Consider the following 166970-nt stretch of genomic DNA (forward strand, 5'->3'; position numbering starts at 1 on the left):
AGGAACAGCTGCACCGGGTGCTGAACGAGCTCGGGGAACTGCTCGCCGGCTTCGAGGGACCGTACATCCTGACCGATCTGCGCTGGCACGACGGTCCGCTCTACGTCCGTTACGGCGCCTTCGCACGCGCCTATGTCGTCGACGAGCGCGGCTCGCTGGTCCTGGCGGTGCGCGACGGAGAGGGCCGGCTGGTGCCGGACCGGCGGGCGCCGTCCTTCCAGGTCCCCGAGTGGGTGACCCTGCCGTCCTTCCTGGAGCCGCATCTCGCGGCCCGCAACACCACGACGGTCGGCGAACTGCCGTACCGCATCGAGAAGGCACTGCACTTCTCCAACGGCGGCGGCGTGTACGCGGGCACCGACACCCGCGACGGGCGCCGGGTGGTGCTCAAGGAGGGGCGGCCGCACGCGGGGCTCGCCGCCGACGGCGTGGACGCGGTCGCGCGGCTGGAGCGCGAGAAGGCCGCTCTGGAGCGGGCCGCCGGGACCGGAGTGGTGCCCGAGGTGCGGGACTGGTTCGCCCTCGGCGACCACCGCTTCCTGGTGATGGACTTCCTGGAGGGACGGACGCTCAACTCCTTCTTCGCGGAGCGGCACCCGCTGCTGACCGCGGACCCGGACCCGAAGGCCGTCGCCGGCTACACGGCGTGGGCGCTGCGCATCCACCGGGCGGTCGAGGAGGCCGTCGAGGCGGTGCACGCGCGCGGGCTGGTCTTCAACGACCTGCACGTCTTCAACATCATGGTCGCGCCCGACGAGGAGTCGGTGTTCCTCATCGACTTCGAGGCCGCGGCCCCGGCCGAGGAGATGGGCCGCCAGGTCGTCGCCCACCCCGGCTTCTTCGCGCCGCCCGACCGCCGCGGCAAGGACGTCGACCGCTATGCGCTGGCCTGCTTGCGGCTGGCCCTGTTCCTGCCCGTGACCACGCTGTTCGTGGTCGACCGGGGCAAGGCGGCCCATCTCGCCGAGGTCGTCGCCGAGCAGTTCCCGGACGTGCCGCGCGCCTTCCTGGACGAGGCGGTCGCGGAGATCACCCGTAATCCGGCGGGCGCGGCCCGCGCGGTGGGGCCGATCCAGCCGGTGGAGCCCGGCGACTGGCCGTACAGCCGGGACTCCATGGTCAAGGCGATCCTCGCCTCGGCCACGCCGGAGCGCGACGACCGGCTCTTCCCCGGCGACATCGCGCAGTTCGACGACGGCGGCGGACTCGGCCTCGCGCACGGCGCGGCGGGCGTGCTGTACGCGCTGGCGGAGACCGGCGCGGGCCGCCACGAGGAGGGCGAGCGCTGGCTGCTGGCCCACACCGCACCGCCGCCGCCCGGCACCCCGCTCGGTCTGTACGACGGTCTCGCCGGCGTCGCCCATGTCCTCGACCGGCTAGGGCACCGGCAGCGCGCCCTGGACCTGGTCGACGCCATCCTCCGGGAGAGATGGCAGCGCCTCTCCTCCGACCTGCACGGCGGGCTGGCCGGCCTCGGCCTGGTCCTGGACGGGCTGGCCCGCACGACCGGCGAGCGGGAACTCGCCGAGCGGGCCGCCGAGGCCGCGGACCTCCTCGTCGGCCGCCTCGCCGAACCGGTCCCGGACAGCCCCAAACGGCGGGCGGGGCTGCTGCGGGGCGCCACCGGGCCGGCGCTGTTCCTGCTGCGGCGGTACGAGGCGACCGGCGAGCCCCGGCTGCTGGCGGCCGCCGCCGAGGCGCTGCGCCGCGATCTGGCGCGCTGCGTGGTGCAGGTCAGGACCGGCGGCCTGGAGGTGGACGAGGGCTGGCGGACCCTGCCCTACCTCGGTGACGGCAGCGCCGGCATCGGCCTGGTCCTCGACGACTTCCTCGCCCACGCCACCGGGGACACCGCGGAGTTCGAACAGGCCAGGGCCGGCATCCTCGCCGCCGCGACCTCCCGCTTCTACGCGCAGCCCGGCCTCTTCCAGGGCCGCGCCGGAATGATCCTCCATCTCAGCCGCACCACCGCGCCGGGCGCGACAGCGTCCCGGCTCGACGGGCAGATCGCCGGGCTCGGCTGGTTCGCCATGGCGTACCAGGGCCAACTGGCCTTCCCCGGGCACCAGATGATGCGGCTGTCGATGGACCTCGCCACCGGAACGGCCGGGTGCCTGCTCGCGCTCGCGGCGGCCCTCGACGGCGAGCACCCCGCGCACCTGCCGTTCCTCCCGCCGCCACCGGCGGCCCCCACCACGCGGCTCCGCGACCTGACGGAGTCGTGACACCACCCCCGTCCCCACCAAGGGGTTCAAGGGAACCGATGCACCACCGACGGAAGGACACCGAAATGGCACTCCTCGACCTTCAGACCATGGAGTCCGACGAGTACACCAACGGCGGCGCGAGCACGCTGAGCCTGCTCTCCTGCCACTCGGCGGCGAGCATCACCCTCTGCCTCTGACGCACACCGCGCCCATGGCTCCGGGCGGCCCTCTCCCACGGGAGGGGGACCGCCCGGGGCTTCACCCGTTGTCTCTTCGTCTCATCCTCGATGCCCGTCTCATCCTCGATGCCCGTTCTCTTCCGCGATGCTCGTCTCTTCCGCGATGCGAGGCCCGAAGCCCGATGACGACCCCCGACGACGACGACACGGTGGCCGCCCCGACCCGCACCCTGCTGCGCGGGGCGACCCGGCACGACGCGGCCCGCTGCGCCGCCCTGTGCGCGGTGAGCTGCGCCGGCACCGCCGCGGGCCTGCTGCTTCCGGCCGTACTGGGCCGGAGCCTCGACCTGCTGCTGGCGCACGGCCCGGCGGCCCGCTGGGTGTGGTGCTGCGCGGGGCTGGTGGTGGCGCTGGCCGTCCTCGACGGGTGCGAGAGCGTGCTGGCCGGCACCGTCGACGCGCGGGCCACGGCGTGGCTGCGGCGACGGTTCGCCGGGCACGTGCTGGCGCTGGGCCCGCGCGCCACGGACCGTTTCGGCCCCGGTGACCTCGTCGCCCGCCTGGTCGGCGGCGGCGCGCAGGCCGGGACGGCGCCCGGTGCCCTCGCCGCGCTGCTCGCCGCGCTCGCCGGGCCCGTGGGAGGCGTGGTGGCGCTCGGCCTGATCGACTGGCGCCTGGCCGTCGTCCTGCTCGCCGGCGCGCCGCTCCTCGCGCTGCTGCTGCGCGCCTTCGCCCGCGACACCTCGAGTTGCGTGGCCGACTACCAGCGGGTGCAGGGCGGGATCGCGGCGGCCCTGGCGGAGGCGGTCGGCGGCTCCCGCACGATCCGCGCGGCGGGCACCGAGCGGCGGGAGACGGCGCGGATCCTGCGGCCCCTGCCCGAACTGTCCCGCGCGGGGCACCGGATGTGGCGGGTGCAGGGCCGGGCCGCGGCGCGGGCGGTGGCCGTGGGGCCGCTGCTGCAACTGGCCGTCGTCGCGGTGGCCGGGTTCCTGCTCACCCGGCACCGGCTGTCCGTGGGCGAGGTGCTCGCCGCCTCCCGGTACGCCGTCCTCGCGGGCGGTGTGGGCGTACTCGTCGGCCGGGTCGCCGCGCTGTCCCGGGCGGGGGCGGCGGCGCGCCGGCTGGGCGAGGTGCTGGCCGAGCCCGCCCCCGCGCCCGGCACGCGCCGGCTGCCGCCCGGTCCCGGGGGCCTGCGGCTGTGCGGCGTCACCGCCCGGCGCGGCGGACGCACCGTGCTCGACGGCGTCGACCTGGAGGTCCCCGGCGGCACGACCCTCGCCGTGGTCGGCCGCTCCGGCGCGGGCAAGTCCCTGCTCGCGGCCCTCGCCGGGCGGCTGACCGACCCGGACTCCGGTGAGGTGCTGCTCGACGGCGTGCCGCTGCGCGACCTCGCGCACGACGACCTGCGGGCGGCCGTCTCCTACGCCTTCGAGCGCCCCGCCCTGCTCGGCACGACCATCGAGGACACCATCGCCCTGGGCCGGCCCTCGCTCGCTGCCGACCGGGTGCGTGCCGCCGCCCGCCGGGCCCGCGCCGACGCGTTCGTGCGCCGGCTGCCGCGCGGTTACGCCACCGCCTGCCGGGACGCCCCCCGCTCCGGCGGCGAGTCCCAGCGCCTCGGCCTCGCCCGGGCCTTCGCCCACGGCGGGCGGCTGCTGATCCTCGACGACGCCCTCTCCAGCCTCGACACGGTCACCGAGCAGCAGGTCACCGAGGCCCTGCTGAGCGGCGACGCGCGTCCCACCCGGCTGCTCGTCGCCCACCGCGCGGCGACGGCGGCCCGCGCCGATGCGGTGGCCTGGCTGGACGGGGGGCGGTTACGGGCGGTCGGGCCGCACGCGCGGCTGTGGCGGGACCCGGCGTACCGGGCGGTGTTCGGCGTCGAGGAGGGGGTGCCACGGTGACGGTGCGGGCGCTGGGACCGCTGCGGTGGCGGGTGCTGGCCCGGCTGGCCGGCTGGTCGGTGCTGGAGGCGGGGCAGACCTTCCTGGTCGGGTACGCGCTCGCGCGGGCCCTGGACGAGGGGTTCCTGGCCGGCCGGGCCCGGGTCGGACTGCTGTGGCTCGGCGTGGCGGCGCTGGGGGTGGCCGTCGGGGCGTTCGGGACCGGGCGGGTGTACGGGGCCGTCGCCGCGCTGGTCGAGCCGGTGCGGGACCGGCTCGTGGAGCGGGTGGTGGCGCGCGGGGTGCGGGAGGCGGACGGGGCGGCGCTGTCCGGGCTCACCCAGCAGGTGGAGATCGCGCGGGACACCCTCGCGGGACTGGTGATGGTCTCGCGTTCGTTCGTCTTCACCGCGGCAGGAGCTTCGGCGGGTCTTCTCTCCCTCTCCCCGCGGCTCCTGCTGGTGGTCGCGCCGCCCCTGCTCGCCGGGGTCGGTCTGTTCGCCGCGACGCTGCGTCCGCTGGCCCGGCGGCAGGAGGCCTTCCTCGTCGCCGACGAGGCCCTCGCCGAGCAGTGGGGCACGGTCTGCCCCGGGCTGCGCGACGTGACGGCGGCCGGCGCGGAGACGCAGACCGGTGCCGACCTGGGAGCCCACGTCGACGCCGAACTGCGGGCCGCCCGCTCGCTGGCCCGCTTCGGCGTCCTGCGGGTGGCGTCCCTGGCCCTCGGCGGACAGCTGCCCGTCGTCCTCCTCCTCGTCACCGCCCCCTGGCTCCTCGCCCACGACGTCACCCCCGGCGCCCTCGTCGGCGCCCTGGCCTACGTCACCCAGTCCCTCCTCCCCGCCCTGCAGAACCTCATCCACGGCCTCGGCACCAGCGGCTCCCGCCTGACGGTGGTCCTGCGCCGCCTGATCCCCCCGGAGGAGACACCCGCGGCGCCCGCCCGCCCCGAGGGCACACACGGGCAGCCGGCTCTCCCGCCCCTCCCGGCCCCGTCACCGGACGCCCTCGCCCTCGCCTCCGTCACCTTCGCCTACGGCCCCGCCAGTGAACCCGTGATCGACGGACTGGACCTCCGCGTGCCGGACGGAGGGCATCTCGCCGTCGTGGGGCCGAGCGGGATCGGGAAGTCGACGCTCACCGCTCTGGTCGCGGGGCTGCTGACCCCCGGGGACGGGGCGATCCGGGTGTACGGGCACCCCGTACCGGGCGAGGAGGCGACCGCGCGGCGGGTGCTGATCCCCCAGGAGGCGTACGTCCACACCGGCACCCTCGCCGAGAACCTGGGACACCTCCGCGCCGGCCCGGTGCCGGAGGAGGAACTGCTGGCGGCCGCCGACGCGGTCGGGCTCACGCCGGTGCTGGAGGCCCTGGGCGGGCCCCGCGCACAGGTCGAGCCGTCGGCGCTGTCCGCGGGCGAGCGGCAGCTGATCGCGCTGACCCGGGCGTATCTGTCCCGCGCGCCGCTCGCGCTGCTGGACGAGGCGACCTGTCATCTCGACCCGGAGGCGGAGGCGCGCGCGGAGCGGGCCTTCGCCGGGCGTCCCGGCGGCACCCTGGTGGTCGTCGCGCACCGCATCAGCTCGGCGCGCCGCGCGGACCTGATCCTGGTGATGGACGGCCGCCGCACGGCGTACGGCACCCATGACGAGCTGCTCACGGCCTCGCCGCTGTACCGGGACCTGGTCGGCGGCTGGACCCCCGCGTCGGCCGCCGGGCCGTCAGAGCCAGCCCTCCCCCTGTGAGATACGGATCGCGTCGATCCGGTTGCGCGCCCCCGTCTTGCGGGTGATCGCCGCCATGTAGTTGCGCACGGTCCCGTGGGACAGGTGCAGGCTGCCGGCTATCTCCGCGATGGACGCTCCCCCGGCCGCCAGCGACAGCACGCTCAGCTCACGCCGGGTCAGCGGCATCTGAGCGGCCTTGAGGAATCCGAAGCCCAGCGAGTCGTCGACGAAACGTTCCCCCTCGGCGACACGCCGGATCGCGCGCACAAGTCTCTCCGGCGCCCCCTCCTTGTCGACATAGCCCAGCGCCCCCGCCTCGACCGCCCGTCTCAGCAGGCCGGGCCGGTTCTTGCCGGCCAGCACGAGCAGGTGTGGCGGCGCGGAGCCGACGCCACGCGGGCACAGTTCGCCCAGTGGCGGCACGCCGAAGCCGTCCGCGTATTCCAGGTCCGCCGCGCACACGTCCGGCCGTAAGGACCGCACCCGTGCGGACGCGCCGCGCCACGACGTGTCCTCCACCCGTATATCGGGTTCCCGGCGCAACCACTCCGCCAGAACCGATCGCACCAGACACGCGTCGTGCACCAGAAGCACTCCGATCACTGCCGCCCCTTCGGCTCGCCGTACTTCGTCCAGGTGTTGAGCGCGTGCCCCATTGTTGACGGCCGTGACAGTTCGTTGGCGCGAAGAACCGGCCATCGGGGTGCGCGGGGGCGCACACACGGCGCTCGTACGCCGCCCCGCGCATCGACTGTGGGGGCATGGTCCGGGACGGACGGGGTAGAAGATGGCACCCACCGCCGGGGCGACTCACCGTGCGCCTGACTCGGTGACGAGGGAGCCTTGACCCCTGGGGATGCGACGCGCGGCCGTGCGAGGAGGTGGTCGGCGTGTCCGACGGGCAGACGTCCGGGCAGGCACCGGCCGCCGGCGAGTCGCGGGTCGGACAGCCGGTGCTGTCGGTGGCGCTGGCCGCGATGATGGACGAGGTCCACGCGCACTCGGGGGCGGTGTACCTGCTGGCGCCCGACCAGCCGGTGCTGGAGATGGCCGTGATGGCGGGGCTGCCCCGGGCCTTCGCGGCGCCCTGGGAACGGGTGGGGCTGAGCGCGCCGATCCCGGTCGCCGAGGCGGTGCGCGAGCGGCGGCTGGTCTGGGTGGGCGGCGAGGAGGACATGGCGCGCCGCTATCCGCGCATCGCGGTGGTGCTGCCGTACCCCTTCGCGCTGGCCGCCGTGCCCGTGGCGACCGCGGCCACCGTGTACGGCTCGGTGTTCGTGACCTGGCCCGGCTCGCACCCGCCGGAGCTGTCCGACTGGGAGCGGGAGCACCTGACGTCGGCCTGTGACCGGCTGGCGAGGCGCCTGGAGCGGGCCGCGCGGGCGAACCGCCCGCCGCGCCGCGAACCCGATCTGCTGGCGGCGCCGCCGCTGACCGGCGTGGCCGGCACGCTGGGCACGGTGGAGGCGGCCCGGATGGTGGCGCGGCTGCCGTACGGACTGATCTCGCTCGACCTGCACGGCCGGATCGCGTTCGCCAACGAGGCGGCCGGCGAACTGCTCGGCAAACCGGTCGGCGAGCTGCTCGGCACCCAGCCGTGGGCGTCGGTGCCCTGGCTGAACGACCCGATGTACGAGGACCGCTACCGGGCCGCGCTGATCAGCCAGCACATCACCTCGTTCGTGGCGCTGCGCCCGCCGGGTACCTGGCTGTCGTTCCGGCTGTACCCGAGCACGACCGGGCTGAGCGTGCGCATCAGCCGGGCCCGGGCGGTGGCGGAGCTGGCGCGGGACACGGCGAGGTCCGGCGACGCGGGCCCGGCCCGGCTGGTGACCATCTCCACGGTGCTGAGCCTGGCCGGTGCGCTGACCGAGGCGGCGGGCGTGGAGGACGTCGTGCAGCTGGTCGCGGACGAGATCGCCCCGGCCGTGGGCAGCACGGCGCTGGTGATGCTCGGCTCGCGGGGCGGCCGGCTGCACGTGCTGGGGCACCGCGGGTATGCGGACCCGCACGTCGTCGAGCGGTTCCACGGGGTGCCGGTGAGCGAGCGGACGCCCGGCACCCAGGCCCTCTCCAGCGGGGTGCCCGGCTTCTACGACTCCCAGGAGCAGCTGGAGCGTGTGTACCCGCGGCGGCAGGAGGCCTCGGACGGCTTCGCGGCCTGGGCGTACCTGCCGCTGATCGCCTCCGGGCGGCCGGTGGGCACCTGTGTGCTCGCCTACGGCGAACCGCACGTCTTCCCCCCGGAGGAGCGGGCCGTCCTGACGAGCCTGGGCGGCCTGATCGCGCAGGCCCTGGAGCGGGCGCAGCTGTACGACGCCAAGCACCGGCTGGCGCACGGCCTCCAGGAGGCCCTGCTGCCGCGCTCGCTGGCCCGGCTGCCGGGCCTGGAGGCGGCGGCGCGCTATGTGCCCGCGACCCACGGCATGGAGATCGGCGGCGACTTCTACGACCTGGTGCCCGCGCGTCCCCTGCCGGCGGCGGTGATCGGGGACGTCCAGGGGCACAACGTGACCGCGGCCGGGCTGATGGGGCAGATCCGCACCGGGGTGCGCGCGTACACGACGGTCGGCCAGCCGCCGCAGGAGGTCATGCGCGGCACCAACCGGCTGCTCATCGACCTGGGCGCCGACCTGTTCGCGAGCTGTCTGTACCTGCGGCTCGATCCGGCGCACGGCCGGGCCGTGATGTCCCGGGCGGGGCATCCGCCGCCGCTGCTGAGGCGCCCGGACGGGAAGGTGCGGGTGCTGGATCTGGCCGGGGGCCCGCTGCTGGGCATCGACGCGTCGGCGACGTACCCGACCACGCAGGTCTCCATCGCGCCCGGCTCCGTCCTCGTCCTCTACACCGACGGTCTCGTCGAGTCACCCGGCGTGGACATCGAGGACTCGCTCGCCGACCTGGGCGAACTGCTCACCGAGACCGGGGACCTGCCCCTGGACCTGCTGGCCGACGAACTGGTCCGGCACAGCCCGGCCGCCCGGCAGCGGGGCGACGACGTGGCGGTGCTGCTGCTGCGGGCGCTGGGAGAGCGGTAGGGGAAGCAGGGGCCGGGAACGACGACGCGGCCCGGCCCTCCCGCCGGAGGGCCGGGCCGTTCACCGTCGGCCGGAACCGCCGGGTGAGGCCGATCTGTGGGCCTGTGTGAGACCCGGTCAGTGGGACTCGGTGGACGACGAGCCGTTGCCGGCACCGTTGCCGGACTGGTTGCCGTTACCGGACTGCTCGCCGTTGCCGGACTGCTCGCCGGTACCGGCCTGGCCGTTGCCGGACTGGCCGGCGCCGCTCTGGTCGCCCGCCGTCGCGGACGGGTCGGCGGTGGCGCCGGACTGGTCACCCGCACCGGCCCCGGCACCCGCACCCGACTGGTCGCCGGCCCCGGCGCCCGCACCCGACTGGTCGCCGGCACCGGCCTGGTCGCCCGCCGAGGCGGACGGGTCGGCGCTGCCGCCCACCGCGTCGCCGCCCGCCTGGTCGCCCGCACCCGCACCGGCACCCGCACCGGCACCGCCGTCGCCGAGGGTGGCGCCGGTGGCCTGGAGGGCGGCGGTGACCGGCTGGAAGAAGGTCTCACCGCCGGCGGTGCAGTCGCCGCTGCCGCCGGAGGTGAGGCCGACCGCGCCGCCGTCCTGGGTGAACAGGGAGCCACCGCTGTCGCCGGCCTCGGCGCAGACGTTGGTCTGGATCAGGCCGTTGACGGTGTCGACGCCGCCCGGGTCGGTCTCGCTCTGGAAGTTGACGGTGGCGTCGAGACCGGTCACCTGGCCGTTGTGCAGACCCGTGGTGGAGCCCATCCGGAACACCGTCTCGCCGACCGTGGCGTCCTGGGCCTGGGTGATCTGGACGGTCTGGCCGTTGCCCGCGTTGACCTCGCTGGGCGCCTGGGTCTGGGCGTCGTTGTACTTCACGAGCGAGAAGTCGCTGGCCGGGAAGGTGGCCTGGTCCACGGTGGCGATGGGCTGGCCGTTCTGGGAGTCGGACCAGTCCTTGGCCGCGACTCCGCAGTGACCGGCCGTCAGGAAGGCGGGGCTGCCGTCCTTGGCCTTGACGTTGAAGCCGAGGGAGCAGCGGACGTTGCCGTTCTGCACCTGGGAGAAGATGGCGTCGCCGCCCGAGACCTTCGTCGTGAACTTGCCCGCGGACTTCTTGAGCGTCGCCATGTCGGAGCCGAGGCCCTTGACGGTGGACTCCACCCGGTCCCACTTGGCACCGGTGACGGAGCTGTCGGCGGTGACGACGACCTTGTTCGTCTTGGGGTCGAGTGCCCAGGCGGTGCCCGGGACGGTCGCCTTGGCCTTGAGGGTCTTGGCGGCGGCCTGGAGTTCGGCCGTGCTGTTCTGGACCTGGCGGACGGCCGCGCCCGCCTTCTTCGCCTGGAGGATCACGTTGTTGTCGCCGCTGACCAAGTTGACGACGAGCTGCTTGCTGTTGCTGTCGTAATAGGAGCCGGCGAGGGCGTCGCCGAGCAGCTTCTGCAACTGCGAAGCGAGATCCGAGGCGTCCGACGCCTTGAGAACCTTGGGGCCGGCGGCGGAGGTGTCACCCGAGGCGCCGTTCTGGGACGCGTTGGCCATCGGCAGCAGGAAGGCCGCCGCTCCGAGCGCCGCAACGCCGCCCACCGCTATCGCGGCCTTGCGCTTCGGCATTCGCTTGTGACTCAAACTACTCGACCTCCTGGAAACGGGGGGTCTGCCACCGTGGGGCAGTGCCGCTGTGGGGCAGTGGATCGTGGGCGCCTGGTTGGCAGTTGGTACGCAGCGGGTGCGCGGAGCGTTCAATTGCTTTTGCCAAAAACCTTTGCGCGACGGTGAATCGGCCGGACGAGGTTGAGTTCCGCGTGTCGCCGGGCCGGCCCGGGAACAATCCCCCATATGACGATGACCACCGCCGAAGCCGACAAGATCCTCTCCGCCAACTTCGCGCCCTGGGTGCTCGACCTCGGGCTGACCGTCGAGGCGGTGGGCGAGGACCGCGCGATCCTGCGTCTGCCCTGGTCGGACCGGCTGGCGCGGGAGGGCGGCGGGCTGTCCGGGCAGGCGCTGATGGCGGCGGCCGACACGGCCACGGTGGTCGCGGTGTCGGCCGCTCGCGGTGCCTTCGTCCCGATGACGACGGTCCAGCAGTCGACGTCCTTCCAGCGGGCGGTGACCGGTTCGGATGTCCTGATCACGGCGGTGCTGACCAAACTGGGCCGCCGGACGGCGTTCGCGGACGTCACGATGACCGACGCCGAATCGGGCGGACTCGCGGCCCACGCGAGCACGGTGTACGCCCTTCTGGGCTGAACACGCTCAGCGACGGCCTGGAAACGGTCTGTTCAGAACAGTGAGCGGAATCCCTGCTTCAGGGAATCTGCACATCGATTACCCAAGCGGGTCACGGCGTACGGGAGATCTGCACAAGTGCGCGCCCCCGGCCATGCCATTGGCGCGGAGTGCCCGATTTCGCCGCGGCCGGGGCAAGGGCTCGTACGCGACGATGTCGTGCAGCGTGTGAAGGAGTCGCCGACAAGCGGTGCGCACACCTGCACGGATGGGACCGACGGAAGGTCAAGTGCGCAGGTGAGAGCGGTGGTTGATTGGAACCGCGAGCCACGTGCGTGCTTTGATCCATCGCACCGCGGGGGCCGCTGAGGGCTTCCGGAACGGGCGTCCGGCGTCCGCGGTCGCGGCGGTCCATCTGTCCCCAGAGGGGGCCGCTCCCCCCTTGTGAAATATCCATATGAAGGGAAGTTCCACCATGAACTCCACCCCCCAGGTCGAGACCGTCGAGATCTCCGACGCCGAGCTCGACAACGTCTCCGGCGGCCTTTCCGTGAACGCCCTGAACAGCGCCACCGGCGCCCTGAACGGCATCGCCCCGGTTTCCGGCCTGAGCGACACGGCCATCGGCACCGTCGAGGGCGTCACCGGCCTGAACACCCAGCCGCTCACCGGCCTGGTCGCCGGTCTCTGATCGCACCTCGTTGCCGATGAGTCCCGGAGCCGCCCCCCGGCTCCGGGACTCATCGATGCCGTAACAGTCCCACCCACAGGTGAGGGATAGTCCCGTGCAGTTCCGCCAACAGGCCCTCGCCAAGCTCCAGTCGCCGGAAGAGCTGGACCTTCCGGTGCGGCTGGCCCGCCCCCAGGGCTGGCTCGCGCTGTCCGTCTCGCTCCTCGCCGTGGCGGCCGCCTCCGTCTGGGCGGTGACCGGCTCGGTCGCCTCCACCGTCGGCGCGCCCGCCATCCTCACGCACGCCGAGGGCAGTTACGTCCTCCAGAGCCCGGTCGCGGGCCAGGTCACCGCCGTACTCGCCAAGCAGGGCGAACGACTGCGGGCCGACGCACCCGTCCTGAAGGTCCGCACGGCCCAGGGCGAATCGGTCGTCCGCACGGTCGCCGCCGGCCGGGTCACCGCGCTGGCCGCCACCATCGGGCAGATCATCCAGACCGGCGCGAACGTCGCCGCCGTCGAGAAGGTCGCCCACACCTCAGACCCGCTGTACGCGACGGTGTACGTCCCCGCCGAGAACGCCGCCTCGATCCCCGCGCACGCCCCGGTCGACCTGACCGTGTCGTCGGTGTCCACGCAGGAGTACGGGGTGCTGCGCGGCCATGTGAAGTCGGTGGACCGCACCGCCCAGTCCGCCCAGTCGATCGCCGCGTTCCTCGGGGACGCCCAGCTGGGCGAGCAGTTCACCAAGAAGGGACGCCCGGTGGCGGTACTCGTCGAGCTCGACAGGTCCTCGGGGTCCAGGAGCGGTTACCGGTGGAGCTCTGCCGAGGGGCCGCCGTACGCGCTCGACTCCATGACCCTGGCCACCGGTTCGATCCGGCTGACCGACCAGCGTCCCGTCGATTGGCTGCTCCCGTGACGACCGCCCAGGAAACCCGCGGCAGACGCCGGGCCGCCCCGCCCCGGCGCACGGTCCCCAAGAGCCGGGGCCGGGCCGTCCGCACCCCCACCGTGCTCCAGATGGAGGCCGTCGAGTGCGGCGCCGCCTCCCTCGCGATGGTCCTCGGCCACTACGGCCGGCACGTCCCGCTGGAGGAGCTGCGCATCGCCTGCGGCGTCTCCCGGGACGGCTCGCGGGCCAGCAACCTGCTGAAGGCGGCGCGCGGTTACGGCCTGACCGCCAAGGGCATGCAGATGGACCTGGCCGCCCTCGCCGAGGTGCAGGCCCCGGCCATCCTGTTCTGGGAGTTCAACCACTACGTCGTCTACGACGGCATGGGCCGCCGCTTCGGCCGCCGCGGGGTGTACGTCAACGACCCCGCCAAGGGCCGCCGTTTCGTGCCCCTGGAGGAGTTCGACGGAAGCTTCACCGGGGTCGTCCTGGTGATGGAACCGGGCGAGGACTTCGTGCGGGGCGGGCGCAGGCCCGGCGTCCTCGGTGCCATGCCGGCCCGGCTGCGCGGCACCGCGGGCACGCTGCCCGCGGCCGTCCTGGCGAGCCTGCTGCTGGTGGCGGTCGGCGCGGCGGTGCCCGCGCTGAGCCGCACCTATATCGACATGTTCCTGATCGGCGGTCAGACCTCGCTGCTGGGCGTGCTGTTCACGTCGATGGGCGCGTGCGTGCTGCTGACGGTGGTGCTGACCTGGCTGCAACAGGCCAATCTGCTGCATGGCCGGATCGTCTCCTCCACCCTCTCCAGCGCCCGCTTCCTGCGCCATCTGCTGCGGCTGCCGGTGACCTTCTTCGCCCAGCGCAGCCCGGCCGACCTGGTGCAGCGGCTCCAGTCCAACGACCAGGTCGCCGAGACCCTGGCCCGCGACCTCGCGGCGGCCGGCGTGGACGCGATCGTGGTCGTGCTGTACGCGCTGCTGCTGTACACCTACGACCCGCAGCTGACGTTCGTCGGCATCGGCGTGGCCCTGTTCAACGTGGTGGCGATGCGGTTCGTCGTACGGCTGCGCGCCACCCGCACCGCCAAGCTGCGCGCGGACACCGCGCGGCTGACCAACACCTCGTACACCGGGCTTCAGCTGATCGAGACGATGAAGGCGACCGGCGGCGAGGACGGCTACTTCCGCAAGTGGGCCGGTCAGCACGCCACCACGCTGGAGGAGCAGCAGCGGCTCGGTGTGCCCAGCGCGTGGCTGGGCGTGGTGGCCCCGACGCTCGCCACCCTCAACAGCGCGCTGATTCTCTGGATCGGCGGGATGCGCGCCGTCGAGGGCCATATCTCGGTCGGTCTGCTGGTCGCCTTCCAGGCGCTGGTCACCCGCTTCACCGCCCCGCTGACCCGGCTCAACGGCGTCGCGGGCCGCATCCAGGACTTCGCGGCCGACGTGGCCCGTCTCAAGGACGTCGAGAACTTCCAGGCCGACCCGCTCTACGCCCGTCCGGGCGGCGCCGACTCCACCCGGCGCCTGCACGGGCACGTCGAGCTCGCGAACATCGCGTTCGGCTACAGCCCCCTCGACAAGCCGCTGCTCACCGGCTTCGACCTCACCGTCGGCCCGGGTCAGCAGGTCGCGCTGGTCGGCGGTTCGGGCAGCGGCAAGTCGACCGTCTCCCGGCTGATCTCGGGGCTGTACACGCCCTGGGAGGGCGTGATCCGCATCGACGGACAGCGTCTGGAGGACATCCCGCGCGGGGCGCTCGCGGCCTCCGTCTCCTTCGTCGACCAGGACGTGTTCCTCTTCGAGGGCTCGGTCCGCGACAACGTGGCCCTGTGGGACCCGTCGGTCCCGGATGACGCCGTGGTGGAGGCCCTGCGGGACGCCGGTCTGTACGACGTGGTCATGCGCCGTCCCGGCGGCATCCAGAGCAAGGTCGAGCAGGACGGCCGGAACTTCTCCGGCGGACAGCGTCAACGCCTGGAGATCGCGAGGGCGTTGGTACGGCGGCCCAGCATCCTCGTGCTCGACGAGGTGACCAGTGCGCTGGACGCGGAGACCGAGCAGATCGTGATGGACAACCTGCGCCGGCGCGGCTGCGCCTGTGTGGTGATCGCCCACCGGCTGAGCACCGTGCGCGACAGCGACGAGATCGTCGTGCTCCAGCACGGCACGGTCGTCGAACGCGGGCGGCACGCCGAGCTGGTGGCGCGCGGCGGTGCGTACGCCGCGCTGGTCAGGGAGCGGTGAGATGACGTCCGTACCCGAAGGCGACCTGGTACTCGGCGCGCTCGGCGCGCTGGGCACGCCCATCGACTGCACCGGTCTGAACCGGCTGGACCTGGAGGGTCCGCAGGTGCTGTGGCTGGTCGCGGCGGGCGCCGTGGACCTGTTCGCAGTGGACGCCGGGCAGCAGGGCCACTGGCATCACCTCGGCCGTCTGGAGGCGGGCTCGCTGCTGCTCGGCCCGGTCCCCGGACCGCAGCACACCCTGGTCGCCCGCCCGTTGCGCGACTGCGTGGTGCACCGTATCGGGCTGCGCGAGCTGTACCAGCCCGCGTCCACCCAGACCTGGTCGTACGACGAGTACGGCAACCCGCAGTACGTGCCGCCGACGACCAGCCCGCTGGAGTACGCCCTCGCACTCGGCGTCGGCCGCAGCCTGTCGGTCCTCTTCCAGGCACCGATGGCCGGCGACCCGGCCTCCGGGGATGGGGGTGCCCCCGCGCGAGCGGATTCGAGCGTGGGGGACGACGAGGACGTGTTCTGGATGCAGGTCCCGCCGGGCAGCGTGCAGTACGGGTCGCTGTACGGCGCCGAGGCCGCCGCCGATCTGCTGATGGACCCCGCCGTGTGGCAGAGCATGGTCGACCAGCAGTACCGGCTGCTGACCACCCTCGACCGGTGGATCGAGCAGCTGGAGCGCACCCACGAGACGCGCACCGCGGCCGGGATCAAGGCCGGTGAGGCGGTCCGCGCGCAGGCCGACCGCACCCTCCTCGCGTCCATCGGCAGGCCCTCGGCCAAGCGCACCACGCCCGCCGACGCCGACGCCGGCTACGCGGCCTGCAAGCTGGTCGCCCAGGCCGCCGGGATCACCCTCGCCGAGCCCGCGCAGAGCGGCACCGGCGGGGACCGTCTCGACCCGGTGGACCAGGTGGCGCTGGCGTCCCGGGTGCGCACCAGGGCGGTGCGGCTGGACGGCCGCTGGTGGCGGGAGAACGTCGGGCCGCTGGTGGGGCACCGGGCCCTGTCGGGGGCGCCGGTGGCGCTGCTGTGGCGGCGCGGCGGCTATGTGGCGGTGCATCCGGCGACGGGCCGGGAGACGCCGGTCGAGAAGGCCAACGCCGAGGAGTTCGAGCCGCGCGCGGTGATGTTCTACCGCCCGCTGCCCGAGCGGCGTCTCGGCCCGCTCGGACTGCTCCGGTTCAGCATGCGCGGCACCCGCGGTGACCTGCTGAACCTGTTGCTCGCCGGGCTGGTGACCGTGGCCATCGGCGCGCTGGTGCCGATCGCCACCGGCAAGGTGCTCGGCGAGTACGTGCCCAAGGCCCAGCAGGGGCTGATCGTCCAGGTCTGCCTGGCGGTGATGATCAGCAGTGTGGTGGCGGCCGCGTTCATGCTCCTGGAGAACCTGACCATCCTCCGGCTCGAGGGCCGTATCGAGGCCACGCTCCAGCCGGCCGTCTGGGACCGGCTGCTGAGGCTGCCGACGAAGTTCTTCACCCGGCGCTCGACCGGCGAACTGGCGAGCGCGGCCATGGGCATCAGCGCGATCCGCCGGCTGCTCGCGGGCGTCGGTCCGGTGGTCGCCCAGTCGGTGACCGTCGGTGTGATGAACCTCGGCCTGCTGTTCTGGTACAGCGTGCCGATGGCGATGGCGGCGATCGGCATGCTCGTGGTCATCGGCGCCGTGTTCCTGGGGCTCGGCCTGTGGCAGGTGCGCTGGCAGCGGCGTCTGGTGGTGCTCGGCAACAAGCTGAACAACCAGGCGTTCCAGACCCTGCGCGGCCTGCCGAAGCTGCGGGTGGCGGCGGCGGAGAACTACGCGTACGCGGCCTGGGCGGGCGAGTTCGCGCGCAGCCGCGAGTTGCAGCAGAAGGTCGGGCGGATCAAGAACCTCACCACGGTGCTGGGTTCGGTGTACCTCCCGGTGTGCACCCTGCTGATGTTCATGCTGCTGGCGGGCCCGGCCAGGGGTGCGATGTCGGCGGCGGCGTTCCTCACCTTCAACACCTCGGTGACCATGCTGCTCACCTCGGTCACCCAGCTGACCGGCGCCTTCGTCTCGGCGGTGGCCGCGCTGCCGCTGTTCGAGGAGATCAGGCCGGTGCTGGAGGCGAGCCCCGAGGTGCGCGCCGCGAGCACCCGGCCCGGCCCGCTGTCCGGGGCCGTCGAGGCGCGGCGGCTGTCCTTCCGGTACGCCGACGACGGTCCGCTGGTCCTGGACGACGTGTCGTTCGAGGTCCGGCCGGGCGAGTTCGTGGCGGTCGTCGGCCCCAGCGGCTGCGGCAAGTCCACGCTGCTGAGGCTGCTCATCGGCTTCGACAGGCCGGTGTCCGGGAGCGTGCTGTACGACGGCCAGGACCTCGCCGCCCTCGACCAGTCGGCGGTTCGGCGGCAGTGCGGGGTGGTGCTCCAGCACGCCCAGCCGTTCACCGGCTCGATCCTGGACGTCATCTGCGGCACCGAGCCTTACACGCCGGAGGAGGCGATGGCGGCGGCGGAGCTGGCGGGGCTCGCGGAGGACATCCAGCGCATGCCGATGGGCCTGCACACGATCGTCTCGGGCAGCGGCGCGGTCTCCGGCGGGCAGCGGCAGCGCCTGATGATCGCCCAGGCGCTGATCCGCCGGCCGCGCATCCTGTTCTTCGACGAGGCGACCAGCGCCTTGGACAACGACACCCAGCGCACGGTCATCGACAGCACGCGCAAGCTCAACGCGACCCGGATCGTCATCGCCCACCGCCTGTCCACGGTGCTGGACGCGGACCGGGTGATCGTGATGGAGGACGGCAAGGTCATCCAGCAGGGGCCGCCCGCCGAACTCCTCGCGGACACCGGCGGACGGCTGCACGAGCTGGTGCGGCGGCAGCTGGCCTGAGGGGTCAGCCGAGGCCGGGCACGGGCGCGCCGGAGGGGAAGCCGGCCTCGACGTAGCCGTCGTAGAAGTCCTTCCACAGCACGCCCGGCCCGGCGTGCGGTCCCTCGGCCGTCTCCCCGCGCGCCTTGGCGTCCAGCGCGGTCAGGCAGACCTCCCAGCCGGCGGCGTTGCGGGCGGCGGCGTCCGCGGCGGACAGGACGTCGGTGAGGGTGAGGCCGGTACGGCCGTCGCCGGCGTCCGTGAGGTCGAAGCGCAGTTCCTCACCGCCCCATTCGAAGGACAGGTGCTGGGGCGGGGCGACGGCGATCACCCGGCCCGTCGACGCGGGCATGTTCGGATCGCCGCTGAACCGGATGGTGCCGCCGGGGCGCAGCTCCATCTCGGCGCGGGAGGGGAACCACTGCGCGAGTTCGCCGGGGTCGGTCAGGAAGCGCCAGACATGGCCGGCCGGGTGGGTGTAGGTGCGGTGGAAGCGGACGGCCGGACGGCCGTCGTCCACCACGAGTTGGGTTCCGGTGAGTTCGGCGGACATGGCGGATCACTCCTTCGGCAGCGAAACGAAACTTTGCCGTTTCGCAGAATCTGGTCTAGCCTCGGGCGAGTAGGTGTACGAAACCGTTTCGTTTACCGCCTCTTTGCCCGAAGCTCCGAACGACTTCCCTGGAGTGGTTCCCCGATGTCACGGAAGACCCTGAAAGACGGGGCCCGGCCGGGCACCGTCGAGGCGTCGCCCGACGGCTCGCCGAAGCGATGGTGGATCCTCGCGGTCGTCGCCCTCGCGCAGCTGATGGTGGTCCTCGACGCCACCATCGTGAACATCGCCCTGCCCTCGGCCCAGGCCGACCTCGGCTTCTCCGACGGCAACCGGCAGTGGATCGTGACCGCGTACGCGCTGGCGTTCGCCTCGCTGCTGCTGCTCGGCGGCCGGATCGCGGACCTGTTCGGCCGCAAGACGGCCTTCCTCATAGGGGTCGTCGGCTTCGCGGCCGTCTCCGCGCTCGGCGGTGCGGCGAACGGCTTCGCCATGCTGGTCACGGCGCGCGCCCTCCAGGGCGCCTTCGGCGCGCTCCTCGCCCCGGCCGCGCTGTCGCTGCTCAACACCACGTTCACCGACGCCCGGGAGCGGGCTCGGGCGTTCAGCGTGTACGGCGCGATCGCCGGCGCCGGCGGCGCGGTGGGCCTGCTGCTCGGCGGTGTGCTGACCGACGCGCTCGACTGGCGCTGGACGCTGTACGTCAACGTGGCCATCGCGGTGCTCGCCTTCGCCGGCGGCCAGGCCCTGCTGACCAACCACCGGGACGCGGCGAACTCCAAGCTCGACGTGCCGGGCACGATCCTGGTCGCCGCGGGCCTCTTCTCGATGGTGTACGGCTTCTCCAACGCGGAGACCCACGACTGGGGCTCGCCGCTGACCTGGGGCTTCCTGATCGCGGGCGGGGTGCTCCTGACGGCCTTCGCCTGGTGGCAGACCCGGGCCGCGCACCCGCTGCTGCCGCTGCGCATCCTGACCGACCGCAACCGGGCGGCCTCCTTCCTCGCCGTACTGATCTCCGGCGCGGGCATGTTCGGCGTGTTCCTGTTCCTCACCTACTACCTCCAGCTGAACCTGGGCTTCAGCCCCACCAAGACGGGCGTGGCCTTCCTGCCGATGGTCGGCGCGCTGATGGTGACGGCCCAGCTCGGCACGACCGTCCTGGTGCCCCGGATCGGCCCGAAGGCGGTCGTCCCGCTGGGCTTCGCGATCGCCGCGGGCGGCATGGCCTGGCTGACCGGCATCGGGGTCGGCTCGCACTACCTGAGCGCGGTGCTGCCGCAGTTGGTCGTGACCGGCATCGGTCTCGGCCTGGTCATGCCGCCCGCCATGCAGCTGGCCACCGGCGGGGTGGCGGCCGAGGACGCGGGCGTCGCCTCCGCGACGGTCAACGCCATGCAGCAGGTGGGCGGCTCGGTCGGCACGGCGCTGCTGAACACCCTCGCCGCCAGTGCCGCGACCGACTACCTGTCCGGCCGGGACGCCACCAGCAAGCTGGTCCAGGCCCAGGCGACCATCGAGAGCTACACCACCGCCTTCTGGTGGTCGGCCGGCCTCTTCGCAGCGGGCGCGCTGATCTGCTTCCTCGTCTTCCGGCGGGGAGTGCCGCAGCAGGACGCGGACGCCGCACCGGTCGTCCACATGTGAGTACGACCAGCTGACGCATTCTGTCCGAGGGGCCGCCGTCCACAGGGAGACGGCGGCCCCCGCTCATGCCCCGGGTGGCCGTATGCGGTCCCTCCCGCACGCGGCGAAGGGCATGGGACGGTTCCAGCGGGTACTTGCCCCACCATGCGGATCAGCGTGATGGACGTGGGCTCGAACACAGTGCGGCTCGTGGTGGCGGACGCGGAGGGCGGAGTGCCGCTGCCGGTGCACACCGCCAAGTGGCGGCTGCGGCTGTCGGAGCAGGTCGGGCCCGGGGGAAGTATCCCCGAGGAGGCCGTGGAGCAACTGGTGGAAGCGGTGGCCGCGGCGAGCAGGACCGCCGCCAAGTGGGGGGCGGCGGGGCCGCTGGCCTTCGCCACCGCCGTGGTGCGCGCGGCGCCGAACCGGGCGGAGGTCCTGCGGGCCGTCCGCACGGGCACGGGGGTCGACCTGTGCACCCTGCCCGGTGAGGTCGAGGCCGAGCTGACCTTCCTCGCCGCCCGGCGCTGGCTGGGCTGGCAGGCCGGTCCGCTGGCGGTGCTGGACATCGGCGGCGGCTCGCTCGAGGTCGCCTTCGGCCGCGGCCGGCTGCCGGACTTCGTGGCCTCGCTGCCGCTCGGAGCGGGGCGGCTGACCCGTGAGTTCTTCGAGGACGAGGACCCGCCCTCGGCCGAGCGGCTGCGCGACCTGCGGCGCAAGGTCCGCCACCAGCTGCGGGACGTGGCCGCCCGGATCCGCTGGGAGGGCCCGCGCTCCGCGGTGGCCACCTCACGCACCTTCCAGCAGCTGGGACGGCTGTGCGGCGCCCCGCCGGGACGGCACGGGCCGTTCGTGGAGCGGATGCTGCACCGTGCCGACCTGCGCGACGCGGTCGGCCGGCTGGCCGCGCTGCCCACCGCCGAGCGCGCCGATCTGCCCGGCATCTCGGCGCCGCGCGCCGCGCAGAGCCTGGCCGGGGCGGTGGTCGGCCACACGGTGATGAAGCTGACCGGGATCGGCTCCGTAGCCCTCTGCCCGTGGGCGATCCGCGAGGGCATCCTGCTGCGGCGCATCGAGGACGGCCCGGCCTGGTGGGCGGAGACCACCCGGCGCTCCGAGGAGCCCCCGCCGCCCGACCCGGTGCCCCTGCGCGTCGCGGGCGCCGCGAACTGAGCATCCGCACCGAGCCGACGTGCTCCCGGCGGGCCGGGCGGGGGCGGGACGGCGGGGCACGGCCGGGTACCCGGGCGGCATGGAACAGCACTTCCCGGGACCCGCACCGCCCCCCGCCCGCGGCCCGGTCTCCGCGGCCGTCGGCGAGTACCTGCTCGGCGCCGGCCCGCCGCCGCCCGAGGAGGCGATCACGGCGGCGGAGGTGTACGGCGACGACCTCCAGCTCGCCCTCTACCTCTGCTACGAGCTGCACTACCGCGGCTTCGCGGGCGTGGCCCCGGACCGCGAGTGGGACCCCGGTCTGCTGCGCGCACGGGCGGTGATGGAGCGGCGTTTCCGGTCCGCGCTGCGCGCCGGCACCCCGGTCCACGACAGCCTCGACGACGCCCTCGCGGAGATCCTCGTGGAGCCCGTCGACGGCTCGGGCGTCAGCCACTACCTGCGCGACGAGGGCGAGCTGTGGCAACTGCGGGAGTACGCGGCCCAGCGCTCCCTGTACCACCTGAAGGAGGCCGACCCGCACGCCTGGGTCCTGCCGCGCCTGTGGGGCCGGGCCAAGGCGGCGATGGCCGCGGTCGAGTTCGACGAGTACGGCGGCGGCCGTGCCGACCGGGTGCACGCCCGCCTGTTCGCCGAGCTGATGACGGACCTCGGCCTGGACACCACGTACGGCCGCTATCTGGACGCGGCGACGGCCGAGGTGCTGGCGACGGTGAACCTGATGTCCCTCTTCGGCCTGCACCGGGAGCTGCGCGGCGCCCTGGTGGGCCACTTCGCCGCGGTGGAGATCACCTCTTCCCCCGGCTCCCGGCGGCTGGCCGAGGCGATGCGCCGCACGGGCGCCGGGCCGGCCGCGGAGTTCTTCTACGAGGAGCACGTGGCGGCGGACGCGGTGCACGAGCAGGTGGTGCGCCACGACGTCATCGGCGGACTGCTCGATGAGGAGCCGGGGCTGGCGGCGGACATCGCCTTCGGCGTCGACGCGACCGGATACCTGGAGGAGCGTCTCGCCCGGCGGCTGCTGGACGCCTGGCGCGCGGGACGGTCCTCGCTCCGGATACCGCTATCACAGGAAATGCACCATATCTCCTGAATGCGGGGGTACCCGCGCCTCGTGAACGCACTGGTACTCCCGGGCGTGTACGCGCCCCAGGACGACACCGACCTGCTGGTCGAAGCCCTGTCCGAGGAGCCGCTGGCCCCGGGTGCCCGCGTGCTGGACGTGGGCACCGGCAGCGGCGCCCTGGCCCTGGTCGCCGCCCGGCGGGGCGCCGAGGTGACGGCTGTGGACGTGTCCCGGCGGGCGGTGTGGACGGCCCGGCTCAACGCGCGGCTGGCCCGGCTTCCGGTGCGCATCCGGCGCGGGAACCTCTTCGGGCCCGTGCGCGGACGGTCGTTCGACGTGATCCTGGCCAACCCGCCGTACGTACCGTCGCCCGACGCCCGGCCGGAACCCCGCGGCCGGTCCCGGGCCTGGGACGCGGGCCGCGACGGCCGTCTGGTCCTGGACCGCATCTGCCGGGACGCCCCCGCGCTGCTGCGCCCCGGCGGGGTGCTGCTGATCGTCCAGTCCGCGGTGAGCGGCGCCGAGCGCACCCTGGAGCTGCTGCGCGGGACCGGACTCGAGGCCGCGGTGAGCCGCCGCCGCTGGATCGGTTTCGGGCCGGTGCTGCGGGCCAGGCTCGGCTGGCTGCGGGAGCGGGGGCTGCTGTCGGCGGCCGACGAGAGGGAAGAGCTGGTGGTCATCCGTGCCGAACGTGCCTTCTGACACCCCTGGGGCCGGGCGACCCGTCCCGCCCCGGCGCGTCACCATGCGGCGGCGGGGTCCGATCCTCGTCGACGGTCCGGTGGAGGTCGAGCTGGAGGACGGCACCACGGTGTCCTCGGACCGGTTCCGCGTCGCCCTGTGCACCTGTCGGCGCAGCCGCCGCTATCCCTGGTGCGACACCAGTCACCGGCGCAGGGCCTGAGTCAACTACGTCGATGACATCAACTACGTCAACTACGCAGGCAGAGATTCACTCGATCGAGGGGATTTGATCTTATGGGCCGTCTCGCGCGGATGCCTGTGCGTCCTTCGGGGTAACTACCCGGATCCCAGGCGCCGGGCGACATGGAGCGGATATGACGCCGGAAGCCGACGACCTCGACCCACGGATCCTGCCAGAAGCACCGGCGGCGAACGCGTGCGCCCGCACCCGGGCCGGCGGGCCGTTCACCGTCGTGGTGGCCTCGGGCGAGATCGACATCGCGACGGCGCACCTGCTGGCCGAGCATCTCGACGCCGCGACCTCGGGGCCGGAGCCGGACGTTCTCGTGGACCTGCGGTCCGTGGAGTTCTTCGACTGCTCGGGGCTGCGGGTGCTGTGCCGGGCCGAGTCCCGGGCCAGGGAGCGCGGCGGACGGCTGCGCCTGGTCTGCGAGGGGCCGCTGCTGCCCCGGCTGCTGCGCGTCGGGGGACTGCTGGGGCGTTTTCCGCCGCTTCCCGGAGTGCCCCGGGACGGGCAGCCCGGGAAGCGGCCGTGAAACCGGGGGGCGGCGGGCGGCCCCACTCCGCCCGCCGTCCCCCGGTGCGAGATCGCGAGATCCCCGGGACAAGGGTCCGCACTCCCCAGCAACGGACCTGTACCGGTGGTCGCGGGGACCGGCGATCCCGGTCCTCAGAACGCGTAGACGGAGCCGTAGGCGTCCTTCATACACGCGTTGCCGAAGGTGCGCTCGTAGGAGACGCGCTTGCCCTGCCAGACGCCCTCGACCGTGACGACGACGGGGTCGTAGAGCTTGGTGCAGAACACGTCCTCATTGCTCTTGAGGCTGTTCAGGTCACCGCCGGCAGCGCGCAGATCGGCGCAGGCCTGGGCGGCGGCCGGGTGCGTGCCGGAGGCCGTCGGGGCACAGGAGAGGGTGACGGCGCGTTCGGGCGTCGCGGTGAGGGCGCTCTCGCCGTGGCCGGTGGTCAGCACCAGGGCAGAGGGGGCGTAGAGCGACGACGGGGCGCTGCCCGGTGCGGCGACGGCAGCCCCGGTCAGGGGTCCGCAGACGGTGACGGCCGTGAGGCCGAGGGTCGCTGCCCAGCGCGCGGTGGTCCGCATTGTGTGCATCCTTCCGCTCGAATAGACGGGTTGCCGGCCCGGACCGGTGGGTGCCGGGGCGGCGTGCGCCACTCTGCCGAGTCCGCCGCCGAATCTCACATCGAACCCATAGGTTTCAGTAACCTTGCGTGTTGAATCAGTGGCGTGAAGTCACGGAGTTCGAACGTTCCAACGCCGAAACTGAGCGGTTCTTGATCGCCTCAAGCAGCCAAGTGGCTGAATTTCACCAGTTCGTTAATAGGCCTGAAACATTCCGGTTCAGCCGTCGGCGCACTTCCCCGTGGCCCCTTGTGTTCATGTGGAAGCAGAGTAATCGTCATTACATGATTACTTCAGAACAGCGAGAGAAGCTGCGCGGCTGGTTCACCGGCCGCTTGCCCGAGGACCTCTTCCAGGAACTGGTCGAGGTCAGCGCCGACCGCGAGGAGATCACCGTGATCGGCCGCATCCCCGCGCCCCGGCTCACCGAGGGCGCCTCGGAGGCGGAGCGGGAGGCGGCCGTCCAGGGCCGCGTCCAGGAGTTCCGGGAACGCACCCGGGAGGCCCGGATCGCCGTGGCCCGCGAGGCCGAGCACCGGTTCCGCAGGAAGGTGTCGTGGGGAGTGGAGTGCGACGGCGAGCGTGCCCTGTTCACGCACGTGGCCGCGCCCGTGATGACCCGTCTGCGCCAGCCCGAGCGCCAGGTCCTCGACACCCTGATCGCGGCCGGGGTCGCCCGCAGCCGCAGCGACGCCCTCGCCTGGTGCGTACGGCTGGTCCAGCGGCACACCGACGACTGGCTCACCGAACTGCGGGAGTCACTCGAGCACGTCCAGCGGGTACGGGCGCAGGGACCGGACGCCTCGGCGGAGGAGGTGACCGATTCACCCGCGAAGACCGAGCAGGACACCGACGAGTCCTGAGAGCGCCGGCGGCCGGGGCGTTGTCGGACCCCTCGGCTATGTTGGCGGCATGACCAACTTCGTACTGGTGGCGGGGGCTTGGCTCGGGGCGTGGGCGTGGGACGAGGTGGCGGCCGAACTGCGCGCGGCCGGTCACGAGGTCCATGCGCCGACCCTGTCCGGCCTCGCCGAGAAGCAGGGGATTCCGGCCGGGCAGCAGACGCACGTCCAGGACATCGTGGACGAGGTGGAGCGCCTCGGCCTGCGGGACGTCGTCCTGGTCGGGCACAGCTACTCGGGCGTGCCCGTCGGGCAGGCCGCCGAGCGGCTCGGTGAACGGCTGCGGCGCGTGGTGTTCGTGGACTCCAACGTGCCGGCCGACGGGGAGTCGTTCCTCGCCGGCTTCGCGAGTGACCACATACGGCAGGCCCTCGACGCGCACGGCGGCGTCTGGCCGCCCCTCCCCCCGGCGGCCTACGAGGGCCAGGACCTCACCGCCGAGCAGATCGAGCGCATCGTCACCGAGGGCACCCCGCACCCGGGCGCCACGATGACGGAACCAGCCGTTCTCAAGCGCCCGTTGGGCGAACTGCCGGCGACGTACATCAAGTGCGTCCGCGACGGGCGCGCCCCGCTGCCCGCGGTGGCCGCGCTGCTCAAGAGCGAGCGCTGGGACCTGGTCGAGCTGGACACCGGCCACTGGCCGATGTTCTCCCGGCCGCGCGAACTGGCCAGGATCCTCCAGGAGTCGGCCCGAGGCGCCTGACACCCGCTCCCTTGCCTACCCGCCGGTATGGTCGGCTCGGCGCACGACCGGCGACGAGAGGCGGGACGCAGGGATGGCGAAGCACTGGGCGGATTTCCAGTACGAGATCTACCTGAACGGGATGACGGGTGCCGTGCCGCGCCTGCCCACCGATCTGACCCGGCTGGAGGAGCTCGCGGAGCACCGGCTGGGCCCCGGTCCGGTCGGCTATGTGGCGGGCAGCGCGGGCGACGGCAGTACGGCTCGGGCGAACCGGGCCGCCCTGGAGCGGCGGCGGATCGTCCCGCGTGTCCTGCGGGACGTGCGGGAGCGGGACCTGTCGGTGGAGGTGTTCGGCCGCGCGCTGCCCGCCCCGCTGGCGCTGGCGCCGGTCGGCGTGCTGTCGATCATGCATCCTGAGGCGGAGACGGCCGCCGCGCGGGCCGCCGCCGCGCAGGGCGTGCCGTACATCCTGTCCTCGGCCTCCAGCACGCCCATGGAGCAGGTGGCCGAGGCGATGGGGGACGGCGAGCGCTGGTTCCAGCTGTACTGGGGCAAGGACCGGGAGGTGACGCGGAGTTTCCTCGGCCGGGCGCGGGCCGCGGGGTTCACGGTGCTCGTCGTCACCCTGGACACACCGCTGCTGGCCTGGCGGCCACGCGACCTCGACCAGGCGTACCTGCCGTTCGTGCACGGGGTGGGCACCGCCAACTACTTCTCCGACCCGGCCTTCCGGGCGGGGCTCGCCAAGCCGGTGCACGAGGACCCCGACGCGGCGGTGCTGCACTTCCTCGGCCTGTTCGGGGACGCCGGCCACACCTGGCCGGACCTGGCGTTCCTGCGGGAGCACTGGGACGGGCCGATCGTCCTCAAGGGCATCCTGCATCCGGACGACGCCCGGCTGGCCGCCGACGCCGGGATGGACGGGGTCGTGGTGTCCAACCACGGCGGGCGGCAGGTGGCCGGTGCCGTCGCGGCGGCCGACGCGCTGCCCCGGATCGCGGCGGCGGTCGGCGACCGGCTGACGGTGCTGTTCGACAGCGGCGTGCGCACCGGCGACGACGTCTTCAAGGCCCTCGCCCTCGGCGCGCGGGCGGTCCTGCTGGGGCGGCCGTACGTGTACGGGCTCGGCCTCGACGGACAGGCGGGCGTGGAGCACGTGATCCGCTGCCTGCTCGCGGAGTTCGACCTCACCCTCGCCCTGTCCGGACACGCCGGCCCGGCAGGCGTCGGGGCCGGCGATCTGGAGGAGCCCGTGTGAACCCCGCCGTCAGTCCCGTGTGCCGTCGTCCGCCAGGTCCGCCGGCTCGGCGGAGGATCCCTGGGTCCCGGTGACCGACAGGGAGCCGGGGCTCGCCGACGGCGGATCGGTCAGCCAGCGCTGCGCGGTGGAGTGGTCGCGGACCTTGACGACGATGTCGGCGCCGGCGTCCCCGCCCGCGGTGGTGAGGGCGAGGGTCTCGTCCCAGCGGGGCAGCAACTCGCCCTGCACGGTGAGGTCGTAGCGCACGTCCTCGGCCCGCCCGGCCCTCTCGTCCGCGCAGGTGCCGAGGACGACCACACCGGCGTCCGCGCGCGAGTCGAGGCACAGGTCGGGGTCGGCGGCGCTGCGCAGCCGGCCGTCGGTCTCGTACGTCCACAGCTGGGTGGCCGCCGACGAACACACCGCCAGCAGCACGCTCCCGCCGGCCCGGGGCCTGCCGTCGGTGTCCAGGCAGAGCCCGGCGGCGGCGTTGCGCAGCTGTGTCCGCCGGGTCGCGTTGGGCAGCTCCGCCGTACCGGGCGGGGAGGCGGAGGTGCCGGGCGTGGCCCGGGAGCCGGTGCCGGGCGCGGCGTCCCGGGCACCGGAGGCGCCGGTCGAGGCGACCGGGTCGGTGCCGCCCCCGCCGTCCGGCAGCAGGCTGATCGCGAGGACCGTCGCGAGCAGCCCGGCCGAGGCCAGGCCGACGCCGGTGAGCAGTGTCTTCGGTGAGCGGGCGGCCGAGGAGGCGCGGCGCGCCGGGAGGGTTATCCGCCCCAGCATCCGGTGCCGTCCTCCCCCGCCGGGCCGTCCGCCGGTGCGCCGGGAGGTGTCCCGGCCGCGCGGTGCGGCCGAACCGGCCCGGCCCGGCCGGGAGTCGAGGTATCCGCGTGCGCCCCAGCCGAGCACCGCTTCGGCGAGCAGGAGGCCGGTACCGGCCTCGATGTGGCTGAGTTGCTCGGCGGCGTGCCGGCAGTAGCGGCATTCGGCCAAGTGCTGCTGCACATCGGGCAGCAGGGCGCCGCCGCGCCGGATCGGCACGTCGAGGAGACGGTTGTAGAAACGGCAGTCCTTGGTCGGTGCCAGTTCCCGGTGGGCGCGGACGCAGCCCTGCCGGAAGGCTTCGCGGGCCTGTTCGAGGGCGGCCGCCACGGTGTCGGCGTCCATGCCGAGCAGGCCGGCCGGGACGGTGAGCGGTTCCGCCTCGACCTCGGTGTGCCACAGCACGCACTGCGCGAGCGGCACGAGGCCCTGGAAGGACCGCTCGGCGAGGACGCGGTTGTCGGGGATCATGGACGTTGCCGCGCGCATGCCGCGGCCCCCGGCCGGGCTCGCCAGGTCGGGCAGCACCTCGGGCAGGCGGTCGTCGGCCGCCCAGTGTGCGACCGTGTCGCGCACGGCCACCAGCAGCCGGGGCCGCAGGGCGGCGGCCGGCTCACCCGCCGCCAGCCGGTCCAGGACCCGGTGGAAGGCGGTGGCGGTGACCATGTGGGCGACGGTGTCCTCGGCGGCGAGGCAGACGGCCGCGTACTCGTGGGCCGGTTGCCAGTGCCGCGCCATCAGCAGGGCGACGGACGAGGCGGCCTCTCCCTCCGACCTCCCGCGCAGCCGTTCCGCGAGTGACTCGTCGGACTCTCCGGAGACCCCTCCGGACGGTGGATAGGGAGGACGTGGGGGGTGGGGGGTGGGCACGGAGTGATTCCTTTGATACGTGTGCGCTCGAGTGGTTCACCCTTGCACAACTCGCCAAAGGCCAACAAGGAGTTCGGCACCATCGACAGTTTTGACGGAAAGTCAGGCTATAGGCCTGCTTTTGCTCTTCCGTGCGCCCCGTGTGAAGGACGCGCACACGTCGGCCCGCCGCGCACGCTCCCACTGCCCGCCGACGGGTAGTGCACTGGGCATCGGCCTTTCTCACAAGGCCCCGCGCGGCACGGCGGCTCTGCTGCGCGACACCGGCCGCCGGCCCTGCTCCTCCCGCCCTCGGCCGGCGGCCCCGGGCCGGCCCGCACCGGCCCGGGGCGACTTCCCCTGCCGACGGGGGCGGGTGCCGCGGCCGGGTGCCGCGGTCAGATCTGCCAGGAACGGAGCCGGTCGGCCGCGCCGTAGACATCGGTCTTGCCGGTCATCAGGTCCCGGGCGAGATCGACGAGCGCGCCGTAGGGCGGGTCGATGCCGGCCCCGCTGACGAACATGTACGCCACCGCCGTCGCACAGGCGAACCGCGCGTTCGCCGACGGCAGCGGCTTCAGCAGGGCGAGGGTGTGCAGCAGGGCGGCGGCCCGCCAGGCCGGGTCGGAGTTCACGCCGAGGCGCGGCGGGTCGACCCGGTGCCGGGCGACGGCGGCGACCAGGGCCGAGAAGTCGTCGATCGTCGGCTGTTCCGGCAGCACTTCCTCATGTCGCTGGAGCAGCCATGGGACGTCGATATGGAGGACTGGTGACATGGGTCAGGCGGCCTCGCCCCTGCCGGGGGGCTCGTCGTCGGGGAACGCGGCCGCGAACTCGTCGGCGTGCGTGGCGAAGAAGCGGCGGAAAGTCTCCGCACCCTCCTGAAGCGCGCGGTGCCGGGCGATGTCGGCCGCGGCCGCCTCGCGCACCAGGGCCTTCATCGACGTCCCCCGCTCCTTGGCGATCCGCCGCAGGTCCTCTAGCTCGCGCTCGCTGAACTCCACGTTGAGAGCTGGCATGCCCCAACGGTAGCGCGAGGGTACTTGCGCGTAAATAGACGCAGGTCACATGGCATATCCCACGGTACCTACGGGAGCGGAACGCCAGGACACCAGGTCTGAATCCCGCCGGTCCGGCGTCGGCCGCGGCGGCAGACTGGGACTCCGGGCTCATACGAAGGGAACCGCCATGACTCTCACCCCCGACGGGGCCCGCCGTCGCGCGGCCGAAACGGACTGGGACGTGCTCGCCGAGGAACTCGACGAGCTCGGCAGCGCGCCCACGGCCCGACTGCTGACGCCCGCCGAGTGCCGCGACCTGGCCGCCCTGTACGAGAAGCCGGAGCTGTTCCGGACCACCGTCGACCTCGCCCGGCACCGGTTCGGCTCCGGCGAGTACCGCTACTTCACGCACGACCTGCCCGCCCCGGTGGCCGCTCTGCGCGCGGCCCTCTACCCGCGGCTGCTGCCGGTCGCCCGCGACTGGGCGGCCCGGCTGGACCGGCCCGCACCCTGGCCCGACGAGCTGGACGAATGGCTGGCCCGCTGCCACGCCGCCGGGCAGGACCGCTCGGCGCAGATCCTGCTGAGCTACGGCCCCGGCGACTGGAACGCCCTGCACCGCGACGTCTTCGGCGAGCTGGTCTTCCCGCTCCAGGTCGTCGTCGCCCTCGACGAGTACGGCAGCGACTACACAGGCGGCGAGTTCCTGATGGTCGAGCAGCGTCCCCGCGCCCAGTCCCGGGGCTCCGCGACCGTTCTGCGCCAGGGCCACGGCCTGGTGTTCACCACCCGGGACCACCCGGTCCGCACCAGGCGCGGCTGGTCGGCCGGAGCGATGCGGCACGGCGTGAGCACCGTCCGCTCCGGCCGCCGCCGCACGCTGGGGCTGGTCTTCCACGACGCCTCTTAGGCCGGCTAGACCTCCAGACGGCTGATCCGAACCGCTCCCCGGGCCTCACCCGGGTGTGCGCTCGTCAGTGTCAGTCTGACGCGGGAGCCGCTCACCGGGCCGAAGGTGATCGCCGTCGGGGCGTCCGAGGCGGTCGCCCACTGCACCGCTGCGTCCTTCACCGGGACGTAGGCCCGTCCGTTCCACACCGCCACCTCCGCCGCGGCCGGCAGCGAGTGCGTCGAGTCCACCGTGAAGGAGGCCTCCACGCGGTCGAAGGTGCGGTTCCGCCCGAAGTCCACCGACACCCAGTCCTTCGCACGGGCCCCGTTGAAGGCGGGCAGCAGGGCGGTCGCCGACTTGGCGAAGGCGTTGGACCAGCCGGTGGCCGGGTCGCCGTCGAGCATCGCGGCGGGGAGGGTGTCGGAGCGGCCGGAGTAACTGGCGTCCGCGAGCGGGTGGTCCGAGGGCGCCGGGTGGTCGGGCCGGAAGCCGGGGGCGGGCGTACGGACCACCGGGCGGGCGGGTGCGGTACGCACGCTCACCCTGCCCTTGCGCAGGCCGTCCGCCCGTGCCGTGACCTCGAGGGTGCCCGCCTCGGTGCCGGACCGCACGATGGCCAGGGCCTTGCCGTGGAACGCGGTGCGGGTGCTCGACTGATAGCGCTCGGCGCTCTCCTCGCGGCCGTTGTCGAGCCCGGCGAGGGAGCCGCCGGTCACGTCGAAGGCGATGAGGTGCTCGGCATCGGGCACGACCACCCCGTGCGCGTCGACGATGTCGGCGGTCACGAAGACCAGCGAACGCCCGTCGGCTGCGAGGGACTTGCGGTCGGCGGTCAGCCGGACCGCGCGCGGCGCGCCGGCCGTGCGCAGCACATCGGTGGCGACCGCCTTGCCGTCCCGCCGGGCCACCGCCTTCAGCTCGCCGGGTGCGTAGGGCACCTTCCAGGTCAGGTGCAGCTTGCCCGCGCTGTCATTGGGGCTGGTGTAACTGCCGGGGTAGGGGCCGCCGGTGAAGGTCTTGTCGTCGCCGGTGGCCTCGGTGGTCTCCAGGTAGGTGCGGCCGTCGGTGGTCTTCTTGGTGTCGAACTCCCGTACGCCCAGGGACTTTCCGTTGAGGAACAGCTCGACGGAGGGCACGTTGGCGTACGCCCAGACCTCCACCGTGTCCCCCGGCTCGTGGTTCCAGGTCATCGGCAGCAGGTGCACCATCGGTTCGCTCACCCACTGGCTGCGGAACAGGTGGTACATGTCCTTGGGGAAGCCCGCGGTGTCGACCGCGCCGAAGAAGGACGCCTTGACCGGGAAGACGTCGTACGGTGTCGGCTCGCCGATGTAGTCGATGCCCGACCACAGGAACTGCCCGGCGAACCACTTGCGGTCCCGGTCCTTCTTGTGGCCGTACTCGCCGCTCATCGTCCAGGAGGCGAGGTTGTTGTCGTAGGAGGAGACCTCCCGCCTGCCCGGCGTGTGGTTCTCGCCGGTGTTGAGGTGCTCGGGCTCCTGGTAGCTGCCGCGCGTCGAGGTCTCGGACGAGGACTCCGACTCGAACAGGAACAGCTTGGGGTACCTGGCGTGCAGGGCGTCCACCGACTTGGCGGTGTTGTAGTTGAGGCCGAGGCCGTCCAGCTTGGCGAGCATGAGGTCGGCCGCGGAGCCGGTGGCGGGCACACCGTGGTACTTGTTCGAGCCGATGACGACCGGCCGGGTGTCGTCCGCCGCCTTGATCGCGCCGATGATCCGGTCCGCCATGGCGAGACCCGCGGTGGAGGTGGAGTCCGGGATCTCGTTGCCGATCGACCACAGCACCACGGCGGGCGAGTTCCGGGCCGCGAGGACCATCTCGGTGGCGTCCTTCTCGCACCACTCGTCGAAGAACCGGCCGTAGTCGTACTTGGTCTTGCCGGTCCGCCAGCAGTCGAAGGCCTCCACCATCATCACGATGCCCAGTTCCTCGCAGACCTCGATCATCTGCGGCGAGGGCGGGTTGTGCGAGGTGCGGAAGGCGTTGACGCCCATCGACTTCATGATGGTCATCTGCCGGCGCACCGCGTCGACGCTGATCGCCGCGCCGAGGGCACCCTGGTCGTGGTGGAGGTCGACGCCCTTGATCTTGGCGTGGGCGCCGTTGAGGGAGAAGCCCTCGTCCGGGTCGAAGCGGTAGCTGCGGATGCCGAATGCGGTGCGGTAGGTGTCGGTGGTGCGGCCGTCGACGCGGAGTTCGGTCACCAGGGTGTAGCGGTGCGGGGTGTCGAAGTCCCACAGGCGGGGCCGGGCCACGGTGAGCTCGTGGGTCTCGCTCGCCGTGCCGGAGACGGCCGCCGTGGAGGACGTACGGGCGACCTGGTGTCCGCCGGGGTCGAGGACCCGGGAGACGATCTGGACGTCCGTGCCGTCGCCGGTCTCGTTCACGACATCGGTCCGCACCCGCACGACGGCCCGCTCGGCGGTGATGTCCGGCGTGGTGACGTACGTGCCCCAGCGGGCCACATGGACGGGGTCGGTCACCACCAGACGGGCCTCGCGGTAGATGCCGCTGCCCGAGTACCAGCGGCTGCTGGGCAGTTGGTTCTGGACCTTGACCGCGATGACGTTCTCGGTGGTGCCGTCGGTGTGCACCAGGTCGGTCAGATCAAGGGCGAAGCCGGTGTAGCCGTAGGGGTGGCGGCCGGCCTGGGTGCCGTTGCAGTACACGTACGAGTCCATGTACACGCCGTCGAACTCCACCGAGATGCGCTTGCCCGCACAGGCCGGCGGCAGGGTGAAGGCGAGGCGGTACCAGCCGAGGCCGCCGGGGAAGAAGCCGGTGCCGCTGGTCGTGCCGTGCTCGGTGGTCGGGGTCTGCTCGATGCTCCAGTCGTGGGGCACCGCGACCTCACGCCAGGCCGAGTCGTCGTACCCGGGGTCGGCGGCGTTCGCGTACGCGCCGGTCGGGTCGGTGATCCCGCCCGGGTCGACCAGCGCGAAGCGCCAGCCGTCCCGCAAGGGGACGGTGCGGCGTCCTCCGGCACCACCGGACGCCTCGGCGGCGCCGGAGGCCTCGGCGGCGCGGGCGTCCGGCGCACCGAGGAGCGCTCCGGCCGCCGGGGTCGCCGTGGCGGCGACCAAAACCGATCTGCGAGTGACCGTCATTGCGGTTCTCCCTCATCAGGGGCCCAGAAGTACTCACAACTGATCGTGAACGCACAGATTCTGACGTGATGGCACACCTGTCAGTCAAGAGTGCGGGACCGTACTCCTGCCCCTGGTGCCACATCGGCCGGATCCGCCCCTTGACGGCGGTGCCGCTCCGGTCGGGTCCCCCGCGGCGGAACGCACTAGGCTGGACCACGAGTAACGCACGTGTTCACGGTGAGTGTGCGTGATGGAGTCCGACGATGAGCCCGGTGTACCCGTTCGACGATGCCGCGACGGCACGGGCTGTCATCGACGACCGGGGCACGCTGGTCGAGTGGAACGCCGGCGCCCGGCGGCTGCTGGGCTGGAGCGCCGCCGACGTCCTGGGCCGCCCGGCCGTGAACATACTGGCCGGCGGGGAGCAGCCCCTGCCCTTCGCCCCCGGGGCGGACCGCTGGTACGGCATCGTCACGCTGTGCCACCGTGACGGCTCGGCGGTGTCCGTGTGGGTGCTGGCGCACCACACCCCGCCCGACGGCGACCGCCCCGGACGCTGGCTCGTGGTCACCCCGCTGGAGACGAACGGGCCGCCCTCGCGCGAAGACCCCCTGGAGCAGATCGGGCTCCTCCAGTCCCCCTGCGCGGTCGCCATCTACGACGAGCGGCTCAGACTGCGCCGGATGAACGACGCCATGGCCGAGGAGTTCGGCCTGCCGGAGGAGCACCTGCGCGGGCTGCGCATGCCCGAGATCAGCGGCAGACCGCAGAGCGTGGTCATCGAGCAGCACCTCTACCGCGTGCTGACCACCGGTCGCGGGCACGACGTGCGCAGTTACGTGCCGATCGGCGGTGACGGCCGCGGGTACGCCTGGCTGGCCCGCATGGCCCCGATCACCGACGACTCCGGCCGGGTGCGGGGGGTGTGCCTCGCCGCGCACGACTTCACCGAGCACGATCTGGCCCGCGAGCGGCTCCAGATCGTCAACGAGGCGAGCGTGCGCATCGGCACCACCCTCGACGTCGTCACCACCGCCCAGGAGCTGGCCGACGTGTGTGTCCCGGCCCTCGCCGACTTCGTGAGCGTCGACCTGCTGGATCCCCAGGAACACGGCGGCGAGCCCCCGTCCCGGGTCACCGCGCCGGTCCGGCTGCGCCGGGTCGCGCACCAGTCCGTGCAGCGGGGCATCCCGGAGGCGGTGGTCCAGCTCGGCCGGTTCGACGTCTATCCCCTCCCTTCACCACAGGCCGACTCACTCACGGCGGGCCGCACGATCGTCGCCGACGCGGCCTCCGGCGACCTGGAAGCCTGGCTCACCTGGAGCCCGGCGCGCACCGAGCGGGTGCGGACGCTCGGCATCCACTCCACGATGTCCGTGCCGATCCGGGCCCGCGGCCTGACCCTGGGGGTCGCGGTGCTCACCCGGTACCGGCGGCCCGGCCCGTTCACCGCGGACGACGTGCTGCTCGCCGAGGAGGTCACCGCCCGCGCCGCCGTCTGCATCGACAACGCCCGCCGCTACTCCCGCGAGCGCGAGACCGCCCTCGCCCTCCAGCGCAGCCTGCTGCCGCGCTCGCTGCCGCGCACGGCCGCCCTGCGGGCCGCGTACCGCTATCTGCCCGCGGCGCGCGCCGGGGTGGGCGGCGACTGGTTCGACGTGATCCCGCTGTCCGGGATGCGGGTCGCCATGGTCGTCGGGGACGTCGTCGGCCACGGCATCCAGGCCTCGGCCACCATGGGCCGGCTGCGCACCGCGGTGCGCACCCTGGCCGACATCGACCTCGCCCCGGACGAACTGCTCACCCACCTCGACGACCTGGTGCTCCGGCTGGCGGAGGAGTCGGGCGGCGACGGCGGCGCCACCGGCGAGGTCGGCGCGACCTGCCTGTACGCCGTGTACGACCCGGTCTCCCGCCGCTGCACACTGGCCCGCGCCGGGCATCCCGCCCCCGTGCTGCTGCCGCCCGGCGGGGCGCCCCGGCAGATCGACCTGCCCGCCGGGCCGCCGCTCGGTCTCGGCGGGCTGCCCTTCGAGTCCGCCGAGCTGGAACTGCCCGAGGGCAGCGTGCTCTCCCTCTACACCAACGGCCTGGTCGAGTCCCGCGACCGGGACGGCGAGAGGGGCCACCGGCTGCTGACCGAGACCCTGGCGGGCTTCGCGGACTCGCTGGAGGAGACCTGCGACCGGATCCTGAGCGCCCTGCTCCCGGAAGGCGGCTCGGCCGACGACGTGGCACTGCTGCTCGCCCGCACCCAGGGGCTGCCCGCCTCCCAGGTCGCGACCTGGGACATCCCCGCCGACCCGGCCCTGGTCGCCCCGATCCGCAAGCAGGTCGTCCAGCAGCTGGACCACTGGTCGCTGAGCGAGATCACCTTCACCGCGGAACTGGTGGTCAGCGAACTGGTCACCAACGCCATCCGGTACGGCGCCCGTCCCATCCGGCTGCGGCTGATCCACGACGCGGCCACGCTGATCTGCGAGGTGTCCGACACCAACCACACCGCCCCGCACCTGCGCCGCGCCAAGACCTTCGACGAGGGCGGCCGCGGACTGCTGCTGGTCGCCCAGCTCACCCAGCGCTGGGGCAGCCGGCACACGGCGGAGGGCAAGACGATCTGGGCGGAGCTGCCGCTGTACGAGGCCGACCTGTAGTACCAGGGGTACCGGTGGCTCAGGACGCGGTCAGCCAGGGCCGTACCTGCTTGCGGGCCTCGTGCAGCCGGGACTTCAGGGTGCCCAGCGGGATGCCGATGCGCTCGGCGACCTCGGCGTACTCCAGCTGGCAGATGTCACGGTAGACCAGCGGCGCGACCAGGTGCGGATGCTCCCGCTCCAGCCGGTCCAGCGCCTCCAGCAGGTCCACGCGGGAGCCCGCGATGACACTCGTGGTGCGCGGGTCGACGTACTCGGCGGGCTCGATGACGACGGGCTGCTCGGCCGCGCGCCGCTTCAGCTCGCGGTACTTCTGCCGGGCACAGTTGGCGACGACGGTGTACAGCCACGTACTGAAGCGGCTGCGGCCCTCGAAGCCGGAGATCCGCCGGGCGATCTGGAGCAGCACGTCCTGCGCGGCCTCCTCCGCGTCCTCCCGGCAGGGCAGGAAGCGTCCGCAGCGCCGGACGACCTCCGGCCGGACCTCGGCCAGCAGCCGCTCCAGGGCCGCCCGGTCCCCCGCGGCGGCGCGCCGGGCGAGGTCTTCGGTCAGCGCCGCGTCGTACACCGCGGGTCCCCCTTCGAGTCGATCTCCGAGCAGGCATGATAGTCCTATGCACTCCCTCGAGCGGATCGGCCGCTATCGCCTGCAACGATGCCTGGGCTCCGGCGCGTTCGGCACGGTGTGGCTCGCCCACGACGACCAGCTCGAGGCCCCGGTGGCGGTCAAGGTCCTCGCCGAGAACTGGTCCCACCGCCTCGACGTGCGCGACCGGTTCCTGTCCGAGGCACGACTGCTGCGCAAGGCCGACTCCGGCCGGGTGGTGCAGGTCTACGACATCGGTGAACTGCCCGACGGCAGGCCGTACTTCGTCATGGAGTACGCCGACGCGGGCACCCTCGCCGACCGGCTGGCGGGCGGTCCGCTGCCGGTGCCCGAGGCACTGCGGCTGACGGCGCTGGCCGCCCGGAGCGCGGCGGCCCTGCACGAGGCGGGGATCGTGCACCGGGACGTCAAGCCGAGCAATGTGCTGCTGCGCACCGCGCCGGACGGCAGCCGCCGGGTGCTGCTGGCCGATCTGGGGCTGGCCAAGAGCCTGGCGCAGGCCTCCGGGCTGACCCTGGCCGCCGGCTCGGCCGGGTACCAGCCACCGGAGCAGGCCGAGCCCGGCATGGGCATCGACGCCCGGGCCGACGTGTACGGCCTGGGCGCGGTCGGCTACGAGCTGGTCACCGGCACGGTGCCGGGCCCGCCGGGCAGGGTCGTACCCCCGCAGCGGCTGCGTCCGGACCTCGCCGACGACGTGCAGCGCGCCCTGATGCGGGCGCTGGAGCCGGACCGGGAGCGGCGCTGGCCCGGCGCGGCGGCGTTCGCCGACGAGCTGGACCGGCTGGCCGAACGGGTGCCCGTGCCCTCGCGCCGGCGCCGGCTCGACGGCGTGCGCGGGCGGATCGGCGTCCTGACGCTCTCGGTCGCCGCGGTGCTCGCCGCCGTGGCCGCCGCCGGCACGGTGATGCTGCTGCACCAACGCTCCTCTTCGGATGCCCCGGCCGACGAGCTGCGGGTGAAGGACTCCACCGGCCGGATCGTGGCCGAGGTGCCCTCCGGCTGGGGCCGCCAACTGCGCGACGCCGGCTGGGATCCCAAGGACCTCGGTCTGCCCTCCGGGCACGAACCGGGCCTCGCGGTCGCCGACGACCTCGCGAAGTGGCCGGATCTGGGCGCGGACGTGGACGGCCTCTTCGTCGGCCTGAGCGAGCACGGCGACGTCACGGCGAAGGTGAACGCCCTCGCCCACAGCGGCTGCCACTACGACGGTGACCGCGCCTACACCGGCACGGCCTGGCAGGGCCGGGTCCGCAGCTGGAGCGACTGCCCGGGCGGCGGCTCGATCAGTGAGAGCGCGCTGCGCCCGGCGAGCGGCAAGACGGATCCTCAGCTATATGTACAGATACGCCAAACCGGTGCCACCGACGCCACGGACCACATAATCCGGTCCCTCCGGGTCACCTGACGGGTAGAGAACAGGGGGAAGAACGGGCGAAAGAACCGCGCGGGCCGCGAACTTTTCCGGCGGAGCGCGCATCGGACTCTCATGACGGCGCACGCGGCGCCGAGGGCACGCGGCCCCACGGCGCGTGCCACGACCAGCAGGAGTGTTGAGAGACATGGCGTATACGTCCCAGTCCTTGCGTCGAGCGGCCGTGCTCGGGAGCGCGGTCGCCGTGCTGGGTCTTCTGAGCGCCTGCGGCAACGACACCGGGAACGGTGCTCCGCAGAAGGTTTCGGGCAACGCCTCGCCCGCGTCGGACGGGGCGACTACGGGAGCGACGGAAACGGCGGGCGGCAGCGCCCCGGCATCGCCGAGCGCCGCCCCGGCCGGTACGTCGTCCTCGCCGAAACCGACCGGCAAGACGGCTACGGGCGGCGACGGCACGGTGGAGACCGCCGCGAGCACCCGCTGCCACACCTCCGAACTGAGCGCCGCGGTGGGCCGCAACAACCCGGGCGCGGGCCAGGAGAACTTCCCCATCGTGCTCACCAACAAGTCCGCCCGGACCTGCACGCTGCGCGGCTATCCGGGCTCCGCCTTCGTGAACGCCGCCGGCACCCAGCTCGGCCCGGACCCCAAGCGTTCCTCCGGCAAGGCCACCACGGTCACGCTGAGGCCCGGCGCGAGCGCCTGGGCAGGACTGACCTTCTCCAATCCGGAGATCAGCGGCGCGAAGACGGCGTCGCCCGCCGCGCTCCTGGTCACCCCGCCGGACGAGCGGGACCAGCTGAAGGTGAAGTGGACGGCCGGCCCGGTGCCGGTGTCCGGCAACTCCTCGTCCGTCTTCCTGACCGTCTTCAGCCCCGGTACCGGCGCCTGATCCCCCTTCTCCCCCCGCCCGCCGCACTCTCCCCCCACCCGCCGCACCGGCGTATCCCCTGATCAGGACCCCGCTGCAGCCACTCCCCCAGCAGCGGGGTTCTTCATGGCCTCGTCCCGACTGTCACAGGACGGAAACAGGCGCCGTCCGCCCCGATCTTTCCGCCGCGAGCGCCCATCGAACTCGTCGACCGCACAGCGAGAAGGCCCCGACGGGGCCGCGACGAGGAAATCGGGGACGAGACATGAGCGGCATCTCACGCAGGCGTCTCATGACCGCGGGAGCGACGGCGGGCGCGCTGGGCGCCCTGTCCGCCTGCTCGGCCGGAGGGCTGTCCGTGGGCGGCGGCTCCGGGAGCGGCGGGAGCACGGCGCAGGCCCGGCCGGTGAAGAAGATCGGCGACGGTTCCACCGCGGACACCGGGGCGCAGCCGCACCAGCCGAAGGCGACGCGGATGAAGGCGGGGACCAAGCCGCCGCAGTTCGTGGTGTTCTCCTGGGACGGCGCGGGCGAGCTGAGCAACGGCCTGTTCTCCCGGTTCCGCAAGGTGGCCGCCGGCCACGGCGCCAAGATGACCTTCTTCCTCAGCGGCATCTACGCGCTGCCCGAGTCCAAGAAGAACCTCTACCACCCCCCGCAGCACCCGGTCGGCGCTTCCGCGATCGGCTACCTCGCCGACCGGCACATCCACGCCACGCTCCAGCAGGTGCGCTCCGCGTGGCTGGAGGGCCACGAGATCGGCACGCACTTCAACGGGCACTTCTGCGGCTCGGACGGGGTGCGCAACTGGTCGAGCGCCGAGTGGCGCAGCGAGATCGACCAGGCCGTCCGTTTCGTCACCGAGTGGAAGACCAACACCGGCTTCACCGACCTCGACCCGCTGCCCTTCGACTACCGCAAGGAGCTGATCGGCGGCCGCACCCCGTGTCTGGAGGGCCAGACCGCGCTGCTGCCCACGGCGGCGGCGCTGGGCTGGAAGTACGACGCCAGTTCCCCCGGCGGGCTCCAGATCTGGCCGGGCAAGGTGCAGGGCGGCCGGATCTGGGACTTCCCGCTCCAGTCCATACCGTTCTCCGGCCACTCCTTCCAGGTCCTCTCGATGGACTACAACATGATGTTCAACCAGTCCGCCGGAAACCCCCTGGGTGACCGCTCCCAGTACGACGCCTGGCGCACCCAGGCCCGTGACACCTATGTGGCGGGCTTCCACCGCGCCTACACCACCAACCGCGCTCCCATGTTCATCGGCAACCACTTCGAGCGCTGGAACGGCGGCATCTACATGGACGCCGTGGAGGAGGCCATCGGCCGGATGGCCGCGTACGACGATGTGCGCTTCGTCTCCTTCAAGCAGCTCGTGGCGTGGCTCGAGGCGCAGGACCCGGCCGTGCTGCGCAAGCTGCGTACGCTGAGCCCGGGGCAGTCCCCGGTCGGCGGCTGGGAGGAGTTCCTGGGCGGAGCGGGCAAGCAGTCGTCGTAGCCGTCTCACCTCCATCTGCTGTCGTGGGGTTTCATGGGGCGCGCACTTGTCGATCACTCGCGGAGGGCCGTCCCCTGAACACCCCGCTGGCCGAGGCCCTGTCCGTCGTTCTGCTCGTCGCCGTGCTCGCCTGGGCCGTGGTGCGACCCTTCGGGTGGCCGGAGGCGGTGATGGCCGTTCCCGCCGCCGGGATCGCCGTCGCCACGGGTGCGATCTCCCTGGACCACGCCCGGGCCGAGGCGGAGCGGCTGGGCCCGGTGGTCGGGTTCCTGGCGGCGGTGCTGGTGCTCGCCCACTTCTGCGATGTCGAGGGGCTGTTCGAGGCCTGCGGGGCGTGGATGGGCCGCCGGGCGGGCGGGCGGCCGGTGCGGCTGCTGACGGCGGTGTTCGCGCTGGCCTCGGTGATCACGGCCGTGCTCAGTCTGGACGCCACGGTGGTGCTGCTGACGCCGGTGGTGTTCGCCACGGCCGCCCGCACCGGGGTACGGCCCAAGCCGCACGTCTACGCCTGCACCCATCTGTCGAACACGGCGTCCGTGCTGCTGCCGGTGTCCAACCTGACCAACCTGCTGGCGTTCGCGGCGAGCGGGCTGAGCTTCACCCGGTTCGCCGCGCTGATGGCGCTGCCGTGGCTGGTGGCGGTCGGCGCCGAGTACGCGGTGTTCCGGCGGTTCTTCGCCCGCGACCTGTCGGCGGCGGCCCCGGGGCCGGAAGGGGCCGGCGAACCGGCCGGGCTGCCGCTGTTCGCGCTGGTGACCGTGGTCTGCACGCTGGCGGGGTTCGTGGTGGCGTCCGCGGCCGGCGTCGATCCGGCGTGGGCGGCGACGGCGGGGGCGCTGGTGCTCGCCGGGCGGGCCCTGCTGCGCCGTCGGGCGACGCCCATGACGGTGGTGCGGGCGGCGGCCCCGGGGTTTCTGGCCTTCGTGCTGGCGCTGGGCATCGTGGTGCGGGCGGTGGTGGACAACGGGCTCGCCGACGCCCTCGGTCACCTCCTGCCCGGCGGTACGGGGCTGCCGGCGCTGCTGGGCATCGCCGCGCTGGCCGCCGTCCTGGCCAATCTGATCAACAATCTGCCCGCCGTACTGGTCCTGCTGCCGCTGACCGCGCCCACCGGGCCGGGTGCCGTGCTGGCGGTGCTGCTCGGGGTGAACATCGGCCCGAACCTGACGTACGCGGGGTCGCTGGCGACGCTGCTGTGGCGGAGGATCGTGCACCAGCACGAACACGACGTGGACCTCGGGGAGTTCACCCGGCTGGGACTGCTCGCCGTGCCGTCGGCGCTCGGCCTGGCCGTGGTGGCACTGTGGGGTTCGCTTCAGGTGGTGTGAGACACGTGGTGTGAGACAGGTGCTGTGAGACAGGTCGTGCGCGACCGAGGGAGGCCGACCGAATGCGTGTGATCGTGTGGCTGGTGGAAGGCACCTGGCCCGCCTGTGTGGACGCCGTGCGCGCCCACGCCCCGACGGCGTCCGACGTGGTCCTGCTGCACGTCAGCGGGCCGGACGTGCCGGGCCTCGCGCACGGCGCCTTCGCCGGGCTGCTCGGCCGCGGACGCCCGGACCGGGATCCCGGCACGCGGCTGGAGGACCTCGGCGGCAGCTCGGCGGCCGAACTCCTCGCGGCGGCGGCCGAGCGGCTGGGGCGCCCCTGCGTCCGGCTGGAGCGGTCCGGTCGGGTCGAGCGGGAGGTGGTGGCCGCCTCGGAGGGCGCCGGTCTGCTGGTACTGGCCCGCGACGGCGACCGGGCCCGGCTGGGCCCGCACAGCCTCGGTCCCGCCGCCCGCTTCGTGGTCGACCACGCGCCCTGCCCGGTGCTGCTGGTCTGGCCGGAGACGGCCCCCGGCCTGACGACCATGCCGCCTCCGCCGCCACCGCACCACCGCTAGGGCCCGTTCGCCACGAGCCGCCACGAGCCGGTGCGGCCGCTCAGCGTCCGCCGTAACCGCCGCCGTAACCGCCGTAACCGCCGCCGTAACCGCCATGGCCCCATCCGCCGCCGTACTGGCCGTTGCCGTCCGAGTCGCAGTAGTACGGGTTGTACGCGCACATGTCGGTGGAGCCGGTGCTCGACGGCGTCGGCGAGGCGCTCGACGGGGTCGGCTCGGCGGTCGACGGGCTGGGGGCCGGCGACGGGGTCTTCGGCGCGGCCGGGGTCGGGGAGGTCGTCAACGGGGTGCTGTCGGCGTCCCAGTTGACGTTCTGCATCTGGAGGTCGGGCTTGGAGGTGTCCATGGCCCAGCGCTGCACGTCGGTGTCCGCGCGGGTCTTGACCACGAGGGCGCCGGCCCCGTCGGTGGCGGCGGGGGCGAGCGCCAGGTCCTGCTGCCCGCGCGGCACCAGGGCGCCCTGGAGGGTGAAGTCGTAGCGGAGGTTCGTGCCGCTCGCGGCCGTGCACGGGGCGAGCTGGACCGAGTAGCCGAGGTGGGAGTCGAGGCACAGGCCGGGGTCGGCGTCGTTGCGCAGCAGTCCGTCGGTGTCGTACGTCCACTGCTGGCTCGCCGCGGAGGAGCAGGTGGTGAGCTCGGTCTCGGCGCCCTTGACGGCCTTCTTGCCGACGATGCCGACGCACAGCCCGGAGGCGATGTTGTGCAGCCGGCCGCGCAGGGCGCCCTTGGCGGTCTGGCCGGACCCGACCCAGGACGGGTTGGTGGTCGCGGAGCCGGAATTGGGCTTGCCCGCGTCCTTGCCGCTCGCGACGGGAGCGGCACCGTCGCCGGAGCCGAGCACCGTCCACAGCACCAGCGGCAGCACGACCAGACCGCTCACCGTCGCCACGGCCACGGCGAGGTTGCGGCGCCGGACCCGGCGGGCCGCCCGCAGTGCGGAACGGCGGGAGGCGGAACGCGCGGTCGGGCCGGACGCGGAGGGGCCGGAGGTGCCCGCGGCAGCGGGTTCCGTCCCGGGCGCGGATGCGCGGGAGGCCGTACGGCGTCGGGAGCGGGACGCGGACCGGCCGGTGGCGGCGCCCTGGTGACGTGGTTCGGTGGTGGGCGCGGGCGGGGCGGGGGCGAACTCCTGGCCTGCCATGGGAGCGGCTTCCGGGGCCGCGAGGTGCTCGCCGCCCGCGGGACCCGGTGCCGGGGCGGGGAAGGGATCGCCGTCCAGGGGCCGGGGGGCGGGATCGGTGAAGGACTCACCGCCGGCGAACGCGGGGGCGGGGCCGCTGAAGGCCTCCCCGCCCGTGAGCCCGGCCGCGATGGCGGCCGCGTGCGCGCTCCCGGCCGGTCCGGCGCCGGGTCCCGGCTCAACGGCCTCCTCGGCGAGGGCCGCCCGTGCTTCCACATAGGCCGCGGCACCCCAGCCGAGCACCGCCTCGGCCAGCGCGAGGCCGAGCCCGGTGTTGAACCGGTCGAGCTGGTCCGCGGTGTCCCGGCAGTGCCGGCAGCCGTTCAGGTGCTGCTGGAGGTCGGGGTCGACGTCGACGCCGGCGCGCCGGTAGGTCACGTCGAGCATCCGGCTGTAGCGCAGGCAGTCGTCCTGGTCGGAGAGTTCGCGGTGGGCCTGGAGGCACTCGTCGCGCAGCCGCTCCTGGGCGCGCCGGAGTTCCACGCGGGCGCCCTCCTCGTCGAGGCCGAGCAGTCCGGCGGGTATCGCGAGGGGCTCGGACTCGACCTCGGCGTGCCACAGCACGGCGCGGGCGGACTGGGGCAGCCGCTGGAACGCGCGGGAGATGAGCCGCCGGTGCGCGGACGGCAGCAGCCGGGCCGCCGCGCGGTCGCCGTCACCGGGGCCGGGGCGCAGGCCGGGGTGCAGGAGTTCCTGCCGGCCGTCGTTGTCCCACTCCGCCGCGATGCGGCGCACGGTGACCAGGAGCTGGGGGCGCCAGGCCGAGGTCGGCCCCGCCTGTCTGAGGGAGGCGCCGAAGAGCCGGGTGAAGGCCGCCGTGGTGAGCATGCCGGCCGCGCGCGGCCCGTCGGTGCACAGCCGGGCGTAGGCGAAAGCCGCTTCCCAGTGCCGGTCGAGGAGTTCACCGACGGGATGCAGCGCGGGTGTCGCTCCTGTCCACTTCTTCAGCTCCGCACTCAGCTGCTCGTCCGGGATGTCGAACGGCCGGGCCGAGGTGGGGGAATTCGACAGGCCTGCGTCATTCACGGCTGCATTCCTCCAAGACGCAACATGGGATTCAGTCCATACCAAAGGGGTATGCTATCCGGCCCTACGACCCGCCCGGGACACCCCGTACGGCATCGGGCACCTCGAACGTCCGCCTTCAGCAGCTCTTTTGAAGCGTGGGGGGCGTACGGGGGCGGCCTCGCACCCGCGGAGTGCGACACGGAATTGTCTGCTCGCCGACAGGGCACACCTTTGCACAGGCCAGCGGGGTGGAACAAGGGACCCCCGAGTTTTGCGCATAGCACGTTCGTCCGGGGATTTTGACGAATTGTCAACAGGGCTCTTTTCCGGCTTGTCCCCCTCCCGGCACGGTAATTGCCCGGTACGTGCCCGGCGGGACCCCGTACCGCTCCCGGAACACCCGGTTGAAGTGGAAGGGACTGGGAAATCCGGACGCGGCGGCCACCCGCTCCACGGTCAGGTCGGTGCCCTCCAGCAGGCGGGCCGCCTGGCGCAGCCGCGCCTCGCGCAGCGCCCGCATCGGCGACCGGCCGGTCTGCCGGGTGAACAGGTGGGCGAATCGGGAGGGTGACAGCGCGACACTCGCGGCGAGCGAGCCCACGGTGTGCCCGGCGGCGGGGTCGGCGGCGATCAGCTCCTCGGCGCGCAGGATCCGGGCGTCGGTACCCGGCGGCGGCGCCGGCTCGCGCGCGCCGGCCGCCGCGAGCAGCACGACCTCCTCCAGCGCGCACAGCGCCAGTTCCCGCGCCGTGCTGTCGTGGGCGACGGCGACGAGGTCGTCGCCGGGCGGGGCGGCGGGCGCCGCCGCGCCACCGGGCCGGCGGGCGTCGTCGAGCATGCGGGCGAAGGCCCGGCCCGCCCGGTCGCGCAGGCGGGCGGGGACGGTGGCGACGTACATCCCGTCGGCGACCGCGTACGGCCCGAGCCAGGCCGCCCAGGACGGCCGGGCCCGGCAGTGCGCCCACCAGAACCGCCAGTGCCGGGCGCCGGGCGCGACGGCGTAGCGCTGCCGGACGCCGGGGCCGAGCACCACCAGCTCCCCCGCGCCGGGGCGTGCCTCGGCCGCCCCTTGCCGCACCATGCCCCGGCCATCCGTCGTCCAGGTGAACAGCCAGCTCGCCGCGCCCTCGGGCCGGTGGACGGCGTAGCCCGGCTCCCGGTCGAATCGGCCGGCCACCACCAGCCCCGGCGAGGGGTCGGCGGGCGCGGCAGTCACAGGCAATCTCTCAGTGGTCACGGGCATCCTCCGGGCGAGCGCACCGGCCTAGCGTGGCACGGGCGATGACCGGACAGAGGAGTGAGAGCTCATGACAGCCATGGACAACACCACGCCCATCACGGCCGAGGCCACACGGCAGTGGGTCGAGGAGTTCGAGGAGGCGGGCTACGCGGTCGTGCGCGGCCTGTTCGGGTACGACGAGATCGACAGGCTGTGCGCCGAGTTCGCGGCGCTGCACGCGGCCGGTCCGGTGCCCGGCCACTTCGAGCCCCGGACGCCGGTGCCGGCCGGCGGCCCGGCCGATCCGCTGCACGCGTACCCGAGGGTCATGCACCCGCACGAGATCAGCGGCCTCGCGCGGGACTTCCTGCTCGACGCCCGGCTGCGCACGGTCCTTCAAGTGCTGCTCGGGGAGGAGGTGCTGGCCGCGCAGAGCATGTTCTACTTCAAGCCGCCGGGCGCCCGGGGCCAGGCGCTGCACCAGGACAACTTCTACCTGCGGGTGGAGCCGGGGACGTGTGTGGCCGCGTGGGTCGCCTGCGACGTGATCGACCGGGACAACGGCGGGCTCGAAGTGGTTCCGGGCACGCACCGGATGAACGTGTTCTGCCCCGAGGAGGCGGACGCCGGGCTGTCCTTCGCGCGGGAGTACGTGCCGCCGCCGCCCGGTCTGAGCGCCGTGCCCGTGGACATGGCACCCGGCGACGTGCTGTTCTTCAACGGCAGCCTGGTCCACGGCTCGTCGCCCAACCGCAGCGCCGGCCGTTTCCGCCGCTCCTTCATCGGGCACTACGTGGGCCGCTCGGCCGAGCGGATCGGCGAGCACTACCGGACGCTGTCCATGTCCGGCGACCGGGTGCCGCTGTCGCTCAGCGAGGGAGCCGGTCCGTGCGGTACGGAGTTCCCGCCGCACGGACCGCACTGACCGTCAGTGCCCGCTGATGGCGTGCGGGGAGTAGGGCGCCTGGAGCTCTTCGATCTCCTTGTCGCTGAGTTCGAGTTCCACGGCGGCCACCGCGTCCTCGATGTGCTGCGGCTTGGCGGCGCCGACGATCGGCGCGGTCACCGTGTCCTGGTGCAGCAGCCAGGCGAGGGCGACCTGGGCGCGCGGGACGCCCCGGTCGCCCGCGATACGGGTGACGGCCTCGACGATCGACCGGTCGCTCTCCAGGTACAGCTTGCCGCCGAAGTTGTCGCCGGCGCTGCGCTCGGTGGTGGTGCCCCAGTCGCGGGTGAGGCGGCCGCGGGCGAGCGGGCTCCAGGGCAGTACGCCCACGCCCTGGTCGGCGCAGAGCGGCAGCATCTCCCGCTCCTCCTCGCGGTAGAGGAGGTTGTAGTGGTTCTGCATGGACACGAACCTGGTCCAGCCGTGCCGCTCGGCCGTGTACTGCGCCTTGGAGAACTCCCAGGCGTACATCGAACTGGCGCCGATGTAGCGGACCTTGCCCGCCTTGACCAGGTCGTGCAGCGCCTCCATCGTCTCCTCGACCGGCGTGTGGTGGTCGTAGCGGTGGATCTGGTAGAGGTCGACGTAGTCGGTGCCGAGGCGGCGCAGGCTGTGGTCGATCTCCGTCATGATCGCCTTGCGGGACAGCCCGGCCCCGTTGGGCCCGGGCCGCATCCGGCCGTTCACCTTGGTGGCCAGGACGATCTCGTCGCGTCGGGCGAAGTCCCGCAGCGCCCGTCCCACGATCTCCTCGCTGGTGCCGTCGGAGTAGACGTTGGCCGTGTCGAAGAAGTTGATGCCCGCGTCCAGCGCCTGCCGGATCAGGGGCCGCGACGCCTCCTCGTCGAGGGTCCACTCGTGGGCGCCGCGGTCGGGCAGACCGTAGGTCATGCAGCCCAGACAGATCCGCGAGACGTCCAGGCCCGTCGAACCGAGTTTCCCGTACTGCATCGTTGCTGCTCCTGCCTTCGGGTCGGTTACCACAGGCGAGCGTACGGCGTCGCGGGTCACCCGCCGGGGCCGACTTGACGGCCGCCGTACCCGGGCGATTTGATCACACGAGGGCCGTCACTCCCTGTGCCGGCACACAACAGTGCGCGAGGCGGGGTCGTACCCGCGATTGATGGAGCGGTCATGTCCGCCAGGGGTGGTTCCCGCGCCGGAGGTCTCGGGAGGGCCACCGGCGTTGTCGTCTTTGCCGCCGTCGCGGCCCTGGGGCTCGCCGGGTGCGGTTCCTCCGGCGGAGCGCCGGCGTCGCCCTCGACCGGGAAGGCACCGAAGGCGGTGCGGCTGCCGCCGCGCGCCGCGGGCTTCGACTACCAGATCGGTGGTTCCTATCGCCCGCCCGCGGGGGTCCGGATCGTCAGCCGCGACCGTTCGGCGTCCCCTGCGCCGGGGCTGTACAACGTCTGCTACGTGAACGCCTTTCAGGCCCAGCCCGAGGAGCGCGGCTCCTGGCCCGCCGACCTGCTGCTGCGCGACGCGCACGGCAAGGTGGTCATCGACGAGGACTGGAACGAGCCCCTGCTGGACATCCGGACGCCCGCCAAGCGCGAGCGGGTGGCCGAGCGGGTGGACCGCTGGATCGACGAGTGCGCGGCCAAGGGCTTCGACGCGGTCGAGCCGGACAACTACGACAGCTACACCCGCTCCCGGCACCTGCTGACCGCCGACGACGCGACCGCCTTCATCACCCTGCTGGCGCGGCACGCGCACGACCGGCACCTGGCCATCGGCCAGAAGAACACCGCGGAGCTGACCGGGGCGAGGAAGCGGACCGGGCTGGACTTCGCGGTGGCGGAGGAGTGCGCCGAGTACGACGAGTGCGGGACGTACGCGAAGGCCTACGACGACCGGGTCCTCGTCATCGAGTACTCGGACTCCGGCCTGCGCAAGGCCGTCGCGGAGTTCGGCGGGCGGCTGAGCATCGTGCGCCGGGACCGGGAGGTGTCGACACCGGGCAGTGACGGGTACGTGCGCAAGGTCCGCTGAGGCCCGTGGTTGCTGCCCGCAGGTGACCGGTCGGCGTGGGAGCGGCCGGATGATCGTATCGGTGCCGCATCCTCGGCGCAGGCGACCGGCGCCCGGCCGGTCACGCCGTACGGAGGAACCGCCGTGCCGACACGTCCGAGGACGCTGAGGACCCTGGCCGGGGCGGCGCTGCTGCCCCTCGCCCTCGTCTCCCCCGCCTGGGGGCGGCCCGCTCCCCCGCGCACGGTCGCGGCCGAGCCGCCGGGCACGCTGTGCGCGACCGCCGGGGTGCTGCGCGGGGAGCGCGGCCAGCGGGCCACGGTCAACCTGTGCGCGGGCAACGGCACCCCCACCATGTCCGTCTCGGCCGCGGCGACCTGCGGACGGGCGGGAACGCGCGTGCGGTACACCTGTCAGGCCTGGGGCACGTGGACGGCCCGGCACGGCGAGAAGACGGCCCTGTCCGGAGCGCTGCCCGGGTCGGTCCAGTACCCGGGCCCGGGGACGTACGACATCTCGGCCACCGTGCGCGTCCGGTCGGCGCCCGCCGGTGTCGATCTGCGGGGTACCGTGCAGGCCACGCTCACCCTCACCGCGCCCCCGCCGAAGGCGACGCACCGCGTCCAGGTCGACCGGAGCACCGTGCGGGCCGATGCGGAGACCACGCTGACGTACACGGTCCAACGCGACAGCGACCAGGGGGACGGCAGCGCGCGCCTCGGGCTCATCGGCGAGCAGGGCACCGGGGTACGGGTGTCCACCGCCGACGCTCGCTGCGTCAACCCGCTGGTCGGCCGCTATCCGTCGAAGACCCGGCTGACCCACTCCCTGGACTGCGCCCTCACCGATCTCCAGCCGGGCCACCCCGCCAAGGTGGTCGTCCGGGTGACGGTCGCGGGCGCCTGCTCCACGCTGGTGTCCAAGCTGGGCTACTGGATGCCGCGGGGCCAGGACCTCTACACCGGCGGGGTGCTGGCCGGGCCGACGGTCACCTGCCGTTAGACCCCGGGACTCGCCAGCAGGTCGAGCGCCCGTTCCCACCGGAACTCCGGCCGTCCGCCGTCGTCGCCCGGCTCGCCCGCGTACGGGTCGCCGAACCGGACGCCCATCCCGCGCAGGCGTATCAGGCTGTCCTGGTAGGCGGGGTGGGCGGCCAGGGCGTCGGCCACGCAGGGCAGCACGGCGATCGGCACGCCGAGACCGGCGGCCTCGCACAGGGTGCCGAGGGCGAGGGTGTCGGCGATGCCGGCCGCCCACTTGTTGACGGTGTTGAAGGTGGCGGGGGCGACCACGACGGCGTCGGGCGGCGGGAAGGGGCGCGGGTCGCCGGGGCTGCGCCAGGCGGAGCGGATCGGGCGGCCGGTCTGCGCCTCGACGGCGGCGGTGTCGAAGAAGCCGCCCGTCGCGACCGGTGTCGCGAAGACGCCGACCTCCCAGTCCCGCTCCTGGGCGGCGGTGATCAGCTTGCTCACGTCCGCCGCGATCCCGGCCGCGCAGACGACCAGGTAGAGGAAGGGCTTCCCGGCCTGTTCGGTCATCCGGGCACCCTACTGGAGCGGGAAGGTCAGCCCCCGTTCGGCTTCCGGCCGCGGTCCGAGGATCCTGCGCTCCCCCTCCGTGATGCGGACGTCGTTGATGCTCGCCTCCCGGCGGGTCATCAGGCCCCGTCCGTCGAACTCCCACAGCTCGTTGCCGTACGACCGCCACCACTGTCCGCCGGCGTCCCGGCACTCGTACTGGAAGCGGACCGCGATGCGGTCGCCGTCGAAGGCCCACAGGTCCTTGCGCAGCGCGTAGTCGAGTTCCCGTGCCCACTTGGCGGTGAGGAACTCCACGATCTCCGCGCGGCCGGTGAGAAAGGTGTCGCGATTGCGCCAGACGGAGTCCTCGGAGTAGGCGAGCGCCACGCGCTGCGGGTCGCGGGTGTTCCAGGCGTCCTCGGCGGCCTGCACCTTCTGGGCGGCGGTCGCACGGGTGAAGGGGGGCAGGGGCGGGCGGTCGGTCATGGCTTCCTCCTCGCGGAGAACGGACGTTCTCCCGTGTGGCTGCTACCGTAGGAGAACGCGCGTTCTCGCGTCAAGGACAGGTCGGGGAAAGGTCGTACATGGACAGCGCAGCCGCCAGGGAACGGGTGCTGGACACCGCCGCGGAGCTGTTCTACCGGCGCGGTGTCCAGTCCGTCGGCATGGACGAGATCCGGACCGCCTCCGGGGTCTCGCTCAAGCGGCTCTACCAGCTCTTCCCGGCGAAGGAGCAGCTGGTCGAGGCCTACCTGGAGCGGCGGGACGGGCAGTGGCGCGGGAGGCTCGCCGCGTACGTGGAGCGCGAGGAGGATCCCGTCCGGCGGGTGCCGGCCGTGTTCGACTGGCTGGAGTGCTGGTTCGGCGAGGACGGCTTCCGCGGCTGCGGCTGGATCAACGCGCACGGCGAGCTGGGTGCCACCTCGGCGCGCGTCGCGGCCCAGGCGGTCGCGCACAAGCGGGCGTTCCGGGACTACCTCACCGCTCTCGTGACCCGGGCGGGGCTGCCCGCCGCGCTGGCCGGTCCCCTGTTCCTGCTGGCGGAAGGGGCCATGGTCACGGCGGGCATCGAGCAGAGCACACGGCCGGCGGCCGAGGCCCGAGAGGCGGCGGAACTGCTGCTGGCGACAGTCGCGACCACCCGCGAAAGCCCCGCCTGACCGGAACGCCCGGCGCTCACGAATGCCGGGACGTTCGCGACAGCCCCGGTCCGTCGTTCGCGACAGCTCTGGTCCGTCAGTCCGCCGCGTCCCGGAGGGTGATGGCGCCGACGGGGCAGGCGCGGGCCGCCTCCCGCACCATCGGGTCGCCGTCCCCGTTCTCCCGGCCCGGGATCAGGGTGCTGTAGCCGTCGTCGTCCTGGGTGAAGACGCCGGGGGCGGCGAGGGCGCACTGCCCCGCGCCGATGCAGGCGTCCTTGTCGATGTGGATGTGCATGGCAGGAGCCTCTTACCAGGTCACGGGGAGTTCCAGCATCCCCTGGATCGTGTCGCCGGGTTTGAAGGGGATGTCCTCCGGCCGGGCGGCGAGCCGTAGCCCGGGCAGCCGCTCGAAGAGGGTGCCGAGCGCGATCTCCATCTCGGCGCGGGCCAGGTTCTGGCCCAGGCACTGGTGGATGCCGAAGCCGAAGCCGACGTGGTGGCGGGACGGGCGGTGCCAGTCGAGGGCGTCGGGCTCGGCGTAGACGGACTCGTCGCGGTTGATGACCGAGGTGGCGAAGACCACGCCGTCACCGGCCCGGATGGTCGTCCCCTCCACCTCGATGTCCTCCAGGGCGGTCCGCAGCAGCCCGTCGGCGATCGACAGCAGCCGCATCAGCTCCTCGACGGCCGCGGGCAGCAGCGCGGGGTCGGCACGGAGCTCGGCCAGCCGCTCGGGCTGCCCGAGGAGCGTGAAGGTGCCCAGCGAGATCATGTTCGCGGTGGTCTCATGGCCGGCGACCAGCAGGATGACCGCCATGGACACGACTTCGGCGCGGTCCAGGGTGCCCTCGCGCAGCCGCTGGTGGACGAGGTCGTCGAGGATGGCGTCACCGGGCTCCGGACTCTTGGCCTTGCCGTCGATCAACTCACCGAGATACGCCTCCAGTTGGTCCCGGGCGTCCAGGGTGTCCGCGGGCTCCGGACCGCGCAGCAGGCGGCGGGACTGCTCCTCGAAGAACTCGTGGTCGGCGTACGGGACACCCAGCAGGGAGCAGATCACCATGGACGGCACCGGCAGCGCGAAGGCGTCGACCAGTTCGGCGGGCGGCCCCTGGCCGATCATGGCGTCCAGCCGCTCGTCGACGATCCGCTGGATGGTGGGCCGCAGTTCGGCGGCGCGCCGGAGGGTGAAGTTCGGGACCATCATCCGCCGCTGGGTGTGGTGTTCGGGGTCGTCGGCACCCAGGAGGGCGACCTTGCGGTCACGGGCGGCGGCGATGCGGGGGGTGGTCACCGGGAAGCCGTGGCGGGTGCGGTCGGAGGACAGCCGCGGGTCGGACAGCAGGGCGCGGGCGGCGGTGTGGCCGGTGACCAGCCAGGCCGGGCGGCCGTCGTACAGGGTGACGCGGGCCAGGGGGCGGTGCGCGCGCAGCGGGTCGTAGGCGGTCGGCGGGTGGTAGGGGCAGGTGCGGTCCTGGGGGAAGGCGACGGGCTCGGGCTGAGCCATCGATGCGGTCGATTCCGTCATGGGCGGACCTCGCAGACGAAGGGTGCGGCGTGCCGATCTTCATTAGATGCCCGGGGCATCTATGGAACGACGGCAAGTTCGGCCAGATCGGTGATCCGCGCTTTCTGGCCGAACATCGTCCGTGCGACCGCCGTGATCGGGCCGATATTCGGTTGCGGGTGCCGGGTCGCGGGCCGCACGATCGCCCGCATGTTCACCACTGACGCCATCCTGCCGCCGATGCCCGCCGCCGTCCTGCCGACGCGGGTCCGGCAGCAGCCCGGCCGCCCCCGGAGGTCCGAGCCCTCGCGCCCATGACGGCCGCGCTCGTCGCCGGCCTGGTCGCGGGGTACGGAGTAGCCGTACCCGTCGGCGCGGTCGCGACCTACCTGGTCTCCCTCACCGCTCGTACGTCCCTGCGGACCGGCGCCTCGGCCGCGCTCGGTGTGGCGAGCGCCGACGGCCTCTACGCCCTTCTCGCCACGGTGGGCGGCTCCGCGCTCGCGGCGGCCCTGCGGCCGCTGCTCGGGCCGCTGCGCTGGGCCTCGGCCCTGGTGCTGGCGGCGCTGGCGGTGCTGGGCGCGGTGACCGCCGTACGCCAGTACCGCGCGCACCGGCTCGCCACCCGGCCGGAGAAGCCGCCGCCCGGCCCCGGCCGGGCCTATCTCGGCCTGCTCGGGATCACCCTCCTCAACCCCACCACGGTGATCTACTTCGCCGCCCTCGTGCTCGGCACCCGCGCGCAGGACGCCGTACGCCCCCTGGAACAGGGCCTCTTCGTCCTCGCCGCCTTCGCCGCCTCCGCCAGCTGGCAGCTGCTGGTCGCCGGCGGCGGCGCGCTCCTCGGCCGCGCCCTGACCGGGCACCGGGGACGGCTCGTCACGGCGCTGCTGTCGAGCTGTCTGACCATGGCACTGGCGGTGCGGGCGGCGGTGGCACCCGGGTGACACAGTGGCTCGATGAGAACGCCGGGACGGGACGGGCGCGTTCCGGATCCGGCCGGGTGCACGCGTGGTACGGATGATTCGAGCACCGGCCGGTGTTGAGGCACGGTGCCAGTAGGCCGCAGGACCGTCGAAGGGACGAACGTCATGCCTCTCCAGGGCGAGTACGAGCCCAGCCCGACCCAGTGGGTGCGCGATCAGGTCGAGTTGTACGAGAGTTCCGGCGGCACCAAGGGGACGACGCTGATGGACACGGGGATGCCCGTGATCCTGCTGACGTCCCGGGGCGCCAGGAGCGGCAAGATCCGCAAGACCCCGCTGATGCGGGTGGAGCACGAGGGGCGGTACGCCGTGATCGCCTCGCAGGGCGGCGCGCCCAAGCATCCGGTGTGGTACTTCAACCTCAAGTCCGACCCGCACGTGGAACTCCAGGACGGCGCGGTCAAGCAGGACATGCGGGCCCGTGAGGTCACCGGCGAGGAGAAGGCCGGGTGGTGGGAGCGGGCGGTGGCCGCGTACCCGCCGTACGCCGAATACCAGGAGAAGACCTCCCGGGAGATCCCGGTCTTCGTCCTGGAACCGGCCGACGGCCAGTGATCCGCCGAAGCGGAGGGGGTGCCGCCGGGGTCCGATTCCGGACCGGGAACGCCGTATTTTAGAAAAATCTGTTTCCGGGAGGCATGGACCGTCTCCACCCGGGCACCAGACCGTCAGGCCCCGCCGCGTTCCCCCGTCGCGGCGGGGCTTTCCCGTGCCTCGCCCGCCGGCCGGTCGGTCACGTCGAGGAAGATCTGGTCGGCCTCGGGGACGGCCTCGGCGAGGGACTGCTTGATGCGTACGGCGACCTCCTCGACCCGCTCACTGTCCAGGCCGGGCATCAGGTCGATCCGGGCCGCCACGAGCGTCGAGTCGAGGCCCATCTTCATCGTGAAGAGCGCCTCCACGCTGTCGATCTCCGGCTGCCGCTCCAGCAGCGTCCGGATCCCGTCGCTGAGCTCCGGGTCGGCGGCCTCCCCGATGAGCTGGTCGCGGGCGTCGCGCCCCAGCCGGTAGGCGACGTACACGAGCAGCACGCCGATCGCCAGCGAGGCGGACGCCTCCCAGACGACCTGCCCGGTGGCCATGTGCAGCGCCATGCCGATGATGGCGAGGGTCACGCCGATCACCGCAGTGCCGTCCTCGGCGACCACGGTGCGCAGGGCCGGGTCGCGCAGGCCGCCGCCCTGCCGGCGCACCTGGTGCAGCGCCCGGAACAGGGAGGCGCCCTCGGCGAGCAGCGCGACGCCCAGCACGATCAGGCCGGCCACATAGCCGCTGAACTTCTCCTGAGCGCCGTTCCTGAGCGCCTCGAAGCCCTGGAAGAAGGAGAAGCAGCCGCCCATGACGAAGATGCCGACGGCGGCCAGGAGGGACCAGAAGAACCGCTCCTTGCCGTAGCCGAAGGGGTGCCGTGCGTCGGCGGGGCGGCGGCTGCGGCGCAGGGCCGCCAGCAGGAAGACCTCGTTGAGGCTGTCGGCGACCGAGTGCGCGGCCTCGGACAGCAGGGCGGGCGAGCCCGCCACCAGACCGCCGAAGGCCTTGGCGGCGGCGATCACCAGATTGGCGGCGAGCGCCACCAGGACGGTGACCCGTGTCCTGCGATCGGTCTTGTGGTCCCCGGCCCCGGCCGGGTCCGTCGCCCCCGGTGTCCGCCGCCGCGTCTTCTCTTCTTCCGACGATGTCCCGCTCACCACCGCCGACTGCCCAGGCCGGGAGTGCTCACACCGTGCCGACGGCGTAAATCGGGGAACGCGTTCCTCAGGACGCCCCGTTCGGCAAGGAGGAAACATGGGTGGCGACGGCAACCGCGCCTACGGCCACAAGACGTTCACCCGGTCCAAGAGCCACTTCACCGACCGGATCACGGCGGACGGCCGTGACGGCTGGCCGGTGACGGCCGGCCGCTACCGTCTGGTCGTCAGCCGCGCCTGTCCGTGGGCGAGCCGGGCGGTGGTCTCGCGCCGCCTGCTGGGCCTGGAGGACGCCCTGTCCATGGCGATCGCCGACCCGGTCCAGGACGACCGCAGCTGGCGCTTCACCCTCGACCCCGACGGCCGCGACCCGGTGCTCGGCATCCGCTTCCTGGCCGAGGCCTACGACAGGCGGGAGAACGGCTATCCGGGCGGGGTGAGCGTGCCGGCGGTCGTGGACCTGCCGAGCGGTTGCCTTGTCACCAACGACTACCAGCGGCTCACCCTGGACCTCGCCACCGAGTGGACGGCCTTGCAGCGCCCCGGAGCACCCGACTTGTATCCGGCCGCCCGGCGCGACGAGATCGACGAGGTGATGGCGGACGTCTACGAGGACGTCAACAACGGCGTCTACCGTGCGGGTTTCGCCACCCACCAGGAGGAGTACGAGGCGGCGTGCGCGGCGGTCTTCCGGCGGCTGGAGCTGCTGACGCAGCGGCTCGCCCGGCAGCGCTACCTGGTCGGCGACACCCTCACCGAGGCGGACATCCGGCTGTTCACCACGCTGGTCCGTTTCGACGCCGTCTATCACGGTCACTTCAAGTGCAACCGGTGGAAGCTGGCGGAGAACCCGGTGCTCTGGGCGTACGTCCGGGACCTGTACCAGACGCCCGGGTTCGGTGACACGGTCGACTTCGACCACATCAAACGGCACTACTACCAGGTGCACACCGGTATCAACCCCACCGGGATCGTGCCGCTCGGGCCGGATCTCGCCGGCTGGCTCGCGCCGCACCACCGGGAGGAGCTCGGTGGCCGGCCGTTCGGCGACGGAACACCACCCGGGCCGGTCCGTCCGGGTGAGGAGGTACCGGCCGCGGGGCGGCCCTGAACCGCACACATCGCAACGAAGGAGTGTCACACGTGGCCAAGAAGAAGAAGCTGCCCCTCGCCTACCAGCCCGTCGGCTTCGTACTGAGCTGGGCGAGCGGAGCGCTGGCCGGGCTGGCCTTCCGCAAGGCGTGGAAGGCGATCCGGCACGAGGACGACGCGCCCGACGCGCTGGACGAGGACCGCGGCTGGGGCGAGATCCTGCTGGCGGCGGCGGTCCAGGGCGCCATCTTCGCGGTGGTGCGCAGCGCCGTGGACCGCACCGGCGCCAAGGCCATCGAACGCTCGACGGGGGTGTGGCCGGCCGCCGAGAAGGGCGGCCGGGACTGACCCGCCGGGGGCCGGACCGGTGCCTCCCGCTCGCCCTGGGGCCTGTCCGGCGGATCATGCCGCCGACGCGGGGCCTGGCACGCCCTCCCCCACGCTCGAACCAGCTCGCGCGGGGAGGGGACCCCATTCGCCCCGCTCACCAGCACCGATAAGGCACCGCCATTCCTGCGGCCTGATCCGCCGGACAGGCCCTGGCGCTCAGCCCCGCTTGGGCGCGGTGGGAGGCATCAGGCGCAGGGTGAAGGAGTGTCCGGCCGGGTCGGCGTAGCCGCGTTCCTCGTACGGCCCGGCCACGTCCTTGGTGTCGATGGGCCGGCCGCCGAGCCCGACCACCCTGCGCTCGGCCTCGTCGAGGTCCTCCACCAGGAAGTCCAGGTGGAGCTGGAGGGAGTTCTCGGGGCGCGGCCAGCTCGGCGGGGTCGCGTTCACGTCCCGGCGGAACGCCAGCCGGACCCCGTCGGCCCCCCTGATCTCGACCAGGTTGGCGGACGCGGCCGTCTCCTCACCCTCCAGCAACTCCTTGTAGAACTGGGCGAGTTTCTCGGGCTCGGCGCAGTCGAGCACCACAACGGCCGTTTTCACCAGTGTCATTGCTTCCTCCGTGGGGTTGGAGAGACCCTCCCCTGCGGATATCCCCGCCCCGCGGATTCAGTCGGCCGCCGGCCACTTCCCGGCACCGGGCCTGTGCCCCTTGGGAGTTGTGGGAGTGTACGCGACTCATGAGGTGTGGGCAGTAACACATATCACGGTCGGGTCACGGTGTAGATCATTTATGGTCTGGGCAGTTTCGGACTGCTTCGCAGGGGTGGGGGGGACCTGCGTTCCGTCTCCCGAAAGGAAGCCCATGCCTCAGGACGTCCGATTCGACCTGCCCTTCGACACTCCCGTCAGCGAACACCTCGAGTACGCACGGGCCCGGCATCTGCGCTGGATCTGGGACATGGGGCTGGTGCGCAGCCGGGCCGGCTTCGCCGAGTACCAGTCCTGGGACCTGCCGCAGGCGGCGGCCCGGACCTATCCGCACGCCTCGGCCCAGGACATGGTCGTGCTGATGAACTGGTTCTCGCTTGCCTTCCTCTTCGACGACCAGTTCGACGCGAACCAGCCGGACCGTGCCGACCGGATCGCCGAGGTCGCGCGCGAGCTGATCGCCACGCCGTTGCGTCCGGCGGGCAGCAGGCCGCGCGTGGTCTGCCCCATCACGCTGGCCTGGGCGGAGGTCTGGCAGCACCTTTCGGATGGCATGTCCCTGACATGGAGTACCCGGTTCGCCGGCTCCTGGGGCCGGTTCCTGGTGGCGCACTGCGAGGAGGTCGACCTGGCGGCGCGCGGGCTGGCCGGAACGCTGGCCCTGGAGGAGTACACGGCCTTCCGCCGCCGCACGGTCGGCATCCACCACAGCATCGACGCGGGGGAGCGCAGCCGGCGGTTCGAGGTGCCGGCGCAGGTGCAGGCGCATCCGCTGATGGAGCGTATGCGTGATCTGGCCGCGGACACCATCGGGTTCATGAACGACATCCACTCCTTCGAGCGCGAGCGGCGCAGGGGCGACGGCCACAACCTGATATGCGTGCTGCAACGGGAGCGGGGCGGCACCTTGGAGGAAGCGGCGGACGAGGCGTACCGCATGACCAGCGCCTGCCTCGACGAGTACGTCGAACTCGAGGCGCGTGTCCCGCGGATGTGCGACGACCTCGGCCTCGACGAGGAGGAGCGCGCCGGGGTGCGGATGGGCGTGGAGGCCATCCAGCACTGGATCAACGGCAACTACGAATGGGCCCTGACCACCGGCCGCTACGCCGCGGCCAAGGAGGGCCCGGCGGTCACCGCCGAACGCGCCGGCCGCGGTTCGGTGGACGACCTGCTGGCGGTGTAGCGACCGGCCGCCGCCGGGCGGGAGGTCCGGCGAGGGGCCGCTGACCGGTCGGCGGTCGGCGGCCCGGCGGCCGACCGCCACGGTCACCGGCGCCGGAGGCCCCGTACCACCGCAGGAGCGCGACCAGCCACGGGCGAACCACACCCTCCCCCGTGAGCGGCAGCACGGCCCGGCTCTCCGCAAGCCCACTCCCCTGGCATCACCGAGACCGCGATCCCGGCCGAACCGCCGCAGGCAAGCAACCGCAGGCGCCAGCACCGGCAACCAACGGCCGATGCACCGAACGCACGGGCCCCCGGCACGGCCGCGACTCCATCCCCCGGCCGAACCGCCGCAAGCGAGCAACGCAAACACCAGCACCAGCACCAGCAGCCCACGGCCCGACGCACCGAACGTGCGCGCCCCCGGCGGGGCCGAGGCCGTGGTGAACCTGCCGGACCGCCGGAGGCCTACGTGGGGAAGTCCACCGGCAAGCTGTCCAGTCGGGACTCCCAGGTGGAGGCCGTCGAGGTCAGTTCGTCCGGGGGGACCGCCAGGCGGAGGCCGGGCAGGCGGTGGAGGAGGACGTTGACGGCCGTCTCGATGATGGCCTGGCCCAGGTTCTGGCCCGGACATTCGTGCGGCCCGGCGCTGAAGGCGAGGTGGGACTGGTTGCCGGCCATGGAGACCGCGGTGTCCGGCCGGATCTGCGGGTCCGCGTTGCCCGCCGCCAGGCCGAGGACCAGCAGGTCGCCCTCCTTGATCGGGCAGCCGCCCAACTCCAGGTCGGAGGTGGCGAAACGGCCCGGCAGCACGGCGAGCGGCGGGGTGTTCCACATCACCTCCTCCACGACCGCGGAGATGTCCAGTTGCCCGCTGACCAGCTCGGAGCGCCGGGAGACGTCGGTGAGGATCACCTGAAGCACCCGGGCCAGCAGGTTGCTGGTCATGGTGTGGGCGGTGATCAGCACCAGACGCAGGTGGCCCAGGATCTCGTCCTCGTCGAGGCCCGCGTGGTGCCCGATCAGCCCGGTCGCGAAGTCCGAGCCCGGCTCCGCCCGCTTGCGCGCGGCGAGTTCGCGGAGGACGCCCATGATCTTCTCGTTGTGCGCGAGGGCGTCCGCGCCGCCCTTGATGACCCGGTTGCTGGACTCGGCCAGACTGCGCCCCTCGCTCTCGGCGAGCCCCATGACCCGGGTCAGCACCAGCATCGGCAGGTGCTCGGTGAAGTCCCGCACCAGGTCGGCGCGGCCCGCGCCGGCGAACGCGTCGATCTGCTTGCCGGCGAGGTGTGTGACATGGCGTCGGATGCCCCGCCCGGCCACCGCCTGGAGGTTGTCCGTGACCGCGGCGCGCAGCCGGCGGTGCGGTTCGCCGTCCTGGGACACACAGTCGGGACGCCAGCCCACCATCTGGATCAGCGGCGAGGTGTCGGCGATCCGGCCCTCCGTCCAGTCCCGCCAGATCCGCGAGTCCCGGCTGAACTGAAGGGGGTTGTCCAGCACTCGCCGGTTCTCCCGGTAGCCGAGCACCAGCCACGCGGGGACGTCGCCCTCCAGCAGTACGGGGGCGACGGCTCCGTACTGCTTGCGCAGCTGCTCGTAGATGGCGTGCGGGTCGGTCTCCGACTCCGGGCCGTACAGCCGGGTGATGCCCGCGCCGTGGGCGACGGGGCACCCGGCCGGGGCGTCGGCACTGTGGGGCTGGTCGTTCATCGGGGCTCCAGTGCGACGGCGGACCGTTCCTGCAAGTGGCGGATGAGCGCGACCAGCACATCGCGGCTGGAGGCCCGGTCGCGGGCGTCGCAGACCACGACGGGAGTGTGCGGCGAGATGTCCAGGGCGTCCCGGATCTCCTCCACGGGGTGTTCCTTGGAGTCGGGGAAGATGTTCAGCGCGATGACGAAGGGGACGTCCTGCCGCTCCATCTCCTCGATCGCGCGGAAACTGGAGGCCAGCCGGCGGGTGTCCACCAGGACCACCGCGCCGAGCGCCCCTTTGAACAGGCCGTTCCACAGGAACCAGAAGCGTTCCTGGCCGGGGGTGCCGAACAGGTACAGCATCAGGCTCTCGTTGAGGCTGATCTTGCCGAAGTCGAGGCTGACCGTGGTCTCCGCCTTGTCGGCGACACCGATGAGGTGGTCGTCGCCGACGCTGGCCTGGGTGAGCGTCTCCTCGGTGGTGAGCGGCTTGATGTCGCTGACGGAGCGGACCATGGTGGTCTTGCCGGTGCCGAACCCTCCGGCGATCATCACCTTGACCGAGCGGGTGCCCCCGGCGGCGGGCCGGCCGGGACGGTCAAAGCCTTTCAAGTCCACTGAGTACCTCCTGGAGGAGCGCGAGGTCGGGCCCGCGTCCGGCGTGGTGCGCCGGGATGGGATCACGGGCTTCAATACGGCCTGCGTCCAGCAGATCCGCCAACAGCACCGCGAGAATGTTGAAGGGCAATCCGAGATGGGCGCCGAGCTCGGCCACCGACAGCGGATCACGGCAGCGCCGGAGTATCTCCTCGTGCTCGTGCTGCATGCCCGGTGAGGGGCTGGTGCGGGAGACGACGAGGGTCGCCACGTCGAGGCTCGACGTCGACCCGCCCGGTCCGCTGCGCCCCCCGGTGAGGACGTAGTAGCGCTCGAGACCGGCCGGGTCCGTGGGCCGGCGGGGGGCACTCATCCAGAGTGCTCCTCCTGGCGCGGAGTGGTGCCGAGGAGCTCGCCCATCCGGCGGGCCAGATCCCTCATCTGGTGTCCGAGCAGGCCCTGGTCGAGGCCTTCGCGGGCGAGCACCCCGAGATACGTCTCGACACCCGCGCGCACGACGAACAGATGACCGCCGTCGACCTCGATCATCGCGAGCCGCAGCTGTCCCGCGAACTTGGGGAACTGCTCGGCGACCGGCTGGGCGAGGGCCTGGAGGCCGGCCACCACGGCCGCGAAGCGGTCCACGTCGTCGGGGTCTTCGGCGCCAAAGGAGGTGATGGCCTTGCCGTCGCTGGAGGCCACCAGGGCGAAGCGGATCTCCGGGATGCTCTCCACCAGATCGCGGAGCGCCCAGCTCACGTCGGTTCCCTGTTGCGTCATGTGGACTAGTCGCTCTCTTCGTTGCGGTGCTCGGTGGACTCGCGTCCGGCGGGCTCGCGTGGGGTGTTCGGTGTGTCGGCCTCCGGGAATCTCCGGGCGGGTCCGGCCCCGCCGGGCTCGCGGCCCGCCGTGGCGAAGGCTGCCAGGCCCGCGAAGGACGCGTCCGGGGGGACGGCGGTGACGGAGGACGGCTCGGGCCGCGAGGTGCGCTCGGCCTGGTGTCGGTCCTCCGGCTCGCGGCGCTTGCTGCGACGCCGGGGCAGGCCGCCGGGCGTGGTGTCCACCGCGCCGGCGGAATCGGCCGGGGCGGTCGCGGTGTCCAGGTCGGTCGCGATGTCCGGGGCGATGGTGGACGCCTGGACGGCCGCCGGCGCGGAGCCCTGGGCGGTCGCCGGGGCGGTCGCGGCGAGGGGGCTGAAGTACTTGTGCGGAACCACGACGACCACCGAGGTGCCGAGCCAGGGGGAGTCGGCGAAGGTGACCCGGATGCCGTAGCGGCGGGCGAGGATGCCGACCACGCGCAGGCCGATGTTGGCGTCCTCCGAGATGCCGCCGAGGCCGGGGCCGGCCGCGGTGCCCGCGAGGGACTGCTCGGCCTCGCGCTTCTTCTCCTCGCTCAGTCCCTTGCCGGAGTCCTGGATCTCGATGCCGACGCCGTTCGGCACCTCCTTGCCGGAGACGACGACCGGCTCGGTGGGCGGCGAGTAGCGGGCGGCGTTGTCCAGGAGGTGGGAGAAGACGAGCGTGAGGTGGTCCACCAGACCGCCGTCGACGCCGAGTTCGGGCAGATGGCGCACCTCGACCCGGTGGAAGTCCTTGATCCGGCCGATGCCGCCGCGGACCACGCTGAGCAGCCGCTGCGGCTCCTGCCACTGCCGTCCCGGCCGGTCCGAGCCGCCGAGCACGCCGATGCTGGCGGCGAGCGAGTCGGCCGGGCCGAGCTCCTGGTCGAGCTCCATCAGGCCCCGGGCCACGGCGGGCAGCCGTCCGTGCTCGCCCTGCATCTCGTGCAGCCGGCCACGGAGCTTGCTGGTCAGGACGTGGATGCGGTTGCCGATGCTGATGACGGCCTGTTCGGCGGAGGTGGAGCGGTTGAACTCCTCCTCGAGACCGATCAGCGAGGTCCGCAGGATCCGGCGCAGGTCGGCCTGGAGTTCGGCGTCGACCTTCGCGCACTGGTTGGCCGAGGGCAGCAGGTCGTCGATGGCGTCACCGGCCCGCAGCCGTTGGAGCGCCTCGGGCAGCTGCTCCCCGGCGAGCCGGGCGACCGCGTCGCGCTGGTGGGCGATCTCCTCCTGCCACACCGCGGCCCGGTCGGCGAGCTGGGCCTCATAGGACGTGGCCGTGTCGGCGATCCGCTGCTCGTACGCCCGTGCCTGCTCGCTCAGTTGGGTGTCGTAGGCGGTCTGCCGCTCGGCGAGCCGGGCGTCGTACGCGGCGGACTGCTCGGTCAGCTGCCCGTCCAGGGCGGCGCGCTCGGCGCTGAACTTCCGCTCCAGGGAGGCGACATGCTGCTGCCACTGCAGGGAGTGCTCGGCCTGAGAGGTGCGGAAGTCGCCCTCGAGGCGGCGCAGTTGCCGCTGGGAGCGGATCAGCAGCCGTACGCACACGGCGCCGGCCGCGGTCGCGGCGGCACCGGCGACGGCGGCGGTGATGCGCTCCGAGCTCATGAAGGTGGCGGCAACCGTTCCACCTCCTAAGGCCAGAGGCATCAGCCACCAGCTGTACCAGGCGACAGGGGCCCGCGCCGCCGGTGGCGGAGTGGCGAGTTCCATCTGCATCCTTCGAAAGGGAACACGATCCGAACAGGGGGGTGTGCACGTCAACTCGCAGTGCCGGACTGGAGCTTATCGGGTTTGAAGCCGAAAAGATCAACCTCACGGTCGCGCGGAAGTGAGGGTTCAGTCACCCTCCGACAGGAAGGTGCGAAGTGGATTCCTGGACAGGTGTCCAGCTATTGTGGACACCTGTCTCATACTTGTCCCGGTAGACGAAGGAGCCCACTGGTCGTGGACATCGTGGCGAGAACGCTGGTCGGCCTGGTGGCGGCCCTGCACGCGTACATCCTGGTGTTGGAGATGTTCCTGTGGCGGAAGAAGCCGGGCCGGGCGCTGCACGGCTTCGACGCGGAGATGGCACGGGCGACCGCGCCCATGGCCGCGAACCAGGGCCTCTACAACGGCTTCCTCGCGGCCGGTCTGGTGTGGGGGCTGGTCGCCGCCGACCCGACGGGCTTCGCCGCACAGGTGTTCTTCCTGTGCTGCGTGGTCTTCGCAGGTGTGTTCGGGGCGGCCACGGCCAACCGGCGCATCCTGTTCGCCCAGGCGCTGCCCGGCGCGGTCGCCCTGGCCGCCGTGCTGGCCGCCCGGTGACCCGGCCCGCGCCCGAGGACCCGCGGGCCGCCCGCACCCGGGCGCGGCTGCGCGCGGCCCTGCTCGCGGAGTGCGCCGAGCGGCCGCTGGCGGAGGTCGGCGTGGCGGCGCTGGTGCGCACGGCCGGGGTGGGCCGGGCCACGTTCTACGTGCACTACGACGGTCTGGAGGCGCTGGCCGTCGACGCCTGCGCGGACGTCGTACGGGAGGCGGTCGAGGCGCTGCACGCCTGGCGCGGCCGGCCCGACCCGGTGCACGCCCCGCCGGCCCTGCCGGCGTTCTTCGCGGGCCTCGCCCCGCACGCCTCCCTCTACCGCACGCTGCTCACCCCGGGCGGCGGCGGGCCGCTCGGGCACGTCCTGCACCGGGACCTCAGGGCCCGCAGCCTGGCCGAGCGCGAACGGGCGGGCGCGGCCGACGCCCCGCTCGTCGCCTCGGCCGTGGCCGCGACCTTCGCCGGTGTCCTCGCCGACTGGCTGCACGGGCTGCTCCAGGCGAGCCCGGAGGAAGTCGCCGACCAGGTCTGGCAGTTGCTGGTGGCCCTGCATCGCAGCCGGTGACGGCTCACTTGCAGCCCAGGCCCTCTCGCGCGAGCGGCCAGGCCTCCACGCCGTGGGACGTGCGGACGTACGCCGTCGCCTTGTCGTCCGTGAGCCACAACTGCCGGTCGTGGTAGCGGTATCCGGTGTCGTGGGCGTCGGCGGGCATCCGGGCGTCCCCGTCGTAGGGGGCCGAGAGCTGGGTGCCGGCCTCGAACAGCCCGTCGGGGTCGCGGACGTACGTGGCGGCGCCCGCGCCCCGGCCGAGTCGCAGGAAGCGGGCGCTCTGCCAGTCGCAGTGCTCGGCGCCGGTGGAACTGCTGACCTTCGTCACCGGTACCCGTCTCCCGGACCGGTCCGTCCAGATCTCGTACTCCCAGGAATCGGTGACACTGGCCGGGAGTTCGGCGGGGTCGCAGGAAGCGCTGGTCTCCGGGCCCCAACCCGGCCGGTTCTTCCGGTCCTTGGCGACCACGACGGCCACCTTGGTCCGGCCGCCGACGTCGTAGGAGTACAGGACGCGGTCGGCTTCCCCGCGTTCGACGCGGTAGCCGGCACGGGGGACTTCGGGCTCGTAGATGTCGAAGTACGCCTTCAGGCCCTCCTCCGGTGTGCCTCCGCCGTCGCCCCTGCTCCACCCGTCGCCCCTGGCGCTGTCGAAGACCTTCCCGTCGCACTCGAGCGCGTCGGCCGCGTTCAGCGGACCGCTGTAGGACGTGCCGGGAGGCGTGTCGTCGACCACGACGTCCTCCCCGCCGCCGTCATCGCATGCCACCGCCGTCACTGCGGTCAGCAGTGCCACCGCCACGATCCCTCCGCGCATGCCCGCCCCCGTTCCCCGGCCACTGTTTCCGCTCCTGCGACGCCACGGCGTACGGAAACGTTCAGCGGGCCGTCTGGAACGTCCGCCGGTACGCCTGCGGTGACACCCCGATCGCCGCGTGCAGGTGCTGGCGCAGGGAGGCGCCGGTCGCGAAGCCGACCTCGCCCGCGATCTGGTCCACGGACAGGTCGCTGGACTCCAGCAGGTGCCGGGCCCGGACGACGCGCTGCTGGATCAGCCAGCGGCCGGGGCTGAGGCCCACCTCGTCGCCGAAGCGGCGGGCGAAGGTGCGCAGGCTCATCCGGGCGTGGCCGGCGAGGTCGGCGAGAGTGAGGGGTTCGCCCAGGCGTTCCAGGGCCCAGGTGCGGGTGGCGGCCGTGCTCGCGGCGCCTGAGTCGGGGACCGGCTGCTCGATGTACTGGGCCTGGCCGCCGTCCCGGAAGGGCGGGACCACGCAGCGCCGGGCGACGGCGTTGGCGAGTTCGCTGCCGTGGTCGGAGCGCACGAGGTGCAGGCAGATGTCGACGCCGGAGGCGGCGCCCGCCGAGGTGAGGAAACGGCCGTCCTCGACGAAGAGCACGTCCGGGTCGAGGGTGACGCGTGGGAAGAGACGGCGGAAACCGTCGGCGACCTGCCAGTGCGTGGTGGCCCGGCGCCCGTCCAGCAGCCCGGCGGCGGCGAGTACGAAGGCGCCGGTGCAGATGGAGACCACCCGCGCGTGCTCGGGGATCCGGGCGAGCGCGGCGGTGACGGCGTCGGGCAGTTGGTCCGGGATGTGGGTGGGCGTGATGGCCGTGATGATCACGGTGCCGGCGGTGTCGAGGATCTCGGGGCCGTGCTCGACGGTGACCGAGAAGTCCGCCGCGGTGCGGACCGGGCCGCCGTCGACCGTGCAGGTCAGCACCTCGTACCGGCCGTCGGCCGCGCCCAGGATCCGGCTCGGGATGCCCAGTTCGAAGGGGTAGACGCCGTCGAGGGCCAGGACCACGACCCGTTCCTTGCTTCGCTCGCCACGCATGGCACGATCTTATCGGATGTTGGCAATCATGCCATTTCCCGGGCGGGCGGAGCCGGGCAGGCTGGTTCACCATGAGCCATGTGAACACCATGCGTGCGATCGGTCAGGACGTCCTCGGCGGGCCCGAGGTACTCGAGGAAGTGGAGCTGGAGCGGCCCGCGCCGAGGCCCAACGAGGTGCTGGTGCGGGTGCGCGCCGCCGGGGTGAACCCGACCGACTGGAAGCACCGGGCCACCGGTGGTTTCCTGGGCGAGCCGCCCTTCGTGCTCGGCTGGGACGTCTCCGGCGTGGTCGAGGCGGTCGGCATCGGCGTCGCCGCGTTCGCGCCCGGCGACGAGGTCTTCGGCATGCTGCCCTACCCGTTCGGCCACGGCTCGCACGCCGAGTACGTCACCGGCCCGGCCCGCGCCTTCGCGCACAAGCCGGCCTCCGTGGACCACGCGCAGGCGGGCGCCCTGCCGCTGGTCTCCCTCACCGCCTGGCAGGCACTGGTCGAGACGGCGGACGTGCGGCCCGGTCAGCGGGTGCTGATCCACGCGGCGGCCGGCGGCGTCGGCCATGTGGCCGTGCAGATCGCCAAGGCGCGCGGCGCGTACGTGATCGGCACCGCGAGCGCGGGCAAGCACGAGTTCCTGCGCTCCATCGGCGTGGACGAGGCGATCGACTACCGCGAGACGGATTTCGCCGAGGCGGTGAAGGACGTCGACGTGGTGCTGGACACGATCGGCGGCGACTGCTCCACGCGTTCTTTGCGCGTGCTGCGCCCCGGCGGGGTCGTGGTGTCGATCCTGCCGGTGGGCTCGGACGACTTCGCCGAGGAGGCCGGGCGGCTCGGCGTACGGGCGGTCCGGATGCTCGTCGACGCCTCGCGCAGCGGCATGAAGGCGATCGCGGAGCTGGTGGAGGCGGGCAAGCTGCGCGCCACGATCGCCGGGACCTTCCCGCTGGCCGCCGCCGCGGAGGCGCACGCGCTCGGCGAGACCGGCCGGACCACGGGGAAGCTGGTGCTGCTGGTGGACTGAGTCAGAACGTGAGTACGGGCTTGATCGCCTTGCCCGCCTTCATGTCCTGCACCGCCTGCTCGATGTCCGCGAACGCATAGGTGCTGATCAGGCGGTGCAGCGGGAGCCGTCCGTCCCGCACCAGCCGGACCAGGGCGGGGATGAAGGCCTGGGTCTCGCTGTCGCCGAGGGTCAGGCCGACGATCCGCTTGCCGCCGAGCATTCCGTTGACGTCCAGGGCGACCTCGGTACCGAAGGGCGGGGCGCCGACGACGACCAGGGTGCCGCGGGCGGCGAGCGCGTCGACTCCCTGACGCAGGACGCCGGCGTTGCCGGTGGTCTCGACGACGCCGTCGGCGCCCTGGCCGCCGGTGATGTCGGCGAGTGCCGTGGCGAGGTCCTCCTCGCCCGCGTCGACGGTGTGCGTGGCGCCGAGTTCCAGGGCCAGTCGGAGCCGTTCGGCGACCCGGTCGACGGCGATGATCGTGGTGGCCGGGGTGAGGGCGGCGGCCATCACGGCGGACAGGCCGACGGCTCCGGCGCCGAGGACGACGACCGTGTCCCCCGCGACCGGGCGCAGTACGTTCCAGACGGCGCCCACACCGGTCTGCACCCCGCAGCCCAGCGGGGCGAGGGACGCCAGTGGCAGGTCCCGGTCGACCTTCACCAGGCTGCGCCGGTCCACCAGGGCCCGTTCGGCGAACGAGGACTGGCCGAAGAAGTGGCCGCCGAGCGGCTCGCCGTCCCGGCTGACGGTGCCGCTGCCGTCGGCCCGGCGGCCGCCGATGAGGTTCAGTGGCAGCCAGGTCGCACAGTACGCGGGGTGCCCGCCGTGGCAGTTGCGGCACTCGCCGCAGGAGGTGAAGGACAGCAGGACGTGGTCACCGGGTGCGACACCGGTGACCGCGGAGCCGACGGCCTCCACGACACCCGCTCCCTCGTGTCCCAGTACTCCGGGCAGCGGGAAGGGCAGTCCGCCGCTCGCCACGCCCAGGTCCGTGTGGCACAGCCCGGCCGCCACCATGCGGACCACCGCCTCGTGCGGTCCCGGCTCGTCGAGCACGACGTCGGAGAGGGTGAAGGGCGCTCCCCCGGACTCGACCACTGCGGCGCGTGTGGTGATGGGCATCGCGTGCACTCCTTTCGGTTCGGCGGTGTGGGGGACGCTCAGTCGAGCGAGACGACGACGGACTTGACCTTGGTGTAGGCGGCGAGGGCCTCGGGGCCGTACTCGCGGCCGAACCCGGAGTCCTTGACCCCGCCGAAGGGCACCGCGGGGTCGAGCATCGCCCAGTCGTTGATCCACACGATGCCCGCCTGGAGGCGGCCGGCGACGCGGTGGGCGCGGGCCAGGTGGGAGGTCTGCACACCCGCGGCCAGGCCGTACGGGGTGGAGTTGGCGAGGGCGACGGCCTCGTCCTCGGTGTCGAAGGGCTGCACGGTCAGGACCGGGCCGAAGATCTCGTCCTGGATCACGCGGGAGTCGTTCGGCAGGTCCGCGATGACGGTGGGCTTGTAGTAGTAGCCGCCGTTCAGGCCGAGCCGCTCGCCGCCGCAGACGATGCGGCCGCCTTCCCGGCGGGCCAGGGCGACGTACTCCTCGACCTTCCTCAGGTGCCTCTCCCCCGCCATCGGGCCGACGACGGTGGCCGGGTCGCGCGGGTCGCCGACCGGCACCGCGGGCACGGCCTCGGCGAGGATGCCCAGCAGGGTGCGGTACACCGGGCGCGCCACCAGCAGCCGGGGGCCGCCCATGCAGAACTGCCCGGTGTTGAAGACGAAGCCCTTGATGATCGCGCCGACCGCCTTCTCCAGGTCGGCGTCCTCGAAGACGACGTGGGCGGCGTTGCCGCCGAGTTCCATGGTGACCGGCTTGAGGGCCTCGCCGGCGGCGCCGGCCACGTGCCGCCCGACGGCGCTGGAACCGGTGAAAGCGATCTTGTCGACGCCCCCGTGGCGCAGCAGGGCCTCGCCGGCCACCGGGCCGGTGCCGGTGACGACGTTGACCACGCCGTCCGGGACCCCGGCCTTCTGTAGCAGACCCGCCATGTGGAGGGCGCTGAGCGGGGTCTCGTCGGCGGGCTTGTGGACGACCGTGTTGCCGGCCGCGAGGGCCGGGCCGATCTTCGAACCGGCCAGGATCAGCGGGAAGTTGAAGGGGGTGATGGCGGCGACGACGCCGAGGGGTTCGCGCCGGGTGTAGGCGAGGGCGTTGAGGGGGGTGTCGCGGGTGGCGCCGTCCAGCGAGTGGGCGAGGGCGGCGAAGTACTCGTAGTCGTTGGCGGCGTTGGTGATGTCGACCGCGCCGCACAGCGTGATCGGCTTGCCGACGTCGAGGCTCTCCAGGGCGGCGAGCTCGTCGGCGTTCTCGCGGATCAGTCCGGCGACCCGGTGCAGGATCCGGCCGCGCTCGCGGCCGCTCAGCCCTGACCACTCGCCGCCGTCGTAGGCCTCGCGGGCGGCGCGCACGGCGGCGTCGACGTCGGCGGCGCCCGCCTCCGGGACGGTGGTGACCACCTGCCCGGTGGACGGGTCGGTCACGTCCGTACGGGCGCCGTCGGCGGCCTCGCACCACTGTCCGCCGATGAACAGCTGCCTGGGACCGGAGTCGATGGTGGTCGTCATTGCCACTCCCCAGCGTAGATCGCCAAGTTTTCAACAAACAGGATTCCTGTTGGTCCGCAGTCTCATTACAGACAGGATTCCTGTCAATGGTCTAGTGTTCACGCATGGTCGGTACACGCATACGCCCCTCATTGCTCTACATGGTCAAGCAGGTGGAGCTGGTGGTGCGCGCACGTCTGGACGAGCTGGTCAAGCCGGCGGGGATCACGGCCCTTCAGTACACGGCCCTCACCGTCCTCGAACGGCACGACGGGCTGTCGGCGGCACAGCTGGCGCGCGACTCGTTCGTCACCGCGCAGTCCATGGCCGACCTCGTGAGGTCCCTCGAGGGCCGGGGGCTCGTACGGCGGGAGCGCAATCCGCGCAACCGGCGTGAGCTGCTGATCCTGCTCACCGACGCCGGGCGCGAGCTGCTCGCCGGCTTCGCGGACCCGGTGCGGGAGCTGGAGGAACGGATGGTCGCCGAGCTCACCGCCCACCAGGAGGAACAGTTCCGTCAGGCGCTCTCCAAGGCCTGGCAGGCGCTGTCGCAGCCCTGACGCGTCGTCACCCTGTCGCGCACACCACAGAAAGACACGCGCGAAAGTCGAAGACATATGTCAATCGAACATGCTCAAATTCCCTCTATCGAGGGTAACTTGCTGGGCGGGGAACGGATGACCCGGCACGGGTGGGAGGTGACGCCGGCATGCACCAGGATCCCGCACCACTCACCCCGCACCTGCGCATCCACCAGGACCGCGGGCACACGGTGCTGGAGTTCCGCGGCGAGATCGACATCGCGGCGGCCACGGAGATCGCTCCGTACCTGGACCGGGTGACGGACCGGCCCGGCGTCCGGATCGTGATCGACCTCGGGCACATCGAGTTCTTCGACTGCTCGGGCCTGCGGCTGCTGTACCGGGCCCGCAGCCGGGTGCTGGAGCGCGACGGGCGGCTGCACCTGGTGTGCACCCACCCGCTGACCCTGCGCGTCCTGAAGGTCACGGGGATGGCGCGGCTGCTGCCGCCGCGCCCGACGCTGGACGAGGCCCTGGAACAGCCCGAGGCCACGTCCGGCACGCTGTGACCCCGGCTGTTCGCCTTCTCGGCTATTCGCTTCTCGGCTCGTCGAACAGGGCGCTGACGGACTCACCGTTGTGGATGCGCCGCACGGCCTCGGCGAGCGCCGGGGCGATGGACAGGACACGCAGCTTGGCGGTGTACTCACCGTGTCCGTTCTCGGGGACCGGCACGGTGTTGGTGCACACGATCTCCAGTACGTCCGGCTGCTCGGTCAGCCGTTTCAGGGCGCCCGCCGCGAACAGCCCGTGCGTGCACGCCACCCGGATCGAGCGCGGCCCCAACTCCCGCAGCCGGTCCAGGAGTTCCAGCACGGTGCTGCCCTTGGCGATCTCGTCGTCCAGCACGATGACATCCCGCCCGGCCACGTCGCCGATGACCGAGCTGATGCTCACCCGGTCGTCGGCGAACCGCTGCTTGGCGCCGGCGGCCACCTGCGCGCCGATCAGCCGGGCGAAGGCGGCGGCCTCCTTGGCGTTGCCCAGGTCGGGCGAGACGACGGTGGTGCGCGTCAGGTCGTACCGCCGGAAGTGCGCGGCCAGTTCACGCAGCGCGTGCAGGTGGTCCACCGGAACCGAGAAGAAGCCGTGCACCTGGGGGGCGTGCAGGGTCATGGCGAGGACCCGGCTCGCGCCCGCCGCCACCATCAGGTCGGCGACCAGGCGGCCCCCGAGGGAGATCCGCGGGGCGTCCTTCTTGTCGGAGCGGGCGTAGGAGTAGTGCGGCATGACGACCGTGATGCGCGCGGCGGACGCCCCGCGAGCCGCGTCGCACATCAGCAGCAGCTCGACGAGGTGCTCCTGCACCGGCCTGACCAGCGGCTGGATGAGGAAGACGTCCCGCTCCCGGCAGTTGGCCTGGAGTTGCACCTCGAGACAGTCGTTGGCGAACCGGCTGACGCGGGTCGGGCTGAGCGGCACGCCGAGGTGGGCGCAGACCTCCTTCGCCAGTTCGGGATGGGCACTGCCACTGAAAACGGCGATGTCTCGCACGATCCGCTCCTCGCATGATCATTACGGGCCGCGGTTCATGCTACTGACACCGCCCGCCTCACCACGGCACGGGTGTCCCGTCCCACGAGAAGAACGCGCCGCTCGGGCCGTCGTCCGGCAGCAGTGCCAGCCGTACGGCCCCGCGCGCCGCCTCGGCCGGATCGCCGCCCGTGGCGGCCAGCCCCGGGAGGAGGTCGGTGGCCCGCCGCCCGGGGGCGAGGGCGTTGACCTTGACGCCGTCCCCGGCGAGTTCCTGGGCGTACAGCAGGGTGAGCATGTTGAGTGCCGCCTTGGCCGAGCGGTAGGCACCGGAGCCCGGCCTGCCCGGGGCGAACTGCGGGTTGGGGCCGGTGCTCCAGGTGAACGAGGCCGGGCCGGTGGAGACGTTGACGACACGGGGGTGCGGGGAGCGGCGCAGGGCGGGCAGGAAGGCGTTGGTGACGGCGACGACACCGAGGACGTTCGTCTCGTACGTCCGCCGGAAGTCCTCGATGCCGGTCCCGGAGGGCGGGTCGAGACTCACGTTGATGCCCGCGTTGTTGACCAGCACGTCCAGGTGGTCGACCGCGGCGGCGGCCCGCGCGACGCTGCCGGCGTCCGTGACGTCGAGGACCAGCGGCCGGGCACCTTCGCCGATCTCCTCGACGGCCCGCTCCCCGCGCCCGGCGTCCCGGGAGGCCACGTACACGGAGAAGCCCTCGGTCACCAGCAGGCGGGCGATGTGCTTGCCGATGCCCTTGTTGGCACCGGTCACGAGTGCTGTGCGATCGTTCATACGTGCCACGGTCTCCCGACCGCGGCCGTCCTGCCAGGGACAACCTGTACCAGGAAGTTTTCGGGAGGCAGCATGGCGAGGCAGGAACTGGCCCGCTTCCTGCGGGACCGCCGGGCATCGCTGAGCCCACAGGAGTTCGGGCTCCCCGCGGGCGCCCCGCGCCGCACGCCCGGCCTGCGCCGCGAGGAGGTCGCGGAGCTGGCCCACATGTCCGTCGACTACTACACGCGGCTCGAACAGGCCCGCGGTCCCCGGCCCTCACCGCGCATCCTGGAGGCGCTGGCGGCGGCCCTGCGGCTGGCTCCGGCCGAGCGCGGCCATCTGTTCCGCCTGGCCGGATCGGCGGCGCCGCCCGGCGCCGGTCCGGTACGGCGGGTACGGCCGCACGTGGCCCAGATGCTGGAGCGGCTGCCGGAGACCGCCGCGATCGTGACCGACGCGTCCTACGGCCTGGTCGCCGTCAACCCCCTGGCGCGGATCCTGCTGGGCGGCGATCTCGTCGCCGGGACGACGAACCTGGCCCGGCGCCGGTTCCTGGGCGAGGGGCGGACGTACGAGAGTTCCGGCGCGCAGGAGTTCGGGCACATCGCGGCCGCCCGGCTGCGCCGCGCCGCCGGACGCTACCCGCACGACCCGCGACTCAGCTCGCTGCTACGGGAACTGCGCGCGGGCAGCGAGGAGTTCCGGCAGCTGTGGGAGATGCACACGGTGCACGCCCCCGGCCACCGCACCAAGCGCCTCGACCATCCGGTCCTGGGCAGGCTCCGGCTCAACTGCGACGTGCTGCTGGTACCCGAGGACGACCAGGAGGTGGTCCTGATCACCGCGGATCCCGGCTCACCGTCGGCCCGCACCCTGCGCCAGGTCGCCGCCACGGTGTAGCCACGGACCTCAACACGCCGGTCTGTCACGGCGTTTGGCGGGCATGCGCACTGTAGGAAGGAGGACCGTCGCGATGACGACTTCCCTCACGCGCCTGCCCAGGCGCATGCCCGGCTGGGCCAAGGTGGTGACCGCGTTCGTGCTGGTGCTCGTGGTGCTGTTCGCCGGGATCCGGCTGGCCGTACTGCCGGGCATCAAGGACCTGTTCGGCACCGAGACCCATGACCGGTCCGGCCCCGCGCTCCTGAAGTCCATCCAGGACATGAGCCGTTACGACGCCGCTTCCGGCAGCTTCCAGGTCGTCGTGGACCTGGAGAAGAACGCCAAGTACCTGCCCGACGCGATCCGCGGCACCCGCACCCTGTACGTCGGCGCGGGCAACGTGGACGCCTACGTGGACCTCGGTCAGGTGGGCAAGGACGATGTGACGGTCAACGGCGACCGCACGTCGGCCACGCTCCGGCTGCCGCACGCGCGACTCGGCAAGCCCGCCCTCGACCCCGACCACTCGTACGCCGTGTCCAAGCAGCGCGGTCTGCTCGACCGGCTCGGCGACCTGTTCTCGGACAACCCCAACAGCGAACACGCCGTGCAGGAACTCGCGGTGAAGCACATCGGCACCGCGGCGAAGGGCAGCGGGCTGACCACGCGGGCCGAGACGAACACCACCGACATGCTCCAGGGCCTGCTCGGCTCCCTCGGCTTCAAGGAGGTGCACGTGTCGTACGGGACGTGACACGGCGCCCAGAGCTCAGCCGCCCAGCACGCCCGGCAGGGTGAGTGCCCCGAGCAGGGTCGTGCCCAGCAGCAGCCAGGCCACGTAGTCGCCGACGTGGCCCGACTGCAAGCGGCGCAGCGGCCGTGCCCAGGCCGGGGCGGCGGTCCGGCTCGGGCGGGTGACGGCCAGCGCGGCGAGGGCGAAGGCCAGCAGCGTGGAGAGCAGGCCCAGCAGGACGCCGGCCGGGGTCCACCCCGCGGCGGCCGTGGCACCGGCCGGCCCGGCCTCGTCCACGGCCCGGGCGACCGCCTCCGCGAAGCCGGGGACCACGCCGACGGCGAGGGCTCCGGCGAGCAGCACGGCGGGGACGGCGGTCATGGTGTCCGGGATCCGGCCCAGCCTGCCGCGGGTCTCGGGCCGCTCGTCGGAGCCTCTGGTCTCGTCCTCGGAGACGTCCTCGGGGCGGGGCCCGAGGCCCAGGAACACCCGGGCGGCGACCCGCAGCACCGCGCCGGCGGTCACCGCGGACGCGGCGACGTACAGCACGGTGAGCGGGCCGCCCACGGCCTCCTCGGTGACCGACTTGCCGAGCGCCGTACCGAACGGCGGCAGCCCGGCCAGGCCCAGCGCGCCGGCGGTGAACATCACGCCGACCGCGCGCAGCCGCCGGGCCCGGCCGTGCAGCGCGTACTCGTCGACGCTGCCGTACCGGTCGAGGAGGATGCCCGCGCAGGCGAACAGCGCCGCCTTCACCCCCGCGTGCCCGAGGACGTACAGCGCGACCCCGTGGTCGGCCTCGGGGGTGAGCGTGCCGGCGCCGACGAGGAACAGCCCGGTGTGGGCGATGGTCGAGTACGCCAGCAGCCGCTTGATGTGCCGCTGGTACCAGCACATGATCGCGCCGACGGCCGCCGTCACCGCGCCGAGCACCACCAACGCCCGTTCCACGTCGGCGGGCGGGATCCCGCCCGGCCCGGAGAAGACCGTGCCGTACACCCGCCACACGCCGAACACACCGAGCTCGACCATGACGCCGGACAGCAGCATGCACACGGGGGTGGGCGCGACCGCGTGCGCGTCCGGGAGCCAGAACTGGAAGGGCACGATGGCGGCCTTGACCAGCAGCCCGGTCATGACCAGCACGAAGGCGGCGAGGACGAGCGCGTCGGGCCGCCCGTGCGCGGCGGCGGTGTCGAGGCCGTGCCCGATCTTCATCATGGCCAGCTCGCCGGTACGGGCGTACAGCAGGCCGATGCCCATCAGCAGGGCGTACGCGCCCAGGGAGTTGAGGACGCCGAAGGTGACCGCGCCCTGCACGGCCTTCGGATCGTCGATCCGGTAGCCGGTCAGCGCGTAGGCGACGACGCTCATCAGCTCGAAGAACACGAACGCGTTGAACAGGTCGCCGGCGATCGCGAACCCGCACATGCCGCCCTGGAACAGCAGCATCAGCGCGGGGAAGGAACCGGCGTGGCCGCGGGGCGGTTCGTCGAAGTAGTGCCAGGAGTACACCAGCGCCGCCAGCGTCAGCAGGGAGACGAGCGCGGCCATGCCGAGCCCCGGCCCGTCCCCGGTCAGGACGATGCCGACGCTCTCGCCGCGCACGGGCACCCAGCCGCCCGCCCACTCGACCAGCGGCGGGGAGGAGACCGGCAGCAGGACGAGCGCGAGCGCGGCCGTGCCGCCGGAGACGGCGCAGGCCACGGTCTCGGCGGCGAGCCGGGGCAGGCGGCGGCCGGTCGCGACGAGCAGGGCCGCGCCGAGTAGCGGTACGGCCACCAGCAGCGGCAGCAGACGGTGCATCAGCCGCGCAGCTCCCTGAGCTCGTCGGGGTCGACCGTGCCGTGCCGCTTGGCGATCTGGATGACGAGCGCGAGCAGCAGCGCGGTGACGGTGGCACCGACGACGACGTCGGTGAGGGCGAGGGCCTGCACCACCGGGTCGACCACCGGCCGTGAGCCGGGCGCGATGTCGGAGAACACCGGGGCGGTGCCGCCGCGGCGGTAGCCGACGGCCAGCAGCAGGACGTAGGTGGCGGCCTGGCACACCGACAGACAGCCGATGGCGTGGATCAGGTTGCGGCTGGTGGCCAGGCCGTAGCAGCCGGTCAGGAAGACCCATACGGCGACCAGGTACGGAAGGACGTGCAGCACGGCGGTCACAGGGATCTCAACTCCCGCTCTCCTCCTCGATCTCGACGGCCTGGTCCAGGAAATGGGCGAGCAGTACGACGACCGCGCAGGCGACCTCCATGCCGATGGCCGCGTTCAGCAGGGGGACGGTGCCGCCGGAGGACAGCGTGTTGAACGTGCCGTACGGCAGCAGTGTGTTGGCGAGGAAGGCGGTCCCGGCGAGCAGGCCCGCGAGGCCGAGCACCAGGTAGGCGGAGGCGGCGAGCGCGTCGGCGACCTCGAACACGGCGACCGGGCGGACGCGTTCGAGGGCGCGGTAGTCGGCGCCGAGGTACAGCAGGTGCAGGGCGGTCGCGGCGACCACGCCGCCCTGGAAGCCGCCGCCGGGGCTGAGCTGGCCGTGGGCGATCACATAGAGGCCCGAGAGCAGGGCGACGGGCAGCACGATCAGGGCGTAGCGGCGTACCGGCATCGCCACGTCGGCGGCTTCGGGGCGGGCCCGGTGCTCGTCCCGGGTCTGGCGCAGCAGGACCACGCAGCCCAGCACGGCGCCGAACAGGATGGTCATCTCGCCGAGGGTGTCGTAGGCGCGCTGGTCGAAGTTGACGGAGGAGATCGTGTTGGCGATGTGCCGGGCGAGGGAGGCGTGCACGGCCCGCTCGCCGTACGGGTGCCGGCGGCCGCCGAAGGCCGGCAGGTCGAAGCAGGCGGCGACGAGCAGGGCGGCGAGGCCCGCGCCGCCCACGGCCAGCAGCCACAGCCGAGCGCGCCGGGTCACCGGTCGCCGTCCTTCGCCCGGGGCCGCCGCCGCACCTTGCGCACCGACAGCATCGCCAGCAGCGGGGTCAGCGCGGAGCCGACGGCCAGCTGGGACAGGCCGACGTCGGGGGCCTGGAGCACGGTGAACAGCACGGCGAGCAGCACCCCGAGGACGGACAGCACCAGGGCCTGCCGGGCCGGGTCACGGGTGGCCACGGCCGCGGTCGCGGCGGCGGCCACCAGCAGCAGGGCGACGACGATCACCACGTCAGCCACGCCGCACCCCCCGCACTCCGCCGGACAGCGCGCGGGAGGCGACCAGGTTGCCGCCGATCAGCAGGGCGCCGACGACGAGGAGTTTGACCATGGCGCGGCCCGGTCCGGTGGCCGCGCACAGGACGGCCACGACGGCCGCGCCGAGGACCGCGGCGGCCCAGGTCGGCCCCCAGGCCCGCGGCCGGTCGTCCTCGAGTTCGTCGCTGAGCAGCCGGGCGAAGACGAGGGTGCCGACCGGGCCGAGCAGCGCCAGCAGCAGCGCCAGGTCGACGTAGGCGGGGCGGCCGTAGCCCTGGGAGAGGAGCAGCAGGCAGGGGCAGACCGCCGAGGTGATCAGGTTCTGGGCCATGACCCGGCGCCGCAGCGGGCCGGTGGCCACGCCCCACAGGGCCGCGCCCGCTCCGGCGGCGAGCAGGACGGCCGCCGCAAGGATCCAGCCGTTCACCGCCACACCGCCCGTCGCGCGGCCCGGGCCGCGCAGGCCGTGACGGCCGCCGCGCCCGCCCCGACCGCCCACTCCAGGGGGTAGACGGTGCTGATCAGCACCAGCCAGAGCAGGACGAGCCCGGCCCACCAGGCGAGCCACTCGCCGACAGCGAGGAGGACCGTACGCCGGTTCACACGCCACCTCCTCGGGCCGCCGGTTGATGGTGCGTCAGACGATGCCCACTTGCCCGACATTCGCTTTTTGTGGTCGATTATTATCATTTGTTGCCATTCACGGCATCCAAGCACCGACCGTGCCGGAGCGGGCGGCGGCGCGCGGGTCTCCGCCCGGAGTGCCCCGGGAGCACGTCCGGAAACCGCCGGTCGGGCGCGGCCCCAGCGCCACGGGGACGGCATCCCCGGACGGTTCGCGGGTAACCGGCCTACGACGCAGGGAAGTTGAAGACTGGAGGACACCGGATGGGTATCACTGCCGCACGCCTGCGCACCCTCAGGGCGGGCCGCGCACGCACCGGCCGGACCAAGGCGAAGGCGGGCCGTGCGGCCAAGGCCGAGCACCACGCCCTGCCGCTGCCGGTGCGGCTGCTGGCGATGCTCGTCGCCTTCGTCTTCATGGTGGCGTTCGCCATCGTCCTGGCGCGGCTCACCCTCCAGCCGTCCCCGGCGTCGGTGTCCCTCACGCACACCAACCTGCATCCGGGCCGATCCCTGAAGGCGTACCTGGACCAGCCCGAACTGCGCGACGCGGTCAAGCAGATCGGCGGGAACGTGGTGCTGGGCATCCCGTTCGGCGTGCTGGTCCCGATCCTCGCGCCGAGGGCACGCGGACTACTGAAGGTGCTGCTGCTCACCGCGCTCGTCATGCTGCTGGTGGAGCTGGCACAGGGCACGCTGGTGACCGGACGCGCCTTCGACGTGGACGACGTCATCCTCAACACCAGCGGGGCGCTGGTCGGTTACCTGCTCCTGGGACGACGGCTCGGGCGAACGGTGCACGCGCGCGTACGGAAACAGTGATCGACCGGAGCCGGTCCGTACCAATCTATTGACGGGGGCTTACCTCACTTCTTAAATCAAGTGGCGACGCATCCACCCCCCACGGAAGGAGAGTCGTGGCCTCCCCACGCCTGCTCCGCAGATGTCTGTTCGCCGCCCTGTCGGCCGTCCTGGCGGCGTCCGCCGCCGTCGGCCCCGCCCGGGCGGACGCCTCCGACGCGGGCACGTCCCGCGCGGGTGCGCCCGTCGCCGCCGCCGTCGCCTTCTCCGACTCCTTCGACGGGCCCGCCGGCGCCGCGGTCGACTCCTCCAAGTGGCAGACCGAGACCGGCGACAACGTCAACAACCACGAGCGGCAGTACTACACGTCCGGGACCAGGAACGCGGCCCTCGACGGACAGGGCCACCTGGTCATCACCGCGCGGCGCGAGAACCCGGCCGGCTACCAGTGCTGGTACGGCAGCTGCCAGTTCACCTCGGCCGGGCTGAACACCTCCGGGAAGTTCAACGCGCAGTACGGGCACGTGGAGGCCCGGATGAAGATCCCGCGCGGGCAGGGCATGTGGCCCGCGTTCTGGATGCTCGGCACCCCGGTCGACTGGCCGGACTCGGGCGAGATCGACGTCATGGAGAACGTCGGCTTCGAGCCCTCGACCGTGCACGGCACCATCCACGGCCCCGGCTACTCCGGTTCGGGCGGCATCGGAGCGGCCTACTCCCTCCCGGGCGGCCAGGCCTTCGCGGACGCCTTCCACACCTTCGCCGTCGACTGGGCACCCGACTCCATCACCTGGTCGGTGGACGGGAACGTGTACCAGCGGCGCACGCCCGCCGACCTGGGCGGCAGGACGTGGGTGTTCAACAAGCCGTTCTTCCTGATACTCAACCTGGCCGTGGGCGGCTACTGGCCCGGCGACCCGGACGGCTCCACCTCGTTCCCGCAGCAGCTCGTGGTGGACTCGGTGTCGGTGACGACCGGCAGCACCGGAACCGGCTCCGCCATCCGGGGCCTGGCCGGCAAGTGTGTGGACGTGGCCGGGGCGAACTCCGCCAACGGCACGCCCGTACAGCTGTACGACTGCAACGGCACCGCGGCCCAGCAGTGGACGGTCGGCGCCGACGGCACGATCCGGGCGCTCGGCAAGTGCCTGGACGTCACCGGCGGCGGCACCGCGGACGGCACGACGGTCCAGCTCTACGACTGCAACGGCAGCGCCGCCCAGAAATGGGCCGTCTCCTCGGCGAACGACATCGTGAACCCTCAGGCGAACAAGTGCCTGGACGTCACGGGCAACAACTCCGCCAACGGCACCCGGCTCCAGATCTGGACCTGCTCGGGCGGCGCCAACCAGAAGTGGACGGTCGGCTGAGCCCTACGACCAGCGCGGGGCCCAGGTGAACTTGCCGCCGCCCACCCAGCGGACCACGTCCGGGTCGTCCAGGTCGTGGACCGTGATGCCGTACGCGGCGGCGGCTTCCAGAACGTCGGTGACGGCGTGCGCCTCACCGACCACCTGCCCGTCTATCTCCACGATGCGGAAGGGCGGGTCACCCGGCTTCCCGCGCATCACCGCGTGCACCAGGATCCGCGGGTGGGACATATAGGGCACTGCTTGTTCGGTCATGCAATTCAGCGTAGAACGCGCGGCGCCCCGACGTGTCGTCCGCGACCGCCGTCGAGCGGTCCGAGGACGCTCAGGGGCGCCGCCAGTCGTCGCTCCCGAGGTGCGAGCCGGCCATCGGGCCCATCCGGAGCATGCCGCCGTCGACGGCCCAGGAGGCGCCCGTGACGTAGGAGGCGTCCGGGCCCGTCAGGAAGGCGATGACGGCCGCGACCTCCCGGGCGTCGCCCGGCCTGCCGAGCGGCAGGCCGGGGCGGCTCTCGGTGTACGGGTCCGTGTCCTCCTGGCCGGTCATCGGCGTGGCGATCTCGCCGGGGGCGACGGCGTTGACCGTGATGCCGTACTCGGCGAGTTCCAGCGCCATGACCTGGGTGAGCAGGCCGAGGCCGCCCTTGGCCGCGCAGTACGGGGCCGCGCCCACCCGGGGCTGGTGTTCGTGGACGGAGGTGACGTTGACGATCCGGCCGCCGTCGCCCTGCCGGATCATGTGCCGGGCCGCGTGCTGCCCGCACAGGAAGGGGCCGAGCAGGTCGACGTCGATGACCTCGCGCACCGTGTCCGGTTCCAGGTCGAGGAAGGGCGTCGAGGTCCCCGTACCGGCGTTGTTGACCAGGATGTCGAGCCGGCCGAGCCGGTCGCACAGCTCGTCGACCGCACCGGCGGCGCCGGGCAGCCGGGTGAGGTCCATCTGCGTCACGACGGCCCGCCGCCCGGCGGCGCGCACCTCCTCGGCGGTCTCCTCCGCGCCCTTGAGGTCGGTGTGCCAGGTGATGCCGATGTCCACGCCCTGCCGGGCCAGGCGGACGGCGGTGGCGCGGCCGATGCCGGAGTCGGCGCCGGTGATCACGGCCACCGGGGAGCGCGGTGCGGCGGGAGCGGTCATGACAGGCCTCCTCCACGTGGGGCAGGTGGACGGAGCACCGCAGTACCCGGGTGCGAACCGGGCAAACCGGCAGGCCGCCGTGCGGCCCCGGCGCCGCTGGGGAACCCTGGAGGAGCACCCGAGGAAGAGGAAGCGGAGGCGGCATGGATCCCGTCGAGGCACTGGACCGGATCGCCTTCCTGCTGGAGCGGGCCATGGCGCCGACCTACCGGGTACGTGCCTTCCGCACGGCCGCCCGGGTCCTTGCCGCACTGCCTGGCGAGGAGGTGGCCGAGCGGGCGTCGGCGGGGACGCTGGAGTCGTTCAAGGGCGTCGGCCCGAAGACCGCGCAGGTCGTGCGCGAGGCGCTGGCCGGAGAGACTCCGGACTACCTGCGGAAGCTGGAGGCCGAGGCGGAGAGTCCGCTCGCGCGGGGCGGCGAGCGGCTGCGGGCACTCCTGCGCGGCGACTGCCATCTGCATTCGGACTGGTCCGACGGCGGCAGCCCGATCGACGAGATGGGCCGGGCCGCGGCCGGGCTCGGCCACGAGTGGGCGGTGCTCACGGACCACTCCCCCCGGCTGACGGTGGCACGCGGTCTGTCCCCCGAGCGGCTGCGCGAACAGCTGACGGTGGTGGCGGAGCTCAACGAGACCTGGGCCCCGTTCCGGCTGCTGACCGGCATCGAGTGCGACATCCTCGAGGACGGCTCGCTCGACCAGGAGCCGGAGCTGCTCGACCGGCTCGACGTGGTGGTGGTGTCGGTGCACTCCAAACTGCGCATGGACGCCCGGTCGATGACCCGCCGCATGGTGGCCGCCGTCCGCGACCCGCACTCCGACGTCCTCGGCCACTGCACCGGACGGCTGGTGACCGGACGGGGACGGCCGGAGTCGGAGTTCGACGCGGACGAGGTGTTCGCCGCCTGCGCCGAGACCGGCACGGCCCTGGAGATCAACTCCCGCCCGGAGCGGCTGGACCCGCCCCGGCGGCTGCTGCGGCGGGCGGTCGAGGCGGGCGTGCTGTTCTCCGTCGACACCGACGCGCACGCGCCGGGCCAGCTGGACTGGCAGATCCACGGGTGCGCGCGGGCGGAGGAGTGCGAAGTGCCGGCCGAGCGGGTGGTGACCACCTGGTCCATGGACGAACTGCTGGCCTGGACGAGGGAGCGCCGTACGCCGTCCGGAGTGGCGGGTTCCTGACGTGGTACCCGGGCGAGGCGAGACGCACAGGACAGACGAGACGCACAGGACAGACGAGACGCACACGAGAGAAAGGCCCCCGGATGGACCGTGACCGTGCCGCCGTCTTCGATGTCGACGGAACGCTCGTCGACACCAACCACCTGCACGTCGTGACCTGGTGGGAGGCCCTTCGGCAGGCGGGCCACCACGTGCCCATGCACGCCGTGCACCGGGCCGTCGGGCTCGGCTCCACCGACCTGATCGCCCATCTGCTCGGCGACGACCGCGACAAGGACCGGGACGATGAGCTCAGCGCCGCGCACAAGGCGCTGTACGGCCAGTACTTCGACCGGCTGCCCGCGCTCCGGGACGCCGGGGAACTGCTCGGGCGCCTGCACGGGGACGGCTGGACGGTGGTGCTGGCCACCTCGGCGAGCGGCGCGGAGCTGGGCGCGCTGCGCCGGGCGATCGACGCGGACGAGGCCATCACGGCCACCGCGAGCGCCGACGACGTGGAGCGGGGCAAGCCCGCGCCCGAGCCCGTCGAGCACGCGCTGGAGCTGGCCGGGGTGCCCGCGGAGCGGGCGGTGTTCGTGGGCGACACGGTGTGGGACATGCGGGCCGGCCGACGGGCCGGGGTGCGCTGCGTCGGCGTCCTGTGCGGCGGCATTCCACGGGCCGACCTGGAGGAGGCCGGCGCGGAGGCGGTCTACGACGATCCCGCGCACCTGCTGGCCTCCCTGGGCGACAGCCCGCTGGCCTGAGCACGCCCCGGAGCCCGGACTCCGCTGCTGAGGAACCGCGATCTTGGGATACCCGTACCGGATGACGAGCGTGACACGGACTCCCCGGCAGGCGCTGCGCCAGGGCGTGCGAGGCGTCGGCCGGTCCGCCCGCGCGGCCTGGCGCGGCCCGGGCCGGGAACGGGACCTGATGGTGCAGTCCCTCAAGGCCGCCGGGGCCGCGCTGCTGGCCTGGGTGGTGGCGAGCGACCTGCTGGGCGACCCGCTGGCCCTGATGGCGCCCTGGGTGGCGCTGGTCATGGTGCAGGCCACGGTGTACAGCTCGCTGCGGCAGGCCGCCCAGCAGGTCACCGCGATCTGCGCCGGTACGCTGCTGGCCTCGGCGGCGCAGGCCCTCACCGGGAACACGCTGGGCGCGCTCGCCGTGTCCCTGCCCGTGCTGATGCTGCTGGCGAACTGGTCGCGCTTCGGCGACCAGGGGATCTACGGCGCCACCACGGCGGTGTTCGCCCTGGCCCCCGGCAGCCTCACGGCGGCCTCGGTCGGGCACCGGGTGGGCCTGGCCGCGCTGGGCGCGGTGATCGGGGTGGCCGTCAACGCGTTCGTGCTGCCGCCGATCCATCTGCGGGACGTACGGGAGAACCTCGCGGCGCTGGCCCGGGAGGCGGGCGACGTGCTGTGCGAGATCGCCGCCGGTCTCCGCCGGGGGGACTGGGACGCCGATGCCGCGGCCGACTGGTCGCACGGCTCGGGCCGGCTCGAGGACCGGCTGGAGTCGCTGCGCTCGGCCCGCGGCTGGAGCCGGGAGAGCCTGCGGCTGACCGACCGGGCCCTGCACGCCCTGGGCCGGGTCCCGTCGGACGTGCCGCCGGAGGCGGAGGACGACCGGTGGAGCCGGGTCACCGGTCATGTGCGCGCCCTGACCCGGACGCTGGTGGTCGCCGCCGACGACGGCCGTACGGCCACGGCTCCGGACCCGGCGCTGCTGGAGCCGTACGCGGATCTGCTGGAGCTGATCGCGCGGGCCTGCCACGTGGAGGGCGGCCGTCTGCTGGACGGGCGGCCCGACGCGGGTTCCGCCGGATGTGCCGAACGGGATTCCGACGGGGATTCCGGCGCCCGGCAGGACGACGACACCGATGAGGCGCGCCGGGAGCTGCGCCGGCAGTTGCAGGAGGGCCTGCGGGAGCACGCCGGCTGGGAGGCGCCCCGGGCGGCGGTCCTCGGCTCGCTCCTGCTCCAGGCCGAGAACCTGTGGGCGGAGACCGTTCCCCACACCACCGGCGAGTCCGGACGGTGACACACATCACCGCACAGGACGGCACACACCGGAACAACCTCCGGTGGTTCTCCGTTGAACCGACCGTGGGTGCGGATGGGACAGTGTCCCCGGGCCTCACCTTTTGCCCACAGGGACGATCGTTCGGCTGAAGCCCTGTGGAGCCTTTCGCCGAGAGGCGACCGCCATCCGTGCCCACCACATGGCTGCCCCGACCGGTCTTCCCCCGTCCGGTCGGGGCTCTCTCATGTCCGGCCCGGTCATGCCCCGCCGTCGACGAACGCCCGCAGATCCGCCGTGAGCCGCTCGCCGTGGGTGAACGGCAGGCCGTGGCCCGCGTTCTCGTAGACCTTCAGCGTGCCGTCCGGCACGAGCCGCGCCGAGCGGGCGCCGGTCACGTCCAGTGGTGCCGAGAAGTCGTGCGTGCCGTGCACCACCAGCACCGGCATCCGCAGTTTGGGCATCTCGGCGGTGACGTCCACCGCGACGGCCAGGTCCTGTACGGCGATCGACGCGTGCGGGGTGGTGGCCAGGCAACGGTCGATGATGTGGCGCCGGAAGGCCGGCGACACCTCGATGCCGGGCAGGCCGATGCCGAAGAACTGGTCGGCTCCGTCCTCGTAGTAGCCCGCCCGGTCGCGCCGGTGGACCTCGTTGGCGGCGCGTGCGTCGGCGGGGTCCACCCCGTCCGGGTTGTCGGCCGTCCGGACCACGCCGGGCGCGATGCCGCTGACGAGGGCGACCCGGGCCACCCGGTCGTCGCCGTGCCGGGTCAGGCAGCGCACCACCTCGACGCTGCCCAGCGAGTGACCCACCATCGTGACCTCGCGCAGGCCGAGGTGGTCGAGGAGTCCCCGCAGGTCGTCGGCGAGGCTGTCGAGGCCGAACCCGCCCCACACGTCGTCGGAGCGTCCGTGTCCCCGCCGGTCCATGCTGACGCACCGGTATCCCGCCGCCGCCAGCGGCAGCATCTGGAACTCCCACAGCTCGGTGCCCAGCCAGGCGCTGTTCACGAAGACGATCACCGGGCCGGCGGCGGGCCCGTAGTCGACGTAGTGCAGGCGTACACCGTCGACGGGGCTCTCGAAGTACGGCATGGAACGTCCTCCTGGAATCCGGTGGGGTGGGTACGTCCTCGATGGTTCCGGCTCCGGCGGCCGGGGTCGATTACCTCACGTGTAATGACCGGCGCCCGGCCGCGTGCATGGCCGGCGAACCGGGTACTCGGAGCTCCGGCCGTCAGCCGCCACCGAGAGGAGCCGAAGGTGAGCAGCGCAGCGGGCAGCAAGGTCGTGGTCACGGGCGCCACCGGCAACGTCGGTACCAGCATGGTGCGCCTGCTGGCGGAGGATCCGCAGGTCGAGTGGGTGCGGGGGCTGGCCCGCCGGACGCCGGAGTGGATGCCCCCGAAGACCGAGTGGTCCCGGGTCGACGTGGCGTCGGAACAGGCCGATCTCGCCGAGCGCTTCGCGGGGGCCGACGCGGTGGTCCATCTGGCGTGGGCGTTCCAGCCGACGCACGACCCGGCGAAGACCTGGCGGACCAACGTACTCGGGAGCATCCGGGTGTTCGAGGCGGTGGCCGCGGCGGGGGTGCCGGTGCTGGTGCACGCCTCGTCGGTCGGCGCCTATTCACCGGGGCCGAAGGACTACGCGGTGGACGAGTCGTGGCCGACACACGGCTGGCCGGACGCCGCGTACTGCCGTGAGAAGGCCTATCTGGAGCGGGCCCTGGACATCTTCGAGCGGGACCACGCCGATGTGCGCGTGGTGCGGATGCGCCCGGCCTTCCTCTTCAAGCGGGAGTCGGCGAGCGAGCAGCGCCGGATCTTCGCCGGCCGCTTCCTGCCGGGCCCGCTGGCCCGTCCCGAGCTGATGCGCTTCCTGCCGGACATACCCGGGCTGCGGGTGCAGGCGCTGCACACCGACGACGCGGCCGAGGCGTACCGCATGGCGCTGCGCCGGCCGGATGCCCGGGGCGCCTACAACCTGGCGGCCGAACCGCCGGTCGACGCCGAGCTGCTGAGCGGGATGCTCGGCACCCGTCCGGTACGGCTGCCCCGTACCGCGGCCCGGTCCGCGATCGCCGCAGCCTGGGGGCTGCACCTGGTGCCGGCCTCCCCGCACCTGTTCGACGCGGTGCTGCGGCTGCCGATCATGGACTGCACGCGCGCGCGTACCGAGCTGGGCTGGCGGCCGGAGCGCACCGCGACGGACGTGCTCCAGGAGTTCCTGAGCGGGTTCCAGCAGGGCGCGGGGGCCGGCACCGAGCCGCTGCGGGGCCACAAGGTCGGCTGAGGTTTCGCAGGTCACAGGGCTGGTACTCGTACCCGCCGCGCAACGACCCGAGGGAGGACGCCGTGGCCGACGACCGCCACGAAGAACCCGGGGACGAGACCCACCCCGTGCCGCGGGACCTGCCGGACCAGCAGGCGCGACCGGTCGAGGACCCGTGGGATCCGGCGCCGGGCGAGGGTCTCGACGACACCGCCGAGGACGACGTGCCCGACACCGACGAGGCCGGAACCGGGCGGCAGGGAGCGCCGCGCTCGGGGACGGAGCAGACCGAGCATCCCGTACCGGACGAGCCCTCGGCCTGAGCCCCGAGCCCCCGGCGGGTGCCCGTCCTCACGCGTCGGGTGCCCGCTCCCGCAGTGCCCTGCGCCAGGCCGGCAGCCGGTCCTCGGCGGTCGGCTCCTCGCGTCGGCCGCCGCGCGCGAAGAAGTCGGCCAGCGGCAGGATCGCCGCGCCCACCGTGACCGCGTCGGGGCCGAGCCGGCCGAGGTCGATGGTGACCTTCTCGGCCGGGTGGCGCAGCGCGTACGTGGCGGCATGGCGGCGTACGGCGGGCAGGAAGCGGGTGCCGAGCTGGAGCCCGGCCCAGCCGCCGATCAGGATCCGCTCGGGCTGGAACAGGTTGATCAGGTCGGACAGGCCGGCGCCGAGGTACTCGGCGGTCTCCTCCAGGACAGCGAGTGCGACCGGGTCGGCGGCCGTGCCCTCGGGCGGGTAGGCGGCGGCGAGCATCGCGGTGAGCGCGGTCTCCTCGTCGGTGCCCTCCGGCGGGTGTCCGCCTTCCTCCCGCCAGCGGTCGAGCAGCGACTCGGCGCCCGCGTAGGCCTCCAGGCAGCCGGGCGCCCCGCAGCGGCAGCGGCGTCCGCGCACCCGTACCGTCAGATGCCCCCACTCGACGGCCCGGCCGTGCTCCACCTCCGGGGTGACGAGGCAGGCGCCGACGCCGGAGCCGAACAGCACCACGATCGCGTTGCGGGCGCCGCGCCCGGCGCCGAACCACATCTCGGCCTGGCCGAGGGTCTTGGCGCCGTTGTCGATGAAGTAGGGGACGGTGTCGGGGAGCTGGGAGCCGGAGCGGAGCAGGGACTCCAGTGGTACGGCGTCCCAGCCGATGGTCTGCCCGTGCACCACGGCGCCCCGGTCGGCGGTGTGCTCCACGATGCCTGGGACGCCGACCCCGACCCCGAGCAGCCGCTCGGGAGCGGTCCGCGCGCCCGCGAGGACCTCGGCGACGCCGTCGCGGATGTGACCGACGATGCCGTCGACGTCGTATCCCTGCCGGGTCAAGGGGCGTTCGGCGCGGGCCAGTTCGGTGAGGGTCAGGTCGAACAGCTCGACGCGGACGCGGGTCTCGCCGACGTCGACGCCGATCATGTGGCCGCTGTCCGGGGCGACCCGCAGCAGGGTGCGGGGGCGGCCGCCGTCGGAGTCGACGCTGCCGGCCTCCTCGACCAGCCCGTCGGCGACCAGGTCCGCGACCACGTTGCTGACCGAGCCGGAGCTCAGCCCGGTCGCCGGGCCGAGCTCGAAGCGGCTGAGGGGGCCGTCGAAGTACAGCCGTTGCAGCACCGCCGTGCGGTTGCCCCGCCTGAGGTCGCGTACCGTACGCCCGTTCCGCCCCGCCATGTGGCTCCTCCCGAACCCTGCCCGACCTGCAACATACCTCCGCGGGCGGGCTCGGCGCGACATTCGTCCAACCCTTAGTTCATGCTATGAGCTAAGAGGGAGTTCCATGATTTCGTCCAGGGCCGCCACGAGTTCGGGCGCGACCCGTTCCTGGACCCGGCGCCGCCGGCCCTCGTCCGCCCCGCGGGGGACGGTCTCCGTGAGCATGATCAGGTAGAGGTAGGCACGGTAGAGGGCGAGCCGGAGGCGGGCCGCGGTGTCGAAGCCGACCCGCCCGCCGGCCTCCCGGTAGCCGGCCAGGAAGGCCTCGTCCTTCCCGATGTCCCCGAGCAGCGCCAGGGAGACGAAGTCGGCCAGCGGGTCGCCCCAGAACATGCGCTCACCGTCGATCAGTCCGCCGATGCGCACCTCCCCCGCCGAGCGGTCCAGCAGGATGTTGCCCGGCCACAGGTCGAAGTGGACGAGGCCCGGCACGGTGACCTCGTCGAGGGCACCGTAGGCGGCCCCGACGACGCGGGCCACCTCGTCGGCGGGGCGGGGCAGCCGGGCCCCGTAACGGCGGGCGTCGTCCAGGACGGCGTCCAGCATCGCGGTGAACGCGGTCCGCCAGTCACCGGCGAGGGGGCCGAGCGCTCCGGACGGATAGCCGAAGCCCCGCCCGGTCACCCGGTGCAGACGGGCCACCTGGCGGCCCAGCTCCGTACGCAGGGCCGCCCGTTCGGTCTCGGTGACCGAGCCGTCCCAGGGTTCGCCCGGACAGGCCGTCATCAGCAGATGGCGTACGGCCGTGTCGGCGCCCAGGGCCACGAGGCGTGGTGCCGGCACGCCGGCCTCGGCGGCGCCGCGGTAGAACTCGGCCTCGGAGACGAGCAGCCGTTGCTCGTGGCGCAGCCCGGGGGCGTCCGGCGCGACCTTGAGCACATAGCGGCGGCCGTCGGTGAGCCGCAGTTCCTCGACCGAGTTGTAGGTGCCGCCGTCCAGTGGGCGCAGGTGGGCCAGGCGGCCGGGAGGGATGCCCGAGCCCTCCAGGGCGCGCCGGGCCCGTTCCCAGGAGTCCACCACCGTGCGCCCACCCCTCCCCTTCGGGTCAGCCGGCCGCGTACACGTCCTCGACGTAACGGCCGGCCGCCACCAGTGCGTCGAGCCACTGCCCGGCCGCCGCCTCGTCGGCACCGGGAGTGCGGTCCCGGTACAGCGTACGGAACGCCTCGCGCACGCCGGGTGCCATCCGCGAACCGTCGCCGCAGACGTACACCCGGGCTCCGGCGCCCAGCAGTTCCCAGACCTCGTCGGCCTCGGCGGCGACGCGGTGCTGCACGAACAGCATGCCGTCCTCGGGTGCCGCGCTGAAGGCCGGGCGCAGCGAGACGGCCCCGGCGGTCTCGGCGGCCCGGAGTTCGTCCGCGTGCAGGAAGTCGGCGTCGGGGGCGTCGCAGCCGAAGTAGCAGAGCGCGGGCGGGAGTTCGGCGCCGGCGGCGAGTGCGGCGGTGCGGTCGGCGATGGCGCCCCGGAAGGGGGCGAGCCCGGTACCCGCGGCGATCATGACGACCGGCGCGGTGACGTCCGTCCGGAACGCCTCCCGGCACGGCTGGACGCGGGCGAGCACCGTGTCGCCGGGCCGGAGCGAGGCGAGGTGGCCGGAGCCGGTGCCCCGGTAGACGCCCTTGCCGGAGCGGGCGGGCGCCTGGAGCAGGGAGACCATCAGATCCGCGTGGCCGGGGCCGGCCGCGGGCGAGGACGAGATGGAGTAGTGCCGGGGGCGCAGCGGTGTGAGCAGGTCGAGGAGCCGGGCCCAGTCAACGGCGCCGCGCAGTGCCGGGTGGTCCTCGATCACCTCGACGAGGGTGCGCGGGTCGTCGGTCAGGGCGGCCAGGGCGGCCCGCTCGGGCGGGCAGGGGTTGGCCTCGGCGAGCGCGGACAGCTGGGCCGGGGTCGGGCGCTCCTGCAACTCCACGTGGTGGGTCAGCAGTTGGCGTGTGGTCAGCGGCCGGTCGACCGCGATGCCGGCGGGGCGCGGGCGGGTGGCGCGGATGTCCAGGACGGTGTCGAGGCCGACGCCGAGTGCGGTCGCGGCGCGCTCGACGAGGTCCGGGGCGTTGGCGGGCAGGACGGTGAGGTGGTCGGCGGTGCGGTAGGTGACACCGTCGGGCAGGGCGATGCGCAGGAACCGCTTGGTGCGCGGATGTCCGGGGGCGGTGAGGTCGCGGGCCTCGGTGACCGTCATGGGCAGCAGTCCGTGCCGCTCGGCGAGCGCGTCGAGCGGGCCGCCGGTCAGGGTGCGGACCTCGTACCCCGTGGCTGGTTCGGCCGGGGCGGAGACGGTGGCGTCGGGGTCGCCGTGGTGTTCCAGGAGGGCGGTGCGCAGGCGGGCGGTGAAGTCGCGGACGGTGCCGGTCAGGTCGCCGGAGGCGTCGGCGGCGGCGCGGCCGGTGAGCCGGGTGGCGCCCAGTTCGGCGAGACGGGCGTCGACGCGGGTCGGGACCTGCTGGTAGGTGGCGGCCCAGTTGCGGTCGCCGACACCGAGGACGGCGTAGGTCACCCCCGTCAGGTCGGGGGTGCCGTCCAGCCAGGCGGCGAAGGCGGTGGCGTCGTCGGTGGGGCGGCCGTTGTAGGAGGCGGCGGTGATGACGACCGGGCGGTCGGTGGGCAGGCCCTCGGCGTAGGCGTCGAGCGGGGCCACCTGGGTGTCGCAGCCGAGGGCGGCGGCCTCGTCGGCCAGTTGGGCGGCGAAGTCGCGGCAGGTGCCGTAGTTGCTGCCGTGCAGGAACAGGGCGGCGGTGCCGGGGCGGACGCGGGACGGGAGGGCGGCCGGGGCGGTGGCCTCGGGAGCCGGGGCGGGGGTGGTGCCCGGCAGCGGGGTGTGGGCGCGGTCGGCGGGGGTGCGCGGGGTCAGGGTCAGGGTGAAGCCCTCGGGCTTGAGGGTGAGGGTCTCCTTCACCGTGAGCGCGTAGTCGGCGTGGTCGTGCAGGCGGTAGCGGTGGACGAGCATCGCCAGCAGCATGGTCGCCTCGTGCAGCGCGAACTGCCGTCCGATGCAGGCGCGTTCGCCGGTGCCGAACGGTTTGAAGGCGTGCACGGGCCGGGCCGCCTCCGCCTCGGCGGTGAACCGGTCCGGGTCGAACAGCTCGGGGTTGTCGCCCCAGACGGGCTGCCGGTGCAGCGTCGGGGCGAGCACCGTGACGGCCTGCCCGGCACGCAGCGGGACCCGGCCGCCGAGCAGCGTGTCCTGAAGGGCGTGCCGGCTGAAGGCGGCGGCCGTCGGCCACAACCGCAGTGCCTCGCCCAGGACTTGGCGGGTGTAGGTGAGCCTGCCGACCTCGTCGTACGTCGGCTCGGGATCGGCGTCCTCGCCCCACAGGGCGTCGGCCTCGCGCTGGACGAGCCGGAGCGCGGTGGGGTGCTTGGCCAGGTAGTACAGGGCGAAGGACATCGCGCCGGAGGTGGTCTCGTGCCCGGCGATCAGGAAGGTGATGACCTGGTTGCGGATGTTGGCCGGGTCCAGGGTGCGGCCGTCGGCGGGGTGTCCGGCGGTGAGCATCAGCCCGAGGAGGTCGTCGGCGCCGCTCTGGTCGGTGCCGGCGCGGGAGGCGATCACGTCGTCGACGACCTGCGCGAGATAGGCGGCGTCGGTCCGGAAGGCCGCGTCGGCGACCTCGTGGTCCCCGCCCGGGGTGCGGGCGAGGCGGGTCATGCTCCACTCCAGGCAGCGGACCATCGACTCGACGAAGGGGTGCGGTTCGGCGCGCTCGAAGGAACCGAAGTCGTAGTCGAATCCGGCGAGTCCGATGGTGTCGAGCGTCATCCGGGTCATGTCGTCCGGCACGTCCACCGGCGATCCCTCGCGCGCGGCACGGTCCCAGGAGGCGATGAGCCGGCGGGCCACCTTCAGCATCACCGGGTGGTAGGTGCGCATCGAGCCGAGCGCGAAGGCGGGCATGAGGATGTCGTGCGCCCGCGCCCAGTTGGGCTCGTCGTTGTACGCGGTGAACAGTCCGTCGGCGGCGAACTCCCGTACGTTCTCCAGGGCGGGGCCGATGTGCTTGGCGAACCGCTCCTCGTCGGCGAGGTCGGCCACCAGGTCGGCGTCGGCGACGAACAGTGTGTCCCGTCCGTGCAGGCGCCGGACGAGCACCGGCCCGTGGGCCCGCATGAGTTCCATGACCTGCTGGATGGGGGTGCGGCCGGGTCCGGTCGCGGTGATGTCGACGACGGGGACGCCCGGGAGGGTGCTCGGGGCCTCGGGGTGCGGCGCGGTGGGGGGCATGACGCGGCAACTGCCTTTCGCGGTACGGGTGGTACTGCGCACCAGCGTGCTCTGCCGACGGCTTCGGCCGTGACCGCGGGACTACACGATCGTGCAGTCGAAATCCTCCGGGAGGGCTTGCGCGGGCCCTCAGCCCGGGAGTAGGCGCACCTGACCGTCGGGGAGTCTGCGCCACCAGTGCTCGTAGCGGCGGTAGGCCCTGGGCTCGCGGCGGGCCAGCAGGGCGGTCAGCGAGCGGGCCTCCTCGGCGAGTCCGTCCCAGTCGGCGGAGGTCAGTTCGTGGAAGGCCGTCGCCTCGACACCGTCCTCGACCGGCCGCCACACGCCCGCGACCCGGCCGTCGACCAGCAGGGTCGGCAGCACGTCGCCGTTGACGCGGATCACCACGCGGCGCAGGTCCTCGGGGATCACCCGGGTGCGGTCGGCATGGGCGAGGAGGACGCTGTCCCACATGCCGAGCAGGCGGGGCGGTGCCGGTGTGTCGGCGGGCGGGCGTGGAGCGCCGGGGACGTCGAACAGGACGGTGCCGTCCGCCCCTTGCAGCTCCTCGACGGCGTCGCCGAGCGCGCGCAGCGCCTGCCGGACCGGTCCCCGGGGCAGCGTGCCGAACTGCGCGATGTCCGCCAGGGACGCCGGTCCGAACGCGGCCAGATAGCGCAGGACGAGCTGCTCGAGCGCCCGCGGCGCCCCTTCCCGCTCCATGGGCGGCGGCCCCGTCGGCGCCGCGACGAACGACGACCGGGCGCCGAACGACCACGGGCCGCCGGTCGCGACATGCAGCAGCGTCGCGTAGGCCTTCAGCCCCCACCAGGCCCCGGCCTTCTTCTCGGCTCCGAGCCGCGCCTGAAGCCAGGCCTGCAACTCGACGGCGGTACGGGGTTGTTCGGCGAAGGCGAGCAGCTCCGGGAGCAGTCCGTGGGCGTCCGCGGGGGTGAGCCCCGCCGCCGCGAAGCGGTAGCCGAGCCGGGAGGCGTACAGCGTCCGCTGCATCGCCTCCCGGAACACCCGGTGGTCGCCCTCGTGGACGGCGTGCAGGGTGATCCGCATCAGGGTCGCCTTCACCACGGTACGGTCGGCGAAGGCTGCGTCCAGCTCGCCCGGGTCGAATCCGTCGACGCGGTTCCACAGCGCCACGTACGGCGAGGCGGGATGCTGGGCCTGGAGCGCGACCACCCGGCGCACGGCGTCGCCGACGCCCAGCGGTTCGCGGCTCAGCAGGAGTTGGCGGGCGAGGGTGGCCCGGTTGAGTTCGCGGGTGGTGATGCCCTCGGCCATCAGGATTCCAGCAGGGCGAGTTCCGCGAGGACCCGGCGGACGTGCTCACGGAAGTCGACGCGGCCCACCTCGTGGTGCGCGGCGGGGAAACGGCGGGCGGGCGGCTTGTCCTCCCAGGTGTACTGGGTGCGCCCGGCGCGCCGGACGTAGACCATCGCGCCGACTTCGTTGCAGTGGAAGGCGACCTCCAGCTCCGCGAAGCGGTCGCCTCGGGTGCGGTCGGCGAGGCAGAAGGTCTGGAAGCGGCCCGGATGGTTCTCGGTGTCCGGGATGTAGTCGTCGATCACCTGCGATTCGCCGAAGAGGTAGCCCTCCTGGGCGAAGGCGTCCAGGACGCTCTCGTACAGCGGGGGCGCGGCCACGTGCACCAGGTCGTGGTCCTGTTCCTCGCTCTCGCGCTCCCAGTCGAGCTGCGTCTTCAGGGACACCACCGTGCCGACCGACTGGCCGCCCAGCTCGGTCACCGGGCACTCCCAGGGGAGCCGCCCGTGGAACGGCACCCGTTCCTCGGCGCCCGGGGCCACGGTGAAATGGGAGCGGCGGGCGCTCAGGCTCTTGAACTCCTCCTGCTTGCTGCGGCCCTGGTAGTCGACCATGGTCACGAACAGCCGCAGATAGAAGTACTCGACCTTGAGGCCGCGCCCGCCGCCCCTGAGCACGATCTCGCCGCCGATGTCCCCGCCCGGAACGGGTGACACGGTCTGGATCTGCGTGTCGATCTCCGCCGGTTCCAGGTTCTCGTCGTCACCGAATCCGAACAGCCGTCTGAGCCCCACTGTGCCCCTCCCCGAGCCCGTGATCAGTTCCAGCAGGGTAACGCCACTGCGGGCGCCGCACCCGAAGTTGCCGCTGACCTGGGTGCTCATCTTTGATGGACGCCGGGTGGAGCGCGGCGGGAGGTGCGGATGGAAGCGGGCCGGATCGAGGCGGTGGTGTGGCGCAACCGCGCGCTGACCCTGTTCGACCGGGTCTCCGTGCCGGTCGCGGTGTGCGATGTGTACGGCGTGGTGGTGCTGGCGAATCCGGCGATGGCCGCCGAGTGCGGTACGACGCCGGGGCGGCTGCGCGGCCGGGACGTGCTGGAGCTGTTCCGGCCGCAGGAGGCGACGCAGGTGGAGCGGATCGCCGAGGCGCTGCGGCTCAGGCACCGGTCGCGGTACCAGGTGTCGGTGCGCTGGCGGGCGCCGGGCGGTGCCGAGCGCCGTGGCGAGCTGACGGCCGACCCGGTGAGCGACTCCGTCGAGGCGACGCCGGCGCTGCTGGTGATGCTGCGCGTACTCGACGAGCGCGAGCGGCACGCCGAGCCGCCCGAGCGGGTCACGCCGATGGAGGGCAGAGTGCTGGCACTGCTCGCCGCAGGCGCCACCACCGCACGGGCGGCCCGCGAACTGGGGCTCACCAAGGACGGCGTCACCTACCACCTCCGCCGCCTGTCGACCCGCTGGGGCGCCGCCAACCGAGCCGAACTGATCGCCCGCGCCTACGCCTCCGGCGTGCTCACGACCGGGGTGTGGCCGCCGGTACCGAGGGACGCGCAAGCGGAGTAGACCCTGCCCACAGGCGGGCACCCGGCGGTGCCGAGCACCGCGGAGAGCCGACGCCCGGCGGCGCCCGCCCGGCCCGCCACCAACCGACCGGACCCCCGCGCCTACGCCTCCGGCGTGCCCGCGACCGGAGTGTGGCCGCCGGTGGCGAGGGGCGTGGAAGCGGAGGAGATCTCGCCCGCGGGGCAGTAGGCCGTGCCCGCTCCTTCCGGGGCGCCGAAGCGGGCCAGGGTGTGCCAGACCATCTTCAGGTCCTGTAGGGGGTATCGGCCGGTGCGGGCCGCGTCGCCGATGATCCTCGGGTCGAGGACGCCGTGTTCGGCGATGGCGGCGCCGAGGTCGGCGTACTCCGGGCCCCGGTAGCCGGCGTGGCGGCGCAGTTGCGGCACGGTCAGCCGGTAGCCGGGGTGCCATTCCAGCGGACAGGGCAGGCGGCGGGCGGCGGCCTCGACGGGCGTGCCCCGGTAGCCGGCGTCCAGGACGAGCGCCTCGACGTCCCGGGCGAGCAGCACGCCCCCGTGCACATGCGCCTCGATGTAGTCGTTCAGCGCGTCCTGCTGGTCGGTCTCCGCCAGGGCGAGGAGCGACATCCCTGCGGCCACGCCGAAGTCCGCCGGTTCGGCCGCGCTGTCGGGGTAGCAGAAGGTGGCCCGGTCCTGCGCCGGGGCCGTCAGGCGGAAGTGCGAGGAGCCGAAGCGCGGGGCGGCGCCGACCACTTGCCGGCGGAAGTTCAGCGCGCCGTACACGGGGCGCTCCGGCGGGGGCGCGTCGTCGTAGGAGCCGCCGAAGATACGGCTCTCCCAGCGCCGGCGGTCGCCGCCGGGATGCGCGGTGAGCCCGCCGTTGCTGGTCCCGGTGACGAACTGCGAGTGGTACGCGCCGTCCCTGGCCAGCGCCTGGAGCAGGAGCAGGCCGCCGGAGAGCCGGTCGGGGTGGAAGTTCAGGGTGATGCGCAGGTCCGGGTCGAGGGCGGGGCCCGACGAGACCGCCGCGACGTGGGACAGCGCGGCGTGCGCCGAACGCGGGAGCGCGTACCCGAAATCCATTGGCTTCCCCTCCCTGGGCCTGCTTATCCTGAGACCCATGAACCTAGTCCTCCTAGGTTTTTGCCTATTGTTCGCATCGATATGCCAGGAGTCCCTATGAAATCACTCACCGAGCAGGAGATCCGCGACTCCTTCGTCAACTGCTCGAAGGGCGAGGCCAAGCGGCTCGCGCTCCCCCGCGATCTCGACCGACGCCCCTGGGACGACCTGGACTTCCTCGGCTGGCGGGACCCCGGCGCCCCCGACCGCAGCTATCTCGTCGCCGAGCGGCACGGCGGGCTGATCGGCATCACCCTGCGCTTCCCCTCCTCGCAGCGCGGTTTCCTGCACCGCAGCATGTGCTCGCTGTGCCTGACGACCCACCGCGGGGGCGGTGTGTCCCTCATGACGGCACGCAAGGCGGGCGCGGCGGGCCGTGCGGGCAACTCGGTCGGCGTGTACATGTGCACCGACCTCGCCTGCTCCCTCTACGTACGCGGCAAGAAGATCCCGGACTCCGCCACCCGCTTCGAGGAGAGCCTCACGCCGGCGGAGCAGATAGCCCGTACGACCCGCCATCTGACCGCCTTCCTGGACAAGCTGTACGCCTGAGCCCGGCTCTCCCCCACGGCCGCGACACGATGTGGGCCCCCTTGCCACCCGGCGGATCGGTGTGTTCGATGAGCCACCTGAACGGGAACAGGGGCAAGCGATGCAAGTTGTACGTGAGTGGACGGCGCCCCTGTCGCGCTTCCTGCGGCGCCGGCGCGACCCGGTGGTCGTGCAGGCCCTGCGGTCGGCCGTCGCGGCGTCGATCGCCTACGTCATCGCGCTCCGCCTCAGTCCGGAACCGGCCCCGCTGACCGCCCCCCTGACCGCGCTGCTGGTCGTCCAGGTGACCTTCTACGCCACGCTCACCAACGGCATCCGCCGGGTGAACGCCGTGGTCGCGGGGGTCCTGGTCGCCATCGCCTTCAGCCTGCTGGTCGGTCTGACCTGGTGGAGCCTGGCACTGCTGATCGTGGCCGCGCTGGCCGTGGGGCATCTGGTGCGGGTCGACGAGTACGTGGCCGAGGTGGCGATCAGCGCCATGCTGGTGCTCGGCGTCACCACCATCGGGTACACCGCCTGGGCCCGGATCGTGGAGACGCTGATCGGCGCGATCGTCGGCATGGGCTGCAACCTGCTGCTGGCTCCCCCGGTGTGGGTGGGCAAGGCCGGGGAGTCCATCGAGGGGCTGGCGCGGCGGCTGCGGCGGCTGATGCTGCGGGTGGGCGAGGAGGCCGCGACCCAGACGCCGGTGGAGGAGACCACCGCACGGCTGTACGAGGCACGCCGGCTCGACCACGAGATCACCGCGGTGGACGCCGAGCTGCGGCAGGCCGAGGACAGCCTGCGGCTCAACCCGCGGGTGAAGGAGGGCCTGCTGAACCGGGTGGTGCTGCGCACGGGACTGGACACCCTGGAGATCTGCACGGTCGTGCTGCGGGTGCTGGCCCGCACCTTCACCGACCTGGCCAAGGCCCGCGACCCGGAGGCGCTGTTCACGCCGGAGACGGGCGCGGCGGTGCAGCAGCTGCTGTCCGAGATCGCCGACGCCGTGGTCAGCTTCGCCGTGCTGGTGACCACCGACCTCAGCCGCAGCGCCGAGTCGGCGGAGGCCCGGCTCACCGCCGAGCTGCACACGGCCGCGGCCACCCGGGACAAGCTGGCCCTGGCGCTGCGGGCCGACGCCGAGCGCGACCCCCGGAACTGGCAGCTGCTCGGCGCCGTGCTGACCGAGGTCAACCGGATCATCGACGAGCTCGACACCGAGCACCGCTCGCGCCGTCTGCTGGAGGAACTGGACCGCGTCTCCCACGAGCAGCGCGCCCGGATGCCGCGCCTGAACCGGCTGCGGGAGCGCATGGGGGTGCAGGAGCAGCTGCACCGGAACCGTCTGGGGGCCGGCAGGCGTTTCCCGTGAGAAGAGCGGTCGAGGGAACTCAAGGGTGAGGGGGGCGTGCGGATGACCGGCACGGCCGTACGGATCGACGGGAACACGCTGCGCCTGCCGGGCGGAGTGGCGGTGCGGTTCATACGCACCCTGCGGCTGCCGGAGTCGGGCACCCATCCACTGCCGCCGGGCCTGGGCGAGTTCCCCGTCCGGCGGATCGCCGATCCCGCCAATAACGCCGACGCGGTGCCCGAACAGTGGCGGGCACGCGGCGGCGTCATGCTGCCGGTGTATCTGCGCGAGGCGATGTGGCTCAGCTTCGCGGGGACCACGGAACCGGCCGCGCTCCAGGTCGGGGTGGGCAAGGTGTGCGCCGTGTCGGGCAAGCCGTTCGGCGACCGGCTCGCCCGCGCCCCGCAGAACTACCTCGTGCTGCCCCGCCAGCCCTGGCTGGACGGCATCAACTCCGGCAGGGGCACGGTCCGCCAGTTCGTGGCGGTGCCGCTGGGACTGGGCGCGACGGTGGAGGGCCAGGTCACCGGCGAGGAGGTGTGGGGCGGCGTCCAGCTGCGGTCGTTCCCGCTGCGGGAGGAGCGCCTCGCCGAGTGGCGCGAGGAGCAGCGGGCCCGGCAGGAGCGGACGCGGGGATACGGCGCCGCCCCCGCGGGCGCGATGCCCATGGCCCCCGCGGCCGCGCCGCCCTCGGCGCCGGCGGGGCCGCCCCGGAGGACCGCGGCCATGGGACTCGGTGTCGGCGGCTCGATGCGTCAGGAGGTCTACCGGGACGACCGGCCGCCGGCCGACTGGTCCGGGGAGCCGTCCGGACGGGTGTTCGTGCACCTGGTCACGCCGCCGGAGTGGCGGCGCATCACCGGCGAGGCGCCCCCGCCGTCCCCGGTGGACCGGACGGCGTACACCCGGGCGGGACTGCCCTGGTACGACTACTACGACCAGGACGCGGAGGACCTCGCCCCCACGGACGCCCTGGAGTCCGTCAAGCCGGTCGGCGACTGGCTCGGCGACGATCTCGACCCCTGGCAGCAGCCCTCGCCCGGCCAGGTGCAGCAGCTGAAGGACGCGCCGGGCCTGCCGGTGGAGGACGGTGAGTGGTAGTCGCCGGCACCGGCACACCCGTTGCATCCTGTGCAACCAGCGTTGTCGTTCTTGCACTTGAGGGGCGGTCCGCGCGAAGGTGGCCGTCACGACCGGGGCAACCGACGACCTGAGGTGCGGGCAATGGACAGTGGTGCGCAGGAGGCGCGCGGCGGCTGGAGCAGGCGACGGTTCGTCGGGGCCGCGGCCGGGACGGCCGCCGTGCTGGCGGTGCCCTCGCCCGCCGCGCCCCGGAAGGACGCGCCCGCACCCGGGGGACGTACGGCCACCGCACGGCCGGAGCGCAAAACGCCCGAGCGGGCTCCCCGCCCGCTCCATCTGGGCACGTACACCTCCGTCGACGGCGGCGGCACCGGCATCGGCCTGGCCTCGTACGACCCGGCGACGGGCCGGATCACCGGCGCCGGGACCGTCACCGGTGTGGCCGACCCCTCGTACCTCGCCGTGCATCCGGACGGGCGCACCCTGTACGCGGTCGACGAGCGGACCGACGGCGGGGTGACCGCCGTACGCCTGGCCGACCGGAAGGTCCTCGGCACCCGGGGCACCGGCGGCGCGGCCCCCTGCCATCTCTCCGTCCATCCGACCGGGCGCTGGCTGCTCAGCGCCAACTACGGCTCCGGCAGCGTGGCCGTGCACCCGATCGACGCGACGGGCGCTCTCGGAGAGCGCACCGATCTCGTCACGCACTCCAGCCCCTCGCCCGGCCCCGGCCAGCAGGGCCCGCACGCCCACCAGATCGTCACCAGCCCCGACGGCGGCCACGTCCTCGCCGTCGACCTGGGCACCGACACCGTCTACAGCTACCGCCTGGACGCGAAGGGCAAGCTCACCGAGGCCGGCCGGGCCCACGCGCGCCCGGGAGCGGGCCCGCGCCACCTCACCTTCCATCCGGACGGGCGGCACGCCTACCTGGCCAACGAGGTCGACAACACGGTCACGGTGTGCGCCTACGACCCCGGCACCGGCCGCCTGACCATCGGCGCCCCGCAGTCCACCGGCACCGGCGCGGGCACCAACTACCCGGCCCAGGTCCTGGTGACCGGGAACGGCGCGTACGCCTACCTCGCCAACCGCGGCGACAACAGCCTCACCCGGTACGCCGTCGAGGCGGACGGCGCCCGGCTGCGGCTCATCGGCACCGTGCCGGTCGGCGGGGACTTCCCCCGGCAGATCGCCTTCTCACCGGACGGCGGGCTGCTGTTCGCGGCGAACCAGCGGTCGGGCACGGTGAGCGTCTTCCACGTGGACACCGGCAGCGGGGAACTGCGGCTCGCGGGTGAGCCGTTCGCCTCACCGGTCGCCGTCTGCGCGCTGCCGCTGTAGGCCCCGCGGGCAGACGGCGGCACTCGCCTGCGACAACAGGACGTGCATGCGCTCGGTGAGCTGGGCGACGTCGTCGGCGGGCGCGTGGAACGGCAGCCGTACGTCGGCGTGTGCGCGGGCCCGCTCGATGCGCAGCGTCAGCCCGTGGCGGTCCACCGCGAGGGGCGCCACCCGGGTCGCGGCGTGCAGGCTGTCGGGGTCGACGAGCCGGGTGAGCCGTTCGACTGCGTCGGGATGGGCGTCGGCGAGGTGGGTCAGCAGCCGGGCCTCGACCGGGGCGAGCGGGTCGGGAGTCGCGGCGGCGAACTCGTCGAGGCCGACGAGCGCCGCGCCGGAGGACCGGCGCAGCACCACCCGGGTGGGCCGGAACGCCAGCTGGCCGTCCTCGGCGGCGAACCAGCCGGCCAGCCAGAGGCGGGCACGGATCCGGTGGCGCACGGGGACGGGCGCGACGTCGGCGAACTCCAGCACGGCGGACGGCTCCCCGCGCGGCGCGCAGACCGCCGCCGCGCGCAGGGCGCCGTCCTCGGGCACTCGCAGCAGCACCCGCCCGGCCTCGTCCACGGTGTGCGTGCCGACGAGCTCCTCGCGCCCGCCGTCCGCCGTCACCGTGCAGGACCACGCCACGGCGAGCACCGAGCGGGCCTGTTCCGCCACGCCGGGCGCGGCCGTCCAGCTGTCACCCATCCCGCAACCTCCTTAGGTAAACCTTGCCTAACCTATCGAAGATCGGGGTGTCCGCCAACAGCGCACCGGCCACGGCTCACGTGATCAGGCCACGGCTACGTGATCAGGCCGAGCAGCGCCCGCGCACACAGGTCCCGCACCTGTTCCCGGGACAGGTCGAATCCCCGTAGCCACTCCAGACAGACCGCCGTGGTGAAGGCCAGCCAGCCACGCACCGCGAGGGGGAGGTCGGAGCGCTCGGCGAAGCGCGGGCCGAACTCCGGGTCCGCGGCGAGGGTGGCCAGGATCTGCCGTTCCTGTGCGGCCAGCGCCCGCTGGTAGACCCGGCGCACGTCCTGGTCGCCCGCCGCGTCGGCGCGATGGAAGGCGCGATAGCCGTGGGCATGGGCCTCGACGTACTCCAGCCAGGCATCGATACCGGCGGTGAGCTGCTCGCGCACCGGCACCCCGGGCACGGCCTCCGTCATCCGCAGCATGCGTTCACTCTCGCGCTCGACGACCGCCGCGAAGAAGTCCCTCTTGGTCGGGAAGTAGTGGTACAGCAGCCCGCGCGAGACTCCGGCGATCTCCGCGACCCGCTCGATCCACACGTCGTCGTAGGGGGACTCCGAGAACAGCTGCGCACCGACCGACAGCAACTGCTCGCGGCGCTCCTGGGTGCTGAGTCGGCGACGGGTGCCCCCACCCTGGTTCGCGGCCATGACCGCACCTTACTTGACGCGGGTTCAACAACCGGATCAGACTGGAAGCACGCTATTGAACCCACGTACAACACGAACCCACGCAACACGCTCAACCGATGGCTTGGATCAAGGGAGATCGCGTCATGGCGGAGACGGGCAGCAGGACGACGGACGGGGCGGCGCTGCCCAAGGGGTTCCGCGGTGCCGAGCAGGGCTGGCCCCAGCTGGAGCGCATCCCCCATCCGCCGCACCGGCTGCCGCTGCTCGGCGACGTCCTCGGCGTCGACCGGCGCACGCCGCTCCAGGACTCGATGCGGTTCGCCCACCGGCTCGGCCCGATCTTCCGGCGCAAGGCGTTCGGGAACGAGTTCGTGTTCGTGGCGGGCGCCCGGCTCGCGGCCGATCTGGCGGACGAGGCCAGGTTCGCCAAGCACGTCGGCCTCGGGGTGGCCAATCTGCGGCCGGTCGCCGGGGACGGGCTGTTCACGGCGTACAACCACGAGCCCAACTGGCAGCTGGCGCACGATGTCCTGGCCCCCGCCTTCAGCCGTGAGGCGATGGCCGGCTACCACCCGATGATGCTGGACGTGGCCGCCCGGCTGACCGGGCACTGGGACCGGGAGGCGGCGGCCGGGCGGGCCGTGGACGTGCCCGGCGACATGACCAAGCTGACCCTGGAGACGATCGCCCGCACCGGGTTCGGTCACGACTTCGGCTCCTTCGAGCGCGGCCGGCTCCACCCCTTCGTGACCGCGATGATCGGCACGCTCACCTACGCCCAGCGGCTGAACACCGTGCCCGCCCCGCTGGCCCCGCTGCTGCTGCGCGGCGCCACCCGGCGCAACGCGGCCGACATCGCCCTCCTCAACCGCACCGTCGACGACCTCGTACGGGCCCGGCGCCGGGCGGGCGCGGGCGGGGACGGGGACGACCTGCTGGACCGGATGCTGGCGACGGCGCATCCGGAGACCGGGGAGCGCCTGTCCCCGGAGAACGTCCGCTACCAGGTGATCACCTTCCTGGTCGCGGGCCACGAGACCACCTCCGGTGCCCTCTCGTTCGCCCTGTACTACCTCTCCCGGCACCCCGAGGTGGCGGCCCGGGCCCGCGCCGAGGTGGACCGCGTCTGGGGGGACACGCCGGCGCCCGGCTACGACCAGGTCGCCAAGCTGCGGTACGTGCGCCGGGTGCTGGACGAGTCGCTGCGGCTGTGGCCCACCGCGCCCGCCTTCGCCCGCGAGGCCCGGCAGGACACGGTGCTGGCCGGGGAGCACCCGATGCGCCGGGGCGCGTGGACGCTGGTGCTGCTGCCGATGCTGCACCGCGATCCCGAGGTGTGGGGCCCGGACGCCGAACGGTTCGACCCGGACCGGTTCGACGCGAAGGCCGCGCGGGGGCGTGCCCCGCACGTCTTCAAACCGTTCGGGACCGGGGCGCGGGCCTGCATCGGCCGGCAGTTCGCGCTGCACGAGGCGACGCTCGTCCTCGGCCTGCTGCTGCGCCGCTACGACCTCAGCGCCGAGCCCGGCTACCGGCTGCGGGTCTCCGAACGGCTCACGCTGATGCCCGAGGGGCTGCGGTTGCGCCTGGAGCGGCGCCCCGTACCCGCCCCGGTGACGGCACCGCTGACGGCTTCGGACACGGACGGCCCGGCGTCAGCGCCGCGCTGTCCAGTGCACGGGGTGGGTGACTGACTCCGGCAACCGGGTGCCGGCGCTCCCCCGGGCCGCCTCGAGCTGGGGCTGGGTCAGGAAGAAAGCGCCGGTCAGGTCGGCGTCCGTGAGATCGGCGTCCCGCAGGTCGGCGCCGATCAGGTCCGCGCCGCGCAGGTCGGCGCCGGTCAGATCGGCGGCGATGAGGTAGGCGCCACGCAGGCTGGCGCCCCGCAGGTCGGCCCCCTTCAGCCGGGCGCCCATGAGGTCCGCGCCCCGGCGGTCCTTCTTCCTGCCGCCCTTCCCGCCCTTGCCGTTGTTCCCGCTCTTGTCGTCGAAGTCCGCCCGCACCAGGTCGCTGGTGCGCAGCAGCAGGACGTTGACCTCCTGGCGGTGGGCGGCCACGTCCAGCGCGGCCAGTTCGCCGGGGGTCTGCCGGGTCAGCCGCTCGGTCTTCTCCAGCGCCGCGCGCAGCTCGGCGTGCACGGGGCGGGCGGCGGGCAGGCCCAGCGCCTCGGTGAGGTACCAGAGCAGTTCATGGAGCTGCCGGACGACCGGGAACACGTCGAACATGCGCCGGGCGTGCTCGCGGGAACCCGCGCGCCAGTCCTGGCCGCCGAAGGTGACCTGGGAGACCTTCTGACCGGCGCCGAAGCAGTCGTAGACCGTGCAGCCGGTGAAGCCCTTGTCCCGCAGCCGGGTGTGGACGCCGCAGCGGTGGTCGTCCTGGAGATTGGGGCAGGGCTGCCCGGCGGGTTTGTCGAGCGCGAAGTCCGCCGAGCGCGCGAAGGGCAGGGCGACACAGCACAGCCCGAAGCACGAGGCGCAGTCGCCGCGCAGTTCCGACCGGCCGTCCATCTGATCTGGCATGCCGTACAGCCTACTGAGCTGCGGGGCAGCCCCAAGCGGCCCGGTCGTCCGGTCGGCACATGTGCCGATGAGTTTCCGGCGTTGTGGGCGTCTACTCATCCAACGGAAAACAAGCCCGGCTACCACTGTGGTGAGAGCCGGCACCGGACAGGAGCCGAACGCATCGAGGAGCGACCTCATGTGCAGCCATCAGCCGCCGTGCGCCACCGCCGACAGCCCGGACCACCGCACCGCCGTGATCACCTCGGCCCATCCCGAGCAGGGCTGGAGCCTGCTGTGCAACGGCACCATCGTCTTCGACGACACGGGTGAACTCCTGCCCGACGGCCGGACCGTGAACCCGCGCCGCACCCCGGGTCCGCCGGCCCTGGCCGCCTGAGCGTCAGGTCACCCGGGGAGGGCGGGCAGGTCGAGGCGGGCCAGACGGTCGGGGTCGGCCAGGATGTACATGCCGGTGATCCGGCCGTCTGCCACGGTGAGGGCGGTGACGGACACCGCGCGGCCATCCGACGCGGTGACGATCCCCAGTGAGCCGTTGACCAGCACCGGCCGCGCGAAGACCGCGAACTGGGAGAACAGCGCCGCCTGTTCGGCCACCGCCTTCGCCCCGTGCACCACCTTGGAGGCGGCGGCGCCCCGCACCAGCGCGCCCGCGTCGGCGCGCAGCACCACGTCCGGGTGGAGCAGGGCGAGGAGCGCCTCGAAGTCGCCGCCCCGGGAGGCGGCCAGGAAGGCGTCCAGCACCTGGCGCTGCCGGCCGAGGTCGGGGTCGGCGGAGGGGGTGGCGCCCTGCACCCGGCGGCGGGCCCGGCTGGCCAGCTGGCGGGTCGCGGCGGGGCTGCGCTCCACGATCGGCGCGATGTCGTCGAACGGCACGGCGAACATGTCGTGCAGGACGAACGCCAGCCGCTCGGCGGGCTCCAGCATCTCGAGCACCACCAGCAGGGCCAGCCCCACCGAGTCGGCCTGGAGCACCTCCTGCTCGGGGTCGAGGGCGGTCAGGGGCCGGATCACCGGGTCCGGCACGAACGCGCCGGCCATGTCGGCGATGTCGGCGGTCGGCTGCTCGCGGCGTGCGGTGCGCGAGCGCAGCATGTCGAGGCAGACCCGGCCGACCACGGTGGTCAGCCAGCCGCCCAGGTTCCTGATCTCCGCCGGGTCCGTCCGGCCGAGCCGGAACCAGGCCTCCTGCACCGCGTCCTCGGCCTCGGCCAGCGAGCCGAGCATCCGGTAGGCCACGGCGTTGAGATGCCCGCGGTGCTCCTCGAAGCGGTCGGCCAGGAGCTCGGTGTCGTTCATGTCGTCCCCGTTCGGTCTGTGGTGGCGGGCTGCCTGCCGCGGGCTACCTGGCGAACAGTTCGAAGGCCACCGCCGGCTTGCCGCCGAAGCGTTCGCCGGCGGCCGTGGCGCCCGCGGTGAGGAAATCCCGGGCGTATTTCTCGGGGTCCTCGTCGGTCAACGCCCTTATGTAGGTGCGGTGTTCGAGCAGGGAGCGAACGGCGCGCTCCAGGCCCGGCGTCGCGTCCACGGCGTGGGTCGGCGACACGGAACCGGCGACGGCCACCCAGCGGACCCCGTTCCAGGGCTCCAGGCCCCGCTCGGCGAGTTCGGGGAAGATCCACCGGTTTCCGGCGTCGGCCGCCGCGTCCAGTGCGGCCCGGCCGACGGCCACGTGGTCCGGGGTGTTCCAGGCGGCGCCGCCCCAGGTGTCCCGGTGGTTGAGGGTGATCACCAGCTCGGGCCGGTGGCGGCGGATCGCGGCGGCGATGTCCCGGCGCAGTGCCGTGCCGTACTCGACGACGCCGTCCCGGTGGTCGAGGAACTCCACGGCCGAGACGCCCACCACGGCCGCGCTCGCCCGCTGCTCCCGCTCCCGCAGCGGGCCGCACTCGGCGGGATCCACGGTGTCGATGCCCGCCTCGCCGCGGGTCGCCAGCACGTAGGCGACCTCACGGCCGCCGTCGGTCCAGGCGGCGACGGCCGCGGCGCACCCGTACTCGAGGTCGTCCGGGTGCGCCACCACCGCGAGGGCACGCCGCCAGTCGGTCGGCATGGGGTGCAGCTGGCTGGTCTCCGGCTCGGTCATGGGCGCAGACTATGCCGCCGAGCCACTCGCGCAACCGCTTTTGTACCGGGCCTCGATGAACGCCGGACGTCACACCTCGTCGCGGGCCATCGCCAGCAGCCGGTCCAGCACGCGGGGCGCGCCGACCCGCAGGCCGTCGTGCTCGAACTCGTCGGTGACCCAGGTGCGCAGGCCCCGGATCGCGCGGGCGGTGCGCAGCGAGTGGGCGGTGTCGACATACATGTCGTCGTGGTATACGGCGGCGACGGCCGGGACCTCGTTGGCGGCGAGGCGCGCCGGGTCGTACAGCGGCGGCCAGTCGGTGCGGGCGGCGAGCAGCTCGGCGGTCTCGCGCAGGGGACGCAGGGCGGGGTCGCAGTCGAAGGTCCAGGGGTGGACCGTCTCACCGGTGAAGAGCAGTGGCGTGTCGCCCGCGAGCGCCTTGGCCGCGTCGAACTGCGGGAACTCGGCGCGCACCCGTTCCGCGGCCCAGGCGGTGGGGCGGTCGCCCTGGCCGTAGCACGCCTCGTGGACCAGGGCGTACAGCGGGTGGCCGGCGTACGACAACTGGCCCTGCACCTCCTCCTGGAAGGCGTCCGACAGCTCCCAGCCGTGCGGGGTGCGGACGAAGGCGTCCTCCAGGAGGTGGTGCAGGCGGTGGCTGCCGTCGCCGGTGCCGAGCAGGATGCCGAGGGACTGGAAGGCCTCGACGGTGAGGCGGTAGCCGTTGGGCAGGACCACGTCGTGGGTCAGCAGGTGGTCGGCGATGCGGCGGGCGCGTTCGAGGTCCTGCGGATAGCGGTCGTAGTGGGCGGTGACCTTGCGTTCCATCCGCGGGTAGGCGGCCCGGTAGACGTCGTCGGCGTGCGCGTCCAGGGCGGGCAGGCCGCCGGTGATCACAGCGGTGCTCAGGCCCTCCGGCGCCAGGGACAGGTACGTCACCGTGCAGAAGCCGCCGAAGCTCTGGCCGAGGACGGTCCAGGGGGCGCCGCCGGTCAGCCGCGGGCGGATCAGCTCGCAGTCGCGGACGATCGAGTCGGCGCGGAAGCGGGCGAGGTGGCCGGCCTGTGCGTCGCGGCCGCCGCGCAGCGGGAGTGTCTGCCGGTTGAGGGGTGTGGAGTGGCCGGTGCCGCGCTGGTCGAGGAGCAGGACACGGTGGTCCTCCAGGGCGCGGCCGAGCCAGGCCTGCTTGCCGATGAAACGGTTCGCCCCGAAGCCGGGGCCGCCCTGGAGGTAGACCAGCCACGGCAGGTCCCGGTCCGCCTTGTCGCTCGCGACGACCTCCCGGGCGTACAGCTCGATGGTCTCGCCCGCCGGATCGGTGTGGTCCAGGGGCACGGTGAAGCGGTGGTCGGTGAGGACGACGCCGGGCTGGCGGTAGCTGACGGTCAACGAATCTCCCGGGACGGACGGATGGTCGCGTCCCAGTTCAGCACATGTCCATGCGCCTTCCGACCCCTGGGATCATGGAAAGTTACTGAATCGGGAATCAGCGGGCCGGCGGGACTCCGGGATTCAGCGGACGGCGAGACTGGAGCGCCGCACCACCAGCTCCGGCTGGAGCACCACCCGGCGGTGCTCGTGGGCGCCGGGGCCGTGCTGCGTCTCCGTCTCCTCCAGGAGCAGCTCCGCGGCGAGCGCGCCCATGGTGACGGCGGGCTGCCGTACGGAGGTGAGCGGGACGGCGGCGGCGGCTGCGAACTCGATGTCGTCGTAACCCACGATCGCGAGGTCGTCGGGGACGACGACCCCGGCCGCGTACATGGCCTGGAGGACGCCGAGGGCCAGCAGGTCGTTGGCGCAGAACACGGCGGTCGGCCGCTCGGCGAGGCCGAGCAGACGGGCGCCGGCGTCCCGTCCGGCGGCCACGTCGAGGCGTTCGGTGGGCAGCTCGCGCAGCGCGTCCGGGCCGAGCCCGGCCTCCGCGAGGGCGTTCAGGGCACCGGTGCGGCGGTCCCTGACCTGGTTGAAGCCGGGCGGGCCGCTGACGTACGCGATGGAGCGGTGCCCGGCGTCCACCAGGTGCCGCACGGCCAGGGCGCCGCCCGCGACGTCGTCGACGGAGACCGAGCACTCGGTGGTGCCCTCGGCGACCCGGTCGACCAGGACGAAGGGGATGCCGTGCCGCCGGAACGTCTCGATGTTGCGCCCGGTGGCATCGGCCGGGGTGAGCAGCACGCCGCGCACCCGCTGCTCGGCGAACAGGGACAGGTACTCGGCCTCCTCGCCCGCGCTCTGCGCACTGTTGCAGACCATCACGCCGAGCCCGGCCTCCCGTGCCGCCCGTTCGGCGCCGCGCGCCACGTCCACGAAGAAGGGGTTGCCCATGTCGAGGACGAGCAGGCCCATGATCCGGCTGCGGCCGGCGCGCAGCTGGCGCGCGGACTCGCTGCGGACGTAGCCCAGCCGGTCTATGGCGGACTGCACGCGGGCACGCGTCTCCGAGGCCACCGTGTCCGGACGGTTGATGACGTTGGACACGGTGCCCACCGACACTCCCGCGACGCGGGCGACATCCTTGATACCCACCGACTGGGCCATCGGGCGGGGACCTCCAGTGAGACGAGGGGGCGGCGGGAGGGCCTTCACATTACCGTCATCCCGCCGCGCACCCGATCGGGTCAGGCGGGCAGGGCGAAGTCGACGACGTGCAGCGCCGAGGGGGTCGTACCGCTGGACTTCTCCTGGTACATGAACGACAGCACGTTGTCGGCCTTCACCCGTAGCTCGTCGATCACGACCTCCCCGAAGGCGTTCAGGCCGCTGCCGTCGTACAGCAGCGTCCAGTCCGTGTACCCGGACGCCTTCGAGGCGCCGGCGATCCGGCCGTAGGGGAAGACCGCGTAGGCGTTGTCGTACTTGTCCAGGACCAGCTTGGTGCGCTGGCTGGAGTTCAGCGGGACCGGGATCTCGGTCTTCTGCCACCCGCCGGAGGAGTTCTTGCGCAGGTGGAAGGCACGGCCGTTCGCGGTGCGGTCGGCGACGTAGTTCGTGGTGCACTGGCCGAAGCGGCCGGGGACGTAGGAGATGACCGCGTGCGGCAGGCCGGTGGAGTCGGTGGCCTGGCTCTCCTGGTTCATCAGGGAGTGGTCCGGGTTCAGCGAGTCGACGACCAGGCCGGCGTCCGTGACCGCCACCGTGTCGGAGGTGCCGGTGGTGCCGACGACCGTGCCCCCGTCGTTGCGCCAGGTGCGGCCCCGGTCGGTGGAGTACACGTAGCCGGTGTCGTGGTTGGTGATGCCGCCGCTGTCGCACATCACGGCGGCGTTCTGCTCCCGCCAGGTGAAGAAGGAGTGCAGGCGGCCGTTGACGTCGTAGTCGATGCCGTGCAGGTACATGTTGCGGGCCGTGCTGGAGCCGTGCGAGCTGGTGTAGGTGCCGGTGGAGCCGCTCCACTCCCCCAGCGCCTTCCAGGCCGAGCCGTCGTACTCGGCGAGGGCGTTGCGTCCGTTGCCGGAGATTCCGACGCGGTAGCTCAGCTGGAGCCTGCCCTCGGGGGTGGCGACGAACTGCGGGTACGTGAACTGGGTGGTGAGCGCCAGCCCGTCGAGCGAGGTCTGTACGGCACCGAAGACGGACGAGGTCCACGCGGTGGACCCCGGGTTGTCGAGGAGCCCGGCGGCCGACTTCACGTAGAAGAAGTCGTCGCTGTGCGAGTCCATGTTCAGGTGCAGCCGGCCGTCGGTCTTCGAGACGCCCATCGAGATGACGTTGTGGGAGTCGTCGCTCTTGAGCTGGTGGGAGAGCGTGACGGTCGACCAGGTGCTCGCGCCCAGCGCCCGGCGGGCGACGACCGCGTTGCGCGTGGACGTGTACCAGGCGGCGTACTGGTGGCCCTTGTAGGTCAGCAGGCCGTTCTTCTGGAAGGAGTTGTTGTTGACCAGGCCGTCGTAGGAGACGAAGTAGACGGCCTGGGCGTCGAGTTGCGTGGTGCCCTTCTTGGTGACAGAGGGGCCGGGGGACGCGGCCCGTGCGATGCCCGGGGTTGCCATGGCGGCCAGCATGGCGGACGCGAGCACGGTTCGTCTTCTCATGGATGCGGCTCCTGGGGGCGGTCAGGCGAGGTGGAACACCTCGGTGAGCGGCTTCATCGCTTCGTCGGGCCGGGCACCGTCCAGCGACTCGAAGAACGGCGCCATCTCCGCCTGCCAGCGGGCGTTGACCTCCGTGGCCTCCATGCCGGCCTGGGCGGTGGCGAAGTCCTCGGTCTCCAGGTAGCCGACGAGCAGTCCGTCGTCACGCAGGAAGAGCGAGTAGTTGTGCCAGCCGGTGGCGGAGAGCGCCTCTAGCATCTCCGGCCACACGGCGGCATGGCGTTCGCGGTACTCGGCGAGCCGGTCCTCTCGGACCTTGAGGAGGAAACAGACACGCTGCATGAAGTACCGCTCCCCCGCTAGAAGTTGAACTGGTCGATGTTCTTGGCGTCGAACACGGTCGGCTTGCCCAGGTTGATCACGCCGTCCTTGCCGATGGTGTACGTGGTGTCGCCGGCCTTGAAGGTCTCGCCCTCCTTGCCGCTGATCTGCCCGGACACCAGGGCGACGGCGGTACGGGCGGCCAGGTCGCCCAGCTTGGCCGGGTCCCACAGCTCGAACGCGTCGACGGTGCCGTTCTTGACGTACTTGCGCATGTCGTTGGGGGTGCCGAGGCCGGTCAGCTTGACCTTGCCCTTGTACTTGGAGCCGGAGAGGTACTGGGCGGCGGCCTTGATACCGACGGTGGTCGGGGAGATGATCCCCTTCAGGTTCGGGTGCTCCTGGAGGAGGCCCTGCGTCTGCTGGAAGGACGCCTGGGCGTCGTCGTTGCCGTAGGCGATCTTGACGAGCTTGACGTTCTTGTACTTGGGGTCCTTCAGCTCGTCCTTCATGAAGCCGATCCAGGTGTTCTGGTTCGTCGCGGTCTGCGCGGCGGACAGGACGGCGATCTCGCCCTTGTAGCCGATCTGCTTCGCCAGCAGCTGCACCTCGGTACGGCCCAGGTCCTCGGCACTGGCCTGCGAGACGAAGGCGTTGCGGCAGCCGGGGTTGGTGTCGGAGTCGTAGGTGACGACCTTCATGCCGTTCGACATGGCCTGCTTCAGCGCGGTGCACAGCGCGCCCGGGTCCTGCGCGGAGACGGCCATCGCGTTCACCCGCTGCTGGGTGAGGGTGTTGACGTAGCTGACCTGGCCGGAGGTGTCGGTGGCGCTGGACGGGCCGACCTCCTTGTACTTCGAGCCCAGTTCGGTCAGCGCCTTCTCGCCGCCCTTGTCGGCGGAGGTGAAGTAGGGGTTGTTCACCTGCTTGGGCAGGAAGCCGACGGTCAGGCCCTTCTTGGTGGCGGCGTTCGGGTCGGCCTTGCCGGCGGTGGCCGCGGAGGCGTTGTCGTCCTTGACGTCCTTCTTGGTGGTGCCGCCGCAGGCGGTGAGCGCGAGAGCGAGGGAGGTACCGGCGGCGAGGGCCGCGCAGGCACGGCGGAGGGATGACTTGCGCATGGCGGAGGTCCTTTACGAGGGTGGGCGAGCGGAGTTACGAGGCGGCCGGCGTCGAGGCAGCCGCTTTGCGGCCCGCCTTCGCGACGGAGAGCTGGCGCGCGACCCGGGGGCCGAGCACGGAGATGACGAGCAGCACCCCGGTGACGACGATCTGCGACTGCGCGGAGACGTTGAGCAGGCTCATCACGTTCTGGAGCGCGCCGAGCAGGAACACGCCCGCGATCGCGCCGCCGAGCGTGCCCTTGCCGCCGTCGAAGTCGATGCCGCCGAGCAGGACGGCCGCGACGACGGAGAGTTCGAGTCCGGTGGCGTTGTCGTAGCGGGCGCTGGCGTAGTGCAGGGCCCAGAAGATGCCGGTGAGGGAGGCCATGAGGCCGGTGCCGGTGAACAGGATCAGCTTGGCCCGCTTCACCCGGATCCCGGCGAACCGGGCGGCCTCCTCGCTGGCGCCGACCGCGAACAGCGACCGGCCGAACGGGGTGGCGTGCAGCACGACCACGGCGATCGCGAGCAGCACCAGGAAGGGCAGGAAGGCCTGCGGCAGGAAGCTGTCGCCGACGCGTCCGGCCGCGAAGTCCAGGTACTGCGTGGGGAAGTCGGTCACCGCGTCCGAGCCGAGCACGATCTGCGCGATGCCCCGGTAGGCGGCGAGGGTGCCGATGGTGACGGCGAGGGACGGCAGACCGAGCCGGGTCACGAGCAGGCCGTTGACCAGCCCGCACACCACCCCGAGCAGCAGGCAGATCGGGATGATCGTCTCGATGGCCATGCCGTCGTTCCACAGCTTGCCCATCACCGCGCCGGACAGCCCGGCGGTCGAGGCGACGGACAGGTCGATCTCGCCGGCGACGACCAGCAGGGTCATCGGCAGGGCGATGAGCGCGATCGGCAGCGTGTTGCCGATGAGGAACGACAGGTTGAGGGAGTTGCCGAAACCGTCGACGAAGCCGAACGACAGCAGCAGCAGGACGATGAGCAGCGCACCGACGACCGTGTCCCAGCGGATCGCGCGCGTCAGGGAGTCAGGCATGGCGGGCGTTCCTCTTCTTCAGGGCGGAGGCCAGGCGCAGTGCGACGATCCGGTCGACCGCGATGGCGAGCAGCAGCAGGACACCGTTGATGGCGAGCACCCACACGGAGCTGACCCCGAGGGCGGGGAGCACGCTGTTGACGGACGTCAGCAGCAGCGCGCCGAGCGCGGCGCCGTAGACGCTTCCGGACCCGCCGGTGAAGACCACCCCGCCGACCACCACGGCGCTGACGACGGTGAGTTCGTAGCCGTTGCCGGTCCCGGAGTCGACGTTGCCGAACCGGGCCAGGTACATGGCGCCCGCGAGTCCGGCGAGTCCGCCGCAGAAGGTGTAGGCGGCCAGGATGCGCTTGCGCACCGCGATGCCGGCGAGGCGGGCGGCCTCCGGGTTCGAGCCGAGGGCGTACAACTCGCGTCCGCTGCCGAAGTGCTTGAGGTAGTACGCCGTGGCGATCAGCACCGCCAGCGCGATCAGCGCCGGCCATGGCACCGCGGAGATGCCGCCGGAGCCGAAGTCCACGAATCCGCCGGGCAGGTCGGCCGCGGTGATCTGCCGGGAGCCGACCCAGATGGAGTCGACGCCGCGGATGATGTAGAGCGTGCCGAGCGTGACGACGAGCGCGGGCACCTGGCCGAGGCTGACGAGCAGACCGTTCAGCAGGCCGCAGCCGATGCCGAGCAGGACGGCGAGGACGATCGCGACGACCGCGTTCCCCCCGCCGTGCAGATAGGTGCCGGCGGCGAACGCGCTGATGCCGAGCGTCGAACCGACGGACAGGTCGACGTTGCGGGTGATGACCACCAGCGACTGGCCGGTGGCGACGAGGACCAGGATGGTCGCGTTGAGGAGCAGGTCCTTGATGCCCTGCTCGGACAGGAACTCGCTGTTGCCGGCCTGGGTGACGGCGACCATCACCAGGAAGACGACGAGGATGGCGAGTTCGCGCATCTTGAAGACACGGTCGACCAGCCGGGTGCCGGGGGACTTGGCCACGTCGGCGACAGGGGTCTCTTCGGGAGCGGCCACCGTCATGCTGCGGCCCTCCCCGTGGCTGCGGCCATCACGGTTTCCTCGGTGGCGTCGGAGCGGGGGATCTCGGCGGCGAGCCGGCCCTCGTGCATCACCAGCACGCGGTCGGCCATGCCGAGGATCTCGGGCAGGTCGGAGGAGATCATCAGGACGGCCACCCCGTCGGCGGCCAACTCGCTGAGCAGACGGTGCACTTCGGCCTTGGTGCCGACGTCGATGCCCCGGGTCGGCTCATCGACGATCAGCACCTTGGGGCCGGTGGCCAGCCATTTGGCGAGGACGACCTTCTGCTGGTTGCCGCCGGACAGGGTGGAGACGGTGTCGGCGATCCGGGCGTACTTCACCTGGAGCCTGACCGCCCAGTCGAGGGACCGGCTGCGCTCGGCGCCCCGGTCCATCAGCCCGGCCTTCACGGTCGTCCGCAGTCCGGTCAGGCCGATGTTCCGCTCGATGGACATGTCCATCACCAGGCCCTGGGCGCGCCGGTCCTCGGGTACGAGGGCCAGCCCGGCGGCCATCGCGACGGAGGGCGCGCCGTTCGTCAGCTTCCGCCCGGCGACCTCCACCTCGCCCGCGTCCCACCGGTCGACGCCGAAGACGGCCCGCGCGACCTCGGTGCGTCCGGCGCCGACCAGCCCGGCGAGACCGACGATCTCGCCGCACCGCACCTCGAAGGAGACGTCGGTGAAGACGCCCTCGCGGGTCAGCCGGCGCACGCTCAGGGCGACTTCGCCCGGCTCGACGTCCTGCTTCGGGTAGAGCTCGTCGAGGTCGCGGCCGACCATGCGCCGTACGAGATCGTCCTCGGTCATACCGTCGACCGGTTCACTGGCGATCCAGGCGCCGTCCCGCAGTGTGGTGACACGCTCGCAGATCTGGAAGATCTCCTCCAGCCGGTGCGAGATGAACAGCACGGCGGCGCCCTGCTCGCGCAGGGCACGGACGACGCCGAAGAGACGGGCCACCTCGCTGCCGGTCAGGGCGGCCGTCGGCTCGTCCATGATCAGTACGCGGGCGTCGAAGGAGAGCGCCTTGGCGATCTCCACGATCTGCTGGTCGGCGATGGACAGCCCGCGGGCCGGCCGCTCGGGGTCGAGGACGACACCGAGCCGCTTCATCAGGGCGGCGGTGGCCGCGTGGGTGGCCTTGTGGTCGATGCGGCCGAGGGCCCGGCGGGGCTGCCGGCCCATGAAGATGTTCTCGGCGATCGACAGGTCGGGGAAGAGCGTGGGCTCCTGGTAGATCACGGCGATACCGGCGTCGCGGGCGTCGCCGGGGCCGTGGAAGACGACCGGCTCGCCGTCTAGCAGCACCTGCCCGGCGTCCGGTCGGTGCACCCCCGCGAGAGTCTTGATCAGCGTCGACTTGCCCGCGCCGTTCTCCCCGGCGAGGGCGTGCGCTTCGCCGGGGAACAGCTCCAGGGAGACGTCCCGCAGGGCGCGCACGGCACCGAAGGACTTCGAGACATCCTTCAGCGCCAGCACCGGGGCCGGTCCCGTGTCGGACGGGTGGGTCATTTCAGGCTCCTCGACGACGCCGGCGGGACGGCCCTCACGGCGTCGTGAAAGGTTTCAACTGGATGGCCGGGACGTTAGGCATGGCAGCCATGTCACGTCAATGGGTAGCACTCGAAAAGATTTCGATAATCGAAGCTCACGCCCCGATCACGGAGAACGGTCCTGGACGGAGGGCTTGACACACCCTCGGAGGCCCCATAGCTTCCCGTTCTGAATCGTTTCACCCTGAAGCCTCTCCGGCCCGATGTCACAGGAGCCCGAAGTGACCGACCTCGCCGCGGTGAAAGCCGCGCTGAAGACCCAGGCAGTCGAAACGCCGTCGTGGGCGTACGGGAACTCGGGGACCCGTTTCAAGGTGTTCGCCCAGACGGGCGTTCCCCGGACACCGCAGGAGAAGCTCGACGACGCGGCGCAGGTGCACGCGGTCACGGGGGTGGCCCCGACCGTCGCCCTGCACATTCCGTGGGACAAGGTCGAGGACTACGCGGCGCTCGCCAAGCACGCCGAGGAGCGCGGCCTGAAGCTGGGCGCGATCAACTCCAACACCTTCCAGGACGACGACTACAAGCTCGGCAGCATCTGCCACCCCGACGCGGCGGTGCGGCGCAAGGCGGTCGATCATCTGCTGGAGTGCGTCGACATCATGGACGCGACGGGCTCCCGCGACCTGAAGCTGTGGTTCGCGGACGGGACCAACTACCCCGGTCAGGATGATCTGCGTGAGCGGCAGGACCGGCTGGCCGAGGGGCTGGCGGAGGTGTACGGGCGGCTCGGGGACGGGCAGCGGATGCTGCTCGAGTACAAGCTCTTCGAGCCCGCCTTCTATGCGACGGACGTGCCCGACTGGGGTACCGCGTACGCGCACTGCCTGAAGCTGGGGCCCAAGGCGCAGGTCGTGGTGGACACGGGGCATCACGCTCCGGGGACCAACATCGAGTTCATCGTGGCCACGCTGCTGCGGGAGGAGAAGCTCGGCGGGTTCGACTTCAACTCGCGGTTCTACGCGGACGACGACCTGATGGTGGGGGCGGCGGATCCGTTCCAGCTGTTCCGGATCATGTACGAGGTCGTGCGCGGGGGTGGGCTCGGCTCCGAGGTCGCGTTCATGCTCGATCAGTGTCACAACATCGAGGCGAAGATCCCGGCGATCGTCCGGTCGGTGATGAACGTCCAGGAGGCGACGGCGAAGGCGCTGCTCGTCGACCGCGTCGCCTTGGCCGGGGCCCAGCGGGCGGGGGACGTGCTCGGGGCCAATGCCGTGCTGATGGATGCGTTCAGCACTGACGTGCGGCCGCTGCTTCGGGAAGTGCGGGAGGAGACGGGGCTGGACCCCGACCCCATCGCTGCGTATGCCCGGTCCGGGTGGGCTCAGAAGATCGTCGCTGAGCGGGTTGGGGGGCAGCAGGCCGGTTGGGGGGCGTGAGCGTCTGCCGGGATCTGCTGTTCGCGGACTGCGGGCCGGATGTGGCTGGTCGCGCAGTTCCCCGCGCCCCCATGGGGCGCGCTGTACATCCGTCTCTCACATAAGGACTGCACGTTCATGGCAACCCATCCCGAAGCCGCCGCCCTTCTCGCCCGGTCCCACCGGCTCGGCTCCGATCCCCGGAACACCAACTACGCCGGCGGCAACGCCTCCGCCAAGGGCACCGACACCGACCCCGTGACCGGCGGGGACGTGGAGCTCATGTGGGTGAAGGGGTCCGGTGGTGACCTCGGTACGCTCACCGAGGCCGGGCTGGCCGTGCTGCGGCTGGACCGGTTGCGGGCGCTCGTCGATGTGTATCCCGGGATCGAGCGCGAGGACGAGATGGTCGCCGCCTTCGACTACTGCCTGCACGGCAAGGGCGGGGCGGCTCCCTCCATCGACACCGCGATGCACGGGCTGGTGGACGCGCCGCACGTGGATCATCTGCACCCGGACTCCGGTATCGCGCTGGCCTGTGCGGCGGACGGGGAGAAGCTGACCGCCGAGTGCTTCGGGGACACGGTGGTGTGGGTGCCGTGGCGGCGGCCGGGCTTCCAGCTGGGGCTGGACATCGCGGCGATCAAGGAGGCCAATCCGCAGGCCGTCGGGTGTGTGCTCGGCGGGCACGGGATCACCGCGTGGGGTGCCACGTCCGAGGAGTGCGAGCGGAACTCGCTGCACATCATCCGTACCGCCGAGGCGTTCCTGACGGAGCGCGGCAAGGCCGAGCCCTTCGGTGCGGTCGTCGAGGGGTACGAGGGGCTGCCCGAGGGCGAGCGGCGGAAGCGGGCGGCGGCCCTGGCGCCGTACGTCCGGGCGATCGCCTCCCGGGACAGGGCGCAGGTCGGGCACTTCGACGACGGCGAGGTGGTCCTCGACTTCCTCGCGCGGGCCGGACATCCGCGGCTCGCCGCGCTGGGGACGTCGTGCCCCGACCACTTCCTGCGGACCAAGGTGCGCCCGCTGGTGCTCGACCTGCCGCCCACGGCTCCCCTGGACGAGGCGATCGAGCGGCTGAAGGAACTGCACTCCGAGTACCGGGAAGAGTACGCCGCCTACTACAAGAGGCATGCTCTGCCGGACTCCCCCGCCATGCGCGGTGCCGACCCGGCGATCGTGCTCGTGCCGGGTGTCGGCATGTTCTCCTTCGGCAAGGACAAGCAGACCGCCCGGGTGGCCGGCGAGTTCTATGTCAACGCGATCAATGTGATGCGGGGCGCCGAGGCGGTGTCGGCGTACGCGCCGATCGAGGAGTCGGAGAAGTTCCGGATCGAGTACTGGGCACTGGAGGAGGCCAAGCTCCAGCGGATGCCTGGGCCGAAGCCGCTGGCGACCCGGGTGGCGCTGGTGACGGGCGCGGGCAGCGGGATCGGGAAGGCGATCGCCCACCGGCTGGTGGCCGAGGGGGCGTGTGTCGTGGTCGCCGATCTCGACGCCGAGAACGCGGCCGGGGTCGCCGAGGAGCTGGGCGGGGCGGACAAGGCCGTCGCCGTGACCGTGGACGTCACCTCGGAGGAGCAGATCGCCGAGGCCTTCAGGGCGGCGGTGCTCGCCTTCGGCGGCGTGGACCTGGTGGTCAACAACGCCGGCATCTCCATCTCCAAGCCGCTGCTGGAGACGTCGGCGAAGGACTGGGACCTCCAGCACGACATCATGGCCCGGGGTTCGTTCCTGGTGTCGCGGGAGGCGGCCCGGGTGATGACCGCGCAGGGGCTGGGCGGGGACATCGTCTACATCGCCAGCAAGAACGCCGTCTTCGCGGGGCCGAACAACATCGCCTACTCCGCCACCAAGGCCGACCAGGCCCATCAGGTGCGGCTGCTCGCCGCCGAGCTGGGCGAGCACGGGATCCGGGTCAACGGGATCAACCCGGACGGGGTGGTGCGCGGCTCCGGGATCTTCGCGGGCGGCTGGGGTGCCAAGCGGGCCGCCGTGTACGGGGTGGAGGAGGAGAAGCTGGGCGAGTTCTACGCGCAGCGGACCATCCTGAAGCGTGAGGTGCTGCCCGAGCACGTCGCGAACGCCGTCTTCGCGCTCACGGGTGGGGACCTGACGCACACCACCGGGCTGCACATCCCCGTCGACGCGGGTGTGGCGGCCGCGTTCCTGCGATGAGCGCCGTCGTGAAGTCGTACGCCGCGGTCGACCTCGGCGCGTCCAGCGGGCGCGTCATGGTCGGCCGCGTCGGCCCCGACTCGCTTCAGCTGAGCGAGGCGCACCGGTTTCCCAACCGGCCGGTGCGCGTGCCCGAGGGGCTGCGCTGGGACGTGCTCGGGCTGTACGCGGGACTGCTGGACGGGCTGCGGGCGGCCGGCGCCGGGTGCGGGGGGCGGCTCGACTCCGTCGGTATCGACAGCTGGGCGGTGGACTACGGCCTGCTGGACGCCGACGGGGCTCTGCTGGGCAACCCCGTGCACTACCGCGACGCCCGTACGGAGGGCGTCGCGGAGAAGGTGTGGGCGAGCGTGCCCGCCGCCGAGCTGTACGCGGCGACCGGCCTCCAGTACGCCCCCTTCAACACCCTGTACCAGCTGACGGCCGCCCGCTCCACGGCCCAACTGGCAGCGGCCGAGCGGCTGTTGCTCATTCCCGATCTGCTGACGTACTGGCTGACCGGTGAGCAGGGCACGGAGCTGACCAACGCCTCCACCACCCAGCTCATCGATCCCCGTACCCGCGACTGGTCGTACGAGGTCGCCGCCCGGCTGGGGATCGACCTCGGCCTGTTCGCCCCGCTGCGGCAGCCGGGGGACCCGGCGGGGCTGCTGCGGGCGGCGGTGCTGGAGGAGACCGGGCTGGCCGGGCCGGTGCCGGTGACCGCGGTCGGCTCGCACGACACCGCCTCCGCGGTGGCCGCCGTGCCCGACGAGGGCGAGCGGTTCGCCTACATCTGCACCGGCACCTGGTCGCTGGCCGGGCTGGAGCTGACGAAGCCGGTGCTCAGCGAGGAGAGCCGGGCGGCGAACTTCACCAACGAGCTCGGGCTGGACGGCACGGTCCGCTATCTGCGCAACATCATGGGGCTGTGGCTGCTCCAGGAGTGCGTACGGGCCTGGGGGAACCCGGATCTCGGCGGGCTGCTGCGCGAGGCGGGCGCGGTGCCCGCGCTGCGCTCGGTGGTGGACGCGGGGGACGCCGGATTCCTGGCGCCGGGCCGGATGCCGGACCGGATCGCCGAGGCGTGCCGGGCGTCCGGCCAGCCGGTGCCTCAGACCCGGGGCGAGGTGACGCGGTGCATCCTCGACTCCCTCGCGCTCGCCCATCGTCGGGCCGTCGAGGACGCCCAGCGGCTGGCCGGGCACCCGGTCGACGTGGTGCACGTCGTCGGCGGCGGCACCCGTAACGCGCTGCTGTGCCAGCTCACCGCCGATGCCTGCGGGCTGCCGGTGATCGCCGGGCCCGCGGAGGCCGCGGCGCTCGGCAACGTACTGGTACAGGCCCGGACGCACGGGCCTGCCGGTGACCTGGCCGGCATGCGGCGGCTGCTGGCGCGTACGCAGCCGCTGACGCGGTACGAGCCGCAGGGCGACCCGGCGCGGTGGCGGCAGGCCCAGGCCCGGCTCGCCACGCCGTGATCCGGGGACTCCCCCGGCCTTCCGTCGCCCACTACGCTGCACTCGTCCGATGACCGACCCCAAGGAGCCGCGATGCGTGTCGCCCTGTTCCTGACCTGTGTCAACGACACGCTCTATCCGGACACCGGCCGCGCGGTGGTGAAACTGCTGACCAGACTGGGTGTAGAGGTCGACTTCCCGATGGCCCAGACCTGCTGCGGGCAGGCGCACTACAACACCGGCTACCGCCATGAGGCCGAGCCGCTCGCCCGGCATTTCTCCGATGTCTTCGGGGAGTACGAGGCGATCGTGACGCCCTCCGGGTCGTGCGGGGCGATGGTGCGGGAGCTGTATCCGCGCATGGGCGAGCGGGCGCGCGCCGAGGGACGCGGGGACGCGCTGGCGGCCGTGCTGGCGCCGGTGGTGCCGAAGACGTACGAGCTGACGGAGTTCCTGGTGGACGTGCTGGGGGTGACGGACGTCGGCGCGTACTACCCGCACAAGGTGACGTACCACCCCACCTGCCACGGGCTGCGCGGCCTGGGCCTCGGGGACCGTCCCCGGCGGCTGCTCGGGGCCGTGCGGGGGCTGGAGCTGGTGGAGTTGCCGGGCGCCGAGGAGTGCTGCGGCTTCGGCGGGACGTTCGCGGTGAAGAACTCCGACGTCTCGGCGGCGATGGGCGCGGACAAGGTACGCAACGCCGAGTCCACCGGCGCCGAGGTGCTGTGCGCGGCCGACAACTCCTGCCTGATGCACATCGGCGGGACCATGACCCGGCTCAGGTCGGGCGTGCGGCCGGTGCACATCGCGGAGATCCTGGCGAGCACGGAGGAGGAGCCGGCCGTATGAGCGGGACGTATCTGGGAATGCCTGTGTTTCCCCCACCCACCCACCCGGCGTTCCCGGAGGCCGCGCGGGAGGCGGTCGGCAACCGGACCCTGCGCGGCAACCTCCGGCACGCCACCCACACCATCCGCGGCAAGCGGGCGAAGGCCGTGTCGGAGGTGTCCGACTGGGCGGAGCTGCGCGAGGCCGGCAAGCGGATCAAGGACCATACGCTCCGTCATCTGGACCGCTATCTGGTGCAGTTGGAGGAGTCGGTCACGGCGGCGGGCGGCACCGTCCACTGGGCGGCCGACGCCGACGAGGCCAACCGGATCGTCACCGAACTGGTCAAGGCCACCGGCGAGTCGGAGGTCGTCAAGGTCAAGTCGATGGCCACGCAGGAGATCGGGCTCAACGAGGCCCTCGAGGCCGAGGGCATCCGCGCCTACGAGACCGATCTCGCCGAGCTGATCGTGCAGTTGGGCAAGGACCGGCCCTCGCACATCCTCGTCCCCGCCATCCACCGCAACCGGGGCGAGATCCGGGACATCTTCCGCAGCGAGATGCGGGAGTGGGGCCGCCCGGCCCCCGAGGGCCTGACCGACACGCCCGCCGAACTCGCCGAGGCGGCCCGGCTGCACCTGCGGGAGAAGTTCCTGCGGGCCAAGGTCGGCGTCTCCGGGGCCAACTTCATGGTCGCGGAGACCGGCACGCTCGTGGTCGTCGAGTCCGAGGGCAACGGCCGGATGTGCCTGACCCTCCCGGAGACGCTGATCTCGGTCGTCGGCATCGAGAAGATCGTGCCGAGCTGGCGGGACCTGGAGGTGTTCCTCCAGACGCTGCCCCGCTCCTCGACGGCCGAGCGCATGAACCCGTACACGAGCATGTGGACCGGCACCACGGACTCCGAGACGGCTGACGGGCCGCGCACGTTCCACCTGGTCCTCCTCGACAACGGCCGCACCGACACCCTCGCCGACGAGGTCGGCCGCCAGGCGCTGCGCTGCATCCGCTGCTCGGCCTGCCTCAACGTCTGCCCGGTGTACGAGCGGGCGGGCGGCCACGCCTACGGCTCGGTCTACCCCGGCCCGATCGGGGCGATCCTCAGCCCCCAGCTCCGGGGAACGGCAAGCGCGATCGACGCCTCCCTGCCGTACGCGTCCTCCCTCTGCGGCGCCTGCTACGAGGTCTGCCCGGTCGCCATCGACATCCCCGAGGTGCTCGTCCATCTGCGGGAGCGGGTCGTCGAGGGCGGGGCGGTGACCCGGGAGGGCAACAAGGTGGTGCTCCAGCCCGCGAAGGGGCATGCCGCCGAACGCGCGGCGATGCGGGCGGCCCGCTGGGCGTTCACGCGTCCGGGCGCCCTGCGCACCGGGCAGCGGCTCGCCTCGCGCACCCGCCGTCTGCACCCCCGTACGCTGCCGGGCCCGGGACGGGCGTGGAGCGGGACACGGGATCTGCCGGCCGTACCGGAGGAGCCGTTCCGCGACTGGTGGCAGCGCACACGAGGTGGAAAGGACGGCGCGAAGTGAGCAGCAGGGACCGGATCCTGGGCCGGGTACGCCGGGCACTCGCGGACGTACGGGCGGACGAGACGCCGTACGAGCAGGCGGTTCCGCGTGACTACCTGCGCGAGCACGGTGGGCGGAGTGCCGAGGAGACGGTGGAGCTGCTGGCCGAGAACCTGGCGGACTACCGGGCGCTCGTGCACCGGTGCACGGCCGGTGAACTGGCCGCGACGGTCGGCCGGTTGCTCGCCGAGCGGAGCTCGAGGACGGTGCTGGTCCCGCCGGCTCCGGACGCGGCCTGGCTCGAAGGCGTCGACGTGGAGCAGGTCGCGGACCGCGCCGAGAGCACGCCGCACGAGCTGGACCGGGTCGACAGCGTGGTCACCGGCTGTGCGGTGGCCGTGGCCGAGACCGGGACGATCGTGCTGGACGGCGGCCCGGACCAGGGCCGCCGGCGGATCACGCTCGTCCCCGACCACCACATCTGCGTCGTCCGTGTCCCCGACCAGGTCGTCGCCTCCGTCCCCCAGGCCCTCGAACGCCTCGACCCCACCCGGCCGCTGACCTGGATCTCCGGTCCGTCGGCGACCAGCGACATCGAACTGGACCGGGTGGAGGGCGTGCACGGGCCGCGGACGCTGGAGGTCGTGCTGGTCAGCGGCTGACCGGTCCGGCGCGGGCCGCCGGCGGCGCCGGAAAGGGCGTGACAGCACCGCTGAACAAGCGCTTAGATAGGAGCCTGGACCCGACGCACGACCCCGCACCCGGAGGCCCCCGTTGTTCACATCCGTAGACGACGTCTCCGCCCGCCTGGCCGAGACCGGCTACCTGGCCTCGCCCGCCGTCGCCACGACCGTGTTCCTCGCCGACCGGCTGGGCAAGCCGCTGCTGGTGGAGGGCCCCGCCGGGGTCGGCAAGACGGAGCTCGCCAAGGCCGTGGCCGAGGTCGCGGGGGCGCGGCTGGTGCGGTTGCAGTGCTACGAGGGCGTCGACGAGTCGCGGGCGCTGTACGAGTGGAACCACGCCAAGCAGCTGCTGCGCATCAGCGCGGGCCGCGACGAGACCTGGGACGAGGCACGCACGGACATCTTCAGCGAGGAGTTCCTGCTGCCCCGCCCGCTGCTGACGGCCATCCGCGGTGACGAGCCCAAGGTGCTGCTGATCGACGAGACCGACAAGGCGGACGTCGAGGTGGAGGGGCTGCTGCTGGAGGTGCTCAGCGACTTCCAGGTGACCGTGCCCGAGCTGGGCACGGTCACCGCGACCCGGCGCCCGTTCGTCGTGCTCACCTCCAACGCCAGCCGCGAGCTGTCCGAGGCACTGCGCCGCCGCTGCCTCTTCCTGCACATCGGCTTCCCCGAGGAGGAGCTGGAGCGGCGCATCGTACGGCTGAAGGTGCCGGGGCTCGACGAGGCGCTGGCCGAGTCGGTGGTGCGGGTGATCGGTGCGCTGCGTGCCATGGACCTGCGCAAGGTGCCCTCGGTGGCGGAGACCATCGACTGGGCCCGCACTCTCCTGGCGCTCGGCGCCGACACCCTGGACGAGACCGTCGTACGAGACACCCTGGGCGTCCTTCTCAAGCACCAGGACGACGTCCTCAAGGCGGCGGCCAAGCTCGACCTGGACGCCGTGTGAGCGCGCCCGGCGTCGCGGAGCGGCTCACCTCGCTGGTGGGGGCGTTGCGCGCGCACGGCATGCGGATCGGCACCGGAGAGACCGTGGACGCGGCCGAGGCGGTGGCGGCGCTGGGGCTCGCGGACCGTGAGCTGCTGCGGGAGGGGCTGGCGGCGACGCTGCTGCACGGCCCGGCCCAGCGGCAGGTGTTCGACCCCGTCTTCGACCTGTACTTTCCGCGGGGCATCGGCGCACCGGAGGGCGAGCGCGCGGGCCGGGAGGAGCTGCGCGACCGGCTCGCGGTGGCGCTGGCGGCCAACGACGCCGCGCTGATGACGCAGTTGGCGGCGGAGGCGGTCGACGGGTTCGGCGGCTACGGCAACTCGCCCGAATCGCTGGGCTGGTCCTCGTACCAGACCCTGGAGTGGCTGCGTCCGCAGACGCTGTTGGCGCGGGTGCGCGAGAGCGTGCGGGCGCGGGACGGGGCGTCGGGGTTCACGGACCGGTTGCTCGACGACGAGATCCGGCGGCGGATCGAGGCGTTCCGCGCTCTGGTGGCCGTGGAGGCGCGGCGGCGGATCGCCGAGCGGCGGAACCGGGACGAGCTCGCCCGGCGAGCGGTGGCCACCACGCCCGACCGGGTGGACTTCCTGTACGCCGGGAAGCTCCAACTCGCCGAGCTGCGCAGGACGGTTCAGCCGCTCGCCCGCAAGCTCGCCACCCGCCTCGCGGCGAAGCGCCGCCGGGCCGCGCGCGGCACGATCGACCTGCGCCGGACCCTGCGCGGGTCACTGTCGACGGGCGGCGTGCCGATGCGGCCGGTGCTGCGCCGGCGCCGCCCGGTCCGGCCGGAACTGGTACTGCTGTGCGATGTGTCGGGGTCGGTGTCGGGTTTCTCGGACTTCACGATGCTGCTGGTGCAGGCGCTGCACGACCAGTTCAGCAAGGTGCGGGTGTTCGCCTTCGTCAACCGGCTCGACGAGGTGACCGCTCTGATCGAGCACGGCGCGGCCGACCCGGAGGGTCTCGGCGCCCGCATCCGTGCCGAGGCCACCCTCACCGGCTGGCACGGCAGCAGCGACTACGGCGTGGCGCTGGGCGAGTTCGCGGAGCGGTACGGCGACGCGGTCGGCCCGCGCACCACCGTGTTCGTGCTCGGTGACGCCCGGACCAACATGAGCGACCCGAACCTGGCCGCCGTACGCCAGGTCGCCGGACGGGCCCGCCGGTTCTACTGGCTGAACCCCGAACCACGCCCCCAGTGGGGCACCGGAGACTCGGCCGCGCCCGCCTACGCGGAGCTGGTCGAGATGCACGAGTGCCGCACGGCCCGGCAGCTCGGCGAGCTGATCGGGCGGCTGCTGCCGGTGTGACGGACCCTGGTCCGGGCGGACCATGTGCCGGGCTACGCCCCCGATGCCTTCGCGTACTCCGTCGCCATCTGCCCGGCGAAGTCGTACACGACGACCGGTTCGTCACCGACCACCCAGGCGTCGTGGCCGGGCGGGGACACGAAGACGTCGCCGGGGCCGATCTCGGCCTCGCCGCCCTCCCCGTCCATCCGCACGCGCATCCGCCCCTGCACGACATAGCCGTTGTGGTGGACCTGGCAGCTCGCGGTGCCCGCGATCGGGCCCACGGACTCCGACCAGCGCCAGCCCGGCTCGAAGGTGCCCACGGCGAAGTCGAGCCCCGTGAGGTGCACCACTTCGAGGTGGCCCCGGGGGAAGTCGCGCCGCTCGTCGGGCTTCTCGACCGTCTTCACTTCCAGCATGGCCATGACGGTGTCCTCCCTTCCGGCCGCTCACCACGGCCGGGGCCGATCCGTCCGCCACCCGGTGGCCACGTCGGCCACGTCGCGGCACACGACGACCGGCCCCCACCACTCCATCGTCGGCCCCGCGGCCCGGCACCGCCATCCGGGGGCGGGCCCTACGGCCGGTCCCCCTCGGGCGCGGTGGCCGCCCGTGCCTGCGCGAGGTAGTTGTACGCGGAGGCACGGGAGATCCCAAGGCGTCCGGCTACCTGTTCGACCGCACGGCGTACCGCGAACACGCCCCGTTCGTCGAGGCCGCGGAACAGCTCCAGGCGCTGCGCCCGGTCGAGCTGGGACCAGCTCGCGTTCTGCCGCAGCTGGTGGGCGTCGACGATGGCGTCGACCACCGCGTCGATGTCGTCGCCGAAGGCGGTGGTCGGCGGCTCGGCGGTGTCCGGGCCGGTCCCGGCGAGGGCGCCCAGCAGGGTGTGCGCCTGGGTCAGCGCGGTGACGTCGAGGTTCACGCACAGCGCCCCGAACACCGTGCCGCCGGAGTCCCGCAGCAGCATCGTGGAGGACTTCACGAGCTTCCCGGCCGGGGTCCGGGTGAGGTAGTTCAGCTCGTCGGCCGCCGTGTCGCCGTGGGCGACCATGCGCATGCCGATCTCGCTCATCGCCCCGCCCACCGTGCGCCCGGTGACCTCGCCGGCGATGGCGACCACCGACTTCTCCGGCCGTCGGTAGTCGTGCAGGACCACCTCGCAGACCGGGCCGAAGGTCGCCACGATGCCGTCGACGACCGGACCCAGCGCGGCGATGATCGCGTCCCGCTCCGCCTCCGGGGGGAGCACGTCGGCCATCGGAACTCCTTCGCTCGGCGATGCGTGACGAGACTACCCGTCCAGGCCGTGTACGGGGAGTCCAGCACCGGGAGCCGGGGAGGCCGCCGCCCGGCCGGCCTCGCCCGCGTCGCGCCGTACCGCGTACACGGCGTAGGCGTAGGCCGCGTCCAGGACGAGACAGGCCGCGTAGAAGTAGTGCATCAGCGCGGTGTCGTGGCGCGGCACCGCGTCGGGGTCGGTGAGCAGGGTCAGAGAGGCGCAGGCGGTGCCGAGGAGCTTGGTCAGCGCGATGCCGAGGGACTGGCCGCGGATGCCCCGGCGGGCGGCGAGCATCCCCAGGAACATGGCCGACATCGCCACGTTGCTGCCGAACGCGGTGATGGCGCCCTCGCCGTGGTCGAACTGCTCGGAGGCGAGGTTCATGCCCGGGTAGGCGAGCAGCAGCACGGCGGCCAGCGCCGGGAGGAACAACCGGTGGGGCAGGTAGGGGAATTCGGCCCGGCCGAAGCGGACGACGGTGTAACCGATGGCCAGGTCGAAGCAGAACCACACGATGTTGATCACCTGCATGAGACCGGACGGAGGTCTCACGAAGGAGAACATGAACTCCCAGCTGAGATTGGTGGCGAACGCGACCACCGGCATGCCGAAGGTCCGTTCCCTCAGCCCCGTGCGGATCAGCAGCACATAGGCAACCGTCCAGAAGAGGCCCGTCCCGAGAAGAAACGCCGTGTGCAACGCCCGCATGGTGACCCTCCGTCAGGTGACGCGCTCCGGTGCGCGCCGGCGACTACTCTGGCAGCATGCCCCTCACCGACGTGCTGTCGACGGCCATGGACGACACCGGGGATCCCTCGCTGAAGCCGCTGCCCGCGCACGTCGCCGAGTTGCTGCGGCGCGTGGCCGCCCCGCCCCGGCTGGTCGCCCACCTCCGGGCGGTGCACGACGTGGCCGTACAGCTCGTGGACTGGGTGCAACACGACTGTCCCGGCCTGGAGTTCGACCGGGACGCGGTGCTCTTCGGCGCCGCCACGCACGACATCGGCAAGACCCTGCACCCCGCCGAGCTGTCCGGTCCCGGCGCACGGCACGAGGCGGCCGGGCGCGAACTGCTGCTCGCGCACGGGGTGGACCCGGAACTGGCCCGGTTCGCCGGGACGCACGCGTCGTGGGCCGAACCGGGCGTCCACGCCGAGGACTTGCTGGTGAGCCTGGCCGACAAGGTCTGGAAGAACAAGCGTGTCACGGAACTCGAGGACCTCGTCGTGGCACGGCTCGCCGAAGCGGGTGGCCGGCCGGCATGGGAGGCGTTCCTGCGCCTGGACTCCTTCCTCACCGCCGTCGGCGAGGACGCCGACCGGAGACTGGCCTACCAGGCGGCCCACCCGGTCCGGTGAACCGTACGGGCGGCCACGGCGGCCCCCGCTACCAGGACCGCGCCGCCCGCAGCAGCAGGTCGCGGACGCGCGGCACGTCCGGGTTCTCCGCCGGGCCGGGGCGCTGGACGAGGAAGCCCGTGTTGATGGGCGGGTCCTCGGGTTCGTGGAGGGGGACGAGCGCGCCGGAGGCGAGCTGGTCGAGGCAGAGGTAGCGGGGCAGGACGGTGAAGCCCGCGCCCGCGGCCACCGCCGCCAGCACCCCGCGCAGATCGGGCACGGTCATGGCGGCGGGGCAGGAGAGCCGCCGGCCGAAGGTGTGGCGCCAGTAGCGGCGGGCGATCGGGAGGTCCTCCGCGTACGTGACCAGGGGGACGGAGTGCAGGACGGCGGGCCCGTCGACGGCCAGCCGTTCCTTCACCCGCCGGGCCCAGACGGGGGCGGCGACCAGGACGAACTCCTCGTCCGCCAGCGGGACCGCGCTCAGCGTCCGGCCGCGCGGCCGGGAGGTCGCGATGACCAGGTCGTGGTGGCCCGCCCGGAGTTCGTCGAGCAGCGGGTCGGTCAGTCCCGTCGCCACGCGCAGCCGTACGCCCTCGGCCACCAGCGGCGCCAGGGCGGGCAGCGCGCGCGTGCACAGGAGTTCGGCCGGCCCGGCCAGATGGACCGGGTCGGCCGGACCGCCCGCCGCGGGGTCCGGCCCGGCGACGGCGGCCAGCGCGTCGAGGGGCGCGGCGATACGGGCCGCCAGCTCGTCCGCGACGGCCGTCGGTACGACGCCCCGCGGCAGCCGCTCGAACAGCTCCCGCCCGGCCTGCCGTTCCAGCGTGCGCATCTGCGTGGTGACCGTCGGCTGTGACAGCCCCAGCAGCCGGCCGGCGCCGGTGAAGGAGCCCGAGCGGTAGACCGCGAGGAAGGTGCGCAGGAGGTTCAGGTCGAGGAAGGTACTGTCCACGCCTCCGAGTATCCCCGCGCCACCCATAGGTTTTCCAATGCCAGGCATTGGTTCTTTCATTGGATCCTTATGGGTCCGGTGGCCTACGTTCGATGAACGTCAGTGACCCACCTCCCCCGGAGCGACTCATGTCCAAGATCCTTTTCGTGATGACCGGCGCCGACCACTGGACCCTGGCCGACGGCGGCAAGCACCCCACCGGCTTCTGGGCCGAGGAGGCCGCCGCCCCGTACCGGGCGTTCAAGGAAGCCGGGCACGACATCGTCGTCGCCACCCCCGGCGGCGTCGTCCCGACCGTGGACGCGGGCAGCCTGGCCGCCGAGGTCAACGGGGGCCAGGACAACGCCGACGCCGTCCGGCACACCCTCGACGAGATGACCGAGCTGCGTTCCCCGGTCCGGCTGGAGGACGTGCGGCTCGACGACTTCGACGCCGTCTTCTACCCCGGCGGGCACGGCCCCATGGAGGACCTGGCCGTCGACGCCGGCTCCGGCCGGCTGCTCGTTCGGACGCTGCGGTCGGGCAAGCCGCTGGGCGTGGTCTGCCACGGCCCGGCCGCCCTGCTCGCCGCCGTCACGGCCGACGGCTCCAACGCCTTCGCCGGGTACGAGGTGGCCGCGTTCACCAACGCCGAGGAGACCCAGGCCGGTCTCGCCGGCAAGGCCAGGTGGCTGCTCCAGGACCGTCTGACCGAGGCGGGCATCGTGGTCCGGGTGGGCGAGCCGTGGGCGCCGCACGTGGTCGTGGACCGCAACCTGGTCACCGGCCAGAACCCGGCCTCCTCCGCCCCGCTCGCCGCCGAACTGCTGAAGAAGCTGGGCTGACCACCGGGCCGAACGACGTTCGCCCGGGGGGACGCCGTCCGGTGTAGCGTGTGATCCATTCGCCGGGTCGGCAGGGGAGGCGGACGTGACGGCAGCGGAAGGCGATCGTCCGCCGTTATGGGGCAGCCCCGCCCAGCGCGTCTTCCTCGCCGTCCAGACCCTGTCGGCCCTCGGTGACTCCTTCGCCTACGTGGCGATCCCGCTGCTGGTGCTGCACAGCACCGGCTCGGTGGTCCAGATGGGCGCGGTCACCGGGCTCACCGGCGTCGCCTCGATCCTCACCGGACCGTTCGCCGGCGTGCTCGCCGACCGGGTCGACCGCGGGCGGCTGCTGATGGTCAGCGACATGGCGCGCTGTCTGCTGTATCTGATCGTCCCGCTGGTGTGGGCGTTCGCCACCCCGGTGTGGCTGATCTACACGGTCGTCCCGGTCGCCGGGGCCTTCTCGATGCTGTTCCAGGTCACCTATGTGGCCGTGGTGCCCGCGCTGGTGGCGCCGGGGCAGATCACCCGGGCCAACGGCCGTCTCTACGCGAGTTACGCCGTCGCGGGCGTCGCCGGGCCGGCGCTCGCCGGTCTGGTCGCCTCGTCGGCCGGGCCCGCCACCGCCATCGGCATCGACGCCGCGACCTTCGCGATCTCCGCCCTCGGTATCCGGTTCATCCGGTTCGACGCCACGGCCCGGCCGCCCGCCGCGGCCGAACGCCGCCGTCCGCGCGAGGAGTTCCTGGCCGGCGCCCGCTTTCTGTGGGGGCACCCGGTACTGCGCCCGCTCACGGTCCTGCTGTCCGTGCTGACCTTCCTCACGTACGGCCTGACGGACCTCGTGGTCTATCTGGTCAAGCACGAGCTCGGGCACCCGGACGCGACGGTCGGCTATGTCCTCGCCGTCGGCACCGTCGGCACGTTCGCCGCCTCCGCGGTGGTCGCTCGCCTCCGGCGGCGCCTGGGCTTCGGCGTGAGCTGGATCGCCGCCTTCTCCGTCGCGGGCCTCGCGGTCGCCTGCCTGGGCGTGGCCCGGAGCGTCCCGGTGGTCGCGGCGCTGGTGACGGTCCAGCTGATGTGCACCGGCATCGCCGGCATCTGCTCGATGTCACTGCGCCAGGAGGTCACGCCGGACCATCTGCTGGGCCGGGTCACCTCGTCGTTCTGGACCGTCCACTCGGCCCTGGGCCCACTGGGCGCGGCCGCCACCACGGCGGCGGCGGCCGGTCTGGGCGTCACCACGGTCTGCCTGTTCACCGGCTCCGCCGTCCTGCTCGTGGCGCTGACCGGCTCGGTGACCGGCATCCTGCGCCCGGACACCGACGAACGCCCACTGGGCGAGACGGTGTGAGCGCCGAGCCGCGAACCAGGGTTCCCGCCATCTGCCCGGAGGCCGGCTTCGGCGCCCGCCACGATGGGCCCCCGGCATGAGGGCGGGGCTGGTGCCGCAGACGCGTTCGAGGTCGTGGTCCTCGGCGTCGCCGCCGGAGACGGTCAACTCGGCCGCCTTCGGCGGATCGCCGGTCGCGCCGGCCGCGTACTGTCCGCCGACAAGGGCCGGAGAAGGCGTACGCCCCGTCTGCCCCGGTAGGGTCAGGCAGGGGCCTCGCCGCATCTCACCTGCGGCGAAGCCCCCGCACGTTCATGCCGCCGTCATCAATGCCGGCAGCAGAGCCCCGAGGCAGACCAGCAGGGCCGCGTACTGACGTTCGTCGAGTTGCTCAGCAGCCGCCGGCACCACCAGGACGATGACGACGATCGTCCCGTACTTCCTTGGCCAACGCTTGCGAGGATTCTGAGGTTGTTCGAGCCGAGACATGAGTCGGCCTCCAAGTCGGTTCAGCTCGACTCGCGCACCACCAGCCGGCACGGCACCGTGTGCACGCCCGGTTCGGGCTCCGTGTCGATCGCCTGGAGCAGCAGCAGGGCGGCGATGCGGCCGATCTCGGACAGGTTCATGTCGATGGTGGTGAGCGGCGGCCGGCAGGCCAGCGCCATGGTGTCCCAGTTGTCGTAGCCGACCACGGCGATGTCGCCGGGCACGTCCCTGCCCCGCTCGCGCAGGGTGTCGGCCACCCCCCGGGCGATCTGGTCGTTGCCGCAGAAGACGGCGTCCGTGTCGGGGGCGGTGCGCAGCAGGGCGTCGGCGGCGCGGCGGCCCCAGGCCTCGCTCCACTCCCCGAAGTGCACGCGGCCCGTGGCCAGGCCGAGCTGGGCGTTCTCCAGGTGCTCGACGGCGTGCCGGGCGCGGTCGCGGGCGGCCTGGTGGTGCTCGGGGCCGGTGACGTGGGCGATCCGGGTGCGGCCGGTGGCCAGCAGGTGCTCGACGGCGAGATGGGCGCCACCGTGGTCGTCGGTGACGACGGAGGTGTCGGCGGGGTCGGTGGACGGGGCGAGCGCGTAGACGACGGGTATCGAGGGGTCGAGGCCGGTCAGCGGTGGGCGCGGGTCCGTGCGGCGGCCGGCCACGATGATGCCGTCCACCCGGCGGTCGGTGAGGGTGGCCAGGTGGTGCCGCTCCCGGATGGCGTCGCCCCGGGTGTCGCACAGCAGCACGGAGATCTTCCCGGCGCCGAGCGCGTCCTCGGCGCCCAGCAGTACGGGCGTGCTGAACCGGCCGATGCCGTCCGTCGTCATCAGGCCCACCGTCCAGCTCCGGCCGCTGTGCAGGCTCTGGGCGTGCTGGTTGGGCCGGAAGCCGAGCGCCTCCACCGCGTCCAGCACCCGCTGCCGGGTCTCGGGACGCATCCGGCCGCCGCCGTTGAGCGCCTTCGACGCCGTGCCCACGCTGACGCCCGCCAGCGCGGCGACATCGGCGAGCCGGGCCCGGCCGGCGAGGGGAGAGCCTGGAGCAGAGGTCACGGGCAAACCTTTTCCTGGGTGACGCGGACGCCTGACATGGTGGCAGTTGACCAGCGTACCTGCCAAGCGGCTGAGAAACGGAAAAAACTCTTGCCGTGACTCTTGACCGTCCTCCCACACTGTCCTCTACTTTCACGTCGAGAAAACGGTTGCGCAAAATGGTTGCGCACAGTGGTTCCGTGCCGCCGCCACCCACCGACCCCGGAGAGCCATGCCCCGCACCCCCTCCGCCCCGTCCTCCCCCACCGCCGCGTCCTCCCCCACCACCCCGTCCTCTCCCGCCGGCCGGCCCTCCTCCTTCGGCCCGGTCCGCCCCGGCCCGGACGCCCACGCCGCGCTGCGCCCCGCGGCCACCCGCATCGGCTCCGGCTTCTGGCACGCCCGCCGCGCGACCAACGCCCGCGTGTCCCTCCCCCAGGGCCCCGGCCTGCTGGAGTCCGCCGGCAACCTGCACAATCTGCGGCTGGCGGCGGGCACGGCCGAGGGCGAGTTCCAGGGTGCCTACCCGTTCGTGGACACGGACGTCTACAAGTGGCTGGAGGCGGCGGCCTGGCAACTGGCCGACGGCGGCTCGGCGGAGCTGGCGGCGGATGTGGAGCGGATCGTCTCCCTGGTCGCCGCCGCCCAGCAGCCGGACGGCTACCTCAACACCTGGTTCCAGCTGGTCAAGGGCGGCGAGCGCTACCAGGACCTGCGCTGGGGCCACGAACTGTACTGCGCGGGCCACCTCATCCAGGCGGCCGTGGCCCACCACCGGACCACCGGGCGCACCGAACTCCTGGACGTGGCAAGGAAGTTCGCCGACCACATCGACTCCGTCTTCGGCCCGCCCGGCAGCGGCAGGCCCATCGACGGCATCGACGGCCACCCCGAGGTGGAGACCGCCCTGGCCGAGCTGTACCGGGAGACAGGTGAGCGCCGCTATCTGGACCTGGCCGGCTACTTCGTCGACCGCCACGGCCACGGCCTGCTCGGCGGCGAGGCCTACTGTCAGGACCGCGTCCCCGTGCGCGAGGCGACGAACGTCGAGGGGCACGCCGTACGGCAGTTGTACCTGCTGGCCGCGGCGGCCGACCTGGCCACGGAGACCGGGGAGCCCGAACTCCGCGCCGCGAACGAACGGTTGTGGCGGGCGATGACCACCACCAAGACCCATCTCACCGGCGGTCTCGGCGCCCACCACGACCAGGAGGACTTCGGCGACCCCTACGAACTGCCCAACGAGCGCGCCTACTGCGAGACCTGCGCCGCGATCGCCTCGGTGCAGTGGAGCTGGCGCCTGGCCCTGCTCACCGGGGACGCCCGCTACTCCGACCTGATCGAGCGCACCCTCTACAACGGTTTCCTCGCCGGTGTCTCCCTGGACGGCGAGCGCTGGCTGTACGTCAACCCGCTCCAGGTCCGCGACGGCCACACCGACCCCGGCGGCGACCAGTCGGCCCGCCGCACCCGCTGGTTCCGCTGCGCCTGCTGCCCGCCCAACGTGATGCGGCTGCTGGCCTCCCTGGAGCACTACCTGGCCAGCGCCGACGAAGGCGGCCTCCAGATCCACCAGTACGTCGACGGCGGCTATGCCGCCGAGGGCGTCACCGTCCGCTGCGAGACCGACTACCCCTGGCACGGCACCATCGCCCTCACCGTCGAGGAGACCCCCACCGACCGCCCCTGGACGCTCTCCCTGCGCATCCCGCAGTGGTGCCGTGACCACCGGGTGCGGTGCGGGGACGAGACGTACGACTCCCCCGTCACCGACGGCTGGCTGCGGCTGACCCGCACCTGGTCCCCCGGCGACCAGGTCGTCCTCGAACTCGGCCTGGAACCCCGGCTGACGGCCGCGGACCCCCGCGTGGACGCCGTACGCGGCTGCGTGGCGATCGAGCGAGGGCCGCTCGTGTACTGCCTGGAGCAGGCCGACCACCCCGGCGGCGGACTGGACGACATCGTCGTCGACACCACCCGCCCGCTCGCCGTGAAGCACCGCCCGGACCTGCTCGGCGGCGTCACGACGGTCGTCGCGGCGGGCCGGCGGCGGCACCTCCCCGACGCGGGCTGGTGGCCGTACGCCACCGCCGGCGACTCCCCCGGAACGGACGGCGAGCCCGTCGAACTGACCGCCGTCCCCTACTACGCCTGGGCCAACCGCGAAGACGGCAGCATGCGCGTCTGGCTGCCCACCTCCTGAACAACCCTCCTACGACAACGAGGTCAGCCCCGTGATACCCACCCGCCGCACCCTCCTCGCCGCGACAGCCGCGGTCAGCGCCCTCGCCTCCCTCACCGCCTGCGCAGGCGGCTCCGACGACTCGGGCTCCTCCAAGACGTCCGGGGGGACGTACACCTTCTGGGACCCGTACCCGCAGTTCGACGCCTCCTCGCCCTGGGGCAAGCTCGTCAGTCAGTGCGGCACGAAGGCCGGGGTGAGAGTCAAGCGCACCGCGTACGACACCACCGACCTCGGCAACAAGGCGCTGCTGGCCGCCCAGCAGGGCAACGCGCCCGACGTGATGCTCGTGGACAACCCGGTCGTCTCGACGCTGGTGGAGGCGGGGATCCTCAACAAGACGAGCGACGTCGGGCTCGACACGGCCTCGATCCAGAAGAACATCATCGGCGCGGGCACCATCGACAACGCCTCCTACGGCGTCCCGATCGGCGCCAACACCCTCGCCCTCTACTACAACAAGAAGGTGCTGTCCGCGGCCAAGGTCGACCCGGCCTCGGTCAAGGACTGGGCCTCCCTCACCGCGGCCCTGAAGAAGGTCAAGGCGGCCGGGAAGAAGGGCATCACGTTCTCCGCGATCAACACGGAGGAGGGCAGCTTCCAGTTCCTGCCGTGGTTCTGGGGCGCGGGCGGCGACCTCACCGAGCTGAACTCCGCGAAGGGCACGGCCGCGCTGACCCTGTGGAAGAACTGGGTCGACGAGGGCTACGCGCCGAAGGACGTCCTCCAGAACACGCAGACCACCAGCTGGCAGGAGTTCGCCACCGGGGACTACGCGTTCGGCGAGAACGGCACCTGGCAGCTCGGCAACGCCGACAAGGCGGGCTTCGGCTACGGCATCATCAACATCCCCGCACAGAACGGGGGTCCGGCGCCGGTGCCGACGGGCGGCGAGTTCGTCACCGTCCCCGTGCAGAAGGACACCGCGCGCTACGACGTCAGCAAGAAGATCGTCACCTGTCTGACCAGCTCCGCGAACCTGCTGGCCACCGACACCACCCTGACGTACATCGCCCCGACCGCCGCGGTACAGGCCCAGCAGGTCGGGAAGAACCCGGAGCTCAAGCCGTGGGTGTCCGCCGTGGCCGCCGCCCGGGGCCGCACCAGTGGCGGGCTGGGCTCCAAGTACCCCACCATCTCCCAGCCGATGTGGACCGCCGTCCAGTCCGCCCTGTCCGGCGGCAAGAGCGCCCAGGCCGCCCTGGACACGGCCCAGGCGAGCGCCCGGAAGGGCTAGGCCCGCGACATGACCATCGCCCGAGTCGACCGGCCGGGCCGGGCCCCGGCCGCGCCGAGGACGAACGGCTCCGCCCGGCCGCCGCTGGAACGCCGGCAGCGGCGCCGGAGCCGCCTGACCGCGCTCGCCTTCGCCGCCCCGCTGATCGCCTACCTCGCCGCCTTCTACGTCTATCCCCTCTACCGCAACCTCGATCTGAGCCTGCGCGACTACACCGTCCGGTCCTTCGTGGCCGGGGACGCGCCCTTCTCCGGCTGGGACAACTTCCAGAAGGTGCTGGACGACCCGACGTTCGGCCCGGCCATGCGGCACACCATGGTCTTCACCTTCGTGTCGATCGCCTTCCAGTACGCCATCGGGCTCGCCCTCGCCGTCTTCTTCAACCGGCACTTCCGGCTCTCCGCCACGCTTCGCGCGCTGTTCCTGATCCCGTGGCTGCTGCCGCTGATCGTGTCGGCGTCGACCTGGTCGTGGATGTTCAACAGCGAGTCCGGCGTGGTGAACTACTTCCTGCACTTCCTCGGCGTGGACCCGGTCGGCTGGCTCACCTCCCCGGACTGGGCACTGACCTCGGTGATCGTCGCCAACATCTGGATCGGCATCCCGTTCAACCTGGTCATCCTCTACAGCGGGCTCCAGAACATCCCGGGCGAGCTGTACGAGGCGGCGGCCCTGGACGGGGCGAACGCCTGGCAGCGGTTCCGGCGGATCACCTTCCCGCTGCTGCGCCCGGTGTCGGCGATCACGCTGCTGCTCGGGTTCGTCTACACCCTCAAGGTGTTCGACCTCATCTGGATCATGACCAAGGGCGGCCCCGGGGACACCTCCTCCACCCTGGCGACCTGGTCGTACCAGCTCGGCTTCGGCACGCTGCTGCCCAAGTTCGGCCCCGGCGCGGCGGTCGGCGACATCCTCATCCTCATCGCGCTCGTCTTCGGTCTGCTGTACATCCGTGTCCAGAGGAGGCAGGAAGCGTGAAGCCCCCTCCCGTGAAGTCCCCTGCGTCCGGCCGCCGTCACACGGCCGTCGGGCTGGTCCTCACCGCGCTGATGCTGTTCCCGGTGTACTGGATGCTGAACGTGTCCCTCACCCCGCAGCAGGACATGCGCAAGGACCCGCCCGACCTGTTCCCGCTGCACCCCACCTTCGAGGGCTACAAGGCGGTGCTCGACGACCAGTTGCCCTACCTCGGCACCAGCCTGCTCATCGGGCTCGGCACCGTCGCGCTCACCCTCGTCATCTCCGCCCCCGCCGGCTACTCCCTGGCCAAGCTGCGCCCGCGCGGCGGCGGTGCGCTGAGCCTGGGGCTGCTGATCGCGCAGATGATCCCCGGCATCGTCATGGCGATGGGCTTCTACGGCATCTTCCTCGACCTGGGGCTGCTCAACTCCTGGTGGGGACTGATCGTCGCCGACTCCACCATCGCCGTGCCGTTCGGCGTGATGATCTTCACCGCGTTCATGTCCGGCATCCCCGGCGAACTGATCTCCGCCGCCCGGATCGACGGTGCAGGCGCCTGGCGCACCTTTCGTTCGGTCGTGCTGCCGCTGAGCCGCAACGCGATCGTCACCGTCTCGCTCTTCGGCTTCCTGTGGGCCTGGAGCGACTTCGTCTTCGCCAACACCCTGGACGGCGGCGGCGACCTCAAGCCGATCACCCTCGGCATCTACCGCTACATCGGCAACAACAACCAGGAGTGGAACGCGATCATGGCCACCGCCGTCGTCGCGTCCGTCCCGGCAACGGTCCTGCTGGTCCTCGCACAGCGCTATGTGGCCGCGGGTGTGACCGCGGGCGCCGTGAAGGAATGAGCGCGTCAGAACTCCCTTCCCCCTCCCATCCCCTCCCCTTCGTGAGGAGAACCCCCTTCCATGAGCCGCACGAGACTCTCCGGACGCCTGACGGCCGTCGTGGGCACGGCCGTCCTCACGGCCGCGCTCGCAACCCCCGCCCAGGCGGCCCCCACCGCCGCCACCACCCTGGTGGTCAACGCCGACCAGACCCTGCGCCCGGTCACCCATGTCGCCACGGGCAGCCTCTACGGCCTGGCGGACTCCACGACCCCCGCCGACAGCCTGGTCACCCCCCTCAGCCCGAACACCTTCGTGCAGATGGCCCCCGGCGGCTCCCAGCTGCCCAACGGCGAGCCCAAGCCGGCCGGTGACGCGCTCGTGGTGGCCGCCAAGGCCGCCCGCGCCGGCGCCAAGGTGGTCGTCCGCATGCCGGACTGGTACCCGAACTTCCCCTACAAGTGGGTGAGCTGGAGCGACTGGCTGTCGGCGGTCGACAAGCAGGTCGCCTCCGTACGGTCCTCAGGTGCCACCAACATCGCCGCGTACGAGCTGTGGAACGAGCCCGACTGGACCTGGGACACCACCAACGCGGGCACGTTCGACGCCGGTTGGGCACGCACGTACAAGGAGGTCCGCGCCAAGGACACCAAGACGCCCGTCCAGGGCCCGAGTTACTCGGCGTGGAACCAGTCCTGGATGAGCACGTTCCTCACCGACGCCAAGGCCAGTGGCACCGTGCCGGACATCATCGCCTGGCACGAGCTCCAGGGCAGCAAGGACATCGCCGCGCACGTCTCGGCGTACCGGGCGCTGGAGAGCAGCCTCGGCATCAGCCCGCGCCCGATCGCGATCGAGGAGTACGGCACCCCGAGCGAGGTCGGCGTGCCCGGCTCGCTGGTCGGCTACGTCGCCAAGTTCGAGCGGGCCGGCGTGCACGACGCCGAGCTGGCCTTCTGGAACCACTACGACACGCTCGGCGACACCCTGACCGACACCGGGGCCTCGCCGAACGGCTCGTACTGGCTCTACAAGTGGTACGGCGCCATGTCCGGCACCATGCTGGTCACCACTCCCCCGGCACAGACCGGCATCGACGGCGCCGCCTCCCTCACGAGCGACGGCAAGCAGATCAGCGTCGTCTTCGGCGGCGGCGCCGGGTCGAGCGCGGTCACCGTCAAGGGCCTCGGCTCCCTGTCGGCGCTGAGCGGCAAGGTGCACGTGAAGCTGGAGTACACGCCGTCCAAGGGCCGTACGACGGCGGTGTCCGGCCCGGTCACCGTCTCGGACACCGACTACACGGTCTCGAACGGCCAGATCACCGTCCCCGTGACGACGAACGCCACCGACGGCTACCACCTGACGATCACCCCGACCGGCACCTCCGCCTCCCTGGCCGGGACCTACCAGATCACCAACAAGAACAGCGCTCTCGCGCTGGACACCCAGGGGTCGGGCACGGCCCAGGGCACCGTGGCCGTCCAGGCCACCTCCGGCACGGGCAGCACCCAGAACTGGACCCTCACCTCCGCCGGCTCGGGCCTCTACAAGATCTCCAACAAGGCGAGCGGGCTGCTCCTCGGCATCAAGGACATGAACACCGCCGACGGCGGCACGGCCCTGATCTGGGGCGACAACGGCACCGCCGACCACCTCTGGCAGCTGATCCCGTCCGGCGACGGCTACTACAAGATCGCCAACTACAACAGCGGCCTCCTGCTCGGCGTGGACTCGATGAGCACCTCCTCCGGCGCCCAGGTCCTCCAGTGGGACGACAACGGCACCGCCGACCACCTGTGGAAGCTGACGGCGCGCTGACGCCCGTCCCCTGAGACCGGGGTTCCCGCGCCTGATGTCGGCAGGCACGGGAACCCCGCCCACGTGAGCCCGCCCACACTCCGGGCGGTCGGCCGCACACCGGCGACTATGGTGACGGGGCATGACGAAGGGGGCACAACCGACGGAGGGCAGCGCGGTGTCGGACGCGGGGCGGCTCGTCGCCGGGCGCTACCGGCTCACCGAGCGGATCGGCCGGGGCGGCATGGGCACGGTGTGGCGGGCCGAGGACGAGGTGCTCGCCCGCCAGGTCGCGCTCAAGCAGCTGCACGCCCCACCGCACCTGTCCGACGACGAGCTCGCCACCCGCTACGAGCGCACCCGCCGGGAGGCCCGCAGCGCCGCCCGCGTCGTCCACCCCAACGTGGTCGTCGTCCACGACGTCGTGGACGACGACGGCCGGCCCTGCATCGTCATGGAGTACGTCCCCGGGTCGACGCTCGGCGGCCTCCTCAAGGGCGGCGCGACACTCCCGCACGCGGAGGCGGCCCGGATCGGCCTGGGCATGACCGGCGCCCTGCGTGCCGCCCACGCCGCCGGTGTCCTGCACCGCGACGTCAAGCCCGGCAACGTCCTGCTCGGCACCGGCGACCGGATCGTCCTCACGGACTTCGGGATCGCGCTCACGGACGGGTCGTCCACCCTGACCCGGACCGGGGAGATGGTCGGCTCGATCGACTACATGGCGCCGGAGCGGATCCGCGGGCGGAAACCCGGGCCGGCCTCCGACCTGTGGTCGCTGGGCGTGACGCTGTACCAGGCGGTGGAGGGCCGGCCGCCGTTCCGCCGCGACACCGCGATGGAGACCGCGTACGCCATCGCCACGGACCCGCCCGAGCCGATGCGCCAGGCCGGTCCGCTGGAACCGCTCATCGGGGCCCTGTTGTCGAAGGACCCGGACGGGCGTCCCTCGGCGGAAGACGCGGAACGTGCACTGAAGGCCGCCGTGGCGGGCGCCGCGACGACGGCCGTCCCACCCGCCGGCCTTGAGCCCCAACCGCCCCGGTCCCGCGGCCGGCGCGAGCGCCGGGGCCGCCGCACGCGCCGCCTCGCCCTCGGGTCCGGTGCGGCCGTCCTCGCCGCCGCGGCCGTCACCGCGGGGCTGTACGCCACCACGTCGCACCACGGCGGCAGGAACACCTCCGGCGTCCGGAGCACTCCGTCCCCCGCCCTCCCCGACGGCTACCACCGGGTCGCCGACCGGCGGCTCGGCGTCTCCTTCCCCGTCCCCGACGGCTGGAAGGCGGGACCGGGCGCGAGCGACGAGGTCACCTACACCGACCCCTCCGGCCTGGCCGGGATCACCATCGGCATGGTCGAGCCCGCCGGGGCGAGCCCGATGGCCCACTTCGCCGACATCGAGACCAACACCAAGGTCAACTACCCGACGTACCGGAGGCTGCGGATGCAGCGGACCGCGTTCCGGGGAGAGCCGGCCGTGGTGTGGGAGTTCACCTTCCGGGGCCGCGCCCGCGTCTTCCGCGCCGCCGACCTCGGCTACGGCAGGGAGGGCGGCCGGGAGTACGACCTCTACCTCTCGGCCCCCGACGCCCGGTGGGCCACCTTCCGCCCCGTCCTCGACACCCTCAGGGACGGATTCACCACGACCGGCTGACCGCCCGGGGAGGGGCGGTGGTGTCCGCGCGGGAAGGGGGTGACAAGGGCTAGGTTGGGCGGCATGAGCAACCTTGACCGCGCTCCCGTACCGAGCGTGTGCGGTGGCCGCGGATTCGTCGTCGCCGAGCCCGTCCGCGAACTGCTGAGCCCCCGGCACGTCAGACTCGGCGAGTCGACCGAGGTGCGCCGGCTGCTGCCGAACCTGGGACGGCGCATGATCGGCGCCTGGGCGTTCGTCGACCACTACGGGCCCGACGACATCGCCGACGAACCCGGCATGCAGGTGCCGCCCCACCCGCACATGGGCCTCCAGACGGTCAGCTGGCTGCACGAGGGCGAGGTGCTGCACCGCGACTCCACCGGCAGCCTCCAGACGATCCGCCCCAAGGAGCTCGGGCTGATGACCTCGGGCCGGGCCATCAGCCACTCCGAGGAGAGCCCGAGGTCGCACGCCCGCTACCTGCACGGCGCCCAGCTCTGGGTCGCGCTGCCCGACGCCCACCGTCACACCGAGCCGATGTTCGAACACCATGCGGCGCTGCCCACGGTCACCGCACCCGGCCTGACCGCGACCGTCCTCCTCGGCGACCTGGACGGCGCCACCTCCCCAGGCACCGCGTACACGCCGATCGTCGGCGCCGACCTCGCACTCACCCGGGGCACCGACATCCGGCTGCCCCTCGAACCGGACTTCGAGTACGGCGTCCTGGCGATGTCCGGCGAGGTCCACGTCGACGACGTGCCCGTCCTCCCCGGCTCCATGCTGTACCTCGGCAGCGGCCGCACCGAACTGCCCCTGCGGGCCGAGTCCGACACCGGTCTCATGCTGCTCGGCGGCGAGCCGTTCGCCGAGGAACTCATCATGTGGTGGAACTTCGTGGGGCGTTCGCAGGCGGAGATCGAGCAGGCCCGGGAGGACTGGCTGAGCGGGTCGAGGTTCGGGGTCGTGAAGGGGTATGACGGAGATCCGTTGCGTGCGCCGGAACTGCCGCCTGGGCCGCTGAAGGCGCGGGGCCGGGTGCGCTGAGCCGAGGTTCTACAGCCCGGCGCGCAGATGGCCGGGCGCGGAGAAGGACACCCCGCCCGGTTCACTCGCACCGCCTGAGCAAACCCCCTTCGCCCCACCGGAGTTGCCGGCCCGCTGCCGGAAGGTCACGACATCCGCCGGTGACCGGCCTGCACGGCGCCCGGTCCAGCCCGCAACCCTGGGCCGCACGGGGCTGCCAGTTCGGCGGCCTCTCGCGAGCCCGGCGTGGAGGGTCGGCGGAACGGCGAGCGGCGGAGCATCGGCCGTTCCCCGCAGCACGGTCACCGGTGTGCCGGGGCGGGTACGGGCGATCTCCGCCAGCAGGTTCTGCACGACGTCACGGGCCACCAGCTGCGCACCGGTCACGCTGAGTACGCCGTCCAGGCGGCTGAGGTCGGTGCGTTGTGCCTCGTGCAGTCCGGGACCGTGTCGAGGCCGATCTCGTCGGCGATCCGAGCCCGTACGACCTGACAGGTCTCCAGGGCCTCGGACTGACGGCCCGCGGCGGCGAGCACCTCGATAGGCCGGGCCGGCAGGCTTTCGTCGAGCGGGTGCTGGGAGGCGGCTTGGCGGAGGGTGACCAGGACGTGCTCGGTGAGTACGGCACCCGCGGTGGGCACGTGCCCGGCCGCTTCCTTGACGGCGGCGACATGCTCGTCGTCCACGGCGGTGAAGACCGGGAGGGCCCGGACCTCGGGCCGCCGCTCGGGCGGGCCCAGCTTCACGTCGGTGGTGCCCTGCCTCCGGCGCTTTTGGCACAGGGGGTTCTCGCTGAACTGTCATTCCTCCGCGGTCGCGAAGAAGTCGAGGTAGCAGCGCCCGAGTTCGACGGGCGCCTCCAACGGGATGTTGTGCCCCGCCCGCTCGATCACCACAGGTGTGACGTTCACCGCGACTTGAGCCATCTGCTCACCAGGCTCCGCGGCGAGGTAGGCGCGCCCCCCGACGGCCAGCACCGGGCATTCCAGCGGGACGGCGAACTGCGGTCGGTTCTGGTCGGCGTCGGTCTCGGTCGCCCGGTACAGCTCGAACACCGCGTGGTTGCCGCCCGGTTCTTCGAGCCCTCGCGTGTATTCGTCCTCGTCGACGTCCGTGTACGCACTCGGGTCCCACATGATCCGCCGCATGAAGTACGTCCAGAAGGCACGCTCCCGGCCGGCGATCAGCAGTTCGGGGTAGTGCGGCAGGCCGAAGAACGAGCGATGCCAGCCGGTGCGGGGATCCTCGGTGGCGAGCGGCCCGAGGTCGGGGACCCGGAGGCCGGGCAGTCTCGTCTCCTGGAAGACGAGTTGGACGACCTTCGGGCGGTGGAAGGCCGCCACGGCGTAGGCGACGGCCGCACCCCAGTCCTCGCCCACCACGCGGTACCGGTCGTGGCCCAGCGCTGTCATGAGCGCGGCGATGTCAGCGGCCAGGGTCCGCGTGTCGTACCCGGTCGACGGACGTCCGGAGCCGCCGAATCCGCGCAGATCCACCGCGACGACCGTGTAGTGCGGTGTGAGCAGCGGGATGACGTGGCGCCAGAAGAACATGGTCTTCGGCACGCCGTGGATCAGGACGACCGGGTCGCCACTGCCGCCCGTCGCACAGTGCAGATCGACCCCGTTGACCCGTGGCCGGCCGTGGGTGAGCGGGACGCCGGCGTGATCCGTCATCCTCAGCGCTCCGGATCCCGTCATCGCCGCCTCCTCGTGGCCGGTCCCCGCCGGCACCGATGGCGCCGGTCGGTCGTATTCCACACCGGTCCACGTTTTGCTCGCACCGGGGAGCCACCCCGGTTCGAGGGCGCGCCGCCCGGTGCTGAGCTGTCTGCACGGACGGGTTCGGACGATTCAGAAGGGCGCGGCCATGAATGCTGGGCTGCTGTTGTTGCGTGTCATCACAGGACTCCTGCTGACCGGGCACGGAATACAGAAGGTGAGCCACAAACTGGGCGGTGCGGGACCGGAGGGCGGCGTCCAGGAGTTCCGCGACGACGGGTTCCGCGCCGTGAAGTGGCGCAACGGACTGTGGGCGCAGCGCAACGGCTACGAGTTCCCCGGCCATCTCGTGATCGCCTCGGCGACCACCGTTCGGCGGCGACCGCCGCCGGGCAGGCCGGCCGAGCCGGGCGGAGCCCGCCGGGCCGGCACGCCCCGCCGTCAATCGCCGGAATCGGTTTCACTCAGCCTGCGCCCGATCTGCTTGCGCGAGGTGATACCGAGCTTGCGGAACACCCTGCTCAAGTGGAACTCGATGGTCGAGGTGGTGACGAACAGCTGGGTGGCGATCTCCGCGTTGGTCGACCCCGACGCGGCCAGCATCGCCACATGACGCTCCTGCGGGGTGAGGTCGAACTGGGTGTCGACCGTTCGTTTACGTGCCCTCTCCCCGGTGGCCAGCAACTCCACCCTCGCCCGCTCGGCGAAGGGCGCGGCTCCCCAGGACTCGAAGGACTCGTACGCGGCCCGCAGCTGGACCCTGGCGTCGGCACGACGTCTGCGCCGGCGCAGCCACTCGCCGTACAGCAGGCGCGACCATGCCAGCTCCACGGCCACCGGGACCTTCCCGAGCTGCGCGATCGATTCCAGGTACAGCTGCTCGGCTCCGTCGTCGTCGGTCATCAGGGCCCGGCAGCGTGCGAGCAGCCCCAACGCCCATGGGGTTCCGGCCAGCGGAGCGCGCTCCTCCATGCGCTCCATGGCCATGGCGGCGGCCGTCCGGTCGCCGGCCCGCAGCCCGGCCTCGACCATTCCGGCGAGATTGAGATCGCCCAGGACCAACGGGGGGTCGGTGAACACCGGGAGCAGGGCGTCCAGCGCCTCCCGATACCGCCCGCGACCGATCTCGAAGATGCTCAGGGCCTGGCCGATCCACGGGTACGTCAGTCCGATGCCCAGGTTCTCGGCCAGGGCGCCCATCGTCGCGACCGCGGCCCGCAGCTCGGCTTCCTGACCGGTCCAGGCGTACAGCAGGGCCTTGTTGAAGTCTCCCGACGCGCGGAATCCGGTCGCGGTCATGTAGTCGTCCGACTCGATGTAGCAGCTCTCGGCGGCGGCGAACCGGCCGTCCCAGATCTCCACGGTGGCAAGGGCGTTCAAGGCGATACTGAGCCCGTGGAGCGCTCCGCGATCGCGGTCCGCCGTCACCAGCTTCCCGAGGATCTCCCGCTTGGCCTCGATGTCCCACAACTCGTCGCACGCGATGCTGACCATGACGCTGAACGCATTCTGCTCCTGGAGTTCGTCGGCGGTGCGCAACCGGGCCAGGGCCGTGGCCAGGGCCGGGGCTCCCGCCGCGTAGCCGTGGGCGATCGAGCGCGCCAGCGCCGCCATCAGCGGATCGGGGCTCCAGGCCGGCGACGCCGTTTCGCGCCAGGCGTCGGCGGCGGCCTCGGCGACCTCGATGGGTGTGGTCCCCGTGATCATCCGGCCGCCGATGATCGCGGCCTGTGTCGCCTCGCGCAGCAGGTCCCAGCTCGCCATCGGATCGCTGGTGCCGAGGTCGGCCACCGCGTCCAGCAGCATCGCGGGCAGCCCGCGGGGGCGGGCGTGGAACATCTCGACGGACGCCCGCAGCCGTGTCGCGTGGACCCGGGCGGCCGGCCCGGTCAGGTCGGGAGTGGCGAGTTCGAGCAGCGGTTGGACCGCCGGCAGATTGCCGGAGGTGAGGTGTGCCGCCGCCGCGTCGAGATACCGCTCGGCCCGCTTGCCCGGATGGGCGGTCAGCTCCGCCGCCCGGGTGAGGACGAGGGCCTGTTCGGAGTATCCGCCACGCGCCTGGGCGAGTTCGGAGGCGGCTTCGAGCTCCGCGGCCACGCTGTCGTCCGGACCGTCGGTCGCCTCGGCCAGGTGCCAGGCCCGGCGCTCGGGGGCGCTCGTGGCGGCGAGTGTCGCCTGGACACTGCGTCGCTCCTCGGCGGACGCGGCCGAGTGGACCGCCGAACGGATCAGCGGGTGGCGGAATTCGACGGTGGTCCCGCGGCGCAGTATCCCCGCGGCGACCGCGGGCGTGGCGGACCGGATGGACAGCCCCAGGGCGCCGGCGGCGCGCCACAGCGCCGCCTGGTCGTCCGTCGGCGTCATGGCCATGAGCAGCAGCAGGGTCTGGGTGTCGGCGGGCAGCAGCGCCGCCGCCCGCCGGAAGTGTTCTTCCAGCCGCCGGTTCACCGGCAGCGGGTCGGGCAGTGGGGTGACCCCGGCCAGCTGTTCCGGGCCCAGGTTCACCGCCAGTTCCAGGAGCGCGAGCGGGTTGCCTCCGGTGCCGGTGACGAGCCGCTCGGCGACCGCCTGGTCCAGGTGCCCGGTCACGCCGGCGGTCAGCAGGGCCGTGGCCTCCACGTCCGCGAGTCCCTCCAGCCGGAGTGTGGGCAGGGCGCCGAAGACGTCGTGGTCGCCGGTCCCGTCACGGCTGGCGAACAGCAGCCCGAGGCAGTCCGCGTACAGGCGTCGGCCCGCGAACGCCAGGGTCTCCGCCGACTCGCGGTCCAGCCACTGCATGTCGTCGACCAGGCAGAGCATCGGCGCCGCCGAGGCCGCGTCCGAGAGCAGCGTCAGCGTGGCCAAGCCGACCAGATGGCGGTCGGACGGCGAAGCATCGGTCAGGCCGAACGCGGTGTTCAGGGCGTCACGCTGCCGCTCCGGCAGAGCCGACAGCCGGCCGAGGTAGGGCCGCAGGAGCCGGTGCAGGGCTCCGTAGCCCAGTCGTGTCTCGGCCTCCACGCCGACCAGCCTGACGACTGTCAGGTCCTGGGCGGACTGGGCGGCGTACTCCAGGAGCCGGGATTTGCCCACTCCCGCGTCGCCGGTGAGCACCAGGACTCCGCTGAAGCCGTCACGGACCGATTCGAGCAGCCTTCCGATCGCCGCTCGCTCCGAGTGCCGACCGATCATCGGCGGTTCCGCCGCATGGTGAACCCCGGACCACACCATGAGATCCTCCTTTCGCGATGCGATGCAGCTGGTCGGTGTCCCTCGCGCGGTGCGCTCCGTGTTCGGCCGCGTCTCTCGCGCGCCTCGACCGTGTGAGGGAATGGACGGGGCCACTTCGAGAACAGCGACGAAGCCGTCCCCGACGATCCCGCCACGGCGGACGACTCCGCCCGGTCGCTCGCCGGCTGACCCGATCCGCTCGCATGCCCGGGTACGGCTCCAGCGAAGCGCCGGGCGCGCCGACGGCGTCCTGACCCCTGTCCGCGTACCCTGCCCGTCGGTCAGCCGGCGGTGTGGGAACCGATGATGGACTCGGCATAGACCGCGCCGAGGCCATAAGTGCCGGCGTGCTCCTTCACCACCTCGATGACGGCGCCGTAGGTCTCGGTACGGAGCCAGTCACGCTGGAGCTCCAGCAGGACCTGGAGCCAGGTCAGCGGAACGGCTCCGCCCTGGACCATGCGCTGCATGCCGTGTTCGTGGGCCTGCGGGCTCACTCCGCCCGACGCGTCGGCGACGACGTACACCTCGTATCCCTGGGACAGCGCGGACAGCACGGGCAGCACGAGGCACACCTCCGTCCACAGTCCCGCGATGACGAGCTTGGTACGCCCCGTGGCCTTGACGGCCTCCACGAACGCGGGGTCCTCCCAGGCGTTCATCGTGCTGCGGTCGATGATCTGCTGATCCGGGAAAACGGCCTTGAGCTGCGGGATCATCGCGCCCGAGAACTGCTTTTCGGCCACGGTGCTCAGCACCACCGGGACATCGAACACCTTGGCCGACTTCGCGAGGCCGACGGTCGCGTTGATGATCTCGCCCCGCTCGCCGCTGGACGCGGCGAAGAACATCTGCGGCTGGTGGTCGACGAACAACACCGTGCAGTTGTCCGGGGTGAGCAGGTCGGGGCTGGGCAGGGCGGCGACCGCGGAGATGTCGAACATGGTGGAATCCTGTCTGCCGTGAGGGCGTGTCGTGTTCCCGAGCCGCCGGGCCACGCATCGAGGAGGCGGGAAGCGGGCGGCACGCTGTGGACGCTAGTGAAGGCGTTGTGGACATTCGCTGCCCGAAAGGTGACCGGCGTCGACTACGTGCTCGCGGAGTGCCGTCCGGGGCTCGAGGTCTCCCGACTCAGCGGCGCCTTCAGACTCCCCGGTTTCCCGCTCTGCTTGGCGTCCGATGCCGCCGAACCGGAGGGAGTGCTGCCCTACGCGTTACGGGAGAACGACGTCCACCGCGCCCAGCGAGCAATACTCGTGCGCGAGTTCACCCCGAAGAGGATGAACAAGGGCAGGCCATCGCGCCGCGCGAGCATTCCGAGACGCGCACGACCTGGCGCAGTGGACACCGGGGGAGACCGCTGACCACGCAGGCCGGCGATCTGGACCTGAAGATCCCGAAGGTTGGGAGCGGGTCGTTCTTCCCCTCGCTGCTGGGACGCCGGCGACGGATCGACCGGGCATTGTTCGCCGTGGTGATGCAGGCATACGTGCACGATGTCTCGACCCGCTCGGTCGATCACCTGGTGACCGCGTCCACTCCCCCAGTGCGGGCCGGTCCACGGATCGGCGAATCCGGGCGGCGGCGGAGTTGAAGAACATGGTCCTGGAGTCGACGGCGGCGATCGGGCCCTTGATTCCGCTCGGGGAAGGCTGAGTTCTGTCGAGTGACGGTACGCGGGTCGGGGTGCGCGAAGCGTGCCGAGAAGGCGAACTCCCCGCCGGGTGAGCATCCACGCCTGCGCCGGCGTGATCAGCCGCAGTGCGGCTGCAGAGCCCTGCGTACGTGTGCTCTCAACCGCGGACGGACGACGCGGCGTCGAGTCGTGTGTCGTCGGGGCGCCGGAGCTTGTCGCGTACGTGCTCGGCATCCGGGTGCGCGATGGCCTCAAGGATCTCCAGCGCCTGCCGCCAGGCGGCCGCCGCCCGCTCCTGGGAGCCGTCGGCCTCCCACGCGTCACCGATGTGGACGAGAGTGTCCGCTTCCAGGTAGTCGTCGTGGATCTCGCGGTATGCCGTCAATGCGTGTTCGTAGCAGGTGAGGGCCTGCTGAAACTGGCCGAGGTGGTGGTGGGCGTAGCCGAGGCTGTCCCATGCGGCGGCCTCCCCGTTGCGGTCGCCGAGTTGCTGGTTCATGGTGATCGCCCGTCGGCAGTCGGCCAGGGCTTCCTCGTACGCGCCGAGCAGAATGTGGGTCCAGCCGACCTCGTTGAAGATGCCTGCCTGCCCGCTGCGATGACCGGCCGCCTCGTACAGCGCGTGCGCCTCGCGGTAGTGGTCGAGTGCCTCGTGGTGATGACCTTGGCGGTTGGCCTGGAAGGCCAGGTAGCGGTGGACGCGCCCCTGGCCGGGCGCGTCGCCGATGGCGGCGAACAGTTCCAGCGCGGTGGACAGGTGTTCGCGTGCCTCGGCGGGGCGCTCCAGGCGCCCGTTCACGAAGCCCAGGGCCCGGTGCGCGTGAGCGCGTCCCGAGAGGTCGCCCAGTTCTTCGGCCGCGTGCAACGCCGCTTCCTGAACGACTAGTTGGTCCTGCCACCGGCCGTGCCGGTCGAGGAAGAGTTCCAGTGTCGCGGCGAGCTGCCAGCAGTGGGCGCCCAAGCCGGACCGGGCCGCCTCCTGCACGGCTGCGAGGAGGACCGGGCGCTCGGCGTTCAGCCAACTTGCCGCCTTTTCCTGGCTTTTGAACGCTATCGGACTGGCCCCGGTGGCGACCCGCGGTGACAGGGTGAGACGTTCCCGGTGGGGTGCGAGCAGGCTGTCGGCCCGGTGAGCGGTGTGCAGGAGGTGGTCGAGCAGCCGGTGCCGTGCGGCGTCCCGCTCCTCGGGAGTGTCGTGTGACTCCGCCAGTTCCGCGGCGTAGACCCGCAGCAGTTCGTGTGAACCGAAGCGGCCCGGGGACCGCTGGGTGAGCAGATGCGCGCCGACCAGTTCGGCGAGCAGCGGGCGTATGTCTTTGAGAGGCAGGCACAGCAGAACGGCCGCGGTCGCGGTGGACGCGTCGGGGCCGGGATGGAGCGCCAGGAGGCGGAACAGCCTCGCCGCACCTGGTGTGAGAGCGTCGTAGGACCACGAGAACGCCGTGCGGGGGTCGGTCACGGGATCATCGTGGGTGAAGGCGGCGAGGCTGCCGCGGGTCTCGCGCAGTTCCTCGGCGATGGACGAGAGGCTCCGGCCCGGATGGACCGCGGCACGGGCACTGACGATGGCCAGTGTCAACGGCAGCGAGCCGCACAGTGCGACGATCTCGTCAGCGGCCGTCGGCTCCGCGGCGACCCGCTTCGTGCCGAGTCGCCTCATGAGGAACTCCCTGGACTCCGCGGCCGTCAGGAGGTCGAGCGAGAGGGGATGGGCGCCGTCCGCGACGACCAGTCCGTGCAGGTGGTTGCGGCTCGTGATGACGATCAGGCATCCGGCCGAGCCCGGCAGGAGCGGGCGGACCTGTTCCGTGTCGCGCGCATTGTCCAGCAGCACCAGGACGCGGTGACCGGCCAGCAGAGTCCGGTAGAGGGCGGCCTGGGCGTCAAGGCCGGCCGGTATGCGGTGCGCGGGGACGCCCAGGGCATCGAGAAAGCCGCGGATCACCTCCGCGGGATCCGCGATCGAGCCCGACGGGCCGAAGCCGCGCAGGTCGGCATACAGCTGGCCGTCGGGAAAGCGGTCGGCGATCTGGTGGGCCCAGTGCACCGCCAGGCTGGTCTTGCCGACGCCCGCCATGCCGCCGATTGCGCTGATCACCACGGTGTTCGGCCGATCGTCCGACGGCGACAGGAGTGCGTGCACCCGCCCCAGTTCGGCGCGGCGGCCGGTGAACATACTCAGGTCAGGAGGGAGTTGTGCGGGGCGGACCTGTGTCGCACCGTGTGCCGGACCCGTCCTCTCGGTGGAAGCCTCCGGCACGGGGGCGCCGCCGTACGGCAGTTGGGGAGGGTCGTTCTCGGCACCGCTCAGAGCACCGCTCCGAGCACCGCTCCGAGCACCGCTCCGAGCACTGCTCCCGGTCTCCGGTCGGCCCGGTGGCGTGGAGGCGGCGCTGCGCGGCAAGTGCTGTTCGGCGGCCCGAAGTTCCGGGCCCGGGTCCAGACCCAGCTCATCGACGAGTCGCGTACTGACGTCCCGGTAGGCGTTCCGCGCCTCGGCCCGGTGTCCGGTCACCGCGAGCGCTGTGACGAGACTCGCGTGCAGCACCTCGTCCAAGGGGTGGGCCGCGGCCGTCTGTCTGAGGACCGGCAGCAGCCGCCCGGCGAGACCCGGTCCGGCTTCGAGGGCCACCGCGGCGGCTTCCTTCACCGCCGCCGGATACTCCCGGTCCACCGACGCGAAGGCGGGGTGCGCGCGGACTTCCGGCGCGATCCCTGACGCCGTGGGGCCGCGCCACAGGGCGAGTGCCTCGATCAGTGACGCGGCGGCTCGGGCAGGGTCGCCCAGTTCCCGGGCCGCACTCGCCTCGTCGCGCAGGGCACGGAACCGCTGGAGGTCGAGCTCCCCCGCACCGAGCATCAGGCGGTAGCCTCCGGAGCCCCGTACGAGTCGGCTCGGCGTGGTCTGTCCCGAGGGATCGGTGTCCAACAGCCTTCGCAGGGCTCCCACATGACGGTGCACCACATTGACGGAGCCGACCGGCGCGTTCTCGTCCCAGAGCACATCGACGATCTCGTGGACCGGAACGGGCTCCCCCGCCCGCGCCAGGAGCAGGGCCAGCAGGGCTCGTCGCTTTGGCGGTCCCGGGTTCAGCTCCGTTTCGCCTCGCCAGGCTCTGACGGGCCCCAAAACTGTGAAACGCACGGTTCGGATTCTAGGACGCCGGCGATTCACACCGACCGATCTTGATCACTTCCGGCCTTGATCACTCCCCGCCCTGCGATCCTGTCGCCGGTGGTCACTTCAGCCACCTCATCTGGTAACCGCCGAACTCCTACGCTGCCTCCGCCGCACCGAGCCGGATCGAGCAGCGGTGCCCGGCACGACGGACGGAGTCTCCACATGATCGAGTCGGCGATGCAGGTGCTGGCCGGGCAAGTCGACCCGGCACGGCTTCGACGCGATGTCGACGCCCTTGCGGCGTGCCCACGCAGCCGTATGCGCGCGCCGAACGCCATGGCCGAGGCGGAGCGCCATGTGACGGACGAGCTGTCGGCCGCCGGATGGCAGGTCGAGCGACAGCCGTTCGACCTGCGGTGGCAACCAGGTACGACCGACCGGCGAGGGCACCGGCTCCTCCCTCTCAAGCTGCGCCTGCATCGGCGGCTGACCGGCGCCAACCTGCTCGCGCGACTCCCCGGGCACCCACAGCGGCCGGCGGTGCTGATCGGCGCGCACCTGGACTCCGTGGACGCGAGCCCAGGAGCCGACGACAACGCCTCCGGTGTGGCGGTCCTGCTGGAAGCCGCCCGGCTGCTCGGCGCGCTGGAAGAGCCGCCACCCGTCACCCTCATGTGCTTCGACATGGAGGAACTGGGGCTGATCGGCTCGCGGTACGCCGCCCGGCAGTTCACCGACCGGCATGAACAGGTGGCGGGCATGATCTGTCTGGAGTCGGTCGGGTACTTCGCGCCTGAGCCGGGTGGTCAGCGGCTGCCCGCAGGCTTCGGACTGGCCTTCCCCACGGCCGCCCGCGAGGTCCGTGCGAACCGCTTCCGCGGAGACTTCACCCTCGTGGTCCACCGGCGTTCCACACAAGGTGCGGCCGCTCTGTGGCAGCGCGCGGCCGCGTGCGCGGGTCCGGCACTGCCCGCCCTCCCTTCGATCGCCCTCCGCGACCGCCGTCCCGAAGGGCCGCTGGGTCTGCTCATCGGCCTGGCGGTGCCACCGGCGAATCATCTCGGGCGCAGCGACCACGCCTCGTTCTGGAACCGCCGGATCCCGGCGCTCATGCTGACCAGCACCGCCAACTTCCGTAATCAGCACTACCACCGCCCCACGGACACGGCGGACCTCCTCGACTACGACCGGCTGGCCGCGGTCACCGCCGCGACCGCGGCCACAGCGCTGTACTGGCCGTGCGGGTGAGACAACGTCATGGTGAGGACCGGCATGCACCCTTCGGTCATCCTGCACGCCCGCGGCCGCCCGACCTCGGCCCCGCACGACCTGCCTTCGCCCTGCGGGCTGGGGTACTGTGAGCTGGGGAAAGGTCCCTGACGACACAGCCGGAACGCGCATCGGCCGCGGGCGGTGAGGGCGGGTCGGGGCCTCGGGACGGGGAGATTCATGACCATGGTGCTCTACGCGTTCAGCAGGGCAAGGGCATGTCCGGGCTCCGGCTCGCGCTTCGCCGGTCCTCGTGCTCGGCCGACCGCCAGATGACGCACGCGGCCGAAACGGAGGGACCGTTAGACAGACCCACGACCGGTCTTTCCGGCGGGTGGGAGCGCCGATCCCCGGGGGAGACGGTGCGCTTCGCCGTGCTGGGTCCCGTGCGCGCCTGGCGGGCCGATGTCGAGCTGCGCCTGGGGCCCCCGCAGCAGCAGGCGTTCGCGGCGTTGCTGCTGACGAGCACCGACCGGCCCGTCACCGCCACGGAGGTCGTCGACATGCTGTGGGGGCAGGATCCGCCGCCGAGCGCGGTCAATGTCGTACGCCGCTATGTGGGGGCGCTGCGCCGCGTACTGGAGCCGGGGCTGCCTCGGATGGCGACCGGGAGATGGCTGCTCCGGGAGGGCGGCGGATACCGGCTGGACGTCGGCGTCACCGCACTTGACCTGCTGCGCTTCCGTGACCTGCGTACGCAGGCGCGTGCGGCCGACCGGGCGGACGATTCCGCGTACGCCCTCGAGTTGTATGCGCAAGCCCTGGCGCTGTGGCGCGGTCACGCGGCGGCCGGGATACCGGCTCAGGTGCGCAGCCACCCGGTTTTCGTGGGACTCGACGGCGAGCGACTGGCCACGGTCAAGGAGGCCGCCGACGCGGCCCTGCGCTGCGGCCGCGCGGGACCGGTGCTGGCTCAACTACAGGGCCTGGCGGACGACCATCCTCTTGACGAGCCGCTGCACAGCCGGCTGATCCGGGCGCTGGCGCTGACGGGCCAGCAGGCCCAGGCCCTGGAGACGTATCAGAAAATCCGGGTGCTGTTGGCCGAGGAGTTGGGCGTCGAGCCCTCCTCCGAGTTGCTGGCCGCTCACCGCGAAGTGCTGAGTGCGCGGTCCGCACCCACTTTCCCGACGCCCCTCGCGGCCTTGGACAGTGAGGGCTCAACCGGCCGGGCCGCCGCTCCCGAGACGGCCTCCCCGGCTCGTGACGACCTGCTCGTGCCGCTGCCCCGGCCTGCCCAACTCCCGGCCGCCTACGAACACTTCGCGGGCCGCGAGGCCGAGATCGACCACATGCTGCGCCGCCTTCCGGCCGCCTCAGGCCACGGTGGACCCGGGACCACCATGGTGATCAACGCCATCGGCGGCATGGCCGGAGTGGGCAAGACCACCTTGGCCGTCCAGGTGGCCCATCGAGTGACGGACCGGTTCCCGGACGGCCAGCTCTACGTCAATCTGCGGGGGTTCGATCTCCACGGCGCGGCCATGGACCCGGCGGAAGCCGTACGCGGATTCCTCGAGGCCCTGGGAGTCAGCCGCAAGCAGATGCCCGACAGCCTGGAAGCCCAGGCGGCTCTGTATCGAAGCCTCCTCGCGGACCGACGCGTCCTGGTCCTGCTGGACAACGCGCGCGACGCCGACCAGGTACGTCCGCTGCTGCCCGGCGCCGCCGGCTGCCTGGTCCTGATCACCAGTCGCAATCAACTGACGAGCCTGGTGGTCGCCGGTGGCGCTCATCCCCTCACTCTGGACCTGCTGTCCCCGAAGGACGCCAGGCAGTCACTCGTACGACGCCTCGGGGCATACCGGGTGGCCGCCGAACCTGCCGCCGTCGACACGATCATCTCCCTCTGCGGCGGGCTGCCACTGGCGCTGTCCATCATCACGGCCCGCGCCCTGATGAACCCGACGTTCCCCCTGTCCGGCATCGCGGCGGAACTCATGGAGGCGAACGGAAGCCTCGACGCCTTCGACGGCCTCGACGCGACGACAGACGTACGGACGGTGTTCGGCTGGTCGTACCACACTCTGACCGGCGAAGCGGCCCGGCTGTTCCGGCTCTTGTCCCTGCATCCCGGGCCGGACATCGGGACGCACGCCGCCGGCGCACTCGCGGACCGCCCGACCGCCAGGGTCCGTTCCCTGCTGGCCGAACTGACGCGCACGCACCTCCTCACCGAGGAGGCCCCGGGCCGCTACCGCTTCCATGACCTCCTGCGCGCGTATGCGAACGAACTCGCTCGTGCCGAGGACGGCGAAGGGGACGGCGAGGAGGAACGGCGCGACGCGATGTGCCGCGTGCTGGATCACTATCTGCTCACCGCGCATGCCAGCGCATCCCTTCTCGATCCGGCGGGTGTCTTCCCCTCGCCGGCCCCGTCGCCGGAGGCGACGGGGACCCCGGTGGCCCTGGGGGACGCCGAGTCCGCCCTCAGCTGGTTCAGTGCGGAGCGACTCGTCCTGCTGGAAGTGGCGCGGCAGTCGGTGGACGACGGGCTCGGCGGCCACGCGTGGCAACTGGCGCGGCTGCTGGACCCGGTGCACGAACGGTTCGGGCACTGGCACGACTGGGCGGACCTCCAGCGCATCGCTCTCGCCGCGGCCCAGCAGCTCGCCGACCCCGTCGGCGTCGCGCATGCCCACGGTGGCCTTGGACGCGCCTGTTCGCTGCTCCGCCGCTACCCCGAGGCCGCAGACCACCTGCACCATGCCCTGTCCCTGTTCGAGGCCCTGGGCGACGACCTCGGCCAAGCGCACACACGACGCGCTCTCGGCTGGGTGATGACCCGCACCGAGAGGCACGGTGAGGCGATACGGCAGACCCGGCACGCGCTGGACCTGTACCGCATCGCCGGACACCTGAGCGGGCAGGCGGACGCGATGAACGCGATCGCCTGGTACGAAGCGGTGCTCGGCGACTACGACAAGGCCATGGCCAACGCCCTGCGGTCGCTTTCTCTGTACCGACGGATGAGTGATCAAGGCGGCCCGCACGAGGCCAACGCCTGGGACACCCTTGCCTACGCCCATCACCATCTGGGCAACTTCAGGCGGGCGCAGGCCTGTTACCTGCGAGCCATCGACATGCTCCGCAGGAACGGCGACCGTTACAACGAGGCCGGCAGCCTCACCCGGCTCGGTGACACCTACGCGGCGACCGGCGACGACGCGGCCGCTCGTGCGGCATGGGCGCAGGCGGCGGACATCCTCACGGAGATCGATCCCCCGTGGGCGGCCGAGGTGAGGGCGAAGCTTCAGACCTCGGCCTTCTCCGACGACGGCGTACCGGACGTGACGTCGCACTCCGATGACGTGCTGAGGCGGACGGCACATCGGCTGCCGTGATCGAGTGGGGCGGCCCCGAAGGCGAGTCGGGTCGCCGCGACCCGGCTGAGCGCCGGTAGTGCGGTGTCGGTGTTCTGCGCGCGCGGTTCGAACGTGCCCACGCCGAGGGCGACCTGCCTCCGAAGGCCGACGCGGACGCCCTCGCCCGCCGCTTGGCGGCCGTCCGCCAGGGGATCTCGGTGCAGGTCACCGGCGGGGCGAGCCGCGAGGACCTGCACCGGGTCACGGACCAGGCCCTCGGTGCGCGGCCGAGTCGAGCGATTACTTGCCCAGGAAGGCCAGCAGGGCGGCGTTGACCTCTTCGGCGTGCGTCCACAGCAGACCGTGCGGGGCGCCCTCGATCTCGACGTACTCGGCCGAGGGCAGCAGTGCGTGGAAGGGCCGCCCGGTCGCGTCGATCGGCAGGATCCGGTCGGCCGTGCCGTGCAGGATCAGTGTCGGTACGTCCATCTTGGCGACGTCGGCGCGGAAGTCGGTGATCCAGGTGGGCACGCAGGCCACCGACGCGTACGCCGAAGCACCCGCTGCCACGTTCCGGCTCTCCCGCACGGCCTCTTCGCTGATCCGGCTGCCGAGCGTCTCGTCGAGGTTGTAGAACGCCTCGTAGAAGCCGGTGAAGTAGGCGTAGCGGTCCTTGGTGACCGCCTCCAGGATGCCGTCGAAGACGGACTGGTCGACCCCGTCCGGGTTGTCGTCGGTCTTGACCAGGAAGGGTTCGAGGGAGGCCAGGAAGACGGCCTTGGCGACGCGCTGCGAGCCGTACGCGCCCAGGTAACGGCCGACTTCCCCCGTGCCCATGGAGAACCCGACGAGTACCGCGTCGGTGAGGGCCAGTTCGGTCAGCAGCGTGTCGAGGTCGGCGGCGAAGGTGTCGTAGTCGTAGCCCGTGGTCGGCTGCGACGACCGGCCGAAGCCGCGCCGGTCGTAGGTGATGACCCGGTGGCCCGCGTCGAGCAGGGCCGGGAGTTGCTTCTCCCAGGAGTGGCCGTCCAGCGGGTAACCGTGGATCAGCACGACGGGCTGCCCGCTCCCGTGGTCCTCGTAGTACAGCTCGATGTCGGCGGAGTTCTCCTGGCCGACGGTGATGTACGGCATGTCGGATTCCCTTCGTGGGCTTGGTGGATCAGCGCGTGGGTGATGGTGGGAGAGGACGGTCGCAGTCCGATCAGCCCCAGTTCCCGGCGCTGTCGCGCCGTCGCAGCCGGTCGGCCGCCACCGCGCACCCCGCGTGAACGGCCGCGGCCGCCCACAGCGGAGCCGCGATCCGGCCGTGGCGTAGCAGCAGACCGCCGACCAGTGCCCCCGTCATCATCGACAGGATCGACGCGACGCGCCGCAGCCGAACCTGGTTCGAGGACCGGTCGGCGAACAGTCCCGCGGTCGTCAGGGTGAGAACCGTCGTGGTCAGGTCGGGGACCGCCAGTCGGCGGACCACGGCGTTCTGCGCGCCCATCGCGACGGCCAGCAGCGCGACCATGGCCGGCTGTGTGCCGCGCCGCGCCGGATCGGCGAGGGCGGCCAGAGCGGCCGCCACGGCGACCAGCACGCACTGGGCCCCGCACGTGCCGGCCAGCAGCCGGCCGCGGTGGGTCTTGCGGGCGCCGCCGTAGCGTCCGCCGACGAACGCGCCGGCCCCGAAGCAGCCGACCGCCACAAGCGTCGCGCTCCAGGAGACGCCGCCGACTCCGACGACCGCGAATCCGAAGAAGACGACGTTGCCCGTCATGTTCGCGACGAAGACGTGACCCAGCGTCAGGTAGCTGACGGCGTCGACCAGGCCGGTCCCGATGGTCAGGGCGAGGAGCAGTCCCGGCAGAGGACCGTGGTCGCGGGAGTCGGTCATCTCCGTCGCCGCCGATCGGCGGCGTGCCCGCTGCGGGGGTGCGTGCGGACCGGGTCGGACAGGGCGGGCATGCTCGTTCCTTTCGCGGATCGGCTGGACCGCGTAGGTGAAGCGGCCCGACCACCGGGGCGTCGTGGATGACGCCGGTTCAGGAGGTGGCGCGGGCGGCGGCCTCGATGACGTGTGCGGTCGCGTCCGGATGTGAGACGAGGACCGCGTGCGAGGCGCCGCGGATCACCTCGGTGTGAGATCCCGCACGGCGCGCCATGGCCTGCTCGGCAGCCGGTGGGACGGCGCGGTCGGCGCCTGCGACCAGGAACCAGGAGGGAATGGTCGTCCACGCCGGCGTGCTGCTGGGTTCCGCGAACGCCGCCAGCGCCACCGGCCGTTGGCCGGCCGCCATCAGCCGGGCCTTGCCGGCCGGCACGTCGGCGGCGAAGACCTGCCGGAAATCCGCGGGGTTGACGTAGGCGTCCTGCCCGCCCGGGAACGGCCGGATTGTCAGCGCCGGCGGAAGTTTGCTGCCCGGGTACTTTCCGAGGACCGCCAGGCCGGACTCGCCCTGGTCGGGAGCGAACGCGGCGATGTACACCAGGGCCTTGACGTTGGGGTGATCCACCGCGGCGTCGGTGATGACGGCGCCGCCGTAGGAGTGGCCGACCAGGACGACCGGCCCGGGAATGGTGTCCAGGACACTGGACACATAGGCCGAGTCGTCGGCCAGGCCACGGAGCGGGTTCGCGACGCCGATCACGGGGTATCCCCGGCGCTCGAGCCGCGATATCACCGCGTCCCAGCTCGACGAGTCCGCGAACGCACCGTGGACCAGGACCACGGTCGGCTTCGGTGTGCTCGGTGTGACCGACGCCGTCGCGGCGTTCGCGGCGGATGCCGAGCCGGCGGGCGTGGCGGCGGACAGCGCCGGGACCACGAGCATTGTCCCGACCACCATCGCCGAGAGCATCAGCTTTCTTCGGCGTTGCCCGCCCTCGCGGAGTCGGGCGGGTTCGATCCCTGTCATGACTGCTCTCCTCGTCTTTCCTGCTCTTGCGGGGCGGTCCGACTCACGGGGACGGCGGCGGTCCGGTGACGCGAAGGTGGAAGGCCTCGGCGGAGGCCACGACTGCCGCGAGATCGAACTCCGGCGGCAGATCCCCGGCCTCGGCCACCGGGGTGCCGTTGGCCCTGAAGTACTCCTCGATGCAGGCCGGGCTGAACAGCACCGCCATCCGCGCCCCCTGGGGCGAGCGCACCAGATAGCTGTGCGGAACCCCGCGCGGCCCGTACGCGACCTGTCCGGGCACCAGGTCGTGGCGCTGGTCGCCGACGAAGAACGTCACCTCGCCGTCGAGGACGAACCAGACCTCCTCCTCGTCCTCGTGGACGTGGTGCGGGGGTGCGTGGCCGGCCGGGTCGGCGAACTCCATCAGACTGAGCCTGTTGTCGGTCGCGGCTCCGGGGAGCAGGATCCTCGCCTGGCCGCCGAGGAACCAGAAGGGTTCACGCTCGGCGGTCGGGCCGAAGGTCGGGAAGAACCGGGTCATGTCCGCTCCTGACGTCATCGGTGGCTGCCCAGGAAACGCAGCAGCATGTCGGTCATCTCTTTCGGGTGCTCCTCGTAGATCCAGTGGCCGGAGTCGGGGATGACAGCCGGGGTGACGTGGGTGGCGTAGTGGCGCACCTGCTTCGCGACCGACGAACCGAGGCTGCCGGAGGCACCGATCGCGAGCACCGGCATGGTCAGGGGCTTCTTCTGGAACCGCGCGTTGTCGGCGATGTCCTGCGGGAACGTCCGGAACCAGGCGAAGTTCGCCTCCAGGTGGGCGTGGTCGCGCAGGTAGGAAGCGAAGACCTGGAGGTCCTCGGGGGACAGGGCGTCCTTGTGCACCGCGATGCCCCGCATGAAGCCCGACGTCCAGGTCAGCTCGCGGCCCCGGATCAGGCTCTCCGGGAGGCCGGTCCGCAGGGCGAAGAATCCGAAGTGCCACGCCCCGGGACCCTGGGCCGTCAGTGACGGGAACTTGTAGATGCCCGAGTCAGGGATCGGGGCCTCGCTGAGCACGAGCTTCCTGACGCTGTGCGGGTACTGCGCGGCGTAGGAGTAGGCGACCATCGTGCCGATGTCGTGGCCGACGACGTTCACGTCCTGGTCCTTGCCGAGCGACACCAGGAGCGCGTGCAGCTTGGCGGCCATGGTCTTCTTGTCGTAGCCGGACGCCGGCGCGTCGCTCCGGCCCGCGCCGGGCAGGTCCGGGGCGATGACGGTGTAGTGCTCGGCGAGCGCGGGCATGATGGCACGCCACTCGTACCAGGTCTGGGGGTAGCCGTGGATCAGGACCAGGGTCGGGCCGTGGCCGCCGATCACGTAGTCGATGCCGGTCCCGGCGACCCGGGTCTTGTGTTCGCTGAAGCCGGCGGGCATCCGCTCGCCGGCCGGGGGTGCCGACTTGGCGGAGGCCGCGGCCGTGAGGGTGGTCGAGCCGAGGCCGACGGCCAGGGCGAAGACCGCGGCCACCAGGCGGCGGGCTCCGGGCAGGCGGAATTTCACTGGTGTCTCCAAGGGGTGTGAGGGGAAGCGAGGCGCGGCGGGAGTACGGCCCGCCGCGTCATGACGGCCGGTCAGAGGATTCGACGAGGCCGCCGTCGACGACGAAGTCGGCGCCGGTGATGGCACTGGTACCGATCAACCTGTGCGGGCCATGGGAGGGAGTCTTTGCAAGGGAGGGTCAGATCTGGCGCAGCGCACCGCCGTCGACGGCCCACTCTGCACCGGTGATCTGGCGTGCGAGGGGGGAGAGCAGGTAGGCGATGACCCGTGCGACGTCGTCGGGGCTGCCGAGCCGGGCGGTGGGCAGGCGTCGCACCTCGCGGACGAAGTGGTCGATCGCCGCCTCCGGTTCCAGGTGGAACTGAGTGGCGAGCTGCTCGGCGAAGCCGCCGGGGCCGTCCCACAGCCGGGTCCGGGTCGGTCCCGGTGCGACGACGTTGGAACGCACCCCGCGCGGGCCGAACTCGGCCGCCAGTGTCTTGGACAGCGACAGCAGCGCGGTTTTGGCGGCCGCGTAGTCCACCATCGACACGTCCGGCATCCTGGCCGCCTCGCTGGTGAGGTGGACCAGGGAGCCGCCACGCATGAGCAGGGCGGGCAGCGCGGCCCGCGTCATCCGCACCGCGCAGTGGAAGTTGAGCTCGAACGTGGCCTGCCACTGCTCGTCACTCACTTCCAGGAACCCGGTGCGGGAGTCCAGTGCGCCGATGTTGTTGACGAGCCCGTCCAGACCCCCGTACCGGGCGAGCACCTCCTCCACCACACGCTGGGCCGCGCCGGGCTCGGTGAGGTCGGCCGCCAGGCCGCTGACCCGCGGGCCGAGGGCTTCGACGCCCTCGGGGTGGCGGGCCACGGCGACGACGGTGGCGCCCTCGGCCGCCAGCACGCCTACCGTGGCCTCGCCGATCCCGGCGGACGCGCCGGTCACCACCACGACTGCGTCGTCGAGTCGAAGATCCATCAGTCGGCCTCCTTTCAGGCGAGCGGGCCGCCGCCCTCGACGTGCGGCACCGAACTCATCGCCCGGCCTCCAGACTCTGCTGCCGCAGCCAGGTGAGAACGGTCTCCGCGACCTCGCGCCAGCCGCCGTCGATCGTCAGGGAGTGCCCGCGGTCGGGGAAGTTGATGATGTCGGTGACGGCCTCGGAGTGCCGGTACTGCTTGAGGGTGGCCCGGGTGACGACCTCGGGCACCGTGTGATCCTTGCCGCCGGAGATGAGCAGCAGCGGGCCGCGTCCGCTGTTGTCCGTGTCGACCTTCGCCGGCGAGTGGGGGTTGAAGTTGGCGGAGGCGGCCTCGTACAGCGGCTTGCCCGGCGCGGGGATGGTCCAGCGTTCGTACAGGGCTGCCGACTCCTCCTCCGCAATGGCGTTGCCGAAGGCGAACCGGAACTGCTCCGCGGTCAGGGAGACCGACCGGCGCTTGTTGGTCGGGTTCTTGAAGACCGGGAACGTCGCCTTGAGTGCGGACAGCGGCAGGGGCAGAACGCCCTTGATCTGTGCGGCGTCGATCGCGACCGCCGCGGCGGCGCGGTCCTGGCCGAGCAGCTTCTGCGCGATCATCCCGCCGAACGAGTGACCGATCACGACGGGCCGCACGGGCAGGGCCTCGATCAGGGCCGCGTAGTGCTCGACGACGTCGTCGATGCCGTGGCCGGCGATGCTCTCGGGGTTCTGGCGCGCCTCCTCGACGGTGTCGGGGTCGCCGGGCCAGCCGGGCGCGGACGGGTCGTAGCCCTCCTCGCGGAACAGATCGATCCACGGCCGCCAGGAGGTGCTGTGCAGCCAGAGTCCGTGGACGAAGACCACGGGAAGCGGGACGGTCATGGCTGGGCCTCTCTGGTGTGGGTGGCGTGCCTGACCTGGCATGTGCACACGAAACCGGGAACCCCGGTTCTCTCGCACCGGGGTTGCACCCCAGTCGTTCAGAGGTGTCAGGGGTGGACGCCGAACGGCCCGAGGACCCCCGCGTCGATCCGCAGGGACTCCAGCAGCGTCCACGCGTTGTCCCGCGTGAAGACATCGGCGGCGGCGAGGACTCCGGTGTACTTCGCGGCCACGGGAGCGGCCGCGGCGTCCGCGACCGCGTCGAGGAAGGTCTTGAAGACCGCCCACGAGTTGCCCTGCGCACCGTACTTGGCGAAGAACGGAGCCGGATCGACGGAGGCGATCGCGGACCGGGTGCCGGCGTCCAGATCGTCCATGTACTGGATCTGCAGGGCGCCGTCCGCGCGGACTCCGAGCCGCCCGAGATGGCCGCCGACGAACGTCTGCCACGGGTAGTCCATCGCGATGCTCTGGGCCCGCCATGTGTGCTGACTCCTCGGCGTCCGATGCCGGCCTTTGCTGACACCCGAGGGAGTGCGATACCTCTGACCTGGGAAGAACCGTAGATCACCTGTGCACCGGCGCGGCGGCGGCTTGGTAGCCGGTCCGCCGACACCAGGACCCGTCGCATGTCACTCGTTCCCGCGAATGACTCCTGGCGCGCTCCGTCAGACCACGGACGGCATACCACGGGCCGATGACAGGGGGCAGCGAAGCGCGCACCATCAGCCATGACCTCGACGTGCAAGCCGGATGCCCCTGGCGATGGTGGCGATCGGCGGGCCAGAAGGGACCTTCGCCATGGGGGCATTCGATCGAATGGTGCCGCGGCGGGCCTTCGCCGGCGTCCCGGTGTCGGTGTTGTCGTGGCTGATGGCCCGCAACCTGCCACTGACGGCGACACCGGCGAGGCGAGCAGAAGACAGGGTGCCGGGCAACATACGGGTCACCGATGATGTTTTCGCCGCGTGCATCGAACCGGCCATCGCAGTCAATCCGGTCGACCCTCGCAACCTCCTGGCCGTATGCCGGGTGTTCGTCGGACCCGACATCGGTGTAGCCGCGTACACGTCGTTCGACGGCGGCGACACCTGGCGGGCACGGGGCCTGCTGCCCGGCCTGGTACCAGACTTCGACGGCAATCCGAGCGTGGCCTTCGACAGCCGTGGCCGCGCGTTCCTGTGCTGCGTCGTGGCCACCCAGGGGCCGCTGCGCCACGGTGACGTCCTGATGTGGCGCACCGACGACGGTGGGCGTGGTTTCCGTCCGTCGACCACGGCGATCGCCGGCGGCCCTGGGCTGGTGGACCATCCCAGCCTCACGATCGGCACGGGAAGCCGCCCGGCAGCCACGCATCTGTACCTCGCCGCGGGGGTGTACGGCACCGCCGACGACGGTGTGGTCGTCGCCCGCTCCACCGACGGCGGCCGGACCTTCCAGCCCCCGCGTGGACTTGATCCGGCCGCAGGCGCCAGGGCCATCGCCCCCGTCACCGCCGCCGGACCGAACGGCTCGCTCACCGTCGCCTATGTCACCCCCTCCCCGAGCGGTGACGTGCTCCTCAAAGCCGTCACCTCAGGCGACCACGGCGAGACCTTCACGGAGCCGTTCACGCTGGCCGAGGTGCCGGCCATGGCGCCGGGTCTGGGAGACGTCACCGCGAAGAGCGGCCCGGCTCTTGCGGCTTCCGCCGACGGCGGCCTGATCTGCGCGGTCGTCACCGGCTTCGACGACGCGACCGGCATGTCGCGGCTGCTGCTGACGACATCGGCCGGCCCCGCCGCCCTCGCTCCGACGTGGAGTGGACCGATGACCGTGGCGGCCGGCGACGAGACGGTCTACCTACAGCCCCAAGTCGCCATCGCCGACGACAACCGCATCGCGATCTCCGTCTACTCCCTGTCCCTGGCAACCCTGCGCATGGACGTCCTGCTCCACATCTCGGATCCGGTGCGAGCCGCACCCGCGCAACCCGCCTTCGGGCCGCCCCTGCGCGTCACCACACAAGCCTTCGATCCCCGGCGGGCCATCGACACCGGCAGCACGCACTGGCTCGGCAACTACCAGGGAATGGCCGCTGCTCCCGGCCACGTCTTCCACCCGATCTGGACCGACACTCGCACCGGCCGCGCGCAGCTCTTCACCGCTGCCGTTCGCCGTCACCGCCCCTGACACCCCTGGGCAAAGGCGAGCGTGAGCCCTCCGGAGCGGGCAGGCAAACAAGCGCAAGCACGCCCGAGCCGTGGGTGAGGTCGACTCGGGGCGCCCTGCTGGTGTTTCCATCAGTGGGTTTCCCCGAGCCGCCTCCCGAACCCGGCGTGCCCGTCTCCGGGCACCGGG

At 72.5% G+C, this 166970-nt stretch carries 155 protein-coding genes and 1 pseudogene (1 of these 156 running past the window's edge); 78 read left to right on the forward strand and 78 right to left on the reverse strand.

Annotated features, from left to right (window positions below):
• From lanKC to ABZ915_RS04000, 4 genes are all read left to right on the forward strand, one after another.
• Positions 1-2225, forward strand: the 3' portion of a protein-coding gene (gene lanKC, locus ABZ915_RS03985) for a class III lanthionine synthetase LanKC (protein WP_361795288.1). 400 nt of this gene lie to the left of the window's left edge; the window shows 2225 of its 2625 coding nt (coding positions 401-2625); its start codon lies beyond the left edge, outside the window; its stop codon occupies positions 2223-2225.
• Positions 2226-2290: 65 nt separating this feature from the next.
• Entirely contained in the window at positions 2291-2404 is a 114-nt protein-coding gene (locus ABZ915_RS03990; protein ID WP_361795291.1) for a SapB/AmfS family lanthipeptide, read from the forward strand.
• A 164-nt stretch (positions 2405-2568) separates the two neighbouring features.
• The gene (locus tag ABZ915_RS03995) at positions 2569-4293 is read left to right on the forward strand and encodes an ABC transporter ATP-binding protein (protein ID WP_361795294.1); all 1725 of its coding nucleotides are present in this window, start codon (positions 2569-2571) and stop codon (positions 4291-4293) included.
• Positions 4290-6017 (forward strand): ABC transporter ATP-binding protein, encoded by a 1728-nt coding sequence (locus tag ABZ915_RS04000; RefSeq protein WP_361795297.1) that lies wholly within the window; start codon positions 4290-4292, stop codon positions 6015-6017. Before ABZ915_RS03995 ends, ABZ915_RS04000 begins: the two co-directional genes overlap by 4 nt.
• Here the strand turns inward: ABZ915_RS04000 and ABZ915_RS04005 are convergent.
• Positions 5994-6602 (reverse strand): response regulator transcription factor, encoded by a 609-nt coding sequence (locus ABZ915_RS04005; protein WP_361795300.1) that lies wholly within the window; start codon positions 6600-6602, stop codon positions 5994-5996. The genes ABZ915_RS04000 and ABZ915_RS04005 overlap by 24 nt on opposite strands.
• A 278-nt stretch (positions 6603-6880) precedes the next feature.
• Here ABZ915_RS04005 and ABZ915_RS04010 point away from each other — a divergent pair, with 278 nt between their 5' ends.
• The gene (locus ABZ915_RS04010) at positions 6881-9037 is read left to right on the forward strand and encodes a SpoIIE family protein phosphatase (protein ID WP_361795303.1); all 2157 of its coding nucleotides are present in this window, start codon (positions 6881-6883) and stop codon (positions 9035-9037) included.
• A gap of 117 nt (positions 9038-9154) precedes the next feature.
• On the opposite strand, the gene ABZ915_RS04015 is transcribed toward ABZ915_RS04010, so the two are convergent.
• Positions 9155-10645 (reverse strand): S1 family peptidase, encoded by a 1491-nt coding sequence (locus tag ABZ915_RS04015; RefSeq protein WP_361795835.1) that lies wholly within the window; start codon positions 10643-10645, stop codon positions 9155-9157.
• 225 nt (positions 10646-10870) lie between these two features.
• Here ABZ915_RS04015 and ABZ915_RS04020 point away from each other — a divergent pair, with 225 nt between their 5' ends.
• The 5 genes from ABZ915_RS04020 (at position 10871) to ABZ915_RS04040 (ending at position 17928) form a co-directional block, all read left to right on the forward strand.
• Complete coding sequence (locus tag ABZ915_RS04020) at positions 10871-11284, forward strand: PaaI family thioesterase (RefSeq protein WP_361795306.1); 414 nt, start codon at positions 10871-10873, stop codon at positions 11282-11284.
• 454 nt (positions 11285-11738) lie between these two features.
• The gene (locus ABZ915_RS04025; protein ID WP_361795309.1) at positions 11739-11954 is read left to right on the forward strand and encodes a type A2 lantipeptide; all 216 of its coding nucleotides are present in this window, start codon (positions 11739-11741) and stop codon (positions 11952-11954) included.
• Positions 11955-12048: 94 nt separating this feature from the next.
• A complete protein-coding gene (locus ABZ915_RS04030; RefSeq protein ID WP_361795312.1) occupies positions 12049-12855 on the forward strand; it encodes an HlyD family efflux transporter periplasmic adaptor subunit in 807 nt (268 codons plus the stop codon).
• Entirely contained in the window at positions 12852-15074 is a 2223-nt protein-coding gene (locus tag ABZ915_RS04035; protein ID WP_361795314.1) for an NHLP family bacteriocin export ABC transporter peptidase/permease/ATPase subunit, read from the forward strand. The genes ABZ915_RS04030 and ABZ915_RS04035 overlap by 4 nt, the downstream gene beginning before the upstream one ends.
• Position 15075: 1 nt before the next feature.
• On the forward strand, positions 15076-17928 hold the full coding sequence (locus ABZ915_RS04040; protein WP_361795317.1) for an NHLP bacteriocin export ABC transporter permease/ATPase subunit: 2853 nt from the start codon (positions 15076-15078) through the stop codon (positions 17926-17928).
• 4 nt (positions 17929-17932) lie between these two features.
• Here ABZ915_RS04040 and ABZ915_RS04045 read toward each other — a convergent pair whose 3' ends face one another.
• On the reverse strand, positions 17933-18460 hold the full coding sequence (locus ABZ915_RS04045) for an SRPBCC family protein (RefSeq protein WP_361795320.1): 528 nt from the start codon (positions 18458-18460) through the stop codon (positions 17933-17935).
• Positions 18461-18604: 144 nt separating this feature from the next.
• Between ABZ915_RS04045 and ABZ915_RS04050 the strand changes: the two genes are divergently transcribed.
• The 6 genes from ABZ915_RS04050 (at position 18605) to ABZ915_RS04075 (ending at position 23785) form a co-directional block, all read left to right on the forward strand.
• Positions 18605-20107, forward strand: a complete 1503-nt coding sequence (locus tag ABZ915_RS04050; RefSeq protein ID WP_361795323.1) for an MFS transporter — start codon at positions 18605-18607, stop codon at positions 20105-20107.
• A 144-nt stretch (positions 20108-20251) separates the two neighbouring features.
• On the forward strand, positions 20252-21259 hold the full coding sequence (locus ABZ915_RS04055; RefSeq protein WP_361795326.1) for a Ppx/GppA family phosphatase: 1008 nt from the start codon (positions 20252-20254) through the stop codon (positions 21257-21259).
• A gap of 79 nt (positions 21260-21338) precedes the next feature.
• Positions 21339-22352 (forward strand): iron-containing redox enzyme family protein, encoded by a 1014-nt coding sequence (locus ABZ915_RS04060; RefSeq protein WP_361795329.1) that lies wholly within the window; start codon positions 21339-21341, stop codon positions 22350-22352.
• Entirely contained in the window at positions 22353-23027 is a 675-nt protein-coding gene (locus ABZ915_RS04065) for a HemK2/MTQ2 family protein methyltransferase (RefSeq protein ID WP_361795332.1), read from the forward strand. It begins immediately after the preceding gene.
• Between the two features lie 43 nt (positions 23028-23070).
• Entirely contained in the window at positions 23071-23229 is a 159-nt protein-coding gene (locus ABZ915_RS04070) for a CDGSH iron-sulfur domain-containing protein (protein WP_361795838.1), read from the forward strand.
• Between the two features lie 154 nt (positions 23230-23383).
• Positions 23384-23785 (forward strand): anti-sigma factor antagonist, encoded by a 402-nt coding sequence (locus tag ABZ915_RS04075; RefSeq protein WP_361795335.1) that lies wholly within the window; start codon positions 23384-23386, stop codon positions 23783-23785.
• Positions 23786-23919: 134 nt separating this feature from the next.
• On the opposite strand, the gene ABZ915_RS04080 is transcribed toward ABZ915_RS04075, so the two are convergent.
• Entirely contained in the window at positions 23920-24351 is a 432-nt protein-coding gene (locus ABZ915_RS04080; protein ID WP_361795337.1) for a protease inhibitor, read from the reverse strand.
• A gap of 323 nt (positions 24352-24674) precedes the next feature.
• Here ABZ915_RS04080 and ABZ915_RS04085 point away from each other — a divergent pair, with 323 nt between their 5' ends.
• The 3 genes from ABZ915_RS04085 to ABZ915_RS04095 all read left to right on the forward strand — a co-directional run bounded on the left by ABZ915_RS04085 (position 24675) and on the right by ABZ915_RS04095 (position 27238).
• Positions 24675-25253, forward strand: a complete 579-nt coding sequence (locus tag ABZ915_RS04085) for a hypothetical protein (protein ID WP_361795340.1) — start codon at positions 24675-24677, stop codon at positions 25251-25253.
• Between the two features lie 49 nt (positions 25254-25302).
• Positions 25303-25998, forward strand: a complete 696-nt coding sequence (locus tag ABZ915_RS04090) for an alpha/beta hydrolase (RefSeq protein WP_361795343.1) — start codon at positions 25303-25305, stop codon at positions 25996-25998.
• A gap of 73 nt (positions 25999-26071) precedes the next feature.
• Entirely contained in the window at positions 26072-27238 is a 1167-nt protein-coding gene (locus ABZ915_RS04095; protein ID WP_361795346.1) for a lactate 2-monooxygenase, read from the forward strand.
• Positions 27239-27247: 9 nt separating this feature from the next.
• On the opposite strand, the gene ABZ915_RS04100 is transcribed toward ABZ915_RS04095, so the two are convergent.
• From ABZ915_RS04100 to ABZ915_RS04110, 3 genes are all read right to left on the reverse strand, one after another.
• Positions 27248-28909, reverse strand: coding sequence for an RICIN domain-containing protein (locus ABZ915_RS04100; RefSeq protein ID WP_361795349.1), 1662 nt, complete (start codon positions 28907-28909; stop codon positions 27248-27250).
• Positions 28910-29286: 377 nt separating this feature from the next.
• A complete protein-coding gene (locus ABZ915_RS04105; protein ID WP_361795352.1) occupies positions 29287-29664 on the reverse strand; it encodes a toxin Doc in 378 nt (125 codons plus the stop codon).
• A 3-nt stretch (positions 29665-29667) separates the two neighbouring features.
• A complete protein-coding gene (locus tag ABZ915_RS04110) occupies positions 29668-29907 on the reverse strand; it encodes a hypothetical protein (RefSeq protein WP_361445826.1) in 240 nt (79 codons plus the stop codon).
• A gap of 169 nt (positions 29908-30076) precedes the next feature.
• Here ABZ915_RS04110 and ABZ915_RS04115 point away from each other — a divergent pair, with 169 nt between their 5' ends.
• Positions 30077-30799 carry a 2OG-Fe(II) oxygenase gene (locus tag ABZ915_RS04115; RefSeq protein ID WP_361795355.1) on the forward strand — a complete coding sequence of 241 codons (723 nt, stop codon included), beginning with the start codon at positions 30077-30079 and terminating at the stop codon, positions 30797-30799.
• 5 nt (positions 30800-30804) lie between these two features.
• Here the strand turns inward: ABZ915_RS04115 and ABZ915_RS04120 are convergent, their stop codons facing one another.
• Positions 30805-33909, reverse strand: a complete 3105-nt coding sequence (locus tag ABZ915_RS04120; RefSeq protein ID WP_361795358.1) for a glycoside hydrolase family 2 TIM barrel-domain containing protein — start codon at positions 33907-33909, stop codon at positions 30805-30807.
• Between the two features lie 245 nt (positions 33910-34154).
• On the opposite strand from ABZ915_RS04120, the gene ABZ915_RS04125 reads away from it, so the two are divergent.
• Positions 34155-36545, forward strand: a complete 2391-nt coding sequence (locus ABZ915_RS04125) for a SpoIIE family protein phosphatase (RefSeq protein WP_361795361.1) — start codon at positions 34155-34157, stop codon at positions 36543-36545.
• 19 nt (positions 36546-36564) lie between these two features.
• Here the strand turns inward: ABZ915_RS04125 and ABZ915_RS04130 are convergent, their stop codons facing one another.
• Positions 36565-37113 (reverse strand): RNA polymerase sigma factor, encoded by a 549-nt coding sequence (locus ABZ915_RS04130; RefSeq protein ID WP_361795364.1) that lies wholly within the window; start codon positions 37111-37113, stop codon positions 36565-36567.
• A 46-nt stretch (positions 37114-37159) separates the two neighbouring features.
• On the opposite strand from ABZ915_RS04130, the gene ABZ915_RS04135 reads away from it, so the two are divergent.
• From ABZ915_RS04135 to ABZ915_RS04155, 5 genes are all read left to right on the forward strand, one after another.
• Positions 37160-38560 (forward strand): serine/threonine-protein kinase, encoded by a 1401-nt coding sequence (locus tag ABZ915_RS04135; RefSeq protein ID WP_361795367.1) that lies wholly within the window; start codon positions 37160-37162, stop codon positions 38558-38560.
• A 154-nt stretch (positions 38561-38714) separates the two neighbouring features.
• A complete protein-coding gene (locus ABZ915_RS04140; protein WP_361795370.1) occupies positions 38715-39419 on the forward strand; it encodes a DUF4232 domain-containing protein in 705 nt (234 codons plus the stop codon).
• A 244-nt stretch (positions 39420-39663) separates the two neighbouring features.
• Positions 39664-40899 (forward strand): hypothetical protein, encoded by a 1236-nt coding sequence (locus ABZ915_RS04145; protein WP_361795373.1) that lies wholly within the window; start codon positions 39664-39666, stop codon positions 40897-40899.
• A gap of 74 nt (positions 40900-40973) precedes the next feature.
• Positions 40974-42227 (forward strand): arsenic transporter, encoded by a 1254-nt coding sequence (locus ABZ915_RS04150; protein WP_361795840.1) that lies wholly within the window; start codon positions 40974-40976, stop codon positions 42225-42227.
• Between the two features lie 62 nt (positions 42228-42289).
• Positions 42290-42784: a universal stress protein gene (locus tag ABZ915_RS04155; protein WP_361795376.1), complete on the forward strand. Its 495-nt coding sequence runs from the start codon at positions 42290-42292 to the stop codon at positions 42782-42784.
• 40 nt (positions 42785-42824) lie between these two features.
• Here ABZ915_RS04155 and ABZ915_RS04160 read toward each other — a convergent pair whose 3' ends face one another.
• Together ABZ915_RS04160 and ABZ915_RS04165 are read right to left on the reverse strand one after the other, a co-directional pair.
• On the reverse strand, positions 42825-44990 hold the full coding sequence (locus tag ABZ915_RS04160; RefSeq protein ID WP_361795379.1) for a ricin-type beta-trefoil lectin domain protein: 2166 nt from the start codon (positions 44988-44990) through the stop codon (positions 42825-42827).
• A gap of 292 nt (positions 44991-45282) precedes the next feature.
• Positions 45283-46215, reverse strand: coding sequence for a helix-turn-helix domain-containing protein (locus tag ABZ915_RS04165; protein ID WP_361795382.1), 933 nt, complete (start codon positions 46213-46215; stop codon positions 45283-45285).
• Positions 46216-46288: 73 nt separating this feature from the next.
• Between ABZ915_RS04165 and ABZ915_RS04170 the strand changes: the two genes are divergently transcribed.
• Complete coding sequence (locus ABZ915_RS04170; RefSeq protein WP_361795843.1) at positions 46289-47116, forward strand: phytanoyl-CoA dioxygenase family protein; 828 nt, start codon at positions 46289-46291, stop codon at positions 47114-47116.
• Between the two features lie 3 nt (positions 47117-47119).
• Here ABZ915_RS04170 and ABZ915_RS04175 read toward each other — a convergent pair whose 3' ends face one another.
• Positions 47120-48088 (reverse strand): aldo/keto reductase, encoded by a 969-nt coding sequence (locus ABZ915_RS04175; RefSeq protein WP_361795385.1) that lies wholly within the window; start codon positions 48086-48088, stop codon positions 47120-47122.
• 183 nt (positions 48089-48271) lie between these two features.
• Here ABZ915_RS04175 and ABZ915_RS04180 point away from each other — a divergent pair, with 183 nt between their 5' ends.
• Both ABZ915_RS04180 and ABZ915_RS04185 read left to right on the forward strand, forming a co-directional pair.
• A complete protein-coding gene (locus tag ABZ915_RS04180; protein WP_361795388.1) occupies positions 48272-49129 on the forward strand; it encodes an endo alpha-1,4 polygalactosaminidase in 858 nt (285 codons plus the stop codon).
• A 123-nt stretch (positions 49130-49252) separates the two neighbouring features.
• Positions 49253-50110, forward strand: coding sequence for a hypothetical protein (locus ABZ915_RS04185; protein ID WP_361795390.1), 858 nt, complete (start codon positions 49253-49255; stop codon positions 50108-50110).
• On the opposite strand, the gene ABZ915_RS04190 is transcribed toward ABZ915_RS04185, so the two are convergent.
• Positions 50107-50646, reverse strand: coding sequence for a flavoprotein (locus ABZ915_RS04190; protein WP_361795393.1), 540 nt, complete (start codon positions 50644-50646; stop codon positions 50107-50109). The two genes, ABZ915_RS04185 and ABZ915_RS04190, sit on opposite strands and share 4 nt — an antisense overlap.
• A gap of 9 nt (positions 50647-50655) precedes the next feature.
• Entirely contained in the window at positions 50656-51114 is a 459-nt protein-coding gene (locus tag ABZ915_RS04195) for a nuclear transport factor 2 family protein (protein ID WP_361795396.1), read from the reverse strand.
• 98 nt (positions 51115-51212) lie between these two features.
• On the opposite strand from ABZ915_RS04195, the gene ABZ915_RS04200 reads away from it, so the two are divergent.
• Positions 51213-51788 carry a TetR/AcrR family transcriptional regulator gene (locus ABZ915_RS04200; protein ID WP_361795399.1) on the forward strand — a complete coding sequence of 192 codons (576 nt, stop codon included), beginning with the start codon at positions 51213-51215 and terminating at the stop codon, positions 51786-51788.
• 76 nt (positions 51789-51864) lie between these two features.
• Here ABZ915_RS04200 and ABZ915_RS04205 read toward each other — a convergent pair whose 3' ends face one another.
• The 3 genes from ABZ915_RS04205 to ABZ915_RS04215 are packed head-to-tail and all read right to left on the reverse strand — an operon-like array spanning position 51865 to position 53498.
• Positions 51865-52065, reverse strand: a complete 201-nt coding sequence (locus ABZ915_RS04205) for a ferredoxin (RefSeq protein ID WP_361795402.1) — start codon at positions 52063-52065, stop codon at positions 51865-51867.
• Between the two features lie 12 nt (positions 52066-52077).
• Positions 52078-53298 carry a cytochrome P450 gene (locus tag ABZ915_RS04210; RefSeq protein ID WP_361795405.1) on the reverse strand — a complete coding sequence of 407 codons (1221 nt, stop codon included), beginning with the start codon at positions 53296-53298 and terminating at the stop codon, positions 52078-52080.
• A gap of 59 nt (positions 53299-53357) precedes the next feature.
• Positions 53358-53498, reverse strand: coding sequence for a hypothetical protein (locus ABZ915_RS04215; protein WP_361795408.1), 141 nt, complete (start codon positions 53496-53498; stop codon positions 53358-53360).
• 93 nt (positions 53499-53591) lie between these two features.
• Between ABZ915_RS04215 and ABZ915_RS04220 the strand changes: the two genes are divergently transcribed.
• The gene (locus tag ABZ915_RS04220) at positions 53592-54224 is read left to right on the forward strand and encodes a LysE family transporter (protein ID WP_361795411.1); all 633 of its coding nucleotides are present in this window, start codon (positions 53592-53594) and stop codon (positions 54222-54224) included.
• A 144-nt stretch (positions 54225-54368) separates the two neighbouring features.
• A complete protein-coding gene (locus ABZ915_RS04225; protein ID WP_361795414.1) occupies positions 54369-54818 on the forward strand; it encodes a nitroreductase family deazaflavin-dependent oxidoreductase in 450 nt (149 codons plus the stop codon).
• A gap of 113 nt (positions 54819-54931) precedes the next feature.
• On the opposite strand, the gene ABZ915_RS04230 is transcribed toward ABZ915_RS04225, so the two are convergent.
• A complete protein-coding gene (locus ABZ915_RS04230) occupies positions 54932-55951 on the reverse strand; it encodes a cation diffusion facilitator family transporter (RefSeq protein ID WP_361795417.1) in 1020 nt (339 codons plus the stop codon).
• A gap of 97 nt (positions 55952-56048) precedes the next feature.
• Here ABZ915_RS04230 and ABZ915_RS04235 point away from each other — a divergent pair, with 97 nt between their 5' ends.
• Positions 56049-57062 (forward strand): glutathione S-transferase C-terminal domain-containing protein, encoded by a 1014-nt coding sequence (locus ABZ915_RS04235; protein ID WP_361795420.1) that lies wholly within the window; start codon positions 56049-56051, stop codon positions 57060-57062.
• Between the two features lie 32 nt (positions 57063-57094).
• Positions 57095-57391, forward strand: coding sequence for a DUF4235 domain-containing protein (locus ABZ915_RS04240; protein ID WP_361795423.1), 297 nt, complete (start codon positions 57095-57097; stop codon positions 57389-57391).
• Between the two features lie 198 nt (positions 57392-57589).
• Here the strand turns inward: ABZ915_RS04240 and ABZ915_RS04245 are convergent, their stop codons facing one another.
• A complete protein-coding gene (locus tag ABZ915_RS04245; RefSeq protein WP_361795426.1) occupies positions 57590-57982 on the reverse strand; it encodes a VOC family protein in 393 nt (130 codons plus the stop codon).
• Positions 57983-58235: 253 nt separating this feature from the next.
• Between ABZ915_RS04245 and ABZ915_RS04250 the strand changes: the two genes are divergently transcribed.
• Positions 58236-59267: a 7-epi-alpha-eudesmol synthase gene (locus ABZ915_RS04250; protein WP_361795429.1), complete on the forward strand. Its 1032-nt coding sequence runs from the start codon at positions 58236-58238 to the stop codon at positions 59265-59267.
• A gap of 449 nt (positions 59268-59716) precedes the next feature.
• Here the strand turns inward: ABZ915_RS04250 and ABZ915_RS04255 are convergent, their stop codons facing one another.
• From ABZ915_RS04255 to ABZ915_RS04275, 5 genes are read right to left on the reverse strand one after another with little or no spacing between them, the layout of a single operon-like run.
• Positions 59717-60961: a cytochrome P450 gene (locus tag ABZ915_RS04255; RefSeq protein WP_361795433.1), complete on the reverse strand. Its 1245-nt coding sequence runs from the start codon at positions 60959-60961 to the stop codon at positions 59717-59719.
• A complete protein-coding gene (locus ABZ915_RS04260; protein ID WP_361795436.1) occupies positions 60958-61563 on the reverse strand; it encodes an ATP/GTP-binding protein in 606 nt (201 codons plus the stop codon). Before ABZ915_RS04260 ends, ABZ915_RS04255 begins: the two co-directional genes overlap by 4 nt.
• The gene (locus ABZ915_RS04265) at positions 61544-61915 is read right to left on the reverse strand and encodes a DUF742 domain-containing protein (RefSeq protein WP_361795439.1); all 372 of its coding nucleotides are present in this window, start codon (positions 61913-61915) and stop codon (positions 61544-61546) included. The genes ABZ915_RS04260 and ABZ915_RS04265 overlap by 20 nt, the downstream gene beginning before the upstream one ends.
• A complete protein-coding gene (locus ABZ915_RS04270; RefSeq protein ID WP_361795442.1) occupies positions 61912-62322 on the reverse strand; it encodes a roadblock/LC7 domain-containing protein in 411 nt (136 codons plus the stop codon). Before ABZ915_RS04270 ends, ABZ915_RS04265 begins: the two co-directional genes overlap by 4 nt.
• A gap of 5 nt (positions 62323-62327) precedes the next feature.
• Entirely contained in the window at positions 62328-64097 is a 1770-nt protein-coding gene (locus ABZ915_RS04275) for an ATP-binding protein (protein ID WP_361795445.1), read from the reverse strand.
• A gap of 234 nt (positions 64098-64331) precedes the next feature.
• Here ABZ915_RS04275 and ABZ915_RS04280 point away from each other — a divergent pair, with 234 nt between their 5' ends.
• Together ABZ915_RS04280 and ABZ915_RS04285 are read left to right on the forward strand one after the other, a co-directional pair.
• Positions 64332-64694 (forward strand): DUF1304 domain-containing protein, encoded by a 363-nt coding sequence (locus ABZ915_RS04280; RefSeq protein WP_361795448.1) that lies wholly within the window; start codon positions 64332-64334, stop codon positions 64692-64694.
• Positions 64691-65254 carry a TetR/AcrR family transcriptional regulator gene (locus ABZ915_RS04285; protein ID WP_361795451.1) on the forward strand — a complete coding sequence of 188 codons (564 nt, stop codon included), beginning with the start codon at positions 64691-64693 and terminating at the stop codon, positions 65252-65254. Before ABZ915_RS04280 ends, ABZ915_RS04285 begins: the two co-directional genes overlap by 4 nt.
• Before the next feature lie 4 nt (positions 65255-65258).
• Here the strand turns inward: ABZ915_RS04285 and ABZ915_RS04290 are convergent, their stop codons facing one another.
• Complete coding sequence (locus tag ABZ915_RS04290) at positions 65259-66056, reverse strand: hypothetical protein (RefSeq protein WP_361795454.1); 798 nt, start codon at positions 66054-66056, stop codon at positions 65259-65261.
• Between the two features lie 61 nt (positions 66057-66117).
• Positions 66118-67074, reverse strand: coding sequence for a helix-turn-helix domain-containing protein (locus ABZ915_RS04295; protein WP_361795457.1), 957 nt, complete (start codon positions 67072-67074; stop codon positions 66118-66120).
• Between the two features lie 71 nt (positions 67075-67145).
• On the opposite strand from ABZ915_RS04295, the gene ABZ915_RS04300 reads away from it, so the two are divergent.
• The gene (locus tag ABZ915_RS04300) at positions 67146-68096 is read left to right on the forward strand and encodes an NADP-dependent oxidoreductase (protein ID WP_361795460.1); all 951 of its coding nucleotides are present in this window, start codon (positions 67146-67148) and stop codon (positions 68094-68096) included.
• 1 nt (position 68097) lies between these two features.
• Here the strand turns inward: ABZ915_RS04300 and ABZ915_RS04305 are convergent, their stop codons facing one another.
• Complete coding sequence (locus ABZ915_RS04305) at positions 68098-69204, reverse strand: NAD(P)-dependent alcohol dehydrogenase (RefSeq protein ID WP_361795463.1); 1107 nt, start codon at positions 69202-69204, stop codon at positions 68098-68100.
• Positions 69205-69242: 38 nt separating this feature from the next.
• Positions 69243-70700 carry an aldehyde dehydrogenase family protein gene (locus tag ABZ915_RS04310; RefSeq protein WP_361795466.1) on the reverse strand — a complete coding sequence of 486 codons (1458 nt, stop codon included), beginning with the start codon at positions 70698-70700 and terminating at the stop codon, positions 69243-69245.
• Positions 70701-70804: 104 nt separating this feature from the next.
• Between ABZ915_RS04310 and ABZ915_RS04315 the strand changes: the two genes are divergently transcribed.
• Together ABZ915_RS04315 and ABZ915_RS04320 are read left to right on the forward strand one after the other, a co-directional pair.
• Positions 70805-71239 (forward strand): MarR family transcriptional regulator, encoded by a 435-nt coding sequence (locus ABZ915_RS04315; protein ID WP_361795469.1) that lies wholly within the window; start codon positions 70805-70807, stop codon positions 71237-71239.
• Between the two features lie 149 nt (positions 71240-71388).
• On the forward strand, positions 71389-71769 hold the full coding sequence (locus ABZ915_RS04320) for an anti-sigma factor antagonist (RefSeq protein ID WP_361795472.1): 381 nt from the start codon (positions 71389-71391) through the stop codon (positions 71767-71769).
• 22 nt (positions 71770-71791) lie between these two features.
• Here the strand turns inward: ABZ915_RS04320 and ABZ915_RS04325 are convergent, their stop codons facing one another.
• Both ABZ915_RS04325 and ABZ915_RS04330 read right to left on the reverse strand, forming a co-directional pair.
• Entirely contained in the window at positions 71792-72754 is a 963-nt protein-coding gene (locus tag ABZ915_RS04325) for a ribose-phosphate diphosphokinase (protein WP_361795475.1), read from the reverse strand.
• Between the two features lie 58 nt (positions 72755-72812).
• On the reverse strand, positions 72813-73529 hold the full coding sequence (locus ABZ915_RS04330; protein WP_361795478.1) for an SDR family NAD(P)-dependent oxidoreductase: 717 nt from the start codon (positions 73527-73529) through the stop codon (positions 72813-72815).
• A gap of 72 nt (positions 73530-73601) precedes the next feature.
• On the opposite strand from ABZ915_RS04330, the gene ABZ915_RS04335 reads away from it, so the two are divergent.
• Positions 73602-74411, forward strand: a complete 810-nt coding sequence (locus ABZ915_RS04335) for a helix-turn-helix transcriptional regulator (RefSeq protein ID WP_361795481.1) — start codon at positions 73602-73604, stop codon at positions 74409-74411.
• Between the two features lie 73 nt (positions 74412-74484).
• Complete coding sequence (locus ABZ915_RS04340; RefSeq protein WP_361795484.1) at positions 74485-75147, forward strand: DUF4230 domain-containing protein; 663 nt, start codon at positions 74485-74487, stop codon at positions 75145-75147.
• Positions 75148-75162: 15 nt separating this feature from the next.
• Here the strand turns inward: ABZ915_RS04340 and ABZ915_RS04345 are convergent, their stop codons facing one another.
• The 6 genes from ABZ915_RS04345 to ABZ915_RS04370 are packed head-to-tail and all read right to left on the reverse strand — an operon-like array spanning position 75163 to position 78917.
• Entirely contained in the window at positions 75163-76932 is a 1770-nt protein-coding gene (locus ABZ915_RS04345; protein ID WP_361795487.1) for a complex I subunit 5 family protein, read from the reverse strand.
• On the reverse strand, positions 76932-77282 hold the full coding sequence (locus ABZ915_RS04350) for a sodium:proton antiporter (RefSeq protein WP_361795846.1): 351 nt from the start codon (positions 77280-77282) through the stop codon (positions 76932-76934). Before ABZ915_RS04350 ends, ABZ915_RS04345 begins: the two co-directional genes overlap by 1 nt.
• A gap of 16 nt (positions 77283-77298) precedes the next feature.
• On the reverse strand, positions 77299-78039 hold the full coding sequence (locus ABZ915_RS04355) for an MnhB domain-containing protein (protein ID WP_361795490.1): 741 nt from the start codon (positions 78037-78039) through the stop codon (positions 77299-77301).
• On the reverse strand, positions 78036-78296 hold the full coding sequence (locus ABZ915_RS04360) for a hydrogenase subunit MbhD domain-containing protein (protein WP_361795493.1): 261 nt from the start codon (positions 78294-78296) through the stop codon (positions 78036-78038). Before ABZ915_RS04360 ends, ABZ915_RS04355 begins: the two co-directional genes overlap by 4 nt.
• Positions 78289-78741, reverse strand: a complete 453-nt coding sequence (locus ABZ915_RS04365; protein WP_361795496.1) for an MrpF/PhaF family protein — start codon at positions 78739-78741, stop codon at positions 78289-78291. The genes ABZ915_RS04360 and ABZ915_RS04365 overlap by 8 nt, the downstream gene beginning before the upstream one ends.
• Complete coding sequence (locus tag ABZ915_RS04370; protein ID WP_361795499.1) at positions 78738-78917, reverse strand: hypothetical protein; 180 nt, start codon at positions 78915-78917, stop codon at positions 78738-78740. The genes ABZ915_RS04365 and ABZ915_RS04370 overlap by 4 nt, the downstream gene beginning before the upstream one ends.
• Before the next feature lie 285 nt (positions 78918-79202).
• On the opposite strand from ABZ915_RS04370, the gene ABZ915_RS04375 reads away from it, so the two are divergent.
• Together ABZ915_RS04375 and ABZ915_RS04380 are read left to right on the forward strand one after the other, a co-directional pair.
• The gene (locus ABZ915_RS04375; protein WP_361795502.1) at positions 79203-79760 is read left to right on the forward strand and encodes a VanZ family protein; all 558 of its coding nucleotides are present in this window, start codon (positions 79203-79205) and stop codon (positions 79758-79760) included.
• Between the two features lie 95 nt (positions 79761-79855).
• Positions 79856-81109, forward strand: coding sequence for a family 16 glycosylhydrolase (locus tag ABZ915_RS04380; protein ID WP_361795505.1), 1254 nt, complete (start codon positions 79856-79858; stop codon positions 81107-81109).
• Between the two features lie 3 nt (positions 81110-81112).
• Here ABZ915_RS04380 and ABZ915_RS04385 read toward each other — a convergent pair whose 3' ends face one another.
• Both ABZ915_RS04385 and ABZ915_RS04390 read right to left on the reverse strand, forming a co-directional pair.
• Entirely contained in the window at positions 81113-81364 is a 252-nt protein-coding gene (locus tag ABZ915_RS04385) for a hypothetical protein (RefSeq protein WP_361795508.1), read from the reverse strand.
• Positions 81365-81434: 70 nt separating this feature from the next.
• Entirely contained in the window at positions 81435-82244 is an 810-nt protein-coding gene (locus ABZ915_RS04390) for an SDR family oxidoreductase (RefSeq protein ID WP_361795511.1), read from the reverse strand.
• A 143-nt stretch (positions 82245-82387) separates the two neighbouring features.
• Between ABZ915_RS04390 and ABZ915_RS04395 the strand changes: the two genes are divergently transcribed.
• The 3 genes from ABZ915_RS04395 (at position 82388) to ABZ915_RS04405 (ending at position 85450) form a co-directional block, all read left to right on the forward strand.
• Entirely contained in the window at positions 82388-83425 is a 1038-nt protein-coding gene (locus tag ABZ915_RS04395) for a PHP domain-containing protein (protein WP_361795514.1), read from the forward strand.
• A gap of 83 nt (positions 83426-83508) precedes the next feature.
• Entirely contained in the window at positions 83509-84171 is a 663-nt protein-coding gene (locus tag ABZ915_RS04400; RefSeq protein WP_361795517.1) for an HAD family hydrolase, read from the forward strand.
• 61 nt (positions 84172-84232) lie between these two features.
• Positions 84233-85450, forward strand: a complete 1218-nt coding sequence (locus tag ABZ915_RS04405; protein ID WP_361795520.1) for an aromatic acid exporter family protein — start codon at positions 84233-84235, stop codon at positions 85448-85450.
• 239 nt (positions 85451-85689) lie between these two features.
• On the opposite strand, the gene ABZ915_RS04410 is transcribed toward ABZ915_RS04405, so the two are convergent.
• Positions 85690-86526, reverse strand: coding sequence for an alpha/beta hydrolase (locus tag ABZ915_RS04410; RefSeq protein ID WP_361795523.1), 837 nt, complete (start codon positions 86524-86526; stop codon positions 85690-85692).
• A gap of 168 nt (positions 86527-86694) precedes the next feature.
• Here ABZ915_RS04410 and ABZ915_RS04415 point away from each other — a divergent pair, with 168 nt between their 5' ends.
• A complete protein-coding gene (locus ABZ915_RS04415) occupies positions 86695-87726 on the forward strand; it encodes an SDR family oxidoreductase (RefSeq protein WP_361795526.1) in 1032 nt (343 codons plus the stop codon).
• 62 nt (positions 87727-87788) lie between these two features.
• Positions 87789-88028, forward strand: a complete 240-nt coding sequence (locus ABZ915_RS04420; RefSeq protein WP_361795529.1) for a hypothetical protein — start codon at positions 87789-87791, stop codon at positions 88026-88028.
• A gap of 28 nt (positions 88029-88056) precedes the next feature.
• Here ABZ915_RS04420 and ABZ915_RS04425 read toward each other — a convergent pair whose 3' ends face one another.
• From ABZ915_RS04425 to ABZ915_RS04445, 5 genes are all read right to left on the reverse strand, one after another.
• The gene (locus tag ABZ915_RS04425; protein ID WP_361795532.1) at positions 88057-89349 is read right to left on the reverse strand and encodes an ROK family transcriptional regulator; all 1293 of its coding nucleotides are present in this window, start codon (positions 89347-89349) and stop codon (positions 88057-88059) included.
• A gap of 84 nt (positions 89350-89433) precedes the next feature.
• A complete protein-coding gene (locus ABZ915_RS04430) occupies positions 89434-90411 on the reverse strand; it encodes an aminoglycoside phosphotransferase family protein (RefSeq protein ID WP_361795535.1) in 978 nt (325 codons plus the stop codon).
• A 25-nt stretch (positions 90412-90436) separates the two neighbouring features.
• A complete protein-coding gene (locus ABZ915_RS04435) occupies positions 90437-93613 on the reverse strand; it encodes a cytochrome P450 (RefSeq protein WP_361795538.1) in 3177 nt (1058 codons plus the stop codon).
• A 129-nt stretch (positions 93614-93742) separates the two neighbouring features.
• Positions 93743-94888, reverse strand: a complete 1146-nt coding sequence (locus ABZ915_RS04440; RefSeq protein ID WP_361795541.1) for a winged helix DNA-binding domain-containing protein — start codon at positions 94886-94888, stop codon at positions 93743-93745.
• Entirely contained in the window at positions 94888-95754 is an 867-nt protein-coding gene (locus ABZ915_RS04445) for a sporulation protein (RefSeq protein ID WP_361795544.1), read from the reverse strand. The genes ABZ915_RS04440 and ABZ915_RS04445 overlap by 1 nt, the downstream gene beginning before the upstream one ends.
• 39 nt (positions 95755-95793) lie before the next feature.
• Between ABZ915_RS04445 and ABZ915_RS04450 the strand changes: the two genes are divergently transcribed.
• Positions 95794-96435 carry a PAS domain S-box protein gene (locus tag ABZ915_RS04450; RefSeq protein WP_361795547.1) on the forward strand — a complete coding sequence of 214 codons (642 nt, stop codon included), beginning with the start codon at positions 95794-95796 and terminating at the stop codon, positions 96433-96435.
• A 101-nt stretch (positions 96436-96536) separates the two neighbouring features.
• On the opposite strand, the gene ABZ915_RS04455 is transcribed toward ABZ915_RS04450, so the two are convergent.
• The gene (locus ABZ915_RS04455; RefSeq protein ID WP_361795550.1) at positions 96537-97478 is read right to left on the reverse strand and encodes a DUF3626 domain-containing protein; all 942 of its coding nucleotides are present in this window, start codon (positions 97476-97478) and stop codon (positions 96537-96539) included.
• 96 nt (positions 97479-97574) lie between these two features.
• Here ABZ915_RS04455 and ABZ915_RS04460 point away from each other — a divergent pair, with 96 nt between their 5' ends.
• From ABZ915_RS04460 to ABZ915_RS04475, 4 genes are all read left to right on the forward strand, one after another.
• Positions 97575-98069: an FBP domain-containing protein gene (locus tag ABZ915_RS04460; protein WP_361795553.1), complete on the forward strand. Its 495-nt coding sequence runs from the start codon at positions 97575-97577 to the stop codon at positions 98067-98069.
• Between the two features lie 100 nt (positions 98070-98169).
• Complete coding sequence (locus tag ABZ915_RS04465; protein WP_361795556.1) at positions 98170-99423, forward strand: FUSC family protein; 1254 nt, start codon at positions 98170-98172, stop codon at positions 99421-99423.
• A 42-nt stretch (positions 99424-99465) separates the two neighbouring features.
• Positions 99466-100506: a hypothetical protein gene (locus tag ABZ915_RS04470; protein WP_361795559.1), complete on the forward strand. Its 1041-nt coding sequence runs from the start codon at positions 99466-99468 to the stop codon at positions 100504-100506.
• 123 nt (positions 100507-100629) lie between these two features.
• On the forward strand, positions 100630-101832 hold the full coding sequence (locus tag ABZ915_RS04475) for a lactonase family protein (protein WP_361795562.1): 1203 nt from the start codon (positions 100630-100632) through the stop codon (positions 101830-101832).
• Here ABZ915_RS04475 and ABZ915_RS04480 read toward each other — a convergent pair.
• Positions 101800-102519, reverse strand: a complete 720-nt coding sequence (locus ABZ915_RS04480; RefSeq protein WP_361795565.1) for a DUF2470 domain-containing protein — start codon at positions 102517-102519, stop codon at positions 101800-101802. The genes ABZ915_RS04475 and ABZ915_RS04480 overlap by 33 nt on opposite strands.
• 95 nt (positions 102520-102614) lie before the next feature.
• A complete protein-coding gene (locus ABZ915_RS04485) occupies positions 102615-103220 on the reverse strand; it encodes a TetR/AcrR family transcriptional regulator (protein ID WP_361795568.1) in 606 nt (201 codons plus the stop codon).
• A 125-nt stretch (positions 103221-103345) separates the two neighbouring features.
• On the opposite strand from ABZ915_RS04485, the gene ABZ915_RS04490 reads away from it, so the two are divergent.
• Positions 103346-104896, forward strand: coding sequence for a cytochrome P450 (locus ABZ915_RS04490; RefSeq protein WP_361795849.1), 1551 nt, complete (start codon positions 103346-103348; stop codon positions 104894-104896).
• Here the strand turns inward: ABZ915_RS04490 and ABZ915_RS04495 are convergent.
• The gene (locus ABZ915_RS04495) at positions 104858-105724 is read right to left on the reverse strand and encodes a pentapeptide repeat-containing protein (RefSeq protein WP_361795571.1); all 867 of its coding nucleotides are present in this window, start codon (positions 105722-105724) and stop codon (positions 104858-104860) included. The genes ABZ915_RS04490 and ABZ915_RS04495 overlap by 39 nt on opposite strands.
• A 178-nt stretch (positions 105725-105902) precedes the next feature.
• Here ABZ915_RS04495 and ABZ915_RS04500 point away from each other — a divergent pair, with 178 nt between their 5' ends.
• Entirely contained in the window at positions 105903-106103 is a 201-nt protein-coding gene (locus ABZ915_RS04500) for a DUF5999 family protein (RefSeq protein WP_361795574.1), read from the forward strand.
• Between the two features lie 8 nt (positions 106104-106111).
• Here the strand turns inward: ABZ915_RS04500 and sigJ are convergent, their stop codons facing one another.
• The 10 genes from sigJ to ABZ915_RS04550 form a co-directional block, all read right to left on the reverse strand.
• Positions 106112-107023: an RNA polymerase sigma factor SigJ gene (gene sigJ / locus ABZ915_RS04505; RefSeq protein ID WP_361795577.1), complete on the reverse strand. Its 912-nt coding sequence runs from the start codon at positions 107021-107023 to the stop codon at positions 106112-106114.
• 43 nt (positions 107024-107066) lie between these two features.
• A complete protein-coding gene (locus tag ABZ915_RS04510) occupies positions 107067-107810 on the reverse strand; it encodes a PIG-L deacetylase family protein (protein WP_361795580.1) in 744 nt (247 codons plus the stop codon).
• 69 nt (positions 107811-107879) lie between these two features.
• Positions 107880-109181 (reverse strand): alpha/beta fold hydrolase, encoded by a 1302-nt coding sequence (locus ABZ915_RS04515; RefSeq protein ID WP_361795583.1) that lies wholly within the window; start codon positions 109179-109181, stop codon positions 107880-107882.
• 123 nt (positions 109182-109304) lie between these two features.
• Positions 109305-110330: a LacI family DNA-binding transcriptional regulator gene (locus ABZ915_RS04520; protein WP_361795586.1), complete on the reverse strand. Its 1026-nt coding sequence runs from the start codon at positions 110328-110330 to the stop codon at positions 109305-109307.
• Between the two features lie 80 nt (positions 110331-110410).
• Complete coding sequence (locus ABZ915_RS04525; RefSeq protein WP_361795589.1) at positions 110411-111823, reverse strand: BNR repeat-containing protein; 1413 nt, start codon at positions 111821-111823, stop codon at positions 110411-110413.
• 21 nt (positions 111824-111844) lie between these two features.
• On the reverse strand, positions 111845-112165 hold the full coding sequence (locus ABZ915_RS04530) for an L-rhamnose mutarotase (RefSeq protein ID WP_361795592.1): 321 nt from the start codon (positions 112163-112165) through the stop codon (positions 111845-111847).
• A gap of 17 nt (positions 112166-112182) precedes the next feature.
• Positions 112183-113262: a rhamnose ABC transporter substrate-binding protein gene (gene rhaS, locus ABZ915_RS04535; protein ID WP_361795595.1), complete on the reverse strand. Its 1080-nt coding sequence runs from the start codon at positions 113260-113262 to the stop codon at positions 112183-112185.
• Positions 113263-113296: 34 nt separating this feature from the next.
• Positions 113297-114292, reverse strand: coding sequence for an ABC transporter permease (locus ABZ915_RS04540; protein WP_361795598.1), 996 nt, complete (start codon positions 114290-114292; stop codon positions 113297-113299).
• Positions 114285-115325: an ABC transporter permease gene (locus ABZ915_RS04545; protein ID WP_361795601.1), complete on the reverse strand. Its 1041-nt coding sequence runs from the start codon at positions 115323-115325 to the stop codon at positions 114285-114287. The genes ABZ915_RS04540 and ABZ915_RS04545 overlap by 8 nt, the downstream gene beginning before the upstream one ends.
• Complete coding sequence (locus ABZ915_RS04550; RefSeq protein ID WP_361795604.1) at positions 115322-116839, reverse strand: sugar ABC transporter ATP-binding protein; 1518 nt, start codon at positions 116837-116839, stop codon at positions 115322-115324. Before ABZ915_RS04550 ends, ABZ915_RS04545 begins: the two co-directional genes overlap by 4 nt.
• A 262-nt stretch (positions 116840-117101) precedes the next feature.
• Between ABZ915_RS04550 and rhaI the strand changes: the two genes are divergently transcribed.
• The 8 genes from rhaI (at position 117102) to ABZ915_RS04590 (ending at position 127178) form a co-directional block, all read left to right on the forward strand.
• Positions 117102-118262 carry an L-rhamnose isomerase gene (rhaI, locus tag ABZ915_RS04555; RefSeq protein WP_361795607.1) on the forward strand — a complete coding sequence of 387 codons (1161 nt, stop codon included), beginning with the start codon at positions 117102-117104 and terminating at the stop codon, positions 118260-118262.
• A gap of 117 nt (positions 118263-118379) precedes the next feature.
• Positions 118380-120419: a bifunctional aldolase/short-chain dehydrogenase gene (locus ABZ915_RS04560; protein WP_361795610.1), complete on the forward strand. Its 2040-nt coding sequence runs from the start codon at positions 118380-118382 to the stop codon at positions 120417-120419.
• Positions 120416-121879, forward strand: coding sequence for a rhamnulokinase family protein (locus ABZ915_RS04565; RefSeq protein ID WP_361795613.1), 1464 nt, complete (start codon positions 120416-120418; stop codon positions 121877-121879). The genes ABZ915_RS04560 and ABZ915_RS04565 overlap by 4 nt, the downstream gene beginning before the upstream one ends.
• A 72-nt stretch (positions 121880-121951) precedes the next feature.
• Positions 121952-122707, forward strand: a complete 756-nt coding sequence (locus ABZ915_RS04570; protein WP_361795616.1) for a (Fe-S)-binding protein — start codon at positions 121952-121954, stop codon at positions 122705-122707.
• Positions 122704-124215: a LutB/LldF family L-lactate oxidation iron-sulfur protein gene (locus tag ABZ915_RS04575; protein ID WP_361795619.1), complete on the forward strand. Its 1512-nt coding sequence runs from the start codon at positions 122704-122706 to the stop codon at positions 124213-124215. The genes ABZ915_RS04570 and ABZ915_RS04575 overlap by 4 nt, the downstream gene beginning before the upstream one ends.
• Positions 124212-124856 carry an LUD domain-containing protein gene (locus tag ABZ915_RS04580; protein WP_361795622.1) on the forward strand — a complete coding sequence of 215 codons (645 nt, stop codon included), beginning with the start codon at positions 124212-124214 and terminating at the stop codon, positions 124854-124856. The genes ABZ915_RS04575 and ABZ915_RS04580 overlap by 4 nt, the downstream gene beginning before the upstream one ends.
• Positions 124857-124968: 112 nt before the next feature.
• Positions 124969-125826, forward strand: a complete 858-nt coding sequence (locus ABZ915_RS04585; RefSeq protein ID WP_361795625.1) for a MoxR family ATPase — start codon at positions 124969-124971, stop codon at positions 125824-125826.
• Positions 125827-125885: 59 nt separating this feature from the next.
• A complete protein-coding gene (locus ABZ915_RS04590) occupies positions 125886-127178 on the forward strand; it encodes a VWA domain-containing protein (protein ID WP_361795852.1) in 1293 nt (430 codons plus the stop codon).
• 32 nt (positions 127179-127210) lie between these two features.
• On the opposite strand, the gene ABZ915_RS04595 is transcribed toward ABZ915_RS04590, so the two are convergent.
• The 3 genes from ABZ915_RS04595 to ABZ915_RS04605 form a co-directional block, all read right to left on the reverse strand.
• Positions 127211-127579 (reverse strand): cupin domain-containing protein, encoded by a 369-nt coding sequence (locus tag ABZ915_RS04595; protein WP_361795855.1) that lies wholly within the window; start codon positions 127577-127579, stop codon positions 127211-127213.
• A 158-nt stretch (positions 127580-127737) separates the two neighbouring features.
• Positions 127738-128421, reverse strand: a complete 684-nt coding sequence (locus ABZ915_RS04600; RefSeq protein ID WP_361795628.1) for a PAS domain-containing protein — start codon at positions 128419-128421, stop codon at positions 127738-127740.
• A gap of 33 nt (positions 128422-128454) precedes the next feature.
• Positions 128455-129150 (reverse strand): hypothetical protein, encoded by a 696-nt coding sequence (locus tag ABZ915_RS04605; protein WP_361795631.1) that lies wholly within the window; start codon positions 129148-129150, stop codon positions 128455-128457.
• Positions 129151-129206: 56 nt separating this feature from the next.
• Between ABZ915_RS04605 and ABZ915_RS04610 the strand changes: the two genes are divergently transcribed.
• Entirely contained in the window at positions 129207-129800 is a 594-nt protein-coding gene (locus ABZ915_RS04610; RefSeq protein ID WP_361795633.1) for an HD domain-containing protein, read from the forward strand.
• Positions 129801-129828: 28 nt separating this feature from the next.
• On the opposite strand, the gene ABZ915_RS04615 is transcribed toward ABZ915_RS04610, so the two are convergent.
• The gene (locus ABZ915_RS04615; protein WP_361795636.1) at positions 129829-130761 is read right to left on the reverse strand and encodes a LysR family transcriptional regulator; all 933 of its coding nucleotides are present in this window, start codon (positions 130759-130761) and stop codon (positions 129829-129831) included.
• Between the two features lie 101 nt (positions 130762-130862).
• On the opposite strand from ABZ915_RS04615, the gene ABZ915_RS04620 reads away from it, so the two are divergent.
• Both ABZ915_RS04620 and ABZ915_RS04625 read left to right on the forward strand, forming a co-directional pair.
• Positions 130863-131558 (forward strand): type 1 glutamine amidotransferase domain-containing protein, encoded by a 696-nt coding sequence (locus ABZ915_RS04620; RefSeq protein ID WP_361795639.1) that lies wholly within the window; start codon positions 130863-130865, stop codon positions 131556-131558.
• 85 nt (positions 131559-131643) lie between these two features.
• Complete coding sequence (locus ABZ915_RS04625) at positions 131644-132894, forward strand: MFS transporter (RefSeq protein ID WP_361795642.1); 1251 nt, start codon at positions 131644-131646, stop codon at positions 132892-132894.
• 291 nt (positions 132895-133185) lie between these two features.
• Here the strand turns inward: ABZ915_RS04625 and ABZ915_RS04630 are convergent, their stop codons facing one another.
• Complete coding sequence (locus tag ABZ915_RS04630) at positions 133186-133362, reverse strand: hypothetical protein (RefSeq protein ID WP_361795645.1); 177 nt, start codon at positions 133360-133362, stop codon at positions 133186-133188.
• A gap of 20 nt (positions 133363-133382) precedes the next feature.
• Positions 133383-134405: a LacI family DNA-binding transcriptional regulator gene (locus ABZ915_RS04635; RefSeq protein WP_361795648.1), complete on the reverse strand. Its 1023-nt coding sequence runs from the start codon at positions 134403-134405 to the stop codon at positions 133383-133385.
• A 211-nt stretch (positions 134406-134616) separates the two neighbouring features.
• Between ABZ915_RS04635 and ABZ915_RS04640 the strand changes: the two genes are divergently transcribed.
• The 7 genes from ABZ915_RS04640 (at position 134617) to ABZ915_RS04670 (ending at position 144133) form a co-directional block, all read left to right on the forward strand.
• Positions 134617-136587, forward strand: a complete 1971-nt coding sequence (locus ABZ915_RS04640; RefSeq protein WP_361795650.1) for a beta-L-arabinofuranosidase domain-containing protein — start codon at positions 134617-134619, stop codon at positions 136585-136587.
• Positions 136588-136618: 31 nt separating this feature from the next.
• The gene (locus ABZ915_RS04645; RefSeq protein ID WP_361795653.1) at positions 136619-137863 is read left to right on the forward strand and encodes an extracellular solute-binding protein; all 1245 of its coding nucleotides are present in this window, start codon (positions 136619-136621) and stop codon (positions 137861-137863) included.
• Between the two features lie 9 nt (positions 137864-137872).
• Positions 137873-138841: a sugar ABC transporter permease gene (locus ABZ915_RS04650; RefSeq protein WP_361795656.1), complete on the forward strand. Its 969-nt coding sequence runs from the start codon at positions 137873-137875 to the stop codon at positions 138839-138841.
• Between the two features lie 71 nt (positions 138842-138912).
• Positions 138913-139674 (forward strand): carbohydrate ABC transporter permease, encoded by a 762-nt coding sequence (locus tag ABZ915_RS04655; protein ID WP_361795858.1) that lies wholly within the window; start codon positions 138913-138915, stop codon positions 139672-139674.
• A 60-nt stretch (positions 139675-139734) separates the two neighbouring features.
• Complete coding sequence (locus ABZ915_RS04660; RefSeq protein WP_361795659.1) at positions 139735-141471, forward strand: RICIN domain-containing protein; 1737 nt, start codon at positions 139735-139737, stop codon at positions 141469-141471.
• A 121-nt stretch (positions 141472-141592) separates the two neighbouring features.
• The gene (locus ABZ915_RS04665) at positions 141593-143104 is read left to right on the forward strand and encodes a serine/threonine-protein kinase (protein WP_361795662.1); all 1512 of its coding nucleotides are present in this window, start codon (positions 141593-141595) and stop codon (positions 143102-143104) included.
• 63 nt (positions 143105-143167) lie between these two features.
• On the forward strand, positions 143168-144133 hold the full coding sequence (locus tag ABZ915_RS04670) for a pirin family protein (protein WP_361795665.1): 966 nt from the start codon (positions 143168-143170) through the stop codon (positions 144131-144133).
• Positions 144134-144142: 9 nt separating this feature from the next.
• Here ABZ915_RS04670 and ABZ915_RS04675 read toward each other — a convergent pair whose 3' ends face one another.
• The 5 genes from ABZ915_RS04675 to ABZ915_RS04695 all read right to left on the reverse strand — a co-directional run bounded on the left by ABZ915_RS04675 (position 144143) and on the right by ABZ915_RS04695 (position 149987).
• Positions 144143-144499 (reverse strand): hypothetical protein, encoded by a 357-nt coding sequence (locus ABZ915_RS04675; protein ID WP_361795668.1) that lies wholly within the window; start codon positions 144497-144499, stop codon positions 144143-144145.
• Complete coding sequence (locus ABZ915_RS04680; RefSeq protein WP_361795671.1) at positions 144496-144858, reverse strand: BTAD domain-containing putative transcriptional regulator; 363 nt, start codon at positions 144856-144858, stop codon at positions 144496-144498. The genes ABZ915_RS04675 and ABZ915_RS04680 overlap by 4 nt, the downstream gene beginning before the upstream one ends.
• Before the next feature lie 54 nt (positions 144859-144912).
• The gene (locus tag ABZ915_RS04685; protein ID WP_361795674.1) at positions 144913-145812 is read right to left on the reverse strand and encodes an alpha/beta hydrolase; all 900 of its coding nucleotides are present in this window, start codon (positions 145810-145812) and stop codon (positions 144913-144915) included.
• 462 nt (positions 145813-146274) lie between these two features.
• Positions 146275-149004, reverse strand: a complete 2730-nt coding sequence (locus ABZ915_RS04690; RefSeq protein ID WP_361795677.1) for a LuxR family transcriptional regulator — start codon at positions 149002-149004, stop codon at positions 146275-146277.
• A 320-nt stretch (positions 149005-149324) separates the two neighbouring features.
• Positions 149325-149987, reverse strand: a complete 663-nt coding sequence (locus ABZ915_RS04695) for a hydrolase (protein WP_361795680.1) — start codon at positions 149985-149987, stop codon at positions 149325-149327.
• Between the two features lie 350 nt (positions 149988-150337).
• On the opposite strand from ABZ915_RS04695, the pseudogene ABZ915_RS04700 reads away from it, so the two are divergent.
• Positions 150338-150571 (forward strand): annotated as a pseudogene (locus tag ABZ915_RS04700) (transposase); the annotation flags it as partial.
• Between the two features lie 265 nt (positions 150572-150836).
• On the opposite strand, the gene ABZ915_RS04705 reads toward ABZ915_RS04700, so the two are convergent.
• Entirely contained in the window at positions 150837-153824 is a 2988-nt protein-coding gene (locus tag ABZ915_RS04705; protein ID WP_361795683.1) for a BTAD domain-containing putative transcriptional regulator, read from the reverse strand.
• Between the two features lie 198 nt (positions 153825-154022).
• Here ABZ915_RS04705 and ABZ915_RS04710 point away from each other — a divergent pair, with 198 nt between their 5' ends.
• Positions 154023-155048 (forward strand): M28 family peptidase, encoded by a 1026-nt coding sequence (locus tag ABZ915_RS04710; RefSeq protein ID WP_361795686.1) that lies wholly within the window; start codon positions 154023-154025, stop codon positions 155046-155048.
• A 383-nt stretch (positions 155049-155431) separates the two neighbouring features.
• Positions 155432-158413 (forward strand): BTAD domain-containing putative transcriptional regulator, encoded by a 2982-nt coding sequence (locus ABZ915_RS04715; protein ID WP_361795689.1) that lies wholly within the window; start codon positions 155432-155434, stop codon positions 158411-158413.
• A 261-nt stretch (positions 158414-158674) separates the two neighbouring features.
• On the opposite strand, the gene ABZ915_RS04720 is transcribed toward ABZ915_RS04715, so the two are convergent.
• The 8 genes from ABZ915_RS04720 to ABZ915_RS04755 all read right to left on the reverse strand — a co-directional run bounded on the left by ABZ915_RS04720 (position 158675) and on the right by ABZ915_RS04755 (position 165091).
• On the reverse strand, positions 158675-159508 hold the full coding sequence (locus tag ABZ915_RS04720; protein ID WP_361795692.1) for an alpha/beta hydrolase: 834 nt from the start codon (positions 159506-159508) through the stop codon (positions 158675-158677).
• Between the two features lie 70 nt (positions 159509-159578).
• Positions 159579-160256 (reverse strand): YoaK family protein, encoded by a 678-nt coding sequence (locus ABZ915_RS04725; RefSeq protein WP_361795695.1) that lies wholly within the window; start codon positions 160254-160256, stop codon positions 159579-159581.
• Positions 160257-160404: 148 nt separating this feature from the next.
• Positions 160405-161277: an alpha/beta hydrolase gene (locus ABZ915_RS04730; RefSeq protein ID WP_361795698.1), complete on the reverse strand. Its 873-nt coding sequence runs from the start codon at positions 161275-161277 to the stop codon at positions 160405-160407.
• 43 nt (positions 161278-161320) lie between these two features.
• Positions 161321-161800 (reverse strand): cupin domain-containing protein, encoded by a 480-nt coding sequence (locus tag ABZ915_RS04735; RefSeq protein ID WP_361795701.1) that lies wholly within the window; start codon positions 161798-161800, stop codon positions 161321-161323.
• Positions 161801-161814: 14 nt separating this feature from the next.
• Entirely contained in the window at positions 161815-162804 is a 990-nt protein-coding gene (locus ABZ915_RS04740; protein ID WP_361795704.1) for an alpha/beta hydrolase, read from the reverse strand.
• Between the two features lie 178 nt (positions 162805-162982).
• Positions 162983-163765, reverse strand: coding sequence for an SDR family oxidoreductase (locus ABZ915_RS04745; protein ID WP_361795707.1), 783 nt, complete (start codon positions 163763-163765; stop codon positions 162983-162985).
• A gap of 55 nt (positions 163766-163820) precedes the next feature.
• On the reverse strand, positions 163821-164630 hold the full coding sequence (locus ABZ915_RS04750; protein ID WP_361795710.1) for an alpha/beta fold hydrolase: 810 nt from the start codon (positions 164628-164630) through the stop codon (positions 163821-163823).
• 107 nt (positions 164631-164737) lie between these two features.
• Entirely contained in the window at positions 164738-165091 is a 354-nt protein-coding gene (locus ABZ915_RS04755) for a hypothetical protein (protein WP_361795713.1), read from the reverse strand.
• A gap of 340 nt (positions 165092-165431) precedes the next feature.
• Between ABZ915_RS04755 and ABZ915_RS04760 the strand changes: the two genes are divergently transcribed.
• Positions 165432-166802: a sialidase family protein gene (locus ABZ915_RS04760; RefSeq protein ID WP_361795716.1), complete on the forward strand. Its 1371-nt coding sequence runs from the start codon at positions 165432-165434 to the stop codon at positions 166800-166802.
• Positions 166803-166970: the final 168 nt, after the last annotated feature.

This window comes from Streptomyces sp. NPDC046915 (assembly GCF_040644935.1).
Lineage (GTDB): Bacteria > Actinomycetota > Actinomycetes > Streptomycetales > Streptomycetaceae > Streptomyces.

Bases quoted from the DNA above. Each gene is read 5' to 3' on its own strand.
- ABZ915_RS04195 (WP_361795396.1), bottom strand. From the start codon at position 51,114: ATGACCGACCGCCCGCCCCTGCCCCCCTTCACCCGTGCGACCGCCGCC.
- ABZ915_RS04205 (WP_361795402.1), bottom strand. From the start codon at position 52,065: ATGCACATCCACATCGACAAGGACGCCTGCATCGGCGCGGGGCAGTGC.
- ABZ915_RS04595 (WP_361795855.1), bottom strand. From the start codon at position 127,579: ATGCTGGAAGTGAAGACGGTCGAGAAGCCCGACGAGCGGCGCGACTTC.
- ABZ915_RS04685 (WP_361795674.1), bottom strand. From the start codon at position 145,812: ATGACGGGATCCGGAGCGCTGAGGATGACGGATCACGCCGGCGTCCCG.
- ABZ915_RS04425 (WP_361795532.1), bottom strand. From the start codon at position 89,349: ATGGCGGGGCGGAACGGGCGTACGGTACGCGACCTCAGGCGGGGCAAC.
- ABZ915_RS04610 (WP_361795633.1), top strand. From the start codon at position 129,207: ATGCCCCTCACCGACGTGCTGTCGACGGCCATGGACGACACCGGGGAT.
- ABZ915_RS04490 (WP_361795849.1), top strand. From the start codon at position 103,346: ATGGCGGAGACGGGCAGCAGGACGACGGACGGGGCGGCGCTGCCCAAG.
- rhaS (WP_361795595.1), bottom strand. From the start codon at position 113,262: ATGCGCAAGTCATCCCTCCGCCGTGCCTGCGCGGCCCTCGCCGCCGGT.
- ABZ915_RS04120 (WP_361795358.1), bottom strand. From the start codon at position 33,909: ATGACGGTCACTCGCAGATCGGTTTTGGTCGCCGCCACGGCGACCCCG.
- ABZ915_RS04080 (WP_361795337.1), bottom strand. From the start codon at position 24,351: ATGCGGACCACCGCGCGCTGGGCAGCGACCCTCGGCCTCACGGCCGTC.
- ABZ915_RS04520 (WP_361795586.1), bottom strand. From the start codon at position 110,330: ATGGCCCAGTCGGTGGGTATCAAGGATGTCGCCCGCGTCGCGGGAGTG.
- ABZ915_RS04145 (WP_361795373.1), top strand. From the start codon at position 39,664: ATGAGCGGCATCTCACGCAGGCGTCTCATGACCGCGGGAGCGACGGCG.
- ABZ915_RS04235 (WP_361795420.1), top strand. From the start codon at position 56,049: ATGGGTGGCGACGGCAACCGCGCCTACGGCCACAAGACGTTCACCCGG.
- ABZ915_RS04310 (WP_361795466.1), bottom strand. From the start codon at position 70,700: ATGACGACCACCATCGACTCCGGTCCCAGGCAGCTGTTCATCGGCGGA.
- ABZ915_RS04600 (WP_361795628.1), bottom strand. From the start codon at position 128,421: ATGGCCGACGTGCTCCCCCCGGAGGCGGAGCGGGACGCGATCATCGCC.
- ABZ915_RS04180 (WP_361795388.1), top strand. From the start codon at position 48,272: ATGTCCGCCAGGGGTGGTTCCCGCGCCGGAGGTCTCGGGAGGGCCACC.
- ABZ915_RS04050 (WP_361795323.1), top strand. From the start codon at position 18,605: ATGTCACGGAAGACCCTGAAAGACGGGGCCCGGCCGGGCACCGTCGAG.
- ABZ915_RS04660 (WP_361795659.1), top strand. From the start codon at position 139,735: ATGAGCCGCACGAGACTCTCCGGACGCCTGACGGCCGTCGTGGGCACG.
- ABZ915_RS04510 (WP_361795580.1), bottom strand. From the start codon at position 107,810: ATGACCGAGCCGGAGACCAGCCAGCTGCACCCCATGCCGACCGACTGG.
- ABZ915_RS04345 (WP_361795487.1), bottom strand. From the start codon at position 76,932: ATGCACCGTCTGCTGCCGCTGCTGGTGGCCGTACCGCTACTCGGCGCG.
- ABZ915_RS04065 (WP_361795332.1), top strand. From the start codon at position 22,353: ATGCGGGGGTACCCGCGCCTCGTGAACGCACTGGTACTCCCGGGCGTG.
- ABZ915_RS04410 (WP_361795523.1), bottom strand. From the start codon at position 86,526: ATGCCGTACTTCGAGAGCCCCGTCGACGGTGTACGCCTGCACTACGTC.
- ABZ915_RS04480 (WP_361795565.1), bottom strand. From the start codon at position 102,519: ATGGGTGACAGCTGGACGGCCGCGCCCGGCGTGGCGGAACAGGCCCGC.
- ABZ915_RS04300 (WP_361795460.1), top strand. From the start codon at position 67,146: ATGAGCCATGTGAACACCATGCGTGCGATCGGTCAGGACGTCCTCGGC.
- ABZ915_RS04565 (WP_361795613.1), top strand. From the start codon at position 120,416: ATGAGCGCCGTCGTGAAGTCGTACGCCGCGGTCGACCTCGGCGCGTCC.
- ABZ915_RS04695 (WP_361795680.1), bottom strand. From the start codon at position 149,987: ATGTTCGACATCTCCGCGGTCGCCGCCCTGCCCAGCCCCGACCTGCTC.
- ABZ915_RS04245 (WP_361795426.1), bottom strand. From the start codon at position 57,982: ATGACACTGGTGAAAACGGCCGTTGTGGTGCTCGACTGCGCCGAGCCC.
- ABZ915_RS04315 (WP_361795469.1), top strand. From the start codon at position 70,805: ATGGTCGGTACACGCATACGCCCCTCATTGCTCTACATGGTCAAGCAG.
- ABZ915_RS04015 (WP_361795835.1), bottom strand. From the start codon at position 10,645: ATGCCGAAGCGCAAGGCCGCGATAGCGGTGGGCGGCGTTGCGGCGCTC.
- ABZ915_RS04720 (WP_361795692.1), bottom strand. From the start codon at position 159,508: ATGCCGTACATCACCGTCGGCCAGGAGAACTCCGCCGACATCGAGCTG.
- ABZ915_RS04530 (WP_361795592.1), bottom strand. From the start codon at position 112,165: ATGCAGCGTGTCTGTTTCCTCCTCAAGGTCCGAGAGGACCGGCTCGCC.
- ABZ915_RS04440 (WP_361795541.1), bottom strand. From the start codon at position 94,888: ATGGCCGAGGGCATCACCACCCGCGAACTCAACCGGGCCACCCTCGCC.
- ABZ915_RS04200 (WP_361795399.1), top strand. From the start codon at position 51,213: ATGGACAGCGCAGCCGCCAGGGAACGGGTGCTGGACACCGCCGCGGAG.
- ABZ915_RS04295 (WP_361795457.1), bottom strand. From the start codon at position 67,074: ATGCGTGGCGAGCGAAGCAAGGAACGGGTCGTGGTCCTGGCCCTCGAC.
- ABZ915_RS04560 (WP_361795610.1), top strand. From the start codon at position 118,380: ATGGCAACCCATCCCGAAGCCGCCGCCCTTCTCGCCCGGTCCCACCGG.
- ABZ915_RS04540 (WP_361795598.1), bottom strand. From the start codon at position 114,292: ATGCCTGACTCCCTGACGCGCGCGATCCGCTGGGACACGGTCGTCGGT.
- ABZ915_RS04395 (WP_361795514.1), top strand. From the start codon at position 82,388: ATGGATCCCGTCGAGGCACTGGACCGGATCGCCTTCCTGCTGGAGCGG.
- ABZ915_RS04090 (WP_361795343.1), top strand. From the start codon at position 25,303: ATGACCAACTTCGTACTGGTGGCGGGGGCTTGGCTCGGGGCGTGGGCG.
- ABZ915_RS04290 (WP_361795454.1), bottom strand. From the start codon at position 66,056: ATGCGCGGAGGGATCGTGGCGGTGGCACTGCTGACCGCAGTGACGGCG.
- ABZ915_RS04335 (WP_361795481.1), top strand. From the start codon at position 73,602: ATGGCGAGGCAGGAACTGGCCCGCTTCCTGCGGGACCGCCGGGCATCG.
- ABZ915_RS04070 (WP_361795838.1), top strand. From the start codon at position 23,071: ATGCGGCGGCGGGGTCCGATCCTCGTCGACGGTCCGGTGGAGGTCGAG.
- ABZ915_RS04320 (WP_361795472.1), top strand. From the start codon at position 71,389: ATGCACCAGGATCCCGCACCACTCACCCCGCACCTGCGCATCCACCAG.
- ABZ915_RS04460 (WP_361795553.1), top strand. From the start codon at position 97,575: ATGAAATCACTCACCGAGCAGGAGATCCGCGACTCCTTCGTCAACTGC.
- ABZ915_RS03990 (WP_361795291.1), top strand. From the start codon at position 2,291: ATGGCACTCCTCGACCTTCAGACCATGGAGTCCGACGAGTACACCAAC.
- ABZ915_RS04570 (WP_361795616.1), top strand. From the start codon at position 121,952: ATGCGTGTCGCCCTGTTCCTGACCTGTGTCAACGACACGCTCTATCCG.
- ABZ915_RS04485 (WP_361795568.1), bottom strand. From the start codon at position 103,220: ATGGCCGCGAACCAGGGTGGGGGCACCCGTCGCCGACTCAGCACCCAG.
- ABZ915_RS04255 (WP_361795433.1), bottom strand. From the start codon at position 60,961: ATGAACGACCAGCCCCACAGTGCCGACGCCCCGGCCGGGTGCCCCGTC.
- ABZ915_RS04525 (WP_361795589.1), bottom strand. From the start codon at position 111,823: ATGAGAAGACGAACCGTGCTCGCGTCCGCCATGCTGGCCGCCATGGCA.
- ABZ915_RS04085 (WP_361795340.1), top strand. From the start codon at position 24,675: ATGATTACTTCAGAACAGCGAGAGAAGCTGCGCGGCTGGTTCACCGGC.
- ABZ915_RS04455 (WP_361795550.1), bottom strand. From the start codon at position 97,478: ATGGATTTCGGGTACGCGCTCCCGCGTTCGGCGCACGCCGCGCTGTCC.
- ABZ915_RS04025 (WP_361795309.1), top strand. From the start codon at position 11,739: ATGAACTCCACCCCCCAGGTCGAGACCGTCGAGATCTCCGACGCCGAG.
- ABZ915_RS04115 (WP_361795355.1), top strand. From the start codon at position 30,077: ATGACTCTCACCCCCGACGGGGCCCGCCGTCGCGCGGCCGAAACGGAC.
- ABZ915_RS04155 (WP_361795376.1), top strand. From the start codon at position 42,290: ATGCGTGTGATCGTGTGGCTGGTGGAAGGCACCTGGCCCGCCTGTGTG.
- ABZ915_RS04470 (WP_361795559.1), top strand. From the start codon at position 99,466: ATGACCGGCACGGCCGTACGGATCGACGGGAACACGCTGCGCCTGCCG.
- ABZ915_RS04690 (WP_361795677.1), bottom strand. From the start codon at position 149,004: ATGATCGGTCGGCACTCGGAGCGAGCGGCGATCGGAAGGCTGCTCGAA.
- ABZ915_RS04105 (WP_361795352.1), bottom strand. From the start codon at position 29,664: ATGTCACCAGTCCTCCATATCGACGTCCCATGGCTGCTCCAGCGACAT.
- ABZ915_RS04760 (WP_361795716.1), top strand. From the start codon at position 165,432: ATGGGGGCATTCGATCGAATGGTGCCGCGGCGGGCCTTCGCCGGCGTC.
- ABZ915_RS04175 (WP_361795385.1), bottom strand. From the start codon at position 48,088: ATGCAGTACGGGAAACTCGGTTCGACGGGCCTGGACGTCTCGCGGATC.
- ABZ915_RS04605 (WP_361795631.1), bottom strand. From the start codon at position 129,150: ATGCGGGCGTTGCACACGGCGTTTCTTCTCGGGACGGGCCTCTTCTGG.
- ABZ915_RS04575 (WP_361795619.1), top strand. From the start codon at position 122,704: ATGAGCGGGACGTATCTGGGAATGCCTGTGTTTCCCCCACCCACCCAC.
- ABZ915_RS04340 (WP_361795484.1), top strand. From the start codon at position 74,485: ATGACGACTTCCCTCACGCGCCTGCCCAGGCGCATGCCCGGCTGGGCC.
- ABZ915_RS04755 (WP_361795713.1), bottom strand. From the start codon at position 165,091: ATGGACTACCCGTGGCAGACGTTCGTCGGCGGCCATCTCGGGCGGCTC.
- ABZ915_RS04125 (WP_361795361.1), top strand. From the start codon at position 34,155: ATGAGCCCGGTGTACCCGTTCGACGATGCCGCGACGGCACGGGCTGTC.
- ABZ915_RS04270 (WP_361795442.1), bottom strand. From the start codon at position 62,322: ATGACGCAACAGGGAACCGACGTGAGCTGGGCGCTCCGCGATCTGGTG.
- ABZ915_RS04060 (WP_361795329.1), top strand. From the start codon at position 21,339: ATGGAACAGCACTTCCCGGGACCCGCACCGCCCCCCGCCCGCGGCCCG.
- ABZ915_RS04095 (WP_361795346.1), top strand. From the start codon at position 26,072: ATGGCGAAGCACTGGGCGGATTTCCAGTACGAGATCTACCTGAACGGG.
- ABZ915_RS04665 (WP_361795662.1), top strand. From the start codon at position 141,593: ATGACGAAGGGGGCACAACCGACGGAGGGCAGCGCGGTGTCGGACGCG.
- ABZ915_RS04375 (WP_361795502.1), top strand. From the start codon at position 79,203: ATGGGTATCACTGCCGCACGCCTGCGCACCCTCAGGGCGGGCCGCGCA.
- ABZ915_RS04445 (WP_361795544.1), bottom strand. From the start codon at position 95,754: ATGAGCACCCAGGTCAGCGGCAACTTCGGGTGCGGCGCCCGCAGTGGC.
- ABZ915_RS03995 (WP_361795294.1), top strand. From the start codon at position 2,569: ATGACGACCCCCGACGACGACGACACGGTGGCCGCCCCGACCCGCACC.
- ABZ915_RS04545 (WP_361795601.1), bottom strand. From the start codon at position 115,325: ATGACGGTGGCCGCTCCCGAAGAGACCCCTGTCGCCGACGTGGCCAAG.
- ABZ915_RS04550 (WP_361795604.1), bottom strand. From the start codon at position 116,839: ATGACCCACCCGTCCGACACGGGACCGGCCCCGGTGCTGGCGCTGAAG.
- ABZ915_RS04210 (WP_361795405.1), bottom strand. From the start codon at position 53,298: ATGACGGAATCGACCGCATCGATGGCTCAGCCCGAGCCCGTCGCCTTC.
- ABZ915_RS04275 (WP_361795445.1), bottom strand. From the start codon at position 64,097: ATGGAACTCGCCACTCCGCCACCGGCGGCGCGGGCCCCTGTCGCCTGG.
- ABZ915_RS04390 (WP_361795511.1), bottom strand. From the start codon at position 82,244: ATGACCGCTCCCGCCGCACCGCGCTCCCCGGTGGCCGTGATCACCGGC.
- ABZ915_RS04590 (WP_361795852.1), top strand. From the start codon at position 125,886: ATGCGGATCGGCACCGGAGAGACCGTGGACGCGGCCGAGGCGGTGGCG.
- ABZ915_RS04170 (WP_361795843.1), top strand. From the start codon at position 46,289: ATGGACAACACCACGCCCATCACGGCCGAGGCCACACGGCAGTGGGTC.
- ABZ915_RS04045 (WP_361795320.1), bottom strand. From the start codon at position 18,460: ATGTCCGCCGAACTCACCGGAACCCAACTCGTGGTGGACGACGGCCGT.
- ABZ915_RS04225 (WP_361795414.1), top strand. From the start codon at position 54,369: ATGCCTCTCCAGGGCGAGTACGAGCCCAGCCCGACCCAGTGGGTGCGC.
- ABZ915_RS04055 (WP_361795326.1), top strand. From the start codon at position 20,252: ATGCGGATCAGCGTGATGGACGTGGGCTCGAACACAGTGCGGCTCGTG.
- ABZ915_RS04220 (WP_361795411.1), top strand. From the start codon at position 53,592: ATGACGGCCGCGCTCGTCGCCGGCCTGGTCGCGGGGTACGGAGTAGCC.
- ABZ915_RS04730 (WP_361795698.1), bottom strand. From the start codon at position 161,277: ATGACAGGGATCGAACCCGCCCGACTCCGCGAGGGCGGGCAACGCCGA.
- ABZ915_RS04405 (WP_361795520.1), top strand. From the start codon at position 84,233: ATGACGAGCGTGACACGGACTCCCCGGCAGGCGCTGCGCCAGGGCGTG.
- ABZ915_RS04020 (WP_361795306.1), top strand. From the start codon at position 10,871: ATGACGATGACCACCGCCGAAGCCGACAAGATCCTCTCCGCCAACTTC.
- ABZ915_RS04640 (WP_361795650.1), top strand. From the start codon at position 134,617: ATGCCCCGCACCCCCTCCGCCCCGTCCTCCCCCACCGCCGCGTCCTCC.
- ABZ915_RS04400 (WP_361795517.1), top strand. From the start codon at position 83,509: ATGGACCGTGACCGTGCCGCCGTCTTCGATGTCGACGGAACGCTCGTC.
- ABZ915_RS04495 (WP_361795571.1), bottom strand. From the start codon at position 105,724: ATGCCAGATCAGATGGACGGCCGGTCGGAACTGCGCGGCGACTGCGCC.
- sigJ (WP_361795577.1), bottom strand. From the start codon at position 107,023: ATGAACGACACCGAGCTCCTGGCCGACCGCTTCGAGGAGCACCGCGGG.
- ABZ915_RS04670 (WP_361795665.1), top strand. From the start codon at position 143,168: ATGAGCAACCTTGACCGCGCTCCCGTACCGAGCGTGTGCGGTGGCCGC.
- ABZ915_RS04040 (WP_361795317.1), top strand. From the start codon at position 15,076: ATGACGTCCGTACCCGAAGGCGACCTGGTACTCGGCGCGCTCGGCGCG.
- ABZ915_RS04630 (WP_361795645.1), bottom strand. From the start codon at position 133,362: ATGTCTCGGCTCGAACAACCTCAGAATCCTCGCAAGCGTTGGCCAAGG.
- ABZ915_RS04710 (WP_361795686.1), top strand. From the start codon at position 154,023: ATGATCGAGTCGGCGATGCAGGTGCTGGCCGGGCAAGTCGACCCGGCA.
- ABZ915_RS04075 (WP_361795335.1), top strand. From the start codon at position 23,384: ATGACGCCGGAAGCCGACGACCTCGACCCACGGATCCTGCCAGAAGCA.
- ABZ915_RS04615 (WP_361795636.1), bottom strand. From the start codon at position 130,761: ATGGGTGGCGCGGGGATACTCGGAGGCGTGGACAGTACCTTCCTCGAC.
- ABZ915_RS04330 (WP_361795478.1), bottom strand. From the start codon at position 73,529: ATGAACGATCGCACAGCACTCGTGACCGGTGCCAACAAGGGCATCGGC.
- ABZ915_RS04475 (WP_361795562.1), top strand. From the start codon at position 100,630: ATGGACAGTGGTGCGCAGGAGGCGCGCGGCGGCTGGAGCAGGCGACGG.
- ABZ915_RS04745 (WP_361795707.1), bottom strand. From the start codon at position 163,765: ATGGATCTTCGACTCGACGACGCAGTCGTGGTGGTGACCGGCGCGTCC.
- ABZ915_RS04250 (WP_361795429.1), top strand. From the start codon at position 58,236: ATGCCTCAGGACGTCCGATTCGACCTGCCCTTCGACACTCCCGTCAGC.
- ABZ915_RS04500 (WP_361795574.1), top strand. From the start codon at position 105,903: ATGTGCAGCCATCAGCCGCCGTGCGCCACCGCCGACAGCCCGGACCAC.
- ABZ915_RS04750 (WP_361795710.1), bottom strand. From the start codon at position 164,630: ATGACCGTCCCGCTTCCCGTGGTCTTCGTCCACGGACTCTGGCTGCAC.
- ABZ915_RS04385 (WP_361795508.1), bottom strand. From the start codon at position 81,364: ATGACCGAACAAGCAGTGCCCTATATGTCCCACCCGCGGATCCTGGTG.
- ABZ915_RS04305 (WP_361795463.1), bottom strand. From the start codon at position 69,204: ATGCCCATCACCACACGCGCCGCAGTGGTCGAGTCCGGGGGAGCGCCC.
- ABZ915_RS04265 (WP_361795439.1), bottom strand. From the start codon at position 61,915: ATGAGTGCCCCCCGCCGGCCCACGGACCCGGCCGGTCTCGAGCGCTAC.
- ABZ915_RS04725 (WP_361795695.1), bottom strand. From the start codon at position 160,256: ATGACCGACTCCCGCGACCACGGTCCTCTGCCGGGACTGCTCCTCGCC.
- ABZ915_RS04620 (WP_361795639.1), top strand. From the start codon at position 130,863: ATGTCCAAGATCCTTTTCGTGATGACCGGCGCCGACCACTGGACCCTG.
- ABZ915_RS04450 (WP_361795547.1), top strand. From the start codon at position 95,794: ATGGAAGCGGGCCGGATCGAGGCGGTGGTGTGGCGCAACCGCGCGCTG.
- ABZ915_RS04135 (WP_361795367.1), top strand. From the start codon at position 37,160: ATGCACTCCCTCGAGCGGATCGGCCGCTATCGCCTGCAACGATGCCTG.
- ABZ915_RS04190 (WP_361795393.1), bottom strand. From the start codon at position 50,646: ATGACCGAACAGGCCGGGAAGCCCTTCCTCTACCTGGTCGTCTGCGCG.
- ABZ915_RS04435 (WP_361795538.1), bottom strand. From the start codon at position 93,613: ATGCCCCCCACCGCGCCGCACCCCGAGGCCCCGAGCACCCTCCCGGGC.
- ABZ915_RS04655 (WP_361795858.1), top strand. From the start codon at position 138,913: ATGCTGTTCCCGGTGTACTGGATGCTGAACGTGTCCCTCACCCCGCAG.
- ABZ915_RS04465 (WP_361795556.1), top strand. From the start codon at position 98,170: ATGCAAGTTGTACGTGAGTGGACGGCGCCCCTGTCGCGCTTCCTGCGG.
- ABZ915_RS04110 (WP_361445826.1), bottom strand. From the start codon at position 29,907: ATGCCAGCTCTCAACGTGGAGTTCAGCGAGCGCGAGCTAGAGGACCTG.
- ABZ915_RS04140 (WP_361795370.1), top strand. From the start codon at position 38,715: ATGGCGTATACGTCCCAGTCCTTGCGTCGAGCGGCCGTGCTCGGGAGC.
- ABZ915_RS04165 (WP_361795382.1), bottom strand. From the start codon at position 46,215: ATGCCCGTGACCACTGAGAGATTGCCTGTGACTGCCGCGCCCGCCGAC.
- ABZ915_RS04735 (WP_361795701.1), bottom strand. From the start codon at position 161,800: ATGACCCGGTTCTTCCCGACCTTCGGCCCGACCGCCGAGCGTGAACCC.
- ABZ915_RS04650 (WP_361795656.1), top strand. From the start codon at position 137,873: ATGACCATCGCCCGAGTCGACCGGCCGGGCCGGGCCCCGGCCGCGCCG.